Origin of the sequence: Algoriphagus taiwanensis (genome assembly GCF_036245645.1) — a bacterium.
GTDB classification, from domain to species: Bacteria; Bacteroidota; Bacteroidia; order Cytophagales; family Cyclobacteriaceae; genus Algoriphagus; species Algoriphagus taiwanensis.
Map to the genome: position 1 here is coordinate 57,672 of NZ_BTPE01000005.1, position 230,686 is coordinate 288,357.

Annotated in this window: 204 protein-coding genes and 2 tRNA genes (2 of these 206 only partly in view); 90 read left to right on the top strand and 116 right to left on the bottom strand. The window is 43.1% G+C overall.

The window, feature by feature from the left end; all coding sequences use genetic code 11:
- The 9 genes from AAA938_RS08355 to AAA938_RS08395 form a co-directional block, all read right to left on the bottom strand.
- Nucleotides 1-314, bottom strand: partial view of a peroxiredoxin family protein gene (locus AAA938_RS08355; protein WP_338228203.1) — the 5' portion only. Its footprint begins 217 nt before the window's first position; 314 of the gene's 531 nt are visible here — the first part of the coding sequence; the start codon lies at nt 312-314; its stop codon lies beyond the left edge, outside the window.
- Between the two features lie 4 nt (nt 315-318).
- Complete coding sequence (locus tag AAA938_RS08360; RefSeq protein ID WP_338228204.1) at nt 319-750, bottom strand: hypothetical protein; 432 nt, start codon at nt 748-750, stop codon at nt 319-321.
- Between the two features lie 208 nt (nt 751-958).
- A complete protein-coding gene (locus AAA938_RS08365) occupies nt 959-1,384 on the bottom strand; it encodes a hypothetical protein (RefSeq protein ID WP_338228205.1) in 426 nt (141 codons plus the stop codon).
- Between the two features lie 118 nt (nt 1,385-1,502).
- Nucleotides 1,503-1,664 carry a hypothetical protein gene (locus AAA938_RS08370; protein ID WP_338228206.1) on the bottom strand — a complete coding sequence of 54 codons (162 nt, stop codon included), beginning with the start codon at nt 1,662-1,664 and terminating at the stop codon, nt 1,503-1,505.
- 65 nt (nt 1,665-1,729) lie between these two features.
- A complete protein-coding gene (locus AAA938_RS08375) occupies nt 1,730-2,158 on the bottom strand; it encodes a hypothetical protein (RefSeq protein WP_338228207.1) in 429 nt (142 codons plus the stop codon).
- Nucleotides 2,159-2,220: 62 nt separating this feature from the next.
- On the bottom strand, nt 2,221-2,391 hold the full coding sequence (locus tag AAA938_RS08380) for a hypothetical protein (protein WP_338228208.1): 171 nt from the start codon (nt 2,389-2,391) through the stop codon (nt 2,221-2,223).
- A gap of 509 nt (nt 2,392-2,900) precedes the next feature.
- Complete coding sequence (locus AAA938_RS08385; protein WP_338228209.1) at nt 2,901-3,974, bottom strand: agmatine deiminase family protein; 1,074 nt, start codon at nt 3,972-3,974, stop codon at nt 2,901-2,903.
- Between the two features lie 3 nt (nt 3,975-3,977).
- A complete protein-coding gene (locus AAA938_RS08390) occupies nt 3,978-4,853 on the bottom strand; it encodes a carbon-nitrogen hydrolase (protein ID WP_338228211.1) in 876 nt (291 codons plus the stop codon).
- A 217-nt stretch (nt 4,854-5,070) separates the two neighbouring features.
- A complete protein-coding gene (locus AAA938_RS08395) occupies nt 5,071-5,673 on the bottom strand; it encodes a hypothetical protein (RefSeq protein ID WP_338228212.1) in 603 nt (200 codons plus the stop codon).
- A 120-nt stretch (nt 5,674-5,793) separates the two neighbouring features.
- Here AAA938_RS08395 and AAA938_RS08400 point away from each other — a divergent pair, with 120 nt between their 5' ends.
- Nucleotides 5,794-6,456, top strand: coding sequence for a hypothetical protein (locus tag AAA938_RS08400; RefSeq protein ID WP_338228213.1), 663 nt, complete (start codon nt 5,794-5,796; stop codon nt 6,454-6,456).
- A gap of 48 nt (nt 6,457-6,504) precedes the next feature.
- Nucleotides 6,505-6,900: an acetate uptake transporter family protein gene (locus AAA938_RS08405; protein WP_338228214.1), complete on the top strand. Its 396-nt coding sequence runs from the start codon at nt 6,505-6,507 to the stop codon at nt 6,898-6,900.
- A gap of 149 nt (nt 6,901-7,049) precedes the next feature.
- Here AAA938_RS08405 and AAA938_RS08410 read toward each other — a convergent pair whose 3' ends face one another.
- The 3 genes from AAA938_RS08410 to AAA938_RS08420 form a co-directional block, all read right to left on the bottom strand.
- Complete coding sequence (locus AAA938_RS08410) at nt 7,050-8,159, bottom strand: ATP-binding protein (protein WP_338228215.1); 1,110 nt, start codon at nt 8,157-8,159, stop codon at nt 7,050-7,052.
- 96 nt (nt 8,160-8,255) lie between these two features.
- Nucleotides 8,256-8,597: a type II toxin-antitoxin system PemK/MazF family toxin gene (locus tag AAA938_RS08415; protein WP_338228216.1), complete on the bottom strand. Its 342-nt coding sequence runs from the start codon at nt 8,595-8,597 to the stop codon at nt 8,256-8,258.
- Nucleotides 8,581-8,817, bottom strand: a complete 237-nt coding sequence (locus AAA938_RS08420; RefSeq protein ID WP_338228217.1) for a hypothetical protein — start codon at nt 8,815-8,817, stop codon at nt 8,581-8,583. Before AAA938_RS08420 ends, AAA938_RS08415 begins: the two co-directional genes overlap by 17 nt.
- A gap of 156 nt (nt 8,818-8,973) precedes the next feature.
- Between AAA938_RS08420 and AAA938_RS08425 the strand changes: the two genes are divergently transcribed.
- From AAA938_RS08425 to AAA938_RS08440, 4 genes are all read left to right on the top strand, one after another.
- Entirely contained in the window at nt 8,974-10,008 is a 1,035-nt protein-coding gene (locus AAA938_RS08425) for an alpha/beta hydrolase (RefSeq protein ID WP_338228218.1), read from the top strand.
- Between the two features lie 160 nt (nt 10,009-10,168).
- On the top strand, nt 10,169-10,798 hold the full coding sequence (locus tag AAA938_RS08430) for an ABC transporter ATP-binding protein (RefSeq protein WP_338228219.1): 630 nt from the start codon (nt 10,169-10,171) through the stop codon (nt 10,796-10,798).
- Nucleotides 10,791-11,849: a hypothetical protein gene (locus tag AAA938_RS08435; protein WP_338228220.1), complete on the top strand. Its 1,059-nt coding sequence runs from the start codon at nt 10,791-10,793 to the stop codon at nt 11,847-11,849. Before AAA938_RS08430 ends, AAA938_RS08435 begins: the two co-directional genes overlap by 8 nt.
- 232 nt (nt 11,850-12,081) lie before the next feature.
- On the top strand, nt 12,082-13,275 hold the full coding sequence (locus AAA938_RS08440) for an esterase (protein ID WP_338228221.1): 1,194 nt from the start codon (nt 12,082-12,084) through the stop codon (nt 13,273-13,275).
- Between the two features lie 39 nt (nt 13,276-13,314).
- Here the strand turns inward: AAA938_RS08440 and AAA938_RS08445 are convergent, their stop codons facing one another.
- Together AAA938_RS08445 and AAA938_RS08450 are read right to left on the bottom strand one after the other, a co-directional pair.
- Nucleotides 13,315-13,974, bottom strand: a complete 660-nt coding sequence (locus AAA938_RS08445; protein ID WP_338228223.1) for a hypothetical protein — start codon at nt 13,972-13,974, stop codon at nt 13,315-13,317.
- A gap of 107 nt (nt 13,975-14,081) precedes the next feature.
- Nucleotides 14,082-15,773, bottom strand: coding sequence for a GMC oxidoreductase (locus AAA938_RS08450; protein ID WP_338228224.1), 1,692 nt, complete (start codon nt 15,771-15,773; stop codon nt 14,082-14,084).
- A gap of 100 nt (nt 15,774-15,873) precedes the next feature.
- Between AAA938_RS08450 and AAA938_RS08455 the strand changes: the two genes are divergently transcribed.
- Genes AAA938_RS08455 through AAA938_RS08470 form a run of 4 tightly spaced genes read left to right on the top strand, consistent with a single transcriptional unit; the run spans nt 15,874 to nt 18,431 of the window.
- The gene (locus AAA938_RS08455) at nt 15,874-16,488 is read left to right on the top strand and encodes a hypothetical protein (RefSeq protein ID WP_338228226.1); all 615 of its coding nucleotides are present in this window, start codon (nt 15,874-15,876) and stop codon (nt 16,486-16,488) included.
- A 1-nt stretch (nt 16,489) separates the two neighbouring features.
- On the top strand, nt 16,490-16,783 hold the full coding sequence (locus tag AAA938_RS08460; protein WP_338228227.1) for a winged helix-turn-helix domain-containing protein: 294 nt from the start codon (nt 16,490-16,492) through the stop codon (nt 16,781-16,783).
- 52 nt (nt 16,784-16,835) lie between these two features.
- Nucleotides 16,836-17,156 carry a hypothetical protein gene (locus AAA938_RS08465; protein ID WP_338228228.1) on the top strand — a complete coding sequence of 107 codons (321 nt, stop codon included), beginning with the start codon at nt 16,836-16,838 and terminating at the stop codon, nt 17,154-17,156.
- A 30-nt stretch (nt 17,157-17,186) separates the two neighbouring features.
- Nucleotides 17,187-18,431, top strand: a complete 1,245-nt coding sequence (locus AAA938_RS08470; RefSeq protein WP_338228229.1) for a hypothetical protein — start codon at nt 17,187-17,189, stop codon at nt 18,429-18,431.
- Between the two features lie 12 nt (nt 18,432-18,443).
- Here AAA938_RS08470 and AAA938_RS08475 read toward each other — a convergent pair whose 3' ends face one another.
- Both AAA938_RS08475 and AAA938_RS08480 read right to left on the bottom strand, forming a co-directional pair.
- Nucleotides 18,444-19,088, bottom strand: coding sequence for a response regulator (locus AAA938_RS08475; protein ID WP_338228230.1), 645 nt, complete (start codon nt 19,086-19,088; stop codon nt 18,444-18,446).
- A complete protein-coding gene (locus AAA938_RS08480) occupies nt 19,089-21,050 on the bottom strand; it encodes a tetratricopeptide repeat-containing sensor histidine kinase (protein ID WP_338228231.1) in 1,962 nt (653 codons plus the stop codon).
- A 182-nt stretch (nt 21,051-21,232) separates the two neighbouring features.
- Between AAA938_RS08480 and AAA938_RS08485 the strand changes: the two genes are divergently transcribed.
- Together AAA938_RS08485 and AAA938_RS08490 are read left to right on the top strand one after the other, a co-directional pair.
- Entirely contained in the window at nt 21,233-22,864 is a 1,632-nt protein-coding gene (locus tag AAA938_RS08485) for a hypothetical protein (protein ID WP_338228232.1), read from the top strand.
- Between the two features lie 296 nt (nt 22,865-23,160).
- On the top strand, nt 23,161-23,841 hold the full coding sequence (locus AAA938_RS08490; protein ID WP_338228234.1) for a hypothetical protein: 681 nt from the start codon (nt 23,161-23,163) through the stop codon (nt 23,839-23,841).
- A 185-nt stretch (nt 23,842-24,026) separates the two neighbouring features.
- Here AAA938_RS08490 and AAA938_RS08495 read toward each other — a convergent pair whose 3' ends face one another.
- Nucleotides 24,027-24,692 carry an FAD-binding oxidoreductase gene (locus AAA938_RS08495; protein WP_338228236.1) on the bottom strand — a complete coding sequence of 222 codons (666 nt, stop codon included), beginning with the start codon at nt 24,690-24,692 and terminating at the stop codon, nt 24,027-24,029.
- A gap of 209 nt (nt 24,693-24,901) precedes the next feature.
- On the opposite strand from AAA938_RS08495, the gene AAA938_RS08500 reads away from it, so the two are divergent.
- From AAA938_RS08500 to AAA938_RS08520, 5 genes are all read left to right on the top strand, one after another.
- On the top strand, nt 24,902-25,801 hold the full coding sequence (locus AAA938_RS08500) for a sugar phosphate isomerase/epimerase family protein (RefSeq protein WP_338228237.1): 900 nt from the start codon (nt 24,902-24,904) through the stop codon (nt 25,799-25,801).
- Nucleotides 25,802-26,008: 207 nt separating this feature from the next.
- Nucleotides 26,009-27,406 carry an alanine/glycine:cation symporter family protein gene (locus tag AAA938_RS08505; protein ID WP_338228239.1) on the top strand — a complete coding sequence of 466 codons (1,398 nt, stop codon included), beginning with the start codon at nt 26,009-26,011 and terminating at the stop codon, nt 27,404-27,406.
- A gap of 382 nt (nt 27,407-27,788) precedes the next feature.
- Nucleotides 27,789-29,354, top strand: coding sequence for an arylsulfatase (locus AAA938_RS08510; RefSeq protein ID WP_338228240.1), 1,566 nt, complete (start codon nt 27,789-27,791; stop codon nt 29,352-29,354).
- Complete coding sequence (locus tag AAA938_RS08515) at nt 29,351-29,482, top strand: hypothetical protein (protein ID WP_338228241.1); 132 nt, start codon at nt 29,351-29,353, stop codon at nt 29,480-29,482. Before AAA938_RS08510 ends, AAA938_RS08515 begins: the two co-directional genes overlap by 4 nt.
- 97 nt (nt 29,483-29,579) lie before the next feature.
- Entirely contained in the window at nt 29,580-30,362 is a 783-nt protein-coding gene (locus tag AAA938_RS08520) for a glycerophosphodiester phosphodiesterase (RefSeq protein WP_338228242.1), read from the top strand.
- Between the two features lie 15 nt (nt 30,363-30,377).
- On the opposite strand, the gene AAA938_RS08525 is transcribed toward AAA938_RS08520, so the two are convergent.
- Nucleotides 30,378-31,337: an ABC transporter ATP-binding protein gene (locus AAA938_RS08525; protein WP_338228243.1), complete on the bottom strand. Its 960-nt coding sequence runs from the start codon at nt 31,335-31,337 to the stop codon at nt 30,378-30,380.
- 746 nt (nt 31,338-32,083) lie between these two features.
- Nucleotides 32,084-32,431, bottom strand: coding sequence for an MmcQ/YjbR family DNA-binding protein (locus AAA938_RS08530; protein ID WP_338228244.1), 348 nt, complete (start codon nt 32,429-32,431; stop codon nt 32,084-32,086).
- A gap of 433 nt (nt 32,432-32,864) precedes the next feature.
- Here AAA938_RS08530 and AAA938_RS08535 point away from each other — a divergent pair, with 433 nt between their 5' ends.
- Nucleotides 32,865-34,145 (top strand): TrkH family potassium uptake protein, encoded by a 1,281-nt coding sequence (locus tag AAA938_RS08535; protein WP_338228245.1) that lies wholly within the window; start codon nt 32,865-32,867, stop codon nt 34,143-34,145.
- A gap of 77 nt (nt 34,146-34,222) precedes the next feature.
- Nucleotides 34,223-34,522, top strand: coding sequence for a DUF1905 domain-containing protein (locus AAA938_RS08540; RefSeq protein WP_338228246.1), 300 nt, complete (start codon nt 34,223-34,225; stop codon nt 34,520-34,522).
- A 390-nt stretch (nt 34,523-34,912) separates the two neighbouring features.
- Here AAA938_RS08540 and AAA938_RS08545 read toward each other — a convergent pair whose 3' ends face one another.
- Both AAA938_RS08545 and ppsA read right to left on the bottom strand, forming a co-directional pair.
- Nucleotides 34,913-35,671, bottom strand: a complete 759-nt coding sequence (locus AAA938_RS08545) for a glucose 1-dehydrogenase (protein WP_338228247.1) — start codon at nt 35,669-35,671, stop codon at nt 34,913-34,915.
- Between the two features lie 11 nt (nt 35,672-35,682).
- On the bottom strand, nt 35,683-38,052 hold the full coding sequence (gene ppsA, locus AAA938_RS08550) for a phosphoenolpyruvate synthase (protein ID WP_338228248.1): 2,370 nt from the start codon (nt 38,050-38,052) through the stop codon (nt 35,683-35,685).
- 170 nt (nt 38,053-38,222) lie between these two features.
- Here ppsA and AAA938_RS08555 point away from each other — a divergent pair, with 170 nt between their 5' ends.
- The 3 genes from AAA938_RS08555 to AAA938_RS08565 are packed head-to-tail and all read left to right on the top strand — an operon-like array spanning nt 38,223 to nt 40,840.
- Complete coding sequence (locus AAA938_RS08555; RefSeq protein WP_338228249.1) at nt 38,223-39,476, top strand: LVIVD repeat-containing protein; 1,254 nt, start codon at nt 38,223-38,225, stop codon at nt 39,474-39,476.
- A 4-nt stretch (nt 39,477-39,480) separates the two neighbouring features.
- Complete coding sequence (locus AAA938_RS08560; protein ID WP_338228250.1) at nt 39,481-40,104, top strand: hypothetical protein; 624 nt, start codon at nt 39,481-39,483, stop codon at nt 40,102-40,104.
- A 55-nt stretch (nt 40,105-40,159) separates the two neighbouring features.
- Nucleotides 40,160-40,840, top strand: a complete 681-nt coding sequence (locus AAA938_RS08565; RefSeq protein ID WP_338228251.1) for a TlpA family protein disulfide reductase — start codon at nt 40,160-40,162, stop codon at nt 40,838-40,840.
- A 23-nt stretch (nt 40,841-40,863) separates the two neighbouring features.
- Here the strand turns inward: AAA938_RS08565 and AAA938_RS08570 are convergent, their stop codons facing one another.
- From AAA938_RS08570 to AAA938_RS08680, 23 genes are all read right to left on the bottom strand, one after another.
- Nucleotides 40,864-41,058, bottom strand: coding sequence for a DUF6728 family protein (locus tag AAA938_RS08570; RefSeq protein WP_338219549.1), 195 nt, complete (start codon nt 41,056-41,058; stop codon nt 40,864-40,866).
- Between the two features lie 182 nt (nt 41,059-41,240).
- Entirely contained in the window at nt 41,241-43,223 is a 1,983-nt protein-coding gene (gene ispG, locus AAA938_RS08575) for a (E)-4-hydroxy-3-methylbut-2-enyl-diphosphate synthase (RefSeq protein WP_338228252.1), read from the bottom strand.
- 3 nt (nt 43,224-43,226) lie between these two features.
- On the bottom strand, nt 43,227-43,931 hold the full coding sequence (locus AAA938_RS08580) for an SDR family oxidoreductase (protein WP_338228253.1): 705 nt from the start codon (nt 43,929-43,931) through the stop codon (nt 43,227-43,229).
- A 127-nt stretch (nt 43,932-44,058) separates the two neighbouring features.
- Entirely contained in the window at nt 44,059-47,517 is a 3,459-nt protein-coding gene (locus tag AAA938_RS08585; RefSeq protein ID WP_338228254.1) for a hypothetical protein, read from the bottom strand.
- Nucleotides 47,518-47,720: 203 nt separating this feature from the next.
- On the bottom strand, nt 47,721-48,011 hold the full coding sequence (locus tag AAA938_RS08590) for a helix-turn-helix domain-containing protein (protein ID WP_338228255.1): 291 nt from the start codon (nt 48,009-48,011) through the stop codon (nt 47,721-47,723).
- The gene (locus tag AAA938_RS08595; RefSeq protein ID WP_338228256.1) at nt 48,008-48,376 is read right to left on the bottom strand and encodes a type II toxin-antitoxin system RelE/ParE family toxin; all 369 of its coding nucleotides are present in this window, start codon (nt 48,374-48,376) and stop codon (nt 48,008-48,010) included. Before AAA938_RS08595 ends, AAA938_RS08590 begins: the two co-directional genes overlap by 4 nt.
- 84 nt (nt 48,377-48,460) lie before the next feature.
- On the bottom strand, nt 48,461-52,162 hold the full coding sequence (locus tag AAA938_RS08600; protein WP_338228257.1) for an ATP-binding protein: 3,702 nt from the start codon (nt 52,160-52,162) through the stop codon (nt 48,461-48,463).
- 51 nt (nt 52,163-52,213) lie between these two features.
- Nucleotides 52,214-52,462, bottom strand: a complete 249-nt coding sequence (locus tag AAA938_RS08605; RefSeq protein ID WP_420915735.1) for a hypothetical protein — start codon at nt 52,460-52,462, stop codon at nt 52,214-52,216.
- A 23-nt stretch (nt 52,463-52,485) separates the two neighbouring features.
- Nucleotides 52,486-53,040: a DUF420 domain-containing protein gene (locus tag AAA938_RS08610; protein WP_338228258.1), complete on the bottom strand. Its 555-nt coding sequence runs from the start codon at nt 53,038-53,040 to the stop codon at nt 52,486-52,488.
- The gene (locus tag AAA938_RS08615; RefSeq protein WP_338228498.1) at nt 53,027-53,626 is read right to left on the bottom strand and encodes an SCO family protein; all 600 of its coding nucleotides are present in this window, start codon (nt 53,624-53,626) and stop codon (nt 53,027-53,029) included. The genes AAA938_RS08610 and AAA938_RS08615 overlap by 14 nt, the downstream gene beginning before the upstream one ends.
- Before the next feature lie 324 nt (nt 53,627-53,950).
- Entirely contained in the window at nt 53,951-54,280 is a 330-nt protein-coding gene (locus AAA938_RS08620; protein ID WP_338228259.1) for a cytochrome C oxidase subunit IV family protein, read from the bottom strand.
- 20 nt (nt 54,281-54,300) lie between these two features.
- Nucleotides 54,301-55,077: a cytochrome c oxidase subunit 3 gene (locus AAA938_RS08625; protein WP_338228260.1), complete on the bottom strand. Its 777-nt coding sequence runs from the start codon at nt 55,075-55,077 to the stop codon at nt 54,301-54,303.
- Between the two features lie 26 nt (nt 55,078-55,103).
- The gene (locus tag AAA938_RS08630) at nt 55,104-55,685 is read right to left on the bottom strand and encodes a cytochrome c oxidase subunit 3 (protein ID WP_338228261.1); all 582 of its coding nucleotides are present in this window, start codon (nt 55,683-55,685) and stop codon (nt 55,104-55,106) included.
- A 3-nt stretch (nt 55,686-55,688) separates the two neighbouring features.
- Nucleotides 55,689-56,594 carry a heme o synthase gene (gene cyoE / locus AAA938_RS08635; RefSeq protein ID WP_338228262.1) on the bottom strand — a complete coding sequence of 302 codons (906 nt, stop codon included), beginning with the start codon at nt 56,592-56,594 and terminating at the stop codon, nt 55,689-55,691.
- A 9-nt stretch (nt 56,595-56,603) separates the two neighbouring features.
- Nucleotides 56,604-57,674 (bottom strand): COX15/CtaA family protein, encoded by a 1,071-nt coding sequence (locus AAA938_RS08640; protein ID WP_338228264.1) that lies wholly within the window; start codon nt 57,672-57,674, stop codon nt 56,604-56,606.
- Nucleotides 57,658-59,544: a cytochrome c oxidase subunit I gene (locus AAA938_RS08645; RefSeq protein ID WP_338228265.1), complete on the bottom strand. Its 1,887-nt coding sequence runs from the start codon at nt 59,542-59,544 to the stop codon at nt 57,658-57,660. Before AAA938_RS08645 ends, AAA938_RS08640 begins: the two co-directional genes overlap by 17 nt.
- A gap of 11 nt (nt 59,545-59,555) precedes the next feature.
- On the bottom strand, nt 59,556-60,593 hold the full coding sequence (locus AAA938_RS08650) for a cytochrome c oxidase subunit II (RefSeq protein ID WP_338228266.1): 1,038 nt from the start codon (nt 60,591-60,593) through the stop codon (nt 59,556-59,558).
- Between the two features lie 24 nt (nt 60,594-60,617).
- Nucleotides 60,618-61,913: a quinol:cytochrome C oxidoreductase gene (locus AAA938_RS08655; RefSeq protein WP_338228267.1), complete on the bottom strand. Its 1,296-nt coding sequence runs from the start codon at nt 61,911-61,913 to the stop codon at nt 60,618-60,620.
- A 2-nt stretch (nt 61,914-61,915) separates the two neighbouring features.
- Nucleotides 61,916-62,596, bottom strand: a complete 681-nt coding sequence (locus tag AAA938_RS08660; RefSeq protein WP_338228269.1) for a c-type cytochrome — start codon at nt 62,594-62,596, stop codon at nt 61,916-61,918.
- A 13-nt stretch (nt 62,597-62,609) separates the two neighbouring features.
- Nucleotides 62,610-63,140 (bottom strand): DUF3341 domain-containing protein, encoded by a 531-nt coding sequence (locus tag AAA938_RS08665; RefSeq protein ID WP_338228270.1) that lies wholly within the window; start codon nt 63,138-63,140, stop codon nt 62,610-62,612.
- A gap of 2 nt (nt 63,141-63,142) precedes the next feature.
- Entirely contained in the window at nt 63,143-64,507 is a 1,365-nt protein-coding gene (gene nrfD / locus AAA938_RS08670) for an NrfD/PsrC family molybdoenzyme membrane anchor subunit (RefSeq protein WP_338228271.1), read from the bottom strand.
- A 17-nt stretch (nt 64,508-64,524) separates the two neighbouring features.
- Nucleotides 64,525-67,608 (bottom strand): TAT-variant-translocated molybdopterin oxidoreductase, encoded by a 3,084-nt coding sequence (locus tag AAA938_RS08675; RefSeq protein WP_338228272.1) that lies wholly within the window; start codon nt 67,606-67,608, stop codon nt 64,525-64,527.
- Between the two features lie 42 nt (nt 67,609-67,650).
- A complete protein-coding gene (locus tag AAA938_RS08680; RefSeq protein WP_338228273.1) occupies nt 67,651-68,913 on the bottom strand; it encodes a c-type cytochrome in 1,263 nt (420 codons plus the stop codon).
- A 366-nt stretch (nt 68,914-69,279) separates the two neighbouring features.
- On the opposite strand from AAA938_RS08680, the gene AAA938_RS08685 reads away from it, so the two are divergent.
- A tRNA-Cys gene (locus tag AAA938_RS08685) sits at nt 69,280-69,350 on the top strand.
- Nucleotides 69,351-69,428: 78 nt separating this feature from the next.
- On the opposite strand, the gene AAA938_RS08690 is transcribed toward AAA938_RS08685, so the two are convergent.
- A complete protein-coding gene (locus AAA938_RS08690) occupies nt 69,429-70,031 on the bottom strand; it encodes a hypothetical protein (protein ID WP_338228275.1) in 603 nt (200 codons plus the stop codon).
- Between the two features lie 126 nt (nt 70,032-70,157).
- The gene (rpsA, locus tag AAA938_RS08695; RefSeq protein ID WP_338219571.1) at nt 70,158-71,927 is read right to left on the bottom strand and encodes a 30S ribosomal protein S1; all 1,770 of its coding nucleotides are present in this window, start codon (nt 71,925-71,927) and stop codon (nt 70,158-70,160) included.
- A gap of 313 nt (nt 71,928-72,240) precedes the next feature.
- Between rpsA and AAA938_RS08700 the strand changes: the two genes are divergently transcribed.
- The 3 genes from AAA938_RS08700 to AAA938_RS20280 all read left to right on the top strand — a co-directional run bounded on the left by AAA938_RS08700 (nt 72,241) and on the right by AAA938_RS20280 (nt 73,556).
- Nucleotides 72,241-72,969 carry a lysophospholipid acyltransferase family protein gene (locus tag AAA938_RS08700; protein WP_338228276.1) on the top strand — a complete coding sequence of 243 codons (729 nt, stop codon included), beginning with the start codon at nt 72,241-72,243 and terminating at the stop codon, nt 72,967-72,969.
- A gap of 132 nt (nt 72,970-73,101) precedes the next feature.
- On the top strand, nt 73,102-73,299 hold the full coding sequence (locus AAA938_RS08705; protein ID WP_338228277.1) for a hypothetical protein: 198 nt from the start codon (nt 73,102-73,104) through the stop codon (nt 73,297-73,299).
- Nucleotides 73,300-73,379: 80 nt separating this feature from the next.
- A complete protein-coding gene (locus tag AAA938_RS20280) occupies nt 73,380-73,556 on the top strand; it encodes a type II toxin-antitoxin system RelE family toxin (RefSeq protein ID WP_420915737.1) in 177 nt (58 codons plus the stop codon).
- A gap of 82 nt (nt 73,557-73,638) precedes the next feature.
- Here AAA938_RS20280 and AAA938_RS08710 read toward each other — a convergent pair whose 3' ends face one another.
- From AAA938_RS08710 to AAA938_RS08725, 4 genes are all read right to left on the bottom strand, one after another.
- The gene (locus tag AAA938_RS08710) at nt 73,639-74,295 is read right to left on the bottom strand and encodes a DUF2189 domain-containing protein (protein ID WP_338228278.1); all 657 of its coding nucleotides are present in this window, start codon (nt 74,293-74,295) and stop codon (nt 73,639-73,641) included.
- 153 nt (nt 74,296-74,448) lie between these two features.
- On the bottom strand, nt 74,449-75,816 hold the full coding sequence (locus AAA938_RS08715; RefSeq protein ID WP_338228279.1) for a cystathionine beta-synthase: 1,368 nt from the start codon (nt 75,814-75,816) through the stop codon (nt 74,449-74,451).
- A 116-nt stretch (nt 75,817-75,932) separates the two neighbouring features.
- Complete coding sequence (locus tag AAA938_RS08720; protein WP_338228280.1) at nt 75,933-77,561, bottom strand: putative ABC exporter domain-containing protein; 1,629 nt, start codon at nt 77,559-77,561, stop codon at nt 75,933-75,935.
- Nucleotides 77,554-78,273: an ABC transporter ATP-binding protein gene (locus tag AAA938_RS08725; protein ID WP_338228281.1), complete on the bottom strand. Its 720-nt coding sequence runs from the start codon at nt 78,271-78,273 to the stop codon at nt 77,554-77,556. The genes AAA938_RS08720 and AAA938_RS08725 overlap by 8 nt, the downstream gene beginning before the upstream one ends.
- Nucleotides 78,274-78,452: 179 nt before the next feature.
- On the opposite strand from AAA938_RS08725, the gene AAA938_RS08730 reads away from it, so the two are divergent.
- Entirely contained in the window at nt 78,453-79,055 is a 603-nt protein-coding gene (locus AAA938_RS08730; protein ID WP_338228282.1) for a hypothetical protein, read from the top strand.
- 174 nt (nt 79,056-79,229) lie between these two features.
- On the opposite strand, the gene AAA938_RS08735 is transcribed toward AAA938_RS08730, so the two are convergent.
- From AAA938_RS08735 to AAA938_RS08750, 4 genes are all read right to left on the bottom strand, one after another.
- Nucleotides 79,230-80,156: an aspartate carbamoyltransferase catalytic subunit gene (locus AAA938_RS08735; RefSeq protein ID WP_338228283.1), complete on the bottom strand. Its 927-nt coding sequence runs from the start codon at nt 80,154-80,156 to the stop codon at nt 79,230-79,232.
- Between the two features lie 2 nt (nt 80,157-80,158).
- Nucleotides 80,159-80,707: a bifunctional pyr operon transcriptional regulator/uracil phosphoribosyltransferase PyrR gene (gene pyrR / locus AAA938_RS08740; RefSeq protein ID WP_338228284.1), complete on the bottom strand. Its 549-nt coding sequence runs from the start codon at nt 80,705-80,707 to the stop codon at nt 80,159-80,161.
- A gap of 34 nt (nt 80,708-80,741) precedes the next feature.
- A complete protein-coding gene (locus AAA938_RS08745) occupies nt 80,742-82,358 on the bottom strand; it encodes a hypothetical protein (protein WP_338228285.1) in 1,617 nt (538 codons plus the stop codon).
- A 78-nt stretch (nt 82,359-82,436) separates the two neighbouring features.
- Complete coding sequence (locus AAA938_RS08750; RefSeq protein WP_338228286.1) at nt 82,437-82,844, bottom strand: EVE domain-containing protein; 408 nt, start codon at nt 82,842-82,844, stop codon at nt 82,437-82,439.
- A gap of 340 nt (nt 82,845-83,184) precedes the next feature.
- Here AAA938_RS08750 and polX point away from each other — a divergent pair, with 340 nt between their 5' ends.
- From polX to AAA938_RS08785, 7 genes are all read left to right on the top strand, one after another.
- On the top strand, nt 83,185-84,882 hold the full coding sequence (polX, locus tag AAA938_RS08755) for a DNA polymerase/3'-5' exonuclease PolX (protein WP_338228288.1): 1,698 nt from the start codon (nt 83,185-83,187) through the stop codon (nt 84,880-84,882).
- 444 nt (nt 84,883-85,326) lie between these two features.
- On the top strand, nt 85,327-85,614 hold the full coding sequence (locus AAA938_RS08760; protein WP_338228289.1) for a hypothetical protein: 288 nt from the start codon (nt 85,327-85,329) through the stop codon (nt 85,612-85,614).
- A gap of 141 nt (nt 85,615-85,755) precedes the next feature.
- Nucleotides 85,756-86,325: an RNA polymerase sigma factor gene (locus tag AAA938_RS08765; RefSeq protein ID WP_338228290.1), complete on the top strand. Its 570-nt coding sequence runs from the start codon at nt 85,756-85,758 to the stop codon at nt 86,323-86,325.
- Complete coding sequence (locus AAA938_RS08770; RefSeq protein WP_338228291.1) at nt 86,318-87,112, top strand: hypothetical protein; 795 nt, start codon at nt 86,318-86,320, stop codon at nt 87,110-87,112. The genes AAA938_RS08765 and AAA938_RS08770 overlap by 8 nt, the downstream gene beginning before the upstream one ends.
- 38 nt (nt 87,113-87,150) lie before the next feature.
- Entirely contained in the window at nt 87,151-88,191 is a 1,041-nt protein-coding gene (locus AAA938_RS08775; RefSeq protein WP_338228292.1) for a hypothetical protein, read from the top strand.
- 54 nt (nt 88,192-88,245) lie between these two features.
- Nucleotides 88,246-89,046: a hypothetical protein gene (locus AAA938_RS08780; protein WP_338228293.1), complete on the top strand. Its 801-nt coding sequence runs from the start codon at nt 88,246-88,248 to the stop codon at nt 89,044-89,046.
- Between the two features lie 19 nt (nt 89,047-89,065).
- A complete protein-coding gene (locus AAA938_RS08785) occupies nt 89,066-89,992 on the top strand; it encodes a DUF4097 family beta strand repeat-containing protein (RefSeq protein WP_338228294.1) in 927 nt (308 codons plus the stop codon).
- 18 nt (nt 89,993-90,010) lie between these two features.
- Here the strand turns inward: AAA938_RS08785 and AAA938_RS08790 are convergent, their stop codons facing one another.
- Together AAA938_RS08790 and AAA938_RS08795 are read right to left on the bottom strand one after the other, a co-directional pair.
- Nucleotides 90,011-90,499 carry a hypothetical protein gene (locus AAA938_RS08790; protein WP_338228296.1) on the bottom strand — a complete coding sequence of 163 codons (489 nt, stop codon included), beginning with the start codon at nt 90,497-90,499 and terminating at the stop codon, nt 90,011-90,013.
- Between the two features lie 10 nt (nt 90,500-90,509).
- Nucleotides 90,510-91,613 carry a 2Fe-2S iron-sulfur cluster-binding protein gene (locus tag AAA938_RS08795; RefSeq protein WP_338228297.1) on the bottom strand — a complete coding sequence of 368 codons (1,104 nt, stop codon included), beginning with the start codon at nt 91,611-91,613 and terminating at the stop codon, nt 90,510-90,512.
- Between the two features lie 211 nt (nt 91,614-91,824).
- Between AAA938_RS08795 and purB the strand changes: the two genes are divergently transcribed.
- Nucleotides 91,825-93,168, top strand: coding sequence for an adenylosuccinate lyase (gene purB, locus AAA938_RS08800; protein ID WP_338228298.1), 1,344 nt, complete (start codon nt 91,825-91,827; stop codon nt 93,166-93,168).
- A gap of 328 nt (nt 93,169-93,496) precedes the next feature.
- On the opposite strand, the gene ctlX is transcribed toward purB, so the two are convergent.
- Entirely contained in the window at nt 93,497-94,429 is a 933-nt protein-coding gene (gene ctlX / locus AAA938_RS08805) for a citrulline utilization hydrolase CtlX (protein ID WP_338228299.1), read from the bottom strand.
- A gap of 3 nt (nt 94,430-94,432) precedes the next feature.
- The gene (locus tag AAA938_RS08810; protein ID WP_338228300.1) at nt 94,433-95,305 is read right to left on the bottom strand and encodes a hypothetical protein; all 873 of its coding nucleotides are present in this window, start codon (nt 95,303-95,305) and stop codon (nt 94,433-94,435) included.
- A gap of 96 nt (nt 95,306-95,401) precedes the next feature.
- On the opposite strand from AAA938_RS08810, the gene AAA938_RS08815 reads away from it, so the two are divergent.
- From AAA938_RS08815 to AAA938_RS08825, 3 genes are all read left to right on the top strand, one after another.
- Nucleotides 95,402-95,803: a hypothetical protein gene (locus tag AAA938_RS08815; protein WP_338228301.1), complete on the top strand. Its 402-nt coding sequence runs from the start codon at nt 95,402-95,404 to the stop codon at nt 95,801-95,803.
- A 301-nt stretch (nt 95,804-96,104) separates the two neighbouring features.
- Nucleotides 96,105-96,962: a hypothetical protein gene (locus tag AAA938_RS08820; protein WP_338228302.1), complete on the top strand. Its 858-nt coding sequence runs from the start codon at nt 96,105-96,107 to the stop codon at nt 96,960-96,962.
- 223 nt (nt 96,963-97,185) lie between these two features.
- A tRNA-Asn gene (locus AAA938_RS08825) sits at nt 97,186-97,262 on the top strand.
- Here AAA938_RS08825 and AAA938_RS08830 read toward each other — a convergent pair.
- The 11 genes from AAA938_RS08830 to AAA938_RS08880 form a co-directional block, all read right to left on the bottom strand.
- Nucleotides 97,225-98,775 (bottom strand): recombinase family protein, encoded by a 1,551-nt coding sequence (locus AAA938_RS08830; protein ID WP_338228304.1) that lies wholly within the window; start codon nt 98,773-98,775, stop codon nt 97,225-97,227. The two genes, AAA938_RS08825 and AAA938_RS08830, sit on opposite strands and share 38 nt — an antisense overlap.
- Nucleotides 98,776-98,910: 135 nt before the next feature.
- A complete protein-coding gene (locus AAA938_RS08835) occupies nt 98,911-100,707 on the bottom strand; it encodes a DNA methyltransferase (protein ID WP_338228306.1) in 1,797 nt (598 codons plus the stop codon).
- A 169-nt stretch (nt 100,708-100,876) separates the two neighbouring features.
- A complete protein-coding gene (locus tag AAA938_RS08840; RefSeq protein ID WP_338228307.1) occupies nt 100,877-101,497 on the bottom strand; it encodes a hypothetical protein in 621 nt (206 codons plus the stop codon).
- 101 nt (nt 101,498-101,598) lie between these two features.
- On the bottom strand, nt 101,599-102,858 hold the full coding sequence (locus AAA938_RS08845) for a HEPN-associated N-terminal domain-containing protein (protein WP_338228308.1): 1,260 nt from the start codon (nt 102,856-102,858) through the stop codon (nt 101,599-101,601).
- Between the two features lie 5 nt (nt 102,859-102,863).
- Nucleotides 102,864-104,885 carry a BREX system Lon protease-like protein BrxL gene (gene brxL, locus AAA938_RS08850; RefSeq protein ID WP_338228309.1) on the bottom strand — a complete coding sequence of 674 codons (2,022 nt, stop codon included), beginning with the start codon at nt 104,883-104,885 and terminating at the stop codon, nt 102,864-102,866.
- A gap of 12 nt (nt 104,886-104,897) precedes the next feature.
- The gene (gene pglZ / locus AAA938_RS08855) at nt 104,898-107,411 is read right to left on the bottom strand and encodes a BREX-1 system phosphatase PglZ type A (RefSeq protein WP_338228310.1); all 2,514 of its coding nucleotides are present in this window, start codon (nt 107,409-107,411) and stop codon (nt 104,898-104,900) included.
- A gap of 5 nt (nt 107,412-107,416) precedes the next feature.
- Nucleotides 107,417-111,004, bottom strand: a complete 3,588-nt coding sequence (gene pglX, locus AAA938_RS08860; RefSeq protein WP_338228311.1) for a BREX-1 system adenine-specific DNA-methyltransferase PglX — start codon at nt 111,002-111,004, stop codon at nt 107,417-107,419.
- Between the two features lie 36 nt (nt 111,005-111,040).
- Complete coding sequence (gene brxC / locus AAA938_RS08865) at nt 111,041-114,565, bottom strand: BREX system P-loop protein BrxC (protein ID WP_338228312.1); 3,525 nt, start codon at nt 114,563-114,565, stop codon at nt 111,041-111,043.
- Nucleotides 114,562-115,149 carry a DUF1788 domain-containing protein gene (locus AAA938_RS08870; protein ID WP_338228313.1) on the bottom strand — a complete coding sequence of 196 codons (588 nt, stop codon included), beginning with the start codon at nt 115,147-115,149 and terminating at the stop codon, nt 114,562-114,564. The genes brxC and AAA938_RS08870 overlap by 4 nt, the downstream gene beginning before the upstream one ends.
- Nucleotides 115,146-115,763, bottom strand: coding sequence for a DUF1819 family protein (locus tag AAA938_RS08875; protein ID WP_338228314.1), 618 nt, complete (start codon nt 115,761-115,763; stop codon nt 115,146-115,148). The genes AAA938_RS08870 and AAA938_RS08875 overlap by 4 nt, the downstream gene beginning before the upstream one ends.
- Nucleotides 115,764-116,036: 273 nt before the next feature.
- Complete coding sequence (locus tag AAA938_RS08880) at nt 116,037-117,587, bottom strand: hypothetical protein (protein ID WP_338228315.1); 1,551 nt, start codon at nt 117,585-117,587, stop codon at nt 116,037-116,039.
- A gap of 524 nt (nt 117,588-118,111) precedes the next feature.
- Between AAA938_RS08880 and AAA938_RS08885 the strand changes: the two genes are divergently transcribed.
- Nucleotides 118,112-118,402: a hypothetical protein gene (locus tag AAA938_RS08885; protein ID WP_338228316.1), complete on the top strand. Its 291-nt coding sequence runs from the start codon at nt 118,112-118,114 to the stop codon at nt 118,400-118,402.
- Nucleotides 118,403-119,254: 852 nt separating this feature from the next.
- Here the strand turns inward: AAA938_RS08885 and AAA938_RS08890 are convergent.
- Nucleotides 119,255-119,872, bottom strand: a complete 618-nt coding sequence (locus AAA938_RS08890; RefSeq protein ID WP_338228317.1) for a recombinase family protein — start codon at nt 119,870-119,872, stop codon at nt 119,255-119,257.
- A gap of 568 nt (nt 119,873-120,440) precedes the next feature.
- Here AAA938_RS08890 and AAA938_RS08895 point away from each other — a divergent pair.
- Nucleotides 120,441-120,773, top strand: a complete 333-nt coding sequence (locus AAA938_RS08895; RefSeq protein WP_338228318.1) for a hypothetical protein — start codon at nt 120,441-120,443, stop codon at nt 120,771-120,773.
- Nucleotides 120,774-120,775: 2 nt separating this feature from the next.
- On the top strand, nt 120,776-121,093 hold the full coding sequence (locus tag AAA938_RS08900) for a hypothetical protein (protein WP_338228319.1): 318 nt from the start codon (nt 120,776-120,778) through the stop codon (nt 121,091-121,093).
- Nucleotides 121,094-121,366: 273 nt separating this feature from the next.
- Here AAA938_RS08900 and AAA938_RS08905 read toward each other — a convergent pair whose 3' ends face one another.
- From AAA938_RS08905 to AAA938_RS08925, 5 genes are all read right to left on the bottom strand, one after another.
- Entirely contained in the window at nt 121,367-121,852 is a 486-nt protein-coding gene (locus AAA938_RS08905; protein WP_338228320.1) for a hypothetical protein, read from the bottom strand.
- Between the two features lie 568 nt (nt 121,853-122,420).
- Entirely contained in the window at nt 122,421-122,888 is a 468-nt protein-coding gene (locus tag AAA938_RS08910) for a tellurite resistance TerB family protein (RefSeq protein WP_338228321.1), read from the bottom strand.
- A complete protein-coding gene (locus tag AAA938_RS08915; RefSeq protein WP_338228322.1) occupies nt 122,885-125,377 on the bottom strand; it encodes an Hsp70 family protein in 2,493 nt (830 codons plus the stop codon). Before AAA938_RS08915 ends, AAA938_RS08910 begins: the two co-directional genes overlap by 4 nt.
- A gap of 2 nt (nt 125,378-125,379) precedes the next feature.
- Nucleotides 125,380-125,751 carry a hypothetical protein gene (locus tag AAA938_RS08920; protein ID WP_338228324.1) on the bottom strand — a complete coding sequence of 124 codons (372 nt, stop codon included), beginning with the start codon at nt 125,749-125,751 and terminating at the stop codon, nt 125,380-125,382.
- Nucleotides 125,752-125,762: 11 nt separating this feature from the next.
- Nucleotides 125,763-127,370, bottom strand: a complete 1,608-nt coding sequence (locus AAA938_RS08925) for an alkaline phosphatase family protein (RefSeq protein WP_338228325.1) — start codon at nt 127,368-127,370, stop codon at nt 125,763-125,765.
- A 496-nt stretch (nt 127,371-127,866) separates the two neighbouring features.
- Here AAA938_RS08925 and AAA938_RS08930 point away from each other — a divergent pair, with 496 nt between their 5' ends.
- A complete protein-coding gene (locus AAA938_RS08930) occupies nt 127,867-128,622 on the top strand; it encodes a hypothetical protein (RefSeq protein ID WP_338228326.1) in 756 nt (251 codons plus the stop codon).
- Between the two features lie 266 nt (nt 128,623-128,888).
- Here AAA938_RS08930 and AAA938_RS08935 read toward each other — a convergent pair whose 3' ends face one another.
- Nucleotides 128,889-129,920, bottom strand: a complete 1,032-nt coding sequence (locus tag AAA938_RS08935; protein ID WP_338228328.1) for a helix-turn-helix transcriptional regulator — start codon at nt 129,918-129,920, stop codon at nt 128,889-128,891.
- A gap of 380 nt (nt 129,921-130,300) precedes the next feature.
- Here AAA938_RS08935 and AAA938_RS08940 point away from each other — a divergent pair, with 380 nt between their 5' ends.
- From AAA938_RS08940 to AAA938_RS08955, 4 genes are all read left to right on the top strand, one after another.
- Nucleotides 130,301-131,326 carry a hypothetical protein gene (locus tag AAA938_RS08940; RefSeq protein ID WP_338228329.1) on the top strand — a complete coding sequence of 342 codons (1,026 nt, stop codon included), beginning with the start codon at nt 130,301-130,303 and terminating at the stop codon, nt 131,324-131,326.
- A gap of 69 nt (nt 131,327-131,395) precedes the next feature.
- The gene (locus AAA938_RS08945) at nt 131,396-132,385 is read left to right on the top strand and encodes a hypothetical protein (protein ID WP_338228330.1); all 990 of its coding nucleotides are present in this window, start codon (nt 131,396-131,398) and stop codon (nt 132,383-132,385) included.
- A 155-nt stretch (nt 132,386-132,540) separates the two neighbouring features.
- The gene (locus tag AAA938_RS08950; protein WP_338228331.1) at nt 132,541-132,864 is read left to right on the top strand and encodes a GIY-YIG nuclease family protein; all 324 of its coding nucleotides are present in this window, start codon (nt 132,541-132,543) and stop codon (nt 132,862-132,864) included.
- 125 nt (nt 132,865-132,989) lie between these two features.
- The gene (locus AAA938_RS08955) at nt 132,990-133,430 is read left to right on the top strand and encodes a hypothetical protein (protein ID WP_338228333.1); all 441 of its coding nucleotides are present in this window, start codon (nt 132,990-132,992) and stop codon (nt 133,428-133,430) included.
- Nucleotides 133,431-133,476: 46 nt separating this feature from the next.
- Here AAA938_RS08955 and AAA938_RS08960 read toward each other — a convergent pair whose 3' ends face one another.
- On the bottom strand, nt 133,477-133,650 hold the full coding sequence (locus AAA938_RS08960) for a hypothetical protein (protein WP_338228334.1): 174 nt from the start codon (nt 133,648-133,650) through the stop codon (nt 133,477-133,479).
- Between AAA938_RS08960 and AAA938_RS08965 the strand changes: the two genes are divergently transcribed.
- The gene (locus AAA938_RS08965) at nt 133,641-133,955 is read left to right on the top strand and encodes a hypothetical protein (RefSeq protein WP_338228335.1); all 315 of its coding nucleotides are present in this window, start codon (nt 133,641-133,643) and stop codon (nt 133,953-133,955) included. The genes AAA938_RS08960 and AAA938_RS08965 overlap by 10 nt on opposite strands.
- 38 nt (nt 133,956-133,993) lie before the next feature.
- Nucleotides 133,994-136,162 (top strand): TonB-dependent receptor, encoded by a 2,169-nt coding sequence (locus AAA938_RS08970; protein ID WP_338228336.1) that lies wholly within the window; start codon nt 133,994-133,996, stop codon nt 136,160-136,162.
- Between the two features lie 91 nt (nt 136,163-136,253).
- Here the strand turns inward: AAA938_RS08970 and AAA938_RS08975 are convergent, their stop codons facing one another.
- A complete protein-coding gene (locus AAA938_RS08975) occupies nt 136,254-137,279 on the bottom strand; it encodes a WD40/YVTN/BNR-like repeat-containing protein (RefSeq protein WP_338228337.1) in 1,026 nt (341 codons plus the stop codon).
- A 73-nt stretch (nt 137,280-137,352) separates the two neighbouring features.
- Nucleotides 137,353-138,960, bottom strand: a complete 1,608-nt coding sequence (locus AAA938_RS08980; RefSeq protein WP_338228338.1) for a tetratricopeptide repeat protein — start codon at nt 138,958-138,960, stop codon at nt 137,353-137,355.
- A 108-nt stretch (nt 138,961-139,068) separates the two neighbouring features.
- Between AAA938_RS08980 and AAA938_RS08985 the strand changes: the two genes are divergently transcribed.
- From AAA938_RS08985 to AAA938_RS08995, 3 genes are all read left to right on the top strand, one after another.
- Nucleotides 139,069-139,740: a hypothetical protein gene (locus AAA938_RS08985; RefSeq protein ID WP_338228339.1), complete on the top strand. Its 672-nt coding sequence runs from the start codon at nt 139,069-139,071 to the stop codon at nt 139,738-139,740.
- A gap of 99 nt (nt 139,741-139,839) precedes the next feature.
- Nucleotides 139,840-141,510 carry an arylsulfatase gene (locus AAA938_RS08990; RefSeq protein ID WP_338228340.1) on the top strand — a complete coding sequence of 557 codons (1,671 nt, stop codon included), beginning with the start codon at nt 139,840-139,842 and terminating at the stop codon, nt 141,508-141,510.
- 21 nt (nt 141,511-141,531) lie between these two features.
- Entirely contained in the window at nt 141,532-141,978 is a 447-nt protein-coding gene (locus tag AAA938_RS08995; RefSeq protein ID WP_338228341.1) for a YqhA family protein, read from the top strand.
- Nucleotides 141,979-142,443: 465 nt separating this feature from the next.
- Here the strand turns inward: AAA938_RS08995 and AAA938_RS09000 are convergent, their stop codons facing one another.
- Entirely contained in the window at nt 142,444-143,802 is a 1,359-nt protein-coding gene (locus AAA938_RS09000; RefSeq protein ID WP_338228342.1) for a hypothetical protein, read from the bottom strand.
- Entirely contained in the window at nt 143,795-144,367 is a 573-nt protein-coding gene (locus AAA938_RS09005; protein ID WP_338228343.1) for an RNA polymerase sigma factor, read from the bottom strand. Before AAA938_RS09005 ends, AAA938_RS09000 begins: the two co-directional genes overlap by 8 nt.
- A gap of 132 nt (nt 144,368-144,499) precedes the next feature.
- Between AAA938_RS09005 and AAA938_RS09010 the strand changes: the two genes are divergently transcribed.
- Together AAA938_RS09010 and AAA938_RS09015 are read left to right on the top strand one after the other, a co-directional pair.
- Nucleotides 144,500-145,132 (top strand): hypothetical protein, encoded by a 633-nt coding sequence (locus tag AAA938_RS09010; protein ID WP_338228344.1) that lies wholly within the window; start codon nt 144,500-144,502, stop codon nt 145,130-145,132.
- 1 nt (nt 145,133) lies between these two features.
- Nucleotides 145,134-145,562 carry a hypothetical protein gene (locus AAA938_RS09015; protein WP_338228345.1) on the top strand — a complete coding sequence of 143 codons (429 nt, stop codon included), beginning with the start codon at nt 145,134-145,136 and terminating at the stop codon, nt 145,560-145,562.
- Nucleotides 145,563-145,826: 264 nt separating this feature from the next.
- Here AAA938_RS09015 and AAA938_RS09020 read toward each other — a convergent pair whose 3' ends face one another.
- Entirely contained in the window at nt 145,827-147,395 is a 1,569-nt protein-coding gene (locus AAA938_RS09020) for an L-serine ammonia-lyase, iron-sulfur-dependent, subunit alpha (RefSeq protein ID WP_338228346.1), read from the bottom strand.
- A 72-nt stretch (nt 147,396-147,467) separates the two neighbouring features.
- Here AAA938_RS09020 and AAA938_RS09025 point away from each other — a divergent pair, with 72 nt between their 5' ends.
- Nucleotides 147,468-148,361 carry an N-acetylmuramoyl-L-alanine amidase-like domain-containing protein gene (locus tag AAA938_RS09025; RefSeq protein ID WP_338228347.1) on the top strand — a complete coding sequence of 298 codons (894 nt, stop codon included), beginning with the start codon at nt 147,468-147,470 and terminating at the stop codon, nt 148,359-148,361.
- Nucleotides 148,362-148,366: 5 nt separating this feature from the next.
- Here AAA938_RS09025 and AAA938_RS09030 read toward each other — a convergent pair whose 3' ends face one another.
- Nucleotides 148,367-148,906: an SRPBCC family protein gene (locus tag AAA938_RS09030; RefSeq protein WP_338228348.1), complete on the bottom strand. Its 540-nt coding sequence runs from the start codon at nt 148,904-148,906 to the stop codon at nt 148,367-148,369.
- Between the two features lie 78 nt (nt 148,907-148,984).
- On the bottom strand, nt 148,985-149,479 hold the full coding sequence (locus tag AAA938_RS09035; RefSeq protein ID WP_338228349.1) for a cupin domain-containing protein: 495 nt from the start codon (nt 149,477-149,479) through the stop codon (nt 148,985-148,987).
- A 306-nt stretch (nt 149,480-149,785) separates the two neighbouring features.
- On the opposite strand from AAA938_RS09035, the gene AAA938_RS09040 reads away from it, so the two are divergent.
- Nucleotides 149,786-151,111: an aminotransferase class I/II-fold pyridoxal phosphate-dependent enzyme gene (locus tag AAA938_RS09040; protein ID WP_338228350.1), complete on the top strand. Its 1,326-nt coding sequence runs from the start codon at nt 149,786-149,788 to the stop codon at nt 151,109-151,111.
- Nucleotides 151,112-151,267: 156 nt separating this feature from the next.
- On the opposite strand, the gene AAA938_RS09045 is transcribed toward AAA938_RS09040, so the two are convergent.
- From AAA938_RS09045 to AAA938_RS09095, 11 genes are all read right to left on the bottom strand, one after another.
- The gene (locus AAA938_RS09045) at nt 151,268-152,728 is read right to left on the bottom strand and encodes a CotH kinase family protein (RefSeq protein WP_338228351.1); all 1,461 of its coding nucleotides are present in this window, start codon (nt 152,726-152,728) and stop codon (nt 151,268-151,270) included.
- 106 nt (nt 152,729-152,834) lie between these two features.
- Nucleotides 152,835-153,602 carry an ABC transporter permease subunit gene (locus AAA938_RS09050; RefSeq protein ID WP_338228352.1) on the bottom strand — a complete coding sequence of 256 codons (768 nt, stop codon included), beginning with the start codon at nt 153,600-153,602 and terminating at the stop codon, nt 152,835-152,837.
- Nucleotides 153,595-154,338: an ABC transporter ATP-binding protein gene (locus AAA938_RS09055; RefSeq protein ID WP_338228354.1), complete on the bottom strand. Its 744-nt coding sequence runs from the start codon at nt 154,336-154,338 to the stop codon at nt 153,595-153,597. Before AAA938_RS09055 ends, AAA938_RS09050 begins: the two co-directional genes overlap by 8 nt.
- Nucleotides 154,325-155,566 carry a nitrous oxide reductase family maturation protein NosD gene (locus tag AAA938_RS09060; protein WP_338228355.1) on the bottom strand — a complete coding sequence of 414 codons (1,242 nt, stop codon included), beginning with the start codon at nt 155,564-155,566 and terminating at the stop codon, nt 154,325-154,327. Before AAA938_RS09060 ends, AAA938_RS09055 begins: the two co-directional genes overlap by 14 nt.
- Nucleotides 155,567-155,583: 17 nt before the next feature.
- Entirely contained in the window at nt 155,584-156,018 is a 435-nt protein-coding gene (locus AAA938_RS09065; RefSeq protein ID WP_338228356.1) for a nitrous oxide reductase accessory protein NosL, read from the bottom strand.
- Nucleotides 156,019-156,040: 22 nt separating this feature from the next.
- Nucleotides 156,041-156,628, bottom strand: coding sequence for a hypothetical protein (locus tag AAA938_RS09070; RefSeq protein ID WP_338228357.1), 588 nt, complete (start codon nt 156,626-156,628; stop codon nt 156,041-156,043).
- Nucleotides 156,629-156,681: 53 nt separating this feature from the next.
- Nucleotides 156,682-158,640: a Sec-dependent nitrous-oxide reductase gene (nosZ, locus tag AAA938_RS09075; RefSeq protein WP_338228358.1), complete on the bottom strand. Its 1,959-nt coding sequence runs from the start codon at nt 158,638-158,640 to the stop codon at nt 156,682-156,684.
- Nucleotides 158,641-158,661: 21 nt separating this feature from the next.
- On the bottom strand, nt 158,662-160,440 hold the full coding sequence (locus tag AAA938_RS09080; RefSeq protein WP_338228359.1) for a c-type cytochrome: 1,779 nt from the start codon (nt 160,438-160,440) through the stop codon (nt 158,662-158,664).
- Between the two features lie 26 nt (nt 160,441-160,466).
- Entirely contained in the window at nt 160,467-161,186 is a 720-nt protein-coding gene (ric, locus tag AAA938_RS09085) for an iron-sulfur cluster repair di-iron protein (RefSeq protein WP_338228360.1), read from the bottom strand.
- A 45-nt stretch (nt 161,187-161,231) separates the two neighbouring features.
- Nucleotides 161,232-161,663 carry an RrF2 family transcriptional regulator gene (locus AAA938_RS09090; RefSeq protein ID WP_338228361.1) on the bottom strand — a complete coding sequence of 144 codons (432 nt, stop codon included), beginning with the start codon at nt 161,661-161,663 and terminating at the stop codon, nt 161,232-161,234.
- A 79-nt stretch (nt 161,664-161,742) separates the two neighbouring features.
- Complete coding sequence (locus tag AAA938_RS09095) at nt 161,743-164,568, bottom strand: PAS domain-containing protein (RefSeq protein ID WP_338228362.1); 2,826 nt, start codon at nt 164,566-164,568, stop codon at nt 161,743-161,745.
- Between the two features lie 274 nt (nt 164,569-164,842).
- On the opposite strand from AAA938_RS09095, the gene AAA938_RS09100 reads away from it, so the two are divergent.
- The 3 genes from AAA938_RS09100 to AAA938_RS09110 all read left to right on the top strand — a co-directional run bounded on the left by AAA938_RS09100 (nt 164,843) and on the right by AAA938_RS09110 (nt 168,673).
- A complete protein-coding gene (locus tag AAA938_RS09100) occupies nt 164,843-165,964 on the top strand; it encodes a hypothetical protein (RefSeq protein WP_338228363.1) in 1,122 nt (373 codons plus the stop codon).
- On the top strand, nt 165,957-166,334 hold the full coding sequence (locus AAA938_RS09105; RefSeq protein ID WP_338228364.1) for a hypothetical protein: 378 nt from the start codon (nt 165,957-165,959) through the stop codon (nt 166,332-166,334). The genes AAA938_RS09100 and AAA938_RS09105 overlap by 8 nt, the downstream gene beginning before the upstream one ends.
- Nucleotides 166,335-166,408: 74 nt before the next feature.
- Nucleotides 166,409-168,673, top strand: coding sequence for a TonB-dependent receptor domain-containing protein (locus AAA938_RS09110; RefSeq protein WP_338228365.1), 2,265 nt, complete (start codon nt 166,409-166,411; stop codon nt 168,671-168,673).
- 184 nt (nt 168,674-168,857) lie between these two features.
- Here the strand turns inward: AAA938_RS09110 and moaCB are convergent, their stop codons facing one another.
- On the bottom strand, nt 168,858-169,769 hold the full coding sequence (gene moaCB, locus AAA938_RS09115) for a bifunctional molybdenum cofactor biosynthesis protein MoaC/MoaB (RefSeq protein ID WP_338228366.1): 912 nt from the start codon (nt 169,767-169,769) through the stop codon (nt 168,858-168,860).
- Nucleotides 169,770-171,029: a pyridoxal phosphate-dependent decarboxylase family protein gene (locus AAA938_RS09120; protein ID WP_338228367.1), complete on the bottom strand. Its 1,260-nt coding sequence runs from the start codon at nt 171,027-171,029 to the stop codon at nt 169,770-169,772.
- 225 nt (nt 171,030-171,254) lie between these two features.
- On the opposite strand from AAA938_RS09120, the gene AAA938_RS09125 reads away from it, so the two are divergent.
- Nucleotides 171,255-171,806 (top strand): fasciclin domain-containing protein, encoded by a 552-nt coding sequence (locus AAA938_RS09125; protein WP_338228368.1) that lies wholly within the window; start codon nt 171,255-171,257, stop codon nt 171,804-171,806.
- Between the two features lie 112 nt (nt 171,807-171,918).
- A complete protein-coding gene (locus AAA938_RS09130; RefSeq protein WP_338228369.1) occupies nt 171,919-172,356 on the top strand; it encodes an RrF2 family transcriptional regulator in 438 nt (145 codons plus the stop codon).
- A gap of 44 nt (nt 172,357-172,400) precedes the next feature.
- Here AAA938_RS09130 and AAA938_RS09135 read toward each other — a convergent pair whose 3' ends face one another.
- From AAA938_RS09135 to AAA938_RS09150, 4 genes are all read right to left on the bottom strand, one after another.
- Nucleotides 172,401-174,080, bottom strand: a complete 1,680-nt coding sequence (locus AAA938_RS09135) for a sulfatase family protein (protein ID WP_338228370.1) — start codon at nt 174,078-174,080, stop codon at nt 172,401-172,403.
- A gap of 16 nt (nt 174,081-174,096) precedes the next feature.
- Entirely contained in the window at nt 174,097-175,794 is a 1,698-nt protein-coding gene (locus AAA938_RS09140) for a sulfatase family protein (protein ID WP_338228372.1), read from the bottom strand.
- Nucleotides 175,795-175,907: 113 nt separating this feature from the next.
- Entirely contained in the window at nt 175,908-176,999 is a 1,092-nt protein-coding gene (locus AAA938_RS09145) for a sugar-transfer associated ATP-grasp domain-containing protein (protein WP_338228373.1), read from the bottom strand.
- Between the two features lie 120 nt (nt 177,000-177,119).
- On the bottom strand, nt 177,120-179,546 hold the full coding sequence (locus AAA938_RS09150; RefSeq protein ID WP_338228374.1) for a TonB-dependent receptor domain-containing protein: 2,427 nt from the start codon (nt 179,544-179,546) through the stop codon (nt 177,120-177,122).
- A 196-nt stretch (nt 179,547-179,742) separates the two neighbouring features.
- On the opposite strand from AAA938_RS09150, the gene AAA938_RS09155 reads away from it, so the two are divergent.
- Nucleotides 179,743-181,173: a sulfatase gene (locus tag AAA938_RS09155; RefSeq protein WP_338228376.1), complete on the top strand. Its 1,431-nt coding sequence runs from the start codon at nt 179,743-179,745 to the stop codon at nt 181,171-181,173.
- On the top strand, nt 181,173-182,636 hold the full coding sequence (locus AAA938_RS09160; protein WP_338228377.1) for a sulfatase family protein: 1,464 nt from the start codon (nt 181,173-181,175) through the stop codon (nt 182,634-182,636). The genes AAA938_RS09155 and AAA938_RS09160 overlap by 1 nt, the downstream gene beginning before the upstream one ends.
- Here the strand turns inward: AAA938_RS09160 and AAA938_RS09165 are convergent.
- Nucleotides 182,633-183,379: a LytR/AlgR family response regulator transcription factor gene (locus AAA938_RS09165; protein WP_338228378.1), complete on the bottom strand. Its 747-nt coding sequence runs from the start codon at nt 183,377-183,379 to the stop codon at nt 182,633-182,635. The genes AAA938_RS09160 and AAA938_RS09165 overlap by 4 nt on opposite strands.
- Nucleotides 183,376-185,439 (bottom strand): tetratricopeptide repeat-containing sensor histidine kinase, encoded by a 2,064-nt coding sequence (locus AAA938_RS09170; protein WP_338228379.1) that lies wholly within the window; start codon nt 185,437-185,439, stop codon nt 183,376-183,378. The genes AAA938_RS09165 and AAA938_RS09170 overlap by 4 nt, the downstream gene beginning before the upstream one ends.
- Nucleotides 185,440-185,579: 140 nt before the next feature.
- On the opposite strand from AAA938_RS09170, the gene AAA938_RS09175 reads away from it, so the two are divergent.
- Complete coding sequence (locus AAA938_RS09175; RefSeq protein ID WP_338228380.1) at nt 185,580-186,149, top strand: hypothetical protein; 570 nt, start codon at nt 185,580-185,582, stop codon at nt 186,147-186,149.
- On the opposite strand, the gene AAA938_RS09180 is transcribed toward AAA938_RS09175, so the two are convergent.
- Nucleotides 186,146-186,730 (bottom strand): hypothetical protein, encoded by a 585-nt coding sequence (locus AAA938_RS09180; RefSeq protein WP_338228381.1) that lies wholly within the window; start codon nt 186,728-186,730, stop codon nt 186,146-186,148. The two genes, AAA938_RS09175 and AAA938_RS09180, sit on opposite strands and share 4 nt — an antisense overlap.
- Nucleotides 186,731-187,045: 315 nt before the next feature.
- Between AAA938_RS09180 and AAA938_RS09185 the strand changes: the two genes are divergently transcribed.
- Nucleotides 187,046-188,209 carry a sialidase family protein gene (locus tag AAA938_RS09185; RefSeq protein WP_338228382.1) on the top strand — a complete coding sequence of 388 codons (1,164 nt, stop codon included), beginning with the start codon at nt 187,046-187,048 and terminating at the stop codon, nt 188,207-188,209.
- A 31-nt stretch (nt 188,210-188,240) separates the two neighbouring features.
- Here AAA938_RS09185 and AAA938_RS09190 read toward each other — a convergent pair whose 3' ends face one another.
- Nucleotides 188,241-190,373, bottom strand: a complete 2,133-nt coding sequence (locus AAA938_RS09190; RefSeq protein ID WP_338228383.1) for a glycoside hydrolase family 97 protein — start codon at nt 190,371-190,373, stop codon at nt 188,241-188,243.
- Between the two features lie 102 nt (nt 190,374-190,475).
- Here AAA938_RS09190 and AAA938_RS09195 point away from each other — a divergent pair, with 102 nt between their 5' ends.
- The 11 genes from AAA938_RS09195 to AAA938_RS09245 all read left to right on the top strand — a co-directional run bounded on the left by AAA938_RS09195 (nt 190,476) and on the right by AAA938_RS09245 (nt 202,927).
- Entirely contained in the window at nt 190,476-191,918 is a 1,443-nt protein-coding gene (locus AAA938_RS09195; RefSeq protein WP_338228385.1) for a PhoPQ-activated pathogenicity-related family protein, read from the top strand.
- A gap of 2 nt (nt 191,919-191,920) precedes the next feature.
- Nucleotides 191,921-193,099 (top strand): glucuronyl esterase domain-containing protein, encoded by a 1,179-nt coding sequence (locus AAA938_RS09200; RefSeq protein WP_338228386.1) that lies wholly within the window; start codon nt 191,921-191,923, stop codon nt 193,097-193,099.
- 82 nt (nt 193,100-193,181) lie between these two features.
- Complete coding sequence (locus AAA938_RS09205) at nt 193,182-194,177, top strand: sialidase family protein (RefSeq protein ID WP_338228388.1); 996 nt, start codon at nt 193,182-193,184, stop codon at nt 194,175-194,177.
- Nucleotides 194,178-194,191: 14 nt separating this feature from the next.
- A complete protein-coding gene (locus AAA938_RS09210) occupies nt 194,192-195,127 on the top strand; it encodes a dihydrodipicolinate synthase family protein (protein ID WP_338228389.1) in 936 nt (311 codons plus the stop codon).
- A gap of 18 nt (nt 195,128-195,145) precedes the next feature.
- Nucleotides 195,146-196,615, top strand: a complete 1,470-nt coding sequence (locus AAA938_RS09215) for a sodium:solute symporter family protein (protein ID WP_338228390.1) — start codon at nt 195,146-195,148, stop codon at nt 196,613-196,615.
- Between the two features lie 126 nt (nt 196,616-196,741).
- Nucleotides 196,742-196,957 carry a DUF2683 family protein gene (locus AAA938_RS09220; RefSeq protein WP_338228391.1) on the top strand — a complete coding sequence of 72 codons (216 nt, stop codon included), beginning with the start codon at nt 196,742-196,744 and terminating at the stop codon, nt 196,955-196,957.
- A gap of 46 nt (nt 196,958-197,003) precedes the next feature.
- The gene (locus AAA938_RS09225) at nt 197,004-197,249 is read left to right on the top strand and encodes a hypothetical protein (RefSeq protein ID WP_338228392.1); all 246 of its coding nucleotides are present in this window, start codon (nt 197,004-197,006) and stop codon (nt 197,247-197,249) included.
- A gap of 505 nt (nt 197,250-197,754) precedes the next feature.
- The gene (locus tag AAA938_RS09230; protein ID WP_338228393.1) at nt 197,755-200,715 is read left to right on the top strand and encodes a DNA polymerase III subunit alpha; all 2,961 of its coding nucleotides are present in this window, start codon (nt 197,755-197,757) and stop codon (nt 200,713-200,715) included.
- A 167-nt stretch (nt 200,716-200,882) separates the two neighbouring features.
- Nucleotides 200,883-201,344, top strand: coding sequence for an antitoxin Xre-like helix-turn-helix domain-containing protein (locus AAA938_RS09235; protein ID WP_338228394.1), 462 nt, complete (start codon nt 200,883-200,885; stop codon nt 201,342-201,344).
- 94 nt (nt 201,345-201,438) lie between these two features.
- The gene (locus AAA938_RS09240) at nt 201,439-201,894 is read left to right on the top strand and encodes an RES family NAD+ phosphorylase (protein ID WP_338228395.1); all 456 of its coding nucleotides are present in this window, start codon (nt 201,439-201,441) and stop codon (nt 201,892-201,894) included.
- Nucleotides 201,895-201,970: 76 nt separating this feature from the next.
- Nucleotides 201,971-202,927 (top strand): DUF1295 domain-containing protein, encoded by a 957-nt coding sequence (locus AAA938_RS09245; protein WP_338228396.1) that lies wholly within the window; start codon nt 201,971-201,973, stop codon nt 202,925-202,927.
- Here the strand turns inward: AAA938_RS09245 and AAA938_RS09250 are convergent.
- The 6 genes from AAA938_RS09250 to AAA938_RS09275 all read right to left on the bottom strand — a co-directional run bounded on the left by AAA938_RS09250 (nt 202,881) and on the right by AAA938_RS09275 (nt 209,574).
- The gene (locus AAA938_RS09250; protein WP_338228397.1) at nt 202,881-203,198 is read right to left on the bottom strand and encodes a hypothetical protein; all 318 of its coding nucleotides are present in this window, start codon (nt 203,196-203,198) and stop codon (nt 202,881-202,883) included. The genes AAA938_RS09245 and AAA938_RS09250 overlap by 47 nt on opposite strands.
- Before the next feature lie 434 nt (nt 203,199-203,632).
- Nucleotides 203,633-204,679, bottom strand: coding sequence for a hypothetical protein (locus AAA938_RS09255; RefSeq protein WP_338228399.1), 1,047 nt, complete (start codon nt 204,677-204,679; stop codon nt 203,633-203,635).
- Between the two features lie 94 nt (nt 204,680-204,773).
- Nucleotides 204,774-205,184 carry a group III truncated hemoglobin gene (locus tag AAA938_RS09260; RefSeq protein WP_338228400.1) on the bottom strand — a complete coding sequence of 137 codons (411 nt, stop codon included), beginning with the start codon at nt 205,182-205,184 and terminating at the stop codon, nt 204,774-204,776.
- Nucleotides 205,181-206,437, bottom strand: coding sequence for an alkaline phosphatase family protein (locus AAA938_RS09265; protein WP_338228402.1), 1,257 nt, complete (start codon nt 206,435-206,437; stop codon nt 205,181-205,183). The genes AAA938_RS09260 and AAA938_RS09265 overlap by 4 nt, the downstream gene beginning before the upstream one ends.
- A 181-nt stretch (nt 206,438-206,618) precedes the next feature.
- Nucleotides 206,619-208,994: a tetratricopeptide repeat protein gene (locus AAA938_RS09270; RefSeq protein ID WP_338228403.1), complete on the bottom strand. Its 2,376-nt coding sequence runs from the start codon at nt 208,992-208,994 to the stop codon at nt 206,619-206,621.
- Nucleotides 208,995-209,061: 67 nt separating this feature from the next.
- The gene (locus AAA938_RS09275) at nt 209,062-209,574 is read right to left on the bottom strand and encodes a GNAT family N-acetyltransferase (protein WP_338228404.1); all 513 of its coding nucleotides are present in this window, start codon (nt 209,572-209,574) and stop codon (nt 209,062-209,064) included.
- A gap of 90 nt (nt 209,575-209,664) precedes the next feature.
- Here AAA938_RS09275 and AAA938_RS09280 point away from each other — a divergent pair, with 90 nt between their 5' ends.
- Genes AAA938_RS09280 through AAA938_RS09300 form a run of 5 tightly spaced genes read left to right on the top strand, consistent with a single transcriptional unit; the run spans nt 209,665 to nt 212,687 of the window.
- The gene (locus AAA938_RS09280; RefSeq protein ID WP_338228405.1) at nt 209,665-210,012 is read left to right on the top strand and encodes a PadR family transcriptional regulator; all 348 of its coding nucleotides are present in this window, start codon (nt 209,665-209,667) and stop codon (nt 210,010-210,012) included.
- 11 nt (nt 210,013-210,023) lie between these two features.
- Nucleotides 210,024-210,716, top strand: coding sequence for a hypothetical protein (locus tag AAA938_RS09285; RefSeq protein ID WP_338228406.1), 693 nt, complete (start codon nt 210,024-210,026; stop codon nt 210,714-210,716).
- Nucleotides 210,713-211,372, top strand: a complete 660-nt coding sequence (locus tag AAA938_RS09290) for a hypothetical protein (protein WP_338228407.1) — start codon at nt 210,713-210,715, stop codon at nt 211,370-211,372. Before AAA938_RS09285 ends, AAA938_RS09290 begins: the two co-directional genes overlap by 4 nt.
- Nucleotides 211,369-211,992 (top strand): hypothetical protein, encoded by a 624-nt coding sequence (locus AAA938_RS09295; RefSeq protein ID WP_338228408.1) that lies wholly within the window; start codon nt 211,369-211,371, stop codon nt 211,990-211,992. The genes AAA938_RS09290 and AAA938_RS09295 overlap by 4 nt, the downstream gene beginning before the upstream one ends.
- Nucleotides 211,989-212,687, top strand: a complete 699-nt coding sequence (locus AAA938_RS09300; RefSeq protein ID WP_338228409.1) for a hypothetical protein — start codon at nt 211,989-211,991, stop codon at nt 212,685-212,687. The genes AAA938_RS09295 and AAA938_RS09300 overlap by 4 nt, the downstream gene beginning before the upstream one ends.
- Here the strand turns inward: AAA938_RS09300 and AAA938_RS09305 are convergent.
- The 5 genes from AAA938_RS09305 to AAA938_RS09325 all read right to left on the bottom strand — a co-directional run bounded on the left by AAA938_RS09305 (nt 212,675) and on the right by AAA938_RS09325 (nt 219,076).
- Nucleotides 212,675-213,490, bottom strand: a complete 816-nt coding sequence (locus tag AAA938_RS09305; RefSeq protein WP_338228410.1) for a bile acid:sodium symporter family protein — start codon at nt 213,488-213,490, stop codon at nt 212,675-212,677. The two genes, AAA938_RS09300 and AAA938_RS09305, sit on opposite strands and share 13 nt — an antisense overlap.
- Nucleotides 213,491-213,885: 395 nt before the next feature.
- Nucleotides 213,886-215,019 (bottom strand): DUF819 family protein, encoded by a 1,134-nt coding sequence (locus AAA938_RS09310; protein ID WP_338228411.1) that lies wholly within the window; start codon nt 215,017-215,019, stop codon nt 213,886-213,888.
- 45 nt (nt 215,020-215,064) lie between these two features.
- Nucleotides 215,065-216,153, bottom strand: coding sequence for a DegT/DnrJ/EryC1/StrS family aminotransferase (locus AAA938_RS09315; protein ID WP_338228412.1), 1,089 nt, complete (start codon nt 216,151-216,153; stop codon nt 215,065-215,067).
- Nucleotides 216,134-217,423, bottom strand: coding sequence for a glycosyltransferase family 4 protein (locus AAA938_RS09320; protein WP_338228413.1), 1,290 nt, complete (start codon nt 217,421-217,423; stop codon nt 216,134-216,136). The genes AAA938_RS09315 and AAA938_RS09320 overlap by 20 nt, the downstream gene beginning before the upstream one ends.
- A 198-nt stretch (nt 217,424-217,621) precedes the next feature.
- Nucleotides 217,622-219,076 carry an NADP-dependent isocitrate dehydrogenase gene (locus AAA938_RS09325; protein ID WP_338228414.1) on the bottom strand — a complete coding sequence of 485 codons (1,455 nt, stop codon included), beginning with the start codon at nt 219,074-219,076 and terminating at the stop codon, nt 217,622-217,624.
- Between the two features lie 211 nt (nt 219,077-219,287).
- On the opposite strand from AAA938_RS09325, the gene AAA938_RS09330 reads away from it, so the two are divergent.
- The 10 genes from AAA938_RS09330 to AAA938_RS09375 all read left to right on the top strand — a co-directional run.
- The gene (locus tag AAA938_RS09330) at nt 219,288-220,073 is read left to right on the top strand and encodes an enoyl-CoA hydratase/isomerase family protein (RefSeq protein ID WP_338228415.1); all 786 of its coding nucleotides are present in this window, start codon (nt 219,288-219,290) and stop codon (nt 220,071-220,073) included.
- Between the two features lie 15 nt (nt 220,074-220,088).
- Complete coding sequence (locus AAA938_RS09335; RefSeq protein WP_338228416.1) at nt 220,089-221,591, top strand: lipopolysaccharide biosynthesis protein; 1,503 nt, start codon at nt 220,089-220,091, stop codon at nt 221,589-221,591.
- Nucleotides 221,592-221,711: 120 nt separating this feature from the next.
- Nucleotides 221,712-223,439 carry a tetratricopeptide repeat protein gene (locus AAA938_RS09340; RefSeq protein WP_338228417.1) on the top strand — a complete coding sequence of 576 codons (1,728 nt, stop codon included), beginning with the start codon at nt 221,712-221,714 and terminating at the stop codon, nt 223,437-223,439.
- Entirely contained in the window at nt 223,432-224,169 is a 738-nt protein-coding gene (lolB1, locus tag AAA938_RS09345) for a lipoprotein insertase outer membrane protein LolB1 (RefSeq protein ID WP_338228418.1), read from the top strand. The genes AAA938_RS09340 and lolB1 overlap by 8 nt, the downstream gene beginning before the upstream one ends.
- 5 nt (nt 224,170-224,174) lie before the next feature.
- Entirely contained in the window at nt 224,175-225,416 is a 1,242-nt protein-coding gene (locus tag AAA938_RS09350; RefSeq protein ID WP_338228419.1) for a murein hydrolase activator EnvC family protein, read from the top strand.
- A 112-nt stretch (nt 225,417-225,528) separates the two neighbouring features.
- Nucleotides 225,529-225,726 carry a twin-arginine translocase TatA/TatE family subunit gene (gene tatA / locus AAA938_RS09355; protein ID WP_338219696.1) on the top strand — a complete coding sequence of 66 codons (198 nt, stop codon included), beginning with the start codon at nt 225,529-225,531 and terminating at the stop codon, nt 225,724-225,726.
- Nucleotides 225,727-225,745: 19 nt separating this feature from the next.
- On the top strand, nt 225,746-227,173 hold the full coding sequence (gene gatA / locus AAA938_RS09360) for an Asp-tRNA(Asn)/Glu-tRNA(Gln) amidotransferase subunit GatA (protein WP_338228420.1): 1,428 nt from the start codon (nt 225,746-225,748) through the stop codon (nt 227,171-227,173).
- Between the two features lie 11 nt (nt 227,174-227,184).
- The gene (locus AAA938_RS09365; protein ID WP_338228421.1) at nt 227,185-228,561 is read left to right on the top strand and encodes a LysM peptidoglycan-binding domain-containing protein; all 1,377 of its coding nucleotides are present in this window, start codon (nt 227,185-227,187) and stop codon (nt 228,559-228,561) included.
- Nucleotides 228,562-228,645: 84 nt separating this feature from the next.
- Nucleotides 228,646-229,740 carry a DUF4837 family protein gene (locus AAA938_RS09370; protein WP_338228422.1) on the top strand — a complete coding sequence of 365 codons (1,095 nt, stop codon included), beginning with the start codon at nt 228,646-228,648 and terminating at the stop codon, nt 229,738-229,740.
- Nucleotides 229,741-229,761: 21 nt separating this feature from the next.
- Nucleotides 229,762-230,686, top strand: the beginning of a protein-coding gene (locus tag AAA938_RS09375) for an NADP-dependent malic enzyme (RefSeq protein ID WP_338228423.1). It continues 1,349 nt past the right edge of the window; the window shows 925 of its 2,274 coding nt (coding positions 1-925); it begins with the start codon at nt 229,762-229,764; its stop codon lies off the right edge, out of view.

The window sequence follows — 230,686 nt, forward strand, 5'->3', positions numbered from 1 at the left end:
ATCTCTTCTACGGACTCAGAGGAAACCCATAAAAACTGAGTTTCCAGGTCATCCCTAAAATTTCTTTGGATCAACTCAGCCTCAGACTGACAGATCGGACAGGAGGAATTGAAGTAGATCAAAACAGAAGGAGTAGCATCACTTTTCGTTTTCAAATTTACTGACCCAGCATCAGTTGAATTCAACATGATTGAAGGAATAGAACTGTATGCTGACTGCAATTCTTGCTTTGTGGTATATCTAGAAAAACCAATCCAAGCCCCTATTGCGACCAATCCAACCAGCAGAAAAGGGAAAAGGTATTTTATTCGCATGACATTAGCTGTTTCCCAAAGAAATAAACATCACAAATACCACCCAGCAAAAAAAGAAACTTACATAGTATCCCAATACTATTTTAAGCATAGAGTCCAAGGAACTTTTGAGATACTTGGCCAAGAGGAAAGCAAGAAGTATCCAATAAATTACTTCAAAAATATTCAATACCTTAAGAGGATAAAACAACCACTCTTGAAGAGACTCAGGATCAAATAAGCTAAACAGAGACAAGGGAGAAAACAAGCGAACCGCCTCCATAGAGACCGGATGGAAGGAAAACCATATAATTTTGATAAGCAAGGGAATAAAGAATACAAACTCTGAGATAAGAACTACTCCAAAGACCTTTTTGTAACTGATTTCATATTTAGCTAAATACAAACCCAAATAAATCAGCATAGCAGGAATATTTAGGGCAATCAATTGAATCATTAATTTGATGGGGTAAGTAACCCAAAGCCATTCTTTACGAAAATCAAGCAACTCATAAACTCGGGACTCGGAGAACTTATCAGAATAAAATTCAAAAAACACCAAATCAGTTAAAATAGCATAATCTATCCAGAAGTAAAAAATAACTAAAAAAATACAATATAAAACAAATAATAATTTCATAAATTTTTAATAAGAAATTAATTCCTTATTCCGCTCTTTGAAATGTCATTTCTGTTGGCCCCAAAATCCCACCGTTTTTAACAAACCTCAATTTTAATATTGTATCACTTTGAAAAGAAATAAACAATTTCATAGGATTTAATTTTTGTTCATAAAAAATAATCATAGTATCTGATTTCATAAAAAAACGACCTTTCTGTTCTGAAGAGGTAAAGTTGGCGGTAGCATTTGTAAAAAAAACAGAATCACCTTTAAATAAATATTTAGTATTATTTAAAACATATTCATTTCCTTCAAAAACCTGTAATTTCTCTTCCTCGGTCAAATATTGGAAATTATCACTTTGTATAAACGTATCAAACCCAGAAAAGTGCACAAGTTGCCACTTCCCCTCTAATTCAAAATAATTTTGAAAAAACAAAGCAAATATTAAAAGTAAATGGAAGTTCATATTTTTTAATTTAAATTTATTTCAAATAGTCTAAACATTACTACTTTTTGAAAGATTGAATTTAAAATGTAAAAATGATAAGGTGCTAACCTGTTCACACAGATTAGCACCTATAATCTTAGGCTTGAGGACAATTAGCTACATAATTATCCCAAAGAAGTAGATACTGCTCATTGGTACCTTGAAATCGGCCACCGTAGAGCAGAATGTATGCATGTTCACAGAAGGTATTATCTCCCCCCACCAGATTTTCCATCTGGTCATTTGTTAATTTTTCCATAGTTGTTAATGGTTAAAGTTCACTTTAAAAAGGTTTGTTTTATAATAAAACATACTAAGTGCTATTCAATTATCTAAATCAACTTTAGAATATACATCCCTACTTCTAGCTAAATCACCGTTTGGAAAAATGAATCTAGTATGCAATTCGTATTCATCACTTTCTTCGATTAAATAATTATATGTATAAATTTTATCATAATCAAAAATTCTTAAAGTATCACCAATCACCATCCATTTTCCTCTTTTGTTCACAATTCTTTTTTCTCTAGGATTTACATCAACCCAAAAGACTGTATCTTTTTTAAATTCTAAATAAGCATTTTTAAGGTATAGCTCGTTCACTTCAAGAATTTCATCTTGTTGTTCCTTCGGAGTTGCTTGAAATGCAGACGAATTAATCATATTAAAGTTAGCCTCAGCAAACTTTAGATTCCACCTTCCCAACAAAATAGATGGATCTATCAACAGAATTAAAATAAATATCCTTAACATGAAATAATTGGTTTTGAAAAAGGAATGAAGAGGGATTTGATCTCTTCATTCCTCAAATCGATTTAGGCTTGGGGATCGTAATCCCTGCAATAGGTATCAAAATATCTAACTGCCAAGGCAAAGAGCTCATCGCTACCTTGAAATGGTCCTATGAAAATGGACGCATAGAGGTTTGCACAATAATCACTTCCCCCCACCAGATTTTCCATCTGGTCATTTGTTAATTTTTCCATAGTTGTTAATGGTTAAAGTGTTGTAAATAATTAAATGACTGGTTGATTTTAAAAAATCAGTTCCAAACTTCCAAATCCCTCACCTTCAGATCATTGCAAATCCTGGAAAAGTACAAGCTGAAAAACGAAATTTTTCGAAATATTCTTTTGAATCATTAGTTTATCCCCCCCCCCCATATTCCTTAGTTTATTTGGCAATCATCTAAACTAACAAAATATTTCATCGAACTTCAACTATTTTTAAATTATTTTCTATTCTTGAAAAAATCATACGATAAGATTAGGAGAAGTATTTTTTCTTTTGGTTTGGGAGTAAAATGTTGCCTCAAAAATTGTTAGCTCTTGGAATTAAGGGGATATATTTAATACAAATGCCTTAATATTCTAATTCTTATACTGAAAAAAGGCTCACAGATAACACAGATTTGCACAGATAATTGAAAGGGCTACAAGCTTCTCACTGCCAACTGAATTCAACAACACTGCCTACTGGTCACTGAGACTGCCAACTAAACAAGCGGTTCCTGCTGACTCAGACAATGAAAAGATCCCAATCCCCAGATGATATCTGTGCTGTCGATCCCTATCACACGTCTGTCAGGAAAGCAACCGGTTAAGATATCGAGGGCTTTTTGATCGTTTTTATCCCGGAAAGTCGGTACCACGACCACTTCATTCCCTATGTAAAAATTGGCATATGAGGCTGGCAAACGCTGATCTTCCCAAATGACCGGACTTGGCATAGGGAGCTCCACAATCTTCAGTTGCTTTCCATTTTCAAGCCTCATTTTCTTTAGGAGCTCAAGGTTTTCAGCCAGGATATGGTGATTCTCATCGGACTTATTTTCCTCCACCACGGTCACCACCGTATCCTCATTCACAAAACGGGTAATATCATCGATATGCCCGTCAGTATCATCTCCGATGATGCCATCCCCTACCCAAAGAATATGCTTTACCCCATAGTAATCACAGAGGTATTTTTCGATTTGAGCTTGATTGAGGTGAGGATTCCGGTTTTCATTGAGCAGGCAAGCTTTTGAAGTGAGTAGCGTTCCTTTTCCGTTGAATTCCACCGAACCGCCTTCCATGACGATTCCGGGCTTGAAGTAAGGAATGCCCAAATGCTCAGCGATTCGGATAGGAATCTGATTGTCCAGATCGTGGGGAGGATACTTTTCGCCCCATGCGTTGTAGTTCCACTTTACCAGCACCTTCTTGATTTCCTCATTCGGATTGATCAAAAAGGCAGGCCCATGGTCTCGGCACCAGGCATCATTGGTTGGGAAAAAGTGGAAAGCGATTTTGCTCAAATCCGCTCCGACCATTTCCAAATGGGTTAGGGCAAAGGCTTTCATGGCTTCATCAGCCACATTGATATTGACCTTTTGGCCTTTGGCTACTTCTCGGATAAACTGAGAATAGGGCACAAAAATCGTCTCGATCTTGCCCGGCCAACTCGCCTCCTTATGCGGCCAACTCAGCCACATGGATTCTTGCCGAGCGAATTCCGCAGGAAAATAATAGCCCAATTCCGCCGGAGTCACTGCCCCGGTTTTTGCCAATTCAAACAAATCTGCCATGGCTTATTCTTCGTCTAGGAATCGCTTGGTGATCGGCTGGTAAGAATCGATTCTTCGGTCCCTCAAGAAAGGCCAGTGCGTTCGGTACCGATCCGAACCCGTCAAGTCCAGTTCCTCCACATGAACTTCCTCTTCCAAATGAGGGGCTTTATAAGTCACACGTCCAAAGGCATTGGCCACAAAAGACCCACCCCAAAACTGCATCGGTCCTTCGATTCCGGTACGGTTGACAGAAACTACAGGGATTCCATTGGCCACCGCATGAGAACGCTGAATGGTTTGCCAGGCATTGTATTGATCGTCATTGGTTTGCTCGTCCTGATGCAAAGCCCAACCGATGGCGGTAGGATACACCAAAAAGTCAGCGCCTTTCAGGGCGGTGATTCGAGCCGCCTCCGGATACCATTGATCCCAACAGATCAAGACACCGATCTTTCCGAATTTGGTTGGGAATACTTTATAGCCTAAGTCACCCGGAGTGAAATAAAACTTCTCAAAATAGCCCGGATCGTCTGGAATATGCATTTTTCTGTACTTACCGAGGTAAGTACCGTCAGCATCCAAAACTGCCGTGGTGTTATGGTAAAGTCCTTCCGCACGCTTTTCAAACAGGGAAGCTACGATCACCACACCCAGTTCTTTGGCCAAAGCTCCTAGTGTTTCGGTAGAAGGACCTGGGATGGCTTCGGCCAAAAGGAAATTGTCATAATCCTCCACATCGCAGAAGTAGAGCGATCTAAAAAGTTCCTGCAGGACTACGACCTGAGCGCCTTTTTGGGCGGCAGTGCGGATACCTGCGAGAGTTTTCTCCATATTTTCGGCCACGTTCCCAGAGCAACTGAGCTGGACCAAACCAACTTTGACGGATTTGTTTGCCACGGCTAATGTTTTTTAGTAGGCTGCAAAGATACCGTGGACTGGGGGGAATGGCAAATGAAGTTTGGAGGGAGATGGAAGGTTTGGTCGGTCAGTTGTAAAAAGTGAGTGGTAAGTGGTGAAATAATCAATGATCAAATTCAATGATCAATTTTCAAATTGAGGAAGTGTAACGGGTTGAAATGACGTAAAACTTGTGCTGAGCAAATGATCCTTGATATTACCCTTTGAATATGTTGATCCTGAACTTGACTTGGAAGGAATGAACTTTCAAAGAAGGGTCATTTTGTTTGTAAAACTGACCGGACATAGTTCCCTCAACAATCTGCGTCGTTACATCAAATTTGGTAACAACCATACTTAGAGGCAGATCGGCAGGCTTTGGATTGATTTCAGGTCCGATATATCTGGATAAATACTGGGTTCCATTGACTTCCAGGCTATTGGTGAAAATGGAAGGATAGGACCCCACTTTTAGGCTTTCATTCATAAAAACGATGAAATTAACGCAGTCCTTTCCTTCTCCAGTTCCGCATTTATTCTGGTAAAGCATAGAAATGGAATAATCGAAAAAATTGTAAATCAAAGTATTAAGACCCGGAGTATTGTCAGTGATTCGCTCAAATCCGGTTCCGGGGATTAGGTTTTCCTCCAAAATTTCGGATCGATACTTTACTCCATCAAGAGTAAACTCCATGTACAACGCCTTTTTCTCCTCTACTACAGGGTCGGGTTCTTCCGTTTCGGAACAGCCACTAAACAACACAAAAGAACCAAAAATGAGCAAGCTCAAAAGAGAGATAAAACTGTATTTCTTTTTCATGATTGAATAAAATTCTTTGTAAAAGTAATGGGAATAAAAACCCCAATAAATACCCTATATCGGGTATTTTTTTAATGATTTTATTCTCGGATAATTGAGAAAATATAACCCTACGCACCTATGACCTTAAGCGAACAATTAGTCTTCTGCAAAAAATGCCACAACAGAAGAATGGATGCCAATCAGGGCTTGATTTGCTCCCTGACAAGCGCCAAGCCCAACTTTCAAACTACCTGCGAAACGTTCAATCTGGACGAAAGAATGCAGGCCGAATTGATAGAAGATTCTGAAGACACCACGGTAGAAATTCCCGCCACCATTTCACCTCAAAAATATCAGGCCTTACTCCAGGAACAGAACCTATCCCTTGCCATCACCGGAGGGATTCTGGTTGGACTCGTAGGTGCGGTCCTTTGGGCAGCAATTACTGTGGCTACAGGCTGGCAAATCGGCTATATGGCCTTGGCCATTGGGGCTGGGGTTGGATTTTCGATGCGGTACTTGGGCAAAGGAATCGAGCAAGTATTCGGCATTTCCGGTGCTGCCATTGCTGTCTTCAGCTGTGTGATTGGAAACTTCCTGAGCGTTTTGGCATTTATTGCCAATGCAGAAGGTCTGACCTATATGGACACCCTTCTTTATTTCGACTACAGTTACACTTTAGATCTTCTGGCCGAAACAGCCCAGTTTATGGATTTGGTTTTCTATGCCATCGCAGGGTACGAGGGATATAAATTTGCTTTCCGGCAGTTTAGTGCAAGGGAAATGGCAAGTCTGAAATAGAGAAGGTCATGGCTTTTTTTATTTCATAAGCATTACCAATTTGGAACTATGGAAAAAACTCAAGTCTTCATCGATTATTATCTGAATAAAATCCAAGAAAAAGATTTTGATCTGGGGGAAGTAAGGAAAGCGATGGAAAAAGAAAATTTTCCTGAGGAGGAAATCCGCTCAGTGATCAAACGTCTGGACAATGAACTGCAGCGACAGGCTTTTGACCAAGTCAATCGCTCCAACCGGATAAATCTGATGGGACTTGGATTGGTACTGATAGCCCTGGGATTGGTGGTTACCTTGGGCACCTTCTTGGGGCTAATCCCTTCCGGCAATTCCTTTATTCTGGCTTACGGACCGATTTTTGGAGGACTTGGCATCACTGTTTCCGCCTATTTGAGTAAAAAGAGAAACGGAACAGCAAGAGGGAAATTTGAGAATCGGAAAAGATGAATCTGGCACTTTTCATAAAGTGTAGATTTTGTTTGGCTTTCAAAAATCCATCACCACTTGCAAATCTCCCTAAGGTCCAAAGCTTTTTCCAAACTCAGCTTTCCTAGCTTCTCTAAAAATCCGAAAGCATAGCACTCTCCCAAAAACCCTTAGTAAGAATAGCTGCCCAACCACTCCCAAAAATTATCTTTATGGATCACCTGCAAAGGCTGTGAGCTATAAGTCTCCTCAAAAACCTTGGGGAACTTCACCTTGGCCTTTGGATTCCATTTAAACTCAAAAGGATAAATTTTCCCATCGATTTCCTCGATGTAGTCAATCTCTTGTCCTCGGACATTTCTCCAGAAATAGACACTTCCATAAAAACCATGGTAATTGAGCATTTTGGTACGCTCAGCAATCAAGAAGTTCTCCCAAAGAGCTCCTACATCCGCCCGTGAAGCAAGCGTGGCATAATTCCCAATGATGCTATTCCTAATCCCATTATCCACAAAATACACCTTCCGACTTGTACTTATTTCGCCGCGTAGATTTCTGGAAAAAGGATTGAGTCTCTGAATGATAAAAGCTTTCTCCAGCAAATCCATATAGTTTTGAACCGTCGCCTTATCTGCTTGGACTGTTTGGGATAGTTCATTGAAACTGACCTCCGAGCCGACTTGCCATGCCAATGCCTGAAGGATTTTGGCCAAAAGTTCCGGTTTTCGAATTCCTTGGAAGTTGAGTAAGTCCTTGTACAAATAGCTGGAAGACAAATTATTCAGTATTGAAATTTCGGCTCCCTCTTGAGTAACGACTTCCGGATAGGTGCCAAAAATCATAAACTTCTCAAAAGCTGAAAGACAGTAAGGCATCCCCAAACCATTAACCAGTTCGGACCAGGAAAGAGGAAATAAACGATATTCCCATTTTCTTCCGGTAAGCGGTTCGTGGACCGAACTAGCCAACTCCAAGGCGGAAGAACCCGTGACAAGACATTGAATTCCATCAAAATTGTCGACAATAAGTTTTAGGGTAAGTCCGATCTGAGGAATACGTTGAGCTTCATCCACTACCACCACTTGATACGAACCAAGATATGCTTTCAAAAAAGAAAGGCTGGTATTTTGAAGAGCTTGCTGCGTGGTCAAATCATCCCCATTGAGGTATAAAAAAGGCCTCCCTAAGCTTTCAGCCAGTTTTTTGACTAAAGTTGTTTTTCCTACCTGTCTCGGTCCTAAGAGCAAAATCGCCTTTTTAAAGTCGATTTTCCGTGACAACAGATCAAATAATTGCCTTTGAATATGCATAATCAGAGATCGTAATCCCCAAAAATACGTATTTTCAGGGATTACAATCCCCAAATATTCATTTTTTCAAAAATCAATCACCGCTTGCAACTTCTCCCTTAGCTCCAAAGCTTTTTCCAAGCTCAGCTTTCCGAGCTTTTCTAAAAATCGTCGGTTATCCAAAGCTCTGATTTGATCCACTAAAATCTCTGAATCCTGCTCCAAACCAGTCACTTTAATTCCTAAACGAACCCTCAAAATATTCTCCTCTTTTGAAAGCCTAGAGGTGATCGGGCAAATCAAGGTGGAAGGATGATCCAATTGATTCAAAAGATTAGACTGAATCACTACTGCTGGCCTGATTTTACCCGGCTCTGTACCTCGAGCAGGATTTAGATTAACCAGCCAAATTTCAAATTGCGCCTTCATCAATCAAGCGATCAAACTCCTCATTCACTTCCATGGACGAATCCCTTACCAGTTGAGAAGCTTTTGCGAATGCCTTGGCCAACTTCTTCCGCTTGTGATAGCGATTATAAAAATCCAAAGCTTCATTGATATACCTATTTCTTGGAATTCCCTTTTCCTTGAGAATATCCTCTGTTTCCTCAAAAACAGATTCATTGAGTTTTAAAGAAAGTGTTTTCATTGATTTTTAAAGTATCACTAAATGTATATACTTTCCTTTTCCAAAGAAAGTTCAAATGAAGCATTCTTAAAAAAGTCTAATGCCTTCCACTCCAACCTTTCTTGGTCAAAGTCTCAATAAAACCTACATTTAGTCTGAACCTAAACCCATTAACCTATGAAAAGACATTTGCTCTTTGTGCTCCTATTATGCTTGGGAGCGATTTCAACTTTTGCCCAAAAAGGCACCAAAGAACGCATCAAAGTCCACAGCAAAGCACTTGAAGGCAACCTGATCGGGGATCCTGCAGATCGTGACGTGACCGTTTACCTTCCTCCCTCCTACGCCAAAAATCCTGAGAAACGGTTTCCTGTCCTGTATATGCTGCATGGCTTCACTGACAACGACTCCCAATGGTTTGGTTGGGAAAAGCACTGGATCAATTTGCAGGATGTCATTGAGCAGTCTTTGGCCGAGGGCCTTTCCAAAGAGATGATTGTAGTCATGCCCAATGCCTACAATCGCTTCAAAGGAAGCATGTATGCGAGTTCGGCCACGATCGGCGACTGGGAAACTTTCGTGACTCAAGAATTGGTCAGCTATATTGATTCCCACTACCGCAGCATCCCAACCAAAGAAAGTCGGGGGCTGGCTGGCCACTCCATGGGAGGTTTTGGCACCCTGAGGCTGGGAATGAAAAATCCCAATGTCTATTCTGCGATCTATGCCCTCAGTCCTTGTTGCATGGACGGAGGAGCCTCTACCAATCCGGAACTGATGAAAAAGCTGGAATCCTTGACTCCAGACCAACTTCAGGAAACTTCCTTTATGGAAATCGCCGCTTTGGCGACTTCGGCAGCCTTTGCCCCTAATCCCAAAAATCCTCCGCTTTACTTGGATTTGCCTGCAAAAGACGGAGAAATCCGTCAGGATGTAATCAACAAAATCATCGCCAACCGCACCCTGAATTATGTGGATCAATACATTCCCAATCTCAGGAAACTGAATGCGATCGGATTGGATGCAGGCCTTCAGGATCGGGGCATCAGCGAAGCCACCAAAAAGCTCCATGAAATCTTGGAATCCTATGGAATCCCTCACCTATACGAAAGCTATGAGGGAGATCACCTTAACCGCATTGCAGAGCGGATTCAGACCCAGGTTCTTCCTTTTTTCTCTGCAAATCTAGTCTTTCAGTCCCCTAAAAAGTGAGAAATCCTCGATAAATGCAGGGATTTGAACACTGCGAATAAGTTTCAAATCCCTGCCTTTTTTATTTTATTGAGTTAAAAAAAGATAAAGCGAAGACAAAGGGGGAAGCTCAACATCAGAAATCGGTTAACTTCCATGTCTTAAATTTCCACACTTACCCATGCTTTCTTTTTCCTCATTCGAGAAAAAATACCCTTCAGGCTTCGAAGTGGTCATCCCGCAGCTTGATCTACCACAAGGGATTCACCTGATTTTGGGAGGAAATGGGTCAGGTAAATCCACTTTATTAAAAGCATTGGCAGGAATTCATCCTGCAAATGGAAAAGTCATTTTGAATGGCACCTCGCTTTCATCTCAGCCGATCGACTACCGACGAAAGATCGGTTTTTCGGCAGCGGAACCGACTTTCCCCGAGTACCTCAACCTCCAGGACTTGATCACTGTAGTAGCTAAAGCGAAGCAATCGACTCATGCTGAAATCTCCGAGTTAACAACGATTCTTGATGTAGAGGAATTCATGACCTATCCGATTGGAGGTTATTCTTCAGGAATGCTGAAAAAATCCGCATTGCTGCTGGCGTTTATGGGAAAGCCCGAACTGATCATTTTGGATGAACCATTTACCACCATCGATGCCCAAACCCAAGAACAACTCGTCCGGCTGATTTGCCAACGATCCAAAGAAGGTACCAGTTTTCTGATTACTTCCCACCAATCCGGCCCCATAGAACTCTTACCTGTGACGAGCGTGCTACATATGCATTCGGGGAAACTAGCCACCCATGAATAAAGTGGCCATCCTCGCATTTATTCGCCCTTTTTATCAAAGGACGCTTGGCTTTTGGGCAGCAATCCTTCTCATCGGCGGAGTACTGATGGATGTAAAGCAGCACGTACTCCTCAGCCGATTTCTAATTAAAAATCCTGTAGCCTTCTGTTTTATTCCGGTTTTACTACTCTTCTATAGTTTTATCCATTTGCAAATTCAACAGGAGCTTTTGAGAAGAAATAACTACCTGGTTTTTCATCACCTCGGTCTTTATGCCAAAAAAGAACTCAGGTTATTTTGGAGCCGAATCATTCTGCTGAATTTTAGCCCTATCCTCACCTACTTTTTATTCCTGAGTTATTTTATCTGGGAACAAAAGGCGTTTGATCTCGGCATTACTTTGTGGATGAGCACCTTGATTTTACTGGGTTTTACCTATCGGAAGATCAGACAAACGCTTCACTATCCCTTGAAAGAAGCTTTCGTCACAAGGCCGACAGTCCGATGGGCGTTTCCGAGATTCACATGGATCCTTCTTTCCCTTAGACAAGATAGGCCTCTATTGGTTTTGTTGACAAAGGCTACAGGGCTCTTATTGCTCAACGGATTCTTCTATTCTTTCCAATCAGGAGGCTATGACTGGCGTTGGCTTCAGTTTGGTATTTTGTGTGTGGCATACGTCCAACTTCCCTTGATTTTTGAGAAAACGGAAAAAGAAATCACACAACAAAGTTGGATTTTGGCTCTTCCGATGACCTGGAAGAACAAACTGGGCTACCAAATGGGTAGCTTGACACTATTGACTGTTCCTGAATTATTTTTCTTAGGCTGGAAAGGAGTTCTATTGACCTCTCCTGAGAACTTGGTGTTGGCAATTTTACTGGTAACATTTATCTCCGCTTTGCAATTGTTGGTTTACAGAAAAAAAGAAAGTTCGAGCTTCCCCAATCTTGCTGCGGCAATGTTCTTCGGATTGTTTATTGCCATCATTTTTAATGTGACTTGGTGGATATTGGCACTACCAATTTCAGTCCTTTTGGTTAAACAGGCAAAAGGAGCATTCCAATTTTGATTAGCTACTTTTAAATCAGAGCAGTCTAAAGCCCGCCTCCTAAAGGGTAGGCCAAAAGACTGAACCTATTCAATGCTTACACCTTTCAAATCTTTTCTCTGCGTTTTCTCCGGCTTTGCAGTGAAAAATCAAAATTGAAATAAGCACTCTATCTGCCCCTTCGCAGCAATTGCCTTTGCTTTTCCAAACCCTTTCTCTATTTTCACACTTTGAGACAATAGAAATTTACCCAATGAAAAAAATCCTTATCCTTATGCTTAGTGCCCTGCTTATTCAGGCGGAAGCATTCCCGCAAGAAGCTCTTTTCAGAGCCCAAAACATCATCTCTCCGGAAGTCCATGAAGATAACTCGGTCACGTTCCGAGTTTTCGCTCCCAATGCCAAGGAAGTTCAAGTGACTGGAGACTTTCTTCCCACAGTGAAAATGGATTCCCCGATGGGTCAGATCGATGGCCCGGGGAAAGCAGCTTTGACCAAAGATGAAAATGGGGTTTGGTCCATGAAGACTGAGCCATTAGGCCCGGAGCTTTACAATTATTCCTTTATCGTAGATGGCTTCACCACAACCGATCCCAACAATCCCTTTTTGATCCGGGATGTGGCTTCGGCATTCAATATTTTCATCGTCGGAGGCGGCCATGCAGAGCTTTTCAAAGTAAATGATATCCCTCACGGATCGGTGACGAGAAGATGGTATGATTCTCCGGGTTTGGGAATGGACCGCCGCATCACCATTTACACTCCTCCCGGCTATGAAAAATCAAACGAATCCTATCCTGTGCTTTACCTTTTGCATGGTGCAGGAGGAGATGAGGAGGCTTGGATCAACTTGGGCCGAACTGCCCAAATCATGGACAACCTTATCGCTGAGGGAAAAGCCAAACCCATGATTGTGGTCATGCCCAATGGCAATGTAATCCAAGATGGAGCTCCCGGAGAAGGGAGCAAAAACATGTACAAGCCTCAGTTTATGATCCCAAAAACCATGGACGGAACCTACGAAGGGGCTTTTGAGGATATCATCAAGTTTGTGGAAAGCAATTACCGGGTGAAAGCAGACAAAGCGAACCGAGCCATTGCCGGCCTATCCATGGGAGGATACCATACGCTGCATATTTCCAGATATTACCCCAATACCTTTGATTACATGGGTTTATTCTCCGCCGCCATTATGCCTAGAGAAGATGCTACAGGAAAAGTATACAGCAACTTTGACGAAACACTTCAAGCGCAAATGGACAATGGGTACAAACTTTACTGGATCGCCATTGGAAAAACCGACTTTCTGTACGATGCCAATCAGCAATACATCGCCAAGTTGGATTCCATGAAAATGCCTTATGAATATGTGGAAAGTGAAGGCGGCCACATCTGGAGAAATTGGAGGATTTACCTCAGTCAATTTGCTCCGAGATTGTTTCATTAACAAAAAAATCCCTTCAGTTGAACTGAAGGGATTTTTTGTTTAATCAACAGGAACTGCACCCGGAGGAAGTTTTTGGACGATTCTAAACTGTCCCTTGGTGACTTTGATTTCTCGTCCCTCTTTGGTCTTAAAAGTACCGGCAAACTGGCCTTCAACTGTTCCGATAAACTGGGTGAAAGTCCCATTCATAAAGTTGTATCTGGTTTGCTTTCCTTCAAAAGTGATGATTTTCACTGTGCAGGAAGATCCCGGGATTCTTTCTGATTCCAAAAATCCATATTCATGGGCCGAATACGCAAAATGCTTGACATTATCCTTTTTCACAAAAGCGGTCATAAACAGGTTATTCCCGTTGGTTCCATTACCCGGGCCCAAATCATGTCCGGCTTCATAGGTGCCCGTACCCAGAGGAATCCAATAAAAAGAGCCAAAATTGAAGTCATTGGAAGGTCCCCACAAGTTGACTGAAATGGACTTGTCCACGTTCAGCGTATTGAGAATTTCAGCATAGTTACTCACCTCCACCCCATCGATTTCCATCACATAGCGGCTTTCATCTCCTGAAAGGGTAAATGGAAAGTTCAAATCATTGCTGGCCTGCTGAGGATCATCCGGATCTACATCCTCACTGTCGGTACACGACACAAATAGCCCCGCGAAAAGTGCGAGAATCATCCCTTTAAACAATAAATTTTTCATGGTAAGTTAAATTTTGACTTACCCAAAGGAATTCAAGTTTGGAAAAAGTGACCATACGTCATTTGGCGTATTTCAATCCCGTAGCGAGCAAACTTGACCCAAAAACCCTACAACAGGCCTTCTTTCACTGAATCAGCAGCATGATTCGCAGCCCGTGCCGTCAAAGCCATGTACAAAATGGAAGGGCTTTGATTGCCGGTGCTGGTCATGCAGGCTCCATCCGTGACAAAGACATTTTTGCATAAATGGAGCTGATTCCACTCATTGAGAAGGGAGTTTTCAGGGGAAGTTCCCATTCTGGCACCGCCCATCTCGTGGATATCCAAGCCGGGTGCCTGCTCCGAGTCACTGATTTCGATATTTTTCACACCGGCCTTTTTCATCATTTCCTGAGCTTCTTTCAGGAAATCCCGGAGCATATTTTCGTCATTTTGATCATATCCCACAGAAATGATCAATTGGGGAATACCGAAGGGATCGGTCTCAGTTTCGCTCAGGCGGACATGGTTTTCAAACTTGGGAATCGTCTCTCCCTGCATGTACATGTACACATGCCAGTTTCCGGGTTGGGTTTGAGCTTCTTTAAATTCCTTTCCAAAAGTAGGCTTGGACATTTCCTTCCCTCTTCCCCTCCAAGCGCCGGAGAAAATGGTGTAACCTCCCACAAAATCCAGATTGGGATCTTTCTTGCCCAGATTCCTGAAATTGGCGATGATAGGTTCTGTCGGATTTCTCCCGTAATAATACTTGTCCTGAAACTGCTCCAGCTCACCGGAAACCCAACCCCGATAATTGTGAAAAGCCACATATCGACCCAACAAATCATGATCATTCCCCAGTCCATTGGGAAAGCGATTGGATTTGGAATTGAGTAAAACCAAAACAGAATTCAGCGCAGAGGCATTTAGAAAAATGACTTTGGCCTTAAATTCATGGATTTTCTTTGTCTCTGCATCGATCACTTTCACTCCAGAAGCTTTTCCAGTGGTTTCGTCATAAATGATCGAATGAACTACCGAATGAGGTCTGATGGTCAGATTTCCTGTTCGCTCAGCCCAAGGCAAAGTCGAAGAAACCGAGCTAAAATATCCTCCGAAAGGGCAGCCCCTCATGCACATATCTCGGGCTTGGCATTGCCCTCTGCCCTGCTGCAAGTGGATTTCCTGAGGATCTGTCAAGTGAGCCCATCGGGCATGCACCATGTGGCGATCGGGGTAATTTTCCCGGATTTTTTGACTCATAAAATCTTCAGCACAGTTGAATGGGAATGGCTTCATAAACTCCCCGTCAGGCATGGCCTCTATCCCATCCCGAGTCCCACAGACTCCGATAAACCTCTCCACGTGGCTATACCAAGGTGCCACATCCTCGTACCCAATTGGCCAATTCATCCCATAACCTTGGGTTTCCGGGGATTTGAATTCATGAGGACTCCAGCGCTGAGTGGCCCGTCCCCAAGTCAGGGATTTCCCACCCACCTGATAGCCCCGAATCCAGTCAAATGGCTTTTCCTGAATATAAGGTTGGTCCTTATCCTGAATGAAAAAGTGTTTGGTTTCCTCTCCAAATCCCGCCGCTTTGCTGATCAAAGGATTCTTTTCCAAATACTCCTGAGTCACCTGACCTCGATGTGGAACCTCCCAAGGCTTTAATGTGGCAGTGGGATAGTCTTTATTATGCACTACTGAGCGACCTCTTTCCAGCACTAGGGTTTTGAGTCCTTTTTCACAGAGTTCCTTGGCAGCCCAGCCACCAGAAATGCCTGAACCGACCACAATCGCATCGAAGGTATTTTCCATGGTATCAAAATTCGGATTTCTAAAATTTTCCAAAATTTCTCTTCCATCCTATTTGAATTCCATATTCTTCATTTACTTTGCATTTCAAAGTACTTTTAAAATGAATAAAGCAGAAAGAGAATTAGCCGAAATCAAGGCCATGATGGAGCGGAGCACCCGCTTTCTTTCCCTCAGCGGCTTGTCAGGAGTCCTGGCAGGAATCTACGCCCTGATCGGGTCCGGCATGGTTGCTTATTGGATTTATGGGGCGGAAACCAGCCTTTTCGAAGGAATTGAAATCCTTTCGACCCGGGAGATTCTCAACAGGACCTTGGTAACAGCTGCAATCGTACTGGCTTTAGCTTTGATTTCTGCCTATCTATTGAGCCAAAAGAAAAGCCAAAAAAGCGCTTCCAAATTCTGGACCGCCTCAAGCCGCAGATTTCTTTCCACCTTATTTATCCCGGTAATTTCCGGAGGGCTATTTTCCTTCGCTCTGCTTCATGAGGGCTTTTTCCATCTTATACCTGCATCAACCTTAATCTTTTACGGTTTGGGATTGATCAATGCTTCTCAATTCACTTTGAATGAAATCAAAAATCTGGGCTACGGACAATTGATTCTGGGACTGATTGCGGCTTTTCAACCGACTTGGGGACTGATCTGTTGGGCTTTGGGTTTTGGGGTGCTCCATGTGATCTATGGTTCCATGATGTATTACAAATACGACCGATAAGGTGAAGGGGAATTACGACAAGGCTTTTGAAAATGTGGTTCGGCTGCGGGTCATGTCCATCCTGATGGTCAATGAGCAGTTTGACTTCAATTCCTTCAAGGAGCTTCTGGAGGTGACCGATGGCAATCTGGCTTCCCACCTGAGGAATCTGGAAAACCAGGGCTATATCCAAGTGGAAAAAACCTTTGTCGGACGCAAGCCCCAAACCAATTATTCGGCCACAACAGCCGGTAAAATCGCATTCCAGGACCACCTCGATTTCCTTGAAAATTTGATTAAAGAAAACAAAACCTAAAAAAATTTATCCATCCACTTTGAAAATCAAAGTACTTTCAAAGCCTAAATTTATGAAGAAAACAACCTTTCTCCCCGAGTTCCTAAAGGAACTCATCCTGCCGGCTGCCTTAGGTGCATCCCTCCCCCTGGCTTGGTTACTCCTCCTTATATTGACCAAAGAAGACCTTTTTGAGTCTTGGATGTATTATCCGCTGACCATTATTCCAATCGGAGGTGCAATAGGCGGTGCATTCTTTTATTTGATGGGATTCCATTGGTTTTCTGAAGGCAAAAGCAAACTCATTGCGATCATCTTCAGCACGATCCTCTATTTCGTCTGTTTGTGGTTCAGTGCTGTTACTGCCTTTGCGATCACCGGACATTGGAACTAAAAACTGTAAATTCACCTAAACCAAAGCACCATGAAAGAACTCATCCTTTCCCATCTCGATCAGCCTGTCGAGTTGGAGAAACTCTACCGGAAAAATAAATCCGAATTCAAATCCACCTTCAATTTCATATATCCTGAATTACAGGAAAATGAACTCGCTAGATTTTGGTATGCTCGACTCAACTATGAATCGGAATCGGTGGGCTGGGGAAAGTCAAGCGATTGGGCATTTATCCTAATAGCAGCCGGGATTGCCTATCTGATTGCCAAATTACCGGCAATTTTTGATTGGGATGAAGATTTCTTTTTCCCCAGAAATCTGGGTTTTATTGTATTCCCTTTTGTTTCGGCCTATTTTGCCTGGAAACAAAAATTAACCCTAAAGTCCTTATCCATTCCTTTGGGCATTCTTTTGATTGCAGGAATTTATATCAATCTCCTGCCAAATAATGAGGAAAGTGACACGCTGGTTTTAGCCTGTATTCATTTGCCTTTGCTGCTTTGGGGTATTTTGGGTTTTGTTTTCGGAGGCACCCATCCAAAAAATCTTGATTCCCGACTAGCCTTCCTGAATTTTAACGGAGATTCGGTAATCATGGGAGCTGTATTGGGCCTGTCAGGAATGATTTTATCCGGAATCACGATAGGTTTATTTTCACTGATTGGGCTAAAAATCGAGGAGTTTTATTTCGAATACATTGGTTTATTCGGCCTAGTGGCAGCGCCACTGATTGCTACCCACCTTACTTATACTAATCCTCAACTGGTCAATAAAGTCCCTCCCATCGTAGCAAAGATTTTTAGTCCTTTGGTATTGGTTATGCTGGTGATTTATTTGGGAGCCATCGTCTATTCGGGCAAAGATCCCTACAATGACCGGGAATTCTTGTTGCTTTTCAACATGCTTTTGATCGGCGTAATGGCATTGATATTTTTCTCGGTAGCTGAATCTTTGGAAGAAGAAAAGCGAAGCGTAGGAACTTGGGTTTTGTCAGCACTTTCTGTGGTAACTGTCGTTGTCAATGGAATTGCGCTTTCAGCGATAGTTTTTAGAATTTCTGAATTCGGCATCACCCCCAATCGGATGGCTGTACTGGGAATAAATATCCTGATGCTGATCCATTTGGTTTTGGTCTGCATTAAGTTGATAGGGACAATCCATGGGAAATCTGAAATCAAAGAAGTAGGAATTACTATTGTCAGATTTCTTCCTGTCTATGTACTTTGGACAGCCATAGTGATTTTCCTGTTTCCTGTACTGTTTGGATTTTCTTAAAGGAGGCAAAAATCAGGAAACCAGCCCTTCTTGAATGGCTATTCGAACAAGTCCAGCCACATTGCGCGTGTTCAGTTTACGCATAATTGATTTTCTATGTGTCTCAATAGTAGAAACCTCTAAACTCAACTGATCGGCAATCTCCTTGGTAGAAAAGGCTTCTGCAATCAATTTCAAAACCTCTCTTTCCCTGTTGCTGAGTTCATCAATTTGGGAATTAGAGGTTTTTTGAATTTGTCTGGACTTTGAATTCAACACCTCTGTGACTGGAGAGCTGTAATAATTTTGATCTTTACTTACTTTCTCCAAGGCAATTCTCAGCTCAAACTCATCGAGATTCTTCAGGATGTAGGCATTTACCTTCAAGGAAAGGGCTTCCTTGACTGTCGCGCGGTCCAAATGCATGGTTAATAAGATGGTTTTTAACTCAGGAAAATCCTGTTTTAGCCTTCGGATCAATTCCAAGCCATTCAAACCGGGCATTTCCAAGTCCACCAACAAAATATCCGGATTCCAGATGGGGATCTTTTTTAGCGCTTCTATGGAATCATGGTAGGTGGTTAACAATTCAAACCCTGGAATCTCCTGAATGATACGGCTAAGTCCATCAATGATCATTTGATGATCATCTACTATTACAATGCTTTTTTTATCCATCTATTCAATTGGTACCGTGATAATTGCAACCAATCCACTATCAGGACTTGATTCATAATTGACAGTCCCTTTGATCAGATCCAATCTGTGGCGAATATTCATCTGCCCATGTCCGTCCGATTTCTCTTCAGCCAATCCTTTTCCATTGTCCTCCACAAGCAGCGTCAGCTTATTTTTCAGCCTCAATAGCTGAACAGTCACAAAATCGGCCTGAGAATGCTTTAAAATATTGTTTAAAAGCTCCTGAAGCACTCGATAAACGCTGATTTCAATTCGCTCTTCGAGTCGATCTTCCATATCGTGATGCTCAAATTCATATTGAATTTCTGAATACTGGAAGGTATTTCGGAGTAAATCCTCGGCTGCTTTTACCAGTCCATCTTCCATCAATGCACGAGGCATCATTTGATGGGATATCTGACGGATTTCATCTGCCGACTTTGAAAATTTCTCTGTAATATCAAGCAGTTGGTATTGAACTTCGGGATCTGCTTTTTTCTGAAGATTTTGAAGTCCTAGCTTCAGAACCGAAAGCTGTTGGCCGATTCCGTCATGCAAATCCTTACTTATTCGCTTCCGTTCGTCCTCAGTCGCTTGGATTACGGCATCAAATCCTCTCTCTTTCTCATCAATAATTGCCTGCTGCAAGGCAGCTTTTTGTCTGGAGCGATTTCGTTGATAAATGAATGTCCCACCCAGCACGAGTATCACCAACCCAGACAGCAAATAGGTCAATTGGGAATTACGAACCGCCAAAGTTGCTTTTTGGGTTTGAATCTCTACCTCCTTTTCGGCAAGCTGTTTTTCCTTTTCCGAAGTCTCATATTTGAGAAGGAGATCATTGACATTTTTGATGTTATCGGATGACTTTAGGGAATCATCCAGCTCTTTAAAGGCCTTGAAATACGCCAGAGCATTGGCTGTATTCCCGGTTTCCTCGTAAAGCTCCGCCAAATTCTCTCTCACTGACTTGAGATACTGACGGTCATTGTACAGATTACAGAGTCTTTCTGCCTCCTTCATCTCAGCAATGGCCTGAGAATATTGTTTTCTAAAGGCCAAAATTTCAGACCGATTGATCAGCCCTTCCAACTTACCCATAGGATAATCCACCTCTTCCGACAGATCGATGCACTCCTGAAAAAGCCGGTAGGCCTTTTCCCTTTCTCCCTGATTCTTCAAAGCTAAGCCCTGATTGTTCTTTGCCGCAATCACTCCATAGGGAAATCCAACTTGCTCATAGATACCCTCCGCTTCCGTAGCGATCCCCAGCGCCAAATCAGAAGAATCCATTCCTATGTAGGCATTGCTTAAGTTTAAAAGTGCGTGGGCATTATTGATCTGATAGGAAGAAGGTATAGCAACAGCCATTTTGGTGTATTTGACGGCATTAGGCCAATCCTCCAAGGAGAGATAATTCTTTCCAATGTTATTATACACACTATTGAGCAAGGCGTCTTTACTTTCCTTGTTGTCCAAAAGCTCACCGTATTCTATGGCTTTGAGCAGGTACTCGATTGCTTCATCGTACCGATTCATCTCATTTAGCGCATTGGCCCGATTATTCATTACTCTCGCCAAATCCCCATTACTTTTCAATCGCTCATACACTACTTCTGCACTGTCCAAATAGGGCAAAGCCAAATCCAGATCCCGAAGGCCTAAGGCCACAAAAGAAAAATCCATGTAAACCTTCCCCAGAAGAGAATCCTGAACTTGATCTTGAAAATGCTCTTTTATGTAGGCACCCTCCTGTCTGTAGTAGTAAAATGCTGAGTCGTATGCCTGAACTGACTCATAATAACGCCCTAAATTCTTATACCCCTCCACGACCTGAAAGGGCTCATCTTTTTGTTGAAACTCCAGAAGTGCATTGACTAAACTGTCGGTCTGTGCCAGAGAAGAAAAACTTATTCCCAGCATCAATCCCCAAAAAGAACAGATGTGTTTTCTCCAATTCATGGTTGGTAGTGGTTTTCCCAATCTCGGAAAATAAAAAAATTGAAATAAAAAGCGGTAGTCCAACCCAAAAAGGTGCTGTGAAAGGGGATTTCTCCCCGAAAACCGGGAGGAAAATCACCGAAAACCGGGAGAATAAAAAAAATTATCGATGAGAAATTTGAATCAACAAAACACTCAAAGCAATGATCAAGAAATTAACACTCGCACTCTTCTTGGGAATCATGGGGATGCACTCCTCCTACGCCCAAGAAATCACCTCCAATGAAATGGAGATCCCTTTAAGTCCCAATGCAGAAAAAGCCGCGCAGAAGGGCCTGCTCTTCAATGGAGGCTCTTTCTGGAATGACGACATGACCGAACTCTACAACTTCTTCCTCTACCAGGACAAAAAAGAAGGGCTGATGTTTTTGGAAGTAACAACAGACGACTCCGGCAAAGTAATTTCATCTTCCGAAGAGCCGTACAAGGAATCCAGTCTTTCCAAATTCGCAAACTTAAGTCCAGAACCCATGCTGGCTGGCACAAAAATGCCCGATAATCTGGCTGGAAAAGAATTCGGTTATTTCCAAAAGACTGTACTGGCAGGCAAACCCAAATTGAACATCGGGAAGTTTGAAAACAGGTATTACAATGATTTGTGGGCTGGCTATAAGTTCAAGAAAGATGATCAAATCCAATTGGACGACAAATTTTGGCCTTTTGTCTCCTTTGCCTTGCAAGGTAAAGGAGTTGACAACCAAAACTATCAAACCCGAAGAATGAACCGCTTTCTACGTGCATTAGATGGCGAAACGGATTACATTCCTTTGGATGGGAAAGCATTTATTGCAGGTTTGATGGCTTCCTCTGATCCGCAATACATTTCAGGTGTGTACGACATGAGCACCAAAACCTGGGATAATCAGGTGATTACCAACATGGAATCGGCTCCCATTGGAATAACCTATTCTCAAACGCCCTATGGAGTTTTGGCACTCGTGTCCCAAGGCACTAAGGATGACAGCGATTTGATGGCTATTCGAATGGATCCGCAAGGAAATATTTTAAAGCAAATTCCACTTCCATTTGCTGAAGGCCCTAAAAAAAGACCCACGGTGGATGTGAAAATCATGGATGCCGGTACCGCACAATTTATTATTGCACCCTTCTATCCTGATGGACTGAATAAAAACCCAAGTATTGCCATCTACAAGATTGAGGACGACTTGGTTTTTGCAAAGCAAATTTTCAACACGGATATCGAGGCCAAATTGCAAATCCCAGCAGGTTCAAAAGCGAAAATAAAGGATTTAAATGTCGCTTCAGTTGAAAACATCACCGAACTTTCCAATGGAGATTATATGGTTAGCTTCGCTAATCAGCGGACGCCAATTTCAACGGTAATACTTCAGCTTTCGCCTCAAGGTGATTTGAAAACAGCATACCTGACTGAAGAAATCGAGGGAGATAACAATGATCCTGTTCGCTTAATCGGGAAAAACCCAATTCATTTACCATCTGAAATTTTTGAAGTGAATGGGTCAGTATATGCCTTGATCCGAAGCGTTCCAGCTGAGTTGGAACAAGGAATCCATGCCTCTCAAGAAGATTTCGGAAGTGTTCTGAAAATTACTACCGTACGAATGGATGAAGTGATGGCTCTAGCAAAGATTTTTAAAATAGATCCTCAAAGCATGAAAATATCCAGCGCTTATGATTTTGACGAACAACTACTTGTTGGAACGATTCCGTATCTGGTTGCACCAACCGGCAAGCTTATCTTCAAAACTTTGGATCCGAAAAAACGAGCCCGCAAGCAAATGGTTCTTCACTGAGAGAGCAAGTATTGCTTTGAGGCTAGGCTCCTCGGTGGTCAGAGAGAGAGGACTTTTGTCCTCCTCTCTTTCTTCTAAAAGCAAACCTTGAAGGACTCTTCATCAGTTAAAAACAGAATTCTTCTAGATATCTTTTAGCCTTTTTACTTTTTGGATTCAGTAAGTTTTAATCAATTGAAATGAGGTTTAATTTGATTTTTCAACTTCAGATTTTGCGGGGAAAAAATTTTTATCAAAAAAGTAGTTGATGTGAATCCGATTCGTATTTTCGCTTCAAATTCAATCCCATCATTCCTATGAAGAAAACATCCTCTTTCCTTTTTCTTTTTATCCTTTTTGGAATCCACTCCGCCTTCTCCCAAATCAAAGCTGTAACCGAAAACGGAGACACCATCTATGTCTACAATGACGGTACCTGGAGCTATGAACTCAGGGAATCTTCCAGTCAGTCAGGGTCTATGGATTTCCTCAATGAAATTGTAGAGGTAGAAACCATCGACGCTTCCTTCACCACGCCTGCAAGCTCCAAAGACAAGGTGAAAAATGCCATGGATCAGTTTCAGATCTTCTTCAATTCGGAAGACTGGAGACGAGTCCCTCCCGCTACACTGAATGACGAGGCCGAATTCGCTTTTGAATCCAAGTTCTCGGATGTATGGAGTGTGGTCATCTCTGAGGAAACACCCATCGAAAAAGAGACGCTGTTTAAAATCGCCCGCAAAAATATGGAAGACAATACCGGGACCAAACCGGAAACCATCAGCCTGACCCAGTTCAAAGTGAACGGACAGGATATTCTTAGAGGGGTACTTAGAGCCAGCTTCTCAGGAATCACCTTCGTGTTTGACACCTATTATTATTCAGATGAGCGGGGTTCGGTCCAGTTTACCACTTGGTCAAGCGAAGCGGTTTGGAAAAAGAACGAGGAAAAAATCCAAGACCTTCTGAAAGGTTTCGAGGTAATCGGATTAGAGTAATTACCTGATTTCCCGGTAAAATCAAAAAAGGGGCTGTCTCAAAAGTGAAGTTTGTCACATTGAGCGAAGTCGAAATGTCGTCCGGAAAGCTGGAAATGGCCTTCGACTCCGCTCAGGCTGACAACGAAACGATTTATGAGACAGCCTCTTTTCTTTTAATCCTATCTACTCTTCCGAGTCAAATCTTATTTTTCAAACACAATCGCCTCGGGATTGGCTCCCAATTCTTCCAGACTTTTACTCACCGCGTCAATCATCGGCTGGGGACCGCTGAGGTAGAATTCCTGAGAGAAATCGGACACATTCTTTTCCAAAAAGGCCTTGTCCACCCGACCGTATTCATGGCCGCTTTTTTCCTCCTGATCCAAAAGAGAAATAAAATCCTCCCCTAAATTCTCACGAAACCAATCTTCCAGAATGACATCATTGGAGGTTTTGTTTGCAAAAAAGAGCCGATTGCCCTTGAGTTTCCCTTTCTCCAGAATATCTCTGAAAATGGCAATAAAAGGCGTAATCCCAGCCCCTCCTGCGATGAAAGTTCCTTTTCCTTTGTATTGGATGGCACCCCAGGACTCATCGACAATCAGCTCATCTCCAACCTGAAGTGAATCTATCTTTTTGGTCACCCCATCATGATCGTGATAGGATTTGATCACAAATTCCAAGTGATCCTCATCAGGCAGGGAAGTGAAAGTAAATGGCCGCTTTTCTTCCCGATACCCATCTTGATTGATGGCCACTTCACAGGCTTGACCGGGTGTAAAAGAATACCCTTTGGGCTTTTCTGCCTTATACCGTTTGACATCATGAGTCAGGGACTCAATCTCAAGAATTTTTACAACGTCTGACATAAAAATGAAGGTTTGATACAATAATATAAGCCTCCTAAACCCAGATTGTTTGATTGATTTGAGCAATCCCGCATTTACAACCGCTTTTCCATTCTCCATGCCCTACAACCCAAAATCAGTTTGGGATTGGAAAGAATTGGGTAACTTCCCCCTATCAAAAGCCTGATTTTACCCTCAGGAAAAGCTTACCTATCTTAAACTTACCCCCTATGAAAAAAACAACTTATCGCCTTTTCTTGGCGGCCTCTTTAGCCCTGAGCGTACTCTCCTGCGGCCAAAAGACAGAAGAAACCACTGAAACCGAAGAAATGACTGAAACACCTACCCGATTTGGCGGATTGGCACTTTACACCGTCAGAGACGCAATGGGACAAGATCCCAAAGGCACCCTTCAAGCAGTGGCCGATGCAGGCTATGGCTATGTGGAAGCTGCGGGCTATGCCGAAGGCAAATTCTACGGAATGGAGCCTGCTGAATTCAAATCTTACCTGGATTCCCTGGGCCTTCAGCCAAAAAGTACCCACATGGGTGGAGTGACTCTAGACAATGCAGATGAGCAAATCGCTGCCTCCAAAGCTGCCGGATTTGAATACTTCGTCATCCCTGTGCCGCCTATGGGTATGTTTACCTTTGGCCCTGAAGGTTTGGGTATGAAAGGAACCAAGGAGGAACTCGTGAATATCCTGACTACCATCGGAGAAAAATGCTCCGCAGCCGGATTGAAGCTATTGTATCACAACCATGATTTCGAATTCAAGCCTGGAGAGGATGGCAGCACAATTACCGACTATATCCTGCTAAATACCGACCCTGCTCATGTCAACTATCAAATGGACCTGTTTTGGGTAACTAAAGCCGGTGCAGATCCATTGGCCTACTTCGAAAAGTATCCCGGAAGATTCAAGGCTTGGCATGTAAAGGACATGAATGATGCAGGGGAATTTGCGCCGGTAGGCACAGGTAACATTGACTTCGCTCGGATTTTGGCAGAAAAGGATAAATCAGGGATGGTCTACTACCTCGTGGAGCAGGACAATACCTTTGACCTGAACCCCATGGAAGCCATCCAAATCAGCCATAGAGGCTTGGAAAAGTATGGTTTTCAATAATCGTTTTTAAAGGAAAAATCAGAAAAGCCAGTGTTCGACACTGGCTTTTATTTTATCCGACTTTTCCTTTTTTCTCCTCCCTCCATTCACCCATGACCAGAAAATAGCGCCTTTTATCCTAAAAATAGGCCACTTTCCCATGAATTAGCCTTTATATTTGGCCTTTCTCATCCATTCTCCGATCGGGAGAATCATAAAATCCAATTCATGGAAGAAATTATCAGTACCATCAACGGGCTCATTTGGAGCAATGCTTTGATATTGCTTTGTCTGGGTGCCGGCATCTATTTTTCAATTGTCACCAGGTTTGTTCAGGTCCGCTATTTCAGAGAAATGATCAAACTGCTCTTTGGAGGAAAATCATCCGAGCAGGGAGTGTCTTCTTTTCAGGCTTTTGCCTTGGCACTATCGGGAAGAATCGGCACCGGAAATATCGCCGGAGTAGCCACAGCCATTGCCATGGGCGGACCCGGAGCAATCTTTTGGATGTGGATCATTGCTTTCTTGGGTTCGGCTTCGGCTTACATTGAAGCAACTTTGGGTCAGATTTATAAGGAAGTCAAAGACGGGCAATACCGTGGCGGCCCGGCATTTTACATCGAAAAAGGCCTCGGAATCAAATGGTACGCGATGGTCTTTGCCGTGGTGACCATCATCAGTATGTCCATGCTTTTGCCAGGGGTGCAGAGTAACAGCATCGCATTGAGTATGGACAATGCCTTTAAAATCCCGGTGGAAATCACCGGCGGGGTAGTCGTGGTCTTCCTTGCGCTGATCATTTTTGGTGGAATCAAGCGGATAGGCAAAGTAGCCGAACTGGTGGTTCCTTTTATGGCCTTTGGCTATATCCTGATTGCTGTGATCATCATGGTGCTAAACTTCCAGGAAATCCCTGCTGTAATCAGCCTGATCGTGCGCTCGGCATTCAATCTGGAATCTGCCTATTCCGGAGTATTTGGCTTGGCGATCGCTTGGGGGATCAAAAGAGGAATCTACTCCAACGAAGCCGGACAGGGTACTGCACCACACGCAGCCGCCGCTGCAGAGGTAAGCCATCCTGCAAAGCAGGGCTTGGTTCAGGCTTTTTCGGTTTACATCGACACGCTTTTTGTATGCTCCGCCACAGCCTTTATGATTCTCTTTACCGGGCAATACAATGTACTCAATCCGGAAGGGGGATTTATCGAAGAAAACCTTCCCGGAATCAGCTTTGGTCCCGAGTTTACCCAGATGGCCATCGCCACCCATTTTCCAGTACTGGGAGCGGGTTTTATAGCTATTGCTTTGATGTTTTTTGCCTTCACCACCATCATGGCCTACTACTACATCGCAGAAACCAATCTGAGTTATTTGCAAAAAGGCAGCAAGCAAAAGTGGCCTGTTTATGCCCTGAGAGCCTTGATTTTGGTGGCTACATTTTATGGCTCGATCCGCACGGCTGAGGTCGCCTGGACCTTGGGTGATATCGGCGTGGGACTGATGGCTTGGCTGAATATCGTGGCCATTTTGCTTCTGAGAAAACCAGCCCTAAACGCACTGAAAGACTACAAAAAGCAAAAGGATGCCGGCAAAGATCCGGTGTTTGATTTTAAGGATGTGGATTGAGGAGAGGGAGGTTGGAAAGTTGGTTAGGTGTCCGATGTCCGATGACCGATGCTCCGAAGGTCTCAGCACAAGTGTCCGATGAAGGGAAAGGTAAGCTGAAAGTTTAAAGTGAGACACGAAGAGCCCCGTCGGGCTATTCCCCCCTTAAGAGCCTGTCCCGAACTTGATTCGGGAGGGGCTAGGGGGGTAAAGCTGGAAGGTGATTGAAAAATTGAAAGATTGGAAAATTTAAAAATTGCCAATTAGAATCAATTTGATAAATCTCAAAGATTCCTATATCCAATAAAGGGTAGATCATCCTCAGAATGTCGTAAATCCGAAATCCGAAATCGTAATTTCCCAAGTAATCTGGTTATCTTAAAACCTCCCAAAATAACCTGACATGCTTTTCCCTTCCCTGCTTTTTGCCTTCCTGAGTGTTTTTTCCTCTGATTCTCCAAAAGAAGAAAAACCCAATATCGTCCTGATTTTGGCGGATGACTTGGGTTGGTCGGATATCGGCTGCTACGGAAGCGAAGTGGAAACTCCCAATTTGGACTGGTTGGCTGAAAACGGGGTTCGATTCACCCAAATGTACAATACCGCCAAGTGCAACCCTTCCCGGGCGGCACTAATGACCGGACTCTATGCCCAGCAGGTCGGCTACGAAGCCACCTATCAACAGCCTTTGATCAATGGGATTACCCTAGGCGAACTTCTGAAATCTGCCGGTTACCGTACGATGTGGGCAGGAAAGCACCATGGTTTTGATCACCCCATGGACCGGGGATTTGACCGATATTATGGACTTATGGAAGGCGCTTCCAATCATTTCAACCCCGGACTGCGCAGAGAAGGAGAAGCCCAACCTGCTCAAAAACGACCCGATCGGCCTTTCTACGTAGACCGGAACCTTTTCCAACCATATACTCCTCCTCAGGACTACTACTCCACGGATTACTTTACCAAATACGCCTTGCAATGGCTGGAAGAATACCGGGCGGAAACCCAACCCTTTTTCCTATACCTGGCCTACACTGCACCCCATGACCCCCTGATGGCCTGGCCGGAGGACATCGAAAAGTACAAAGGCAAATACGACCAAGGCTACGAAGCCATTCGACAAAAGCGATTCGAAAAGCAAAAGAAACTGGGCCTGATTGCTGAAGACTACCCCATCACCGAAGCCATTCATGCCCCTTGGGAAAGCCTCTCCGACTCCCTTCAAAATCTCGAAGCTCAAAAAATGGAGGTCTACGCCGCCATGATCGACCGCATGGATCAGAAAATCGGGGAAATCATCCAAAAGCTCCGTCAGCTCGGCAAGCTGGACAATACAGTCTTCATCTTCCTCTCCGACAATGGGGCCTCTGCCGAGATGGTAAATATCCCCGGAGATGGGAAAATCGGCACCGTGGGCCACTGGACCTCACTCGGAGGAGATTGGGCCAATGTGGGCAATACTCCGCTCCGCTTTTTCAAAAACTACTCTTTCGAGGGAGGCATCCGCACGCCCTTGATTATTTCTTGGCCCAAAGGACTGCAGGCCAAAAACCAATTCAATGACTTTCCTGCCCACCTGATCGATATTCTTCCTACGCTGGCAGACCTTTCCGGAGCCACTTACCCCGAGAAACTGGACGGAAAGCCGGTGCTCCCCTATGCCGGGCAAAGTTTACTCCCTGCGATCCGAGGAGAAATGGAAGTTCGGGAAAAGCCCATTTTCTGGGAATGGGCCGTTGGGCGGGCGGTCCGTCAGGGAGATTGGAAACTGGTAGCCCATGGCAAAGAAGCCCCTTGGGAACTCTTTGACCTTTCCACCGACCCCTACGAAACCAAGAACCGAATCGCTGATTTTCCGGAAAAAGCACAGGAACTTCGGACCCTTTTCCAAGAATGGAAAGAGAGAAGTGCTCAGCAAAAGGCTTCGGGACAACTCAGCTGGCCTTCTGCCTCATCTGACCAATGAAAGACAACGTGACACTCCTAATCGTTGTGGGGATTTTGGCCCTGTATTTCCTGATCGGTATCGGTTGGCTGCTTTATAAAATGACCGGCTCCAAACCGGAAGACAAAGAGCCTAAATCTCCCCGGTAAGCCCTTCGGAGATGAAGTTTATGTAAACTTTGGCAAAGATCTCCCGGAAAAAAGCCGGCTTGCTTATCTTTCCCCTTCGAATCCAAATGAACCCAATATGCTTCGTCTTTTCCTTTGTTTCCTAGCCATGACCGTCCTTTCCCTTTCCTCCATTGCACAGGATTCTTTTCACTCCAATCCCGTGATCGCGCATCGGGGAGCTTGGAAAAAGAACAACCTGCCCCAAAACTCCATTGCCTCCCTTCGGGAAGCGATTCGACTGGGTTGTATGGGGACGGAGTTTGACGTGTGGATGACCAAGGACGAGGTTCTCGTAGTCAATCACGACCATGACTTTATGGGAATGGACATCGAGGAAAGCACCTATACCGAGCTTTTATCCCAGAAATTGTCCAACGGGGAAAAGATCCCCACCCTGGAGGAATACCTGCGCGAAGGCATGAAGCAAACAGGCACCCGATTGATCTTGGAGTTTAAGCCATCCCGACTCGGCGTGGAGAGAAGCGAACGCGTCGGCGAACTCAGTGTGCTGACCGTTAAAAAACTCGGTGCGGAAAAGTGGGTGGATTACATCACCTTCAGCTATGAGGGAGGGAAAAAAGCCATCGCCACCGACCCCCAAGCCAATGTGGCCTACCTTACTGGAGACAAATCTCCAGCAACTTTAAAGGAGGATGGATTTTTTGGCTTCGATTACAATATCCGACTGGTCAAGCTGAGGGCGGATTGGATCACTGAAGCACAGGAGTTAGGCCTGACTACCAATGCATGGACTGTCAATGATACCGAGGACATGACTTGGTTGCTGGACAGAAAGGTAGACTTCATCACCACCGACGAACCCGAACTCCTTTTTGATTTATTGAAGGAAAGGAAATAAAAGCTGCCCGAAATCTCAGGACTTCAGCCTGAGCACCCGCTCCTCATCCCAATGGAGGTACACCCGATCTCCGGAGGAAAATCTCCGCTGAGGATCATCCACCTCCCATAGCAACCCACTGTCCTTCAGCCGGATAAAGAGTGAATTGTAATGCACCAAAAAACGCTGATCGACCACGTGACCGAGCAGTCCGCCCTTAGTTCTTAGCTTCACATCTGAGGGCCGGATATAGGTCTGATCCTCTCCGGGAAGGGGATTGATGACAGAAAAAAGCCGGGCCACATAGCGAGTCTTGGGATGCTCGCAGAGGCTTTGGGAATTCCCTTTCTGGATCAGCTTCCCCTTTTGCAGGATCAACACCGAGTCCGTAAGCCGCAAGGCATCGTCCAACTCATGCGTCACAAAGATCACCGTGGTTCCCATTTCCTGAAGCAATTCCTTAAGTTCCTGAAGAAGCTTTCGCTTTTGGATGGCATCGAGATGGGAAAAAGGCTCATCGAGAAGCAAGACTTCAGGCTCCACGGCCAAGGCCTGGGCAATGGCCACTTTCTGCTGCTGTCCTCCGCTGAGTTGGCGGGGCAGGCGCTCCCGATAGGCTTCCAGTCCAAACTGTCGCAGCAGGCGATCCAATTGCTTTTTGCGGTAAGCCGGATCAAAAAGCAAAAGCGGGCGGAGGATATTTTCCTCCACGGTGGAGTTGGGGAAAAGCTGGTAATCCTGATGAATCAGCTTGATCTCATCGTAGCCGGGCACTAGTTTTTCGGCTGGGTTTTCGATTTTTTTTCCATCGAGCAAGACCTCTCCGGAGCTTTGGGTCATCAATCCGGCGGCGATGCGGAGGAGGGTACTTTTCCCCGAACCGCTCTCCCCGACTATGGCGATCATCTCCCCTTTTTCAAGCTGGAGAGAAAAATCCTGAAGAACGGTTTGGGTTTGGTAGGATTTGCTGAGGTGACTCAGTGTAAAATAAGACATGAGCAGATTTGAGGTTCAATATTCGATATTCGGCATTTATTCAAGGATTGGAAAATTGAAAGATTGAAAAATTAGAAAATTGAGCAGGATAGTAACTTCATCTTTGCAAGGAACATTTGATATATCCATCTGTGATGATCTGTGGAATCTGTGAGATTTTTTGGATTGTTCACAGATGTCACAGATTCCCACAAATGTTCTTTTTACCAATTTTTAGCCTTCTGAATTCATACTTCTGACTTTAAACTTGCTCACAGATGACACAGATTCCCACAGATGTTCTTTTTGCAAATTTTCAGCCTTCTGAATTCATACTTCTGACTTTAAATAGGGCTCACAGATGTCACAGATTCCCACAGATATATTTTTTCCGAGTTTCAGCCTTTTGACTCTCGTGCTGAGCTAGTGGACCCTGATTTTGCGAAGGGGCAAGGCTTCAGATTTTTGATTCTCCCACAGATTTCCACGGATTAAAATCACAGATGCAAACAGATATTCTTTTTACGAATTTTCAGCCTTCTGAATTCATACTTCTGACTTTAAATAGCGCTCACAGATGTCACAGATCCACTCAGCTATTCCTTTTCCCAATTTTCAGCTTTCAGACTTCATACTTCTGACTTTAAATAGTGCTCACAGATGACACAGATTCCCACAGAAATTCATTTTACCAGTTTTCAGCCTTCTGAATTCATATTTCTTACTTCTCCACTACTTACCATTTACCAATCACAAAAATCAACCGCCTACTCCAACCCCTCCCTCACCGACTTCGGCAAAGAACCCCTCACCAGCTCGTAGCTATGCCGGGTAAGCTCGATAATCAGGGAATCGGGGACACTTCCTTCGACAGAGACCGAGTTCCACAGCTTTTTATTCATATGGTAGCCGGGGGTGATGCCGGGGTATTGTTCCCGAAGCTCGATGGCCCGTTCCGGGTCGCACTTCAGATTGACAAAATCCCAAACTTCAAGGTCAGCGATAGCAAAGATCTTCCCGCCCACGCGAAAGCAGAGCGTATTCGCATCAAAGGGTGTGTCTTCCGATACTCCCGGAAGACCAAGGCAAAAGTCACGGAAATAGGATAAAGTCATCTTGAATTAAGAAGTCAGAGGTATTAAGTCTAGGGAACAAAAGGGAAAGGGAATCTAGATAAAAAAAAACAATAACACACAGCAATGGGTATTTGATAAATGAAAGTGAAGAGTCATCTTAAAAAAATCAAAAAGATGAAATTCATACAAATTAGGCCGGCTTTTTGAGAGAAGTGGTTTTTTAGGTAGATTCTTTTGTGTTGAATTTTGGCCAAAAAAACTCAGGCATTGTTTTGAGAAATTTTATCTAAAAAACGACAAAGAAATCAGTTATTCATGTCGATTTCCTGATCAAAAGTCAAATATTGACAGGTTTTAATGTGCAAATTTTATGATGAATGCCAATTAGAATTAGGGTATGACAGCTAAAAAAAACATCCTTGAAAGATTTTTGACCTGGTACAAAAGATTTCAAATAAGCAAGTCCCCTCAAATGAATTTAGTATGGGGATTTTTTCTTTACACGCTTGTTGGTTTTGGACTTTTAAGCATCCCACTCTTCCATAAAACAAGTGTCGGTTTTCTAGACAATTTGTTTATTTCAACTTCTGCAATTTCAACAACTGGACTTGTAACGGTCAGCCTTTATGATTCTTATAACTTTATAGGCCAACTGATTGTAATGGGCCTATTTCAAATTGGTGGGATTGGTTATATGACATTAACTACTTACTACCTGTTATTTACAACCAAAAACTTAACGCATTGGCACCATAAGATAATTGGGACTGAATTTACTCTCCCAAGAACTATTAAAGTTAACGACTTCATTAGAAGTGTAATTGTGTTTACAACTGTAATGGAAACATTGGGAGCAATTAGTTTTTACATCGCTTTTAAACAAACAGGTATGGAGCCATTGAAAGCAATATGGTTTTCAATATTTCACAGTGTATCCGCATTTTGTACAGCGGGATTTGGCTTGTTCAACGATAGTTTTGAAAGTTACAGTGACAATATCTTTATCAACATCATAATTTCAGTTCTTGCAATTGCGGGTTCACTTGGATTTATTGTTATAACCGATCTTTGGTACAGATTTAGAGGCCGATCTCAAAATATATCATTTACCACCAAGATTATAACCTATGGATTTGTTCTACTCCTATTCATCGGTACTACTCTGGTATATTTCGCAGAAACAAGTATTCAGAGTTCCGATTCCAGATTTTCTGAATCATTCTTTCAAGCGATGACAGCAATGACTACTGTAGGCTTTAATACAATTTCTACAGGTGAACTAAGCTTACCCATTTTGCTATTCATCACATTTTTGATGTACATAGGTGCTTCGCCTTCTGGAACTGCTGGAGGAATGAAAATAACTACTCTAACAGCGATGATATCGGTCTTAAAAAGTAGACTCTTCGGACAAAAGCAAATTTCTTTTTTAAATAAAACCATTCCATTTGAGCGACTTTACGTAGCTACTTCCACTTTCATCCTCTACACCAGCATAATATTTCTTTTTACATTTTTATTGACATTTACTGAGCATTTTGAGTTTGAAAAAATCCTCTTTGAAGTTGCCTCAGCTCTTGGAACTGTTGGGCTTAGCACAGGGATTACGGGTGACTTATCATCCACTGGCAAGCTTTTGGTCATTATTTTAATGTTCATTGGACGCGTTGGCGTTTTGACATTTGGTTTTGCTCTTTTGGAGAGGCAATCAAAGGATAGCCCTGAACCTATTGAAGATGATTTAGCTGTTTAAAAGAATGAGAATCACATGGCACTTACCAAGAAATTGTTAAAAGGAATTGAAAATGAGACTTTTAAACCAAAAAATATATGCAAGGCAAAATCAAATATGACTTTTCGGCCAAAGTGTGGAAATCCCCCGGGATGGGTGGATGGGTATTTGTCTCTCTGCCCAAGGAACTGGCCCATGAAATCCGACAAAACCTAGCTTGGCAAGAAGAAGGCTGGGGACGAATGCAGGCTAGAGCAGAAATCAAAGGATTAGCTTGGGATACAGCAATTTGGTTTGACAAAAAGCAGGACACCTACCTCCTTCCTCTGAAGGCTGAAATCCGGAAGAAAGCCCAGGTGAATCTGGGAGAGAGCATCAGTTTGAGTATTTCTATCTGATCAAGAGCATTATCCAGAATGGATTCCCATTATTTAGTATCACCATTGGACAAGTAATATATGATTTACGAATTACGATTTACGAGATCTGAAGAACCTCAAACACCGATTGAGGATCACAACTTTAGAACTTCTAACTTACTTATCTCCCAACTTTTTATTTTCGATTTACGAAGTACGATTTACGACAATTTTCAGGCACTCCGACCCTTTATTGAGCTTAGAAATCTTTGGCATTTAAAAAGACGAGCTTACAAACGGCCAATTTTTCAATTTTCTAATCTTTCAATCTTCCAATCCATTCCGACTTCCCGCTCCCTTTATCGGACATCACCCCCCCTACATCCTACATCCGACATCCGACATCTGACTTTTTTCTTCGGTCTTCCCTCAATACGCCGTCCAGCCTCCGTCCGCTACCAAGACTTCCCCATTCACAAAGGATGAGTCGTCTGAAGCCAGAAACAGGGCGATTCGGGCGATTTCTTCAGATTCACCCATTCGGGACATGGAGCCTGCACCCGAGCTGCAAAGGGCTGCACCTTCTTCATCCACTTGTGCATTTTTCATGATGTTGGTATTGACTCCTCCGGGAGCGATTACATTGCAGCGAATTCCCTTTTTGGAGTACATAAAGCCGATGTTTTTACTCATTCCGATCAGGGCGTGCTTGGAAGTGGTGTAGGTAACGCCAGCTCTTCCTCCCATCACACCGCCGATGGAGGCAATATTGATGATTACTCCTTTTCCCTGCTTTAGCATTTGGGCAATGGCCTCCCGGGAAGCATAGAATGGCCCATTCACATTCACTGCCATTACTTTCTGCCAAAGCTTGTCCGACACCCGATCCAGTGGCATAAAGTCATCCATTATCCCGGCATTGTTGACCAGAATATCCAGAGAACCAAACTCAATCACAGCGGCATGGATCAGCTTTTTCACCTGATCCTCGTCAGAAACATCGCATTTGAGCCCGATGGCATGCCCGCCTTGATGACGGATAGTCTCAGCTACCATTTCTGCATCGGTAGAATTGACATCGGAAACAATCACTTTGGCTCCCTCTTGAGCAAAAAGTTCGGCCATGGCCTTTCCCATCCCGGAGGCTGCTCCGGTGATGACGGCGGTTTTATTTTCCAGCTTTTTCATAAGTATTAAGTTTATTTTTTGGATTCGGCTTTGATCATATTTTCGATTCCTTTGAGCAAGGCATCGGGATTGAAAGAAATACTGTCTATGCCCTCGGAAATCAGGAATTGGGCGAAAGCAGGATTGTCACTCGGTGCCTGACCACAGAGTCCGATTTTCTTTCCGGCAGCTTTCGCCTTACGAATCACCTCAGCAATCATCCACTTCACGGCAGGGTTGTTTTCGTCAAACAAATCGCTCAAGACCTCCGAATCCCGATCCACCCCCAGGGTGAGTTGGGTCAGGTCATTGGAACCGATGGAAAAGCCATCGAAGATTTGGGCAAATTCCTCAGCCAAGATGACATTAGAGGGAATTTCAGCCATGACGTAGATTTCAAGTTCGTTTTTCCCCTGCTCCAGACCCAACTTTTTCATACGGGCTATAACTTTTTTGCCTTCCTCTGGGGTTCGGCAAAAAGGAATCATCACCTTGAGATTTTCCAAGCCCATGTCCTCTCTCACCCGTTTGACTGCTTGGCATTCCAGTGCAAAACCTTCCCTGTAGCGATCGTGGTCGTAGCGGGAGGCACCTCGGAAGCCCAGCATGGGGTTTTCTTCTCCGGTTTCAAACTGGCTTCCCCCGAGAAGATGAGCGTACTCGTTGGTTTTGAAATCACTCGTCCGCAAAATCACATCCTTGGGATAAAAAGCTGCCGCAATCGTGCCTACGGCTTGGGCCAGCTTGTCCACAAAATATTCCCGCTTGTCCGCATAGCCTTTGCAAAGGGTTTCGATTTGAGCCTTTTCTTCTGCATTTTCCAAGTCCTCAAAATGAACCAAAGCCATGGGATGCACTTGGATACTGCCATTGACGACAAATTCCATTCGCATCAAGCCTACGCCTTGATTAGGAAAAAAGGAAAGGTTGAAGGCCTTTTCAGGATCGGCAAGGATAAACATGGGTTGAGTTTTGGGTAGATTAAGTCCTCGGAAATTGTGTTCCTGGGTTTTCCATTTCAATTTGCCGGCATAGACTTTTCCCATTTTTCCGGAGGAATTGTCCACAGTCACCTCATCCCCGTCTTTCAGCTCCTCCAGCGCCCCCTCTGCTCCCACGATCGCCAAAGCCCCTACTTCCCGAGCTACAATGGCGGCATGGCTGGTTCGCCCTCCTTTGGTGGTGATGATGGCTCCGGCTTTTTTCATCACCGGGTCCCAATCCGGATTGGTGATTTCCGTAAGGAGGATATCCCCTTTTTCCAGCAGATCCGCCTCGGCTGGAGAATGAAGGATTTTGACTTTTCCGGAGGTGATTCCGCTTCCGATGGCATATCCGGAACTGAGTAATTTCCCTTTTTCAGAAAGAGAATATTCTTTTAAAACATAAGGATCCTTTTCCGCATGAACGGTTTCAGGTCGGGCCTGCACGATAAAAAGCTCCCCGGAATTCCCATCCTTTGCCCATTCGATATCCATGGGCATTTTGTAATGTTTTTCGATCTGCACTGCCCACTTGCCGAGGATTTCTATTTCCTGATCAGAAAGCACAAAGGCTTCCTGCTTTTCCTTTGGGGTGTCCAGATTGAGCACTCCTCCCCCTTTCTGATAGATCATGGTTTTGGTTTTGGAGCCGATTTTCTTAGAAAGAATGGACTTTTTCCCTTTCTCCAAAGAAGGCTTAAACACCAAATACTCATCCGGAATCACGGCTCCCTGCACGATATTTTCCCCCAAGCCCCAGCAACCGGTAATCAGCACAGCATTGGAAAAGCCCGATTCAGGATCTATGGAAAAAGTAACTCCGCTGCAGGCTAAGTCTGCCCTCACCATCAGTTGGACGCCGACGGAGAGCGCGATTTCATGCTTGTCAAAACCCTTGTCATGCCGATACTTGATCGCCCGGGCATTGTAGAGCGAGGCAAAGCAAGACCGGACAGTTTCCACCAGCTTTTTCTTTCCCCGGATATTCAAAAATGACTCATGCAATCCGGCAAAACTCGCCCCGGGAAGGTCTTCGGCAGTGGCGCTGCTTCGGACGGCTACCTCCACTTCTCTTCCATTTGCTTCGCAAAGCTGCTCGTAGGCCTTTTCAATTTCCCGGGTCAATTCCTCAGGAAAAGAACCGGAGAGAATAAGCTTTTTGATCGAGGAGGAGATGGCATTGAGGTTGGAAAACTCCTTCAAGTCCAACTGCTTCAAGTGCTTCTGAATGGATTCTCCGATTTGGTTGTGTTGGATAAAAAACCGGTAGGCATCCGCCGTGACGGCAAAGCCATCCGGAATATTGATTTTCAGGGGAATCAGCTTTTGAAACATCTCTCCAAGGGAAGCATTTTTGCCCCCTACTCGGCCCACATCCTCCATTCCGATTTCCCGAAAGGAAAGAATCAAGTCTGACATGGCATTTTGGGTTTAGAATCTGACCTAACTTACCGGAATCCTCCCGGAAGATTCCTGATAAAAGTCAGACCAAAAAGTGAATCTTTTGGAAAATGCCTGTAGCGAATGTCTTTACCTCATCGTTCCAAAGAAAAATCGGTACTTTTCCCTTCGTTCCAAATCCTATGCTTATGAAACGCCTAACCAACTATTTTCTAAGCCTTTGTGCTCTGGTCCTGATTCTGGCTTCTTGTCAGGATGAAGTGACTTCGACCTATACTTATAGGACCATGCTTCCGGTCTATCTCGAGATGAGCGATGTACGGGCGAGAATCATTGCTCCAGAGCCTCCACAAGCTCTCGAAAATCCCGGCAAGATCTACATCTACGGGGATTATCTGCTGGTGAATGAGCCTACCAAAGGCATTCACATCCTGGACAATACTAATCCTGCCAACCCGATCAACCTGAACTTTATCCCAATCGAGGGCAATATCGATCTGGCTGTCAATGATGAAATGCTCTATGCAGACAACTACGCGGATTTGCTGGTTTTTGACCTGAGCAATCTGGGAAACATCCGATTGGTGAAGCGGGTGGAAGACGTGTTCCTCAGCCAATACGTTCACGAGACAGGACAAATCATCACTTTTAAGGATACGGTGATTACCACGGATGCTCCTTATTTCACAGGAAGGCCGGAATGGGGCTGGTTAGTGAGTTCGGATATGGGATTCCGGGCCAATTTTTCAGCCGCTTCGCAAAGCTATGGTACAGGAGGTTCTTTGGCCCGATTCACCCTGATGAGTGGACATTTGTATGCAGTGGATGAATATACGCTTCGGGTTTTTGACGTAGAAGATCCCAAAGACCCCCAATTCATCAAGCCCATCGATCTGGGATGGGGAATTGAGACTATTTTCCCCTTTCAGGAAAAACTATTTATCGGCTCCAATCGAGGGATGCATATCTACGATGCCACTACACCCAGCTCTCCCACCCGCATGTCGGTCTTTGAGCATGTGATGGCCTGCGACCCGGTGGTGGTCAACGAAGAACATGCCTTTGTCACGCTGCGAACCGGCAATACCTGCTGGAATGGAGTGAATGAACTGCAAGTGGTCGACATCACCAATCCATACAATCCCACTCTGAAAAAGGCTTACCCTATGCAAAATCCGCATGGATTGGGATTGGCTGGCGATTATCTCTATCTGGCAGAGGGAAATCACGGACTGAAAAGCTTTGAAGTAAGCGATGTGATGAACATCGATAAAAACCAGCTGGAATTTCTTACTTCCATGAAGTCAGTGGATCTGATTCCCGGGCCCAAATCACTGATCGTCATCGGTCCGGATGGAGTTTGCCAGTTCGACTATAGCCAACCGGATCGATTGAAAAAGCTCAGCTGCATTCAGGTCTCCAACCCCATTGTGATCAATTGATTCCATGAAGATTCGGACTTTCTGTCTCTTGATATGCCTGTTCTTTTCCTACGTAAGCACTTTGGCGCAGGAGAAAATCTATTTCACACAAAATGAAATCGGCCTCCTCTTTGGCAAAGGAGTGGAGCAATGGGACGGAAGTTCGGAGCGCCGGGTGGATTTTACCCTGCAGAGCTTTCACGGAGCTTGGATTGGGAAAAAGCAGGTGATTGGGTTTTCCTTGGGCTTGGATCAGTACGAGGATATTTCTTTGATTCCTTTGGCTATGGGTTGGAGGGGATTTTTGGGAAAAAGCGGAGGACCTCAGTTTTTTGGAGGGCTGGATTTGGGTGCAAGTACAGCTCTTTTGGAGAAAAAAGTAAAAACGGAGTGGCAGGAAAGCTGGTATGAGGGCGGGGCGATGGTCAGCCCGATCGCTGGAGTTCGTTTTCCGTCAAGGAAGGGCAAATCTTCCCTGAGTTTTTCATTTGCCTACAAAAGGCAGGAATTAACCTATTTTGAGGGAACACTAAACGGGGGCGGAATCACCTTGCCCGATGATAGCGGAATACCTCCAGGATTTAATTCTCTTTTCCGCAATGAATCGATATTCCACAGTTTGGTATTCCGCGCCGGGTTAATGTTTTGATTCGCTTTTTCAAAAACCGCTTTAATTCTTTACTATTTTTAGTTTTCTTGCTTTCATGAAGTATTTAGTAGCATTTATATTCTTTGCAATCGCTTTTTCATCCTTCGCTCAGGAGGTTAAAAAAGAAGGGTATTCGTATAAAAACACCCATATTGAAAATATTCTCTACTGGAAAACTACCGATCAATTGGTAACGCTTGAGGAGATGGCCAAGATAAGTGAGGAATTCCCAAAATTCACAGTAGAAGCAGTCTACAACAAATACGGTCAGGTAGAAAAGTATTATTTCGACCCCAACAATCCCTATGTCAGTACAACTCGAAAGGTTGAACTACAGCCAAAAATGGAGGAGGAATTTCCTGAATTCTTCTTTGAAACCCTAAATGGAGAAAAATTTGACAAAGAGAATATGAAGGGAAAATGGATCCTGTTGTATTTCAGGCATTCCATCAGAAACATGAATTCAAAGCAATTCGAGGAGATTCATACCGAGGTGTTGGAAGCCAAAAAAGTAACTGAAATCGAAGCTTTTGCCGTTTTTTCTTACGATGAAAATCTAGAATCCTTATTGGGTGCCTATCAGCCGGACATACACTTGGTGAATAATGGAGTAGGCTTTTTCCAGCTTTTCCAGCTTGTAGCCATGCCTACCAGCTTTTTGATCAATCCGGAGGGGATTTTGGTGGCAAAATTCCAAGGAATGGAGAAAGTTCAGATTTTGGATTATTTGAAATGAATCCCTTTCCAAATAGGGATTACTTACAAAAACCTCTTGATCGTCCAGACAATCAGCGCGAACAGAAAGATTAGAATAGAAATCTTATTGATGCCATGCATCATCCGAAGATTGAAATTGCTGGGTTTGTTGGGGTCAGGCTTCTGAAAGACTCGCACGAAGTAGTTACCTACCTCTCCCAACTTGAAAAACTCCTGCACTTTATTTTTCTCTGCCATGATAGTTAATTTCTTTATTTACGATTTACGAATTTCGATACTTCGACAAGCTCAGTACAGGTTTACGAGATGGAATCGAACTTCAACTCTTATTAGGATAGCAACTTTTACTACTTCCAACTTCCTAACTTCCCGACTTCCTAACTCCCCAACTTCGGTCTTCCGTCTTCTGTCTCCCGTCTTCAAATCGTCTCCGGCTCATTCCACATGCCGTCTTCCCGGATAATTTCAATCAATTCATCCACTGCTTTTTCAGAAGGCACAGAGCGTTTGACCACTTCTTTCCCCTTGTAGAGTGTGATTTTTCCTTTACCCGAACCTACGTACCCGTAGTCTGCATCGGCCATTTCGCCTGGTCCGTTGACAATACATCCCATGATTCCGATTTTGACTCCTTTGAGGTGATCAGTTCTTTTTCGGATCATCGCCGTAGTCTCCTGAAGGTCGAAAAGGGTTCGGCCACAGGAAGGGCAGGAAATATATTCTGTTTTGGACATTCGGGTTCTTGCTGCCTGAAGTACTCCAAAGCTCACCGAATTGTGCAACTTGATCTGATCCAAAACTTCCTGTCGGGTGTGTTCTCCTTCTTTTTCCAAAGAAATCAAAATCCCATCACCCAATCCATCTACCAGCAATCCGCCCACATCCGTTGCCGAATAAAGCATGGTCATGTCTGCTGTCTGATCGGGATAGCTCACTTTGACTACTACTGGAATATCCGAACCTGCCTCAATCAGGGACACAAATGCTCTTCTCAAAGCAGGCATGCCGTGTGTATTGGCCGTTTTTAGGATCAGTACGGTGTCTTTTCTTCCTTGAATTGTAGAAATGGTTTCAGCAATTTCTGTATCCAAGACTTCCAGGAAGTTGATTTCCGAATGGAAAACCTCTGCCTTTTGATATTCTGACAAGCCAAACAGCGGAAACTTATTGACCTGATCCGGAGCCTTTTCCCAGACTGAGTAATTCTGGATTTCCTTCATGCCGTTAGGCAGCATGAAAGGAATCGGATTGGAACCGGAATATACAAAATCACAGCCCAAGTCATTCATTTTCCACTTGTCCAGTTCAGGCAAATAGAAATGGCCCACGGCCTTCATTTCCCGATCTGTGATATTTTCCACTTTGGAAATATCCGTAATCACTCGGGGGACATTATGTCCTCCGAAGTTGTATATCTCGGCTACCTGCCGCTTGTTGTGCTCAAAAGGAGTAATCGGATAATTGACTACTTCGGGAATGGAAGCATGTCCAGTTCGACCGGTATAGCGATCGATCAGGGCTTTGGCCACAGGGGCTTCAAATTCAGGATCTTCGGTCAGAGAGACTCTCACCGTATCTCCCAACCCGTCTTCGAGTAGAGTTCCGATACCAACGGCTGACTTGATTCTGCCATCTTCCGCTTCCCCTGCTTCAGTCACACCCAAGTGAAGTGGATAGGGCTTAAATCCTCCCTCGTTAAGCTTTTGCACCAAAAGCCGATAAGCCTGCACCATTACCTGAGTATTGGAGGACTTCATGGAGATAACGATATCGTGGAATTTTTCATCCTCGCAAATCCTCAAAAACTCCAAAGCTGACTCCACCATTCCAAGCGGAGTATCTCCGTAACGGCTCATGATTCGGTCAGAAAGCGAGCCGTGATTGGTTCCGATCCGCATAGCTGTTCCGTTTTCCTTGCAGATTTTCACCAAAGGCAAAAAGCGCTCGCGGATTCGCTCCAACTCTTCCGCATAGGAAGCATCAGTATAGTCAATGACCTCAAATTTCTTTTTATCTGCGTAATTCCCCGGGTTGATTCTCACCTTCTCCACGATTCTGGCAGCGAGTTCGGCTGCGTTGGGAGTAAAGTGAATATCTGCCACCAAAGGCGTCTGATAGCCTCTTTTTCGGAGTTCTGATTTGATATTCTTCAGATTTTCCGCCTCCTTGAGAGAAGGAGCAGTGATCCGGATCAGCTCACATCCTGAGTCAATCATGCGGATGCATTGCTCTACAGAACCGAGGGTATCCATCGTGTCTACCGTGGTCATGGACTGCACCACAATATGATTGTCTCCGCCGATGATCACATCGCCTACTCTTACGGGGATGGTTTTTCGGCGGGAATACTGCGTGAGGCTATCGCAATAAAGGGAATCAAGGCTTTTGATGAGGGATTCCATAGCTTATATATCTCCTAGTTGGGGTCGGATTATTACTTCTTCAACAACGGTTCGGGGCGAAAGGTTATAAGCCGCCCAAACACTCTCTGCAATGTCTTCTGCGGGAATAAATCGCTCTGCAGGCAAATCCACTCCTGCCCAGCTTTCGGTCAGGGTTGCTCCCGGCAATATGGAAGTGACTTTGATCTGATGGGGCTTCAACTCCTCTCTCAGGCACTTGGTCATGCCAAGCATGGCCCACTTGGATACCGCATAACTCCCTCCGTTGGGATAGGCCGTGAGTCCGGCGATGGAACCCATGCTGAAAATATGCCCGGATTTCCTCTGAATCATTTCCTGAACAAAGGCTCGGATCAGATGATAAGCAGAAAAAAGGTTGGTCTGCATCATCAGCTCAAAGTTGCCGGCAGGCTCGTCGTGAACTGCTCCCGGGAGAAATACTCCTGTGTTATTAACCAAAACATCAGGGATGGAAAAGGCCTTAACCGCTTCCGCAAAGCTTCTCACCTCATCCGCACGGGAAAGGTCTGCTTTCTTGGCAAAAACCCGGACTCCTGGAAATTCAGCTTCAAGTGAGGCTTTGAGACGATCCAAATCCTGCTCGTTTCTTGCGCAAGTCAGGATATCGAATCCCTCTTTGGCAAATCGCTCAATGATGGCTTTTCCTATTCCTTTTGTTCCGCCTGTGACCAGGATACTTTTCCCCATTTGTTTAGCAGTTTAATAGTTAGTATGACAACTAACCAGAGCCAACAAAGTTACATTTTTTTTCCAGCGATAAATAAACGGAGAGTTTTGCCGGTTGAATTGACCGAAACGATTGTCCTTTATCCTATCAAAAAAGAGCAGAAACCTGCATTCTTCCGATGTGCACTACCCTATCCAAGCCTTCTGAATTTCTTCCTTCATAGACCAGATTGAGCTGAAGCCCTTCTCCGATTTTGTGCAGCCAATTGAGTGACCAGGTTATATTGGTGCCCAAGGTTAAGGCTTGGAGCATCTCGTAGCCTACCGGCGAATTGACTTCCCCGTTGTAGTCGATTTGGACCCATTTGAGATTACCCGTGAGCGTGGTTTTGATGGCTTTGGCATAGCGGATATCCATCCCCGTCTGATGAATCAGAGACTTCTCCTGGAACTCCACATTTTGCACATTTTCCTTTTCTGTAAAGGAATAAAAACCGGTAATCCTAAAGTAAGGAGTGGGTTGCCAAGCCAGTTCAGGACCTAAGGAATACTGATCCAATGCATAGTTTCTGTTTTCCAGAAAATCCGAAGCAGAGATTCTATTCCCTAAACTTCCCAAAAGCCTGAGAGTGGTTTGGGAATTGAAATTGTATCGGGTGTTGAGTTTCCACTCCTGCTGAATCTGATCCTCAAAGCCACCGGTCAGCAATTGCTTGAGTTGGGAATCAAAAAGAGAAAGGTCAAATCCGTATTTGGCCGAAGCCCGGTTGAAGAAAAAGCTCGTCCGAATCACCTGCCTCAGTGACAAAATCTGATCTCTGTCCAAGCTTCCTACAAAAGGGTTGACCCGGCTCCAAAAGTCATCAGATGTGACTTTTTTCTCCACACTCAGACTGGAGGTATTGGAAAATTTCTGCAAGAAAGCCTTTACCCCACCTGCACCTTTCCAAGCATCAGGAAGTCTGGCCTGAATCCGGTAATTGAGCAAGGTGGTATATGCCTGGACAAAGGTATCCGTAGGCACAAAGACTTTGATATACAGCTTTTCTTCAGGATTGATGGCGAGGTAAAACTCATTCAATTGCTGAATCCCGTCCCCGTTATCATCCCTCCAGGTGTGGGTTCCATCACCATTGGGGGCCGGAAGATAGACGTATTCCCGCTGCAGTTCCCGACCATTTCCGATGGCATAGCTTATTTCATTCCGGATCAGGTTTTTACCAATCCCGCCCGAATAGTCCACCTTACTCAGTAAGGTCAGTTCATTTGGTAGCTCTCTCTGAAGATATCGGATGTCTCGGTAGGTGAATGTCCCGCTGAGATTGTGGTTTTTCCATTGCTTGCGCAAAGAGAAATTGGAGGTAAATGCCTCCGTATCGTCCAGCAAGATTCCTCCTGTAGGCATTCGATCTGTCCTCCAGGCTGCATCAGCCAGGAAGGAAAGCTTGAGGGAGTCATTGCTTTGCAGAAATACCCGATGCTCCTGAAAATTCATGGCTGTACCGATAATGGAATCTCTTTTGGAGTCGGTCACTTGATTTTGATCCAGGGAAAATTGGTAGCCGGGTACAAATATTTTGGACTGATAGCTCACCTGGCCCAAATACCGAATCCAGTCATTGGTAAGGGTATCTTTGGTAGAATTGAGCTGAAAAAACTCCTGCTGAATTCGGAATCTTTTTCCCAATTCGGCTTTCCAATTGGCCGCTTGCTGATAACCAGTCAGCTGATCTTCCCGGTTTCTCAGATTGATCCGATAGCTAAGTTCGTTGAGTGCATCTTTTTGCAATGCCAATTGGGTAGAAAAGAGGCGCTCTGCAGCAGCTTCCCTAAGCTCAGCGGGGTCCAAGCCCCAATCCCGATCAAATTCGATGTACCGGAAGCGATCTATAAAGTTGAAATTGGTGGAATTGTATTCCAGTTCTGTCTGTCCCTTGAAGCGGTATCCCTTGAGAAATCCGACTTCCCGATTTTCGGATTGAAGACCGACTTTCCATCCCAAGCCCTGATTGTCCTGATCGTCAAGTTCTGAAAACAGGTTTTTGTCCAAAGAGGAAAGAGCAATTTCAGTATAGACTTTTTCAAAAGAACCTAATTTAATCCTTGTACCCGCGGTAGTCATTCTTCGGGCATCCGGGGCAGGGAGTTGAGTCAAAATGGTGTAATTCCCCTGAGCTTGTCCATTTACCCGAGGAACATACTTATAGACCACCCCATTGGCCAGTTGGGTGCTTTTCCGATAATCTCCTTGGCCTTGGCTCACCTGTGAAAAGGAGACCTGAAAATGGGCCAAGGCAGGGTCGGTGGAATAGCGATAAAATGTAAAAGGATTGCCAAGTGCATCTGTTTCGGTCACTTTTTCATACAAAATCCTGGTAGGGTCAAAGCCCACAGAATCGATGCGGGGAATCACCGCATTTTGGGTTTGATCCCCAACCGATGCCAAAAGGGCCTGCTCCTCCGGAGAAAACTCGGTGAAAAGCGGCCGGTTTCGGTTGTCTTTTTCCTGATAGAAATTGACATAAAAGTCCACTTTCCCATTAGTCTGAAGATGATTGGCTCCCAAAATGGATCGGGTATAGTTTCTCTCGGCAAACTCAAAATCCACCCTCACTCGGGAGTATTGGGTGATCAAAACTTTCGGAGTAAATGTGATCTCCGCCTGATTGTAGTCGATCACATAGTCTGCATTGAATCCCCGCTGCAGAAGACGTCCATCCAAAAATACCCGCTCTGAATTAGCCATGATGACCACAAAGCGCTCTCCATTTGGCCCATTGAGGCGATAAGGCCCCAATACTCCCTCTAAAATCGGCACCTGAATGGAAGCAAACTTCCCTTTGGCCACCGAAGCAAAACCTTCCGTACTCGCTTCCCAACCTCCTTTGACTTTGTACTGGGTGGTCAGCTGGAGTCCTTGCACATTTTTGTAATAGCGGAGAAATTCTGACTGCCTTTGCTGCAGCACCACATCACCTGCAGAAAGCCGGAACTGATCATTATACAATTCCACCAGCACATTGTCGAAATCCTGAATCTGCTGTGTATTTCCCTCAGGTTGAAATGGGACATTCTGATCGGTGATACTTGCCCTGATTTTCAAGTTTTCGCCGATATCTCCATCCAGCTGTAGATTCAAAGCCGAGTTGACAAAGACATTTTGGGTATTGCCAAAAGACACACCACGGGTGAGACTCCCGGTTTTGTAGAGATTGGTGCTTGGAAAAAGTTCTTCCCGGAGGTCAAATTCCGGGATAGTCTGCACCCGGTTGTCTTTGAAGAGTGCGGTAGAATCGTAATTGGCCAGCAGTGTCCTTCGGGCAAAGGTTTGCTCCAGTGGAATGGGTAGAGTCTGATAGCAAACCTGAAGAGAATCAGGTCTTGCCGTCTCTTCTCCTTCCAAGAGAAGGCTTTGGCTTTCGGGTCGGAAGGTAAAGGGATAAGACTTACCGGAAGCATCCAAAACCCGAATGGTATTTTCCAAAACAGGCAAGGGGTCCAGCCTCACTGATTTTTGTAATTCTGAGGATGAATACCAACGGCATTTTTCCTGCGCCTGGCTATACCCAGCCAGCAAAAGAAAGCCTATCAGGAAAATCAACCGCATGCGTATCCAAAACTATTTCTTGAAGGTAATAAAAAGCCAAAAAGGGAGCATGTTTTGAGCTAGCATACCTGTATTACCTTGGGCAGTCAAGTTTTTGGAGGGCCTTCCCTACTAGCTTCCTCCTAACTATTCAATGATTATGTTTTCTTTTTAATCAGGAATAGCCCCTCATGTCTTTGGAGATTTTCTGAGGGTTGTCATTTTCAAAGCTCAATCGAAATTTTAACCTTTCCCCCCAATCCTTTTTCAACAATTTCAAAGAGGGTTTTTAGGGTCAGATTGCTCCCGTTATTTTCCACTCTTGATATATAGGTTCTCTTTTTATCCACCAATTCAGCCAATTCCTCTTGGGTTAGATTTTTTTCTTCTCTTGCCTTTTTTAGTAACAAACCAATTTTGAATGACTCAAAATCCCTTTCCAGTTCATCTCTTCGGTCAGTTCCTTTTGCACCATAAACTTCATCTTTAATCTCTTTCCAGCTCTTTGTATTCATTTCTTTTTCTTTTTTCCCTTTTTTATATCCTTCTCAGAATAGTATTCATCCATCAGTTTGACCGCCTTCTCTATTTCCTTTTGAGGAGTCTTTTGGGTTTTCTTCTGAAAGCCGTTGAGTAAAATCACCAATTTGCCTTCATCAAAAAAACAAAATACTCTCCAAATATTGGATGCCAATTGAACTCTGGCTTCGTAAAGCCCTCCTTTAGTTTTAATCGGTTTCAGGTAGGTCTCCGGAACCCTTTCCAGGGTTTCAATCGCTTCAATGACTTTAAATATCTTATTTTGAACTTTTTCGGTTTGGGCTTTTAAAAAGTTCTCGAAATGGTCTTGATAGGCAATGACTTCCCTTACTTTTTCCATCCATCAAATGTAACTTTAAAGTTACTATTTTAAAACCTATAAAATAATTTTGTCAGGATTAGGAGAGCTAAATTTTCCTAAAACTTACTGGATAAGAGGAAAAGTAAGGTAGAAAGTCGTCCCTTTTCCCTCCTCGGTCTCAAACCAGATCTTACCGCCCGCAGTCTCCACTCCACTCTTGGCAATAGCAAGTCCAAGACCAGAGCCTTGAGTTTTGGTGCTGAAGTTGGGGATGAAAATCTTATCTCTCAACTCAGGCGGGATTCCTTTTCCGTTGTCAGAAATCTCCAGAAAAACTGCCTGCTCGGTCATCCAAAGCCATACTCGGATATGAGGAGTTTTACCGGGCTCTACAGCCTGAATCCCATTGATGATCAGATTGGCAATGACTCTTCCAAATAGCTTATCATCCCCCATAATTGGGATTTCTTCCACATAGGAATCATCCTGAAAGTCCAGTTGAACCCGTTTATCATTTTGAAACAATTCGAGCACTTTGAGCACAACAGCTTTGTAATTCATCCGCTCGTTCTTGGGCAGAGGCATTTTGGCAAAAGTGGAAAAAGACGAGGCAATCCCGCTCAGCGCATCCACCTGATGGATTAGGGTCTCCAAGGATTTGCGCAGCTTTTCTTTATCCTCCAACTTGCCCTCGTGCTCCAGCCGGATCAGATGCTGAAGCGTCAGTTTCATCGGAGTGAGTGGATTTTTGATCTCATGAGCCACTTGCTTGGCCATCTCCCGCCAAGCAGATTCTTTTTCAGAAGAAGCCAGGACTTTCTTACTCGCCTCCAGCTTGAAGAGCATGTTGTTGTATTCCTTCACCAGTAGACCGATTTCATCTTTTGCCACCCAGTACATGGGTTCGTTGTTTTCAAGATTGGTGGCTTTGAGTTTTTGAGTAAGGATCTTAAATGGCAATGTCAAATTGCGGGAAACAAAGCCAGAGACCACCAAGAATAGGATGAAAATGACCACAAAGGCATTGAAAATATTGCTCAAGACATCGGAAATGAGGGAATTGAGCTCAGTCTCAGATTCGAAATAGGGAATGGCCAAAATACCCGAAATGGAAGAATCGACTTGGGAAGGGATACCCAAATACACGGTCTGGTAGCTCAGATTGCCTATTTTTTCCTGAACCAAAAGTTCGACCTGATTCTTCTCGATGATACCGGCCATAGCGGCAGGATTGATCAAAGGAGACAGGATTTTCTTATCAAAAATATTTGGCCGGTTGGTGAATTCCAGCATTCCGTCGGGAGTGTAGAGATGGATATCACTTGCCAAAGTATTGGCCAAGGCATTGATCTCCTCATTCAGCAAATCCCGGTCTACACTCTCCGGATTTTGATTATTCAACAGGCTGCCCAAGTTGACCCGGATGAGATTGGCCTTTTCCAAATATTGCCGGTTGAGATCATCTCTGTAGCTCCCGGTAAGTAAGCCAATGGTAATGATGGAAATGATGATGATTGGAAAAAAGAAAGCAAAATTCAGGTAGAGCTGCAGCTTGGTGGAATAGTTGAATTCAAAGTTCCTGTAGCCTTTGAAAAGCGTATTCAGAAGAATAGCCAAGAAAGTCAAAAACACAAATGCGACGAAAAACAGGGAGATATTACCAAAGAAATGAGCAGCAGAGGGAGTCAAAGATGAAATCACCAGAATTTCGTCTCCATTTCGAATTCCCAAATGGTGAAATCCATTTTGGATAACTCCTGAGGTAAAGAGTTGATTTCTCTCCAGATTGGGCAAAAAGGTCTCCTGAGAATAGTTGAATACCCCGACACTCCTGAGCAACTCCCCATCACGGAAGACGGCATACGGATAGGAAAGAGGCTCCAGCTTATCCGCATATTTTTTATCAAGCAGCAATTTAGGGTACACACTACCCGGCTGCACTCTCAGCTGATTCAATTCAAAAAAGATGGTGCCAAGAAGATTATTGTCTCTCACGATAGGAACAAATCCTACCATTTTATTTGCGCCAGTCTCCTTTCCCCTAATAAAATACAGATCTCTCACCCCTGTGGCAAAGTCACTTTTGACAAATTGCTGCTGAAGGGAGGAGAGCTCAACTCTTTCTAAAGGCCCCAAGATTTGCTGTCCTGAAGTAGAAAATATCCGGATAACGACCTCAAAATGATCAAAATAATTATCGAGATAGATTTTTCTCAGCTTGGTTTCCACCGGGTCTTTAGAGAGCAGCGGGTCAGCTAATCGATTCTGGATAAATAGGTCATTCCTCAGTCGACTAAAAATATCCGACATGAAAAACTCCGTCATCACGTCATTTTCAATCAGGTTTTGCGTAGCAAAGCGGGTTTTTGACTGGACCAAGCTTTCTCTTCCCGTCTGAAAAGTACTGATCCCTACGATCCCAGCTAGGATCAAACTGGCATAGAAAAAGGTCAAAAAAGTATCAAGACCTAATCGGAAGACATTTTTATAGAGTTCAAAATGAATGACTGTGAAAATAAAAATCAGATGCAAGGCCCAAGCCACACTCCACCAAAAGGAAAACCAAAACATCAAGCCCAAAATGGGTAGACCAAAAGCCAAAGGGAGTTTTTTGCTTGCAGCAGAGTGAACCACCAAACTTCCCAAAACCCGAAACAGCGTAAGAACCAACAAGGTGTAAATACCTGCCCATAGAAATAGAATGAGGAAACTGATAGCCTTAAACCCATCGAATGTAGGAATGGAACGGATGTCCAAAACCCATTGAGAATTGAAAATCAAATCTCTGGGAAGGAACCACAGAAGAAGAAAAAAGAGGGAACTGAGACCAAAAGCTACACCGAAAAGCAAAAAGAAGGGAGATCGTTCACTTAGTCTCTGGGCTTTTTGGAGAGTGATGGCACTGGCAAGCTCGTGGATCATCAAGCCAAAAAGAAACACCAACCCAACGGTATTGATCATCAAGTCGCCCAAGCTGGGATTTACCCAAGAGGAAGCGTAGTAGATCGAATTGAAGAGTTCTGTTTCAAAAAAGCCCCCTGGAAAATCGGTTCCCAACATCAAAAGGCGTACGGCAAGAAAGAGAATAAAACCATACCCAATAGTCTGCCACCGTTGACCTTTTTTCCATTTTTTTCTGAGAAAGTCAAAACTGACCAAAACATAAAGCAAAGAAATGGAGCAGATAAAAATGACCAAGGCCGTATTGGAAACCCGAGTCACCGGGACATAGCCGAGAAGAAAATTGATACCGAAAAGTTCTTTTCCTGCAGCATTTTTAATTTGGTAGGATCCGTCAGCTGGATTGGGAAAAAGTTGAAATCGCTCATTGCCGAAGAGCTCCGGAGCAGGGCCTGTCTGTAGGTAATCATTCTGAATCGATCCAGGCCATATCAAACGATAGGCATGAACCATAAAATAATCTGTACTCCCCCGCTTGATTTTTCTCGTTTTCAGAAAAAAAGTACCAAAAGGATCCTCGTGAAGGATATATTCTTTGGACACATCTAAGGCAGAAAAATCCAACCTCACTGTAAAATCAGACCAGAACATGAGGTTTTTCTCCTGATCCAAAAGGAAAAACGGATGCAAATGGGAAGGACTGCTGATCATGGAAAAGGTAACCGGATCTTCTGGCCTTACATCCATCAGCACCCGAATAAAGTCCTCATCAAACTCCTTTTCAATCTTTTGGATCTTGGATTCAATAAGCTGCAGGTACTTTTCCTCATCGCTTTTCTGGAATACAAAAAAATTAAGAATCAGGACGATCAAGACAGCCAAGATGCCAAACAAGATCAGAAGACGACGGGTAGATGGACTCATTTAGCCTAAAAATAAAAAAGCAAAGTCTGGTATCAAACTTTGCTTTTACCTTCATCGAAGGGATAGTTTAGCTTTTTTCTTTTTGGCGGATCTATACCATAGAAATCCGATAATGGCAGCCATCAAATACGGCATCACAAATAAATACAAAATCCCGTTGTTCAGCCCGGCACCGATAGAAGTGTCACCGTTGCTTACGTTATTCTCTACGGAAGCCCGGCACATTGCGCACTGGGCCCAAGAGGTAACCTGGAGGCCAAAAAACAAGATCAATGCTAGGAAATACTTCAACTTCATCATTTTATTGATTTGAATTGAGATAATCAATGGGTGTAATAGGGTGAGATCATCAGATATACGATCACCCCTGTCACTGATACGTAAAACCAGATCGGAAAGGCGAATTTAACCAATTTTCGGTGCTTTTCCCTCTGATCCGTGTACCCATAGTAATAGGCAAAAAGAATCGGAAACAGTGCGATGGCTGCAAAGAGGATGTGCGTAATCAACAGAAAATAATAGATTGGTCTAATAATCCCTTCCCCTCCAAAGCTGGTACTTTCTGCCGCACTGTGATAAATCACATAAGACACCAGGAAGATTGCGCCTAGTGTAAATGCTACGGTCATGGTAGCCCCGTGGTAGGCAAACTTCTTCTGCTTTGCAAAAATCAAAGCCACAATCAAAGCCACAGAAGCCGCAGTATTAATCACTGCATTTAGGTGAGGAAGGAAATACACCCAATCCCCCAAAACGGTGATTTTGGCTGGCATAAACAGCAGGACTGCAACAGCCAAAGGGATGGCTATCGAAATCCCTACTATCCAACCCTTCACGCTTTTCTCACTAGCCAATGCTTTATTTTCAATTTTTGCCATGCAATAAGACTTTTGTTTCTAACATCAATAAATCAACAGCCTCTCGGTCTGTCCCACTGTAATAACCCCGAATTCGCCCCTGCTCATCTATCAGAACAAACTTGTCACTATGGACAAAATCATCGGGAACTCCATTTCCGTCCAAGGTAGGCAATACAAATCCACACTTGGCTAACTGATAGGTTTCTTCCCTGGGCCCAGAAAGGAAATGCCACTTGCCAGGAATTGCGTTATGCCTATCTGCATAAGATTTCAAGATCTCTGGAGTATCGTATTCCGGGTCAATACTTATAGACATGATTTGAACCCTTGGTTCGTCTCTGAACATATCATTGACCCGCTCCATTTCCTTAGACATGATTGGGCAAATACTTGGGCAGGAGGTGAAAAAGAAATCTACGATAGTGATTTTCCCTTCCATTTCTGCTCTTCCCATGGATTCTCCATTTTGATTCATGAAAGAAAACTCGGGAATGTAATGTTGGGCACTGTCATTAGGCGGGCATTCCATGAAAGGGTTGCTTACACCATTTTCATAAAACACAGGGAGATCGTATTGATTTTCTCCAAAATTCCTGAGAAACATAATTATCAAAACAGGAACTAATAATATAGAAAAAACAACAAGACCCTTAAGGAATAACAAGAAGGTTTGAGGCCCTCTTTCATCACCAATAGGAGCCAATTTTGAAGTTAATACAATTAAAATCCCAAATATTGGCGTTAAAAAAACGCTAATTAAAAAGGCCTTAAAATAACCAATTTGACGTATTGAACCTGAGACACCGACAAGATGAGAAGCAAGCAAATAAAGCGGTATTAAAATCAGATAAATCATATAATAACTCTAACAAAAAAGTAGGTTGAAGTGTCACACCCCAACCTACTTTTTTTATGTAATTTATAAATATTACCAGCGCATCAAGAAGATGTCCGAACCTTCTTTAGCCAAAGCAATCAAAAGCCAAACAAGGAAAATCAAAGGAACGATGATAGAGTAAAACAAAGGCTTTACCTCATCACCCAAGTGCATGAACTCCATCATGATATACTTGGCCTTCCAAATAGTAAGGATAATGAACAGAGCATAAAGAAGGATGCCTCTGTCCATGGTAAATGCCATGATAAATTCAGCGACAGTGATGGCAAGAAGAATACCGGCGGTTTTCCAGATTTTCTTGATTTTCTCTTCGTTTCTAGGTTCTACCTGAAGAGTAGATTTGGTGTCTTGGATTTCCATATTTCGAGAATTTTAAAGGCTTAGATCAAATAGAACAAGGTAAACACAAATACCCAAACCAGGTCGACAAAGTGCCAATAGAGACCGATTTTCTCGATCATCTCATAGTGACCTCTTTTGTCGTAAACTCCAACAGCTGCCTGATAAAAGGCAAGGAAAAGAAGTACTACACCGATGGTCACGTGAAATCCGTGGAAACCGGTAATGAAGAAAAACAACTGAGCAAAAGCAGGAGGACCATATTCATTGACTACCAAGTTAGCACCAAATACTGTCTCAGTTACGCTTTGGTTCAGGGAATTGATGTAAGTCAAAACAGATCCACCGTCTGTACCATGGATGAAGTGAGACCATTCCCAAGCCTGACAGCCCAAGAAAGTAATACCCCCCAACATGGTCCAAAGCATCCACTTTACCACATCGTTTCTGTCATTTCTATGCCCTGCTTCCACCGCCAATACCATGGTGACAGAGGAAGAAATCAAAATGAACGTCATTATACCCACGAAAACCAATGGAGCATGAATTCCATGCAAGAAAGGAACGGCTTCAAACACCAATTCCGGAACAGGCCAGTATTCATTGGAACCGACGAATGTTTCAGCAGGACCGGCGTAAGCTGGATAGCTGACTCGGATGGCCAGATAGCTGATCAAAAAAGCAGCGAAAGTGAAAATGTCGGAAAGCAGGAAGAACCACATCATGAGTTTTCCATAGCTAGCCTTCAGGGGCTCATTTCCTCCTCCCCAAACGCCTCTCTTCGAGCTTACTCCAATAGCAGTAGAATGCGCAGACATAAATTATCTATTTGTACCAGGTTAAATTAATGATTCAATAATAAGAACATGAAAAGATACAGCCAAAGCCCCCCGAGAAAATGCCAATAAGTAGTCGCCATTTCCATGGTATTCATAGCCTGTGAGTGTACTTTCAATCTAAAGGTCGAAATTAGCACAATAATCAGAAATATTAAACCACTGATTAGGTGTAGGGCGTGCATTCCTGTGATTACATACAAAAATGATCCTGCAGGATTGCCTACGAAGAAGACTTCACGGTCTACCAAAGCAACCCAACTGTACCATTGTCCAACCAAAAAGCCAATTCCCAAAAGTACAGTAAGAACCATACCTGTTCGGAGATTGGCAAAATTATCTTTCTTAGCTGAGAAATAAGCCCATTGTAAGGCGATCGAACTGAGCACCACAATTCCTGATGTTATCCAAAATACTTGAGGCAGATCGTATTCCAGCCAGTTTCCTTCTGCTTGTCTTACGATATAGGCACTGGTCCACGCTGCAAAAAGCATGACCACAGTAACCATGAACAACCACAGCGCAAACTTCTTGGGATGCATACTGATCGGTTGTTCGACCATATCTACATATTTCAATTCTCTCTCCATCACTTAAGGCATCTTATCCAACAAATACGCTATCTGCACAATCGGCAGATAAAGAAATGATCCAAACATAATTTTCAGAGCGGACTTTCGACTGCAGTCCCTCATCAATGAGAAGGTCTGAGCCAAAAACAAAACTCCACAGATAGTAGCAACTATACCTGAATTTATTCCAGTCAAACCGAAATAAGAAGGCAACAGCCCCAAAGGCAGAAGAAACAGCGTATAAATCATGATTTGTATAGCTGTATTCAAATCTTGTCCTCCCCCACTGGGAAGTAATTTAAAGCCAGCTCGCTTGTAATCTTCATCACTTACCCAAGCAATTGCCCAGAAGTGCGGGAATTGCCAGATAAATTGAATTCCAAAGATGATTAAAGCTTCATGAGAGATAGTTCCGGTAGCTGCAGTCCATCCTAAAAGAGGAGGCATCGCACCGGGAATAGCTCCGACAAATACTGCAATAGGACCTACTCTCTTTAGCGGAGTATAAGCAAATACATAAAGTACCATGCTCAAAACTCCCAACCAAGTGGTCAATGGATTGGTAAATGCCCAAAGCAAACCTACTCCGACGAGTGCTACAATAACAGTAAACCAGTACGCTTCTTGAAGAGAAATAATATTTAGAGGCAAAGGTCGGTTCTGAGTTCTTTTCATCAACCGATCTAAATCACGCTCCATGATTTCATTGGCAGCACCAGATGCACCCGAAATTAAAAACCCTCCCAAGGCTAGACCTAAAAATCCTGTCCATCCAAAACCTACACCTCTATCACCGAGGATGTAGCCAAAGACTGCGGAAAAGGTCACCAATGCAGACAATCTGATCTTAATCAGATCTGCATAGGCTTTTGCCCTTACTAAAAGGAAGCTTACTATAGAATGGTCAGTTGCATTAACTGTCCTCATTGTTGCTGATTAATTTAACTTAAACTGAACTTGGTCTTTCAACTGTAAGATCAGCATCAACTGAATCCCCAATATCAAAGACCCCAAGACTAAATGAAGTGGCTGAAGGAAAGCCGGAATACCGAAATAAGCCATCCCCATACCCGTTGCTATTTCCAAGATCAACACCAACATCAAAACCTGACTCCATACTTGCACTTTAGACTTCCGGACTGAATACTTGAAAGCCCAAAAGAAATAAAGAACATGGACTGCCAATAGAAGCAGAGAGAATGATCTATGGATAATAAATTTGATTCCAATTTGATCAATCCACTCTTCTCTCATCAAATTTCCAAGCGCAAAAGAGATTCTGTCTATCTCTTCACGGACTTGGGTTCCAAGGACTACTTGAATGAGCATCAGGATAGCCGCAAAGATCAGAATCCATCGAACTTTAGCCGGAATCTCAGCTCGCACACCATGAGATGGCTGTAATCTTTCTGACCGGTGATTAATATACAACAGCACCGCCACCAGTGCGAGTGCAAGAAGCATATGAATAGTAATCATCCATGCCAAAAGATTGGTGGAGACTACAATAGATCCTATCCAACCGGTGAACAAAACCAAGACCAATGCAACAAAGGCCAAAATTGGAATCATTTTATCGATCTTCCAGAGCTTCAGAGATTTCCAAAGGGTAAGAATGATCAACAAACCAATGACAACACCTATAAGCCGATTGATGTATTCGATCCAGGTTTTGGTAGCATTGAACTCCTCCTCAACCAAGATAGATTTATCATTAGCAATCTGACGGGCGGTATCCTCGAATCCTAATTTTTCAAGTGTAGCTACAAACCGTTCGTTTTTAGCTATTCGTTGCGCAAGATAAATCTCCTGATAATTTTTTGGGAGCTGATCCACATGTGTAGGTGGAATCACGCTCCCAAAACATTTTGGCCAATCAGGGCATCCCATACCAGATCCGGTACTTCTGACTATCCCTCCGACCAGTATGAGAAAATAAACAGCTGCCACCGTCAAGAATGATGTTCGGCGGAAGCTGTTTATTAATTTATCAGTGTTTGTTTTCATTGGCGACCAATACCTCAGACTCTTCTTTCATAATCTCCTGCTCCAGCTTTACCAACTCCTGCTCGTGAGGCAAGTTGGATTCAGGAGTTTGAGAATACGGTACAGTCTGGGGAATGAAGTCTTCGTCAGCACCTGGCTTGGAGTAGTCGTAAGGCCATCTATAGACCGTTGGAATCTCTCCTGGCCAGTTACCATGACCCGGATTGATAGGAGTAGTCCATTCCAAGGTAGTAGATCTCCATGGGTTTTGAGTAGCTTTTCTACCTCTGTACATACTGTTGAAGAAGTTGAACAAGAAGATAAACTGAGCTGCAAAGGTGATGATTGCGGCTACTGATACAAACATGTTCAAATCAGTGTACATATTGGAAAACTCAAAGTTAGTCCAGGAATAGTATCTTCTTGGGAAACCAGCAATACCAATGTAGTGCATTGGGAAGAATACCATGTACACACCGACGAAAGTCAACCAGAAATGAACGTATCCTAATCGGGCATCCATCATTCGTCCAAACATCTTAGGGAACCAGTGGTAAACACCTGCTAGCAATCCAAAGAAGGAAGCAGAACCCATTACCAGGTGGAAGTGAGCTACGACAAAATAAGTATCATGGAGCTGAATATCAATGGCGGAGTTACCAAGGAAGATACCTGTTAAGCCACCAGAGATGAAGAAAGATACCAGACCAATTGAGAACAGCATCGCTGGAGTGAAGATCAAGTTACCTCTCCAAAGTGTAGTCAAGTAGTTAAATACTTTTACCGCAGAAGGCACCGCAATAATCAATGTCAAGAACATGAAGATCGATCCCAAGAATGGATTCATCCCAGATACAAACATGTGGTGTGCCCACACGATGAAAGAGAGAATGGTAATTCCCAACATGGAAATAATCATCGCCTTGTATCCGAAAATTGGTTTCCTTGAATTGGTCGCAATAACCTCGGATGTAATTCCCAAGGCTGGCAACAATACAATGTAAACTTCAGGGTGTCCCAAGAACCAGAACAAGTGCTGATACAATACTGGACTACCGCCTGTGTTTGGCAAAGCCTCTCCACCGATGTAGATATCAGAAAGGTAGAAGGAAGTACCAAAGCTTCGGTCAAATACCAATAGTAAAGCTGCAGCAAATAGAACAGGGAATGACAAAAGACCAATAACAGCTGTCAGGAAGAATGCCCAAATGGTCAATGGAAGTCTAGAGAAGGACATACCCTTTGTTCTCAGGTTAATTACAGTAGTAATGTAATTGATACCTCCAAGAAGAGAAGAGGCAATAAAGAAGGTCATTGCTACTAACCAAAGGGTCATACCTAGACCAGAACCCGGAATTGCTTGCTCCAAGGCGGAAAGAGGGGGATAAACTACCCAACCCCCACCGGCAGGACCAGTTTTGATGAACAGGGAAATAAACATGATCACACTGGAAAGGAAGAAGAACCAGTAGGAAAGCATATTCATAAAGCCCGAGGCCATATCCCTAGCACCAATCTGAAGAGGGATCAAATAGTTTGAGAACGTACCACTCAATCCGGCTGTCAATACAAAGAAGACCATGATGGTACCGTGCATGGTAACCAAAGCCAGATAGAAGGTTTGGTCCAATTGCCCACTTTCTGTAATCCAACCTCCCAAAAGAGGACGAAGGAATTCCAAATTCATATCAGGAAAACCTAGCTGCAATCGGAATAGAATGGATAGGAATCCACCAATGATCGCCCAGAAAATCCCGGTGATTAGGAATTGCTTCCCGATCATCTTGTGATCTTGGGTGAAAATATACTTTGTTATAAAATTATCATGATGCTCGTGATCGTGATGATCGTGCGCATGTACATCATGATTTGCTACAGATGCTGTTGCCATAACCTATAATTTTATTTTTTACTTTCGCTCAACTGAATTTCTGCCAGCTCCTTCGTCTCAGCAGGAAGATTTTCCGCAAGGGAAGGATTCTGCTGAATGAAAGATTTCTGTTCCGCCAACCACTTCTGGTAGGCTTCTGGCTCTACCACTTCTATTACTTTTCTCATGGAAAAGTGCCCACGCCCACAGATCTCTGTACAAGCGATTTCATATTCAAATTCAGGATCATTCAATTCCGCTCTCATTTCAGCGGTTGTCTTAGTAGGGACAAACCAGAAACGAGTAGGCATACCTGGTACTGCATCCATTTTCAATCTCATGTGAGGTGCAAATACAGAGTGCAATACGTCACGAGCTCTGATTTTGAACAAAACAGGCTCTCCTTTTGGAATTACTACAACCGGTGAAGGAAAATCATCAATTGCATTTTTATCCGAAAAATCGACCCCATGAGAATTGGAGGCATTGATCAAGCGATAATCGTAATCTCCCAAAACATTGTCTTTTCCAGGATATCTGACATCCCAAGCAAACTGATAGCCCATGATTTCTACGACATGCGCATTTTCAGGTGCAGGAGCAGTGATATCCGACCATGCCATCCATCCGGTAAGAACCAAGCCGGCTAGCACAACTCCTGGGACAGCTGTCCAGATAACTTCAAGCTTATTATTGTCAGGATAGAAGGTAGCCTTTCTGTTTTCCTTGTACTGGTATTTGTAAGGGAAGATAAAAAGCAAAATGTGTGTAATCAGGAAAACAATTCCTGTCACGGCCATGGTTACCCAGAAAAGCTGGTCAGTGATCACCCCATGCTCAGAAGCTATTGGCAACTGATAGTTGTCAAATTCTTTAATGGAATACCAAAACATGAGGAAACCTGTTCCCAATAAGAAAAACACGAACAGAATCGCATTGATCTTATTACTTCCTGAGGCTACTTTTTTATCTGAGCCTTTTACAACCGATACCAAGGTTTGTATTCTGTAAACCATCCAGATGATGGATAACAGCAACAAAACCCCTACTCCAATCAGAAATCCGTACATACCTTATTTTTTTCGGATAGTTAATTAAATGTGATGATGATAGCTTTCTTCAAGCATTGGATGATTTTTCGCAATCAGGTTCTTTTTCGCCAAACCACTTAAAACAACCAACGCCACCGCAGAACCATAAACTAAGAACATTCCTACTTCCATAAGACCAATTCCACCATTGTGGCCTAATGTACCCGGCTGAACCATCAGGAAGAAATCAATCCAGTGTCCAACCAAAAGAATGGTACAAACCAACTTGAGGAATACTCCGTGTCTTTTGGAATCTCTTGTCATTAAAACCAAGAAAGGGAGCACAAAGTTTAGTGCAATGTTCACAAAAATAAATCCTCCATACACATCACTCTGAAGTCTCTCCAGGAAATACACAGATTCTTCAGGAATATTTGCATAGTAGATCAAGAGGAATTGAGAGAACCATAGGTAAGTCCAGAAAATAGAGAATCCGAACACAAATTTCCCTAAGTCGTGAACATGGTTTTCATTAACCATCTCAAGATAACCTCTTCCTTTCAAGAAAATAGTCAACAAAGTGATTGCAGAAAGGCCTGATACAAACCAAGAAGCAAACACATACCAACCAAAAAGGGTAGAGAACCAGTGTGTATCAATAGACATTACCCAATCCCATGCAGAAACAGAAGATGAAACCGCAAAGAAGACCAAGAAATAAGCAGACCAGCTTCTCATCTTAAACCAGTGGGAAGTTCCTCCCAATTGGTCCTCCTGATCGGAGATTTTCTTGAACTTATTGAAGAAGAAAACCCAGAAAGCAAAGAAAATAACCATTCTCAGCACATAGAAAATCGGGAAAGTCCCCTTTTCCATAGGCCAATAGAAGAAAGCACCTTTACCATCTATAATCTTGTCATATTGAGGATCATTCCTATCAAAGAGATAAGCATGAGTCCAGTGGAATAGATCATGGTTAGCGATAAAGAAAGTCGCAATCATCAAAAGAGCAGCATATGGCAACCAATTGCCAAAGGAAAGCATTACTCTAAGGAGTGGTGCAGACCAACCAGCCTGAGCGGCAAATTGAATTGCAAAGAAGAATACCCCTACGATAGCAATTCCGGTAAAGAAGACGTTATTGATCCAAAGATTAGCATAAAGTCTTTCGTACCAATGAAAAGCATGTCCACCAGCCTCTCCAGCCTCCTCGTGATGACCACCTGTCATTGCCAGGACGATACCGATGCCTAGAATAACCGCACCGATAATCAATACAGTCATGATAGACTTTTTGGTAGCAGCGTTGAAATCGAAACGCTGATCTAAATTGTAGTGTTGTTCGCCGTGATGAGCCATGATTAGTTAGCTGGGGTTACTTGTGCTTCCTCAGTAGTGGCTGCAGCAGCTGCTACAGGCTGACCTTGGATAACTTGTTTGACATAGTGAACAATTTTCCATCTGCTTTCTGCAGGGATTTGAGAACCATGGGCTCCCATTCGTCCTTTACCTTTAGTGATGACGTGGAAAATATGACCTTCAGGAAGTCCTACATAGGCGCCTCCTTTTAGATTAGCCACACCACCGATTACTTCACCTGCTTTTCCGTCACCTTCACCACCTTTGCCATGACAGGCATTGCAATACTGGAGATAAAGCGCTTCTCCCTGAGCTAAAACTTCATCAGAAGAAGGAACCGGATTTTTAACTAAAGCAGCTTGCTCCAATTCAAAAGTCTTCAAACGGTAAGGCAAATAGCCTTGTTTGTTTCTAGGAACAGTATTTTCCACAGGCTCTCTCATATTCATTCCATGAGGATTATTGATGTTGGAATTGAAAAACTCCCCTTTTCCATCCTCTCTAGTAGAAAGCCAAGTGCCCTGAGATTCATCCTGAATCTGTGTCAAAGGCTCATAGGCTACGGAATGATACATCTGAGGAGAATATTCCAATCCTGTGCTTTCTCCATCTGCTTTACAGGCAGTAAAAAGAGCTGCTACCAGAACCGAACCCGTCAGTGTTAATGCGTTTGCAATTTTCATATATCCGGAATTCTTAATCGAAACTTTTTTCATTTACTTCAGAAGCACCAGAGGACTTCAAAATCTCCTTGATTTTTGCCAAATCCATGGAACCATTGTTTGCAATATCAACAGCCATAATGTGCTTGTCATCAGTACTTCTCAAATCAAAGATTCTTGGTTGCGCCCAAGGCTTCAAGTTGGAACTGACCATAAACACTCCGACCATTCCAAATGCTGCAAGCAATACGGTCATTTCAAACGTAACCGGGATAAAATCCGGGAACGCAGCATAATCCTTACCCCCGATGATCATCGGCCAGTCAAATTTCATCATGTAAAACTGCATGGTCAAAGCCAAACTGGTTCCCAACATTCCAAAAAGGAAAGCGGCGATTGGAAGTCGGCTTCTTTTGTAGCCCAAAACATGCTCCAAACCGTGAACAGGATAGGGAGAGTAGACTTCATGAATTTTCACTCCGCTACCTCTGACTTTTTCTACTGCATGGAGCAATACGTCCTCATCGTCGTAAACTCCCAAAACAAAGTGTGTATCTCTTTCCATGATTATTTTTCAACTTTTTCAGATGAAGACTTCAAGACAGATTTTACTTCAGCCATGTTGATTACCGGGAAGAACTTCGCGAAAAGGAAGAACAGGGTAAAGAACAAACCGAAAGTGAACAAATAAACTCCCACATCAGCCCAAGTAGGGTAGAACATTGCCCAAGAAGAAGGCAAAAAGTCTCTATGAAGTGAGGTAACGATGATTACAAATCTCTCAAACCACATCCCGATGTTTACTACCAGAGACAGTAGGAAAGTAGCTACTATAGAAGTTCTGATTTTCTTGAACCAGAATAGCTGAGGAGAAATCACATTACAAGTCATCATAGACCAGTATGCCCACCAATAAGGTCCAGTTGCACGGTTGATGAAGGCATATTGTTCAGCCTCTACACCGGAATACCAAGCAATGAAAAACTCGGTGATATACGCGATACCTACGATAGAACCGGTGATAATAATTACAATATTCATCAACTCGATATGTCCAATCGTAATGTAATCCTCCAGCTTAAATACTTTTCTGGTGATGATCATCAAGGTCAATACCATTGCAAAACCGGAGAAAATCGCACCTGCCACAAAGTATGGAGGGAAAATGGTGGTGTGCCATCCCGGGATTACAGAAGTAGCAAAGTCAAAGGATACGATAGTGTGAACTGAAAGTACCAAAGGCGTCGCCAAACCTGCAAGAATCAAAGAAACTGATTCATATCTCATCCAAGTTTTTGCGGCTCCGTCCCATCCAAAGGAAAGGGCACCATAAATGGTTTTTCTCAAACCTGTAGCTCTATCGCGAATAGTGGCAAAATCAGGAATCAAACCAATGTACCAGAAAACCAAGGAAACAGAGAAATAAGTCGAGATCGCAAATACGTCCCAAAGAAGAGGAGAGTTGAAGTTTACCCAAAGTGAACCAAAGGTATTTGGCAACGGAAGCGCCCAATAAGCACCCAACCATGGACGACCCATGTGGATGATTGGAAACTGAGCAGCACAAATAACGGCAAAGATGGTCATCGCTTCAGCAGCTCTGTTAATGGATGTTCTCCACTTTTGTCTAAACAACAACAATACAGCAGAAATAAGCGTACCAGCGTGACCGATACCGACCCACCACACGAAGTTGGTAATGTCCCAAGCCCAACCTACTGTTTTGTTTAGACCCCACATACCGATCCCTTCCCAGAGGGTAGCTACCAGGGCGATTGCTCCCAGTCCCAAAACTCCAGCTGCTGTTAAAAAAGCCAGGAACCAAAGTAAGGAAGGCTTTCCTTCTACCTGACGTGAAATGTCATGTGTCACGTCATGGTAGGTCTTACCTCCAGTAACTAACGGTTGGCGTACGGATGAAGTAACCTGCATAGTTTAATTAATTATGATTACGCTTCGTTTTTCTCTTTATTTCTGATTTTGGTAAAGTACCAAACGTTAGGGCTAACGTTGATCTCTTCCAACACGTGGTACGCTCGCTCTTCTCCCACTTCTTTCAAGGCAGAAGTTGAATTCTCCTCGATTTTCAGAAGTTGAGAAACTCGGCTGTTTGGATCATTCATGTCTCCGAATACCAAAGCATCAGTAGGACAGGCAACAGCACAAGCAACGTTGATTTCTCCGTCCTGAACTTTTCTCTTCTCGCGCTTGGCAGCAAGCTTACCTGCCTGAATTCTCTGCACACACATGGAGCATTTTTCCATCACACCACGCACACGAACTGTCACATCAGGGTTAAGGACCATTTTACCCAAATCATCATTTTGAGCAATGTTTACCCCAGCGAAATCTTTGTTGTCGTGGTATTTGAACCAGTTGAATCGACGAACCTTATACGGACAGTTGTTTGCACAATATCGGGTACCGATACATCTGTTGTAAGTCATTTGGTTGAGACCCTCAGAAGAGTGAGTCGTAGCTGCAACAGGACACACCGTCTCACAAGGAGCATTGTTACACTGCTGACACATCATCGGCTGGAAGGTTACTTCTGGATTTTCAGCCGCAACTTCCATTCCTCTCAAATCATCAGCAGGAGCGTCAGAAGAATAGTAGCGGTCAATTCTGATCCAAGCCATCTCTCTTCTGTTAAGCACTTCTTGTTTTCCGACTACTGCCACGTTGTTTTCAACCTGACAGGCGACGGTACAAGCTCCACAACCGATACAAGAGTTCATATCTATAGCCAAACCCCAGTGGTGCTGACTGTATTGATGACCTTTCCAAAGAGAAATCTTAGAAGGCTTCACAAACTCACCGTCTTTGTAAATCTCTGGCTTATATCTTCCTGCAGATGCATCCTGCTTGTAATCAGCTAGGGTTGCTTCCTGAATGACGTTTTCACGTCCCATGAAAGTTTGATGAGTCTGAGTTCTTGCAATTTTGTAAGAATCACCAGTTACAGTGACTTCCACACCAGTAGTGATATCAAAGTTGATGAATCCTTTGGATGCATCTAGCAAATCGTAAGCATTCACCCCTACTCCATCAGCCACTCTGCCGGCCTTAGTTCTTCCGTAGCCCAAAGCCAAACCGAAAGTACCATTTGCCTGACCTGGCTGAATCAAAATCGGAACAATCAAGGTTTTACCATTGACGGTAATTTGAGCCTTTTGGGTATTTTCCTCCACCATGGTTACTCCATTTTCAGAAGCCCAAGCTTGAGAAACAGTCAGGTAGTTGTCCCAAGTAGCTTTGGTGATTGGATCGGGCATTTCCTGAAGCCAAGGGTTATTTGCATAGGCTCCATTACCGATACCGACTTTGGAATAAATTACCAATTCAGCACCTGCATTATCTGCTTTGTAAGCTTTCGCCACCTCAGCAGCTGCAGCGGATACATCTCCTACTACAGAAACAGAAGGTGCTGTTTTACTCAAGGCAAGTACACCATTGTATAAAGAGGTATCCCAGAACTCCTGGAAATCGCCACCTGTTTCCACTTGAGTGAATACAGAAGATTCCCAATTGGTTCTCAAGAAATCATAGTAATTACTAGTGGAACCAGCCCAAGTCAAGAAGGAATCCTGAGCTTGACGGGTGTTGAATAGAGGAGAAATGGTAGGCTGAGCCAAGGAAAAATGTCCCAATTTTGGCTCGAAATCATTCCAAGACTCCAAGAAATGATGATCAGGAGCTACAACCTGAACCAAGGAAGAGGTCTCATCCATTGTTCCGTTGGTAGCAATGCTGACCTTAGCTTTGGAAATACCCTCAGCTATTTCAGCACCTCTAGCATGGTCATAAACCGGATTACAGTTGTAGAATACCACTCCTCCGATTCTACCTGCCTTCAGTTCAGTTACGAACTGATTCATTTTAGCATCATCTCCTTTTCTGAAATGAGCAGGAGAAGAGAAGTCTACAGTAGCCCCATTGTTTCCTAGCAATTCATTGATCGCATGGACGACTACTTGTACGTTAGGATCATTGGAACCGGAAACGACCAAAGAAGCACCTCGGGATGCTAAAAGATCATTGGCTGCTTTGTCCAAATGAGCCACTTCTACCTTTGGAGCAGAAACGGTAGCTGCGCCAGTTTTAGCAGCGATTGCATTATAAAGTGCCAATACCGCCAAGCCAGACTGAGAAGCTTTGATTGGAGTACGGTAATCCGCATTGGCACCGGTCAAAGAAAGATTGGATTCAAACTGATAATGTCTGGACATTTCAGGCTTTTCCTTGCTGATCTTTCTTGTTTTTCCATAAGCAGAAGCAAATTCAATCGGAGAAACCCAAGTACCTAGAAAGTCGGCACCAAAGGAAACGATGGTCTTTGCTTTGTCAAAATGATAGGAAGGAAGCACTGCCGAACCATAGTAGGTTTCAGAAGCTTTAGTAATACCATAGTTGGAGATAGGGTCATACATGATGACTTCCGCTCCACCAAAACTATCAGAGAACAAGCGGAGCGCCTCCAGAGTGGAAGGAGAAAGAATGGTATTGGCCACAATCTTTACAGTACCTGCAGAAGCCAGTTTGGACTTAACCTCAGCATCTACAGTAGCCCAATCAGACTTCTGTCCGGCTACCATAGGATCTGTGTATCGCTGCTTATCGTAAAGAGAAAGTACAGAACCTTCCACGATAGCGTTCACTTTTCCTTTGTTGACAGGAGATAACTCGTTTCCGTCGATTTTGATCGGACGACCTTCTCTAGTCTTTACAACCACAGCAGCATAATCACCGCCTGAGGCAAAAGTAGAAGCGTAGTAGTTAGGAATAGATGGATTGATATCCACCGGCTTATTAACATAAGGGATGGCTTTTCTCACCGGCGCCTCGCAAGCTGCCAATGAGGCGGCCGCCAAGCTGAATCCCATCATTTTCAGAAAATCTCTTCTGGAAGCACTTCCTTCCTCGGACAAACTGGATGGTAATTCAGGAAACTCCCTGTCTGCATTCTTCACAAACTCCGGATCGTTGCTGAGTTGCTCGAGCCCTTTCCAGTAGGTTTTTTTATTTTCCTTCATTTTTATTTCTAGGAATGAATTAGCTAAAAGGATAAGGAATAATTAATAGTGGCACTTCGCACACTCCAAGCCTCCGATGTCTTTTACTTTCAAGGCATCTTTGGAATCTGAGTGCAATTGAACCAACTTTTCGTAGTAGACATTGCCTTCTGTGGCAATCTCGGTTTGTCTGTGGCAATCAATACACCAGCCCATAGTCAAAGAACTGTGCTGAGCTACCACTTCCATTTCCTGAATAGGACCATGACAGGTTTGACATTCGACGCCACCTACAGCTACGTGCTGAGAGTGGTTGAAGTAAGCCAAGTCAGGAAGGTTGTGAACTCTCACCCATTCAATAGGCTGTTTGTTGTCCACAGCATTGTAGATTTTTTGGATTTCAGGAGAGATTCCTTCTTTACCTCCCACATTTTGGATATGCATGTGGCAGTTCATACAGATGTTAGCGGAAGGAATATTAGCCGACTTACCGATTTCCACACCGGTGTGGCAGTACTGACAAGCGATCTCATATTGTCCTGCGTGAAGCGCATGAGAGAATGCGATCGGCTGAGCAGGAGCGTAACCTTGCTGCACGCCTACGCTGTAAAGCCCATCAATAGCGGTCTTGGCAACCAAAGCCACTACCAAGGCAGTCACTATTATAATAAATGCATCGGATTTGAAGACTTTCCCAAAATCAGCTTTCTGAGAAATGAATTCCTTGTCATCTTCCTCTAAGCCTTGCTTGTTCAAGTACTTGGTCAAAACAGAGATGATCAATCCCAATACGACCAAAATCAACAACAAAACCAGAACTAGTACTCCCAAGATCAGAGTTAGGTATTCACTTGGAATTCCTCCCCCGGCACCTCCGGCTACAGCACCTTCTGCACCAGCTGCAGCTGCAGCTGCAGGATCCACCTTGTCACCATACTCAATGTAGGAAAGCAAGTTGTTCAGGTCATCATCAGACAAAAACTCGTGAGAGGGCATCACGGTATTGTTGTATTCTTTGTAAAGATTACTGTAATACGAGTTCCCTGACGCAATAACTGCGGTCGAGTTTTTGATGAAGCTCTTTACCACTTCAATCGGTTGACGTTCAGAAGAGCCTCTCAAAGCAGGGCCAGTGTATTTCTGATCCAGCTTGTGACATTGCTTACAGTTGGCATTAAACACAGTCTTTCCTGCTGAGATTGCCTCTTCGCTGTTGGACACTGATGGATCAGCGGCGTAAGAAGCGGCTCCGATCACTAGGAAAAACAGCACTGCCAGCATTTGGAAACTTAATCGAATCCCTACTAACGAGCGGTTGGATAACATATAATAGCTAATTAAATAGTTTTTAACGGTCTCAATAACCCCTGCAAAGGTAGTATCGGACGCTAATTTTTCAAATATGAATTCCAGATGCAGAAATGTAGCCCTTATCCTTACTTCAGCCATTTATTTTACTGATTTACAGCATATTGTAACTTTATTTCAAGACAGGATGTAATTTAGAATAATTATAAATAATGTGATTTTTGACTCAAAATCGTACAGGTCTGAAAATCAACAGAATTGTATAAAATCAACTTTGGTTATCAATAAAAAATCTGCGCCCATTTTCTCTATTCGAAAGAAAATAAAAGAACAGCCCTTTGCCGCTGAAAAGATAATCTTTACATTTGCATTCCTAAAACATAGGGTCGCGTGGCCGAGTGGCTAGGCAGAGGTCTGCAAAACCTTGTACAGCGGTTCGAATCCGCTCGCGACCTCATCAAAAAAGCATTCTGGAATCCAGGATGCTTTTATTTTTTTTGTGTGTTTTTTGTGAACAGGACCAATTCCAGTTATCAGAAAGAATACCCAATTCCTATCTGCAACCCCAATTCTTGAAAAATAAATTTGTTGTTTTCCTGATTTTCAAAAGGAACTACTCCGTGTCTTTTGTATTGAGATTGGAATGACAAGAACCAATTTTTCATTGGCACTCGAGTACCTAATCCCAGCAAGTAGCCTAAGCCACTTTGGTCTGAGAAATTATTCCCTTCTGACTGTTGAAAATCAAGCAAAGGCCCAGCTGCCAAATAAAAAATCCTTCCAAAAATAAATTCCCCATAAACCGGAACAGAGAGCATACTAAAATCCGGGTTGTGGGCTACCAAAAAACCAGGCCCTTGGGTAATACAATTCGGACAGTTCACACTATAGTCGACTGTCCCGTAGGTGTAACTTAGACCTGTGCCGACTCTGAATTTCGACCCCAAATCCTTGGAAAGAATTAATCCAAAATTACTGACACGATCCATACTCGGAGTGCTGACCCCAACCAATTCAACTTTTCGGGTAAGCCCCGATCGGGAAATTCCATAATAACCCTGAACTGAAAGTCCGGTTTGTGCAATTGCAGCGAAGGAAATGATTAATAAAAGGAATAAAAAGCCAATTTTTTTCATGAGAATTCAAGGTATCTTTTAACTCTCACGAACCGAAAACCAATTCTGCTACAGACACAAAAAAAACGCCGACCTTTTCCAGCCGGCGTTTTCTATATTAAAGTCTTGAGATTGATGTCTCAAGTCTTATTTTTTCCCTTCCATCTTCTCTTTCAATTCTGCCAAAGCATCCAGGTCGCCCAAAGTAGACTTTTCTGCAGGTGCAGGCATATCTACTGATTCGTTACCCTTCTTCTTAGGAGCGGCAGCTTTCTTAGCAGCTTTTGCCTCTTCTCTGAAAGTAGCAGTATGAGAAAGTACTATTCTCTTGTCATCCTTGGAGAATTCGGTCACTCTGAAATCCAAAGCTTCACCAACTTCTACTTGAGAACCGTCTTCTTTTTCCAAGTTTTTCACTGTTGCAAATCCTTCCAATCCGTAAGGTAGTTCAAGAACCGCACCTTTGTCATTTTTGGAAACTACAGTACACTTGTGTACAGAACCAACTGGGAATACTGTCTCGAAGGTATCCCAAGGATTCTCTTCCAACTGCTTGTGGCCCAAAGCCAATCTTCTGTTTTCCACGTCCAATTCCAACACAGCTACATCCAGCTCGTCACCCACTTTCACGAATTCAGACGGATGCTTGATTTTCTTGGTCCAGGAAAGGTCAGATACGTGTACCAAACCATCGATACCTTCTTCCAATTCCAGGAAGAGACCGAAGTTGGTCAGGTTTCTTACCACGCCTTTGTGCTTGGTACCTACCGCATATTTGGTAGACATGTCACCCTTAGTCCAAGGATCTTCGGTCAATTGCTTGATGCCCAAAGACATTTTTCTTTCGTCCTTGTCCAAAGTCAATACTACTGCTTCGATTTCGTCACCTACTTTCACGAAGTCAGCTGGGTTTCTCAAGTGCTGAGACCAGCTCATTTCGGATACGTGGATCAAACCTTCTACTCCAGGAGCCAACTCCAAGAATGCGCCGTAATCAGCCACATTCACGATTTTACCCTGTACTCTGGATCCGATCTCCAAGTTGGCAGCCAAGGAATCCCAAGGATGAGCAGTCAACTGCTTCATGCCCAAAGAAATTCTCTTCTTGTCGTCATCAAAGTCCAAAACAACGATCTGAACTTTCTGATCCAACTGCAACACTTCTTCCGGATGGTTGATACGTCCCCAAGAGATATCGGTAATGTGTAGCAATCCGTCCACACCACCCAAGTCGATGAATACACCGAAGTTGGTCATGTTCTTGATTACCCCTTCCAATACCTGACCTTTCTCTAGGTTGTTGAGGATTTCTGCTTTTTGCTTTTCGAGGTCTTTCTCGATCAACACTTTGTGAGAAACGACTACGTTATCGTTGGCGTGGTTGATTTTCACCACTTTCACTTCCATCTTCTTACCTACATAGATATCGAAATCTCTGATAGGCTTCACGTCGATTTGAGAACCTGGCAAGAAGGCTTCTACACCGTAGATATCCACGATCAAACCACCTTTGGTTCTTCTTTTCACGAGACCTTCGATCACGCTGTCGTGCTCCAACGCGCTCTCGATGTCCTGCCAAGCTTTGACGATTTTTGCTTTTTTACGGGAAAGGATCAATTGACCCAAGGCATTTTCCTGCTCTTCGATGAATACTTCCACTTCGTCACCTGGCTTGATACCAGCTACGTCACGGAATTCGGAAAGAGGCACCAAACCGTCGGATTTGAACCCGATGTTGATGATCACATCCTTGTCGTTTACTCCTACTACCACACCCTTGATCACCTCTTTTTCGGTGATTTCATTGAGTGTTCCTTCGTACATCGCGGCCATTTGCTCGCGCTGCTCCTTGGAATAGCCTTCTCCGAAGCCTTTGGTTTCGAAGTTTTCCCAGTTAAATTCTTTTGAACTAGACATATAAAATTGACTCTGATTGGCCTCAGCCGTAGAGTCATCCGGCTGAAGTTTTTTGGTTAGCAATCAGCGCTTTGCACCTGCAAAACGAGCCGTTCACCCGAACGGACTGCAAAGGTACTGATTTTCTTTTATTTCAAGCCAGTAGAGCAGAAAAATGAATAATTGCTCAAACGGTGGTAAAACTTTCAGATTGCAAATTTTCCCCATTCCCTCTAAACTTGAAGTCCCAAACGAAAAAAGTCCCGCAACCGCGGGACCTGCAAGCAAAGAGTTAAAGGATAATTTACGAACCCAAAAATAACGATATTTCCGGATGATCAAGTTCTTCCAGTGGATTTACACCCTTTATTCAGCGTTAATATTTATTGTTCTCATGCTGATTTTGGGCCTGTTCATTGTCCTCCCGATTCTTATCCACTCCAGAGGAGATCGGGTATCCTTCGTTTTTATCAGACTTTGGGCGGGGATTTGGGCATTTTTATCAGGGATTCGGTTTCAGGTGGAGGGAAAAGAAAAGATCGATAGAAGCAAGCCTTACATTTATATCTTCAACCACCGCTCCTTTATTGACGCACCGGTAATCCCCATGGCTATCCCTCAGGAGTTGAGAGCCTTGGGCAAAAAGGAATTGTCAAAAATCCCATTTTTTGGCTGGGTCGTGGGAAAATTAGCCATTTGGGTGGATCGAAGTTCGGTAGAATCACGCCGAGCTAGTTTGGAAAAATTGATTGGAATTCTGGAAAAAGGAATATCTGTAGTAGTAGCTCCTGAAGGAACGAGAAACGACACCGGGGAAACCCTTCTTCCTTTCCAAAAGGGCGCTTTCCGACTTTCCATCGATACACGAATTCCCATTCTCCCCATGGCGGTAATCGGTGCTGATCGGATTATGAAGAGAGGGTCCATTCTCCTCAGGCCCGGGAAAGTCAGGATCTATCTTTCTGATCCGATTTATCCTCCAACCCCTTCAGAAACTGCTATAAATGATTTTGCGGAAAAGTGTAGAAACCGTCTAGAGGCTATGCTTCTGACCCATGAATGAAATTAAGTTGAACAAAAAAAAGAGAATAAACCGTTAATAGAATAGCTGAAAGCGAAATCCAGATATCCAAGACATTGTCTATTTTCGATAGTTAAAAAGGCAGTAAATAAGTTCACGAAATAACCAATAGCGATGAAAACTCAATTCATAACAGACGAGCAGGGGAAAAAAATTGCAGTTATTCTCCCAATTAAAGAATATAGTAAGATGATGGAAGATCTTGAGGAATTGGATGATATCAAAAGCTATGATGCTGCAAAAAAGGGAGAATTAGAATTCATAGACGCTGAACAAGCTTTCAGGGAGATTGAAGAAAAACGCAATCAATAGGTGGAATGAATTACAAGGTCCGAATCGAACGGAAAGCTCAGAAAAAACTTTCCCAAATTCCTGAACCCTAATATTCAAAAATCAAGTTCGCCATCTTGGATTTGGGAAATGATCCAAGACCAAAAGATTGTAAAAAATTAAAAGGAAGGGATGGGTACAGAATTCGAGTTGCCAATTATCGAGTGATCTATGAGATTCAGGATAAAATACTTCTCGTAGATGTGATTGATTTAGGGCACAGGAAAGATATTTATTGAAAATATAGATTACTGGTTTTCAACCTGTTTACTCTATTAAAACAAAGGATTTCTCCCTTTTTTGTAAGGTTAATTTTCGGACTCAACTTTTATCCTGAATAACTTCTGGCTCAGCTAAAGCATCCGCAGTCAGTTTCTCAAAAACTGAATAAATGGCAAAGTAGCTCACCGGCAAAGTGACCAACACCCCAACCAGAAAAAACAACAGCCCCAGGATATTAATCCCGATCAAGACCAAAATAAACCCAAAAAACTTCCACCAATTTCGGGTAATCAGCTTACGGCTAAGTTCGAGGGAGTTCCAAAAATCCATCCCGGAAAACAGGGCAAAAGGAATCCCAAATACAAAAGCCACTCCCAAATAAATTCCGGGAAGGATCAAAGCAATAATTCCCAAAAAGGTCAAAATTCCAGAGACTAAGGAAGTCACAATGAGAATTCCCCAATAGGAAAAGCCATTGAAATAATCAGACAGGCGGACTTCCAATCCTCTACTCAGCTGATTAGCCACCAAAAAGAACCCTCCCGTCAACGGCGGGGAGATCAGGATGCTAATGAAAAGGCTATAATCTTGAAGGAAAACAGAGGAACTCGCCGAAATCCCCAAAATCAACAGGGAATACAAAAAAGTAAGTGCGGGCTGGATTTTGAAAAGCTCCCAGCCCCTACTTAATGCCTCTTGAATACTGAATTCTGGATACTGTTGAAATAATTTTTGGATCTGAGCTTGAGTCATCATTTTGAAACACTCTTTCTTTAAACTATTGGGAATTCCATAATCTCAATTTCCAAAATTCCTGATTTTTGATTTACTGCCTTCTGGCTTTATGCAAGCGCTAAATAGTGAATTGAAAATTTTTTAATCTTTCAATTTTAAAATTTTCCAATCCGATTATTTCGTAAACGCTTCCAAAATATCGTGCTTGGTGATGATGTGGATATTGTCCAAGGTATCACGAACCAACACGGCCTTTTCCTTCTCTACCATGGACGATAGTACATCCAAAGTCGAATCCAACGCCACAAACTTCATCGAATCTTCCATCACATCGGACACTTGGGCATCTTTCAAGCCGGGGTTATCAATGATTTTGGAAAGGAGCTTGTTGTCGGTCAAGCTACCTACTACTTCATCATTTTCCATAACAGGGATTTGAGAAACACTTTTCCCGTTCATCAGGGCAATGGCTTCTTTGACCGAGTCGGACTTTTTCACTGCAAGAAGAGAATAGCTTCCGTTGCGCTGGGCGATGATATCCCGGGCAGTGGAATAGGTCTTATCTTCCAGAAATCCATGATTTCGCATCCACTCGTCGTTGTAGACTTTTCCCAAATACCGGGTACCGTGGTCGGGCAGAATGATCACCATTCGATCTCCTTCTTTCAGGTTTTCTTTGGCCCACTCCAATGCCCCATGTACCGCTGATCCGCATGACCAACCAACGAAAAGCCCTTCTTCTCTGGCCAAACGACGGGTCATCACCGCAGCGTCTTTGTCAGTTACTTTTACAAAGTGGTCAATCAAGCTGAAATCCACATTTTTTGGTAAAATATCCTCTCCAATCCCTTCGGTCAGGTAAGGGTAAATCTCCTTTTCATCGAAGATGCCGGTTTCCTTGTATTTTTTGAAAACAGAACCATAGGTATCAATTCCCACGGTCACAATGTTTGGATTCTGCTCTTTGAGGTATTTGGCTGTTCCGCACATGGAGCCCCCTGTACCTACCCCGGCAGCATAGTGAGTTATTGTTCCTTCAGTGTCTTGCCAAATCTCAGGCCCGGTAGTCTCGTAATGAGCAGCGGTATTGGAAAGATTGTCGTACTGATTGGGATAAAAAGAATTGGGGATGTCCCGGTTCAGCTTTCTGGCTACGGAATAATAGGAACGGGGATCGTCAGGAGTCACGTTGGTAGGACAAACGACCACTTCTGCACCGACTGCCTTAAGGATGTCGATTTTCTCCTTGGACTGCTTATCCGCCATGGTGAAAATACACTTGTAGCCTTTGGCCACAGCAGCCAAGGCCAAACCCATTCCTGTATTTCCGGAGGTTCCTTCGATAATCGTACCTCCCGGCTTCAGGATTCCTGCCTTTTCTGCATCTTCCACCATCTTGATCGCCATCCGGTCTTTCATGGAGTTGCCCGGATTGAAGTATTCGACCTTCACTAGGACTTCTCCTTTGATATCTTTGGCAAGCTTGTTTAGACGGATCATCGGGGTATTTCCGATGGTTTCAATGATGGAATTGTAAATCATGATGCAGTTACATTTGGATGGTCAAAATTACATGAATTTTCCGGCCTTAGGAAAAAAGGGACCTTTATCACCAAATATTATTTTGTAGTTAAAAGACTGTCAATTCCAATTCCCAATTACAGCTCCTTAAACTCCAATCGCTTGAGGATATCCATCGTCACATGAACCAAAATCGCCGCGATGAAAAAGAATCCGATCACCAGAGTCAATAATCCATACACAAATTGATCCGTGATGGCAAAGATGATAATGGAAAGAATCCCTGCCGGCGCCAAGCCAAAGAGCAAAAAACCTCCGATCATCAGGGGTTTGATCAGAAATCTATCCCAACTTTCCTCCAAGCCCACTTGAGGAATCAAATTGATCCCCAAGCCAATAAGGTAGGAGAAAACCATCCCCAAAGGGAAAATCAGGATTAATCCGGGACTGATTTTCGCAAGAAATACGGAAGGCAAAATCAACAAGACAGAAAAGATCACCGTCTGCAACAAATCCAGCTTGATCATATTCCAAAACTTGGAAGACCAACTAGCTGGAATCAGGATAAACCAAGGCTTTTTTAAATCTCCAATATTTGCCCGACCGATGCCTGCGAGGAAATAGAAGATGATCATGAAAAAGAGGTAGAAGTAAAAGACCTTGTGGGAAAACCAGTCGAATCGGGACAATCCTGCAAAAAGAATCCCCAAGGCGGCCATTCCGAGTGTGTACACCCCGATCAAAGGATGAAAATCCTGTCGGCTGCTATGCACATAATTTCTCCAATAAAAGGCTTTGGCTCCCATTCCGAATTCGGGCAAAGCCAGCTGCTTCTTTGAATTGAGACTGTAAGTATCCTCGGTCACCTCCTGTTTTCCACGGGCTTTTTCAAGTTTATCCTCATTGCTTTTGGTCGCTTCGAGCACATCCTCATAGTAATATCCCGAATGGCGGATGACCAGTTTCACCACCGTGAAGTAGGTCAGTCCATATAAGGCCACAAAACCGGAAGCCAAAATCCAATTTTGATGCTGCAGGTAGCCGAAGATGCCTTTGCTCCATCCTACAAGAGGAAAGAAATCAAACCAAGGCGAAGCTATCCAGGCAAACATCCCTTGCCAGAACTTTTCGGCTTGCAATCCAGGAATCAAGATCATCGCTGCCAGCAATACACCAACACCTACGATTCCACCCCGGATATAATCCATAATGCCGTATTTGGTATGAATTGTGTAAACCAAAAATCGGATCGGGAAGATCATGAAAAAGAAGAGGGCAAAGCCGAGTAAAAGAAAAACCACATTGTCCCAACTGAAATTAAACAACCCGGCCATTTGACTTCCTCCGTAGGCCAAAAATATCAGAGATCCGCCTAAAGAAGGAAGAATTGATCTGCCCATGTAGTACAATAGAAGATTTTCAGGTTTGACCGGAGCTGTAAAAAGGAGATTTACATCGGCCATTTTGAAAAAACTTACATTCTTCTTGGTAGCCCGATACAACTGAAAAAGCAAAAATGCCAACGCCAAAAGGGTGAGACCACCAATCATGTTTTGAAGACCATAGTCCACCTCTCCCAAAGCATCCAAATCCTGTCTGGACAAAGACTCTTCAGCTCGGTCTTTCATCCGCTGGGAATAGATAAAAAAGAAATACCCCACCATGACTGCGTAGGGAATCAGTCTCAACGGGTTTTTAAGGATTAAAAGGAGGTTGTTTTTTACAATCCAAAAATCCTTTCGTAGCAAAAGTCTGACTTCATTCATCCTTGGTCAATTCTAGAAACAAATCCTCCAAACTCAATCCTTCTCCGCCTTCGGCAGCTTGGGCTCGCAGATTGTGGATAGTATCGTTGCCAATAATCTGCCCGTTTTTCATGATCATAACCCGATCGGCGATACTCTCCACGCTATCAATCAAGTGGGTGGAGACTAAAATGGTCTTGCCGGATTCCTTAAGATTTCGGAAGACTTGCTTGGTGTTTTTGATTGCTTTTGGGTCCAAGCCAATCATGGGCTCATCAAAAAACAGCAATTGAGGATCAGGCAGCAGAGCGCAGCAGATCGAAACTTTTTGCCGCATCCCTTTGGAGAGATCCCTTCCCAGTTTTTTCTGCTTATCGTCGAGTTCGTACATCTCCAACAATTCCTGAGCACGAGGCTTCCAATCCCTCACTCCATAAGCCTGAGCTACAAACTGCATGTGTTCATATACGGTAAGCAAATCGTAGACATAGGGCGTTTCGGGTATGTAGCTGAAAAACCGCTTGGCCTCCACACTCAGATGATCGTGACCTCCAATGGTGATTTCCCCGGAGGTTTTGCGAAGCAAGCCCACAATACATTTCATGGTGGTACTTTTTCCAGCCCCGTTGGGACCCAGAAGTCCTACCACTTCTCCCCCATCCAGGTGAAAGGAAATATCGTCAACGGCATTTTGCTTGCCGTACTTTTTAATCAGATTGGTAACTGTCAGCATGGGAGCTTATTTTTTCGAAAAATGAACAGATCCTCGCTTTTTCCCAAACCGGCCCCTGACCAATGACAAGATTTCATTACCAATGAGGAAAAATGCGGACTTTTGATGTAACTCCCCTATTTTTAGAAAAGTTGTAATCACAAGCCATTTGTTTATTTATTTACAAACCTTACTAACTAATGAAAAAATTAATCATCGCCATTTTTATGTTGGCATTCGTTCAAGAAGTCGCTGCGCAGAGGGCCGGAGGATTCCGGTTTCAGATGGATTTAGGCGCAGCGATCCCGAAAGACGGGGGAATTGGAGCCTTGATGAATCTGGAACCGCAGATTTTGGTCAAAAGCAACTTGGCTTTTGGTGTTAGGTTTGGTGTAGCGGGTCTAGCCAAGGAAGTAGTCTATTTCAATGACCCTGAAGCATACGAGGGTGAAGTCGGAGGAAACGCATCCATCGTGGGAACGCTCAATTACTATTTCAATAAAGGAAACAGCCGGGTGGCCCCTTATATTGGGGCGGGTTTTGGCTACTACGGATTCAGCAACTTAGAAGTGGATTCCAATGATGCACCCGAAGATGTTGGGAATTTGGAAGCTGATTTTGCCTGGGCTCCTATGCTGAGAGCAGGTGTGGAATTGGGAAAATTCCGCTTGGGTGCGGAATACAACTTTGTCCCCAGCAGTGATCTTCAAAATATAAGCGGGACTGCTATCGGTACAGCAGTCAATGAGTATTTCGGCTTCACTTTAGGATTCTTCGTGGGCGGAGGAAAATGGGGGAAATAAATTTGGATACTTCGGCCCGCTCAGCACAAGTTTGAGATTTCGGATACCTTGCTTAGGCTATGGGTTCGGTTAAATACAAAAAAGGATGGGGTTGGCACCTCATCCTTTTTTCTTATCTCAATTATTTACTTTTAGATACTTGATTCTAGCCACCTGATTCTTGATACTAAATAATCAAGCTTTTGCTCCAGCCAAAAGATAGAGTACCGCCATTCTTACAGCCACACCGTTTTCAACCTGCTCCAAAATGATGGATTGTGCAGAATCAGCTGCATCCGAACTTAATTCCACTCCTCGGTTGATCGGACCCGGGTGCATCAGGACAATCTCTTTATTCAAAGAGTTGAGCATCTTTTTATTGATCCCATAGTAAAGGGAATACTCTCTGAGGCTAGGGAAATACTTGATCTGCTGACGCTCCAATTGAATTCTGAGCACGTTGGCTACATCACACCATTCCAAGGCTTTTCTCACGTCCAATTCCACCTTTACGCCCAGGCTGGAAATGTATTTGGGGAGCAAGGTAATCGGTCCGCAGACCATCACCTCAGCGCCTAGCTTTTTGAGGCAGAAGATATTGGAAAGAGCTACTCTCGAATGAAGAATATCCCCTATGATGGCAATCTTTTTCCCTGCCAAGTCCCCCACTTTTTCCCGCATGGAAAAGGCATCCAAAAGTGCCTGTGTGGGATGCTCGTGAGTACCATCTCCTGCATTGACGATATTGGCTTTTACATTTCTGGAAAGGAAATGAGGAGCACCGGGGCTGGCATGGCGCATGACCACCATGTCAACTTTCATGGAGAGAATATTATTTACGGTGTCTACCAGGGTCTCCCCTTTTTTCACAGAGGAGTTGGAGGATGAAAAGTTAACCACGTCGGCGCTGAGTCGCTTTTCTGCAAGCTCGAAGGAAAGCCGTGTTCTAGTGGAATTTTCAAAAAATATATTGGCGATGGTGATGTCGCGAAGAGAAGGGACTTTTTTGATCGGTCGGTTGATGACCTCTTTGAAATTGGCTGCCGTTTCCAGAATCAGCTGAATGTCTGATTCGGTGATATCTTTGATTCCAAGCAGATTTCGGGTGCTGATTTGCGACATAGTTAGGGGTTGACTTTCTCTGTGATCCAAACGGCGTCCTGTTCCGGTCCTTGTCCTGCCCACTCCACGACCACATATTGGCTGTCCAGTGTATTGACATTGACTCCGCAATAGTCAGGAAGGATGGGATAGTCCCGGGTATATTTGCGGTCCACGAGGACCATCAACTCTACTTTTTGTGGTCTGCCAAAGGCAATCATCGCATCCATGGCTGCTCTTACACTTCGTGCTTTGTAAAGCACATCGTCGATGAGAATGACCTTTTTGCCTTCTACCAAAAAATCGATTTTCGTCTCGTTGGCTTTGAGAGGAAAGTCTCTTCTGCGGAAATCATCCCGGTGAAAAGTAGCATCCAAATATCCGGAGGGAACTCGGATTCCGGCAATCTCCTGAAGCTGAGCAACTACCTTATCCATCAACAAGGTACCCCGGGGCTGAAGTCCCAAAATCACCGTGTTTTCGAAATCGTCGTGATTTTCGATGAGTTGAAAACAGAATCGCTTCAGGATGATGGCAATCTGCTGCTGATCGAGTACGAGTCGCTTTTGCATGGGTAGGATTTGAGCGTAAATATAGAAAATAAAACTAGTCCCCTTCCTCCTCCGGCTGATACAAATCTCCGTCGATTACGAATTTGCTCAAAAAGAAAACCTCCTTGACCTCTTCCATTCCATCTTCATTTTGGAAGCGGATAGATTGCATTCCCGAGAGCAAGAAGTATTGATCATACCAATGGAAAAGGCGAAGTGTCTCCAAATCAGTCCTTTGTATTCTTTCCTCTTCGTTGGGTAGCTCGATCGCAAAGAATAGGCGCTCAAACTTCTTCTCTCCGTTTCTGAAAAAACTGGCAACGATTTGGTCATTTTCAGCATAGACATGATACAAATCATCACCTACATAAGCAATCTCTCCAAAAGGCCCTGAAAAGAAAGTGGCAAAGTCTCCATAAGTAGCAGAATTATCCCAGAGGATTTGGCCATCTTTTGCCACCTTGACAAAATGAGAAGACACATATTGGTATTCGGTCTGGATATAGACCGGAGTTAGATCTCCAACAGGATTAGGATTGGTCAGATTGAGAGGGGTAGAGGCCATACGATTGGCCTGATTGTATCTAAACTCGCTGAATGGGCTTGCCGAACCTGTTCTTGCCCCACCTCTGGAAGTCACAATATTAACCTGATCAAAATAAACCAAAAATGCATCCTCGGTTTCTTTGACTTCCCGGATTGTATAGGTATTCCTAATCGGAGGAATCTTACCCTTTTCCAAGTCTTTGAGCACCTGCTGATCCTTTTTTTCCTTTTGTTTTTCCTTCAGGTAGTTGAAAAAATTCGGAAAATCCTCCAACCCGTAAAGCTTGAATTTATACTCACCAAATTCATTGATATCCATGATAAACATACCCTGGTAATTGCCCCGGGCGTTTAGTCCATAGGACCCGATCATCACTTGCTGGTAGTTTTGATCTGCCAATAGCAATCCTCCAAGAATCTCCTGCCCTGGCTCTCCAAATTGGTCTACTTTCACCTCCCGGTAGAGATTTCCCAAAAGATCAAAAGTCAAGATGAGTAACTCCCGATTTCTGAATTGGCCCTTTCTATTGACAACTACCTCGATGGATTCCAATTCTGGCATTTTTCTAACCTGAAGCACCTGGGTGTTATTGCCGTAGATTCCCTGAACGGTATGCAGGCTTTTGTCTACCAAATCCAAAATCTGTAAAACAGGCCGATTCTCTGAGGTTCCAAGAAAAACCGCCTTCTTGTCTTGTACCAAAAACTCCACCAAGTCAGAGGGAAGCAGGTTGTCAGCGGAATATTCAAGACCTTGGTTGGTGTTTAGGTCCACTTCCAAAACATATTTGGTGGAATTGCCAGTCGATCCCTTGGCAAACAGGACATACAGACGATCCCCATCCGTATCGTATCCCATCATATCGAAATTGGTCCTTACGTCCAATTCAACTATGCCCTTTGAGTTTAAATCATTGTCAGATAAGAAAAATTGAAAGATCCTTTCTCCGGAAAAGTTCTTGGTAATCATCGTGCGAAATGAAACCAAACCCAAGTCGGTTCTCATGGTCTCAAAAGTTGGATCAAATGCCTCTCCTTTGATTTCAAACCGGGACAAAAACTTGATTTGACCAATGGCTTGGAATTGAGTTACCAGTAAAAAAAGAAGGAGCCAATATTTTTTCATAGGAAGTGTTTCTCTGGTCTTGTTGGAAGGAAATTTGGGAGAATATTCAAGTGAGGAAATGGTTGGGAGGGTTTCTGCTTAGGACTTTTTTGCGCTCATTTTCAAAATCAAATCAAACTCAGCCTTAGTCACAGCCATAACAGACAATCGGGATTGCTTTAGCATGAGCATTTCCGATAGCCGATCATCCGCTTTGATAGCTACTAGGCTTACCGGGTTTTGAAGGGGACTTTTGACCTTTAAGTTTACCGCAACCCAATCTCCATCTTTTGGATCAGGAAAAGCCTCCTCAGAAACCTCAGCTATCCCAACGACAGCTTTGTCCTTTCCGCTGTGATAAAAGAGCACCTGATCTCCTTTTTTCATTTCCCTGAGAAAATTCCTCGCCTGATAGTTTCTCACGCCATCCCAAACATCCTCTCCTTTCTTTTCAAAATCTGCCCAAGAATAGGAAGTGGGTTCTGATTTGACCATCCAGTAGTTCATTTGGTATTGAGTTAATGAGTTATTGGTTATTGAATTCTTAAGTTATTCGTTTTTTGAGACACTTCTTTCATCTAAGATGAACCTTTGATTTACGAATTTCGACGTATTCAGGACCTTCAATCAATATTTTGATCAAAGAACCTGACAACTTTGCCACTTTCCCACCTTGCAACTTTCCGAAATCAGCACCATCCTTGCCTCATCGGTCATCAGTCATCCAACATCGGACAATTCTCAAACTGTAAACCACCTCTCAAAGGATAAGTTAAGCTTTCGGACTTTAAATTGAAACAAATATTGAAGACCTTTGTCCTATTAGCCTAACGAAAACCCAAACGTTTTGGATCATAAAACTATCCTGAAAAAGCTCAAGCTGACCATTCAGCTGATGGAGCTTCATGACGAAAACCCATTCAAAATCCGCAGCTATCAAAGTGCCTTGAATTCCCTAGAGCGTGGAGATCAAGACCTGATGGAAGTCGAGGATGCAGACCTGTCAAAAATCCCCGGTGTGGGAAAAAGCATTCAGGAAGCAATCATCAGCCTCAAGGCTACTGAGACTTTCCCAACACTGGACGAACTCCTGACCAAAACCCCTCAGGGCATTTTGGAAATCCTACAGATCAAGGGCTTGGGACCCAAAAAAGTAAAAACACTTTGGGAAGAACTCGGAATCACTTCCACCCACGAGCTCATGGAGGCTTGCCAAAGCAACAAAGTGGCTCAGATCAAGGGTTTCGGAGAAAAAACTCAGGAAAGCATCATCCAAAATCTGGAATTCAAAGCTTCCAATGCGGGAAAATGGCTCTATGCAGATATCGAAGAGGCGATTGTGGCCTTGGAAGAAGAACTCAAAAAACTGGCTGGAAAAGTTTCCCTTGAAACCGTGGGGGAATTTGCAAGAAAAATGGAAATCATCTCCGGCGCGGAGTTCTTGGTAAGTAATCAGGCAGACAAGAAAAGCTTGAAAAACTGGGATCGGATCGATTGGGAATGGACTCAGAGCAGTCCGACTACCTGGCAGGGAAAGCTGAAAGACCTTGATCTGAAAGTCACCTTGTATTTCTCCAGCGAGGAAGATTTCCTCTGGAAAAAAATGGCGCATAATGCTTCCAAAGCCCATTTGCTTTCCCCGGTATCCGAATCAGAAAACATCGGGGAACGTTTGATGAAAAAGGACTTCAGCTCAGAGGAGGAGTTTTTCTCCAAAAACAGCCTTCAATTCATCCCGGTGGAAATGAGAGAGGGATTTGGTGAAGTCACCCGTGCCAAGGAAAATGCCATTCCAAACCTTTTGGAAGAAACTGATCTGAAAGGCATCCTGCACAATCACTCCACCTACTCCGACGGAAAGCACAGCCTGAGGCAAATGGCCGAATACTGCAAATCCTTGGGCTATGAATACTTGGGCATTTCAGACCATAGTCGCACAGCAAGCTATGCAGGCGGACTTGAAATCGAAAAAGTCCTGAAGCAGCATCAGGAGATCGACGAACTAAATAAGGAACTTGCTCCTTTCAAAATCTTCAAAGGAATAGAAAGCGACATCTTGGGAGACGGAAGCTTAGACTATCCGGACGAGGTGTTGGCCAGCTTTGACTTTATCGTTTCCTCTGTGCATTCCATCCTAAATATGGATGTAAAAAGAGCTACCGAACGCCTGCTCAAAGCCATCAACAATCCTTATACTACTATCCTCGGACATCCGACGGGCCGACTTCTGCTGAGAAGAGAAGGCTATCCCATCGATCACCAAGTCATCATCGATGCCTGTGCAGAGCGCGGGGTCGTGATTGAAATCAATGCCAATCCCTGGAGATTGGATTTGGATTGGCGATGGGTGAATTATGCGATGGAAAAAGGAGTCAAACTCTCCATCAATCCAGACGCCCATGAAATGGACGGCTATGCCGACATGAAATATGGCGTTTTGGTAGGAAGAAAAGGTGGTTTGACCAAGGAAATGACTCTCAATGCCCTTAGCGGAGAGGAAATCGCCGCTTATTTTGCCAATCGAAAAGCAGGATTCGGGAAGTAGTTGACAAGTTTGCAGTTGGCAGTGAACAGTATTCAGTTAGCTGCGTAGTCAGTCTGAGCGCTGGAACTACGGGAGTAGCGTAGGCCGAAGCCGTCAGGTTGGAAATTCAGAAAGATAAATTCAGAAAGCTGAAACTTGACTACAAAAAATCATCTGTGGGAATCTGTGTCATCTGTGAGCCATATTTAAAGTAAGAAGTATGAAGTCAGAAGTCTGAAATTTGACCAGAAAAATCATCTGTGGAAATCCGTTTCATCTGTGAGCCGGATTTAAAGTTTGAAGTCAGAAGGCTGAAACTGACTAGAAAAAAACATCTGTCAGAATCTGTGATTTTAATCCGTGGAAATCTGTGGGAAATAAAAACCTTGATTTCTGAAAAAATTACCATTTTAACCCAGACCCAGTAACTTTACCCTCAATTCACCCTAAACTCAAGTACCCTTTATGAAATGGTCCAACCTTCCCGAACCGGTTCTTTTACAGCGCTCCTTTATTTTTGGCCTTACGGGAATCATTTTGGGCACCCTTTCCTTGATCAATACCCAATTTGGCTTCTTGGATGCACCAATGGGCCCGCTGAATGGAGTCAGTCTGTTGCTTCAGTTTTTCGGATTGAGCCTGGCGGTGATGGTCCTTCGGAAAAGGAAACTCCCGCAGGAGTACAAGGAAAAATCCCAGATCATGATCCTCGTTTTGGGAGTTGCTCTCCTGTTTTTTGTCCTTTCGCTCTGAGGAAAATCAAAAAAATGCAACTCTGAAAGCAACTGACTTTCAGGGTTTTTATTTTTATCCTCAAAAAATTTAACTTTTTTTAGTCTTCCTGCGCAACCCATTTTCAGGCATCTGCATCTACCCTATTGAAAGCCAACCGGAATGTTTAACAGATCCAATTTTTCTACAGAAGAAGGACTAATCAAAGGATGCCTCAAGGGTGACAGAGCTGCCCAGAGACATCTCTACGATTCCTACTCGGGAAAATTCCTGGCCATCTGTATGCGGTACCTCAAAGACCGGGAACATGCCGAAGATGTGATGATCGAGAGCTTTATGAAAATCTTCGAAAAACTCCCCCAATTCCAATCCAAGGGAAGTTTCGAAGGATGGATGAAGCGGATCGTAGTCACCCAGGCTTTGATGAAGCTCAGAAGCAACCGGCACCTGATGATGGAAGTGAACATGGAGGATGAGCACTACTTGCAATCTCCCCAGTACGAACTCACCCATTTGGAAGCTGCCGAGTTGATGGAATTGGTTCAGAGCCTCCCAGTAGGCTACCGGACTGTATTCAACTTGTACGCGATAGAAGGATATTCTCATCAGGAAATAGGAGACTTGCTCGGAATCAGTGAGAGCACCTCCAAGTCCCAATTGAATCGGGCGAGAAATTCGCTCAAAGAAAAAATTGCCAGTCTTTCACCCAAAATCAAGACAAATCATGGCTAAGACAAATGAACAATTCGACCGGGTGTTTCGGGAAAAACTCGAAACCCACCAAGAAAAGCCCAGTGCACTGGCTTGGGAGAGGTTGGAAAGCCAGCTCCCGACAAAGGCTAAAAAAGGCTGGGGCTTCTTTATAGGCATTGCCGCTTCTATGACCATTCTTTTGACGGTCGGCTACCTGCTTTGGCCGAGAGAAGGAGGAATAAGCGAAGAAAATCTTCTTGCCGAGCAGACAACTGAAGAGGTAGAAAATACCCCTGAAGCTACCACCGAGGTGATCCCTGAAGAAGTGATTCCAAGCGAAGAAAAAGAGGAATTTCCTGAAGTTAAATCAATTGAAACTCCCGCTCCCAAAAAGCAGGAGAAAGTTCAAAAACAGACTGAAATCCAGCCTCGTCGGGAATTAATTGCTGACTCTTCTCCCAAAATCGAAGAGCAAAGCAAAAAGACGGAGATCGAACTCGTTCCGGTCCCTGAGCTGAAAGCCGAAGATTTGATCGAGCTACCCAAGCCTGAACTGAAGGCCGTGGAAATGCCTAAAACTCTCGTGGCAGAAGCTAGCAAACCCGCTGAAGACGAGCCACTCTACCGAGTCAGCATCTACTCCAACGGGATCAAAAAAGGAGAAGCTCCGGATAAAAATCTGATTACAGAATTGGGAAAAACGGTAGGCCAAGTAGAAGACCTGCTTGGCAAAGTGGATGATGGATTGATCTCCCTTCAGGATGCCAAAAACAACCTCTTTACCGCTAAAAACACCAAGAGAGAAGTCTCTGAAGAAAAACCATAAAAAAAACTAAACCAACTCATTTCTTAAAGTCAAATCGTATGAAAAAGTATCTGCTTTTATTTTGTCTGATGGCCTTGGTTCAGGTCGCTTTTGCCTCCACCGACCCAATAGACTATCCCCTCACCGAAACCCGCGTGATGAAAGACAGCGTGGTCATTGAATTCGGTAAATCCGGAAAAGTGGTAATCATGGTGGAGTCCAAGGAGGATTTTGAAAAGCTTAAGCTCATGAACATCAATCAGATTATCAGCGAGCTGGATCTGGAAGAAAACGAACAAACTGGAGATCTTACCATTGTAGAAATCCGCAAAAAAGACGGTAGCATCAAAGAAGTGGTCAAAGTCTATGAAGACGGCCTAGAGACCGAGGTAAATGTAGCCGGGGTTCGGGTGTATGTGGATGAAAGCGGGGAAAATACCCGGGTCAAAGTCGAAACTGGAGGGCGAAAAAAATCCGACCCTCCCTTCCGCTCCTACTTCAATGTGGACTTGGGGATCAACAACTACCTGGAAGATGGGTCTTTCCCTACCTCAGACAACCCGTACGCGGTGAAAGGCTGGGGTAGCTGGCAAGTTGGTCTCAACTGGATGGCTTCTCAGCGCATCTCCAAAGGCTTCCACTGGAACTTTGGATTGGGATTCCAATGGTACAATTTCAAGTTTGAAAACAGGGATTTCCAGGCGGTACGAGGAGAGGATATGATCGAGTTTGAGCAAAGAACTGATGTAGATGGCTTCAAAAGCAAGATTTCTGCTTCTTATCTCACTGCCATGACTTTGCTGGAGCTGGATTTTGGAAAAATGAACGACAGCAAGCGAGGACTTAGCCTTGCAGTAGGACCTTATGTAGGCTATAGACTGGGCGGCCAATCCAAATATGTCTATGAAGAACTTGGAGGATCCGGTCGTAAGAAAGACAAAGAAGCTACTGGCCTTTACTTGGAAAATCTCCGCTATGGACTCCGGGGAGAGCTTGGAGTAGGAAGAGTGAAGTTTTTCACCACCTATGACCTGAACGAGCTTTTCCAAGAAGGAAAAGGTCCTGCCCTCAATCCCATCACATTCGGAATTGTATTTTAATCAGGTAGGGGAGCTAAATCTCCCCTGCCCTTTCTTTTGCTAACTAAACCAACAATGAAAAAATCACTTTTAATTTTCTGTTTTCTCTTGCCCATTTCCTTGGCATTTTCTCAAGAAAAAACAGCCATGGAAGGAGAGAAAACCAAAGTCTACACCGTAATGGGAAAGAGCTGGATGGTCACCAAATACGAAGACGGCACCAAAATGTATGAATGGGAAATCAGCGAAGAAGACTATCAAAACCATGTCAAAAAAGGACATTCCCGATTCGAGACCAACTTTGTGGAACCTGAACTGGGAATCAACCTTTGGCCTATTGATAAAGGAGCACCTGAAGTCAAGCCATGGGGCAGCTGGTATTTCGCCATGAACAGTACTGGCACCTGGAAGCCCAGCAGAAACTTCCGTCTGAAATCCGCATTGGGTGTCAGTTGGTACAACTTCAAGTTTGAAGACACAGACCTCATAGCTGTAAAAACTCCAGATGGACTGGAATTCCAGGAATTTACTGAAGGGGTGGGTACCAAATCCAAGATTTCTGCCTCCTATGTCAACCTCACCTTGGTTCCAAGCATTCAGACCAATGACGGAAATCTCCGCTTCGGAGTAGGAGCCTATGCTGGACTGAGGATCGGTGGTAGAGGTAAGTTTGTCTATGATGATGCCGATGGAGATCAGACCAAGCTTTATGAAAAATCCAATATGTACGTGGACAATTTCCGATATGGTCTTCGCTCCGAAATCGGAGTGGGAGACGTGACCCTTTTCTTCAATTATGATTTAAATGATCTCTTCCAGCCTGGAAGAGGACCCGAGCTACAGGCCATGAGTTTTGGGATTTTATTTACCGATTAAAATTTAAACAACCTTAACGATGAAAAATACCTATTCAAAACTGACACTGACGCTTCTTTTAGCGCTGGTATCTACTTGGACATTCGCTCAAAATGTATTGGTAGATACCAAAAAATCCTATCCAGGAATCACCCGAATCGAAGTAGAAAGCGGCTGGCTAAATGTAACCTACACAGGCGGATCCAGCTCATCTGTAGATGTGGAAGCCTACTTGGAGTCCAATGACACCGATCAGGATATTGTCTTTGTCACGGTGGGCGATGTACTCAAAATTACCCATACCCGAAAGCAAAGAAACTACAGCTGGAATACCCGAAATAAAGGCTACATCACTATTTCTGGACCGGAAGCCATGGCTTTGGACGTGAAGGGAAGCTCTGGGAACATCACGGTGACTCAGGTAAAAAGCGAGAGAACAAACCTGAGAATCACCTCAGGGAATCTTAAAGCCAACCAAATAGGCGGAGATCTTCTCGTCAAAGCTACCTCAGGCAACTTGACTGTGGACGGAGTTAAGGGAAGTGTGGAAAGCGGACTGACCTCCGGTAACGGAAACTTCTACAATGTAGATGGAGACTTGAACTATGAATCCACCAGTGGCTCCTTGGATGCCAAAAATATAGGAGGTGAAGTCAGTGTCAGCCTGACTTCTGGCAATGCCAAAATCGAGAATGCCGGGAAACTAGGAAACTTGCAGTTTACCTCAGGCACCATGCGGGCAACAGGCTCCGGGCTGGGTGAAAACACCCGATTTCAGGGAAGTTCTGGCAACTTCCGCATCCAAACCAATTCCAATCTGAAGGATTTCAATTTTTCCCTAAAAGCTTCTTCCGGCAATCTTAAAGTAGGCAGCATCAGCTCCGGAAAAACACTGGAAATCGATAACGGTTCTTCTACCTGGATCCGGGGAAATATTACTTCAGGAAATATTTCCATCGAAAACTAAAAAAAAGCCAATCTTAATTTACTCAGGCCGGGATGCTGCACGAATCAGCTCCCGGTCTTCTTTTTTCAGCCTCATCAGCCTTGCCATCCGATCCGGACTGGGCTTGGCCAGGGAAAAGAAAACCAAAGCAAGGGCAAATAGAATGGTATGAAGGGGATTCCCGCCAAATAGCAGGCCGATACTGGTGCAAATCGAAACCAAAAACAGAAACAAAAATCGCTGCTCGGTAGCCTTGGAGTAGATTCTTACCTTTTCTACCAAGTCCTCCTCTTTGAATGTCGCTTTGATTTTCCCGTGAAATACAAGGTATTGCCCAAGCAAAATAGAAGAGGAAAAGGCAATCAAAAATCCATTCAGAAAGCCCCCCAAAGGAGGAAGGTCCTTGTTTATACTTCCTGAAGAATGATAGAGATACACCAAACCGAAAATCGGAAGTGCAATCATCAAAATGATAAGGGTAAACCTTTCGGTTCGCTTGTATATCTTTCGAATAGGGTCGATTTCCAAAATGCTGATGTTATTCGATGGTGACTTGAATGTCTTCTGTCAGCGGTCGGGAAACACAGCAAAGAATATAGCCTGCCTCCTTTTCCTTGTCACTCAATCCTGCATCCTCATCCATCTTGACTTCACCGCTCAGTAGCCTGCCCCGACAAGCCGTGCAGAGTCCGCTTTGGCAGCTGTAGGGCATATTCAATCCGGATTCCAAGCCGGATTCCAAAATGGTCTTGCCCGGATTCACGGTTACCACATGCTCCTCCCCTTCCAATATGACACGTACATCCCGGGTCAAAATCCCGTGATTGATGCCTTTAAGTGCATCTTCATGAGCCTGGTGAGCAGCAGCAGAAAAGAAACTTTCCCGATGAACTCGGCCCTTTTCCACGCCCAATTTATCCAAGACTTCCTCTGCCGTATCCATGATTCCATCCGGTCCGCAGAGGAAATATACTTCTTCGTAGCGCTTCTCAAACTCAGCCTTCGCAAACAATTCTCTCAAAAGATCAGCAGAAAGTCTTCCCTTCAGACCAGTCCAGCCTTCCGAAGGCTGGCTAAGATTATGGATAATATTCAATCGGTCAGAGTTAGCCTTCTGAAGCAGGTCCAATTGCTTTTTGAAAATGATTTGTTCCTCATTTCGGCTGCAATAAATCAGCGTGATCACCGACTGGGGCTCATTGACCAAAACAGATTTGAGAATCCCCATCAGAGGGGTAATCCCGCTTCCTCCGGCAATAAGGAAGAAGTGACGTCTGTTTTGGGAATGAAAATCCGTGGTAAAATTCCCAAGAGGCTTAAGTACATTGATGGTTTTCCCCGGGAAAACTTTCTCATTCAGGTAATTGGAAAAAAGTCCTCCGGGTACCCGCTTCACAGAAATCCCCGGAAAAGGATCCACAAATGGGGAGGTACAAAGCGAATAGGACCTCCGCTGCTCCTTTCCTTCGAAATCCATCACCAAAGTCAGGAATTGCCCGGGTTTGTAATCCAAATAAGGCTCGGGCTGCTCAAAATAAATGGTAACCGTATCTGAAGTTTCTTTGACTACCTCCCGCACTTTGAGAGGCAAGTAAGGGCTGACCTTGACCTCTTCTTTCTTTTTCTTGAAGAAATTGAACATCTGATTTTTGTGAATTGGGTGCAAAAATAATTTCCCAAGCCGGAAAACCGGCAATCCTTGGAAATTTTTCCCTCTTTAACCCCAAAACAAAAAGGTAAGTTTGGATGAATGGGAGAATTATGCGCGCAGACAGAAGATTTTTTGGTCAAAGACTTAACTTTGCCCTTCCCGAAAATCGGGTCAATCCCCTTTTTGATTCAAATCCTCACCCATGGAATTCAACGCGCTCACCGCAATATCTTCAGTAGATGGCCGATATGCCGGCAAAACTACCCCACTGAGGGCCTTTTTCTCGGAATTTGCTCTGATCAAATATCGCGTTCACGTAGAAGTCGAATATTTCATCGCCCTATGTCAGTTGCCTCTCCCCCAGTTGGAAGATTTTGATCACAGCCTTTTCCCTCAACTCAGAGGATGGGTCAAAAACTTTTCTCTGGAAGATGCTGAATGGGTGAAAAATACCGAGCGCACCACCAATCATGATGTGAAGGCAGTGGAATATTTCCTGAAGGAAAAGTTTGATCAGCTGGGATTGGATGCCTACAAGGAATTCATCCATTTCGGACTTACCTCACAGGATATCAACAATACGGCTACTCCCCTCATGCTCAAATTGGGCATGCAGGAAGTGATTTTGCCTCTTTTGCAGGAAGTCATCGAAAAACTGAGTGATCTGGCTGAAGAATGGAAAGACATCCCTATGCTTGCAAAAACTCACGGACAGCCTGCCTCACCCACACGTCTGGGCAAGGAAATTCAGGTTTTTGTGGTTCGGCTGAAGAGTCAACTGGAGCTTTTGGAGCAGGTGCCTTATTCTGCCAAATTCGGTGGAGCGACAGGTAACATGAATGCGCATCAGGTAGCCTATCCTGAGCTGGACTGGAATGAATTTGCCTTCACATTCGTGGAAAATTTCCTCGGCTTGGAGCGTTCTTTCCCAACCACTCAAATCGAGCATTACGACAACCTTGCTGCACTTTTTGATGGCCTGAAGCGAATCAACACCATCTTGCTGGATCTCTCCAAGGATGTTTGGCAGTACGTAGCTATGAACTACTTCAAGCAAAAAATTAAAGCCGGAGAGGTGGGCTCTTCTGCTATGCCTCACAAGGTAAACCCGATTGATTTTGAAAACGCAGAAGGAAATCTGGGGGTCGCTAATGCACTTTTGGAGCACTTGGCAGGCAAACTCCCGATTTCCAGACTTCAGCGGGACCTGACCGACAGTACGGTTTTGCGGGTGATTGGAGTTCCTTTGGCACATATGCTGATTTCTCTCGAATCACTCCAAAAAGGTCTTGGCAAACTCGAACTCAACCGTGCGGCAATCGATGCAGATTTGGAAGAAAACTGGGCCGTGGTAGCTGAGGCAATCCAAACCATCCTGCGGAGAGAGGCCTTCCCAAAACCCTACGAAGCCCTCCGGGACCTGACACGAACCAACACAAAAATCACTCAGAAATCCATTTCCACTTTTGTAGACGGCTTGCCAATTTCAGAGGAATTAAAAGCCGAATTGAAGGCCATTACTCCTTTTAATTACACGGGGATTTGAGGGCGGTTGGCAGTTAGCTGTAAGTAGCGGTCGGTAAATCGTAAATGGTGAATGGTTAGGGGTAAGTAGTGGTTTTTTCTCGAATAGATGTTCATTGTAAAAAGTCTAATTTGATAAGGTTTGAGCTTATTGGCACTGGTGCTGAATTAGGTCAAAGAATCAGGCTTTATATCTCCCACAGATATCCACAGATCAAAATCACAGATTCCCACAGATGATTTGCTCTGGTCGAGTTTCAGCCTTCTGATTTTAAAACCATTTACTGCTTACTACTCACAATTTACAAACAACTCCTGCTGGCAACTGCAAACTGCTAACTACACACTGTCTACAGATTTCTCGGTAAAAAAATCTCCGCCATCATGCATCGAGCAGAGCCTCCGCCCAATTTCTCAATCGTGGGAATGGAAGGACTGATGATCGTCGTGTATTTTTCAATTTGCTGGATTTGCCCCACATTCAGTGAATCATAGGCTGTCTGAGACATAACGGTAAACTTTTCCCCACCTGAATTGCTCACTTCCAGCATATTCCCCGCAAAGTTAAACTTCTGCTTTGCTGTGATGGGAATCACCTTTTTCCCGGCTTTGGTGAGGGATTCCTGCACTAGCTGTCTTTCGCTGGCCTTGGGAATACTATCCAGGCAAACTACTGCCAAATCTGTCCCCACATGCATCATCACATTGGTGTGGTAAATGGGACTGATTTGCCCTCCGATTTCCTGAACTGAATCAAACCCTACCACTTGGTAACCCAAAAGCTTGGCAACATAATCCAAAGGAACCCGATGAGTACGCTGAGAATAGCAGGCATAAATAGTCTTGGAATCGTGATCAATGACCATACTTCCTGTCCCCTCCATGTACTGTTCGCTTTCTTCAAAAAAGCTCAAATCCAAAATCTCCCTTACCCCAAAGCCTAAATTCATCAGCTGTTCGATGATGTCTTTCCTTCTTTCCAGCCGACGATTAGGGGAATACATGGGATAAAGGATCAATTTACCGTCAGGATGGGTGCTAAACCAGTTGTTAGGGAATACCGCGTCGGTCTTGACAGGAGAATCCGTATCCTCTATGACCACCACTTCTACCCCCTGATCTCTTAGCAAAGCCACAAAGCCATCAAACTCCCGCCTTGCCAATTCCCGGATTTCATCGGCTGACCTTTGGTCTTTTTGCTGGTAAAAGTTGTTCTCCGCCGTTTCGGGATTGAAACCAAAGTTGGCTGGACGAACCATCAAGATTACAGAACTGGTTTGCATGGCTTAGTTTTTTGAAGGATATCGGTAAAGAAAGGGCTGAATATTAAATCGCTTTTCACTAATCGTGTAATAGGATTTTCCATTGAGAGAAAAACCAACCGCCTCACCTTGGGGCTCTGGCACGTAAGGCAGACGAACCGGCATCCGGGAAAGTGCATCAGTCAGGCTTTCCCCTTTTTTCCTTTCCCAATAGTACACTGCGAAGTAATTTTTAATCAAGATCTGGGTTCCGTCTGCTGAAATATCACCGGCCACAGCACTGCTGAACGGGAGTTTGATCAATTCCTCCAAAACAGACTCTTTTTTTGAAAAAGCGTCTTTAGGAACCCGATAAAGGGTATTTTTCTCATCCCTCTTAGATAGGATATAGATTTCTCCGGTCCAGGGATCTACCATCAACGTTTCGGCATCTTTTGCTCCATCGGGGTAATTGAGGACTGCTACCTCAGGCTTGATTTCCAGATTATCGCTTAGCTTTTTGGGTTCGGGGAATCGATATAGCTTGATGTCAGAGTAGATTCCTGCATTGTCACCGATTTCACCTACATAGACATAGCTTTCCCCCTTAGGCCCCACTCCCACTGCAATATCCTCCCAATCCCGGTTTGGGGTATCGAGGAGCGTGATCTTGCCCAGACTTTTCCCCAAAGAATCCATCAAAAAGACGGCAGACTCACCTCCACTGTCCACATGGAGATAGAGAAGATTGGAGTGTAAATGAGAAAAAGCAATTCCGCTGACTTCCTCCAGTGCAGGTTCGCTGATCTCCTTAATCCGCTCCCCGGGCAGGAAAAGACTGTCCATTGGTATTTCCTGGGCAAGTCCTGTAGAAAGAAAAATCAAAAGAATCGTTAATGACAGAAAGGTTGTTCTCATAGCCCAAAAGTACCAATTTGCCATTGGGATTGTATGCTATTTTGCCCAACTTTAACTGAACTCAAGCCAAAAACTATGGATCCGATTTTGAAAAAAATGAATTTCAAGCCAGAGATGAAAATCCAAATCTGGAATGCTCCTGAGGAAATGAACCCTTTTATTCAGGCTTGGGAAAAGGAAGGATTTCTGGCAAAGGAAGGAGAAAGGCCCACCTTTATGCTGGCCTTTGTGTATTCCAAAGAAGACATTGACCGGTACTTTGAAGCCATGCATGCCCTTTCTCCGGAGGATGAAGCGATATGGGTGGCTTACCCAAAGGGAACTTCGAAAAAGTACAAGGTAAAAATCAACCGGGACTCGGGTTGGGCCAAAGTGGGCGAACTGGATTACGAAGCTGTCCGACAGGTCGCCATCAACGAAGACTGGTCCGCTTTGAGATTTCGAAAGGTGAAGTTCATCAAGTCGCTTATTAGAAAGTTTAGCGCGAAGAATCAGTGAGCAAATTGAAGTGGGCAGTATTCAGTGGGCAGTCTTTAGAACACGTGCCGCTTAGTCCATCTAGTATTTTCAAAATAGCGTTGCCCATTTTGGAGTGGGAATTGGTGAGATCACGGATATCCCTTTCTCTAAATGAAGGATAGTTTTGAATTTCAAACAATTAGGCTCCAATTCCTCTTCTCTTGAAAAGAGCCGGCAATTCTAATCTGACCAAACAAAAAAGAAGATTCCTTGGTGATTTAAGTCTCTTTTGCTCCAAAGTAAAAACCCTAGTTTTCCCTTTCATCTAAATCAGACTCACTTGCTCTCTCAGTTTTTCCCGTTCCAAATCCGTCTTTTTGACAAAATAGATGCTCACTGGGAAAGCCCGAGAGTCACCCGATGGATCAGCAATTTGGTTGTTGCTTTTTTCCTGCTGGGCATGCTGGTAGCGGGTCTTCCGTTTTTGGGTATTCCTAACCCGTTTGAGAATATTTCCCCGTTTTTCGCCATTGAGATTGCCTTCAATGTATTGCTGATTTTTGAAGTTTTGGGTCTAATTTTCTTGCTCCCCAAATCTGTAGCCGACTCGGTAGGAAAACAATTTGAGATCATCTCCCTTCTGCTGCTTCGGGATGCTTTCAAGGAGTTTGGACACTATTTGGGCGAATTGCACTGGGACCCGGAGTTTCTGCTGGAGCTTCTTCCGATTGTTTCGGATGCTTTTGGGGCAATCTTGATTTTCCTGATCACAGGCCTGTTTTACCGCAGCCAAAAGCATCAGCCCATCACCCAAAGTCATGAGGAGCAGAGCAAATTTGTATCCATCAAAAAGTTGATTTCCATATACCTGACACTGATTTTTGTCTTGCTGGGTATCTTGGACATTGTGAATTTTGTCCAAACCCAAGAAGTAATCTTCAGCATCAAGACTTTCTACACGCTTTTGATTTTTGCGGATGTTTTTATTCTGCTTTTTTCCCTTCGCTACTCCAGCAAGTACTTCAATCTGTTCCGGTATTCATCTTTTGCTTTGGCGACGATTTTTCTTCGCTTGACCTTGTCCGCACCTCCTTACTACAATGTGCTTCTGGCGGTGATTGCCGGATTGATGGTATTGGGAGTGACGGTTATTTACAATTCCCTGCTGATCCCTAAGCCGAGGAAGGCTCAGGAGTAAAAAGTTTAAAAAATTAAGTCCCTGAAAAAGAAACGGAAAAAGGGCAAAAGGAGAAAGAATGAATAATTTTTCCGGTCACAGTTTGGAAAAAATGGATCATGACTCTACATTTGCAACACGTTTTCCGAAAGGGACGTCAAACTCCTCCTTAGCTCAGCTGGTTAGAGTCCCGTAGTTACGGGATTAATCATGAGAGCAACGAGAATTTGATATAAGAAATTATTCCTCCTTAGCTCAGCTGGTTAGAGCACATGACTGTTAATCATGGGGTCCTTGGTTCGAGCCCAAGAGGGGGAGCCAGTGAGAAAAAGAGATCAGAAATGATCTCTTTTTTCTTTTTAACCCCATCAAAAACCCCCTCTATACTCAATAGAGTGGATATTTCAGGTGTGAAGGGAGTGGTTGCAACTTTGAAATCGAGATTCTCTACTTTTTCTTGAAAGATGCAACCGAGGATCTTTTTTTTGGTTTTTCCATCACACTTCCTCCAAAAAATAGGTAGTTGTTGAATCATGGGGAGAGACTTGGTCAAATACTCTTTGAAAGGGGACATCTCACCTTGATACTGTTTTAGCGATTCATCAATACTGAATATTTCATCTTCAATTCGGCGTTTCATTTCCTTGAAATCGTCAGAATCAATTTTCCCATCAAGGAAGGAGTCTTGAAGAGTCACTTTTCTGAGTATTAATTTTTCACGATCTGATTTCAACTTTTCAATTTTGGATTTCTGTCCTGTGAAGTCTTTTTCCATCATTTCCTGAAGTGCACTTTTGTAGACCAGTACCATTTCTGCAGTGAAAGAAATTTTGCCAAGTAACTCCTCAATTTTCCCATGAACCTCTTCGACTCTGTGTCGAAAACAGTTCTTTTTCGTACAGATATAATAGTGGTAATGTTTCCTTTGACCATTTCCACCTCTGGCCTTGTAAGCGGTTATGGTTCTGCCATGTTTAGAACATTTTAGGAATCCTTTTGCAGGGTATAGATCTGTTTTGTCCGATTCAAAGTCCATCTCCCTCACTCGACCATCAAGAGCTCTATTTGCCCTCTTAAATAGATCTTCAGACACGAGGGCTGGATGAAGTCCATCTACAATTTGTTCGGATTCTTTCTTCCAAGCCTTAACATAGATCTTACCCATGTAAGCGATATTCCGAATGGTATGATAGAAGGTTTGTTTGGGAATAGTATAACCTTCATTTGCCAACCAAAAACGGACATCATTGGCAGAATAGAGACCTGTAGCCATTCTTTCAAAAGCCATTTGAATAAATGGAGCCTTATCATTCGGGATAAGGGTGGCCTTTTTGTTCTCATTTCTGGCACAATCATACCCTCTTGGAGGGGAGCCAGTCCAACACCCCTCCATTCGTGCTCTTCTCGAACCTTCTGTAGTTCTAATAGAGTTTTTGTCATTTTCCACCTCGGGTAATGTCAAATACAAGGATAGTAGCACCTTACTATCAGGGTTCTCAATGTCAATTGGTTGTTCGACAGTATTAATCTTTACTCCCAATTGACTTAATTTCTTGATCTCATCGAGGGCATAGTGAAGATTTCTTGACCATCGATCCCATCGAAGACAAAGAACTTGGTCAACCTTACCCCGATTTTTCTTGAGGTAATTCATGAGATTGTTCCATTGTGGACGGTTGAAATCCTTGCCAGAGTAATCCTCCGTATAGACCCCAACAAGTTCAAATTTGTTGTATTCGCAGAATTGTCTGAGGACTTGTTCCTGATATTGGAGACTAAACCCTGAATCCGCTTGTTCGTCCGTACTCACTCTCTTATAGATGATAGTTCTCATGGATTATTCTCTTTATAATGTTCAAACTCGATAGTGGCTAACTTAACCAAGAGGTTATAAACCTGCGCTATTTGATGATCTGAAAGGGAAGGATTTCCCTTTTTCAGAATATTGATCATGTCTTTCTTAGTCATCTTAGGCTACCTTTAGGAAATATTCAGTCTCTATTCTTCTCAATTCATCGCTTGAAATCTCCTCTTTTAGGGCAAGTGCAAGTCTTTTCTCTGAAAACTTGATGGAATTAGGGTCGGTATCAAATCCTACCACACTGCGTCCTAATGAAATAGCTACATCTAAAAAAGAGGAGCTACCGCAGAATCCATCCAGAATCCTATCCCCTGGATCTGTAGTCATTAAAATTGGGATGATCGCCAAGTAATCAGGTGCTGGAGCCAAATGGACAAAACTTGGATCAATTTTTCTCAACTTAGACCAGTTAAATGCCGCTCCCTCAATGACTCCCTTGACCTTTTGACTATCTAAAAAATTAGTGAATGTTGTTCTGGGTTTTTTTAATGAAAACTTCGATTCATTCGATTTTTTATCTAATGAGGTTTGATCATTACACCCCTTTTGAATGGTGATTTTTTCTTCACGTGACCAAAAGACGAATTCCTTGTATTTGAAGTTGGTAGGATTTTTTGTGAAATGAAAAATCACCTCTGTAACAGGTCGTAGCCGTCTGATTTCGCCCTGAGGTTTAGGATTTTCTTTCTTCCATGTAATTGATTCTTGCAAATACCAACCATCTTTTACCATTTCAACAGCGAATTTGTGTGTAGCCAAAGAACTGACTCCGCCATTATAAGACTCCCCAAGATTTACGAACAAAGACCCATCGTCTTTCAAAACACGTTTCACACCACCGTAAAACTCAACGCTTCTCTTGACGAAATCGTCTGTTGTCGGTTCTTGACCAAAAGGAATCTCATCTTCACAAACCCCCTTAGGATATTCTCTAATATCATGATAAGGTTGAGATGTCATGACGGTCTGTATAGAACCAGTCTCCAAATCTGAAAGATCTTTAGATGATTTATTGAACAACTTGAACCTTTGTTCCAGTACCGAATCCAATGCCTCTTCGATTGGATTGGGTCTATTTCTTTCTTCAAGTGCCTTCTGGTAACCTTTCATTAGGTTATGTGCATTTGAGATAGTCATCCCCTTATTTTGGATTTTATCCATCAATCCAAGCCCCTTGACCTCTTCATCACCTGACTCTTCAAACTCTTTCACAGCAATGATTTTTCTCAATGTAGAAGGAGAAAAATCCAACCCAAGGATCGCACAGGTAAGTTGGAATCTATCCTTTCCAACTAAACCATACTCATCATCCTTAAGAGTGATATCTCCAATCATTTCTCTCTTTTTACCCTGAGATTTTCCGAGTACTCCGAGTACTGATTCTGCTTTTAGTACTTGTTCCATCTGAGATCGTTTGGTTCGCATGTTCTTGATAACATGGATATCCCTCAATTCTGAATCGTCATAATCGAACAATTCAATTCGAATCTTCTCCCAACCCAAATTTCTTGCGATTAGAACTCTTGAAATTCCATCAAAGACTTGGAATCTAATTCCTCTTTGTACTGCCCCAGCAGGTTCTATTTGACCCATTTTTTCAATCACGAATTGGAGACTTCTCAAGTCTTTCTCAACATAGGTCATTTGGGCAGTTGGGTGGATATCGATTAGATCTAATGAAACATCAAATACTGATCGGAATCTTACAGGAGTCAATTTTGACGGATCAAGGTTTTCAGGGAACCTCCCTTCAATTACAGGAAGATACTTGTACCCATATTCCACCACCTTTGGACAGACGGAATGGGTACTGTTCAACATATCTAGGTTCTTTACAGAAACCTCTTCGATTTTAACAATCGGATTTGACATCACTGGGACATCATTTTGTACTAGATTTTCCATGTTTAATGGGTTTTATAATTTGAAACTTGTTGTTATATTTTTTAGGTCGACTATTTGAGCGTAGGAATCCTGTATAAGGTGATTTCACCTCATAAAAGGGGTTTTAGTGAATAATTAATTGATTGTTGTTATCGTGTTCAGATCGACATTTTTCTCAAAAAAACACCCCTCAATCAGGGTATTTTTCATTGTACTCCTGAAGACTGACTTCTCGGATTTTTTCTATTCCAAGTTTTTCAATGATTGGGTCTTTTTTTCCTTCCTTAAACTCATCCAACCTACCCAAAGACTTCACAAACTTTCTTTCTCTTTCCCCAAATTCATTTAACCAAAATCCTCGTGCAGTCAAATAGGTGATTTTTGACGTAGCATGTACACTCGTAGCAATCTGAACATCAGGTTGAATAACTAATTGAAGTCTTTTCATTTGGAGGAAGAGTTTTGAGATAATCGAATTGAAGTCTCCCACGTATTCGTATTCATTCAAGAATTCCTTTTCCTTCTTGATGGATGTAAAATAGATTTTGAGGAGTTGTTTTTTGAGTTTTTCTAATCTGTGTCGAAGGTGAGTTAAAGATTTATCATTTTTCACATCGTCATTGAAATCTTCCTTCAGTACAATGTTCACAAATTCTACTGCCTCGGATTTTTTCTTTATCTCAAGAAACTGATTTTCATATCCTTTAATCAACTTGTTATTCCAATCGATATCCTCGAATCCTGAACCCAAAAAGAAGATGAAATAACATTCAATTACAGGGGAATTGGTGATTTCAAGAAGTAAATCCATAGTTTTTTCTGTTTTGTCGTGAACAAAGCTAGTAACAACAAAAATGTTGTGCAAGGAATCATCACAACATTTTTAAAAATTTTTGTAATTATTAATTTAAACTAGTGATCATTAGAAAAAAATCGGATTTCAAACAAGTCTTTTACTCTTTGAGTTTTGATCGAATTCTTCTTCATTAACAATAAATGGTTCTCCTTATGTTCTTCTCCCTCTTCAGAACATGCCTCAGAATCAGCAAAAAACACGTAACAATCTTTACCTGGGTTTTTAGAACTTTTGTAAACAATACCATCAATATTAGGCCCACTTTTAGTTAAAAAAAATCTAAAATATTCAGTAACGATTTGGGAAGGAACATATTCAATACTGTCGATTTGGTTATCATAATCAATAGGTTTGGTAATCTCTTCTACAAATTTTTTTATAAAGAAGGAGGCTTGTCTTTTATGGATGTTTTGTTCGTCAAAAAATCCAATTATTCTAGGAGACCTCAAATCCACCAAGAGCAATGGACGGCTTGTTTTAAATTCAGCGATGGAAATAAATCCATCTAATCTCCTCCAGCTATACACCTCTTTTATTGCAGTTTCAGCAGAATCAGCACTATAAAACATTGAAATGCCTTCTGGACTGAATCTGTTTGATTTTGCGGATTTAGAGGGAGGGGAACAAATATCTTTCCATGAAATTACATCTTCTTTTTTCTCGTGCGGTCTTGCTCTGAAAATCTTAGGATTTTGATTAAACAAATCACCAATTCCAGGATATGTGGTAAACATTTTTTGATCCAAGATATAATCGCCAATCTCTTTCAAAACACGAAATGGTTTGTTTGGGAATCCATACCGATGATTTTCTTCAAAATCGAAAAAAAGAAACCTAACCTTATTTTTAACCAAATTCGAGAAGGAACTCCATGTGTAAAAGAGTTCTTCGCTTTCTTTAAAATCTGAAAAAGTTTCCCGATGTGCCCAAACTTCTGATTCACCAAATGCATCAATGATCCATTCGACCAATTCTTCATCACAAGAATTTTCACATAAATCTTCTATTAGCTCCCGAGTTGTCCAAAATGAACCAATTAACTCTTTTTCCTCTGAATCATATGTCAGAATATCCCCTGCATCACCAAATTCAAACTCAATACACTTTTTGATTTTCTGAAAAAAAACTTCAAAGTCTATAAAAAATGGATTCTCAAAATTCCAACCCTCCTCAACTTTACCACAAATTGCACATTCCCCATGAGGTCTACCATGTTTCTTTATGATATCTACCAAATTTTGATCATAAACATGTTCCTCACAGAAAAAGTATCTTGAATATCTTGATTTAGATCTAGACTCAAAAAAATCTCCCATAAAGATTAATTCCTCAAAACGGTAATCTCAAACTCCTTGCACAATCTTTTCTCCTGATAGTATTCAGCGATATCGTATCTTCCTCCTGTCTTCTGCCAGATGTCCAATCCACGTCCAAGGATGATTTTCCATCCATTATTGAGTTCAATACTTCGATCATGCTGAACTTCACTGAATTCGTAGGAAAGATCAATTCCTAAAGGAGCCAAACTATCGATAATCTCTCCAAAGGCACCTTTGGCGTTTTCGATGTACTCTTCATTATTATTCGTAACCAAGTGAATTCTCACTTCCTGATCTTCTTCATTCAATTCCGCTACTAATCGACAAAACTCAATAAAGTTTCTCATTTGGTAGGGTAATCGGATGTAAGGATCTCTGAGAATAATATGAGTTGCACCCACCAAATACTCCCCAAATAGCCCTTTATAGCTCACGTTTGACTGATTATCCCTTATAGTACGATGAAGTCCCGCCAAGACTTTATTTTGGGGGTCTACGAGGGTTTCTTGTCCTACTGGCGTTTCTTCTGCAATCTCTTCTCTCTTTTCAATCCCCAATTTGGGATCTCCATACTCCAAAACCTCCAAGGTCTCAATTTTAAAAACCTTTCCATTGTCAGCGGTGTATTCAAATTTCACCACCTCATCGTTGAAGGTTTCATCCATTTTTCTGAGCTGGTCTTTCACTCTTTTTCTTCCTTCAATTGCGAAATCAAGAAGTTCTTTGATCTCTTTGGGTTCCATGACCCCATGAGGATAGATCACTTTGACCAATCCTGAAAAAGTCTTCTCAATGGCAGTTTTATCTCTTGTAGTGATCGTAGAAGAGAGTTCAAAGTATGGTTTGTAATCCTGAGAATGGTCTTCTTTCCTGAGTTGTTTGAGGATCTCGGCTAGGTAGTCGACAATAAACCCATAATCAGAAGTGAACATTTCGTTCCTGAGTTTCTTCACTTCCCAGCCAGGTAGATAACAATGGATTCTATCCAAAAATGCGGTATCGTAATAGTCCTTGGGTAGGGCATCAAATAAGTCCGTGTGGGTCAACATGTGAGGAACTGAATGATCGGTATTCCCAACAAAGACCATGGAGGCTTCGGCTTGATACACGTTGGTTCCTCGGGAAAAGGATTTGTTGGCCATGTAGTTTTTCATGATATCCACCAATCCTCTATCGGCCTTTTTGGTCTTTCCGGCAAACTCATCATAAGCCACCACATCCCAATATCCCACCAGCCCAATCTCACCTGTAGAATTGTTTACAAATAATTTTGCCTTAGAAACTTCACCACCGGAGATTAGAATCCCATGTGGGGATAATTCGGAAAACACATGGGATTTTCCTGTTCCTTTCGGGCCAAGTTCGATGAGGTTGTAGTTGTTTTCTGCGAAAGGAACCAATCGGGTCAAGGCCATCAATTTGGATCGGAAAGTAAATTCATCAGGATTTAACCCGATGGATTGCATCAGAAAATCTACCCACTCCTCTTTGGTGAATTGACTTCTTAATACTTTGAATTCATCCAAATCAGCTCGTGAGACTTGAATCAATTTTATCGTCTCGATGACCCATGGGAGAGTATTTCTCTCTTCAGAAGGGACATAGGCAATCGTAATCAATGACCATACTCCCTCGGACAATAACTTGGGGTATTGTTTGACGATCTCATCTCTGACAGGCACTTTACTCAAACCCAAATTGGCAAAACTGGCCTCGTACCTATCCTCCTTATCATTGAGTTTTACAGAGAGTTTGTCAATGATCCGATGAGATCCTTTTTCCCGAATGGTAGATTTGATGATTTGTGCTTCATCCCGATGGACAAAGTGTTTGGCAATAATCTGCTTGGTGGTCTCTATTCCTTGTTGGATAGTATCTTCATCATCTGTTGCACAATATTGTCCGAGGAGGTATTCCAAGACGAAAGTCGGTACACTTGCATTTCCCTTGACCTTGCTGGTCAAGTCCTTTCTGACGACTTTTCCTCCGAAATGTCGATTGATCAAAACATCGAGTTCCTTCATACTTCCTTTAAATTAAAAAAAGTCATCAAAATCATTTTCCATCCCAATTTTCAAGGAATAGGGATACTTGGCAATAATATTCCATTTATTGGTGCCTTCCACCTTTTCTTCAATTACCAAGAAGGTATTGACACTTGATTTTTGGTTGGTGGAAATCGTGAATTTCTTAACTACCTCCCTATCCTCTGCTCGTTTCGATTCAGAATCAAAGGTGTAGGCTATCACATCACTGATTATTTTCTTACTCGATTCATCTCCTTCAAAAATGGCAAAGTAGGACTTAATACTTCTCGGAAGGAGAGAATCGGAAACAGGTTGTTCCTGATAGAATTTGATGGTGTGGATATTTGTGGTGATTCGATTATTGGCCTTATTCAGTACATCGATATCCACCTTGGAAATAGTATCCACTCTCTTTTTGGCTATAAACAGTACTGGCACAACCACCTCCTGAAGGGTAGAACCACCATGTACATACCGACTTCCACTTCCTTGTTTTCTGAGTCGGTTGATTCCTTTGGGGATCAAAATATCCACATCCGATTTAATGCTCAGTGATTCAGCGGAGAATTTGACCACGTTATTGTTGTATGTCAGATTTTTGCCAAGCACAAACCGTCTGTTATCTCTGATCACTTCTCCTTGGACATTGGCATCCGCAAAGTCACTTTCTTCCAATACCTCGTTTTGATAGATAAATCCATGATCAGAAGTAATGACTACATGATTCCCATTCATGTTGGTAATCTTTTTGACCACATCTACCAAGAACACAATCTCATCCTTGGAGGCTTCGATTACTTTCTCTTCTTGAGTCTTATCATCACCGAGTTTATCGATTCGATTGTGGTAGACATAGACCAAATCATGATCTTGGACTAAGGATTTTGCCTCATCACTTTTGGTGGCGATTTTCATCAGGTCTTCTGCCAAGATTGTCGTCGCTCTTACTTTGGAGTTTTCCTCCAATATTTTTTTCCTTGGTTGACTTCCTTTGGTACTTTTTCCATCAATAAGGATCTCATCTCCTTCCCCAAAACTCAAAGTTTTGTGGGGTAATAGGGAGGCCATTCCCAATTGGGTGTAAGAGGGAAGTCCTGTGACCTGATAGGTCAACTTAGAGGAAAATCTACTTTCTGATTGGAAGGATTCATGGAGCGATATTCCACATTCGTACCGCAAGGCATCCGAAATCACCACAAAGACCTTGGTTTTCTTTTCTAAGTAAGGAACCTGAATATCCCTTTTGAAGAACATCTTTTGGGAATTCACCCCGAAATACCATTCCTTCTGATTGTCAATTACCTCCTGCCATTTCTCACTGAGTTTGAGCAACCAAGTATTCGAATAGATCTTATGGACTCGTTGGTAGAGTGAATTCAGGGCATTGTTTTGGCTGGTTTCTCGGTAGTTCTGAAGGAAAAGTCTATAGTACTGATCCATTTGAAACCACTTGTCCGTGTATTGTTTGAAACCGTCTTCGTAATCCCTGATTTTGATCTCCTGATTCCTTTTTACAGATTCAATCAATTGGGAAGCATAGTAAAGGGTATCATAAAACGGACTGTATCTCGGATACCAAAACTTAGTTTCCCTAACCTTGATAAAGTTCTCAATCTTATCCAAGGAAAGGGTTTCGTTCTTGATATGTTGGGATAGATCAATGATAATTCGCTTGTCTATCTCTTCAAACACGTCTTCCTGAATCAGTTCTTCTACAGGGTGTTTCTCCAAGTGTCCTTTGACATTCAAATCCTCCTGAACCCTTTCTGACAATAATTTGAAAGAGTCTTCAAAGGATCGGGTGTCCTTCCATGTGGACAATAGGACTTTTGCAGAATTATTGACTTGGGACTTTCCTGACAAAGGATGAAAACTCTTCTGAAAGGTTTCCAAAATAAAATCGTAGATCGATTGATTGCTGGCCTTGTAGTTGAATTGGTTTTCAACCAATTGCCAAAAAGGATCTCTCAATCCAAATCGTTGTAATTCCTTTTTTATTCCCTCTTCCTTCCCGTTCAGAAAACCCAGCGTATAGGATTTCACCAACCCCTCAATTGATCCATCTTCACCACCCAAGACCAATTGCAGAAGTTTCAAGGTTAATCCCGTTTCTGTTTCCTTCTCGTCAAGGATTTGTTTCAGTTTTTGGATTCGATCTTTACTTCTGAAAAATTCAATATGTCGATTGACCCAATTCCGAAAGGATAGGGGGAGATCCAACTCTTGAATGATCATGGCCTCCTGATCGGTATGGAAGACATGATGGCCCAACTCGATATCCAACAACCAATTGTCTTCAGGCTCGGGTCTTGGAAAAGGAGCGTAAAGAAGGAATTTTGTTTCAGTGTGTACGATTAAGAGTTCATGTTTCAGAAAGAACTCATTATTTTTCACCTTCCGCTTTTCCACTTTAGGTAGGGAAATGGTCTCAAACTCTTCCTGAAATCCCTTCTCCCCATCATACCAGACAATGATCCGATACTTGGAAAATAACTTACCTAAACTTTCTTCGATCTTAGTCATAATCCTTATCTGATCGTACTCGTATCAATCCAATCAAACTTCTTCACTTTGTCTTTGGTCTTCTTGTCGTTTAGACCTTGGACTTCTGTAATGGCCTTTCCGAATTTGTTGTAATTCACCAATACTCCTTCATCTAAGTCAATGGAAATCCTCTCTGTCGCCAAGGGATATAGGATGTCAGTCTCGTACTGACGACAATCAGCGATCATCTCATCCAATTTATTGATCTCCTTTCTAGCCTTGTTCTGCTCTGCAGGAGTTCCACTTACTTCTATGTGAAGGAGGTTTTTTCGATGAGCTTGGAGTTTTTCGATAAACTCACGTAGGTAGTTATTCAGAATCCGATTGAGGGTATCAGGGGTATAGCGGTGCATGTAAATCAGCACGTTGAAATAACCCTTTGGTGAAGAGAAAGACCAGTAGATTGGTCTTTTCTTGTATCGCTGGATATGATCCTTGTAGAAATCTTTAACGAAGTATTTTCGGATATCTTTTCCCAAGCATTCTTCGACAAAGGCCAAATTCTTTCGGAAGTTTTTTTCCCCGAAACTGGCCTTCAGAAACTCATGGAAGCGGGAAACAATATCATCCTCAAACCACTCATCATCCAAGACTGGGATAATATTATCGGCATCAGGGAGGAAGGAAACCTCATTTTCTGACTTTTCTATTTTCTTGAAATAATCCTCCAACGTTTCTCCTTGATTGGCGATGATCAGCCCTTCTTTATCCAAAGAATACCTACCAAACATACAGCCCACCGAGTAGCTTACAAACTGAGAAAAAATTTCTTGTTCATTAAACTTTAACTCTACCGAAGAATAATCAGATACTAAATCGGATTTTAGATCTCTCTTCAATTGAGAATTTTGACTTTTGAGATTTTCACTATCCAACTCATCTTGTAGAATGGTAATTTCTTCCAAAGGCACTATTGAATTTATTTCAGATTGAAGCTCCAATATTTTAATTACCTGCAAGTTTATATCCTCTTCTATTTTATGAAGTTCAAAAAATTTTCCTGACCAAAACTGGACAAAATGAATTAATGCTTCCTCCATTTCAAATTCTCTGAAATTTTGAAGAAAATTCTTTGAAAAATTCCAAGACTGTTCATGGGAATCCCAATCAAGCTTTGAAATTTCTATTGCATTAAAAACTAAATCATTATCTATACTTATATCTCCGAAAGGAAGAGACGCTATATTTCCTACTTGAAAATTTATAGTTGGATTAATAGCTTCGAGAATACGTACATTAATTTTACTATTTAGGACACCTAAAAGAGAAAAAAAATCATTTCGATTGGTTTCTTTTAAAAAAATAGAAGAGCCCGCCACATCAAATACAAATCCTTCGGGATAATATCTAAATCCAAGTTTTCCAACAAAGGACCAAGACAATGATTCCTTCAAAAAGTATCCTCTGTCTTTAATAACATAATCAATATTCCCCTTTAAATATGGATATTTAGAATTTACATAGTTTTTTATTTCCCATCCATTATCTTTCCAATTGACTACTAAATCATGGTTTCCATACCATTTTCTAAAATCTCCGCCCTTATTGTATGGAAACCACTTCTGGCCATTAAATGAAAAAAAATTCTCCAAATCAATTTCTGTCCATCTTCTTGTAAAAAGGGTATTGTTGCTTGTTTGCAGGCCTGGTTGAAGATAATAAGAATCTTCAACTGACCTACTTAAAAACAAATCCAATAATTTCTGTCCTAGCCAATATGAAATAGGACTTCCTGGAATCTTTTCAAAGTCTTTTTGATTGGCATTAAAATACCATCCGCAGTTGGGGTTTTGGATGGCTTCAATGGTTCTATCTCTTTTTAGTTCTGATCGGTCAAAATCCACCAGACGAATAAAAATACCTCTTGCATCAATCGTTTTATTCCAAAAAGTAAACGAAGCATTTTGGACCACCTCACCACCAATTTCAGGGAAAGTTCTTGGCCCCAAATGAAGTAAGGTGTCAAAGAAGGTCTTTTCAACAATGTCTTTTCGTAATGCTTCATAACTACTCAAAAACATCCAACTATGCTGATTAATCATCCCCAAAAACCCCATAGGAAGTAAGGTCTCCAAACCTGCCTCCATAAAACAAGCCATTAAATCTGCCTTACCCTTTGGGTAGTTAGCTTTCACAAATTCCGAAAGTTCTTTATTCATGTTTCCTCCGCCCATGTAAGGAGGATTATCAGTAATGCAATGGTACTTTTTACTTAAAGAGATTAGTTGATCGATAGAATGGATAACGTCTTCCAATTGTGGTTTTAAGAAAATATCTGATCCTTGAAGTTTGGAATGAAGACTTTTTCGAGTTTCTTCCAGCGAATCGGTATTTGTGTGAGGTTGAATTAAGGAACCAAAATTGGTTGCCTGTTTCATGGTTTTGAGGTCATGAAACAATTCATCAGAAATGGATATCCCCAAATCATTGAAAAGTGGTTTGATCTCATTCTCAGCCATTCTGAGATCCTGAAAACACAGAATATTGGGTTTTACTTCTTTTCTAAAGAATCTTCTGTGGTAAGACCTTGCCTTCATCATCAAGGCAAATCCTGCGAGTTGAGCCGCTCGCTCATCGATCTCAAATCCAAAAAGATTTTTCTCTATGATCAATTGGGGGATTTCACTACTGGCGTATCCTTCTTCTTCGTAGATTTTGGAGAAGAGTTCAAAGCCATAAACCAAGATATGACCACTACCACATGCCTGATCCAAAAGTGTGATTTCTTCGACCGAATTGACCTTCAGGTAATCCTCTGATTGTGCAGAAGGACTCTCGATATAGTAGGGCATGAAGTCCCTTAGTTTGGAATTGGGTCGGTTTTGAAGCCACAATTTCCCAAGGGTATTCTGAACCATATACTCCACAATCCATCTCGGAGTGAAGAGCTGGGTGGCCGCAGGGATATCTTCTTTTTTGACCTTTTCCCCTGAAGCGAATACTTCATCCTTCCGCTCAGAAATGTAAAACTGATACAACCATCCAATTATCTCTACTTCTTGACAGTCTTCATCGGTCATGCCGATTAGAATATCCTTGATTACACTGAAGGGAGAAGTCAGGTCATCAGGAAGCAACAATTCCGTGTAGTCATTGATCTTTTCGAAAAGAAAAGGAAAAGTACTGCTCAACTGATTGCAGGAAGCCACCAAAAGGATTCTGAAGGCATCGTTATCAGGATTTACAGAAGGAACCCTTCCATCCAAAATATCCATCACTTCCTCTTTGCGTAAAGGAAGTTCATCAGGAACATGACCAGCATGTGCTTCTTCCAAAATCTGTGGACTGATCCCTGATACAGGGGTAATTACCTTTATCCCCATGGGTTGGAATCCGTTCGCATCCATGAATCTCAAGGCCACTAATCTGTTGAACCAAGTGTAGGCTACCTTGTCGACCAAGGTCTCTCTACCCATGGATTTCAGGTCATTGGTTAACCTGTTGAGGGTTTCTGTCTTTGCTCTTAAAGTTGAAGAATCATGGGAAAGAACAAAGTCCAATTTGGAAGAAACCTGTTCTAAAAGTTTTCTTCTGGCTCCTTGGGCAAATTTTTTGAGGTTATTGGTATTCATGTATTCAATTCGGGTTTGGATAAATAAAAATCAGGATCAGTTTAAGGTAATCTTCCTGTTTTGGTGGATTTGCTCCATCATGGCTCGTTTGAGCGAACCGATATACTCTTCCACGTCTTCTTCGGTCTTTAATTGACCTTTTTTGGATTTCACCTTTTTCTCGACCTCTTTGATATTGATAAAATGGTCTACAGGTGCAGGTTCCGGCCTTCCTGACTCAGGAGGGTTGGCCTTAGTTAGAAGGTTCCCTATTTTGTTCAATTGTTCGGTGTACAATCCTCCCAATCTATCCCGATCTACCTTTAGGTTGGCGATGTAATTTTGGTTTTTGGCTCGTGAAATAACCTCTCTAAAAGGAGAGAGAACCTCTTCCTGTTGGGCTGGTTTCAATTCAGAAAACCCTTCTTGTGCCTGAATCTGATTGATTCTCTCTTTTGCAGATTCAATGGTGATCTCTTTTTCTTCTTTGATCTTAGAGATCAATCTTTCCTCCAAGGCATCCATGGAATCCTTGGCTCTTCTGATCAAATCTCCACGATAAGGAGCTTTATCTTCTCGTACCTCCCATAAAAACCCTCTTTCCTGTGTCTCGACATAATCAAAGTTTGCCTGATTCCCCTGTAGGAATTGAAGTAATCGGTCGAAAATCTTCTTTTGCTCTCCGTTCCAAAAATGTCTGATTGGATCAAGGTACTGTTCCTTCATGTCCAAAAGATCGTCCTCAAAATCTTGAGATTTGGTGAGTAAATCAGCGTAATCCATGTTGCCTACTTTTCTGAGGAGAATCGCCAAGTTTTCTAAGGAGGCAAGAAACGGATACTGGCCGGATTGCAACAAATACCCTCGGATCTCAGATTCCAATGACTTGGATTTCTCCTTGAAAAGTCGGGCGACATCTTTCGCCTCAGTAGCCGTATTTGTCTCATCAAATAACTCTGAGTGAATGTCTTTGATGCGTTTGACTTGAGTGGAACTGAACTCCACCTGAGGTTCCAAAAGTGTATTACTCCAAAGCCTGTTATTGTTCAGGGTTTCCAAGAAATCACCCTCTTCCAAAGAGTTGGAATCCTGTTTGGCCTCGATCTTTCCTCTCTTGTATAATTGAGCCACAATACACCAAATCGCCAGTTGAGTCCAACCGTAAGGCCTCTTGGAGAAGTGGTCTCTAAGGTCAGTTAAAGTGGTTCTATCATGTTGTAGTTTTCTTCTTTCGATGAAGTTGGAGATTTCCCGTTCAGGAGCGGATAGGGTGGCTTCATTTCCATCAAACAACCCATATTGACCGCTTCTCATGATCAATCGAAGTTGATTCTCATCCAAGGTAGCCGAACCCAATAATTCCAATTTGGAATAGGCCACTTTGATTATATCCTGTGCTACTTCGAGAACCTTATATCTTCCATCTGTACTTGTTCCAACTTCATGTTCTTTTCCTGCCAAGTAGAATGCAGATCTGGCCAATAACCCATTCAGGTTGTTTTCAAGAAGTCGTTTCCTTTCTCTGTTTTGCTGGCCTTTCTCGGATAGAATTCGAATAATGTTGTCATCATTGGAGAGAGACCTATTTTGCATAATGTACTTATCGGTCTTCAAGGCCATGCGGACTTCCATGATCAATCTTTTGTCTTCAGGAAGTTTCACCACCATCAAGCCAGGATCAGCTAGAGTTGAACTGGCCAGTTGACTGTAGTTTGTATAATTGTTGGAGTTGGGTGTAACGATCTCGATCTTCAGTTCTCTATCCTTACCGAATAAATCCCCATCGATTTTTCTCGCAAAGTCAAATTCCTGCTTGTTGGGGATGTATTTGATTTTGGTGTCTTTGATGATCCCATCAAAAATCAACTCACTTAACAATTGGGATACCGCGATCTCATCAATTTTTGTGTTCTTGATTTCCTCCTCGATATCCTTTTCTGTGTCCGTCAAAAACTCATATTCCTCACCTCTTCGTTGAATGTAGGTTTGTTGTTCCAATAGGTTCAATGCCTTTTCTACCTGTTCATGGTGTTTGGTAGGATTGGCATCCATGGAATCCAAAAGGAGTACACTGACGTTCCTTGATGTCGTTTTGAAATTATCGTAATACTTCACAAGGAAGAGAACCTTCAACACCTTCAGGGCTAAGGGTGACTCACTTAATTGGTTTTCGGCCACAATGATTGAATTTTGAGCCTCGGTTCTAAGTGATGCACGTATCCCTTCGAACATTCGGTCAAAAGATACCAGCCCATCTAATCCATTAAAGGAGGAGTTTTTAAGAACTTCTTGAAACACTCCCAACATTGATCTTTCCCCCACAGATTGGTGCTTACCTTGGAAGGCATTGTGTCTTGAAAGAGCCTTGATACATTGTTGAAACAGGTCAAATTGGTAAGGAATAAATGGGTATTTGTTTACGAAGTCATCTTCATCCCGATACCCTTTGAACTGCATCCCTGTTTCAGAGAAAGAAAGAAGAGTTTTTAGATTTTCTCCCTCTCTTCTATAAAGTTGAATCAAGGTTTCAGTCCCGATATCATCCTTTTCCAAGAGTCTTTTTTCAATCACTTCGTCCACGTTGGCGGAAGTAAGAGGCATGCGAACTCTAAATCTTCCTTGGATCTTTGAAAAGTCATCGGATTGTATTCCTGAATCATCACCCACCAAATTTTCCAAATCCTCCTGAGATGTCACAACCACCCATGAATTACCATGACATTTGGTATTTAAGGATTCAGCGATTGTCTGTAGGTTCAGCATCAACTTGGTATTCTCAGCGATGTATTGACCTACCTCATCCACAAAGAAATTCAGTCTAAAATGTGGGTCTTTAGACTTGATGTAGGAATTTACTTTTAGTGCAAAGTCTTCTATAGAAAAGGCTTGAGTCTCACGATACTCCTTTAAGAGATTTTCGTACTTGGAGGCATCTTCATTAAAAATGAGTCCGCAAGAGATTGCCACTGCATCATTGACTTTTCTTGAAGGATAATCCATTCTTCCTTCTTTCCAAGATTTCCCATAAATCGCCTCAAATTGTTCCTTGAACATGTCATACTTCCCATCTTTATCAAGGGACATTTCGAAATTGGCAATGAATGGACGGAATCCGTAATACCCCAAATGATCAAAGAAAACCTTATAAAAGACTTGTAAGATGGCGTTGGCCTCTGTCTTATTGGTTATTTGTGCCTGTTGATCAATATTAAAAAGGATACTTTCTGATTTGTATTTTTTGGTACTGCTCAGGATATCACCTTTAAGTTTGGGATCATCATCCACCTTACTGGCGAACAATTCCCCTAAGTGATCCCCATTCAATGATTTGTTCTCTAAAACATAGCTCAGAATCTTCAGCAAGTGGGATTTACCTGATCCAAAGAAACCTGAGATCCATACCCCGTTTATATTGTCCGAATCATTGTATGACTCAAAGAAATCAGCCAGTTTTTTGGCAACCTCTCGGGTAATTACGTACTCGTCTACCTCTTGATAGACATGATCGGTGTCATCCGCTTTAATGACTGTCTCAATCGGTCTTGAAAAATTCTTACGAAAAAGGTCTTTAAATGCCGTCATATTTTAAAGTTGTCAATATTGAATGCTCGGTAATAATTGTCATCGGTTAATTGTCCGAAGAGATTTAGGGATTTCCCATTGTAGACGCCGGGGAAAAACATTAGAGTAGGGATATCATTCATCGCTACCTGAATGTTATTGAGGATATTGTGTGATCTGATAAATGGATAAACTGCCCCAACTCCTTTAATCATAAAGACATCAGGATTTGTCTCATTTTTCAATTCAATCAATTTGGGAATGAACCTGTCATGAATATTCAGCATGGATTGGAGAGTCTCCTTGAAAAAATCTTTGTCTTCTTCCTCTTCCATGTAAAACACTTCATCCAAACCCACATGCTTATCAAGGAGTTGAATGGATAATTCAAATAAATCAACGATAAGGGGTTTTATTCCCTTCGCTAATAGTTTCTTGGTTAAGTTTTTGATTTCCACTTCCACTTGATTAGAGAAAGTAACATCATAAGGAGCGATCCAAAAAGGGATCTCGCCACCAAGGGCATCCATTTTCAAAAAACTTTCAGAAGTAACTACCTGAAAAATGTGGAAAAACTTATTATGCAAAAGTTCTGTCTCCGTCATAACGACTTAATTTTTTGAGCGGTGTACAAAAAGATCTTCAGGTCATTTGGATTAGATCTCATCAAGAGTTTTTCTAATTTTTCATCTAAGAATGGAGGGATGATCTTCCTCTCAATTACAGAATTGATCAACTCAGATTGTTCAAGGACTTTCCAAAGAACTTGAATTACCTTCTTTCTTGTGGTCTCTGCCAAAGATTCCAATTCATGATGATCAATAGATTTCCTACTTACAAAGGAATTGATATCCCTATCGGTCAACTCATAATCAAATACCAAGATCTTGTCCAACATGACTTCAGTGACAAAATCATAGAAGAACCTGTAATATCTGGCGAATGCAAGCAGGCACACCTGTTTTTGTGCTTCTTGATTTCCATACGCCAATAAATCCAATTCCTCCTCTGATAGTTGATTTAATCTCCTAACCAATTCCTGAAACTTCCTTTTACTTGTGACTCCCCTTGGGTCAGATAAATCCTTGGGAGAAAGATCTTCTAAAGAAAGATCTTCATTTTTTAGTTTTTGAGCAAGGAAAATGGTTTCCTTAACCTTTAAGGAAAGTGCGGTAAAAGAGAATTTATAGAGATTTGGATGATCCAAAATCGTAATCATTTTGGTGAATTTGTAAAAGAAAATTGATCTACTGATAGAATTGACACAAATTGGCAGAGTAACATGTTATCAATCTTCTGATTAACTGCACTTTAGCTGTCCAAATTCCTTATCAATTTCAGGACTTCAATTCTGCGGTCTATTTAGAATAATCGTAGTTCTGAAGGATGTTAAAACTAGCAAAAATTACCCTAAGCTGAAATTTAAAAACCACTGAGTTTGGTGTTCATTCTTGAATTGAAACCTAATTTTCTGACTCTGTTTAGAAAAGATTCAATCAACCTCTTTACTCAAAAATCGCCTCCCCCTTTCAATATTTGAAGAGAAAATCGAATGTTCCAACTTTTGGTATTGTGCTTCCGTTCGTACTCGACTAATGGGTCTCCATGTCTTACTTATGGATTCCTGCAATATGGTTCCCATTGGTGAAGGATGAGATATTTTTGACCTTGGTGGTATATTGGTCATTTCAGTTAATCTTCTAACCAAGAATTCTTGAACAGCTGAAGCATTTCCCTCATTCGTTAGGACGGCATCATGGATAGTGAAAATGGGAATGTGAGGGTAATGGTCATGAAATTCTCTAAGAATCAAATTGATTAGGAGATGGCTCTCGATCATTTGGAGAAATCTGGCAAAATCTGATTTTCCAAATTCATTGTGCAAAAGATTGATGAAGAAATTAACGCTAGGAAAAAGTCTTTCTATCTCTTTAATTACTTCATTATGGTTTCTATGATTCGGATTGTCATCAAAGAGAAAATACATGAATGATTCTTTCACCTCATTTCGTTTGATCCTATTTTCCGATTGATCTGCCATCCATTGATAAAAATCTTCGTGAAAAGGAGCTGAATAGAAATCACGAACTGACTCTTTATGACTGGGTGAAAGACTTGAAAAAGCGGGCAACATAAATGGATATACCTTATTTATTAATTCATTATCTATATCAATTAGGTAATCATTTAAGGAGAATTTCAGTTTAGAAGATGTATTACTTCCATTTCTTAAAATTTCAGATCCTTCAATTCCATCCAATTGCTTTAGTAAAACCGCTAATAGATAAGGCTGACAACTCCCTAAATCCACTTCAACCAAAGATGATCCTCCCAATTGAAGGAAGTTTCTAAGTTCCTTTGGCATCATGGTAATGATACTTGTAAATCGGTGATTGGAATTGGAATGTTTGATCTGAAAAAATCCTGATTTTAAATATTCTTGGTTTCGAATTAGGCCTCCAATCTTATTGAAAATCAAATTGATTTGAAATTCGTTTTTCGCTTCTCTCAATAGAGATTTACCCATTTCATTGAGATAATTTTCAAAATCTTCTGATAAATCAAGTTTGTGGTGGTGAAATTGGAGTTTCAAAAAGTCGTAATCAGGACGGGAAGGATCTACTATTTCAAGATGGATTAACTTTTCGGAGAATTCTTTTCCAAGTGTTCTAAATTCAATTTGGCCAGTCCGATATTTTTTGGTTAATCTATAACCTTTCGTAAAACTCCCAACTTGATAACTTCCATTATCCTCAATAATTGGATCTTCAGGATCGGATAACATTTTGATGACTCGTTCTCGATTTCTTGAGGCAAAAAGCACATTCAGCTTTTGGGAAGAAATAGGCCGAAAACCATCATACTTAAGGTATAACTCATAATTGAATTGGTGAGTAACCACTCGGGAAAGAAAATAGTATATATAGTCCCTTAACCTAGATTTTGATCGTTCCTGTTTGATGTTATTCTTTTTAAAAATTGAGTCCATATCGATTCCTGCTGGAATTACTACTACTTCTGGAACTACTACTACTTTTGACATTGCTTTTTAGAAATGATAACGCAAAAATTCGTGAAAACGAAATCGGCACTGAAATTCCCTTGAAATTTTCAGAAGTGGATTTAATGATTTATTAATATCGGTTGTTACATACCTCCTCCAATTAATGGAAAATGCTTTTAATTAAAAGATTAAATACAAGTACTTATTATTTCCGTGGGCGTCATTGCTAATCACACATGTCTACTTATTGAGTTAGTCGGGTTAAGTAGGGTACTTTTTGATTCGACAGTAAATCAATATCCCAATTTGGTCTTTTGTGGTGATCGTGATCAACCTATTTTTCTTCTTTATTTTCAACTTTTTAAAAAAAATAGCTGATTGAGGAGTTTGATTTTTTTTTACGGTTTTTTTTGTTTATAATTTTTAAAGTGGGAAAAACTTCCCCAAATGAAAATTTATGTTTCACATTAAAATCTTTCAAAAAGCACTAACTAAAACCCTAACGGTTGGGAGAAAAACCGATATAATAAAAAATGCCAAGTAAAATAAAAAACAGAAGGAAGGTGAAAGAAGTAGCCGACTTTACAGAAAAAAAGTACATCTCATTTGATGGGTTAAAAAGATTAAGCGATGAAAATTTCGAAAGGTTCAATCGAAATATAGACTACGAAAATTTCGAAAAAAACCATGAGATCAAACCTAATATTTTCAAAATGACAATACTAGCGGAACACTCTTACTCTATGGGCTCACCGACCGAAAACCATTACAGATGTTTGGTTACTCACCCCAATATTTCAGAAATTTTGATTCAAGATATTTCAGTAGAACAATGGGATAGGATTAACAAGTAAAAATGAAACCTTTCGGTGTACAGGTGAACCGAATTCAATATTTATCCAATATTCAATAAAGGAATCATGGAGTTCTTCCCAAAGTGAATTAAGGATAAGAACTCTCTTTACCCTTTTTTGGAAGATGATACCAACAAGCCCACGAGCGGTGAAATTCAATTAATTTTAGGATAGTGCCAGGACTTGAATTTGTAGTAGATGAGTGATTTTATTTCAAATATCTATTAGATCAATTTAAACTAAGATTATTAAGTCCAAATCTATTAGTTTTTTGTTGTTGTTTTGCAACGTACTTTTAACTGTTCCATTGATTATCCCAAATAAAAATCACAAGTCAGTTTCTTAACATGTCAAATTTGTCGTAAAGGATAATGGTGGGAATTACAGAGGTTTTTCCGTTTTGCTCAGGAATTCTTTTTTGATTGGTGTATCAAAATCCCAAAATTCTAACTTCACCTTATTAGAAAATTTGTCGGAAATAAGTGGTGAGGAATTAACCTATCCATCAATAGAGAATCAATTCTCAAAAAATCCTAGCGCAAGATCCAGCGCATGCAAAGAAGAATATTAATCTGCCCTAACTAATTTGGATTGAATTCCGAACCTGATTGAAATAATCATGATCCTAATTCCGATTTATGGGATCACCCTCAACATGGTCGATCCAAATCATGGTGGCTAAATGACGTAACATTTCATCTTCAGATGAAAACGAAATATCAGGCCCTACCAAATCATGAGGATCAAGAAACCGATACCTGAAAATAATCTCTCGATATACTGAATCCATCGTTTGGTCAAGCTCATCAAGCATTTCATTATAACGTAATACAAAGTCCATCCCTTTTAGACTCATAATTCAAGCATATTATATTTTGTAGCTATTCTTTTCACTTTTTGGACTGTCCTTGTGGATGAATTGGTGAGTTTGGAAATCTCTCTAATTGTCATTCCTCGTTTCAAAAATTTCAAGATAGAAACACTTACTTCTTTTTGGAGGAAGGCCCGATCTGATTCTTGAGACCCAATTGGACGGCCTAAAATCCCACCTTTCTGAACATAGATCATTCGGCCTGTCTGGGTTCTTTCTTTAATGTTTTCCAACTCCAATTCATATAAAGAAGACATGACCGCAGAAATCATTTTCCAAATTGGGTTCTTTTTCCCATTTGGCCGAGATTGGATACCAAGGTTTCTTACAACTACATTGACTTCATATTTATCAAGCCAATCTAAAGTTTGAATACAGTCCCCAGTACTGCGCCCAACCCGCGAAAATTCTTCCAAATAAATCTCCCGAACCCGACCATTCTCAACCAACTCTATTAGTTGTTTGGCTTTTGGTCGATCTTTAAATTTGACGGTTCCAGAAACCTTATCCAACAAGACCAAGTCATATTTTGCTGTGTCTGCCTCAAATCTTGCCCCTGTCTGAATAAGGGTACTTACACGATTGTACTTAATTCTCATATCCGTAGTACTTTTTTTGTGAGTATAAATTTACAGCGAAATCCTATCTATGCCGCCTCAATACAATGCTAATTCGCTCAAAATCAGCATTTAATTAAATTAAGATATAAAGTACTACAGATCAGGATTGGAGACCCAAACTCTAAGGAAAAGTCCAGCAAAATCAGCTAATAACCAGGCGCAATCTTTAAAAATTAAAGTGCCAGTCTTCAGGATAGATACTCATAGATTTTTTTGGGCATATTAAGTTTTGAAAAAATAATGTCGACTCCTGTCCTCTTTCCAAACTAGGCCTCCCGCCTCCCTACCTTCCTCCCCGTAGCCCCCCTTTGCACCCTATAAACCTTCATTATTTACCCCCTTCAATGCTCCGTGAAAAATTTCCCCAGAAAATCTGGTAGGATTTGAAAATAGGTGAAAATCGAAATAAAATTTTCTGGGATTTTCTGACGTAAATGAGTAAAAAATTATAATATTATTTTGTTTATATCCATTAAAAAGGAAAATTATTCTGTAAAAATTTCTTTTTATGATTTTTTTTTGGTTATAATTTTTAAAAACGAAAACCATGAAAAACAGAGTTAAATCACAGATCGAGGAATCAGTAAAAAGATTCGCAGAGATTATTAGTAAAGAAAGAGATTTCATTACCCTAGATGAGGTCACTTATGAACTATGGGGGGAAAAATGTCAAGTAGGACAACACAAATTAATTCCCAAGTTGGGATATAAAACTACCATTTATGAAGATAGATGGGCAATCGAGGAAATTATGAAATATGGAAAGTACATGACCTGCGCTTCATTCAAAATCCCCAAAGGTTTTGATTGGGGTAACCACCCGATTCTTCACGGCACTAAAAAAATATTAGTATTTGACGAAATATTTAAAAACAAGTAATCATGAGAAAAAGAAAAATTACCAACTCGAAAAACCAATGGATTGATTTAGATGAATGCACAATAATTGAAGGTAAATGCAGGTATGTAAATGGTAATCCAATTTATTATAGGACTCAAGAAACACACATGTATAATTGTCTTTACGTCACAGAGAGCGGGAAATTTGTGGAATTTACAAACTATTCAGCTTGGGGAGGAAGATCCATTTACAACCTCCTGACTGACCAAGAGGTGGTTGAATGGTTTAATGATAATGATTTTGAAGTACCTGACGAATTTCCCCATTTAAAGGAAATTGAGAATGGATTAAAAATTTAACCCGATCATTTAATTAGCCACTAATTAATTTAGGTCACTTCCTCTAATGAAGAGGAAGTTTTTTCATTTATTCCTCAATCTAACCAACAAGAAATTCATTGAGGTTTTTAAGAAAAAAGATTTATTTCTGATTTCGGGATATTTATGGTTATGGAAAAGAAAAAGAAAAAAATCGTAATCACAGAAACTCAGGCCAAAAAACTGGTTAAAACACTAATTAAGGAAAAAGAAAAATATTTGAGTTGATCAAACCCATGGTTCAAAAAATCCATATTAGGGAATGTAATACCCATATATTTTATCAATTTCTTTAATTATTTCTGATTCAATTTCTCCGAAATTGACAAGAATTTCAATTTGATGTTTTTCAAACATTTCTCTATTTGATGCTAATTTTTCTTTTCTCTTTTTTCTAATTTCTTTCTCAATATTTAGGATAATCTCATTTTCCAACCCATGGAGCTCTTTTACCCAAAAACACAAACAATCTATTTTGGACTTATTACTCACCAATTTGGAAGGACCATGATGTCTCCACAATACTTTCAACGTTTTGTTTATTGAAACAAGTGGCTTATTGATTATAGTGTTCTCACTTGAGGAAGAAACTTTATTCTGGTTTATAGAAAAGAGTTTCCTTAATCTCAAAAAAAAAGAATTGGAATTACTTTCCGACCCCTTCAAATATTTTTTGGTTTCAAGAGATTTTGCATATAAAATGCATTTTAACTCTTTTTCAGTTGCAGATATCATTTCCATATTCTAATCAATTATAGCATTGAATATAATAATTTCTCGAATTGTCAGTAATATTTCACTTTAATAGCTACAATAGCAACCCCCTCTGAAAGTAGAGTTTCATGGCTTAAGATGAAATTAAAATTGAAACACTTCCTTCCCTTCAAAATAATTAGCAGTTTTTTTCTCTCCCCATCAATCAAAATCTTAATAGCTTTTTGCCTCCAATTCCTTCCTAATCTGCCCTACCTTTTCACAATTTCATAATGAAGCAAGCATTCCTATGTTTTTTTGATTGCCACTCTTTGATAGTTTCACAACCATATTGATTGACTTGATCAGTTGCAATAGGCCCTTTAAAACTCAGTTAACAATAAGCCTCATCTAACTCCCAAATTCGTTTTAAAATAATGATTGAAATAGTACACAAAGATAAAAAGAAACTATTTCTAAAATAATAGTTTCTTTTTATCTAGCTATGGTATGAAAGAAATTAAAGCCGATTTGGACCGAATTACCACCAAATTTGAAAAACCTAAAGGGCTTATCATCCAATAATTAAGGAAAAACAAGTGCTGAATGTAAATTCCTACTTGTTGCTGGCAAACTGAATTTCATCAGTAAACTCTTCGTGTAAACCATAGTTGTTGAAATCAATCAAATATTTCATTTGCTGAGGAAACTGAGATATGATTATTTCTTCCGAAACGTTCAATTTCGATTTAACTAATTGAAGGAACTTGATTTCATTGTCTTCAATTTTATTATCTGACTCGATAGTCCTGATTAAAACTTCAATCAGAAGAAGTTCTTGCTTGTGGCTTAGGTCACATTGATTAAGCTCATCTAGATACTCATTTATAGCATTCTTACCTTTTTCTTTTATGTATTGCAAGATTTCTTCAAAGGGTTTTTCAATGTCAAAACCCATGAAATAGATTTCATTATCAGCCATATTCTTGATTTCAGCGATTTCTGCGTCATCAATAGATCCATCACAAGCCATAACTGAAATCGCTGACTTCAATAATAAATTTTGAAATTCTTCAGTTTTCATAAACCAAAACCAATTTTAGTTGATATTTCATCTTTTGAACCCCTTGGCATTAAATCAAAAAGGCCAAAATTTATTTCCCTTAGCCTATCCCAATTCTGGCTCTCTACAGCAAACTTTCCAGCATCGATAAGGCTTTTTGCTGAAGATTGATCGTTCATTTTTGCTTGATTCTCCATTAGGTAAGCAAAAATCCCTTTTAAGAATTCAGGTGTTCTCCATCTAATCTGACCCATTATCGCTTGTAGCTCATCAGACTTTTCTTGAATCTTTAGGGGACTTTTGGTCGCCATAAACGAAGCTTCCTGTTTTATGATGTCGTTAAAGGTTTTTCGTTCATGGTCATTTCCTGATGCATCTATTAGCGCTTCGCATTCTGCCTTGATTTCAAAATAATTTTCACTTGCTTTTTGAAGGCGTTTGTTCTTTGTAGCACTATCTATCTCTTGAGCAATTTTTCTTTTCTTGTCTTCTAATTGGTAACGTTTGTCGGTTACATCGTCATCTGAAAGCTTTTCTGCTTCTTCTGCAACTGATTCCATTTCTTTTTTCACCTTAGAAAGCAAACTGGCAGTTTCATAATCTTCCTTTTCTGTTGCAAGCTCTATTTCCTCATCAAGTTTGGAAGACAAATCAAGAACTTGACCTTTAAGCAATGAAATATTGGTATCCCTTTCCTTAGGATTGAAAATACTTTTGAATTCTTGGTCTGACATATTAAGGTATCCCGAAACAGAGACGTCTCTACTTTCAGAAATCTTGATAGTTATTTCAAGATCGGAACCTTTTGCTATATCCCTAGACACATGCTTTCCTGATATCTCAATTGTACCGATTAGCTTATTGGCTTCAGGAAGTGAGGCCTGAGGCCCTTCATAAACATTAATCCAAAGACGGTCTGATTCATTTCCTTTAAGGATTGGCTTATTAATTGGAAAAGTTAAAGTTCGCTTAGTTGGTAAAACGGTATTTCGCTCAAAAATTAGAGCAAGCCTTGTATGACCAGGATTATCATAATCATCAACTTCCAAGCAAATATCCTCTGGAAGTGGTTGCCCACTTATTCCGAATCCACTATTAATTCCAATTGGTTCAATATCGGTTTCTACAACGTTGTTTTCGCTATCATAAACAGTTAATGTGAAAAAATTGTAAGTGTTCTCAACAAGAGGCAAGTCTTCGTTTATTCTTCCAGAGAGAGGCTTCAACCCTGAATCAAAACCGCCATCTTGCCTTGTGATTTTGTAAAAAAGTCCATTGGTGTCACCCTGAACTCTTGCAGCAAAAAGTTCTTCAGATTCTTTTGAAGCCTTGTTATAACTAGCCTTTATTGATAGACTTGATTGCTTCTTCTCCGAATTTTCTTTTGAAGTTTCCTTTTGCTTCGTTGCAGCATAATAAGCTGCACCTACAGCTACGGCAGTTGTAGGGTCGATTTCGCAATTAGATGGAATTTGCAATACTTCTTCAACGTGCTGTCTGACAAATGGGATAAACGTGGAACCACCAACCATAAGGTTAAACTGAATATCATTTGATTTTAAAGAATTTCTAGTTAGTATGGTTTTAATCATTTCAATTGTACCATCAATTGAATCTTTAATCAAATTGTTGAATTCTGATTTTGTTATCGTGATTTCCATATCCACTTCATTACCCTCTTCATCTTCCATTCTTTCAACAATAATTTCTGCTGATGAGACCGCTGACAATCTGATTTTAGCTTCCTCTGCTTGATTTAGTAGGGAGTAGTATTTAGCATTATACTTTCCTGAAGCACTTTTCATTTGATTTTCCAAATCTTCAAAAGAATATTCATCTGAAATTTTAGGGATAATCAGTTTTTCTACTATTAAACGGTCAAAGTCTGAACCGCCAAGGAAATTATCCCCTTCATGATCAACAACCTTCATTTCACCATCCTTTATCCTAACTAATGCCACGTCAAATGTCCCACCGCCTAAATCATATACAAGCCAATTTCCATCTTGCATTTCTTTAGATTTCTTCATGTTGGCGTATGCCAAACTTGCGGCAATTGGCTCCTGTAATAGAACAACTTGTTTGAAACCTGCTTGCTTCCCCGCTTCTTTCGTTGCATTAGATTGAATAGAATCAAATGACGCTGGAATAGTAATAACTACAGAATCCAGAGAATCTCCTGTGTTTACAAAAGTTTTTAGCTCTTTTAGTACCTGAGCGGAAAGCTCTACAGGGGTTTTTGATTCATTTATAGATTTTATTTGGAAACTCTCAGAAGTCCCCATTTTGCGCTTAAAAAGTCCTACAACATTTTTTGGGTCTCGTTCCAAATATTCTTTGGCTTTGTTCCCAATTACAATTCTGTCCTTTTTGTAATAAACTACAGAGGGTAAAGTTGATCGACCATAGTCTAAGGGGTTGTTAAATACAACCACATCACCTTTGACAAATTTGGCAATAGCTGAATTGGTAGTACCCAAATCAATTCCGAAGTTGATAGTATTCTCCATATTTATTTAAAGTTTTTTGATTCAACGACAACTACCCCTTTACGGGCTATCAATGTGCTTCCACCACTTTTGTATCGTATTATTGGTTTAATTACTTCCTTTACAATTAGATTCTCAGTTGAATTTCCTGCAATGCTAGCATCTAAGTCTAAACGTGTTTCGTTATAGGGCTCACCTAAGGGATCGTGATACATAAAGCCAACATCAGCTCCAGAAGAATTAGTGAATAAGTTTTCGAAAATATCTTTCATCTTATTGATATTGCGGGGGATACTATTCTCTTCTTGAATTTTATCAAGTTTCCTTTCGACTTCAAACAGTTGATCTAGAAGTTCGAAATACGGTTTGTACTGTTTAAAATTTTGATCTAACATTTTTTTTCCTTTTATGCAGTTGGTTTCGAAAATGTCCAACCACTTTTAATACGTTCTATTAATAGTGGATGACTTGCTAATGTGGAATCAGATGAATCTTTAATTCCAACTTTCTTTACCTTATTTCCTTCAACTATTTTTCCAACAATCCATCCTAGCACAGCACCAATGATGCCCCCAATAATAAAATGCTCTCCATCAGTAACAGCCCCAATAATCACACCTAAAATCATTAATCCAATGAATACTAGATAATAATTATTACTTCCTTGTGAGTGTACTTCTTTGCAACTCTTACATCTCGGAATTTTGATTTCTGAATAGGAATATTGCACAGATCTTTGAGGAAACCAACTTCTACTAGTCTCTTTGTAGATGGTTGTGTTTATTTCACAGCCCTTGTCTGGAGTATGGGTGCCACAAAAATAACAAACTAGTACTCCTTCGTACTTTTTCTGTAATTCTTGTAATTCGGTTCGATCTTGAAGGAATTTTTCCTTTGCACTCTGATTGACATTAATTTTTAATGCATAGTCTAAAAGTGACAAAGAGTTCTTGATATCGCTTTGTTTGTTCCAACTTGCAATCGACATACTTCGGATTGAATATCCTATTTGTGTTCGAATTTCATTTGCGAATTGAGGTAAACCATTAAGGGAATTTAGATCAAAAGCTGATTTAACAAAACTAAGTGCATCAGAAGCCTTCAAAGTTTCGTTTTCAACTTCTTCAACCTTTTCTTGTATAGAAATCAGGATCCTTGCCCACTCTTTTAGTAACGGTGCATTTTTTTCTTGCTCAATTCTCTCATCATGTTTCTTTTTTACTATTGCGTAGTTTTTCTCAAACGTTGGCTTTGAAACACTTTCAATATTCAGCTTAAGTAAATGCTCTAATAACTTGACAGGAACAAAAGTTGTATTGAATTCATTCCAAATACCTAATTGTAGGAAATTTAGAGAAGCTGCTATTTTATTTATTTGGCTTTGGAAGAAAATTGGCAGTTTATTGAGAAATTCTATTGGGAATCTATTTTCAATTATTTCGATAACGTCTTCGATGTCATCATCAGTGTAATCTGAAATTTCTTCCTTAATTTTCTCGGTGAGTTTATCTGTTTCGTTTATTCTATTTTGTATTTCATTACTAAGACTTTTGAACGCTCGATTTAAATCATCCTTTGAAATCAAGTGTCCAGCACGAAGGGCTGAAGAAAGTAATTCAACATCATTATTCTGAAATGATTTCAAGAGAACTAGGTCAATCTTTGATGCAAAAAATGGACTGACGAAATTCACAAAAGCGGGAAGTTTATAGATGCTCTCATGTTTTAAATTGTTTAAAAGTTCGCTACTCCCATTTGCTAAAAATGTATTGAGTTCAAAATTTGATGCTAAATGGGAATAAAACTCAACTTTTTCTTTGTCTTCCAAATCTTCAATTGCTCTCTCACAATCAGATTTAGTCAGGTTCTGTCCATGATATTCATAGTGACCGTTATCTGATAAATCAATGTCTGCAAAAAGTTTGCGTTTGGCCCTTTTTACCAAACTCGCATCAATGTCCTGAACTTCTGTGTCGCTCAGTTCGAGAATCTCAATAGGATTAATGTATACCATACCTTATTAGGAGTTAATTGGTTATAATATTTTACTTTTCAAACATTTCCTTCTATTCAGCGTTTAGCACAATCACAGACTATTTTGGTGATAATTATCAAAAACTTAACTCGGACGTCCACTTTAATCAAATAGGAAATTGATCTGAACTTTCATTGTTTTTCTGTTCCTAGATAAAGGGTAATATCCTCCTCATTTGCTTTTTTTAAGCTTCAAAACATATGCACCAGTTTTTTCCTCAATTAATTCTTGGACCAATTGCTTTTCTTCCTCAGTTAAAATTATCTCTTGTTTTTTTAGTTCTTGATTTATTAAAAATCTGAATCCTTTTAACTACAATATCGAACAAAGTTAATTTTTCCCCAAACCTCTGTTAGAAAAAGTAGTTCAACCCTTATGATTTCAATTAATATTAAATAAATGGTTATTAACCTTATTTTACACGGAAAAACTAACCAACATCTTCAAGATAGAAAAAGACTTTTTCAAGATTGCTTTGAAGAGTCCTTCCTCATTTTTCTTCTTTGACGATGAAAAGAACAATTTCAACAAGAACCATGAGCTAATTATTCAAATAGAAAAGGGAAAAGATGCTCTTAAAGAATTTGAATTCAATTCTGGTGTAATAACTGAGTCAGAATTAAGGTCATGGCTATTTAAGCACCAACATACCTATCATTCTTTTCGGAATTTCCCATTACAGGGTTATTTTTCATGGAGATTTTTCATAATGAAATATGATGGACTATTAGATCAATTTAGGTTTATTGAGTCATTTATTACTCCAAACTTTCTCAATGAGATTTCTAAAAAGACCCTTCCATCAGAGAATAGACTAATCGAAAAGATTATTTTGATTGAAGAAATCCTGATCAAGAATGATAAAGAATACCTCATTTGGTTATGGAAAGATGTGGACTACTACTTTTTCCAAGATTTTGATTCTTATCTGGTTGATGGAATTTTCGATGATTTTGCCCGTCTTTGGTCTTGGTTTAAACACCATCAGTTAGACTTACTTAAGAAATATTTCTCCCTTACTCCAGAGGAATCGAAGGCATTCTGCACTCATGAAGACAATCCTAATGGTATAGACCAAATTTATACCCTGTCGTTTCATTTAACCTTAGGAAACGAAGCAAAAAAATGGCTAATCAATGCCATTGAACTATGGAGTGAGGATCATCCAATACCGTTAAGGAATGAAAGATCCGGAAAAATTCAAATCGAGTTGATTTTGAACCTCCTTTAATTGAAAGGAAATCTGATTTCGGTTGCAACTATCGTTGATAGGGGGAGCAAAATCAAAAAAGAGGTCATTTTGACCTCTTTTTTCGTTTAAAACCACTCCAGTTTCGTTTAAATAAGGTTTTTTGGGTTGCAACTTAATTTTTGAACCACATCTGGAAAAAACCCAAGAATTGATTGGATTTCATAAATTATTGTTTCAATTGAAATCTCTTTCTTCAAAGAAGAACTAGGAATTGAAGATTTTTCGTCAAAACAAGATTGAAGACTTTAAATTGCCTTTACCACATCAGAATATTTCATCAAAAACCGTTTTAAATCATCATCAACTTCCACTTCTATTTTGAACTTCAACTTTCTTTTTTGCGTATCGTCTAAAAGAATCAGCTGACTTTTATGAATCGGATATTCTTTGATATAATCGTAAATCCAAGATCCTTCTATTGTTTCAAGAATAACAGCTTCAGGCTTTAATTCCCCTTTAAGGTTCGATCGAATAATTCCCATAGAGTTCCTGAAATAGTCTGAAGGATTGAAACCTCTAGGCACATCAATTTTCAATTTGACATTCAATGGCACTACTTCTTTAATACCGTCCAATGCCAATAATCTCAGTGGTTTGATATCAAGCTTGATTTTTTGCTGTGATTCATTGACAGGAAATCCTAAAAGATACCAACCTGTGTACCATCCATTATTGTATTCTTTTACCATTAATGGTAATAAATCATAGGTATTCCCTTTTTTTCCAAATCGTTCCCTGAAAACTCTTATCGGTGTTTTACGATAAATGGAATTTAAAATAAGGTCTAAATTCTGTGATCCACTTCGACTACCTATCAGTTCTATGGGGTTCCAGGGTAACGGTTCATGCTCAGATTCTAACTCCAAAGTCAATGCAATACTCCTTAATTTATTCACCAAGGACTCATGCTTCCCATCCTCAAATAGATGACGGTTATAACTTAATTTTCTAGCGACTAGATTTAGTTCGGAATTGGTGAGCCTTTGATTGATGCTAAAATCTTCTAAAGCATATCGATACTCATCCTTTTTTTTATCGTACAGGAGAATCTGCCCATGCTGATCAAAAAGGGTTGGAAATTCGATTTCAATCTTGTTTTTGATCTCTTGAATATCCCTATGGAAAGTTCGCTTACCATATCTCACCACATCAAATTTTTCTTCAAGGTAGTTTTTAAAGGAATCATATCGAACCCGAAAGGAAGTTCTTCCAAGGCATTCATCTAAAAGGTATAGCCGTTCAAGGGTATTCATAATTTTTTCAAATAAATCTAACATGATTGCCAAATAATGGCAATCATGTTAATCAATTTTGGTTTATCAAATTCAAAATAGAAGTCTAATTCATGAAAGAAAATCGAAACAAATCAGGAGTTCCTTCCATTGTTTGGAGCTTTATCATAGTTTATCTTTTCTATTTGGCCACAGTAAGTTGGGTAAAGATCCTATGGAATCATCAAGATTCAGATGTGTTTTTTGCTAGAGTAAAATTCCTCATGGGATTATCATTCCTCGCTTCCCTAATCTATATTATTGGAATATACTATTTGGTAGGTCACACGAACGTGGATCCTTTTTACACCCTTATTATCACTTTAATTCTTTCCTACCTCGGCTTTGGCTTGATGGCATACCCATTTCTTCAAAATAAATAACCTATGAAAAAATTAGTGGAAAGATCTCTACATATTAGCGAGGAAAGCGATTTCAACAATTTTCTACAAAAGAACTATCATTTCAATGAAGATATCCAATGGTTCCATGTGGTCTATTTGGAACTTGATGGAGAATATCGACTCCTGCATTTAAGGGGAAGTTCCGAAAATGACCTGAGCATACCTGAAATAGACTTTAAATCGAGGCTAGAATTAATAGATAAATTTATTGAGGAGGAAATCCAATTTCTTTTGGGAACCTATGGACGTTTTGAAAACATATTATCTGAAAACACTGCTGTTCAAAATCAAAAACTCCCTGAAAAAATTTTGAAAATCATTAAGCCTACTAAAGGATATCTCCTATTCAAAGAACAGGGTATGGAACTCTATTCGGAAATTACAGGAGCGAATTCAGGAGAAGCCTATAAATGGGTAGAAAATTGGAATAAAAAAGAACAAATGACTAGACTCCAACACATTCTAAGGAGTGCTGACGGCATTGAGATTGATCTTTTTTCACTTTTTGTAAAGGAAGAGATGGGCTCTTTTTTTCTCAATAAGCCAATTTCAGAAAGCTTTATACTTCTTAGGGAATTAAATCCTTCTTATCAGGATAAATTCAAAACAGAAGGGATCTTTCTAGCGCGATTTCATGGAGACTTGGTCGATGAAATAAAGGAAAAAGAATCGATTCAAAGTAAAGCAGAGTTGATTGAAACAAATAATGGACTGGTTCGACTGAGACTTAAGGTTGAATTTAAAAAACTTAAAATTCGAGAATCTTGGGAATTTGGTTTGAATTTTCAATTCCAAAACTATCCGTGGGTAGACTATGTAGGACTTGAAGTTATTGAACTTGATGAGAGTGATTATTTGATCCAGCTATACCCCTTCCGCTCAGTTTTAAGGCAGGATATATACGATGATTTTTCCTTAAAAATCAGATTCAAAAACGCTCAAAGATTCACCTTCCTTTCCAATTGCAATCAGAATCATGTATTTGATTTAAAATTCAATTCGATTTAAATTGAATATCACAGCCTTTTATCAAATCAAGTTTGATTTTAATATACTTCAACCTAATAGTTAGTCGTAATGAAAGAATCAATAAAGCATCAATTACCCAACTCTTTGCCTCCCTACAAGATAAATTTTCTTTTTTTGGGCACATTTAATCCGACAGGTGGAAAAAAAGTGTTGGTACATTATGGACGTTCACGTAATCAAACATGGAAACTCCTAAGCGAAATATTCAATGTTAATTTTGACCCTTCAATCCCTGAGATCCATGAAAAAATGAAAATGATGGGAATTGCGTGCTTAGATTTAATCGAGTCTGTCGAAGTTTCACCTGAATTCTCTCATAAAATCACTGGAGAAAGTTACAGCGATTCAAATTTATTTAATCGCCTTGTGAAACGAAATTATAAGGATATTGATGATTTAAATAAGTTCTTGGACATACACCCTGATATTTGCGTTTTTTCAACTTGGGGAAAAGGCCCTCAAAATCCCGAATGGAGAAAACTGATTTCTCAAATAAATAAAAAAATCATACCACTTGTTTCCCCTAGCTTAGTTGCCGCAGTACCCAAAGGGAAAAAAAAATTTGAATACATGCTTGAGGACTGGAAAGCAAAAATAAATGATTGTAAAAGATTTAATACATCCAATTCTAATTTGAAATCGCAATCAGACAAAAACCCTGCACCAAATTCAGATATGCCAAATAAAAACAAAATTCCTCCGTTCCTATTATCTCAATTAAACGAATTATTTAATGATGAGGAAATTCCAACTAATAGGTTTGAAATAAGTACAAACGAACTTAAAAATGGAAGGATTAACTTCCCGAAAAAACTAATTGATTATGATCTCTTGCCCGACTTTAACACTACTGTCAAAATAATTATAGGTAAAGAAGGTGATTCAGCTTTCACTGCCAAGATTATTGATTCGGGAGGTGGAAATGCAAGAATAAATAAATCCAAATTAAAAGATTGGTATGAAGAAGAAAATCTTCAAAATCAAGAAGTTTTCAATTTGGAAATCGTAAGCAAAACAACTTTTATAATTTACAAATGATCTATGGCTTCTTAGACTTCCTTTTTTTGATAGAAAGTCTAAGACATAACTAATGGAATTTATTTAACCAATTGATCATAAATCTCTTTTAACATCAATGTCACTCTTATTTGGTTGCAACTATCGTTGATAGGGGGAGCTGAAGCCTTGCAGAAATGCAGGGCTTTTTGCATTTTATGGGTATGGCATTTTTTATATACATCCTTTATTCACCAAGCTCTGATAAGTACTATGTTGGGCATTCGGAAGATCCAATTAAAAGATTGTCGGAACATAATTTTGGAACACTTCATAAATCCACAACCCCCGGAAGACCTTGGGAACTAAAGGCAATTTTTAAGATTGAAGGAAATCGTGGGGATGCTTTAAAAATGGAATTATTTATTAAAAAGCAGAAATCAAGAAAACTTATCGAAAAGCTTATTGATCCTCATATTAAGCCTTCAGGTTTCTTAGCTCAGCTGGTTAGAGTCCTGTAGGCACGGAATTGGTTCGTTTTTCATTTCTATAAATTGTACTTTCCACTCTCCCTCACTCGCTTTCCCACAAAATCCCTATTTTTAATCTTCCCAACCTCCAAGAGTTCCAAAACCCACCTTTTCAAATGAAAAACCCACTTCTATACCTTATCCTATTTACTTTCACCTTAATAGCCAGTGAAGCCAGTTTCGCCCAGACCGTCCTCGAAAAAGAAACCATTGCTGACCTCAATAAAACACCCAACTATGCCTTTGGAGTAAGTGATGAAGATGGTCTCAAAAGTGCCTTATCGGTATATGACACCTTTATGGCAAATGGAGTCCAAATCGAAAATTTTGAAATTGTGGTGAAAGGTCCGGTTGTCAAAACAATGGTCAAAGGTTCTGAACTTGAAAAATACTTTGGGAAGTACAAGGGCAAAGTCCGGGTGAGTATTTGCAGTGTAGCCATGAAAAGACAGGGTGTAAGTAAGGAGCAGCTTTTTTCGGGTTTGGAGGTCGTGGAAACCTACACCATCCGCATGCTTCAGTTGCAGGCTTTGGGGTATAATTCGATCTCGTATTGAGGAATTCAAGAATAGAAAAAACAATAGCAATTGTCTCTAGACTGATTTAGGATGGAAAGATCACTTCGTCTGTAAGGGCATAAAATACCTTCACAGGTATTTCTAGGCTTTTGATTTCCTTGAGAAGAATAATCCCCATTTCTCTCCCCAATATCCCCCCTCCCCATATTTCCTCTGGAATTACCACGACTTCTTCCTTTATTTGCCTCCATGAAGGCATTGGCTGTACTAATTTCCTTGCTGACCCTGTTTCTATCCACCCAAACTTGCTGCTTGGGCGAGGAGGAAGCCTGCGAGAAGACGGTAGAGTATGGGGAAAAATGTCCGGAGGATTCTGAAGAGCACCTTCCCTGCCTGCCCTTTTTCAGCTGTGGGGCATGTGTGGGATTTACGCCTAGCTATTTCGAAAGCTCCCTATCCTTCTTTCAGGCTCTTGGTTCCCCGATTCAGCTTCCGACCGTAACCCATGAAATCCCCGATTTTTCTCCTCCCGGATTAATCAAACCTCCCTCTTTTTTGATTTAGTCTGACCTCTTTTTTTCAAACTATTCTAAATCAAACCCATGACACGAATTATCCTGGCCCTTATGGCCTGGGGCTTGAGCACCTTGGCTTTTGCCCAAAATACCTATACCGCACAGATTCTGGATGAGGAATCCGGCACCCCTCTGCCTGGGGCTACCCTCTATTTTCCCCAATTGCAAAAAGGAGCAAGCGCAGACGCCAAAGGTCTGGCTACCGTGGTGGATATTCCCGACGGTACTTATTCACTCCAAGTTCAGTTTCTCGGCTACGAAACCCTCCGCCTAAAAGTGACATTCCCTTTGGCCAGTTCGGAAAGGGCAATTTTCCGCTTGGAGCATGAGCACGAGGAGCTGGAAGTTCTTCTGGTGCAGTCCAACCGAAGCAGTCGGGTCATTGAGGATGTACCCACCCGGGTGGAGATCATCGCGGGTGAGGAACTCGCAGAAAAGGGCAATATGAAACCCGGAGATATCCGCATGCTTCTCAATGAAAGTACCGGAATCCAAACTCAACAAACCTCAGCCACGAGCTACAATTCCAGCATTCGAATCCAGGGTTTGGATGGAAAATACACCCAACTCTTACGAAATGGTCTTCCCCTGTATTCGGGCTTTTCCTCCGGGCTAAGTCTGATGCAGATTGCCCCGTTGGATCTGGAGCAGGTGGAGGTGATCAAAGGCTCCTCTTCTACGCTCTATGGGGGTGGGGCCATTGCAGGCTTGGTCAATCTGATCACCAAAAAGCCCACCGAAGAACCCGAGCTTTCCTTTCTGATCAATGGAACCTCTGCACTCGGCCTAGATGCCAGCACCTTTTACTCGGCAAAAGGAGAAAAGATAGGAACCACCGTTTTTGCTTCCTACAACAAAGGAACCGCCTACGATCCGGCGGATATCGGGCTGACGGCTATTCCAAAATTTGACCGAATCACCATCAATCCCAAGCTTTTTGTGGACTTTACTCCGCGAACCCGGCTGATCGCAGGGGTCAATTTCATCCAAGAAGACAGGCTGGGAGGCAATGTGGATTTCATCCAAGGAGAAGAAGTGGCCAATCCCTACTATGAAGCCAATGCCACGGATCGCGTATCCACTGAGCTGACTTTTCAAACCCGTCTGGATGAACAAAATACCCTGACCTTCAAAAACAGCCTGAATTTCTTCAATCGGGAAATTGAAATTCCTGACTATGTATTCGAAGGCCGGCAAGTTTCTTCTTTCAGCGAGGTAAACTGGTCGGCTGATGGAGAAAAATCCTCTTGGATTACCGGGCTGAATCTTTGGACTGATCAGTTTGACCAAAGCCGGGGAAATGCGGAGGACCCGCTGGATTACACCCTCAATACGGTGGGAGCTTTTGTGCAGAATATCTGGAATGCGAGTCCGAAGTGGACCTTGGAAAGCGGCTTTAGACTGGACCATCTGAACACGGAGGGCTTCTTTCCTCTGCCCAAAGTCTCTGCGATGTACAAGCCCAATTCGGCTCTGACCATGAGAATCGGAGGGGGACTGGGCTATAAATCACCCACGGTATTCACCGAAGAGACGGAGCGAATCCAATTTCGCCATGTCGCCCCCATTGATTTTGGCAGGCTGGTATCCGAGCGATCTGCAGGGGCCAACCTGGACCTCAATTACCGATTAGCGTTGGGGGATGAGCTTTCCTTGGTGGCGAATACGCTTTTCTTTTTCACCCAAATCCAAAACCCCTTGATTTTGGAGCAAAATGCAAGAGGGTTTGAGTTTGTACAGCCTGAGGGAAAGTTTGAAACCCGGGGCATCGAAGTCAATCTGAAGTGGAATTACCGGGACTTTAAGCTCTTCACAGGGTACACTTTTGCAGATGTGATTCAGGATTTGAACGGAGTGAAAAGCCCCTATCCTCTGGTGGCCCGACATCGGCTAAACAATGTATTGATGTACGAAAAGCATGAGAATTTCTGGATCGGCCTGGAGGCCTATTATTTTTCCCCTCAGGTCCTCAATGATGGCGAGGAAGGACAATCCTACTGGATTTTGGGCTTGATGTCAGAAAAGGTGCTGAGTGAGCATTTCTCGCTTTTTGTCAACTTCGAAAACTTCCTGGACACCCGACAAACCCGGTTTGACACCATCTATACAGGAGATATCAGCAATCCGGAATTCCGGGATATCTATGCGCCTGTGGATGGATTTGTGATCAATGGAGGCGTGAAGTTGAGGTTTTAGGAAAAGCTACGCATCGGCAAAGCCTTTTGAATGATAAACCCAAAAAGCTATTCCTACCCAAATAGCTTTTTGGGTTTTCAACCTATCCCATTCACTTTTTCCTGATCCGCACCAAAGTAGACGAGTCATAATCTGAAATCAGCACCACTCCCGGACGAACTTCCTGATCTCTCCGAATGGGGATATCGAAAGGAACTCCTCTGTGCTTTTCCCAGGTTTTTCCTCCATCTTGAGAGCTCATCAACCAGTTTTTGCAGGGAGTATAGGGCGGGCATCCTTCTTCAAGCAACAAACCAAGGACTTCATCTCCTATGTGGGAAAGCACATAGATAGGTTGGTCTAATCTGACCTCAGTCCGATCTGCCCAATTGCCAAGGACAGTTTCACTGAAGCGGAAATCATAGTACCGATCCGCATCGATAGGGTAGAATATGGATTCTGTACCGGAGGGGTTGCTGCGAAAGGGAGTCCAGGTCTTGCCCCCATCCAAAGTCCGATAATGTGCCCCGTCGAGACCCACAATAAATCCCAAATCCTGAGTTTTCCAGATGATTTGCTGGAAACTTACCCGACTCAAGTCCACTCCTTCCATTCGGAACCAGGTAGCACCTCCATCCTCAGTTTGAAAAAGCTCAAAGAGTTCAGTTCCAGACCCATCGTATTCTATCACATGGGCAAAACCCCTAGTAGAACTGGAGAAAGACATCCTTTCGAAAAAGGTGTTTTTTCGCTCAAAAACCTCCCAAGTATCCCCTCCATCCTTACTTCGATAGACAATTCCTTGGCTGCTTTTTTCATCTTCTTCAATCCGGGTGAAGGTAATCCAGATTTGTTGTTCATCGAGGGCAAAGACTGCCGGAGGAGTAGGAGAATAGGGAAACAAGAAGATTCCGTCGAAGTTTCTACCCCCATCTCTGGTTTTATAGAGCATGGGTCCAGTCCGAAAACCCACCCACTCATTGATAAATTGAGTCATTTGGGAGTAACTCCCAAACCAATTGGATAAAACCTCCTCCACTTCCCAAGCCTCCAAAAGGGTCGTCTCTCGGGGAGGGAGCTCCTCTTTTCCACAAGACAGACAAAAAAGAATGAATACCAAATAAATCGATCGCCTCATAATTCAATTCATAAAAACTTAGTGTGAAGATAAAGATGAAGAAGTTGAATTAAAAAATAAGGGTGGATAAAATTCAATTCAAGGACTGATTCATGCCCAGCGCATTGGATTTGATCTTGTGGGCTTTTCGCAAAGCCTTTCTTAACTCCTCCACCAATTCCTCAGAAAGCAAAAAAGACCCCAATAATTCCTCCAAAAGCGAATTATCAGGAACAAACTGCCTCAGCTGGGAATATGCGGCTTGGCATGCGGAGCTTTGCTCCAGCCTACTGAGACAAGCCGTCTTTAGGATCAATTCCCAGAGGAGACTTTGTCCTTGAATCTTCTCTGCCCAATAAAGGGCCTCGGCATAATCCTTTTTGAAAAAATGATAAAAACTCAATCCTGCATTGAACCACCAAGGGTAGTAAGGATTGATTTGAATAGACTCGCAAAGCAAGTGATAGCCCCGCTCAAACTCTCCCGCTGCAATTAGACAAAAGCCCAACCCCCCCGACACTCCATTTGCTTTGTAGCTTAGCTTTTCCCATTCTCCGATGATTTGTAGGCATTCTTTCTTCTTTCGCTGAAAGAGATAAGCCAAACCCAAAGTCTGATACCCATGCTGGGTCAAGCGGTCCAAAATCAACGCTTTTTGTCCACACTTGACCCCCTCTGCCAAAGGGTCAACCTCTCCGCAATCAAACCCATAAAAATACCCGGCCACATAAGTTTCACCCAGAATCGCCCAACCCAAAGCATAGTTGGGATCCAAACTGACCGTGTTTTTCATGATTTCCAGTCCCTTTTGAAGGGTGGGTTCATTCACATCATTGACCAGGTAGTAGTACCAATGGACTGCATCGTAGACTTTGATATCAATGGAGTGACGAATTGGGTTGGCCTTAGCACCTTCTCGGAAAATAATCCCATGCGTCCCCCCGATTTGATTGACCACATGGCGCACGATATCATCTTGAAGGGCAAATCCGCCCAATTCGGCCTTTTCCCTTTCGTACACATTGGTCCAGATTAGTTTTTGGGAGCTACTTTGGATGAGCTGAACGCGGATTCTCACCCGGTCATTTTTGGACTGAATACTTCCTGTGACCAAAAAAGTAGCATCGAGGAGTTTGCCTGCATTTTTCAAGTCAATTTCCTGGGATGCCATCCTTCGGGAAGAAAAATAAGAGATCACCGAAAGCTCGCTAAACATCCCCAAATCACTGCAAATCTGGTCACAAAGCCCATCAGCGAATGCTTTTAGGCTATCATCCTCCAAATCCTGAAATGGCAACACGGCCAGGGTAGGTCTACTGATGGATGGCATATTTTCCGATGAGGGGCTGCCTTCTTTTTCCTTTAGAGAAAAAACAGGGACATAAGTGCCTTTGGGAATGGAAATCAAAACCGAGTCTTCGATTCCCGGGCCGGAATAGTACTCTTCCAAGCCCTTCCTCAATCTCCCTGCGTGAATTCGCACCGAAGCGTCCCCTTGTGGGTCATAGCCTGCTTTTTTCCCCAGCACCTCGACACCGATGGTGTATTCCTTGAGACCCTTTGCCCTTCCGGCTAAAGTCTCCTCAACGACAAACTTCAGAAAGCCGGAAAGAATCAGGGAATTACGGAAGGTCGGAAAGTCGAGGATTTTCTCTAAGTGGCTAAAAATAAGCGAATCAGAAACCTGAGGTGGCAAACTCATGCAACGGTTAATTAACTGGAATGACTGGTAGCTAAAGCTACAAAATAATAGTTTTACCCACCCACAAAAAGATTTAGGTCGGATTTATATCCCGTATTTCCCTTTGCCATGAAGAAAAGTACCCTAGCACTAGCTCTATTTCTCCTGAATATTGTCTTTGCGCAAGCTCAAATAGACAAGGAATCTCTTTCCCTCGAAACCTCCAAAGCAGAGGAGGAAAACAGAGATCAACTCAAAGAATACATCTGGAAGAGAAGGTCCGATGTCTTTATGGAAAGTCAGCTGAAACTCACCACGATGACCGAGTTCAGCTTTGATCCTCAGGGAAAATTGGTCACCAAAATCATTGAAGCCAAAACCACGGTGGATAAAAAGCCGGGATTCAGAGGTAAAGCTCAGGCCAGTGCTGCTGAAGATAAAATCGAATACATCCAAAAGGCTCTTGCCTTATCCATGGACTATGCGATAATGAGCAAGGGTGAACTCTTGGACTTTTTTGACGAAGCCACCGTCAAGGAAACCGATGGCTTGATCGAAGCAGAGGCTACCGGTGTCCGTATTCCCGGGGATCGCTTGTTGGTCAGAATCGATCCCAATACCCTGCTTTTTACTTACAAGGAATTCAGCAGCCTTTTGGGAAATGACCGGATAGAAGGAACACTGACTTACAGCTCTTTCACCAATGGAATCAGTCACTTGACTATGACAAGTCTGAATTTGCCAGCCCAAAAAATGACCATTGAATCCGCCAATCAGGACTACACGATCAGAGTCCAATAACAACTTAGGCCAAAAAAAATGGAACGAAGAGTATTTATTGGTAACTTTTACTTTAAAGCTTTAAAAATCCACCAAATAATCTCTTCCAAGCAAAAAACTATGAGAAAAATATTACCACTATTACTAATTGCAGCGGCCTGCGGAAAACCCAGTCCTGAGGAAACCCCAAGCCCCAAACCCAACATTCTGATCTTGGTCGCAGATGATTTGGGCTTCAGTGATATCGGCCCATTTGGAGGCAATATTCACACGCCGGTTTTGCAGCAATTGAGCCAAGAAGGCATGCTGTTTTCCAATTTTTATGTGCTGCCTACCTGCTCACCTTCCCGATCAGCCTTACTTACCGGAAACGACAACCATGTGACCGGAATCGGGGTGATGAGTGAAGTCCGTTATGCTGCATTGGAAGGACTTCCCGGCTACACCGGCCACCTCAACAATCAGGTAGTCACCCTGCCTGAAATTCTGAAAGAAAGCGGATACCACACCTATATGGCTGGCAAATGGCACTTGGGAGACGAGGATGATCAGCTTCCCTCGGCCCGGGGTTTTGAGGAATCGTTCACCTTACTTCAGGGAGGAGGCAGTCACTATGCCGACCAAAATCCCCTTTCCCCGCCTCAGGTGATGGATTATCGGGTAAACGGGGTGAAAATTGAAATGCTTCCTGCCGACTTTTACTCCACTAGAAACTATACCGACAGCCTCATCCACTACATCGACAAGCATAAAGGAGACGGAAAACCTTTCTTCATGTATGCCTCTTACACAGCTCCTCATGACCCACTTCACGCACCTCAGGAATACATTGAAAAATACCGGGGAAAATTTGACTCAGGATGGGACTCACTTCGGATTGATCGACTGAATAACCTGAAGGAATTGGGAATCATCCCCCAGGAAGTCAACTCCTTTGCTCCTAGCGGAATTCCTGCCTGGTCCTCTTTGAAGCCTGAACAGCAGGCCGAATTGGCCAAAGACATGGAAGTGTACGCAGCCATGGTGGAATACCTGGACATGAGCATCGGGCGCATTCTGGATTACCTGAAAAAAGAAGGAATGTATGACAACACGCTCATCGTATTCCTTTCAGACAATGGCGCCAATGGCGTAATTGCCACGACTTATCCGGGCAATGGAGACGGGGTCTATTTGGGAGGATTTGATAATTCTCTCGAAAATCGCGGACTGCCCAACTCCTTTATCGAAATGGGACCGGGATGGGCGCAGGCTTCTTCCTCTCCTTTCCGACTGTTTAAAAGTTTTGCCTCTGAGGGAGGTATTCGCGCTCCGCTGATTGTGAAAATGCCCAACACCGAGTCTGGAAAAGGGCTCTGGAACAAAAGCTTTTACCACGTGACCGACCTGATGCCCACTTTCCTGGAACTGGCAGAGGCAAGCTACCCAAGTGAATTTAAAGGAAAAGCAGTACGTCAGCCCATCGGTAAGTCCATGCTTCCGGTTTTGAGTGGAAAGGCACAGGAAATTCACTCCTCTGAGGAAGGAATGGGCTGGGAGCTCTTCGAAAGAAAAGCCTTCATCCAAGGCAAGTGGAAGGTACTGAGACTTCCTCCTCCTTTCGGACCGGGTGAATGGCAGCTCTTTGATCTGGAAAGTGACCCCGGAGAGACCACGGATCTTTCTTCACAGTTTCCTGAAATCAAAGAAAAGCTCATCCAAAGCTGGCAGGACTATGCCCGGAAAAATGATGTCTTTGATCACAAAGGGCACTACGATAGCCTGTTCAGCAGAAGTTTGGAAAGTCATTAATCCACTTCAAATTCCATACTCATGACCAAAGCTTATCAGTGGATGGTTCTCCTGATTTCCGTGACCATGTTTGCCAACTTTCTGTTCACGGCATCATTGGGCGTGTATAAAACTATCCACGCCTTTTCCATCTTTTGGAAAGGAGGAATTCAGGCCAAACCCGGATTGGAGATCATCGAATCCCTGGACTTGTTCTTGGTGGCTTTGGTATTCCTGATTTTGGCCTTGGGGTTTATGAAGCTTTTCTATCCCGACTTCAGCTTCCTGAAGAAAATCAACCTTTCCTGGCTGGTCATTCAGGATTTCTATCAGCTTAAGCAACTCACCTGGAATGCAATCCTTCTCACCCTGCTGATTACTTTTTGCACTCAGGTCCTGAAATCCAACGGGGTTTTGGATTGGCCCATGCTGATCATTCCCGGGGCGGTATTTCTCTTTTCAGTCAGTTCAAAGCTACTTAAGCATTGACCCTCAAGCTAAAAGTCAGCCTTTGAATTCCCTATTCTTGGATAATTTAAAAAAATGCTACCTGCTAATTGTCCCCCTCCTTTAACCAAGACATTTTCTCTATGCAACCCCCAATGAACCGAATATTAACATGGATTTCCCTTTCTGAAAGTGGAATCGAGACCATCAAGGCAAATCCTGAATTACCCAAAAAAGAAATGGAATTCGTTGCCCGTTGAAAATCTGAGAACATTTTGGAGCATTTCTATATCTCGGTTTCCAAAAAAGAAGCCGTATTGATTTTCCAAAATTCAGATGAAAGCCAAGTAAGAGAGTTAATTAAGTCCCTTCCCTATTTTCCCTTCATGGAAAAAATAGACTATCATCTCCTGGACAAACAGTTTTAATCAAGCAATCCTTTGGATGGGGAGTCTATGGTGCCCCATTTTTTGGCCTCATCTGAGTTTGAAATCGCTTTCTGCAGGATTATTTGCCGAGGAAGAAATTCACCCCCACCCCTACTTCCATGCCATGAACCCGGTCCTGGATAAGTCCCGGCCTGGAGACCGGCAACCAATAGTGACTTCTTAAAAATAGCCCCATGCGCCTGCTAAGCAGGTAATTGGTCCCAATCCCCACTCGGAGATGACTGAGGCTGAATTCTGATGAATTGGTTTTTCCAAATTGGTATTCCAGTTCAGCATTATTTTCAAATTCATAAGTGAAATCCTGGCGGGACAGGTAATTTCCAATCAGGCCAAAACTACTCTCAAAGCTAAATCCGCTGTAGTAGAGGCTCCTCCACCTCAATTCCAAAGGGAAAAACCACTGCCGATTTACAAAATATACCTCATCCAAGGTGGAAATATCTGAAGGAACGTTCGGCAGAGCACCGACCAAATCCGAATCCAAAGACATGATTTCCTCATCATCCAGTTCGCCTTCCATCTGATTCCGTATTGCACCCAAATAGACTCCCCATCCGCTCTCCCACTCCAGTCCAATATGGATACCCGGCTGCAAGGGCTTGTAGTATTCGGCCAAATTGCTAATCGGGAAAAGTAAGGATCCTCCCAATTCCAGATGCATCATAGGTTTGGACTTCGATTTGATTGGAGGATTGCTCAGATTACTGGTATCCCCCACGACGAGGACTTTTTCGGACTTAAAAACCACCTTCGGTTCAGTCGCCAAAGAAGGTGCTGCCATGCTTCTCCGCACAGGTGCAGAACTTTCCGAAAGGGTGCCTCCTGGGTTATTTTCGTTTTGTTTTCCGGTGTTTGCAACCTGTGTTTCGCTTTCCTGAGATTCGGAAACCGTTTTCTGATTCTGAGGTTTTTGTTGCTCTTGCTGGAGATTGATCTCTTTGATCTCGGAAGAAAGGCTTTTTTGCCCATCACCCGTCAGGGCAGGTTCATTTCCTCCTGATTCGGTAGCACTGAGAAAGGATTGTGAAGGAATGGAGGAGGTATTTTCCTTAGGAAAATCTAGTCGAAGGCGAGACTGAAGCGTCTCTCTCTCTTCCACATAGACTTTTTTGTAGACCCACACCGTATCCACCACATAGACTGTATCTCTCAGGTAGAGTGTATCGATTATCCTACTCGGTTCCAACTGGGCAGCTATAGGGGTATCCTGTCTTTTTTCTCCCCATTGGTGCCAAGCGAGCGATCCCAGAAAAAGTACACTGGCAAATAAGTAGGGCATAGTCCAATGTTTCCAAAAAGGAATGGAAGGAGTATGGAGTAGCGGGGCAAAACTTTGCCAAGCCTGATCGGCCTCTTTGCCGGAAACCTCTTCCAGCTTGGCCTTTATTTTTTCTTCAAAATTATCTCGCTTATCCATGATGCTTTTTCCTGATAAGGTGCTGATTTGCTAAAGCGCTCTGCAATTTTGCCTTGGCTTTGGCGTAGTTTGATTTGGAAGTGCCTTCGGAAATGCCCAACTCTTCAGCGATTTCCCGGTGATTGTACCCTTCCACGGCGTAAAGTGAAAAAACCATCCGGTAAGACGGAGGTAGGTCCTGGACCAAAGTCAGGATTTCTTCTGCACTGATTTTGTCCAAAACATCTTCATCAAACCCCATCCCATCAGCCTCAGATTCATAGTCGGTATATCGATCCTGATATCGCCTGATTTTCCGGTAGTGATCGATGGAGGCGTTGACCATGATTCTTCTAATCCATCCTCCAAAACTCAGTTCGGGGGTAAACTGATCCAATTGCCTGAAGACTTTCAGCATGCCTTCATTGACCACGGAGTGAGCTTCCTCCAGGTCACGGGTGTATCGCTTACTGACAGAGATAGCTAGAGGATAAGCCAATTTGAACAGCCGCTCTTGGGCTTTCCGGTCCTCTTTCTGACAGAGGCGGATTAAATCCTGCAAATCCTTGGGGCTAGGGAGGTTCATTTCAATGCGATTACGATCAATCGTCTATAAAGCGTTGCCTCCCCTGCTCAAAAAAAATTTTTCTACCTCAGGCAACGCTTTGGATTCTGCCCATCGTAATGGGAGCAAAACAGATTAATCGAACATACTACCATGAGAAAAACCCTTTTGTTTATCCTAATGATCAGCTTATCGCTGAGCAGCCTGAGAGCCCAAGATAATCCGGAGACGCTCTTTGATGGCAAAATTTCCCTATCCGGACTGGGGCTTTTTGTAGACCCTGGTTTTCAGGCGACCCAGATAGCAGGAGAAAATACCGGATTTTTCCTCTTTCGGGGAGGCCTGACCTTTGGTGACAAGCTCAGCCTGGGAGGATTTTACGGACAAATGACTAATGATATCCGGCCAGCCTCCTTCGAAAACATCCTGCCTCCACGTGCCCATGTGGATTCATATCAAGCAGGTGGATTCATCGAATACACACTCCAAGCCTCCAAAATGATCCACTTTACTTTTCCCGTGGCCTTTGGCATTATAGAAATGGAGGTAGATGAGGAAGGGAGAGACTTTGACTACGAGGAGACCAAGACGTTCTTTGTTGAGCCGGGTGCCCAAGTGGAAATAAATCTGCATCGCTTTGCACGTCTGCATGCAGGCATGGGCTATCGGGTGATGGCAGGCACTGTTGAAGATTTCCCCGGAGTACCCGATGCAGGCAATGCCCTGACTTTCCAAATAGGACTGAAAATGGGTGTTTTTAACATCAATCAACTTAAAAACAAATAAAATGAAACGACTACTCTTATTTGTCCTTTCCATAAGCATCTTTTCCTGTGAACTAGACGACAACGGAAACCCAAACTCCTCTGAGCTCAGCGCAGCACAACTTACCGAGGAACTCATCCTAAGTTCAGGGCTTCGACTGGTCCAATTCATCGAAGACGGCGAAGATTATACCTCGGAGTTTTCCGGATTTGTTTTTCGCTTTGAGCCCAATGGCACAGTGACAGCCTCCCGGGGAAGCCAGTCCATAACAGGAACTTATCGGGTATTCAGGGATGACGGGGAGACCGAACTGGAGATGACTTTTTCGCCCACCTCTTTTCTTAATGAGTTTACTGATGACTGGTATTTCAGAGGAAAAAGCAACAATCGGATCACCTTTGAGGATGATGACGATGAGGACGGACTTAGTCGATTGGTTTTTGAAAAATAAGTCCCAGTCTACCCCACTTTAAGCAGCAGTCTTTTGGATTGCTGTTTTTTTTTGATCAGTTTGAAATATCAAAATACTGATCTCAACCCAGAAAAATAGTGGTGATTTGACCTAAACTGAATAGTTGGACGGACTCTATCAAATTGAAAAGAGGATTACCATGAGCTTTGATTGGGTATCCTTTAGAGGTTCGCCCAACTTCTTTCGAACAGCATCACAATCGGATACTTTTTACCCAAGAAGAACCTTTTTGCATTGATATTCTCAGCAACTCTTAAAAAACTGCTTAGTCGCCAGCTTTTGCTTGATTTCTTTGGCAGTTTTGGTAATGGACAGGCCTCCCAAATTGGTGCAGCGAAGGGTATTGGGAATGCTTTTTCCCACCACATACATGGTCTCGATGACCTCATCCAAAGGGATCAGGTGATCATAATCTGCCAAGGCCATATTTGCACAGGAAAGCGAATTGGATGCGGCCATCACGTTACGGTTGAGACAAGGAGCCTCCACCCGGTTACCAATCGGATCGCAGATCATCCCCAGCGAACTCTGCAAAGCCATTGAGGCTGCTGAAAGACTTTGTTGGAGATTTCCTCCTCCCAAATACACCAAAGCTGCGGCAGCCATAGTCGCTCCCGAACCGCACTCGGCTTGGCATCCTCCGACCTCGGCGGCAAAAGTGGAATGGGCGGCAATAAACACCCCGATCAATCCAGCAATCAACAAGGCCTTGACAGTTTCCTCTTCAGAAAGTCCCAAAGAATCTGCCACACCCAAGACAGCACCCGGCATTGCCCCGCAGGAACCCGCGGTCGGTGCCGCTACGATCACTCCCATGGAGCTTTTGACCTCCATGATCGCTGAGACATACATGATGATTCGGTTCAAAATATCCCCATCCATCAGCTTCTTTTGCTCCATCAGGGATTTGAATTTCACGGATTGGGGACCTAAAATCCGGTCCTCAAAGTGGGTGCCCCGAAGTCCGGTTTCCACCGCATTTTTGAGGATTTTGCGAATTTCATCCATTTTCCTCATCACCTCATCTTCGGAAATATTTCCCCGCTGACTCTCGTATTTTACCGCCAATTCCCAAAGCGATAAGTTTTTATCAGCATTGTAGGCCAGCATTTCCTCGACCGTGATAAAAGGAACTCGCGTGTTTTTGGAAGAAAGTACGGGAAGAACCGGACGGATTTCTTTGATCCTTTTCACTCCCTCGATTTGGGAAAGCTCCTCTTTCAGTATCGCATCCAAAGGAGCTTGAGCAGTCAGCAAGACCATGGAAGAAGTTCCTTCAAGAACTTCCAAACTATCCCAATCTCCTGCCTGCTTTAGATAGTCCATCACCTGACCTGAAGAGTCGGAGTAGACTAAAGTCATGAATCGGTCTCCTGCAAGAGACACTTTTGCCCCATCGATTTCCACCACTTCGATCATCCCTCCACCAGTGGAAATGGCCACTACTTTATGGGTTTCCCAAGGATTGGTGAGTGTGATTTGGTAGGCATTGGGATGCTTGTTTTCCAGTTCAATTATTCGAATAGAGTAGGAAATGCCCGCTCCCCTCAAATGCATTTCCGAATCGACCAATCGCTCATCATGAGCCTCCCAGCCCAAAAATCCTCCAAAAAGTCCCATATCCGATCCCTGATCTTTGTGGGTGGTAGCCAAAGAGCCTTCTGGATCAAAATCGATTTCTATCGAAGAAATCCTTCCTCCCAACAAATCATGGCAAATCCGTGCGATCCGGAGAGATGCCGCACAGTGAGAACTCGAAGGTCCCCGCATCACCGGGCCGACTACATCGTTGAAAATACTGGGATAATTCATGGGTTGAAAGCTATGGTGGTCCTTGAAGTTAGGAAAAAGGAGTTAAAAACCAGTCTTCAAAATTTTGCTTCTATGTTTTCAAAAAGAGATAACTTAACCATCAAATCCTCCCAATCCATGATGATTCGATCTCTTTTCCTTTTCTTCTTCTTTTGTCCAATTTTTCTCTCTGCCCAAACCGTTTGCTCTTTGGAAAGCAGAGAGCTATTGGATCAGGAATTGGAAAAGTTGGCAGAGGAATCCGGCAAAGAGCAGGCTATTCAGGAATGGGCAGTAGAAATCGGAAAAGACTTTTTGGGAACCCCCTATGTGGAAAAAACCCTGGAAATCCCCGGTCCAGAGCAATTGGTTATCAATCTGCAGGGAGTGGACTGCACGACCTTTCTGGAAGCAGTAGTGACCTTAGCGCGAATAGCAGAAATGGGAGATTTGAGCTTTGAAAAGTTCGAGAAAGAACTGGAGCTCATTCGCTACCGATCCGGAAAAAATGAAGGGTACCCCAGCCGACTTCACTATTTCACCGAATGGATCGTGGACAATCAGAAAAAAGGAATCATTAAGGATATCACAGCCGAAATCGGAGGCAACCCCTATTCCAACAGTCCTTCATTTATGTCGGCAAACCCCCAGTTTTACCCCCAACTCAGCGAAGCCGCTAACCTAGCCAAGATTCGTGAAGCCGAGGCTCAAATCAGTCAATACGCTTACTCTTTTATCCCAAAAGAGAAAATCCAATCCCTAGAAAAAGGTATTCAATCCGGGGACTTGATCGCCATCACCACTCCCATGACCAATCTGGATGTAGTCCATGTCGGCTTCGCAGTTTGGCAAAACGGCCGGGTTCACCTGCTGCATGCCAGCTCCAAAAACAAAGAAGTAGAGATTTCCGCTCTACCTCTCCATGATTATCTGGCTGGTAATAAGGGACAATCGGGCATTATGGTTGCCCGACTTACCGGAAACTAACAAACTTATTTTTCAAGAAGTCTCTTCAGGTTTTCCAGCCCAACGCTGAAATCATCCCCGATCATTTGCTCCATTCCCATCAGTGGAATCATCAAATTCATGGGATAGGCCATATTTCCTTCAAATCCCCAAGCCACTTCGGTCTGGTTAGGTCCCAAAGAGGTGAAGGTCATATAGGCTTTATCTTTTGCCTCAAAAGGCTCAATAAACCTCAATTCATAATCAATTCGCTCCATTTCCTGAATGGCGATGATCTCCTGCTCGCCGTGGCCGACATCGGGATTTTGGCTTTTCCATCCCGAGACAAATCCGACGGTACCATCCTCGCCCTCGTAGTAATGCTCCATTTCAGGGTCCATCAGCTGCCATTTACTGTATTGGTTCTGATTTTTCAGGTTTTTGGTGAAAGCATAAACCTCCTCAATCGGGCGGTCAATGGTGACTTTTTCTAAGACGCTGTACTGATTGGGGACAAAGAGTCCATACAGCAAAAGGCTGGCAATAGCCAAAACCAGAACTAATCCGGCGATTTTCAGGAATTTCATAGGGTGGGTTATTAGTTTCTTGAATTTATAAAACTTATTTCTCTCAACATCCTGAATTTCAATAAAAAAGAAAGAAAATTATCTTCCAAAATCGTCCTGAAGCCGCACGATATCTTCTTCGTCTGAAGGATTGGAGGCATCGGTGTGCTGCCAGATTTCAGCGACTACACCCCAGTCTTTCTTCCCAATCAGACGGTGACGCTCGCCTTGTTGAAGCTTAATCTTGTCTCCTTCTTTCAAATGTTTGATTTCTGATTCCTCATCGGTAAGACTGGTGGCTACGGCTACTTCTCCATCGATGCATCTCCAGATTTCAGCTCTGCGAAAATGATATTGCCAGCTAAGTCTTTTTTCCGGAGCAACAAGCAATATCTTCGGACTGAGCTTTTCAGAGATTTTTAATGATTCAAAATCCTCATCAGGGAAAAAATGCTTTGCAAAAACCGGAGCTTGGCTTTCTTCAATGACCAAAAAACCTCCCCAAGGCCGTTCCCGGTCTTCTTTAACTATTTGGAGACCCAGCTTTTTCAACAATTCCTCGGCTTGGGCAAAAACTTTCTCTTTATTTCTCATCAGAATCAATTGTAATTACCAAAGTAAAAATCATCTATCTATAAATTAAACCCAACTTAAAAAATCAATCTTTTTTCCATTTCTAAATGAAAATTAACCTGAAAACTCTACTCATTTTTTAAATAAGACTACAAATACTTGGTAAAAAAGACTTTTTTAAATGAATAAAAATGGCTTTCCGAAAACAATGGACCGACCAACTTCTATGAGATTGATTTTCGGAAAATCAGATTAATAGGTTACATTGTACGATAGACCTTTCAAGAAATATCTTTTTAATCCCTTTGCTTTTCGCTGTACTATTCTATGCCTGACGCCTCTTTTCTATCTCAAAAAGGATCCAAAGCTGCGCAAAACCCCATACGGGTAGATCTAAAAATCTACTCAGAAGCGATGGAAAACCTTTATCACCCAAAAACCAATCCATCAGGCACACTCCCGATGAATATTGCAGAAAACCAGCTTTGCTGGGAAATGCTGAGGGAGAGGATTCAAAAAGTAACCCGTGAGAAAAATATTCCCGATTGGGTAGCCAACTACACCGATTCCAATGGTGCCCCTTGTTTTCGGAAATCCACAGCAGAGTTTTTAAGCCAATTTCTTTTTCATTGCCCGGTTGACCCGGACAGCCTTGCCTTTTCTGTCGGGGCTACCTCAGTGATTGAGATGACCAGTTTTTTACTGGCAAATCCGGGAGACACAGCTGTCATTCCTGCTCCCAGTTATCCTGTTTATTCCGGAGATATTGGCAACTTACCCGGAGTGCTACGTTTTGATCTTCAGCTTCCCGGAGGATTCAAGGACAGTGAATATGATTTTGAAATCAGCCTATTGGATCAGGCAAAGGCAGAAATTGAAAGCAAGGGAAGTCAGTTTCGGATGTTGATATTGACTTCTCCTGACAATCCCACCGGAAAAATCTATCGGGAAGACCATCTCAGAAAAATTGCCTCTTGGTGCATGGACCATCAAATCCATCTCGTGGTCAATGAAATCTATGGACTTTCTCAGATTGACATCACTCATCCCGAACTCCAATCGGACTACCCCAACCCGGCCCCATTCGTTTCTTTTGGAAAACTGATGAATGAGCTCAAAAGTCCATTCCTCCATTTTTGGTATTCTTTTTCCAAAGATTTCGGCATTTCCGGTTTTCGGATTGGCTTACTTCATTCCCACAATGCAGCGCTGATTCAAGGGTATCAGAATGCGGGTGCCGGTCATTGCATTTCCAATTATACCCAATGGGTGATGCAGGAAGTATTGGATGATCACGCCTTTCTGAACTCCTATTTCAAAGAATTCAAGACACTGCTCACCCAAGCCTATATTACTTTTACAAAAGGCTTAAAAAACCTCCAAATTCCATTCAATCCCTCCCGGGGCAGCCTTTTTGTTTGGTTGGATTTATCTGAGTTTTTGGAGGAAAAAAGTGAATCCGGAGAGGAAAAACTTTGGCTGGACATCTATAAAAAAACCTCCGTATTGCTGACCCCTTCTCAGGGATTTGGACATCAGCAACGGGGTTGGTTTCGCGTGGTCATTACCAGTATCAGCCCCTCAGAAATGGAAGTAGCCTTGGATCGGTTAAAAGGATTTGTGGAAGATCAAAGAGGTAAAAGTTGCCGTTGATTGATTCAAACTACTAATCAGACTATCTTTTTCACCTTACTTCTAGAAGACATTTAGATTAGGGATTTATTTCAAAAAAGCCCCATTCCAGCCATTTACGGGATCTTTTGATTTTTTTTCAGTGAGCAAAAAAGCTTTCCTGATTTCCCCCTTGGATCAGAAAGAGTTGATTTGAGAATCCATCCATTGGGAGCGATCAGTCAGATAGATTTTCAAGTTTTGGATCGTTTGGTCATAATTGACCCCAATCCCCTGATCCCACTTCGCATAGTTTCTCTCCACAGCCCCGTTGGATTGGAGGTAAGTGACCGCGTCATCCACGATTTTTTGGATTGAGGAAGGGCTGAATTGGCTCTGCCGAAGTTCTTTCCAACGGGTTCTTACAGCCTGCTTAAAAACCGGGTCCTCCAGCAATCTATCCCACCAAAAATGTACCATCCAAGGATCATTGCTGACATAGTCATTGTAATTGGCCACCCAATCATTCATGGGAATTCTCCCACCCTCATCGAAAGCGATATTCATATCCCAAACCGGTCCCATGGCCAGTTTTCCGTCCCGGTCTTTTTGGAGATAGGTGCTCAAGCGGTAGGCATCTACATTCCGGGTCAATTCGGTGATCAGAAAAAAGTCCACAAAAGAATTCAAATCGATGAATTCGGTGTAAGTCCTAGTGGATTGAGAAAAATCGTCTTGCAACAACGCCTCTTCGAATTCCAATAGGTATTGGGAAATGTAAATCTTTTGAGCCGGGGTGATATCCTCGGCCTTAGGATACTCATAGGTGAAATACGTCTCTAAATACTGCTTTTCGTGATAGGGTGGCGCATAAGGCGCAAACGTCAAAGGCTCTCCGAAGATATCAAACGTACTCCTGAAACTATTAAACTCCGTATATCGCGCATCATCATCCCAGTTGGACAAGAAATAGGAAAGCGGCTTCCCGTCATGCTCCGGTCCTGGATCTGTCTTGTCAATTTTGAGAATATATCCTCCACTTAAATTGGTAGAAGAGGAATTGAGGGATTTGATGTCAATGCGGTTGGAATCCCGCTTGAGCTTTTCGCAGAAATAGTAAATGCCGAGATATTCCCCGTTTACTTCCAGCTCCACAAACTGCCCTCTGCTGGCATAGCGGCCCATTTTTCGAAAAAGCTCATATCCTACGTGGTTATAAATGAGACTTCGATCCCAAAGGTATTTCTCCTTAAGATTGACCACATGACCAATCAGTCTCCAGTCTTCCTCGGCAGGCATTCCAAAAAACGCCACATCAATTCCTTCTCCGGAATCATCGATTGTTTCAAAATTGAATCCTTTCTTGTCGGAAAGTCTGAAAGATGTTTTTCCTCTATACTCTAAATCGATTGGGTATTCTCCCTGAAATTTTTTCTCTTGATAGATTTTCATTTTTGCAGGAATCCCCGGTTCGTAGGGAATCTCCCTGCCCTGCGTATCGATCACGAGGTAGGGGATTTGGCTTTCTTTGGTGTCAATGGCAAAGACCTGTCCGTCATCTCCTTTGGAAACAGGAACCTCCGCCGGGTCTTGACAGGACACGAAAAGGAGAATGGAAAAAATGAAATAGAAAAAGGAGGGATTTCTTAAAGGTTTCATTGGCTTCAAATAATCGCTCAAGATAAGGCAAAAGAAAAAACAGCAGGCATTCAGGGTTTATCTTTTTATGACCTGCTGTTTTCAATTGGAATTAATGCGTTATTATCTAAAAATCTCTTCTTCTGAATACTCTTGTCGCCAGGACATTTGGAATCAGCATCCAAATCACCAAGGCTATTCCCGCAATAACCACTCCATACCCGCTGGAGAAGAATTGCTGGAAAAAAGCTCCAGTATAGCCCATCAGGGCCGAGATATCCAATTGCATCAACATGAGAATTCTACCCAAATCCACGGGATTGAGAAGCACCATAGCGAGTGTGGCTTTTTCTAAGGGGTAATCCGCGAAGCTATAAATGACATACAAAACCAGCCCATCATAAACCAACGAGAAGTAAATCCATAAGGCCAAACTTGCTCCCACGGCCTTGGCCTTATCACGGGTCAACACACTTGCCAAAAAGGCAAATCCTGCAAAGACCACACTTAGAATCACTCCAACACTCAGCAGAGTAATCAAGCTGCTGTCCGCTCCCCAGATCAACATCGGAAGGCCAAATCCAATGACCAAAGACAAGCTCAACATCACTACCACAGCTAACAACTGGCTCACAAATACATGAAAACGCTTGACCGGCTGGGCCAGCATCAGTTCGATAAACTCGAGATTGTTATAAAAATGGGTAGTAGCAAAAACGGCTGCAATCAGTGGGATAAACAGCACCATGATATTCATCAAACTCAGGGACACCTTGCTTAGGTCGTCCGATACCTGATAGATCGACACCGCCACTAACGCGAGAAAAAGCGTGTAAATCAATGCGAATCTGGACTTGAGGATGTCGTAAAGGGCGTATTTCAATAACTTAAACATGGCTCAATTGTGGATTAGTTGTCTTTTTTTTTAAGGTCCATTGCATCAGTTTGGCAATAGCTGGAGAAAACCGGCTTTCTCCGGTAAGCTCCTTCAGTTCTTCAATGGTGTCCGAGAAGAATACTTCGCCTTCGAAAATATAAATGGCTCTATTGGTTAGCTCCTCCAGATCACTAAGGATGTGTGAAGTGATCAGAATCAACTTACCGTTTTTCCGTTCTTTTTTGATTTTGGTTTTCAAAACCTCCACTGCGATAGGATCCAGTCCGGCGGTAGGCTCATCGAGAATCAAGACCTCTGGATCGAATAAAAAGGCCAAAGCGGCAGACACCTTTTGTCGGGTACCACCGGAAAGCGTCCCCAAGGCCTTGTTTTTCATTTCCTCCAAGCCAAAGCTTTCATAAAGCTCCAAATCAAAGGAGTCAACTTCCGGACGGATGTCCTTCATCATTGAAAATAGCTGGCCGATCTTCATATTGGCCGGATAGTGCCCAATCTGGGGCATGTAGCCAATCTTTTTTCGATAGGACACATTTCCTTTGACAGATTGTCCCCCCACAGTAATCTCTCCGCTGTCTGGGATCACCATCCCTAAAATCGTTTTGATCAGCGTAGTCTTCCCTGAGCCATTAGGCCCCATCAAGGCGTAGCTGTTGCCGAATTCAAACTCCAGATTGAAGTCCTTCAAAACCTGAAGCTTACCGAATCGCTTGGATATATTCTTAACTGAAATCATAAGGGCGCATTTTAGGTGAGTGATCGATCATTTCGTCGGGAGTCATGGTAGGCAGGATTTTCTCCATCCTATCCAAAAGCGTGACCATAAAACTCCTCCACAGCATGACTGAGGCAGGGATTTTTTCGACAATGACACTGTATAGATTGATCGGACGGAAGGGAACATCCCCGATCGTGTCCCGATTGAGGTCATAGCCCTCGTACTTGTCCCAGTAATTTTCTTTTAGGGTGTTCAGCACCAGATTGCCGTTGGTACTGAGGTCAAAGGTGTTGTTTGAAAAATTATTGGCCTGAAAAAGATTCTGATCGCAGGAAGCCATCAGCTTCAGTGCCCAGCCATTGTCCCGGAAAGTATTCTTTTTGAATTCAATCCGACTACTGCCCTCCATATAGATCCCAACGGTATTTTTCTGGAAGGTATTTCCAGTTACTTCAGAATCTGAAATGTCCTTAAGCAAAATTCCATAGGAGCTGCTACCCCAGTTTTCTTCGAATCGGTTGTCTACCATGGTAACATTTTTGGTGTACATGACGGCGACCCCAGCCCCATTTCTCCGAAAAGTGTTTTTTCGGTAGGTATTGTCATGGGCAAACATGAAGTGAAGCCCATAGCGCATATTACCTTGGATCAAGTTTTCCTGGACTTCTGTATCTGTGACAAACTCAAGATAAATCCCATCCCGGTGTCCGGAGACTTGGTTGTTTTCAATCAGGTTGTTGTTGCACTTCCAAAGGTGTATCCCATTTCCTACCTCAAACTCTCTGACCGCAGAGGCTCTTACCTCATTGTTTCTTATGGTCATTCCTGAGGAATTTGAGAAATGGAGCCCAAAGAAAGTCTCCTCTAAAATGTTGTTTTCAATGGTGCAGTTTTTGGAATCAAAAAACTTGATGGCAGCAGAATCATCCATGTTTGATTTGCCGGTATTGATAAATTTAAATCCCCGGATGAGCACATTATCCGCTGCTACCAGAAAGATATTACCCTTCCCTTGTCCATCCATGACAGGATGATTTTCACCAAGGAGAGAGAGTGATTTTCTGATAACCAGACCTGTGACAGGATAAGTCCCTGAAGTAAAAACTAGGGTGTCTCCGGCAACGGATTTGTCAATGAGTTTTTGGAGAGAATCCGAAGGTTTCACTCTGATTTTAGCTGCATACAAGTGGCTTTCCAAAGCAAAGAAGGAAAATATCAGCAGCAGAATTATGCCGTGCTTTTTCATGATTTGGGGATTAGGATTCATTTAAATTGGGTGGTCAATTCACCCCAAGCAAGGTATACTCCCCCGTTTTTCACTTTGTAATCCTTCAAGAGATTATAGTCAGGAAAGGCCACAATATTCGATGCCATAGGGGTTTGGATTTGGTCTGACTTTAAAAAGAAGGCAAAATTCACATCCAATAAAACTCCGGGATTGAGGTAGTCCATAACCAAGACATGCTTGAAGACTTGTAATTTTCCTTCCTCAGACTCCATATATCCAAGCATGCAATTGACATCGTCGAAGATGAAAATCTTGCCTTTTTCAGTGACCAACTCAGCTCCAAACTTAGGATCCATCAAGGTCATCTTGCAATGGTGACAGGCATCTTGTCCGAGCACGATAGGTCTAGGATCAGAGCTGCATGCTGACAGTACAAGAAGAGAAAATAATGCAATCAGATATCGGTTCATAGCAATGGGTATTTAATGTTTGTCAGGTGTGTTTTGGTGCTCCTTTTCCTTTCCAATCCAGGAAAAGAGCAAGCATCAGCAGGCCAACTCCTCCCATGAGTATCCAGCTGCCGGTATCCGGACCGGAATAAGCGAGGAAGTTGAGTAGCTGTTTGTAACCTATCAAAGGAGGCTGATAACTCATCCCTTCCACTTTGATGGCCGCCTTAGGGTCCAACTCGTGCCCGTATTCATAGCCCCATCGATACATATCCACCAAGATGGCTATTCCAAAGAGGGTCAAAAGACTCAAGAAAGAATAGAGGGACCATTTTTTTCCAATCAGGAAAAACACCAGTCCTAACCCGATCATGGCTCCTATGACATACTTGAGGTAAATGAATTCAGGAAACATTTCCACCCCGATATGCTTCATTCCGATGTAGTGATTGACCCCATTGATCTGGTCTACATTGCCGCTGAGATGGTCGATCCAGATTTTCATATTTAAGCCCTCAGGATACTGAGGAGCCCAAAGGCTGATCTGCCAAAGTGGAGTAAAGTAGGCCGGAATGAGGGTAAAGACGGCTAGGAGAAGCAGGATACGGCTGGAAGTACTGAGCTTTTTCATGAGATGATGGGAAGTGTCGCCGAGACCAGGCTTGATCCCGGCGACAGGTTTATTTATTGAGCTTCGCCTGTGGAGTATTTCAGAGGCACATTGGAGCCTTTGGGTGATACTCTCAGGTAGCCTTGCATCTCCTGGTGCAAGGCTGAACAGAAGTCTGTGCAGTAGAAGGGATAAACCCCTACTCTATCCGGAACCCACTTCAGCGTGGAAGTCTCTCCCGGCATGATCAGCAATTCGGCCGTGTTGGCACCTTTTATCGCAAATCCATGAGGCACATCCCAGTCTTGCTCGAGGTTGGTCACGTGGAAGTACACTTCATCCCCCACAAAGACCCCTTCAATATTATCCGGTCTGAAATTGGAGCGGATTGAAGTCATGTAGACGTGAACCTCATTACCTTTTCGCTCCACCCGGGCGTCATTGACTCCTTTGAGAGCATATGGACTATGATTTTTCTCAATCGGATAGAATTTCACCTGTCGGTCTTTGATCAGTGAGGCCGGGAAAGATTCTGCATAGTGAGGCTCACCGATAGTAGGGAAATCCAAAAGGAGCTGCATTTTATCTCCTGAGATATCGTAAAGCTGAGCAGAGTGCGCTAACTCAGGTCCTGTGGGCAAATAGCGGTCTTTAGTAATCTTATTGTAAGCAACCATGTATTTGCCATGAGGCTTACCGGTAGGTCCTCCGGGGATCATCAAGTGACCTACAGAATAGTAAGTGGGTACCCGATCCAGAACTTGCAAGGATTCAATGTTCCATTTTACAATCTCTGAGGACACAAACATGGAGGTGTAGGCATTTCCTTTTCCATCAAACTCGGTGTGCAAAGGACCCAATCCTGGCTTTTCAACCTCCCCGTGCAAGACAGATTCATATTTCAAAACAGGCATGCCGTTGATATCACCTTCAAAATCTTTATTCTCAATTGCAGCCAGCATTTTGGTAAAGGAAAAGACTGGGATGATCGCCGCCAACTTGCCAGAGCCAATGATGTATTCCCCAGTAGGGTCAGTATCTGTACCGTGGGGAGACTTGGGACAAGGGATGAAATACACGATGTCTTTCAGCACTTCAGGATCCAAAGTCAATACTTCTTCTTTGATCACGGAAGTCGCTGAGTGAGTTTCTTCATCCCACTTGTTGTGTGCATACCGGACCTTTTTCTTGGTACCTTGGCCTGCTTTCACATACTCTTCTGCCTTTTTCCAGTTGACCGCCATGATAAAGTCCTTGTCCTTTTGGGAAGCATTTACTTCCAAAAGTGTATGAGCCATTTCGGTATTGTAGGTAGAGAAGAAGAACCAGCCGTGAGATTTGTTTTTACCGGCTCTAGCCAGGTCAAAGTTGAACGGAGGAGCTTCTATCTGGAAAGAAAGATCCATTTCCCCAGTCTCCTGATTTACGCCGATAAAGGAGATATAGCCTTTGAAATTGTCTTTGTAAGAATCAATGGAAACGTCCTGATTATCCCCCACCGGCACAGAAAATCGGGTACCAGCTACCACATACTCTGTGTTTTGGGTAATAAAGGGAGAAGAGTGATTGCCTGCAGAATTAGGGATTTCAATGATCTCCACTGTTTTGAATGAATTCAAATCCACCCTTGCAATCCGCGGAGTGTTATTTGCATTTCCAAAAGCCCACCTAGCATCATGTTCTGCATTGGTCGTGGAAATAGCAATATGGTGTAAATCATCCCAGGGTACGAAGCCCAGGGAAGTGTTGAGCATGGGCTTGGATTGTTCAGAATATCCCCAGCCGTTTTCCGGGTGAACGGAAAAAACAGGGAGAATTTTTAATACACGTCCGGAAGGGAGCCCTACCACAGACATTTGACCATTAAATCCACCAGAGATGATATTGTAAAACTCATCGTGCTGACCTGGTGCTACATAGACCTTCGAAGCCGCATCGCCTGTGATGGCGCTTTGGGCTCCTTTGGGCTTACATCCGGGTGCTAGAGCTGCAGCCATCAGGCCTGCAGCAAGTAGCAATTTTTGTGTGTTCATTTGGATTATAGTTTAACTGGGTTATTTCACAGCAGCGTCACGCTGACCGGCTTTTTCTTCGTCGTTTTTTCGCATAAACTCAAGGATACCTCTTGCATCGTCTAGGGAGATATTCTGATTAGGCATTCTGGTGAGACATTCCTCCAAAAGCTTCTGTGCTTCGGGATCCTGATCGAGCATGACATCCACATTGGTAATCATGTTCATGATCCATTCTGGGCGTCTGCGGTTGGTCACTCCCTGAAAACCGGGACCGACTAATCTCTTGTCATTCAATTGGTGGCAGGCAGTGCACTTCATGTCCACAATTGCTTTACCTTGATCTGCCAAGGAGGCGTCTATTCCCGCACCCAAGTCCACTTGTTTGATTTCTCCGATTCCTTTGGGATCAGCAGTAGGTACAGGTGCTTCTGAAGCCGAGGCACCAGAATCGGAAGTGGAGGACTGGGAGTCAGTTCCGCCTCCACATGAGGTCAGGAGCATCGCTACGATGCCCATAGACCAGATCATCGCTTTTTTCATAGTTTGGGATTTGTTTTGATTTGGTATTTGGGGAAAGGATATTGGAGTATCTGAATGGATCCTCTGAATTGCATGGCTAAGCATGGCAAGAGAAAGACCGATAGGAAATAGGATAGAAAGAAGAAATAAGCCGAGGTGATACCAAGAGAGGTAGCCCAGTTTGAACCATACCATGGTCCCTTGACCAAAGAGCAAAAGTTCTGTTCCCAAAAAGGCAATAGCCACAAGGTTCCAGGCAATTTTTGTGAGTAGAGTCTGGGGAATACGACGCTCCGCAATAGCCAAACCTGTAATTCCAAAACTCATAGCCCCGAGAAGAACCAGGTGAAGGAACCCGATCACATACATTCGAATGGTGTAGGATATGACTGCTACTTCAGGTAGGACCAAGAGGATTTGGAGAAATCCCTTGGCTATCAAGCTGAAGATAGACAGCTTGAACATCCAGAAAACAAATCTACCCACCGGGAGCAAGGGAAGAATTTTCCATAGCTTACTTAGGACAATGAAGTAAGCAAAAGCCTGAATCGTCACTGCCAGAGAATTAATCCAGAAAAACACAGGGCTGGGTTCGGCCCAAGTAATTACCAAGGCATAGGTAAGGAATACTGAGACCAATAAAACAGCTCGCTGAGTACTAGATATTAGGATCTGAATACCTTTTTTTTCAGCAAAAAAAACCAATAGACCAAGTGTACCTAATACAAACCAAGCATTAAGCTGGAAGTGCAAAAACCACTGGATCGTCATGAAATACAACTCATGCATCCTTCCTAAAGTGACTGTAACAGGTCCTAAAGCCCAAAGCCCGAGCGTAGAAATCAAATACCCTAGGATGGCATAGCGAAGTAGTCGAATTCCAGAACTTTTGACTTGGATTTTCAAAACCCGCCAAAACCGATAAATCAAACCATAAGAAACCACTACAAACAAAGTCGAAAAGCTGATGCTTATCGCTCCGTATCCCTGAACAGGAAAGGAAAGTAACATTCCAATCAGGGAGATCAAGAGCAGGATCATTAGCCAACCATACTTTTTGGAAAGATTTACCCGATTATCCACCGAAAAAATCATCCCTCCCATCAGCATCATAAATCCCCAACCCAACAAGGCTATATGGGAATGGGCGTGTAGAATGTACCGATATTCCAAGACTGGGATTTCTGTCACATGAAATGCCCGCATCACCAAGCCCAAGATGGATGCCATCAGGAAAAATCCCAAGGCCCATCGGGTCCAGATCAAGGTAAACAAATCATTAGGTTCAGAAACTCTCATCGCTTGGATTTTTTAAGTCTTTATAATTAGGAATTTAGATCAGCATACAGCACTTGGGCTTTTGGAAAAAGCAGGTTGTTTTCCAGATGAATATGGGTATGGAGATCCTGCTCAAATTCATGCAGCATAGAGAAAGCTACCCGATAGGTCTGACAAGCATCGGCTGGAGGAGTATATCCTTGAGTCAATCTTTCGATTCTCCTGAACCGCTCCCCTTCTGTATCATGCTCCTCTTCCATCAGGTGAATGGGGTTTTGGATTGTGCCAAAGTGAGGTTTGGAAAGGGGAAAATTATTGTTTTTGGCATCCTCCATGGCCTTGATGTATGGGAAAAGTATAAATTCTTCCTTCTTCATGTGACTTGTCAAGGCATCCGCAGCCGAGAAAAATTCCTCCCGGATTGAGGCCAATTCCGGATGGCGAGGCCCATGAACCCGCTCTATCTTTTCCAAGTAAAATTTGAGCGCAGAAATGGTTTCCTCCACATATTTATGATGGACGCTTACTATATGGTCAATTAGCTGACCGAGCGTCATATCTCTATAAGGAGACTGGTCGGTCACTTTGAGAATGTCTTCCAGTTTTTCTACTACCTCATCTATATCCAACCCACGAGTCGAACAAGCATCACAGAGCCTGACAGCCCCTTTACAACAAAAGTCAATCCCATACTCGGTGAAGACTTTTGCCGTACGGAAATTTTCCGCTACGATTTTTCCTACTTTTCTTTCTGTAATTGCTTTCATTTTTTTAAGGATTATTTGATTCTTTTATCTTTAATTATTTAAAATTCAGGTTTTGAGAAAGCTCACTCCAGCCTGAATTCCCGAGGCCATATCCTGTAGGGAAGTAGTCATCATCATTCCGGTCAGGTGGTCACGAATTGCTTTGAATTTGTAATGCACAGCACATGGATGTTTTTCGGAGCACTCCTGAAGTCCCAGCGCACATCCAGTGAAAATCGAGTCTCCATCGACAACTTGGACAATTTTATAAAGGGGCGCTTTTCTCCCCTCTTCGCTTATTAGAAATCCTCCATTAGGTCCTTTCACAGAAAGGAGTAAATTTTCCCTTACCAGCATTTGCAATATTTTTCCAGTAAACGCCTCAGGAGAATTGACTGCAAAAGCTATTTCTTTAACTCCAGCCCGCTCCTTTCCCTCCGGAAGGGTAGCGAGGAAGACCATCGAATTGATTGCGTATTTACAAGCCTTGGAAAACATCTTCTGACGAGTTGATAGGCCAAAGCTAGAAAAAATAAATAAAGGATAAAAATATCCTGTAATATTTTTTTAATAAAAATTAATCCAACAAATGTGTCTTATCTGAAATATCGCGAATGATCTGATCAAGTTCTTCTGCTGACGAGTTTATGAACTTGAAAATCTCCTCTTTTTCTGATTCAATTATCTCCGGATCCTTTAAAAGGGAAATTAATCCCATCAAACGGGCAAGCGGGGCTCTGACTACATGAGACTGAATCCATGCAATTTCTCGAAGTAAAGTATTTTGGCTTTCTATTTTTCTTAAATAGGCTTTTTCAAGGGTCACATCTTTGGCAAGAACTAGCCGACTTTGGCTATTCCCCAATTTGATTGAAATAGAAGAAATTTCGACTTCCATTTTTTCTCCAGATTTCTTTTTATGAATAAATATTTTCCCCCGGATGTACCTATTTCTATCAGAAGCTTGGAGGTATTTCTGCAAGGTTTCTGCCTCCTCTTTTGGACGGAGGTCAAATATATCCAGTTCCAAAAATTCAGGTCTGGAGTAACCGTAATTTTTCTGTGCCGCAAGATTTACATCTAAAATGGAATAGGTTTTCTGGTCGTAAATCCACATTGGGATAGGACTATTTTGAAAGAGATCACTGTATTTAGTTTCGGATTCCTGGAGTTTTAAGAAAGATTCCTGAAGTTGGATCTGAGCTTCTTGCTGATTGGTAATGTCTATTCTGACTGCTAAAAATCTTTTTGCCTCGCCTTTGCTATTTTTCAGCGGTACTATTATGGTATCCACCCAATAATAAGTCCCATCTTTCCGCTTGTTTTTTAATACACCTCTCCACTCCTCCAAATTGAGAATCTTTCTCCAAAGCTGCTGGTAGAATTCTGCATTATGGAAGTCCGATTTATTGATTCTTGTGTGCTTTCCAATGAGCTCTTGGCGAGTGTAGCCAGATAGCTCACAGGTGCTGTCATTAACATATTCAATGTACCCTTCTCGATTAGTTATAATGATATTCGTTGAGGAGTCAAGGGCATTTCTAAATTCTTGCAGTCTCCTTAATGACTTTAAAAGTTTTCTTTTCAGGATATATTCCTTCTCCACAATTTGAACCGATCCAAATATCCGAAGAGCTTCTCCATTAGAATTTCGCTGAACAAAGGCCCGGTCCTTTACATGTACGTACTTGTTTTTATTGGTCAATAATCGATAAGCACCCTTCCAGATGAATTTATCAGGAATTTTAAGAAATTCCTCAAGTTGTTCATTTATACGTAGACTATCATTGGCATGAATCCTATTCCGCCAATCCTGAAAAGAAATTGGATTACCATTACATTGTGAACCAAAAATCCTCTTTGTACTTCCTTTAAGGATTATCTCATTCTCCTTCAAGTCTATTTCATAAATAACTTCCCGAGTAGCTTTTACTGCCAGTTCGAATCGAATATTTGCTTTTTCTAATTCCTGGATGAAACGGATTCGTTCTGTTACTTCATTTGCCAGCCCAACCACTTCACAAGGAATTCCATTTTTATCTAAGAGCGGTGCTAAGCTCACTCGGAGCCATCTCTTCTCTTTTCCTTCATTAAAATCCCAATCATAACTTACCTTTTCGCCCCTCAGACAATCTTCATAGGCTGTCCTGTGAATCTTGGCTTCTGCGGGACCGGTAAGTCCGTCGACTTTTATACCCAATGCCCTCTCTGGGTTAAACTGAAAAGATTTTAGAAGATTCCCATGAAATCCGGTAAAACGCAAATTCTTGTCCAACGTAAAAACTAATCCATCAATATTATTTACCAGATTCAAAAATCTATGCTGCGAAAAAAAGGAGGACTTTTCTGCCAAAACTTCCTGAGTATGGTCTATTAAAACAGCATCCCAACAATATCCATCTTTCTCTTTTCTAACGGCCCAGGTTCCTCTTAAATATTTTATGTTTTGAAGATCGATAGTCAATTCCAAAAGACAAGAAAAAATCAACCCATCAGACTTCGACTGATTTAACTTTAATTCAAGATTTACACGACTTTCTAAAGAAAGATGCTGCCAAAAATAATCCTGAGTTTTAACTATCTCCTCTGAAGAAAATCCCCAGTAATTGATGCAAGAATTGTTGATGTAGTTTATTTGATAGCCAATTCGGGAAGATTTCATTTCTAGAACAAGGCCCGGAATACAAGAAGTAATCATCTCAATTTTTCGAGTTCTTTCATGAGACTCTGTGATATCCTGAAAAGACCCAAAAACTTTGATCACTTTGCTTCCATTAAAAAAGGCCTCACCCATAGCCCTTACCCGTTTCTTGTTGCCTTTCAGATCATAAAAATCAAACTCTCCATCAAATGGCTCTCCTTTTTTTATACACGTATCGAATAATATCCGAATCTTTTCTCTTGAATACCCTTCGGCATAAAAATTAATCGCCTCATCGACAACCAAATTTTCACTAGATAAAATGCCGTGAATAATTTTAGTCTGCGGGTCATGGATGAGCTTTTGGGATTCCACATCATAGCTCCAAAAACCAAGCTTGGCTAATTCAAGTGCCCTATTCCTTAGAATAGAGAAACTTTCATTTTCAGGAATTATGGTAATGGTCCAAACCAATTCTCCCCCAGGAAGGGACTCACTCGCTAACCTAATTTTTTCATCATTGGAAAATAATTCAGAAAAATGATTGGTAGTGACAGTCCAATGATCCTTATTAATTGAAGGAAAAAACTCCTTGAGACTTTTGGATAATACTTGGTCTTCTTCAACACCAAAAAAACATAAAAACACCCGGTTACATTGGATGATTTGAAGATCAGAATGAGTGATGACCAAAGGTACATGAATATACTCGATCCATTGGAATGCTGCGGAGGACTTCATCTTGACTGGTGAATAGGTCATCTTAATTAATTTGAGGATGTTACAAGTGTCAATCCTATTCCTTTAGCTAGACTTTTATTTTCTAGGAAATTCTAATAGACAATTAATTCCTGATCCTACTAATTCACAAAAAGAGCAATACCAAGGAATTGATTTTCAAAATTCTTAGAACACATCTTCTGACGAGTTGATAGGCCAAAGCTAGAAAAAATAAATAAAGGATAAAAATATCCTGTAATATTTTTTTATAAACTTTCTAGTACTAGTTTTACGACATGAAAATTTAAATCAGGTCATGCACTTCCGATCCCTATCTTTTATTTTCCCCATGGTCCCTCTGGGAGTGATCCTAGGAATAACAGGTGGTTGGCTGAGACTGGGGATTGAATGGGTGGCGATACCTGATGCATCCACCTATCATGGCCTGATTATGACCGGAGGCTTTCTCGGCACCTTGATTTCTTTGGAAAGAGCCATGGTCATGTCCAAAAAAATCTGGTTGCTCATTCCCCTGCTCTCGGGATTTTCCAGTATTGCCTTTTTGATGGGAAATTCTGATGCAGGATTGCTTTTGCTGATGGTCGGTTCCTTGGGTCTCAGCTTGATCATGCACCTGCAAACTCTGAAGCACCCAAAATTCCACTCAGCGCTGCTCTATGGAGGATCGGTTTGCTGGTTTATCGGGAATTTTCTTACCTGGAACAGCGGACTGATCGCCGCAGGCAGCACTTGGTGGATGGCATTTCTGCTATTTACCATCGTCGGAGAGCGGCTGGAATTAAGTCAGTTTTTACCTGTCCCATCTTGGTCCAAAAATGCCTTAAAATCACTGCTTGCGCTTTTTACCTTGGGTCTTATCCTACCTTTTCACGGATGGGGAAAAGAAATCATGGGGGTTTCCGTCCTTTTGATAGCGATTTGGCTCCTCGTCTTTGACATGGCCAAGGTAGCTTCCAAAACTCCAGGGAAATTCCGCTACATAGGAGTGGGATTAAGGGTAGGATATGTCTGGTTGGCCCTCAATGGCCTGATTCTACTTAGCATGGGAAATCATGTCCTCTTTTATGATCTTATGCTGCACACCTTCTTTTTGGGATTTGTATTTTCCATGATTTGGGCCCATGCCCCTATCATTTTCCCAATCATCCTTGGCATTCGCGAGAGTCCGTATCATCCCCTGCTTTGGTTTTCATGGGTAGCTTTCCAAATCAGCCTTTTGGGAAGAATTCTCCTCAGTATTCTGGAGATTTATGAGCTTCGCAAATATTTTGGTGTCGTCAATGGATATCTGATTCTGATCCAATTCCTTCTCATGGCAGGTATTGGATTTTGGAAAATCAGGCATGGGCAATTAGCTGGTAATCCAAGTCACAAAGCCCAAATGAAAAACGTGTCAAATTTGCAATCCGGTGACTAAAAATTGGACACATATCGCCCTCATTTTTCTCATCCTGCTCAACGGAATGGGATACACTGTGATTCAAGTTCAGTTTTTGATGGATCGAGAGCAAATCACAGCCCTCTATTGTATCAATAAAGATCAACCTGAACTTCAATGCCAAGGCAAATGTGAATTAGGCAAGCGGCTGAACGAAGCTAAAAATCATCAGGATAATTCGACCGATATCACATTAGAAGAGCTTCATTTAACCTTTTTAAAAGAGAAAAGGGAAGTTTGGACCAGCCAATTTGCTGTATTGAACTTTAATATTACGAATACACCCACTACCAAAAACTCCAAATTATTCGATTTGGAAATTGACTTTTTCCATCCTCCCCAAAGCTGATTTTTCTGTAGATAAAAATCAGGAAGAACCTGATTATGGACTCAAGTCCTCATTGATTATCCAACTCAAATACTATGAAAAAGCTCATTTCGCCAGCTTCAGGGATATTTCTTGCCCTCATTCTGGCATTTCAATCACTCACTTCATCCTTTGCTCAGGATAAAAAAAGCATCCAGATTATTGATCAATCCACTTTTGAGGGTATTCCGGGCGTGACCTATCGCTATGGTTTCCAAAAAGGAGTCTCAGATGATAAGGGAATCATCTATTTGTTGACTGACGAAGAAACTTGGCTCTATCTTAGCCATCTCAGCTACGGTAGTTGGACCTTGGATCCGACAGAAGTTGCCAATGCCATCCAAAACGGAAAAATCACCAGAAAGGAGGAAATCCACGGACTCCAGCCGGTCTCGGTCATTGCGCTCAAAATGACTCAAGAAAAGGATAAAAAACTCCTTATTTCAGATCAAGAAAGGCTTCATCATGACGCAGGTGCAATTCTGGGTTTGGACCCGGTAGTTTCAGGAATTCGCAAAAGCAGCAGCTTTGGCTTTGACCCGGTCATGCGTGGATTTAAATACGATCAACTCAATATCGTAGTCAACGGACTCCAGTCAGCCAATGCAGCCTGCCCCAACAGGATGGACCCTCCCACATCTCAAATCGCCCTCAACCGGATTAGGGAGGTAGAAATCCTTAAGGGCCCCCATGCTCTTCGTTACGGTATCGGCCTTGGTGGCACCATCAATTACCTTCAAGAATCCCCAGCATTCACATCCACTCCTGGAGTCTATGGAAAAGTCTCCTCTCTGTATGAATCCAATGGAGACGTATGGAGAAATGACTCGAGAGTCGGTTTTCAGGGAGCAAAATATGATGTTGGGATTCTGGGGAGTTATTCGAAAGGAAATGATTACCTCGATGGCGATGGTAAGCCGATTCCTGCCAACTTCCAACGAGGAACTTTAGGTTTATACGCTGATCTAGAAGTAAGCCAAAAAGATCTGGTCCAGCTCACTATCAATCGGAATTTTGCCCGAGATGTGGATTTCCCATCCCTAGGTATGGATCTAAGGACTGATGATACTTGGATGGGAAGTATCAAGCATACAAGAACTTTTTATGGGAAACCATTGACCCAATGGACCAACTCCCTGTATTTCACTAAGGTGGATCACCTGATGGACAACCTACTGCGTGAACCTAGAATGGCGGATGCTTCTACCCCAGCCATCACCCAGAATTGGGGATTCCGAACTGAAGGCGAATGGAAATTTTCCCAAGGGAAGCTTTATGCCGGGGTAGATTTCAAAGAAGAATCAGCAGACGGGACCAGAACCCGTGTCATAACCATGGGACCAATGGCTGGAAAAGTATTCTTTGACAATCTTTGGCAAGACTCTCAAATCCGAAAAACAGGAGTTTTTGCCAATTACCTAATACCAATTGGCGGAACTGTCCTCACTGCATCCGGCCGTTTGGAAGTAAATCAAGCAGTAGCTAACAATCCTGCAGAGGAATTTGCCCAGTTACATCCGGAAATGGAAAATACCCAGCTCAACCCAGGAATCAGCATTGGAGCTCAGCGGGATTTGGGAAAGGCATTTTCCCTTGGGATATGGGCCGCAAGTGTACGAAGAAGCGGAAGCCTCTTGGAGAGGTACATCAACTATCTCGCTGTGGGTTTGGACCCTTGGGAATTGGTGGGTGACCCTCAGATCAAACCCGAAAACAACCATGAAATCGATGTGGTATTGAGCTACGGTCGAGAAAGAATCTCACTTGAGCTTACCCTGTTTGGAGCTTACATGAACGACTTTATTTCTTCAGTCAAAACTGACCTCAAGCCCAGGCTTACCACCAGCCCAGGAGTACGGCAATATGTCAATGTGGATGAAGCAATGAAAGCCGGCTTTGAGCTCAATTTCAAACAAAATCTGAGCGATAGACTCATTCATACCTTGGGAATTGCTTATACCTATGGAAACGATCTAGTCTTGGACGCACCTCTTCCTGAAATCGCCCCCTTGGATTTACGCTACGGGATCAGAGGAAATTTCTTACAGGGCAAACTGAGTACTGGACTTAACCTGAGACATGTGCTGACGCAAGAGCGGGTTTCAGAAGCCTTTGGAGAGGGTTCCACTCCTGGGTTTACGTTGTTGGATTTGGATGCTAGCTATCCGATCGGAAAGATGATCTTGGTCAAGGGAGGAGTTCAAAACCTACTGGACGAAACCTATTATGAACACTTGACCAGACCTATAGGCATGGATAAAACCCCAATGTATGCCCCAGGGAGAAACATCTTCTTTATGGTAAGCTTGAAGTTTCCCTGAGTTTGATCCTCCTAAGCAAGACAGTCTCAAAAATAAAATTTAGCACTCGGAGCGAGGTAGAAATGTATTCCAGATTTTTGGAAATGGCCTTAGACTCCGATCATCTTTCCCCTTCGGCTATTGGCAAATTCATCAAGGTCGAAGGGGAAAGCTGACAAAGGAATGATTCAGATTCCTTGCTTTTTTAATCGTGTCTTACTCCTTCCACCACTTTGAAAATATGCAGAAATGCCGGAAAAATGGCATCAATTGACTCTGCTGCCCCTTTGGTCGAGCCGGGAATCGCCAAGACCATCATTTCTCCCAGTTGGCCAGCTACAGATCGGGAAAGCATCGCAAAGGGAGTCCGTTGCTGTCCATAGTTCCGAATAGCCTCCTCAATTCCTGGGATTCTTCGGTCCAGAATTTCTTCCAAAGCATCAGGAGTAACATCTCTTGGTGATAAGCCTGTCCCTCCGGTAAAAATAAGCAGATCAAGGTTTTGTTCTTGATACGATTTGGCTTGCTTCTGGATCAAATCAAAATCATCCGGAATTATCTCCTTTTGGGTAACCTGAACTCCCCAATCCGTTAATTTTTTGCGGATCACTTCTCCGGCTACATCCTCGCCTTTCCCGGCGGATATGGTATCCGAACACACCACTATAGCAGCCTGAATCACCCGTCCGGGCTTGCCTTGACGGTCTGATTTCCCTCCTCTTTTTTCCACCAGCTTGATCTGTTCTATACTCACTCCTTTATCGATAGGCTTGAGCATGTCATACATGGTCAAAGCCACCACAGAAGCTGCGTGCATGGCCTCGACTTCTACTCCTGTCTTGTAAATTGTATGGATTTCCACTAGAACCTTTACCTCCATTTCCTCTACTTCATAGCTTACAGAAGTGAATTCGATAGGCAGAGGATGACAATCCGGAATCATGTCCGCAGTCCGCTTGGCAGCAAAAAGTCCGGCAACTCTAGCACATTCCAAAACATCGCCTTTTGGGACAGCTTTATTCTTTATAGCCTGAATGGTTTCAGGCTTGCTTACTTTGACGATAGCTTGTGCGATTGCCTTTCGAAGGGTGGTACTTTTTGGGGTAATGTCAACCATTTAGGAAGGATTTAGTCGCTTGCAAGTTACCATATCCTGAATAAAATCCTTGAGATGCTCGATCTCCACATGGTCCATCAGCACGATTTTATACCATTGATTGGTCTCATCGTGGGTTTGTGGGACCAAGTTATATTTATGGGCCAATGATTCCGGCACACACTCGGAGCGGATCGTCACAATGTTCATTTCCGGCTCACGAAAATAGATCACCCCCAACTGATCCAATTGCTTGCAGAGCCAGTTGGTGCGCATCTTGATTACTGAAATCTTTTCAAACCACTTGTGAGGACCATAGGTAGTCAATATCACCCAAACAGCCACAGCATTGGCACCCGATCGACTGCCGCAAAGGGTCAAGTCCATCCCCTCCACATATTTTGCTTCTGATGTCAGTACATTTTCAATCAACCCTTTTCTGCAGACGAATATCCCGGTACCATAAGGTGCCTGAAGCATTTTATGCGCATCGATAGTGATCGAGGAAATATCCGGATTGGTGAAGTTGATTTGGTTTTCGAAGTCTCCAAATGGATAGACAAACCCTCCATATGCTCCATCTATATGCATGCGGAAAGGCAGTTGATATTCATGAAGGATATCAGTAAAAACCTTGGGATCATCTACTGAACCAAACATGGTAGTTCCCATATTGGCTACTACGATAAAGTACTTTTTACCTTGCTGAAGGCTTGATTTCACTGCATCTTTCACGGCCTTTGGGCTTACTTCTCTGGTATCCGGATCTACGGGGACTTTTATCCAGTCAATCATCAGTAGGTTGGCTGCCTTTGGAATAGAATAGTGCGTATCCTCTGAAGCCAAGATGGCTATATCCTCCAATTTTGCCCCTAGCTTTTTGAGAAATTCATTTCTATAAATCCAGAGTGCTTGGGCGTTGGCTTCAGTGCCTCCGGGAGAAATATACCCGTCAAACTGACCTTCTTCAATTTTGAATAAATCCACTGCCATCATATTCAAAACTTCTCGCTCAATAGCCTGGGTACCTTTAAAGGCGTATTCTGAGGTCCCAAAAGTATGGCAACCGATATGATTGGGATTGGCGATATAGGTACTCAGGACGGGCATTTCTCGGAGAAAAAGAGACTCGTTGGTAAAGACTTTCTCGTCCAATCGGGATGCTGGATAGCCCAAATTGGCATCTTTGGAAAAATCCACATTGTCTTTTAGGGCTTGCTGCACCCTAGCCAATCGCTCATCGGCTGTTAGCTTTTTCCAATATTTCATCTCAATTATCATCTTCTTTGGGTTTAGAGTTCCAAAATACCAGTTCTTTTTTTAGCATTTCCTGATAGAAATCATCTTTGGATGATTCTATAACTATGCATTTCCTAATTGTCAAAAATGAAAACGTTTTAAATAAAATATAAAAGGATTGTTTTGTCTTTTTTTTAAATTTTATTAGATTTGGCTATCGAAAATCAATGAAGATTACCTAACCCTTTTGAATCCAAATCCAGCCCAATGAAAAAGTTGTTTTATCACCCCATCCTCTTTGTAGCTCTGACTGCCCTTTCCTGTGGCGGTCAGAGTACAAACCACACCGCCAATCTAGCTGGCCTAGCCCCCGGTCCCGGACAATCTGCTGTTATGGACGATGTCTCTAACCCAAATGTGGTACAAGTAGCCGTTGGCTCACCTGATCACAGTACCCTTGTGGCAGCATTGAAAGCCGCCGACTACGTGGATGCCTTGACAAATGTGGGCCCATTTACAGTATTTGCGCCGACCAACACTGCATTTGATGCACTTCCTGCGGGCACATTGGATGATCTGGTCAAACCGGAAAATCAACGACAATTAAGAGACATTCTAGAGTATCACGTCCTATTGGGCGTGTACAAACCCGGTGATTTCGTCAACGGGAGAAATTTGGGAACTGCTGATGGCCGGTCTGTTACAGTAGCTTTGGCAGAAGATGGAACAGTCACCATCAATGGTGCCAAAATCGTAGGAACAGTATCCGCTTCTAACGGAATCATCCATGTCGTAGACCAAGTCTTGATACCAAAATAGATAGATGGGTTAATGGTTTGTTATGGTTTTTTTAAGAAAAGCCGGAGTTATGTGACTTCCGGCTTTTTTCATTTGAGCATAGCCTAGTATATTACAGACAAAATTATCCGCTATGTTTTCCCAAGCCTCCAAGTACGCGATCAAAGCGATCATCTATGTATGGACTCAAAGTCTTGAGGACAAAAAAGTTGGAGCCAAGGAAATTGCCCCAAAAATTGATGCTCCGGAGGCTTTTACTGCTAAAATTCTCCAAACTTTATCGAAGGCAAAAATCATCAGTTCGACCAAAGGTCCAAATGGTGGATTTTACGTCAATGAAACCCATGCCAAGTATACCCTCAAAGACGTGGTCAAATGCATGGATGGCGATCACTTATTTTCCGGTTGTAGCCTCGGCTTACCCAAATGCTCAGAAAAAAATCCATGCCCTCTCCACTCAGAAGTAGTAAAAGTAAGACAGGACTTGGATAGAATGCTCACTTCCAAAAGCCTAAAGCTTTTAGCCATTGAAGTAATCAAAGGAGAAACCAGACTTTCGGATATCGCTTAAAAGCCCAAAAGAAAATTTCCTTTGGGCTCAGATTTCATTGTCTATCAGTTTATTGACCTCTTACTTTTTATTTCCTCGGCCCTTTCCTTACTGATTCCCCAAACTTTTCCTTCCAGAGCATCATCGAGCAGGCGATCGATATAGCCATTGCTGATCTCATTGCTGTCTTTGTACTTTATTCTCAACTCATCCAATCGCCGATGAAGATCTGCCCTCACCTCTGCGTAAGCAGGATCCTCGTAGACATTTTTTAATTCCTGAGGATCCTTGACCCGATCGATCAGCTCCCAATAATCTTGGGTGAAATAATAGTGAACCAGCTTGTAATCTTGGGTCACAATTGCGTAGTGCCGATTGACCATATGCTCCGCAGGATACTCGTAATAATGGTAGTACACAGCATCCCTAGTCCACTTCTCAGTGTTTCCGGTCAATACCGGAAGCAAACTCTCCCCTTGCATATCGGCCGGGGCAGGAATGCCCGCAGCTTCCAAAAAGGTCTGGGCAAAGTCTAAATTCTGCACCAAGGCATCTGATTTAGTATTTGCCTTTACCTTTCCAGGCCAAGCAACCAGCAAAGGAGTTTTGAAACTTTCATCGTACACAAATCGCTTATCGTACCAGCCATGCTCACCAAGGTAAAACCCTTGATCCGATGTGTAAACGATGATGGTGTTTTCCATCAGATTATTGGCTTCCAGGTAATCCAAAAGCCGCCCGACATTTTCATCGACTGCTTTGATGGTACCAAGATAATCCTGCATATAGCGCTGATATTTCCATCTCATCAGATCCTCTTGACTAATGTTGGGATAGTTTCGGATAAATTCCTCACTGATAGGATCGTAGTATTTTTTGAAATTTTCCGCTTGTGAAGGGGTAAATCGGTTCATCTGTCCATTAAACCGACTGGTATCATAGCCTCCCACATCAGCAATTCCCAATTGCTTCAATACATCCGGCCGAAGCTTATTGTCCCCTGACCAGCCCATGTGAGTGAGAATATTCATCTCCGCTTCCGCTGCTGCGGGACGGGTCGAGTAGTCATCAAAAAGGGTAGCCGGCTCCGGGAAAGTCTTTTGGGTAAATTCCTCCATGTGCCGCTCTGCCATCAGCCAGGGACGATGAGGAGACTTATGCAGATACATGAGGAGGAAAGGTTGATCCTTCTTCCTTTCTTTGTCTAACCAGTCCAAGGTCATGTCTGTGACGATATCTGTCACATAGCCTTCCACCCTGATGTTTCCTTCGTTTTTGGTAATAAAATCGGGGTTGTAATAGGAACCTTGTCCTGGCAAAATCTTGAATTGATCAAAGCCTTTGGGATTGTTGCCAAAATGCAATTTCCCAAACATGGCCGTCTGATAGCCCGCCTGCTGCATCAGCTGGGGAAAGGTCACATTGGTCGTGTCAAAAGGAAAATGGTTGTCGATTTTCCCATTGAGATGGGAATGCTTCCCGGTCAAGATCGTCGCCCGACTCGGTGCACAGATTGAATTGGTTACCGAAGCTTGGGTGAAAAGCATGCCCATTTTGGCAATTCGGTCGATGTTCGGGGTTTCTATCAGGGTATTGTCATAGGCCGAAATAGCCTGATAGGCATGATCATCCGACATAATGAAAATGATATTCGGCCGATCGGATTTACTTTCCTCTTTAGGCTGACATGAATACGATGCCAGACCTACCAATCCAATTATCCAAAATCTTAACAAGGACTTCATAGGCATAGGAGATAAATTAATTGGCTTTTTCTTTTTTTCTATCCTCGAAAATCTTGTTCAGAAGATCCTTGTCTTTGCCACCAGCATAGGACTTATTTTCCTCCAGGTAATCCAGGTATTCATTCAAATACCGCTGAGAAATCTGTGAGTTATCACCGTACTTATTCCTTAAGCCTTCCAGTCGAGCATGGAGATCTTTTCTGATTTCGGCATAAGCCGGGTCGTCGTAGGCATTGGTGAGCTCCTGAGGATCTTTGATCCGGTCGATCAGCTCCCATTCATCCGTGTCAAAATAATAATGGACCAGCTTGTATTCCTTGGTCACGATCGCATAGTGTCGTTTGACCATGTGGACCGAAGGATACTCGTAATAATGGTAATACACCGCATCCCGGGTCCACTTTTCGGTATTTCCGGTAAGCAAAGGAATCAGGCTTTCTCCCTGCATATCGGTTGGGGCGGGAATTCCCGCTGCTTCCAAAAAAGTCTGCGCAAAATCGAGGTTCTGCACCATTTCATTGGATTTGGATCCGGGAGCCACTTTTCCGGGCCAGGCTACCAAAAGGGGCGTTTTGAAGCTTTCGTCATAGATAAATCGCTTGTCAAACCAGCCATGCTCTCCCAGATAAAAGCCCTGATCTGAAGTATAAACGATGATGGTGTTTTCCATCAGGCCATTTTGCTCCAGATAATCCAGGACCCGTCCCACGTTTTCGTCCACAGCCTTGATCGTGCCCAGATAATCCTGCATGTAGCGCTGATATCGCCATTTCATCTTTTCCTCCTCAGTCATGCTGGGGTATCTCTTTTTGAAATCCTCATTGATCGGCTGGTAATATTGATCCCAAACGGCTCGCTGAGCGGGATTAAGCCGGCCCACTTCTCCTTCGAAAGCTGCCTTTCCCCAATTGGAAGTCTCCTCAATGCCCAACTCATCCATCACACTTGGATAAATCTTGGAATCACCTGCCCAATGCATGTCTTTCAAGAGGTTCATTTCTGCTTCATGGGCAGCTCTACCACGACCCGAATAATCGTCAAAAATTGTTGCCGGCTCAGGGAAGGTTCTGGTGGTGAATTCTGCTAAATGTCTTTCCGCTGGCAACCACTCCCTATGCGGAGCTTTGTGAAGGTAGAAAAGTAAAAAGGGATCATCTGCCTTTCGCTCATTTTGGAGCCAGTCCAAGGTCATATCCGTAATGATGTCCGTCACATAGCCCTCCACTTGGATACTCCCCTCATTCTTGGTGATGAAATCCGGATTGTAATATTTGCCCTGACCCGGGAGAATTTTAAACTGATCAAATCCTTTGGGATTATTGCCGAAATGCAGCTTTCCAAACATGGCCGTCTGATATCCTGCTTCCTGAAAAAGCTGGGGAAAAGTCACATTGGTTGTGTCAAAAGGAAAGTGATTGTCCACCTTGCCATTCAGATGGGAATGCTTCCCGGTCAGGATCGTAGCTCGACTTGGGGCACAGATGGAATTGGTCACCGTGGCATTGGTGAAGAGCATCCCCATTTTGGCGATCCGGTCAATATTTGGGGTCTCGATCAGATGATTGCTGTAAGCCGAAATGGCCTGGTAAGCATGGTCATCTGACATAATAAAAATGATGTTGGGACGGCTCGGGATTGCTTCTTGATCTTTTTTTTGGCAGGAACCCAAAGCGAGAAACAACCCAAAAAAGCCCATCAGACAAAATGTTCTCATAGTATATAGGAAATATGTAGTGGTTAAATTAGGCCTTTTCCCCCACTCACAGAAAAAAAATACAATCAATGGAAAAATAGCCTGACCAAAGCTCACTTCTCAACTTCATGTGATCAGCTTTTTCTTACCCTTTTATAGTTGGGATTCCATAATTCCGACCAGTCTGTTTCCAGAAAATTAGGCCCTGTGGTGATTTCCGAGTGGACAATTCCCGGATAGCCGGTATTCCACTCCATGAGTTGCATGGTATTGTTTTGATCCCAAATCACATCCCAACCAATAATTTCCATGGTGGCTTCCCGATCGTGTAGGTCCTCGCATCTACGTACCATCTGCTCAAAACCCGGAAGCTGAAGCCCTTCCCAAGCGATTTTGGAGTCAGGATGCTCTTGAGATAAGTTCCAGTCTGAATCCAAGGAATACCGATCCAACTTTCCAGATGGTGTCACTCCCACTACTAATCTGGAACTTGCCGTGACCCGATCAACTCCATCTCGTCCAAAACGCATAAAAGCCGCCATTTTTTTGGCAGCCTTGCCCCAAGGCTTTACAGTCGTGATTCGAAGTGTCGCGACACTGTCCCGTGAAAATCTGCCAAACCACTCATGCTGTTGAATAGGGCGTTGAATGACAAAATCCATCAATTTCCAATCTTCAAAATGATCAAAATCATCTGCATTGAGCCGGTAAAATCCCTCTCCACGCATAGAAGCATTTGTTTTGACGATAATTTGAGGTGTCTGTGAAAAGAAAAATTCCTTTGCTTGTGCCTTGGTCATGAGCTGGTTATTCACCCCCATCCAGCAACCTCTGACATAATAGCCCAAATCGGGCATATCATCAGCCTGTAAAATCCGCTTGGCCAGTTGCCGGAGATCACTGATGGTATTGTGAAAGCCATTGGTTCTTGGAAGGACATGCTGTTCAAAATAATTATCCGGAATCCAGCCTTCCTTAAACTCGCCCTGATAAACGGAATAAGCTTGGAGCATGGGAGCAAAACGAATCGACCCCAACTTTTCCTTGGCATAGGCATCTATCATCCGTTCTTGGAAAGCAGAGAGCCGATGCTCGGGATGAACCTTCAAAGTGGACCGGATTAATTTCTGCGCAATGACTTCTTGGTTTTTGGCTTGCTTCTGAAAATATCGATCTGCAGAAAATCCTTTAATCTGCTTTTTGAGAGTTTGAAAAAGGTGAGACATAGAACGCCAGTATGAAAACAATCAAAAATACCATTTTTATGATTCCAGCTTTTACTTGGAAAGTCCAATTTGAAAAAAAGCCAGTTCCGAAAATCGAAACTGGCTTTTGACTGCATTTCTTTAAAACTTCAATCCAAGTGTCAGGTAGAAAGTCCTTCCATCGGCAGGCATAATTCCCGGACCGGGATAGCCACCGGCCCTTCGAGTGAAGTACCGCTCATCAGTCAGGTTGTTTACCCCTGCCTTCAAGCTGTGCTGCTTCCACACATTCCAACTTGCAGAAAGGTCCTGAACTTGATACGCTGGAATCAGGCCTATGGTCGCTGCTGCATTAGGCGTGGCTGTGTTGGAAGCATCGGAGAAGGTCTCACTGATATCACTCATTTGCCAAGTCATGGAAAACTTGCCCAAGCTGTAAGTAGCTCCGAATCGGTTGATGTTTCTAGGAGCATTTTCTACTTGGTTTCCTGCTAGGTTTCGCTCAGAAATTTCACCATTATTCACTGAGGTAACCACAAAATCTTTGTAAGTCGCATTAATTACAGCCACTGAAGCAAAGAGGTGCAAGTATCCATATCTGGAACTTCCCACGAAGGCTGTGATCGGATCAAATTCCACATAACCCTCAAAGCCTTGGCTTACTGATCTACCCAAATTGGTTCGGAAGTTAAAAATGCTTCCATCGGTATTTACCTGAGCAATAGTCCCGATTCGGTTATCATAATTCAGGAAGAAATAGCTCAGGTCAAAGTTGAGGTAAGAGGAGATTTTTCCTCTGTAGCCAAAGTCAAAGTTATACCCTCTAGCGTCCTGTAAGTTGGGATCAATCACATCCGTAGTAGCCGGAGGAGTCAAATCTGAAATCAAGACCGGCCGGTAAGCTTGGGAGAAATTGGAGTAAAATTCCGTGGTTTTGCCCACATGGTACTCTGCACCCAGACCCAACAGGGCAAAAGTTCGAATTCGGGTCGCAGGGGTTAAAATTTGAGGATTTCCATTGCTCACATTGAGCTGACCTTCCATATTGGACTGAATATTTTCCAAACGAAGACCTGTAGTGAAAAGGAGTTTTTCATTGAAGCGAAGGACATTCTCTGCAAAGGCTGCCATATTTATGTTGGTGAAGTCCAGATTTCTTCTGAAATCTCCTTCAGCCACAGAAAAATCCATATCCGAACCGGTAGTCCCTGTACCCAATTGCTTTCGGTCAATAGCCCCGTTGAAGTAGCGAAGACCACTCACCAAAGTCTGTTCCTGACCAAACAGCTCGTAGTTGTGCTGCAATCTCAATTCGGTTCCGTAGGTGGTATAATAATCCCTGTCCACCTGTCTGTTGCTACCGTCATCCTCTTGGTTGATCGGTCTCATGAAGCCCACTGAATTTCTTTCTGCAAAAGTTCCAAAGGCCTTCCAGCTCAACTTGGTATTTGGAGACACCAAATATTCAGCAGAAAGCGAAGGGATAAACCACGGGGTATTGAACCAGTTTCTGCTACGGGTACTTTGCTGAGAATCCTGCTCAAACTGCGCGTCAGTCTGACCTCCGGGCTGCTGGGTTTCTGTAGTCATGTAGGTCATTTCATAGCCCAACTTCAGCCGATTGCTTGCTGCATAATTGACTTCCAGATGGGCGTGGTCAGTATTGAAAAATCCGTTTTCTCTCCAACCTTCCCCTCTTCTTTTTTGATAGTAAGCCGTGTAATTCCACTTTCCTTCAGTACCGCCCACATAGTTAAATGAGCTGAAAAGTCCATTGCTGCCTACTGTATTGATGGTCTCAGCAGTGAATCGCGTGGATTTGTCCGGCTTTCTCAGGACAAAATTCATCAAGCCTCCAAACTGAGGCCCATATTGCAATGAAGATGCACCACGGATAATCTGAATTTCCTCTACCACTTCCATTGGAGGAGTAAAATACGCCTCAGGATAGCCCATTGGGTCTGGGGTGATGTCGTATCCGTTCATGCGTACATTGAATTCCCAAGATCTATTGGGACTTAGACCTCTGGAAGCAACGCCAAGTTGGATCCCCGAACCGTCATTTTCCCAAATAGAAATACCCGGAGTCCTTCCGAAAATCTGCCGGCTGTTGTTCATGGCCAAGTTGGCATCGATCTCCGCTAGTTTGATCACTTCATTTTTCTTGCCTGCATTGATCTGAAAATCGCTGACTTCAGGCATATTTCCCTGACCCAAAATCCCCCGACTTGCCGAAATGCTAAATTCAGAAAGAAGATACTCATCTTCTGTAAGGGTGATGTCCAGTGTTTTGCTTTCTTTCTCTTCTATAGAGAAGGATCTCTCCTCAGATACAAAACCGACCAGGCTGACTACCAAGTCATAGTTTCCTGCAGGAAAATCCTTGATTTCAAAGCTACCCTGAAGATCGGTCTGCACACCCCTAACTGTCCCTTTCAACAACACAGAAGCTCCTGCCACAGGTGTACCTTTGGGATCCAAGACTATTCCTTCCACCTTGTTCTTTTGAGCCAAAGCCGAAAAAGAAAGGAAGAAAGCGAAGATCAAAACTCCGTAAAACGAACGCATATCTATATTTATTTGGATTTATTTTAAATAATAACACAAACGTACAACAGGGACGAATTGGATTCAAGACTTATCTAGAAAAAATCTAAATAAAAATAATTAAGGTCAAAAAGTGAGGTTTTAGGAGATTTTGTCTGAACGGCAGGGAGAATAAAAAGAAATCATTTTACTTTCCCTTTCTCAATAGGATTTTAGCATGAAATGGATTTTAGCCAAATTTCTTTTGATTATTTCGGTTTCGGCCTTTTCCCAAGGTAAAAAACCAAATATTCTATTGATCGTCTCGGATGACCTGTGCACTTCTGCTTTAGGTGCTTATGGTAATTCTCTGGTGAAAACCCCAGCAATCGATCAATTGGCCAAAGAAGGTTTCCTTTTTGAAAATACGTATTCTCAATACCCTGTATGCGGACCTTCTCGGGCCTCCTTTATGTTTGGATATTATCCTTCCGCCACCCAAACCTACGGCTACGTGAGCGGACGGGAGCAGGTAGGCCCCTCCAAAAAGTCCATGGCTCAGTTTTTCAAGGAAAAGGGCTACTACACCGCTAGGGTAAGTAAAATCTTCCACATGGGCGTACCCATCGACATCGAAAACGGAAGTGATGGCACCGACGATCCCGATTCTTGGACTGAACGATTTAACTCCCAAGGACCCGAATGGCAATCCGAAGGATTTGCAGAGTTGGTTCAAAACAATCCCGATGGGAGCATCGAGCGTAAAGGCGGAAATGTGATGACCATCGTAAAGTCAGAAGGAGGAGATATGGCTCAATCCGACGGAAAAACAGCGGCAAAAGCCATAGAACTTATCCGTCAACACAAAAACGAACCCTTTTTCCTGGCCGTGGGCTTGGTCAGACCCCATGTGCCTTTTGTAGCTCCCAAGGAATATTTTGAACCTTATGCTTGGGAAAAAATCGTCCCTCCCCCCATAATTGCCGGGGATTGGGAGGATATTCCAGAGAAAGGAATCAATTACGTCACTACCCAAAATGGGGAAATGAGCTATGCCCAAAAGCAAAAAGCCATTGCAGGCTATTATGCCTCGGTCAGTTTTATGGATGCTCAAGTTGGGAAAATCCTTGCTGCACTAGAAGCTGAAGGCTTGGAGGAAAATACCATCGTGATCTTTACCTCAGACCATGGATTCCACTTGGGAGAACATGACTTTTGGATGAAAGTATCCCTGAAAGAAGAATCGGTGAAAGTTCCTTTGATCATCCGTGCACCGGGGATTTCTCCCGGAAAATCTCCCGCTTTTGCTGAATTAGTGGATCTTTATCCTACTCTCTTAGACCTTTCCGGATTTGAAAAAACTCAGGAATTGCAGGGCAAAAGTCTGGTTCCAATCCTGAAGGGTCAAAAAGATTCCGTCCGGGATTTCGCATTTTCCGTCACTCAGGGAGGAGACACTTATCTTATTCGTACCGAGCGATGGGCCTTTATCCAATATGGGAAAACCGGAGAACACGGCATGGAACTCTTTGATATGTACCAAGACCCGGGACAATTTACCAATTTGGCCAATTTGGAAGCCTTTCAAGCTGTGGTTGAAGACATGCAGAGATTATTGACCCAAAAAATCGCTGAGGTTCAAAAAAACGACTTAGGCAAAACCTACTGATGATGAACAGACTCTTGATTCTTCTTTTCCTTGGCTTTTTGCTTAGCTGCCAGGAAAAAACTCCAGCCCAAAAGCCCAATATCCTCTTCCTTTTTGCAGACGATCAGCGGGCGGATGCCTTGGGTGTTTCTGGAAACAGCCATATCCAAACCCCAACTTTGGACCAATTGGCTAAGGAAGGAAGCCGATTTACCAACGCCTATGTCATGGGCGGAAATCACGGAGCCATCTGCATGGCAAGCCGGGCCATGCTCCTCAGCGGGCAGAGCCTGTTTCGAGTTTACGATCGGCTAAACGGAGTGGAAACCATGACCATGGACTTTGCGAAAGCGGGTTACACCACCTTTGGCACAGGAAAATGGCACAATGAAAAAGAAGCATTCGAGGCGAGTTTTCAGCAGGCCAAGAACGTCTACCTTGGTGGCATGGCCAATCATTACGACATCCCACTTCGGGATTATGGTCCTGACGGAAAATTGGGAGAGCCAACCAGAAAAGGGTACTCTACCGAGATTTTTGCCCAAACGGCCATTGATTTTCTCAACTCACAAAAGGACGCCAGCAATCCCTTCTTCTGCTATGTGGCCTTTACGGTTCCTCATGACCCTTATTCACCTGAACTGGGACTGATCGGAAAATATCCTGACGGGTCCATCCCCCTTCCCGAAAACTATCAACCTTTTCACCCCTTCCAGTTTGATGATTTGACAGTTCGGGATGAAAATCTGACGGGCTGGCCCAGAAAGCCCGAAGTGATTCAGATGATTTTGTCGGATTACTATGCTTTGGTGACCCATTTGGACACCCAAATCGCCAAAATCATCCAAACTCTAAAAGATAACGGGCAATACGAAAACACCATTATCGTCTATGCAGCGGACAATGGGATTGCCGCGGGAAGTCATGGGCTGCTTGGCAAGCAAAGTCTCTACGAGCACAGCATGAAAGTTCCTTTGATCATCAAAGGTCCCGGAGTACCTCAGGGAAAAGAGTTGGATGCATTTGCCTACATCCATGACCTCTATCCCACTTTGGCCGAACTGGCCGGAATTCCCAAGCGGGAAGATGTGGATGGAAAAAGTCTCGCAAAAGTTCTTTCAGGTGAAGAAAGGCAGGTAAGAGAGACTCTTTTCACAGCTTACCGAAATACCGTCAGAGCCGTCAGGGATCAAAAATGGAAACTCATCCGATATCCGGAGCGGGACTTCACCCAGCTTTTCGACTTGGAAAATGACCCTGAAGAAATAAACAATCTGGCTGAGGATCCACGATTTGAATCCGAAAAAACCAAAATGATGGAGCTACTCGAAACGTCCCAAAGGGAATTTGGAGACACGATTGCGCTGACTGCGCCTTTACTCAAGCCCATGGCTTACAATCCGGATACCCTGAAAAGAAAACCTGATCAATGGCAGCCGGAATATATCCTAAAGCGGTATTTCTCCGATCTTAACCCGGATTAACCGCTTCCTAAGATTTGCATCAGCTCTTCCTTTCTTCGTGAGGCGACTTCAATCTCAGCCCCATCTGAGAGGACCAGTGCCCCTCCTTTACCTTTTTGGTAAAACTTGACCTCTGCCAAATTGATCAAATGGGAATTGTGCACCCGGAAAAATCCGTGAGGAAGCAGCTGAATTTCAAATTCCTTGAGCGTTTTGGAAACAGTGATTTTCCGACCGTTTTTGAGGAAAAAATGGGTGTAATTCACATCTGCCTGGCATCTCAGGATTTCCTGTACAGGGATATATTCTATGCCAACCAAGGAAGGCAGTGCGATTTTATGGCCCAGCTTATCCTGAAAATGAAGTTGCTTGAGGAGCTTTTCCAAGGAATCCAAAGACCGTCCTTTTTCCTTGATGACCTTTTCCACTGCTTGCTTCAATTCCTGCCGATCTACCGGCTTGAGCAAATAATCCAAAGCCGCATGCTTGATAGCCTGAATCGCATACTCCTGATGGGCCGTGGTAAAAATTACCTGAAAGTCAATTTTCTCCACCTGATTCAACAACTCAAAACCGGTTTGGGCACCTAATTCCACGTCCAAAAAAACCAGATCAACGCTTTTCTTTTTTAAAAATTCCAAGGCCTGATGGACCGAATCCACCCAAGCCAAAAGCTCAATGGAATCCTTGTGATCGGTTTCCAAAAAGAATTGCAGGCGCTCGGCACTGCCTTTTTCATCCTCAATGAGTATAGCTTTGATCATACATTCAGCGCAAGAGAATTGGCAATCCGAAGCTTCACTTCAAATCCATCCTCTCTTTTTTGATAAAACAAAGACTGTTTTTCCCCTTCTTTCCTTCCTCCCAGTTGATCCAGACGGTTTCTGACCAAACTAAGCCCCATGGAAGTGGATTTGTAAGGCAGAGTGACCACATCGTCTTTACCGGAACCATTGTCTTTCAAAGTCAGGATCAGGGAGTTTTTCTCCGAGCTGATATCCAGGACAATTTCTCCCGGATTTGGGGAATTGGCTATTCCATGCCAAAGGCTATTCTCAACCAATGGCTGTAGAAGCAAGGGGGGTATGGCAATTTTTTGCAGATCCAGATTCTCGGGATTGTTCAGTCGGAAGTCTACCGGCTTACCCATCCTGAGGGTTTCAAGAGCTAAATAATCTTCCAAAATTTCCAATTCCTGAGTCAGGGTGATTTCCCTTTTTTCCGAATATTCCAGGATTCTCCGGATCAGTCTGGAAAACTTGGTCAAATACCGGTCAGCCTCTTCGGGCTGATTTTTGAGCAGAAAATTGCTGATCGAACCCAGCGCATTGAAAATAAAATGCGGGTTCATCTGAGCCCTCAGGGCTTTGAGCTCCAACTCCACCATTTGTGCTCTGAAACTCGCCTCCAGCTCCTTCTGTCGGATTTTGCTTTGCCTTTTTAGCAGAAAAAAAACCAATATCCCAATTCCAAATACCGTAACTATTCCAAAAAGCAAAAGTCCTGCCTTCAGTCTTGCCTGATTACGTTCCAACTCAAGCAGGGATTTCTCCATTTGAAAAACCTCCGTAATCTGTTTTTCCCTTTGATCATATTCATAGCCCAATTGGGCCTTGAGTAGTTTTTTTTCGTTTTCCTGATTAAAAATACTGTCTTTGTAAAGGCCGTAATTTCTAAAAGAAGCCAAGCTGTTTTGGTACTCTCCCAATTGCTCCTGACGCAGGGAAAGTGCCAACCATGCCTGCTGAAGGGCATCCCATGATCCGGCACTCTGAGCTTTTTCCAAAGCGGTTTTTTCAAGCAAATATCCCTTTTCGGGAGAATCACCCAACTTGTCTCCTAGTTGGGCCAATTGCAGCAAAACCAGCGAAAGCGAAAGTTTTTCCTCCACGGATTCATAGATCATCCTGGCACTGTCCAAGGCAAGTTTGGCTTCACGATACTCTCCCTGAGATGACCTCAGGGTTCCCAAATTGGTAAGATCGGAGGCGATTTTTCTGGGATTTCCGATTTCCTTGTTGAGCTCCAAGGCGTGTTGGATATAGGAAGCGGCTTCTTTCGGCTGATTTTGCAATTGCTTGATTGCGCTGAGGTTTCCAAAAATACCTGCCACCGAGGAGAGATTGCCGGTCTTTTGATAGAGTTCGAGGCTTTTTTGATAATATTCCTCTGCCTTGGGATAGTTGCCGAGATTTTTTTCGACTAGTCCAAGGTTGTTATACAGATTGCCTTTTTCCCAACTATCCTCATCCTGGGTCTGTGCAAGAGCTTTGAGAAATAGGCTTTTGGCATTGGGATAGTCTGCCAAGGCCAAAAAGACCACGCCTTCATTGGAAAGGCTATTGATGAGGTTTTTTCTCAAGCCCAGTTCCTCAAAAATCTCCGTAGCCTGATGGTGGGACTCCAAGGCTTTTTTGAAGTCATTTTGATTGTAGTGCAACAGCGCGATGTTGTTGATGGTGGTCGCTTGTCCTTTTCGGTTTTGATTATTCAGATGAAAGTCAAGTACGATCTCATAGGCCTCAATAGCCAAGGAATCCTGTCCTGAATACCAATGATTGACTCCTTTCCTGTTCAAGGCGGCAATTTTTCCTGATTCAAATTGAAGCTCTTCTGCCAAAAAAAAAGCCGAATCGGCATACAACAAGCCTATTTGGGGATTGGACCCCGCCCATTCCCAAGCCAGTTCATTAAGGAGATGGACCCGCTGGGTATCAGAAGCAGAAGTTTTGGATAATTCTCTCCTAAGTGAATCTATAGCTGACTGGGCCCAAGTTTCAGCTTGGAAAAAAATGAGGGCAAATAGGAAAAAAAACGGCTTCATGATCAAGGAAGAGGAGTCTCAAAATAGTCATTTTTCAAAAAATTGGGGAATAGACACAGAAAATAAACGATTCCAGCCAACTAATCAGTCGCACTTGAGCAAATAGGGAAAGGAGATGATTTTAGATAAAAAAGACGACCATGAATACGAAAGCACTTTATCTCCTGACCATTCTATTTGTATGGGGGACTCATTCTTCGGCCCAGACATTTTCAAAAGAAGACAAGGTAATTTCTCTAGGAGTAGGCATTGGGAGTTCCCTGGGAAGTTTTGACTACAGCAGTCAGATTCCTGCGCTCAGCTTGATGTACGAACAAGGCATCGCAGTCGTGGGTGAAACAGGTGTAATCAGTTTGGGTGGCTATATCGGCTACAAATCCTTCAGCAGTTCGGCAAGCAGCGGTGGGTTTACCGCCGAGTCCAAGTGGAATTACACCATCATCGGTGCCCGAGGAGCCTTTCATTTCTCACAGATACCCAATGACAAACTGGACGTATACGGAGGCCTTTTGATCAGCTACAATCTCCTCAACTACACCTATTCAGATAATTCAGGGTTTAGTGATGGGAGTTCGGGAAGCTATGGAAATTCGACCGGACTCACCCTTTTTGGAGGAGCCCGGTATTATTTCTCAGAGCAATTTGCCGGTTTTGCGGAAATTGGCTACGGCATTGCCTACCTCAATTTGGGATTGAGCGTCAAGCTTTAAGGTATACTGCTGAACAAAGACAGGTTGAACTGACCTTCTGAAATCACCAGTTCATTGTCTCCTCGACCTGTAGTTGGGCTGATTGGACCCAGAACCACTCCAGAAAAAGTACCTTCTACCCTATTGGAACTGATTTTTGTGAAGGTCAGCTTTGCATCGTCTGTCACCTTCATTCCCGGTAAGATTTGCTGAAACAAAACGGCATTGTAAAGCTGACCGCTCTCATCCGAATAAGTGAGTAGAATACGGACCATCTCCGCACCTTTGTAGATTATGGGGTCCTGCATTTGGTACTCTTTCCCTTCCTGAAATTGGCTTTCATTTCTTACAGAAATGCTCAGGAAGTTTTTGGTGCCGTCGACACGATTACCCAAAATGGTTGCAGTAGCCAAATACATCGGACCTGAGGGGTCCAGAGACATCCCCATTGGCTGATTGTCTGCTGAATATTCCACCAATTTTCCTCCGACTTTAAACTTGATAAAAGACTGGGCCTGAGGAGCAGGTTCCTCGTCTTTTCCGCAGGAAGCCAACAGGATCAAGGGAAAAATTGCCAAAAAGATAAATCTGAGCTTTTTCATGTGTTTATAATTTGTCTTTAAGTGGTCACATGGAATCTCGCAAATGTTACAATCATCCCGGTCGATTGCGCAGTGCTCGATTTCATGACTTTTTCTAATCAATTTCCTCAGATAGATGCTAGCAATCCAGCCTGAATGATTGGATGCGAGATTTGATTGATTATTTGAAGCAAGAGAATTAGTAGCTCAGCCCCAAACGCTAAACCTGGAGCTCCATTTGGAAACCTTCTGAATCCTTGCCATTTGGATTATCAGGAAAGCAAATCCGGAATTAGGTTTTTTTTCTTTATTTGGACTACCCAAAGTAGCCTTTTAATGAAAGCCTTTTTATTAGTCCTGTTTTGCATCATCCTTCAATACCCTTTATCTGCCCAAGAAACCCTAGTCTTTGAGGCAGGTCAAGAAGGCCATGCCATTTACCGCATTCCTGCCATCATTTCCTTACCCAACGGAGACCTAATGGCTTTTGCCGAAGGTCGGGTCAACGGAAGCGATGATTTTGGGGATGTGAATCTGGTGATGAAAAAAAGCCACGATGGAGGACATACTTGGTCTCCTTTGCAGACATTGGTCGATTACGATAGCCTGCAAGCCGGAAATCCCGCCCCTGTGGTTGACCTTTTGGATCCAGATTATCCAGAGGGAGTGATTTTTCTTTTTTACAACACCGGAAACAATCATGAATATGACGTCCGAATCAAAAAGGGCGTGCGGGAAGTCTGGCTGATCAAATCTTATGATTTAGGGAGAACCTGGACCGAGCCCCAAAACATTACTGCACAAGTTCACCGACCCAATTTCCCTGAATTCAACCCGGATTATCAGTTTGCCGAAGATTGGAGACACTATGCCAACACTCCAGGGCATGCTTTCCAATTCCAAAATGGTCCCCACAAAGGTCGAATCTACGTAGCAGCCAACCATTCCTCGGGGGGACCAAAAGAGGATTGGTCAGACTACCAAGCTCATGGCTTCTACACCGACGATCGGGGAGAAAACTTTGGAGTTTCTGAATCCCTCGAATTTGGAGGTTCCAATGAATCCATTGCTGCGGAACTCACAGGGGGAAGAATGATCCTGAGTTCCAGAAATCAAAAAGGAGATATCCGGCAGCGGATTTTGGCCTTTTCCTCGGATGGAGGGGAAACCTGGGATGAACAGTATTTTGAAGAGCAATTGCCCGACCCGGTTTGTCAGGCCTCTATTTTGGATTTGGGAGAAAAGGAGGGCAAAACCATTCTGGCCCATTCCAATGCCGCCGACGAAAAAGACAGAAACTACTTGACTGTCAAAATCAGCTACGACGAAGGAAAAACCTGGGACCATGTGATTCCGGTGGACTTCACTTCCAACCCCACCAAATTACCTTGGACAGCCTATTCGGACTTGGTCAAATTGGATGAAAACACCCTCGGGATTCTATACGAGCGGGACAATTACCGGCAGATCGTGTTTAAACCCATTCGTTGGAGAAACTAAAAAAAGCGGCTTTTTGGCCGCTTTTTCATTTTTACAATTTCTTTTTCCCCTTCAACTCTTCCTTGCTCGCCTCCCGGATTCGGATGGCATAGCCTCCACCCGGAGCAGAATATTGCTTCAAGACCGATTTGGAATCCACGGCAACCTTTCGGATTTCATAAGATTGAGGATTGGTTTTGAAATGGGCATCAGCCTTATCCGCATAGATTTCTGCCAAATAGGTTTTGTCCGAATCCAAGAAATCAAATTTGATCTCCCCAATTCGTCCATCCATTCCATTAACATTCCCTACAAACCACTCTCCGGTTTCCTTTGCTTTTCTAGCAATAGTCACAAAATCCCCCGGTTCAGCTTCGAGATATAAGCTCTTTTCCCAGTCCAAAGCCACATCCTTGATAAACTGGAACGCATCCGGGAAGCGATCGTAATTTTCAGGAAAGTCGGCCGCCATTTGCAATGGAGAATACATGGTCACATAGAGCGCCAACTGATTGGCCAGGGTGCTATTCACATGAGAACCGTTGAACACATCCATCTCAAACACACCCGGAGTGTAATCCATCGGTCCTCCGATCTGACGGGTAAAGGGAAGGATGGTCACGTGATTGGCTTTATTCCCACCAAAAGCCTGGTATTCTGTGCCTCGTGCGGATTCATTGGCTATCAAATTGGGCCAGGTTCTAGCGACGCCGGTAGGACGGACTGCCTCGTGAGCATTCACCATGATCTGATATTCGGCTGCTTTCTCAATGGCATACTGATAGTGGTTGACCAGCCATTGGCTGTAGTGGTATTCCCCACGGGGAAGCATATCGCCCACATAGCCGCTTTTCACCGCAGGATATCCATAATCTTTCATCAGCTGATAGGCTTCATCCATGTGTCGCTCGTAATTGCGGGCAGAGGAAGAGGTCTCGTGATGCATGATCATTTGCACACCTTTTTCCTTGGCGTAGGCAGAAATCCCCTTCAGATCAAAGTCCGGATAAGGAGTGACAAAATCGAAGACATAATCCTTGGAATTGCCAAACCAGTCTTCCCAACCGACATTCCAACCCTCTACCAAAACTCCGTCAAAGCCATGTTTAGCGGCAAAATCAATGTATTTTTTGACATTTTCGGTAGTTGCCCCATGGGTTCCATTGGGCTTAGCCTTGGTGTAATCTGTCTCGCCAAGTTTAATGGCTTTGTAGTCGTTGGTGTAGGACCAGGAGCTTTTGCCGGTGATCATTTCCCACCATACGCCCACATATTTCATGGGTTTGATCCAAGATGTATTCTCGATTTTGGAGGGTTCGTTAAGGTTGTAGGTGATTCTGGAAGCTAGGATTTCTCCTGCATTTTTACCTGCAATGATTGTCCTCCAGGGAGTTTGGGCCGGAGTGTAGAGATAGCCCTTGTCGCCGATGGCGTCAGGAGTCAGGTGAGAGGTGAAAATCATCCGCTTGTCATCCAGCTCCAAGTGCATGGCAGGATAGTCGATCAAAGCCGCCTCGTGAAGATTGATATACAAGCCATCGGCTGACTTCATCATCAGGGCAGTTTGCACACCGGTATCCGAAAAAGGAGTCTGAGAAGCATTGGGTGTGATCGCGGTCTTCATCAAGCCACGGATTTCGCTGAGTTTGGACTTGGTAAAATCATACTCCTGCGTATCGTAATCCCCCGGAACCCAAAAAGCAGTATGATCTCCAGCCATGGCAAACTGGGTCATCTCCTCCTTGATCACGAAGTACCCCATCTTTTCCTGCAAGGGAAACTCGTAGCGAAAGCCCAAACCCTCGTCAAAAGCCCGAAACCGGATGATCATTTTCCGGCCCGTTTCGGCTTGGGTCAATTCCACCATAAGCTCGTTGTAATGGTTGCGAATTTGACTTTCTTCTCCCCAGACCGGTGACCAAGTTTCATCAAAAGTGCTCGTCTCCGTTTTGCTTATTTGAAAACCACTGAGCAGATCGATCTCATCATTTTTCAGGTCAAAGCCCAAGGTACTGGGCAAAATAACTGCCTGTCCGGCCAACTTCAGCTCATACATCGGCTCTCCATTGGAACCCAATTGAAATTTCATCTCCAAGGTTTTTCCCGGAGAAAGGAGGACTTGAGCCTGAAGCAAAGTCAGCCCAAAAAAGACCAAAAGCAGAGTTAAGGGGATTCTTTTAAACATAATCGCATTAATTTTTCAACTACAAATAAAGCTTTTATTCGGTCGGGTTGCTGTCCATTTTTTAATTGATTAGCTTTTAGCAAGTTAAAAACCCAAAAACCCATGCATCCAAGACTCTTTGCTTCCCGCCATCTTGCCTATTCTGTTTTGGCGCTAGCTTCCCTCCTTTTTTCCTGCCAAAAACCAGCAGAGCAAGTCGCCGAACCGGAAGTGAAGTCCATGACTTTGCTCAAAGATTATGTTCAGGCTCCTGATTCCACATTTCGCTATGAAATTGTCCATTCTGTTCCCGGGGAAAAGTACGATTACCATGTGCTGAAGATGTACTCCCAGCACTGGCTGACTCCCGATATCGTGGACCAGACGGAATGGTGGCATTGGGTTTCGATGGTGGTACCCAAAGACACTCCTTACGAGACGGCCATGCTTTGGATCGGCGGAGGCAGCACCAATTCCAAAATGCCGGAGGAACCCAATGAGTTGATTTTGGCCGCAGCCACCAGCACCAATTCCGTAGTGGCTCAAATCCACAACGTTCCTTTTCAGCCGATCACCTTTGCCAATGACACCTTTGGAGAGCGCTACGAGGACGAGATTATTTCCTACGGCTGGAGAAAATTCCTGGAAGGCGGAGCCAAAGATGAAGATGCCATCTGGCTGGCCCGATTCCCCATGACCAAAGCCGCCAAACTCGCCATGGACGCAGTTTCTGAGGTGGTTCAAAAGAATTACCAAAAGCCGATCAACTCCTTTATGGTCGGAGGGGCATCTAAAAGAGGCTGGACCACTTGGACTACCGCTGCTACAGACGACAGGGTTATTGCCATCGCTCCGGTGGTCATTGACCTGCTCAACTTGGTTCCTTCCTTTGAGCATCACTGGAGAAATTATGGCTTTTGGGCACCTGCTGTGGGAGATTATGTGCGAGAAGGGGTGATGAACTGGGTGGGTACGCCGGAATTTGACCGGATGATGGAAATCACCGAACCCTATTCTTTCCGAAAAGATTACGACATGCCCAAGTTGCTGATCAATGCAGCTGGGGATGAGTTTTTCCAACCTGACAGCTGGAAATTTTATTGGGATAGCCTGCCGGGGGAAAAACACGTGATGTACGTTCCCAACTTTGGGCACGATGTGGGAGAATCGGACGCTTTACCCAATTTGATTTCCTTCTACAATTCCATCCTAAAGCAAGCACAAAGACCTAACTACTCATGGCAAATCGAAGGAGACCAAATCAAAGTCAGGTTTAATCCTGCCAACAAACCTACCTCGATCAAACTCTGGTCGGCATTAAACCCAATGGCTAGGGATTTTCGCATCGATGTTTTCGGTCCCAACTGGACTTCGGAGGACATAGCCGTTCCTGACTCAGGAGAATTGACCGTCAATATGACCACTCCGGAATCAGGCTATCGGGGTTACTTCGTAGAATTGACTTATGGAGGTGAAAATCCACTCAAAGTCACCACAGGCATAGATGTCCTGCCCAGAACGTATCCTTTCGAGCCCTTTGTCTCACCAAAGACCTCCGGGAATTGATCATGAAAAGCGCATGGATTTGGATTTTCACCCTCATCAGCCTGACTGCCATGGCCCAACAAGAACCGAATTACGAAGAAAGCAAAGTGCCTGCCTTGGTCCTTCCGGATATTTTTCTGAGTGAAAAAGGAAAATGGATCCGCACGCAGGAAGATTGGGAATCCATTCGTAGACCTGAGATTTTCCGCATGTTTGAGTCAGAAGTCTATGGAAAAATCCCAAAGGATTTCGATTCCATGGAATTTGATTTGGCCCAAGAAACTCCCAATCCTTACCCGGAAATAGCAGAGCTAGAGGAAGTCGATATTACGGTAAAAAGAAACGGGAAATCCCATACCCTTCGCATCAACCTGTTTCTTCCCAAAACGGGATCAAAGCCTTTTCCCGTGATCCTTTTGATCAATTACCAACCCAAATATCTGGATGGAAGATTAAATCAGGAGGGCTTTTGGCCGGTTAAAGAACTGATCGAAAGAGGTTTTGCCACGGCTTCTTTTCATGCAGAGACAGTCGCGCCTGACAAAGCCGAGACTTACCAAAACGGTATTATTTCCACACTCTATCCCGAGCAAATCGGGCAAGCGGATGGACTGAAGGCCTTTGGCGCCTGGGGCTGGGCTGCCATGCGAGCCATGGATTATTTTGAGCAGCATCCGAAGATCGATTCCAAAAAATCCATCTTGGTCGGACATTCCCGCACCGGAAAAACCGCCCTTTGGACCTCGGCCAACGATCCCCGTTGGACCATCACCTACGCGAATGAATCGGGCTGCGGAGGAGCAGCGCTATCCAAAAGGAAATATGGGGAGACAGTCGAAGCCATCAACCGACGATTCCCTTATTGGTTTGCGGACAATTTCAGGAAATACAACGAGCGGGAAGAAGAGCTCCCTCTTGACCAGCACATGCTTCCAGGATTGATCGCACCGAGAGCGGTTTACTATTCCAGTGCCCGGGAAGATCGCTGGGCCGATCCCAAAGGGGAATACCTGGGACTAAGTCTGGGCAGTCGGGTATTTTCCGAGATTTATGGGAAAAAGGCGGTTTTTGAGCAGGAATTTGAGGAGTTGAAAGGCCCTGTTCATCTGGAATCGGTCGGCTACCATATTCGGGAAGGCAAACATGACCTGACTTGGGAGGACTGGAGGATTTTTCTGGAATTTGTGGCGGAAAATCTATAAAGTATAGACAGGTGACAGCCGGACAGTTTTCCAAAAATGTCCGGCTTTTTTGTTAGGTTGAATCCCAAACTAGCCCAAGCCTATGAATTCCCTGATTTCACTTTTCGGACTGCTGAGTCTGCTTTCTTTTGATCAAAAACCCAAGCCGGAAATTATTGCCTCAGAATTTATTTATGAGTCCGCTCCATTTCCCTCTTGCCATGCCTCCACGCTCTTGGAAACTCCTGATGGGATTTTGGCCGCTTGGTTTGGAGGAACGTATGAGCGCCATCCCGATGTGAATATTTACACTTCCCTGCACAAAAACGGAACTTGGTCCAAGCCTGCCGAAGCAGCAGATGGGATTGAAAACAAAGACTTCAGAAATCCCACTTGGAACCCGGTTTTGCACCGAAAACCCGATGGAGAAATCGTCCTTTTCTATAAAGAAGGCCCGAATCCCAGAGAATGGTGGGGGCTGTTCAAGACCTCTACCGATGGAGGAAAATCCTGGTCCAAAGCCATCCAAACCCCTCCTGGTTATCTAGGTCCAGTGAAAAACAAAACGGTGGTGCTATCGGACGGAAGTCTGTTGCATCCCTCCAGTTTCGAAACCAATGGAGTTTGGACGACGCATATGGAATTCACCGATCCGGATTTGAAAAACTGGAAAAAAGTGGAGGTTCCAGGCCCATTTCAGGCGATTCAGCCAACCATCCTTTTTCATGGGGGAGAAAAGCTGCAGGTCCTCACCCGGACGCAGGAGGGCGTCATCGCTACTGCTTGGTCGGAAGATAATGGAAAAACCTGGACCGAATTGAGCTCCAGTGGATTGGTGCACAATGGCTCCGGGATTGACGGAGTTACATTAAAAAATGGCTACCACCTACTAGTCTGCAACCCGATTCCCAAGGGAAGAAATAAACTCAGCCTCCTTGGTTCGAATGATGGGAAAACTTGGGAAGAACTTTTGGTTTTAGAGGATGAGCCGCGTGGTGAATTTTCTTATCCGGCAATTATCCAAGCCGAAGACGGAACGGTGCATATTTCTTACACCTTTCAGCGGGAGAAAATCAAGTACGTTCACCTCAGATTTTGAGTATTCTTTAGCCCATGGAATCCAACTACACACTTTTCGGGATTATACCTCCCATGATTACTCCGCTCAATCCAGATCTGTCTCTGGATGTGAAACACACGGGAATCCTTCTGGAACATTTGCTGGAGGGAGGAATTCACGGCTTGTTCATTTTGGGCACGACTGGAGAATTCGCCGGAATCAGTCAGGATGTCAAAAGTGATTTGATCCGTTTGACTTGCCGAAAAGTGGGATCGAAAATACCCGTTTTGGTCGGAATTACAGGTTGCTCTTTGGTGGAAAGCATAGATTTGGCCAGCATCGCCAAAGATTCCGGCGCAAAGGCCTTGGTAGCCGCTCCACCTTTTTACATGAATATCGGGCAAGAGGAACTGCAAGCTTACTACCTGCAATTGGCAGATTCGGTGAACCTTCCCTTGATGCTGTACAACATGCCTTCACACACCAAAATGCGGATCGAAATAAAGAATGTGGAAGCTTTAGCGAAACATCCCAATATCATCGGAATCAAGGACAGCAGTGGAGATTTGGCCTATTTTCAGGAATTATCCAAAAAATTCAGGGATACTCCCGAGTTTCGGATTTTTGTGGGTCCGGAGGAAATACTTGCTTCCACACTTAAAATGGGAGGCCACGGAGGCGTGACCGGTGGGGCTAATCTTTTCCCAAAACTGTATGTTCAAGCTTTTGAGGCCTTTCAGAAAAATGACCTAGTCCGCTTGGAGGAGCTTCAGGAATGCATCCTTTTTCTGAGCGATAAGCTCTACCAAAACGCCACGTATAAATCCAGCTATTTGAAAGGATTGAAGGCGGCCATGAGTTTCGAAGGGCTTTGTCAAGGGATCTTGGCCCCTCCGCTATCTGCCTATTCTGAGGGCGAAAAGTCCATTATCAAAGAAAATTTTCTTCAGGTAAAAGATCGGGTAAACCGAGTTTTAAACCCATCTTAAGCCAAGAAATCGTACTTCATGCCTGTTTTAGATCTCCTGGTTTTTTTCTTTTATCTCTTGGCCATCGTGGGTTTTGGTGTTTCTTTTTCCTTCAAAAAAAGATCGTCAACAGATTTTACCACAGGAGGCGGCAGGCTACCAGCCTGGGCAATCGGGATGTCGATTTTCGCGACCTTCGTGAGTAGCATAAGCTTCCTCGCTTTGCCGGGAAATGCCTATTCCAGCAACTGGAACGGCTTTGTATTCAGTCTTTCCATCCCCTTGGCAGCCTGGATTGCAGTCCGGTATTTTGTTCCGCTTTACCGGAAATTGGGCAGCGAATCAGCCTATTTCTACCTCGAGGAGCGCTTTGGTTCATGGGCCAGAATCTACGCCTCGACCTGCTATCTCCTCACCCAACTCGCCCGGATGGGTGCCATCATGTACCTCTTGGCTTTGGCCGCGCAGGCACTATTAGGTTGGAGCATTCCCACCATTATTTTGATCACTGGGATCAGTGTGATTATTTACTCCATGTTGGGAGGAATCGAAGCGGTAATCTGGACGGATGCGGTGCAGGGAATAGTCTTGATTGGGGGAGCCTTAGCCTGTTTGGGGGTAATCTTTTTGGAAATCCCTGGAGGAGGCGGAGAGCTTTTCCGAATTGCTGGGGAGTCGGATAAATTCAGTTTGGAGAGTTTTGAAATGGATTTCACCACCTCCACATTCTGGATGATTTTGGTCTATGGACTGTTTATCAACCTGCAGAACTTCGGCATAGACCAAAGCTATGTACAGCGCTATCTGACCGCGAAAACCGAGCAAGAAGCCAAAAAATCCACTTGGCTTGGAAGTCTTCTTTACCTACCGGTTTCCTTCGTGTTTTTCTTTATCGGAACGGCCCTTTTTGCCTTTTATCAGACCCAACCCGAACTTTTGCCGGAGGGAATTGCCGGAGACAAGGTTTTTCCCCATTTCATCGTCCATCAATTGCCGGCTGGAATCACAGGACTGTTGATCGCTTCCATTTTTGCTGCAGGAATGAGTACCATCTCGACCAGCGTCAATAGTTCGGCGACGGTGATTTTGTCCGATCATTTCAAAAAATACATCCATCCCGATCCTTCGGAAAAGACTTCCCTCCAAGTGCTGAGACTTGCTTCTTTGGGGATGGGGATTCTTAGCATTGGAGTGGGTTTGGCTTTCAATGGAGTGGAAAGCGCTTTGGATGCCTGGTGGGCACTTTCTTCGATTTTTAGTGGGGGGATTTTGGGTTTATTTCTTTTGGGACTTTTATCCAAAACTCAAAAGCCTCAAGCCTTAATCGCTGTGATTCTAGGCGTATTAGTGATCGCTTGGATGAGTTTGTCGGCTGCTTGGGTGAAAAATGGGTTCCCAGAAACTCTGGCAAATCCTCTCCATACGAATATGACTATCGTGGTCGGCACGCTGACGATTTTTTTGGTGGGGTTTGGGTTGGGTAAATTTACCTCAAAAATGAAACATTAAGATCAAGTCATTCCGGGATTTGAATAGGTAGTAATGCTATTTTGAGTCTCATGAATATTTGATCTTTTTCTTACCTTATGTCTGAAAATAAAAAAATACCCATTGCCCCCTACCGTAAAATAAACCATGAAAACAATCCTAATCGAACCAGAAGATCAAGAGCAGCTCAAAGCGATCACTACTGTTTTGAAAGCCATGAAGGTGAAATTTAGTACTTCAAAAATGGACGTTGAATCTCTTAGAATTCTTAAAAGTGTGGCAAAAGGATTCAAGGAACTAAAAGACGTCGAATCAGGAAAAATTAAAGCCAGAAATATTCAGGATGTATTGGCCGAACTATGACCTATCAAGTCAAGACTCTTCCTGAATTTGAAAAGAATTAAAGCGTTTGGCAAAAAAGTATCCTTCCCTCAAAGATGAAATGCTCAAACTGGCCAAAAGCCTTTCTCAGCAACCCAATCAAGGCACTCCACTTTTTAAAAATTGCTATAAAATCCGGTTGGCTATCAAAAGTAAAGGAAAAGGGAAATCAGGTGGAGGAAGAGTAATCACTCATTTTGCAATCAAGGAAGATAGTGTCTACTTGCTCACGATTTATGACAAATCGGAAAAGGAATCCCTGCCCGACCAATAAATTAAACTATTACTTGAATCTTTTGAGTAGGTTTTGCCCCATCCATATCAATATGACCATCGTAGTCGGCACGCTGACAATTTTTTTGGTGGGGTTTGGGTTGGGGATGCTACAGTCCAAAAAATAACTCCCTGACATTTTTCTCCAAAAAACCTTTCCGAACTGGATCGGAAGATCATTTTTTGTTTAAATTATAAACGCATAAATGTTAAAATAATTAACATTTTGATGTTTGATGACCTTTGAGGTTTCCAAAAACCTCGAAGGTCTTAGCAGTTATGCTGCTTCTATGCTCCTCGGGATTTGTAATCCCGAGGTCCTATCACAGGATTTGCAATCCAAAAGTTAGAATCCAGTCCAGCGTCCGGAGACGCAGGACAGCGGCGACTAGCCCAACTATCTCGCGACCAGCGTATTTCGCGAAGCATATCTCACGAAGTATATCTCAAACCCTCAAGGTTTTTCAGGCATAGTCAAGTCGTAAATCAAAAATCGTAAATCGTACATGTTTATCAACTGCCATTCTCACTTCAGCTTCAAATACGGGACGATGTCTGTGGAAGCGCTGATCGCTGAGGCGAAAGGCAAACGACTCGATGCCCTTGCCCTCACAGACATCAACTGTACCGCCGGGGTTTTCCCTTTCATCCGTGCTGCGCAAAAAGCCGGCATCCACCCCGTGATCGGGATAGACTTCCGCAACGGCGTGAAGCAGCAATACATCGGACTGGCGCGGAATCAGGAGGGTTTTTTCGAGCTGAACAAGCACCTCTCCGAGCATTTGGTTCACAAGCGGGAGTTCAAGGCCCGGGCTCCTAAGTTTGAAAACAGCTTTGTGATCTATCCTTTTTCGGAAAAGGCTTTTCCTCTGCGGGAAAATGAATTCGTCGGTGTGCATCCCGCCCAACTCAACAAGCTACTCACCTCGCCCTGGTATCGACGCAAGGAGAAGCTCGTGCTGCTCCAGCCGGCCAGCTTCAGCTCCAAGCTGGAATTCAACGCACATCGGCTTTTGCGCAGCATGGACCTGAATACGCTGCTTAGCAAGCTTCCAGTCGAAGAACAGGCGGATCTGACCGATCAGCTCTACTCCTACGCCGATCTGATTGCCCGCTGCGAAAATCACAGCTACCTCCTCGTGAATGCCCAAAAGCTGCTCGAACAGTGCCAGTTTTCCTTCTATTTCCAGGCAGTCAAAAACCGCCGGGACATTCTGGGTTCGGACTGGGAGGACTTTGACTTTCTCCGGCAGGAAACCTTCAAAGGAGCCATTCGCCGCTACCCCGAACTGAGTCCGGAAATCAGTCAGCGGATCGAAAAGGAGCTCGAGCTCATCCAGCAAAAGGGCTTTGTCTCCTACTTCCTGATCAATTACGACATCGTGACCTTTGCCCAGCACCGCAACTTCTACCATGTGGGCCGGGGCTCAGGTGCCAACAGCATCGTGGCGTATTGTCTGGGGATTACCGATGTGGATCCTATCGAGCTGGACTTGTATTTTGAGCGCTTTATCAACCTGTATCGGGAAAATCCCCCCGACTTCGACATTGACTTCAGCTGGACCGATCGGGATGAAGTGACGGATTACATTTTCCGCAAGTACAACGGAAAGAAAGAGGAGCATGTGGCGCTGCTGGGTTCGTACAGCACTTTTCAATACAACTCCATGCTCCGGGAGTTGGGAAAGGTATTTGGTCTGCCCAAAACCGATATCGAGTCACTCATTCATCATGCCGATAAGGAAGGTTACGAACCCGATCAGTTTGGCAAGCTGATCATCAAATACTCCCAGGTGCTGCACGACATGCCTTCCCACCTGACCATTCACGCCTGCGGGATCCTGATTTCCCACAAGCCCATCCACTACTACACGGCGACGGATATGCCTCCGAAGGGCTTTCCCCTGGCCCACATCGACATGCACATCGCTGAGGACATCGGGCTACACAAGTTTGACATCCTCAGTCAGCGGGGACTGGGTCACATCAAATCTTCCCTCGAAATCATCTACCAAAACCAAGGCATCAAGGTCGATATCAGGCAGGTGAAAAAATTCAAAAAAGACCCCAAAATCAAGGAACATCTCCGCACGGGTCATACCATCGGGGCATTCTACGTAGAGTCCCCTGCCATGCGCATGCTCTTGGCGAAGATGAAAGCCGACACCTATCTGGAACTGGTCGCAGCCAGCTCCATCATCCGACCGGGAGTGGCCCGATCGGGAATGATGCGGGAATACATCCTGCGCCACATCAGCGAAGAGCGAAGAAAGCAAGCCCATCCGGTCATGTGGAACATCATGCCCGAAACCTACGGGATCATGGTCTATCAGGAGGACGTGATCAAGGTGGCGCACTACTTTGCCGGACTGAGTCTGGCCGAGGCCGATGTGCTGAGAAGAGGCATGAGCGGAAAATCGAGATCCAAGGATGAATTCCAGCGGGTAAAGGACAAGTTTTTTGAAAACTGCAAAAAGCTGGGACGGGAAGATCAAGTCGCCAAGGAAGTCTGGCATCAGATTGAGAGCTTCGCAGGATATTCCTTTGCCAAGGGACATTCGGCTTCCTTTGCGGTGGAAAGCTATCAGAGTCTGTATCTGAAAGCCTACTTCCCGCTGGAATTTATGGTTGGAGTGATCAACAATTTTGGGGGCTTTTATCATACCGAGTTCTATGTCCACGAACTCCGGATGAATGGAGCGGATATCCAAGCTCCGCATCTGAACGACAGCGAATACCTAACCCGAATCACCGGAAAGAACGTTTTTCTGGGCTTTATCCACATGAAATACCTGGAAAAAGCCACCGTGGAAAAGCTCCTGTCCGAGCGGAGAGCCAACGGCCCCTTTCTGGGTTTGGCGGATTTTGTGGCCCGGGTGGAGATCGGCTTGGAGCAGCTGCTGATTCTGATCCGGATGACCTGTTTCCGTTTTACCGGCAAGACCAAACAAGAACTCCTTTGGGAGGCTCATTTTCTCCAAAACAAAAGAACTTCCATCATTCATACGAATGAGCTCTTCCGAAGCGGAGAGATCAGCTTTGGCAAAAAGCCACCGGAAGTCCCCGATCTGGACGAAACCGATATCCGTCAGGAGATTCTGGATCAGATCGACATCCTGGAATTCCCGCTTGACTCCCCTTTTCACCTGGTCAAAGACCAAACTATCCAAGGCATCAAAGCCCGGGAGATGACGCAGTATCTGGGGAAGAAAGTGATGATATTGGGCTATCTGGTCACAGTCAAATATACCCGCACGGTGAAGGGTGACGTGATGAACTTCGGGACTTTTCTGGATCGGGACGGAGACTGGATCGATACGGTTCATTTCCCTCCTGTGGTCAAAAAGTATCCTTTCAAAGGCCGGGCGATCTACCGCATCGAGGGGAAAGTGGTGGAAGAGTTTGGCTTCTACTCCATCGAAGTGGAGAAGCTGGAGCGGATGGCGTATTGGAATGCGGGGGATTAAGTATTTTCCAAAAAGGCAGGAAGACGCTAAGAAGTATGTTAAAAAGTGGTCAGAAGGTCTAGGGGAAACTCCTATTCTAATCCACAAACATTAATAAAAAGCTTAAGAAGAAAGATCAATATAGGACAAATTACGTTATATTAAAGGACAAATTACCGAAAATGATCATGGCTAAGAAAATCCTCAAAGCAAGCGAGCCGACAGCAGCCCTATACCAAAAAGCAAAAATTAGCGTGGAAGATATTCTACGATTGGATTTAGCTGACTTGGACGAGCCTCTTTCCCGATTGGATACGTTTCGAAGTGGACTGGATAAGAGTGCCTTTGAAAGCTTCAAAGCACTCTCAGGCTTGGACTATGAGACCTTGGCCGATGCCTTGGGAGTTTCTGCCAAGACCTTGCAGCGTAAGGAAGTATTTGACACAGGTCAGTCCGAAAAGCTCTATCAGCTGGCAGAGCTTTATGCTGTTGGGATCAACTATTTTGGAAGAGAAGGATTCCGTCGCTGGATGGAGCGGCCACTTTTCACCCTCGGTAATCGCATTCCTCTGGATTTGATCGACGTATCCGAAGGGATATCCCTTTTGAAGACAGAGATCCTAAGGCTTCAGCACGGGATTGCTGTCTGAGTAATGAAATCGAGGATGACGTTGCCGTCAAACACGGGTATGGACTATCGACCATGCTAAATTTCGTGTGACCGCTGAAAACAATTATGGACAAATGAAAGCCTATCGAATCGCGCTGACTCCATTTTGTGATGCAAGTGGAGAAGGAGCCAAACTGTATGGTGGAAGATGGAATTCTCCAGGAATACCCGCGATTTATGCAGGAGCAAGCATCTCTGCCTGTTTACTGGGAAGGCTTACCATAGACTCTGAAATCCTATCCTCAGAGCGCTATTTGCTCTATTCTGTCATGGAGTTTGAAATTCCCAACTCTCTGATCTTTTATCCAAGCGAAGATGAGCTACCTAGGGATTGGGACAAAATCCCTGCTTCAAAAGCTTCAATGGAGTACGGCACCAATCTACTCAACTCAGGAATCACCTGTTTTGGAGTGCCTTCTGTAGTCGATCCCAGTTCCTTCAACTTTGTAATCAATCCTAAGTCGAAGAATTTTCACTTGATAGAATCAAAAACCTATCCTTTAACACTTGACAAAAGAATTCAGCGGTAACCCTTGAGAAGACTCTCTTTTCCGGCAATTTGTATTTTTTTGGTTTTAACTTATTTTCATCAAAAATCCCAGTTGCATGAAAATCCTCCAAACCGCCATCATTTTAATCTTCACTCTTTTGGTTGTTCCAATCTTCACCTACTTTTTTGGAATACCTCTGGGAGAAAGAGAATGGGAGGCATTGGAGGTGCTGATGTATATCTGTGGGTTTTCTATCTCCTATTGCTTTATTGTCGGTGAACTCACCCAAAACAACAGCCAAGTAGACAAATACTGGAGCATCCTACCCATCATCTACGCCTGGGTAATGGCTTACTATGGAGATTTTAGTCCTAGAATGATCTTGATGGCCTCGTTGGTGACCGCTTGGGGAGTCAGATTGACTTACAATTTTGCGCGAAAAGGTGCCTACAGATGGAAATTTTGGGAAGGAGAGGAAGATTACAGATGGAAGATTTTGAGGAAGAAACCGGAATTCCAACCCCGCTGGAAATGGGCCCTTTTCAACTTGTTTTTCATTTCAGGCTACCAAAACATCCTGATTTTGCTTTTTACCTTACCTATGTTGGTGACTTTGCAATTTGACGGAGCACCGCTTGGTATTTGGGATTTGGTCGTGGCTTCTGGAGTAGTCTTTTTCCTGGTGCTTGAAATGGTTGCAGATGAGCAGCATTGGAAATACCAAAATGAAAAATGGAGATTGATCCGTGAAGGAAAGTTGCTGCATGGAGACTTCGCCAAAGGCTTTTTAGACAAGGGCCTTTGGGCGATTTCGCGACATCCCAACTATCTGGGTGAACAGGGAATCTGGGTATGCTTTTACTTCTTTTCGGTGGTGGTTTCAGGACTTTGGATCAACTGGTCCATCGTAGGAGCCATGTTGTTATTGATTCTCTTCCAGGGAAGCTCCAACTTCAGCGAAGAAATCAGTGCTTCCAAGTATCCTGAATACCCAGATTATCAAAGAAGGGTCCCTCGGTTTATTCCTAAACTGAAACCTGAAAACGCGAATAGTCCAGCTCCGAGTGCTTGAGATCAAGTCGTTTTCCAGCGGCATTGAGGTTTTCCAGTTTATTTTTGAAGCACAGAATTATGTCTAATGGAGACTGAAGGTCTTTACTTTCCCTTTCATCCAGTACTATTCCCAATCGGGTTTCCAATTCAAATAACACCCCTTCAACATAAAATCGATCTACATCAATCTCCGAGTAAAAGATCCTCGACTTCTTTGGTCCAATCAGGGAAATACCAAATTCCTTGAAGACAGATACCATGATTTTTGAATGATGGAAGTACTTTTTCATAAGTAAAATAATTCTTTGAGCGCTTTAATTAGCTTTTTGAAAAGTGACCTGATATGAAATCATCCTACTTGAAACTATGAAAACCGAGGCAGCCTTTCATTTTTTTCTAGAAACTACGATGTAGAGGTTCTATCCGGATTAAGCAGGGAAAGGATAAAAAGTAAATAGCCAAAAGTGGTTCGGTTAATCAAAAAAAAACAAAAATAAACAAATGGTAATCACCCCGTTAATTTCCTTTCCATTGCCTTTTAAAGTTGGCAAATAGACAAGAAAAGGAAAATCAATATTAGCTAAACAGGAATTAGCTTTTTGCAATAATTACTAATTCTAATATTCCGGATTCGATTTTTAGTATTTTTTGCAAATCCAGCAGATTCATGTTTTAATAACTTCTTTCTTAGGAGGGAACCAAAAGGAATAGTCTTAGCCAAATATCAGAAGGAATAACTTCCGTCAAGATTTCGACATGAGTCGACTATTCTGTCTTTGAATAGCTTATCGGATTTGAGAATCACAAAAAACTCTGAAATGAAAGAATTCATCGACTTCAAATCCGCAGGGGTGTATAGGTCCTGATACTTGTCTATCAAACCCATAAGGTCTGACTCTTTTTCCAAAAAATGCTGCCTAACATATTCAAAAAGGGCTTCATCTCTACAAAATCCCCGGTAAAGTCTTTCGGTCACTTTACTGATAGGAACAGCCGAATTGACCTGGGCATAGGGGGGATTGACCAATCCACACATGTCAAAATCATAGGCGAGTGGATAGATAGTTTTCTGAGCTACGATCATGACTTTCTGATTATGCTGATAAAGACCCGACCAATCAGTATTGCCGATCATCATCTGGTAAAAGTCATGAATGACAGTAGCCGTATCTTCCATGATATTTGGCGGAATTTTTTTATCAGAAATCTCTGCATCAAAGCGCTGGGCCACATCGTCGTCATCTTCTATCACAAAACCCAATAACTCTTCCTGCTCACCTTTTTTATCATCCAAATTGGTTAAACTCATTTTGACCAACCGGGTCCTGAAATAATAACCGGTGACCAATTCATACATCTTGTAAGCCAGATATTCCTTGCCTACGTAATTACCAGAATTTTTTCCCTTGGAACAGGGAAGTACCAACTTCAACTTTCGAGTCCCCTGAAAAATGGATCCTTTGGCGTCATCTTTTGCCATCCGTATCCGAGTAGGCGGATAATAACAATTGTCCAACCGAAAGTTTCCGCGGGTTCGGATCTCAAATGGATAATTTTCCCATGCGCCATTTTCTTTTACAGCAATATCCTGGGTAATAAAAGTGGAATCATTGGTATCCGATCTCAGCTTTTTGATAGAAATCGACATTTCCATTTCCAAGACTTCCTCAGAATCGAAAAGCCGATTTTCATCTTGGGCAATCAGCAATTGAGTTGAAAAGAATAAAAAGAAAACGGAGAATAAAATCTGTAGACTTCGAGGTACATGCATGGGTTGGTAGAATAGGATCACCTGTAAAAGTTAGGAATTTTATCCTTCTTTTTCACAAAATGCATTTTTGCCTGTTTATGGTCTTATTTTATTCTTAACCATGGGATGAAGCAGAATGCCTTGCTTCCCAAATTCTCATAAAAAGCATATGGGCCATCCTTCGGGCGTGTTCTTTGGCGTATTCTGCCACTTCTCCCTCGAAATACCTATCTAGTGTAGCAAACCACAACTCCAGCCAATTTCCAAAATGAACCTGGTCAATCGTATGATTTACTTCCGCATCCACTTCCCGATGCACTTTTGTAGGATTGAATTTGCCCCGGCCGGGTCCAGTCTGCAGAAGGATCATTTCCCAAAAATCCGAAAGGTGCACCAAGTGATGATCCCAATCCTCCACGATTTGATTGAAAATCGGCCCTAAAAGCTCATGCTCACGAACTTTCTCATAAAACCTCCTCACCAAAAAATCGACTTCCTTTCGAGATTGAATTGGGACTCTGTTCATTTCAGGATGGGTTGAAGCACTTCCAGCTTTCCATCAATATCTTTCGGGATCGGCAAACCCAGGATTTGACAAATCAGGGGATACACATGAATATTATCAAAAGAATCAATGGTCAAGCCCGATTTGATTTGAGGGCCTTTCGCATAAAAGATCGCATGCATTTCTTTTGCTTTAGGGTCAAAACCGTGCTCCCCTCGTGCAGTAGAACCATCCATCCGCATCCTTCTCGCGACCACACTGAGATAACCTTGATCATTGGCAAGGTAATAGCCCAAGTCGGCCAAAATGATCAAATCTCCAATCCGGTCGGCATGGGTGGAAAGGTCTCCATAGTATTCCAAATCAACAGGATCGACGATTTTGAATTGGCCTTTTTTTGCATTAAGCTTCTGTTTGGCAGCTTCTTTTTCGGAAGGATTATTCAAATACAAATGAGCCAAAGCCCCGCTATTGACAATTCGGGCGTCTATACCCTCGACAATCTGATCCAGAAGAATCCGGTTTTCCATCGTCACATCGACCATCCCGTGATCTGACACGATGATGATGTTTACCTCCAAATCCAGACTTTTCACTCCTTCAAATAGGGCTCCTAGTTCGGCATCCAGCTTTTTCAGACGATTGCCGATTTGCTCTTCGTTGCTTGGTCCATACCGGTGTCCAATATCATCCATGTCTGAGAAATACATGGTAATCATTCTTGGCCGAAGAGAGTCAGGCATCTGAAGCCACTCAAATGCTTTGGAAATCCGGGTCAGATTGTTCACCCGCCCGTCGTAATCGTAGTAGTAGCTGGGCCTTATTCCCTGAATGGCAGCCTCTGAGCCCACAAAAAAATAACTGGCTGCTTTGACCCCATTTTTCTCCGCGAGCACCCAAAGCGGAGTGCCTCCGTACCAAGTTCCATCTGTCACCAGTTCCCGCTTTCCGATTGCGTAGACCTCATCTTTTTCCGGATCGTAAAAGGTGTTGTCCACGATTCCGTGCCGCTCAGGGCGCATGCCGGTGGCAATGGTGTAGTGATTGGGAAAGGTCTTGGAAGGAAAGGAGGATACCATGGATTGGGCCTGAGTCCCTTCTGAGATAAATCTGGAGATATTCTCCGGCTTGAATCGCTCCACGTAATCGTATCGAAAGCCATCAAGAGAGATCAAAATCACCGTGGGATCACCGGACTGTGACTTGGCAAAAGTGGTAAAAAGAAAAAATAAGGCAACAAGCAACAGACTTTTTTTCATGGCGGCAGAATTCATTTCCAAAATAGGTTTTTACTTGCCCAAATTTAGCCAGAATTCATGCTTAAGCTCAATTCATCAGGTAATATTCCAAGGTCAGGGGGAATCTTAGGGTAATCAAGCCCGAGGCCTCGGACCAAGATCAATCATCGGATAAGACCAATCCAAATTCAAAATACTATCTCTACCCTATCCTGCACTAATTTCCTTGATTGAGTTTGTTTAGGTAAAAATCTGATTTTTCCACATTGCCCAAAGATCTGTAAAGCAGATAAAGATTGCCCAAAACCGGCCTGCTGCTTCCGTATTGAAGCGCTTGTTCAAAACTTTCCGCGGCGGCCGCTTCTTTCCGAAGTGCTATCTGTGCCATTCCCAAATTAGAATACGAACTGAAAAGATCAGGGTGATTCAGATCGATGGCCTGCTTATAGTAGCGCTCAGACTGTGCATAATCCCTGTCTTTCAGGAATGCGATGGTTCCCAAATTGGTGTAAACAACAGGGTCATTTGACTTCATTTCATTTGCCGCGATGAGGAAATTTGATTTGGCATTGAGCGTATCCCCGGTTTCCAGAAGGGATTTGGCATAAGCTGCATAGAAAGTCGGGAACTTAGTCTTTCCATCTACCTGCTCATAGATAGGCAGGATTTTTTGGTACTCAGCCAGGGCCGTGCGGAAATCACTTTTTCCCAATGCTTGATTTCCTTTCATGACCGCCTGAATAAAGGCTACATCTTCCGGTGAATTGGCATTATCGGTAGATAGAAATTGAGCTGCTTTTTCAGCCTGTCCCAGCTCGGAATAGAGAAAACCTAAAGCATTCCGAATCTGGATATCATCCCAGTATTTTAGAGATTTCTCCAAAGCTTCTACAGCCTTTTCTTTTTCCCCTTTTCGACTGTAAGTGAGCCCAAGATTTCGATAGAGGGGTCCCAAATTGGGAGAATCAGCCTGAAGAGCCTTCAAGTATTGAGCTTCCGCTTCATCAAAATCCCCCCTTTCGAAAGCAAATCTTCCTAACTGAAAAAGAGGATAAAAAGCCTTCGGGTTCTTCTTAATGTTTTCTTCCAAAACTGCCACAGCCTGTGTACTGTCCCCCAAATTGATCAATACTTCTGCATAAGTACTCAAGTACTGAGAAACAGGCATTTCCTTGCCCAAAATCCCAAACATAATCTCATACTCTTTTCTCGCTTCTTGAAAATAAGTCTGGGCCGAGTCTGGATTTTCTTTCTTCAATTCCCCTGCAATATGTCGGAGTTCCTCTGCATAAAAGGTATGGGTTCTCCAGCTTTTTGGTGCAGAAATCACATCTGCTCTTGTGATCGTAAGATTATTTTCCCAGACCTGAGTTCGATCCCATGTTTTCCAGGTGAATCCTGCCAATAAGGGAATCAAAATCAGCAAAGGAATGAGGGGGCTTTTTTGGGGAGAAAGTTTTTGCCCTAACTGAAACAGCAAATAAACAACTACAAAAGCAAAAGCAAGAGAAGGGACAAACATGAATCGTTCTCCCATATTTGACCCGATTGTCAAAGCTGGAACCAGATTGGCAAAAATGGAAAAAGTAGCAAAGTAGAAAATCAGACCAAAGCTCAACATACTCCGGCTTTTGAATCCCTTAAAAGCTAGATAGATTAAGCTTCCGAAAAATATAATACTGATCCAAACGATCGGGTTGGTAAAGTTTTGAACCGTCAACTGGCTAAATGAATAATCCCAAGAAAGGGGATGAGGAAAAAAAAGCAATTTCACGTACTGCAGGTAGATATAAAAATTAGTTGCCAAACGCTCTGAGCCATCAGCCATATACATGACACTATTGATATAAGAGTCATATACAGATCCTGCCGAATCCAATATCATGGATCGAATAATCAGGTAAACTGCTGCCGTCCCGGCAAAAGGCAAAGCAGAATAGATGGCCTGAGGGACATTTTTCCCCTGAAAAAAATAGGCAAGCAGTCCCACCAAAGCAATAAGGGGTATACTTTCCTCCTTGGAAATAAGTGACAGAAAATAAAGGATCAAAATTACCCCCCAATGATAGGATTTTAGTTGGCCTTGATACTTCCACCAAATAAGAATTGCACCAAAAGCAAAAACAGCCGATAAAAGAGTATCCCGGCTTTTGGCAGAGGCAACTACCTCTACATGCAGAGGATGAAGGGCAAAGAGGAGTAAAACGAGCAAGGGAAAAAGGCTGGGAAGATTTTTGACCTTTGAGATGCCTTCAAGCAGGAAACCAATTATCACCAACAAACCAAAATAGAGAAGTAAATTGATTGCATGGCTGACAGCAGGGTTAAACTCACCAACCAATTCGTTTTCTATGGCAAAAGTAAGCAGGGTGAATGGCCGGTAAATACCAGTATTCGTTGGGCTGATTTCGATGAAATTCATAGACCCATATTTGAACACCTCAGTCCAATTTTCCATGCCTTTCGTAGTAACTCTGTTACTTTTTGCATAAAGGCCATCATCGAGGGTGTAGTCAAAATCGACAGACTGAATGTAGACCGCAGTACCTAACAGAGCGACTAATACAATCCAAATCCAAGGTTTGATTTTCATATAGAAGAAGTCAAAAGTCTCCCAAAATAGCCAGATCGACCAGATATGAAAAGAATCTTGGCAATTTTCAGAAATCTATCCGCATCAGATAATCGGTTTGGATTTCATCCCCAAAAGGGAAAGGATGACTTCCGAAAATCCGTAACCCGTTTTTCTCATAAAATCGAATCGCACGGGGATTGTGCTCCCACACGCCTAGCCAGAGGTATTTTTTCCTGTTTTGCTTCGCAAAGTCGATGGCTGTATCCAACAGTTTTTTTCCCAATCCACTTCCCAAATGCTCCTCCAAGACATACAGTCTGGCGATTTCCATGCTTTCTGGATCATGAATATCCGTCTGGGCTGGAACCTGATTGACTTTGGTGTAGCCGATGATTTCACCTTCCAGTTCTGCCACAAAAAAAGTGGAAGCAGGATGGGCGAATTCTTTTTCAAACTGAGCTAAGGTGAACGCCTCCTCCAAGTAGGCTTTCACATTTTCGGGTTTATTCCCAGCGGTAAAAGCCTGAATAAAAGCCGTTTGAGCCACCTGAAGGAGGTTTTCAAGATCAGTTTCTTTTGCTTTTCGGATCAAAATCATGGAGGAAAGAAGATATTTTTTCAAAAAATCCACATACATCAGTTTCTTATGTATGTAAGATTTTGATATATTCGAATCAAACTTAACATCATGTCGAGCAACGCACTGGTCAAAGGTAGTCTTCAAACCATTATCCTCAAGCTACTGGAGGAAAATGAAAAGATGTATGGCTACGAAATCACTCAAAAAGTGAAGGAACTCACGGCCGGGGAGATCAAAATCACTGAAGGTGCCCTCTACCCTGCCTTGCATAAGCTGGAAGCCGAGGGGCTTCTTACCACCGAAATCCAGCAGGTGGACAATCGGGTGCGGAAATACTACAGCCTAACCAAGGACGGACAAAAGGAAGTGAGCTCCAAGCTGGCAGAGCTACAGGCCTTTGTAGAAAATATGCAGCGGATTATCAATCCGGGATTGAAGCCGGATTTGGGATTTTAACTTTTTGAGAGATGAGAAAACTCACTGAACAAGAACTTAAGCTGGTACAAACAGCCATCATTGCTAAAGAAATCTCAGTTTTGGAAGTTTTGGCGGAGATCTATGACCACTATATCAGTCATTTGGAGGGATTTCCTGAGGCCGAATTCAAAAATGAATTGGCCAATTTGGAATCGAAATGGACCTATCCTTATTGCCGTACTTTACAGGATGAATTCAGCAAAAATGTCAATAAATCCATCCGAAGCCTACAGTGGAAACTGATCAAAAGCTATTTTACCTGGCCTAAAATTCTTTCCACAGCGATTTTCTTTGGTGTTCTTTTTTCTTTAGGTCAACTGCTCACCCCTAAGGTCTTTTCATTTTCAACCATTATTCCACTAATAATTATCATTCAAGTGTTTAACTTCTATCTTATTTTTTCGGCTAGAAAAAAATATAAAGGCCTTCGAACCATTTTCAACTTCAAATCGACAGGTTTATGGCTAAATTCTGCTGAATCAAACAGCTTAAGTGTAGCAATCGGAACTCCCATCTCAGTATTTAATCTTCTCATTTTCGCTCCTAGGATATTTGATTTAAACCTTGGGATAAGCAATCAAACCCTTTTCCTGATTTTGGTTTTTATAGCATTTTTTATTTCCGTCATTTCCTTTTCCGCTTACGAAGCCTGGAAAATCAAATCCAAAACCGCTTTGCTATGAGAACACTTTCACCTCAAGAAATCGCCCGAATCGATCAGCGGCTAGCAAGCCTAAAAATCCAATATCTCGAAATCCATCACGAGATTCGGGATCATTATTTCACCGAGTTGGAGAAAAAGTCAGCGGAGGAGTTTGACTCTACTTTTCAACAACTCAATGAGACCTTTGCCTGGTCGGTGGTAAAAAAGATGGAAAAGGAACTTCGAAGGGCAACCAACCGGCAGATTGGCCAATTACAATTTGATTCTCTGAAATTTTGGAACCTTAGCTTTAAAGAAAATTTAGTCTACGCAGCATGGATAGGATTTTTGATGCTAGCCTTTGTGAATTTTGGAGTAACTGGCCTGATGTTTACAACTGCGATCCTTGCTGCTGCCGTAATTCTAGGCATTTGGTCTATCCTCGGGGTAAAAAACTTTTTCAACTTATCAATCACACGACATAAACCGTTAAAAAGCTTTGATGTGGGAGTTTTTTCTAGGATGGGATTTAGTTTTGGACTCCTTTCATGGATTCATTTTGGAACAAAGCTGAGTTCAGAAGATGCTAATTTCAACACCTCCCAAATCATTTTAGGAATAATCATAACCTTGTTCTCACTCTACCTTTTTTCACTGGTCAAAATCACTTTTGACCGAAAACTGAAATCCGAATGAAACTTTCTTCTGATCAAATCGCCCAAATCAACCAAAAAATCAGCTCCAGCCAAGTCTATTACACCGACATCCGTGCTGAACTGACCGATCATATCGCCTGCAAAATTGAGAACGGGCTCCAAAATGAGGAAGATTTCGAAGATTTGCTTCAAAAGTCGCTTACCGAAATCAATCCGGGAAAATTCCAGCGGCAGCTGTTGATGCAAGCTCATGCCAACTCCTTCCGTGAGTTTCTGGGCAATTTGGCCAACCTAGGCGTCCTAGTCAAAACCCTTGCAATGACCCTTGTAATCGGTACTTTCATCAACCTCTTTTCAAAAAATACCCCTGAGTTTGCCGAAACAGTACTTAAAACCGCCTTTTTGATCGCCTGCTACAGCGGGTTCTTTTTGGGACTTTGGAAAAACAAATACCTCAGCAATTCCCGGGTATTGACTTCGGCAAATGTCTTATTCCTGATCGCCTCCCTTTCCCAGTTCTTTCTCCGACTGGAATGGTTGACTTGGACCGGGGCAAATATCCAGCAGCTTTTGTTTTTCATGACAGCCTGTTTCTCCTTTATCCTTTGCTCGGGCTACACCAACCTCTTCCGCCAATTCCGCAAACTCCAATGGCAATGAAACTTTCTCCCGATCAAATCACCACGCTCAAGAAACTGATCTCTTTCAAAGGCTATGAAGAGGTCGACGTGCAGTATGAGATTCTGGATCATGTAGCATGCCGGATAGAAGTTCTTTTGGAGGAAAACCCAAAATTGAGTTTGGATGATGCCTTTCGAAAAACCCATGCTGAATTCGGCATTTTTGGCTTTGCCGACTTGGCTGATTCCTATCGGGAAAGCATCCGAAAGAAGTTTTGGAACCGATATTGGGCAAGTTTGAAAAGCTTATTGACTTCCTATCGGGTGATTTACCTGATTTTGCTAGCTTGGATTTTTCATTTGATCAGCCAAAACTTTACCCTATTTGGCGAGAAGCTGACTGCGCCGGGTTGGGCAGTGATAGGGCTGATGATTTCAATGGTTTTTTTCTTGATTTACTTCCATCGAGTAGGGAAAAACTTTAAAAACTACGCGACATTCAAGCATGGCCTGAATTTCTTTGGAGGGTTCAACTTGATCATCCAAATCTCGGTTCAGGGAATGCGTTTTTTGAGGGGCCCGGAAATTCCCATGGAATTGAACTTTCAGGGAATCATGGCTTGGATTACCATTTCTGCATTGCTGATATCCTGGGTCTCCCTTTTTCTTTTGCCCCAAATCATCCAGGAAGCAGCCGATGAAACCCAACGACTCAAGGCGATTTACGAGGCCTGAGTCTTGCTCTTTTTATTCCCCCAGAAAATCACTGCAGCTGCTGTCCCAAACATGATCAGGCTATAAATCGCCGAAGGAATCGTCATTACCGAATTGACAATCAGCGTGGCAGCGATAGTGATTCCCAAGGTTCCGTTTTGAATTCCTGACTCCACAGCAATGGTGAGGCTTTGGCGAAAATTTAGTCCGGCAAACTTGGCCAGACCATACCCCAATCCTAAAGTAGCCAGATTCAAGGCCAGGGAAGCAGGTCCTGCTTCGATGAAAAACTGCACCAGATTATCCTTTTCTTTGAGTATGGCGGCGATGATGATGATCACAAAAAACACAGCAGAAATCTTTCGAAATGGGGCATCCCACCGTTTGGCCAGTTCGGGAGCTTTTTTCAATACCAACATCCCAATCGCCACAGGAATAATGGTGATGGCCAATACAGCGACCACTGTCCCGAGAATCTCGAGTTGAGGCTGCTCCCCTCCGGGAATAAAATAGCCGATAGAAAAATTGACGATAAAAGGAATGGTCATCACGGTAATTAGGGAAGAAAAAGCAGTCAAAGTGATCGAAAGGGCTGAATCTCCCTTGGCTAAATGCGTGATCAGATTGGAAGTCGCTCCCCCGGGGCAAGCAGCCAAAATCATCAAACCCACGGCAAGTTCCGGCGAAAGCTGAAATGCTTTGGCGAGAAAAAAAGCAATAACCGGAAGCAAAATCAGCTGATTAAACAAGCCCAGGGTCACGGCTTTGGGATAAATCAAAATCCGCTTGAAATCAGCCGGGGTGAAGGCTAAGCCCCATCCCAAACATGATGACTGCCAATGCCAAAGGGAGAAAAAGCTCAGTAAGTACGTTGGATTCCATGGGATTTTGGGATTGGGTTATTTGGTTATTGGTTATTGAGTTATTGGGAATTAGTTATTAGTTATTGGTTTTTATAAACTGAATTTCCATCTCCTTGAAAATTGTTCATTGGAAATTGAAAATCGGTTATTGAGTTATTGGTTATTGGTAATTTTGGCTAGCCTTGAGAATTGAAAATTGCTCATTGGAAATTGGTTATTGAGTTATTGGTGAATTGGTTATTGAATTATCAGTTATCCAAGCTTGATGATTGATCATTGAGTTTGGTCATTGGAAATTGAACCTTCTTGCCTCTTGTCTCTTGCTTCTTGATTCTAGATACCTGATAATAGATACTTCAAAGAAACCCTGCCACCGCAAAGCCCACATACGTTCCCAGCGCATTTCCCAAACTCCCCACCAGCACTCCTGGAATCAATAAATCGGGCCGATTCAAACTTTCAGCCGCCGCCAAAGCCGTGGTATTTCCACCCACATTGGCCTGAGAAGCTACGGCCAGCACATCCCAATCCATCTTCAGCAGAGCACCAATCCCAAATAAAACTATGCCATGAATCAGCACCAAAAGCCCCACAAACAACATCAGCGTCCCGGCCAACTCGCCCATTTCGGCCAAAGCTCCAAAATCACAGAGGGTACCAATCACTGCAAGGAAAATCAGAATAAAGAAGAAGCCCAGCGTTTGCTTTCCATAAAGCTGTTGCACAGATGGAAATTGAGCCAGAATCAAAGCCAAAGTGGTGAGAAAGATGATTTCCGGGACTTCGGGAAACCACCCCACCAATACTTTGCTGATCGCCATGCCCAATAAGCCCAAAGCCAGAATGGAAGCCAAGGAAGAAATGGATATATGCTCAATGGATTGAATTTTCTCCCCACTTTGGGCGGAAGCCAGCTTCTTTCTTGGGAAGAGCTTCTGCAAATACTTGGGCAAAATCAAGGTGGCAATAATCCAGGGGGTTCCGATCAGATTATCCACCACCGTGGTGGCGGCAAAGAGATTTCCCGCTTCATTAACCTTGTAGTGTAGGGCGACAGCATTGAAATTAATCGAGCCACCGATATAGGTTCCGGTAAACATCCCCGCTACAGCCGGTGCCAATTCTCCGATTTTCACCTCTGGATTGACCAAAAACCAGGAAGCAAGAACTCCAACCACAGTCGCGGCCGAACCCAATAAAAACATCCCCAAAAGTGGCAAGCCGGCATTTTTCAAACTTTTCAGATCCACTTCCAGCAAGGCTATAAAAATCCCTAAGGGTGCCAGATAAATAAACACCCCATCATAAACCGGATTACCTTCCATCGCACTGGGTATGACTGCAAGATTGGACAACAAAGCACAAATCAAAATCACCCAAATCGGGGTTCCGACCGTCCTCCCCCATGGAAATCGAGTGAGCCAGTTGGCAAAAAAGACAGCAATACAGAGCGTGCCTGCAATAAAGATGGGCTCTTGCGTGAAGGTCATGGATGGAAAATAGAAAAAATATCAGAAAGGATTTGGCAAAATATCCTAAGCACCAAAAAAACTATGGACCGTATCGATAATTAAGCTCACTTCTTCCTTTTTCAAATAGGAATTCATAGGCAATGAAAGCCCCCTATGAACCAAGATTCTGGAATTATCAAATTCTCCGGCTTGGGAAAAAGCCTTCATCTCTGGTAAGATCGTTGGATAATGGATGGCCGTCCCTATCCCTTTTTGGGTCAAAAAATCTTTTAGCTCATTTCTCTTTTCCGTCTGAATCACAAATAGATGCGCATTGTGATCTTCCTCCAAAATACCGGATGGCAATGTGAGTTCTGGAATGTCGGATAATGCTGTCAGATATTTCTCCGCTATCCTTTTTCTCATTTTTTGATTGAGTAGAAAATCCTCTAACATCACATTCAAAAAGGCCACTTGCAGTGTATCGATTCGACTGTTTCTCCCGATCAGTTCATGCTGGTCGCGCAAAGGCTGTCCATGATTAAGCAGCAATCTGATTTTTGTCGACAGTTCCGAATTTTGAGTCAGGCACATCCCTGCTTCTCCAAGAGCTCCCAGATTTTTGGTGGGATAAAAACTCAGGCAACCCACCTCGCCCCAAGTTCCGGCTGCTTTTCCATTCTGAAAGGCTCCAAAAGCCTGAGCGGCATCTTCGATAACAAACAGGTGATGCCTTTTGGCTTTTTCCATGAGTGACTTCATGTCCACCATCTTTCCATAAAGATGGACAGGAATCACAGCTTTGGTTTTTGGAGTGATGACCTTCTCCCAATCCTCTCTGAGCAAACCATTTTCATCTGTATCCCAAAAAACAGGTTTGGCTCCGACCATCACCACCGCCTCGGCTGTGGACACCCAGGTCAAAGCCGGCACAATTACCTCATCTCCGGGGCCGATTTCCAACCCTCGAAGGGCTAATTCCAAAGCATCGGTCCCATTGGCGCAGGCAATGGAATAGGCTGACCTTAAAAATCCCGAAACCGACTTTTCAAAAGTCTCAACCTCTTTTCCCCCAGAAAATATCCCGGCTTCCAGAACCGTCGAAAAACGCTCTTTCAGTCTCTTTTTGAGACTTTCATCCATCCGACTGAGATCAAGAAAGGGTATGTTCATTGAGAATTTTGGCTAAATCAAATGTGAGGAATTTTCTAGAAAACCGATCCAAGTCGGCTGTATCTTTCTTTTCATTTCCAGCATCCATTAGTTCCCTCAATGCAACCTGAATCCCGACAAAATCCTCATGGCGGATTACTTTTCCAGCTTTTGCTTCCTGAATTAGCTGAGCAGAATCCCCCTCAGGATCACCCAAAGCCAAAATCGGGGTTCCTGTCGCCATGTATTCAAAAAGTTTTCCGGGAATATTCCCTTTCGCATTTTTCGTATCGGTCAGAATCAAAACCAAGGCATCTGCCTGCCCATAAAATCCAAACACCTCTCTGTGACTGACATAACCCGGGAATTTAATCCGCTCGGATAACCATCTGTCTTCAGCTACAAATTCCCTGACTTGCTCAGACACCTTGCCGACAAAAGTCAACTGCACCTGATCCTCCGTACCCATAGACTCTTCTTTCATCGCTTTGAGCAGAGGAATGGGATTCCGGATAGAGTCAATCACTCCGGAATAAACCAAATGAAGCACTCCGGCCTGTTTTTCCTTGGTGGAAAAGCCATTCGGAATGTCCTTGGGATCAAACCCATTGGTCAACAAGTGAATCTTTCTATGGGCCAGTCTTTCCAAGTCACGCTGAAAAGTCGGTGAAATGGTAGTCACCGCATTGGCTTCCTTGAGAACAGCTTCCTCTAGCTTTCGGTGTCTTGATTTGACTCTGTTACTCATTGGCAGCGTATCCAAAAACTCCCATTCTGACCAAGGATCCCGAAAATCTGCAATCCAAGGCAAGCCTGTTTTTCGCTTGAGCTCCCGCCCAATCAAGTGCATGCTATGCGGTGGACCGGTGGTGATGACTGCCTGAAACTGTCCGCCTTTTGCCAAATCTGTCAGGAACTTTACGGAAGGTTTTACCCAAAAGACTCTAGGGTCAGGCACCAGCAAATTTGCCCTCGCCCAAATGGCGATTTTCTCTAAAACCCCTCTCTCCTTCTGCTCCAGAAGTCTTCCGGGATGAGTTTTGGATTTTCTTTTCACCTTGGAAAAAAGCTGATAAGGCTCCCAAATGGGAAACTTGATTACCTCGAGCTGCTTGGGAATTTCCTTTTCAAGGCTTTGATCCTGCAAGTCAAAATCGGGGTTTTCCGGGGTGAAAATCACCGGTTCCCATCCTGCCTCGGGAAGATACTTGGCGAATTTCAGCCAACGCTGTACTCCCGAACCTCCACTGGGTGGCCAATAGTAAGTAATGATGAGAACGCGAGGAAGCATTGGTAGATTTGAAGTTTGAGATTTGAAATTAGGAGAAACAGACCAAAAAGAAAGGGGAAAGTTTCCTCTCCCCTTTACTTCATTATTCAGCATTCTAAATTCGATGTTCGATATTTTTTATCAAATCTTGGAGTTCCTAAAAAACCTCAAAGGTTTTCACAAAACTCGTAAATCGTGATTCAAAGTTCGCAAATCCCTTTACTCCCCTTGAGCGAGTGAGTATCCTCTCACTCCATCGAAGGTGTAGAGGTGCTCCGTTTTGATAAAATCAAAGCCCAAATCTTTGATCTGTCTGAGCAAGTCCAAAACATCCCAATGGGTAATCGGTGAACCGTCGGCAGTTTTGAATCGGCATCTCCAGTGATCGGTGCAGAACGTCTCTTTCAAACCTTCAGGAAATACCTTGACGCCTCGGTTAGTGATCAGATGCAATTGCAGCCCGTTGGCATTGGCTTGTCTGAGTCTATCTCCGATTACATTCGGGTCTCTTCCTTCCTCATCCCAATCAATAAAGACATCGACTCCGGTCAATTCTTTCTTGGCTTTGGTTTTTGAAGTCAGCTTGATATTCATCGGCTCAGTGTCTTCTTTGGAGAAGGTCACAGGAGACATTTTTGCAGGCTCTTGTCCTAATCTATCGATGATCGCTTGAGCAAATTCCTGAGTTCCCACTTTCTTGGAAGACAAGCCTTCCTGATAGATATCTCCGGTATGGATCCCATCTTCCAACGTTTTCATCCAGGCATTGGCTACCTTTTCTGCGATATCCGGCTGACCGATATGAACCAACATCATGATGGCACCATTGAGCAATCCGGAAGGGTTTGCCATATCTTTTCCCGCAATGTCCGGAGCGGAACCGTGGATTGCTTCAAACATTGCTACTTCCTCGCCTACGTTAGCAGAACCTCCAAGTCCAACAGAACCTGTCACCTGTGCAGCCACGTCGGAAATGATATCTCCGTATAGATTAAGTGTCACAATCACATCAAAAATTTCCGGTCTTTCCGCGATAAGTGCTGTCCCGATATCGATGATTTTATGATCGGTCTGGATTTCCGGATATTCTTTGGCTACCTCGTCAAACTTCTTGTGGAAGTGTCCGTCGGCCAATTTCATAATATTGTCCTTGGTCATACAGGTCACCTTCTTTCGGCCGTATTTCTTGGCATATTCAAAGGCATACCGGATGATTTTTTCCGATCCTGGCTCGGAGATCAGTTTCAAAGTCTGATAAACTTCCTGAGTTTGTCTGTGCTCGATACCTGCGTAGAGGTCTTCCTCGTTTTCCCGGATGATAACCAGGTCAGTTTTCGGGAAGTGAGTTTTTACAAATGGAGAATAAGCCTTGCAAGGTCTCACGTTTGCGTACAGACCAAAAGATTTACGGGTAGTCACGTTTAGGGACTTGAATCCCCCACCCTGAGGGGTTGTGATTGGAGATTTGAGGAAGACCTTAGTCTCTCTAAGTGACTCGATAGCCCTAGGCTCCATCCCGGAACTGATCCCTTTTAGATAGACCTTTTCTCCGATCTCAATGACATCGTATTCCAGCTGAGCACCGGCCGCTTCCAAGATCGCCAAAGTGGCTTTCATGATTTCAGGGCCGATTCCATCACCATAGGCAACCGTAATTTTTCTTTTGGAGGACATAGAAGTTGTTGTTTAGTTTTGGATTAACTGCCGCAAAAGTAAGGAAAAATGCATGAAGGAGGCCTTCCAATTCCATGAATATCCTTTATCCAATGCATAAAACTCCAAAAGCTTTCCAGTTATCGCCTAATTGTTTTTGGATAAATATTTCCCTTCGATTTGGCATTGAATCCCCTGACTGTATATTTGTTTTCCAACATCCCCTATTTCAATGGCAGATTTTGTAAACATCCTGACCGAAGAAAAAAACGGAGTCCTCTACCTCACAATCAATAGAGAAGACAAACTCAACGCACTCAACTACGCTACCCTCGAGGAAATCAAGAGCATCTTTGAAGAAGTAGCTGACAATAAATCCATCAAAGCAGTGATCATCACCGGTGCTGGTGAAAAAGCTTTTGTGGCGGGTGCGGATATCCGTGAAATCGCCGACCTCAACGAAGTCAATGCACGGAAGTTTGCAGAAAATGGTCAGGAGATCTTCGCCATGATCGAAAACTGCCACAAGCCTGTCGTTGCAGTCACCAATGGTTTTACTCTCGGAGGAGGGTGCGAATTAGCTATGGCCTGTCACATGCGTGTGGCTTCTGCCAATGCCAAATTCGGTCAGCCCGAGGTCAATCTTGGGATCATCCCCGGGTACGGAGGCACACAGAGACTCACCCATTTGATCGGAAGGGGAAAGGCCAACGAGCTCATGATGACAGGAGACATGGTGGATGCCAATGAAGCACTTCGTCTTGGATTGGTCAACCATGTCCTGCCTACTAAGGCTGAAGCTATGGCAAAAGCAGAAGATATTGTGGGAAAAATCATGAGCAAGGCTCCTTTGGCAATTGGCATGATAGTGGATTGTGTCAATGCTGTATATCTCCCGGAAGAAAACGGTTACCAAACTGAGGCCAATAGCTTTGCCCGATGTGTCAAATCAGGCGACTACAAAGAAGGTACTTCTGCATTTTTGGAAAAAAGAAAGCCCGTTTTCAAAGGGGAGTAAGCTCCTAGCTTCCCCATGAGCAATCTCAAAAAACTTGCAGGACAGACTGCGGTCTACGGCCTGAGCAGTATTCTTGGCCGTTCCATTAATTTTTTACTGATCATAGTCTACACGGCCTATCTGGATACCGAATCCCTGGGGGCTTTTACGGGAATTTATGCCCTGATCGGTTTTTTGAATATTGTTTTTACCTACGGGATGGAGACCGCTTTTTTCCGCTTTTCCACGGGAAAAAATCAAGACCCTGCAAAGGTTTACCAAAGTACCCAATCTCTTTTGATCCTTTCTACCTTAGTCTTGGGGACCGGGGTCTTTTTGCTTGCTCCCTGGCTGGCAGAGGTCATGAATTATCCCGGCAAGGCCTATCTTTTTCGCTGGACTGCACTTATTCTTTCCTTCGACGCCATCCTGGCTATTCCCTTTGCCAAGCTTAGGCTGGATAATAAGGCTCTGGACTTTGCAGGAGCCAAACTGATCAACATCCTTCTCAATGTCCTACTCAATTTGTTCTTCATCGTCTGGCTTCCGGGGCTATCCCAAAACAACTCCTGGGATCTAAGCGCCTTCGGAATACAGGATAATTGGGGAGTGGAATACATACTTCTATCCAATTTGCTGGCCAATGGATTGATAATCCCCTATGTCTGGTGGAGAGCTGGGTTTTTCTCGTTTGGATTGGACAAGAGCCTACTCAAACCCATGTGGAATTATTCACTCCCGCTCCTGTTCATGGGGCTGGCGGGTGTGACCAATGAGCTGGTGTCCCGGTTGCTTTTTGAATATATCCTTCCGGAAAACTACTATTCCGGGCTGAGCAGCCGAGAGGCCGCGGGAGTTTTTGGTGCCAACTTTAAGTTGGCCATTCTGATGAATCTGGTTATTCAGGCTTTTAAATATGCCGCAGAGCCTTTTTTCTTCAGGGAATCCCAAGACAAAAACTCTCCGCTTCTCTATGCGAGGGTCATGCATGCCTTTATCATTTTTTGCAGCCTCCTGATGATCGCCATCTCAGTCAATTTGTATTGGATAGGCCCGATGTTTCTGAAAGGTTCGGTTTATTCCTCAGCCTTTTTCATTGTTCCGATTCTGCTGATGGGCTACCTGTTGTTGGGAGTATATTTCAATCTTTCTATTTGGTTCAAACTGACCGATCAGACGAAATACAGCTTTTGGATCACTTTCATAGGGGCATCGATCAGCATTGGGGTGATCGTGGGTCTCGTACCAATTTGGGGATATTTAGGAGGGGCATTGAGTACCTTGGCCTGCTACCTGACTATGACCGTGCTCTGTTTTTATTGGGGGCAAAAGTTCTATCCCATTCCCTATCAGTTAGGCAGAGACATATTGTATCTTATTTTGGGATTTGGGCTGAGTTATCTGGGATTTTTCATAGAAATGGAAAACGGGTTACTGAACCTTCTTTTGAAAAACCTTCCTTTAGTCCTATTTGCCGGATTGATTATTTTCCTGGAAAAAGAGGAATTGAAAAGATTTATCCCTTCCCGAAAAAGCTGAATTCTGATTTCTTATTCCCCTGATTGAAAGACCTTTTTTCCTAGGGAAAACGGGAAATTTCCAGCCTTTTTGACCAAAAGGCATTATGTTTGTGCTTAGATGCTGCATTCCAAACCGCACGTGAGAATAACCCCCACTTTACTTCTTGGTTTCTTCTTTTTTTTAGGTATTTCCTTTGGATTTGCTCAGGAGAAAATTTCCAAAAAAGAGGCCAAACGGCTTGAAAATCAAACCAAAGGAAGCCGATATTTTATCGAAGGCGAAAAAGCCCTGGTTTTGGGCGATCTGGACCGTTCTTTTTTCTACCTCCAAAAAGCGTTGGAATTTTCCCCCGACGAGCCTGCCATTCACTACAAGCTTGCAGAGGTTTTGGTGAGGTCCGAACAGGCTGAAAAAGCCCTCCCCTATGCCAACCGTGCCGTAGAAATCGACCCGGAAAATAAGTACTATGCGCTCCTGGTAGCTGAAATCTACACCCAACTCAAACAACCGCTCAAGGCAGCCGAGATTCTGGATCGACTAACAGCTGATTCTGAAAAAAACCAGCAATACAATCTCGATTTGGCTTCCATCTATCTACAGGCGGGAGAATTTGACAAGGCTTTGGTGGTACTGGACCGAGCGGAAGAATACTATGGGATCCGGGAGCCTTTTACCCTGCAAAAGCAAAGGATCTACCTGCGAAAAAATGACCTCGGAAAAGCCTTGGAAGAGGGAGAAAAACTCATCGAAGCTTTCCCCGGCAATCCAACCTATGTCCTCAACCAAGTAGAAATCCTCTACAATAATGGTCGACTGGATCAGGCGCTTGCCTTGGTCGAAGAGGAGATCACCAAATACCCCAATCAACCGGAACTCCGGATGGCTGCCTACACGCTACTCAAGGAAAAAGGGCAACAAAGTCAAGCTCAGGAATATCTGATTTCGGCTTTTGCCAATCCGGACTTGGACCCTGAAGTCAAAGCCAAAACCTTTGTCTCTGTACTTTCAGAAATGCAGACCAGCCAAAGAGATTCTCTTTTGGACCAAATGGAAGGCTTGATGCTGGACTTACATCCACAGGAAGCCTTGGTTTTGGAAGCGGTCGGAGAACGAAAAAAGCGTCAGGGAAACATGGAGGGCGCGGTTGATTTGTACAAAAAATCCCTTCAATCCAACCCAAAAAATGCCAGTTTGCTGGAGCAGGTCATTTTGAATTCCTTCGGGGAAAATGCGGATTTCGCAAGCCTGGAAAACTATACCATCATGGCTACCGACGAGTTTCCGGATGCCCCTGAGTTCTGGTTTTACGATGGGGTGGTCAAATCTGCAAGAAAGAAAGACTCTTTGGCAGTAAATTCTCTAAACAAAGCAATCGGACTCAATCAGGGACGAAATTCCCAATTGGACCAAGTCGCTTTTGGTTCTTTGGGCAACAGTTTGTTCAATTTGGGGCAAAAAGATTCCGCTTTCTACTACTTCGACAAAGCGCTTCAGCTCAATCCAAACGACGAGCAGGTTCTGAATAACTTCGCTTTTTTCCTTTCTCTGGAAAAAAGAGACTTAGAAAAAGCCGCAAGCATGTCAGGAAAGGTCGTGAAGAGATTTCCTGACAATTCCACCTATTTGGATACGCATGCTTGGGTATTGTTTCAGATGGGCAATTACACCGAAGCTTTAACCTATATGGAAAAGGCCATCGCCAATGATTCCAACCCAAGTGGGGTGCTTTTGGAGCATTATGGAGACATACTATTTCATCTTGGCAAAGTTTCTGAGGCAGTAAACTGGTGGAAAAAAGCAGCGGAAAGCGATGAAGCCTCAGAACATATTTCAAAGAAAATCAGCGACAGGAAATATTATGAATAGATTTTTTGCATTCTCTCTTGTAATTCTATTGGTGCTCTCCGCCGGTTGTGCCAAAAAAGTCGTCCTCTACGAAGGAGATCAAACCATGACCGATTTCACTCCCCTTAGTGCGGATTACGACTATCTCAGTGCGAAAGCCAAAATTGTCATTGAGGAAGAATCTGGAAAAATCACCCGGGGAACCTTGAGTCTGCGGGCTAAAAAAGACAGTGTGCTATGGTTTACCATGTCTCCGGGGATGGGGATGGAAGCGATCCGGGGATTTTTCACCCAAGAAAAAATTCAAATTCGTGACCGGGTTGGAAGAGACGATGTAAATCTGACTTATCAGGATTTTGAGCGGCTTTATGGACTCAAGCTTTCTCTTGACATTTTCCAGAATGTGCTTTGGGCCAATATTCCTTTCCAGGTAGACTACCAGGACCGCTTGGTGAGAATCGGGAAAAAATTCGAGTTGACCCAGGTAAGGGATGGGGTAAGGTATTTTACCAAAGTAGAAACCTCTACCGCAAAAGTGGCCGAAATGACCTCAAATTCACTGGATGACCGGGGCTCCTTTTTGGCCAGCTTCCCAAAGTTTTTAGACGTCAATTCTCAGCCCTTTCCAGCCGAAGCCCTTTTCAAACTGATGTATCAACTTCCTGAAGGCAGTCAAAACACGATCATCCATGTGGAATGGACCTCTGTAGAGCCGACTTCCACCCCACTGAGTTTTCCATTTAGGTTTTGAGTGATATGAAATCTTTTTTTCGTTCTTTTTTACTGGTTCTATTGGTTTTTGGACTGGGATTGGAATCCTTTTCCCAAACCAAAAAATCGAGAGAAGATCTCGAACGTGAAAAAGCCGAGGTGCAGGCCCGACTCCGGGAATTTGATGCGATTCTAAAACAAACCACTGCTACTAAAAGAACATCTATAGGAGAACTTAACGCAATCACCCAACAGTTTCAAACCCAAAGTCGTCTTGTAAATACCCTAGACCGTGAAGTTCGACTGATCAATCAGGAAATCCAGGAGACCGAGCGGAAAATAGAATTGCAAGAAAAGCAGCTCAAGGAATTGAAAGCAGAGTATTCGCGAATGATCTATAACTCCTCCAAACTTAATCGAGGGCTTTCCATAGTGGCATTTGTATTCAGCTCTGCCAACTTCAATCAGCTCTATATGAGGCTGAAATATCTCAAGCAGTACAGCGATAGCCGAAAACAACAAGCCGAGCAAATAGTAAAGCTAACTGCGCAGCTAGCCGAACAGCGGGTTCTTCTCGATGAAAGAAAAGCTGAAAAGGAGGTCGTCTTAGCTGAGGAAAAAACCGAAAGGGCAAAACTCGAAAACCTCCGAAAAAATCAGCAGTCGGTGGTCAACTCTCTTTCCAGAAAGGAAAGAGACATCCAAAAACAAATCACTGCCACCAAAAAGCAGCAAGAGCAGCTGAATCGAATGATCAAAGCGGCAATCGAGGAAGAAATCCGGTTGGCTGAAGCTGCCGCCAGAAAAGAAAACAGCACCACGACCAAAAAAGCGGGTACATCCATGCCTATGACTCCTGAGGCAGCGGCTCTTTCCAGCTCCTTTGCAGGAAATAGAGGTAAACTTCCTTGGCCAGTGGAGACAGGTTTTATCACACAGCGTTACGGGACTTACCCCCATCCTACTTTGAAAGGAATCACTTTGGACAGTGATGGCATCGATATCCGAACCCAGCCCAACTCCAACGTCCGAGCGGTTTTTGACGGAGTAGTGACCAAAATCACCACCATTCCAGGCTATGGAAATACGCTCATCATTAAGCACGGAGAGTATTTCACCATGTACAGCAGACTCAAGACCATTACTGTAAAATCAGGCCAGGAAGTCAAGGCAAAAGATATCATCGGACAGGTTGCAACCAATGCTGAAGGTCAGGCTGAAGTCCACTTCCAAACCTGGAAAGGACTACAAATCATGGACCCTGCAACATGGATTACGTCCAGATAGGTTAAAAAATCGTAGCTTCATAAAAAAGATGCACCTCAATAGCCGGGAACTTTGGCTATGCGAGGGACAGTTGTATCTTTGTTATCTTGTATATCCTTAAACACACACCATCATGCTTACATTAGGTTTCATTCAAAACATGGGCGGAGGTTCTTTGATTCTTATCATCCTCGTTATCCTTCTGCTCTTTGGTGCTAAAAGGATCCCTGAATTGGCCCGAGGATTGGGTCGTGGCATCAGAGAATTCAAAGATGCGACCAAGGAAATTCAGAACGATCTTGAAGATGGGCTAAAAGACAAAAAGAAATAATCCCTAAAGCCAATTCACATTGGAAAAATTCGATTCCTTCGACGATATCAAAAAATCGCTCGAAAAGAAAGAGGCTGATTGCAAGTCAATTGTAGCGTATTATTTAAAAAACATTCAGACGAAGGCGCATCTCAACGCCTTCGTCGAAGTTTATGGCCAATCCGCTCTCGAGCAAGCTGAGCGGATTGATGAGAAACTCGCCAAGGGCAAAGCCGGCAAACTCGCCGGGATGGTCATTGGAATCAAGGACGTTCTCAATTTTTCAGGCCATGAATCCAATGCCTCTTCCAATATCCTCAAAGGATATATTTCCCAATTTACCACCACGGCAGTCCAGCGATTGATCAATGAGGACGCCATCATTATCGGCCGGCTCAACTGTGACGAATTTGGAATGGGCAGCTCCAATGAGAATTCTGCTCATGGAAAAGTCCTCAATGCCTTGGACGAAAGTCGGGTACCCGGAGGATCATCCGGAGGCTCAGCAGTAGCCGTTCAGGCCAATCTCTGCACCGTTTCTTTGGGTACGGATACCGGGGGTTCGGTTCGTCAGCCTGCAGCATTCACAGGAGTCATCGGCATGAAGCCGACCTATTCGAGAGTTTCCCGTTGGGGATTGATCGCCTACGCTTCCTCTTTTGACACGATCGGAGTTTTCTCCAAAACTGTCAAAGACAATGCCTTGGTCATGGAAGTCATGGCAGGGCATGACGAATTTGACAGCACCTCTTCAAGGAAACCCGTTCACCATTACAGTGAATTGCTTCATTTTGAGAAAAAGGTCAAGGTGGCTTATTTCACCGAAACTTTGGAGTCTCCTGCTCTTCAGCCTGAAATAAAATCCCAAACCGAGGCGATTCTGGAAAAGCTGAAATCTGAAGGACATGAAGTGGAGGAAGTTCATTTTCCACTATTGAAATACACCCTCCCTACCTATTACATCCTGACTACAGCAGAGGCCAGCTCCAACCTATCCAGATTTGACGGGGTGAAATACGGCTACAGGACGCCCAATGCCCACAATCTGGAATCCATGTACAAACTCACGCGAAGTGAGGGATTTGGTGAGGAAGTCAAACGGAGAATCATGTTGGGAACATTCGTGCTTTCGGCAAGTTATTATGACGCCTATTTTACTAAAGCTCAGCGGGTAAGAAGGTTAATTAAAGACTTTACTGAAAATCTTTTGGATGATTTTGACTATATTATCATGCCGACTACCCCGACTACAGCGTTTAAGTTTGGAGAGCACAGTGGAGATCCGGTAGCCATGTATTTGGAAGACCTTTTCACTGTTCAAGCTTCCGTTTCCGGAGTACCGGCGATTTCGCTTCCGAATGGAAAAGACCAAAATGGCATGCCAATTGGTCTGCAAGTGATTGCAAATTCCTTCAAAGAAGCTGAACTGTATGCTTTCAGTAACTATTTGACCGAATTAACAACCTAAAGTAACCTCTTATGAAAATGACTTGGCAAAGAAACATCCTTACCATTCTTGCTGTATGTGTGATTCCCATGACCGAAGTCTTTTCTCAGGAAGAACCCTTGGAAGCGGCTACCGCACTGAACGAGGAGATTCTTCCCAATTATCATTACGAATACATCCCGGATTTCACCTATGAGGAAGTTGAGCAAAGGATCAAATCCATGAAAACGGAGATGCCCTTTGAGCTCAATGATCGGATTTTTTCATTTATCCAATACTTCACTGTCCGAAATAGAGAGTACACCAAAATGGTTTTGGCGAGAAAGGAAAAGTTTTTTCCTCTCTTTGAATCCACAATGAAGAAGCATGAAATGCCGGTGGAGATCCAATACCTTTCCATTATAGAATCCGGATTGGACCCTCAAATCCGCTCCCGAGTAGGGGCAATGGGGCTTTGGCAGTTTATGCCTGCCACTGGGAGAATGTATGGCATGTATGTCAACTCCGACGTGGATGACCGCATGGACCCTGAAATGAGTACCGATGCGGCTGCCAAGTATCTAAAGTCGCTCTATCGTATGTTTGGCAATTGGGAAGTGGCCTTGGCAGCTTACAACTGCGGGCCAGGAAATGTGAGAAAAGCCATTAGACGTTCAGGAGGAAAAACTACTTTCTGGGGAATCTACAATTACCTTCCTAGAGAAACCCGTGGCTATGTGCCTCAATTCCAAGCAATGCTCTACATCCTCAACCATCTGGAAGAGCACAATTTCAACCTTGAAGAACCTACCTACCCGATCGAATACGAGAAAATCCGATTTGAGAGAGCCTTCAGAATGGAAAAATTGGCGGAACTCACCGACATCTGTCTGAAAGATCTTGAAGAACTCAATCCCAGCATCAAAAATCGAAACATTCCCGAGACCAACCGGTCCATGGCTATTCGGATTCCCAAAAACAAATCCATGTTTTTGAAGGAAAATCTGGCTTGGATAGGAGACTCCTTAGGCAATGCCCCTACGCTCTTGCTCGCTTCGCAGGTGGTACCTGTTGAAGAAGCCGCTGCATCCATGAATCGGGAAGCCATAACTTATCGGGTAAAGTCTGGAGATGTATTGGGTAAAATCGCCTCAAATCATGGGGTCACCGTGACCCAAATCAAGGATTGGAACAATCTCAACTCCAATTTGATTCGTGTGGGGCAAACGCTGAAAATCTACTCCGGAAATTCTTCCTCAAGCACTTTGGCGGATAATTCCTCTTCCGGTTCTAAAACCTACACCGTACGTCCAGGAGATTCACTTTGGATAATTTCAAAGAAGCATTCTCTCAGCGTGGAGCAAATTAAAAGACTGAACAACCTCAATTCCAACAATATCAAACCCGGACAAAAACTGATTATCGGTTGAGTTTCGGGTGAAAAACTTAATCCTCCCATTTCTGTCTTTTTCTGAGGTGTCTGGATATTGATCATCATTTAAAAAAACTTAGATATGAAACGATTTACCTATATTCTTCTCATTTTTTCAGCCTTTACCTTATTCTCCTGTGGAGAAGGAAGAGAAGGTTTTGGAGGAGGAAAACCCAAAGCGAAAGGATCCATCGGAGAAATTGTACTTGCTATTGACTCTGCGAAATGGGCCGGACCGGTCGGCGAAGAGCTCAGAGGTATTTTTGAATCTGATTTGCCGGGCATGCTTCGATCCGAACCCATGTTTAAAGTACACCGGGTAGACCCAAGAGGCATGACTCGAATGCTGAAGATGTTTACCAATCTGGTCTATGTGACCACCTTCGATGACAAAAGCGGGGGAAGCCAGGTGATTAATGCCCAGTTTTCTAAAGAATCCAAAGAGAAAGCAGCAGCAGACCCTAATCTTTATTCCCTGAGAATGGAAGACGAGTATGCAATCGGGCAGGAAGTATTGTACCTCTTTGGAAACAATGAGGAAGAGCTCATTGCCAACCTTAGGAAAAATAAGGACCGCCTACAAAATCTTTTCGAAGTAAGGGAAAGAGGTAGATTGGAAAAGGCTTTGCTGGCAAGGAAAAACTCAGCTGCTCAGCATGAAGCCCGAAACAACTTGGGAATTCAGATTCAGCCGCCCGTTTCCTACCAAATTGCCAAAAGCGAACCGGGATTTCTCTGGCTCAGACAGCCTTCTCCAACAGAAAAAAGACCAGATATCAGCCTGTTTTTTTACGAGACCAATTACACTTCAGAAGAGCAGACTTTTCCTGAAAACATCGTGGCTCTCAGAGATTCTATCACTAAAACGAGGATTTTTGGCGACCCCGAAAACCCCAATTCCTATCTGGTAACTGAAAAACAAATTCCTCCGGCATTCAGAAACCTAGTGATAAATGATAATTTTACCGTCGAAATCAGGGGTACCTGGAAGACCAACAACATCAGTATGGGCGGTACTTATCTCGGCTATCTCATGGTAGATGAGGCCAAAGGTAAGCTGTATTACATGGAGGGATTTGTCTATTATCCCAATGAAATCCACCGAGATGCTTTGAGAGAGATCCAAACCATCCTTCTCAATACGGATGTAAGCTGGATGGAAAACCAGGGAGCCTAAACCCAGTCTAACTCATCATTTATGTCTATCAAAATCCGAAAGCAGGATGCCTTGAATTACCATAGCCAAGGCTCCCCCGGAAAGATTGAAGTTATTCCCACCAAGCCCGTATCCAGTCAACTCGATTTGGCCTTGGCGTATTCACCTGGCGTGGCAGAACCCTGCAAAGAAATCGCCGAAGACGAAGAGAAAATCTACAAATACACCGCCAAGGGTAACCTGGTGGCAGTAATCTCCAACGGTACAGCTGTCCTTGGTCTGGGAAATATTGGGCCTTCTGCTTCCAAGCCAGTCATGGAAGGCAAAGGAGTACTTTTTAAGAAGTTTGCCGGGATCGATGTATTTGATCTCGAAATCAACGAAACCGACCCTAAGAAACTCATACAGATTATCCGATCTTTGGAACCCACCTTTGGAGGAATCAACCTAGAGGACATCAAGGCTCCAGAGTGTTTTGAGATCGAACAGACGCTAAAGCAGGAAATGAATATTCCTGTGATGCATGACGATCAACATGGTACTGCCATTATCTCCGGAGCTGCATTGGTCAATGCTTTGGAACTGGTCGGAAAAAGAATTGAAGATATCCGATTGGTTGTGAGTGGAGCTGGCGCAGCAGCCATTTCCTGTCTAAGGTTTTACATCAGTTTGGGCATCAAAAAAGACCATGTCATTGTCTGCGACAAGGATGGTGTGATTCGCACCGACCGTAAAGGTCTCTTGGATATTCACAAGGAGTTTGCCACGGATTTGGATATCAATACTATTGCAGAGGCTCTTCCTGGAGCGGATGTATTTTTGGGTCTTTCTGCAGGAAATATCATTTCGCCTGAGATGATCAAATCCATGGCTCCAAATCCTATTGTTTTTGCCTTAGCCAACCCCGATCCGGAGATTGACTATGACACAGCCATTGCAGCAAGGGAAGATGTGATCATGGCCACAG

Coding starts and splice junctions, on each gene's coding strand:
- AAA938_RS09220 (WP_338228391.1), top strand. CDS start 196,742: ATGAAAACAATCCTAATCGAACCAGAAGATCAAGAGCAGCTCAAAGCG.
- AAA938_RS09320 (WP_338228413.1), bottom strand. CDS start 217,423: ATGCTTCCTCGCGTTCTCATCATTACTTACTATTGGCCACCCAGTGGA.
- AAA938_RS08915 (WP_338228322.1), bottom strand. CDS start 125,377: ATGGAGAATACTATCAACTTCGGAATTGATTTGGGTACTACCAATTCA.
- AAA938_RS09145 (WP_338228373.1), bottom strand. CDS start 176,999: ATGTCTCACCTTTTTCAAACTCTCAAAAAGCAGATTAAAGGATTTTCT.
- AAA938_RS09175 (WP_338228380.1), top strand. CDS start 185,580: ATGAATACGAAAGCACTTTATCTCCTGACCATTCTATTTGTATGGGGG.
- AAA938_RS08520 (WP_338228242.1), top strand. CDS start 29,580: ATGCTTCGTCTTTTCCTTTGTTTCCTAGCCATGACCGTCCTTTCCCTT.
- pglZ (WP_338228310.1), bottom strand. CDS start 107,411: ATGACTAAGATCGAAGAAAGTTTAGGTAAGTTATTTTCCAAGTATCGG.
- AAA938_RS08990 (WP_338228340.1), top strand. CDS start 139,840: ATGAGAAAAATATTACCACTATTACTAATTGCAGCGGCCTGCGGAAAA.
- AAA938_RS08510 (WP_338228240.1), top strand. CDS start 27,789: ATGCTTTTCCCTTCCCTGCTTTTTGCCTTCCTGAGTGTTTTTTCCTCT.
- AAA938_RS09235 (WP_338228394.1), top strand. CDS start 200,883: ATGGCTAAGAAAATCCTCAAAGCAAGCGAGCCGACAGCAGCCCTATAC.
- AAA938_RS08970 (WP_338228336.1), top strand. CDS start 133,994: ATGACACGAATTATCCTGGCCCTTATGGCCTGGGGCTTGAGCACCTTG.
- AAA938_RS08580 (WP_338228253.1), bottom strand. CDS start 43,931: ATGGGGAAAAGTATCCTGGTCACAGGCGGAACAAAAGGAATAGGAAAA.
- AAA938_RS09015 (WP_338228345.1), top strand. CDS start 145,134: ATGAAACGACTACTCTTATTTGTCCTTTCCATAAGCATCTTTTCCTGT.
- AAA938_RS08830 (WP_338228304.1), bottom strand. CDS start 98,775: ATGAGAACTATCATCTATAAGAGAGTGAGTACGGACGAACAAGCGGAT.
- AAA938_RS08445 (WP_338228223.1), bottom strand. CDS start 13,974: ATGAAAAATTTATTGTTTAAAGGGATGATTCTCGCACTTTTCGCGGGG.
- AAA938_RS08525 (WP_338228243.1), bottom strand. CDS start 31,337: ATGTCTTATTTTACACTGAGTCACCTCAGCAAATCCTACCAAACCCAA.
- AAA938_RS09200 (WP_338228386.1), top strand. CDS start 191,921: ATGAAAAGCGCATGGATTTGGATTTTCACCCTCATCAGCCTGACTGCC.
- moaCB (WP_338228366.1), bottom strand. CDS start 169,769: ATGGTTGACATTACCCCAAAAAGTACCACCCTTCGAAAGGCAATCGCA.
- AAA938_RS09180 (WP_338228381.1), bottom strand. CDS start 186,730: ATGAAAAAGCTCAGATTTATCTTTTTGGCAATTTTTCCCTTGATCCTG.
- nrfD (WP_338228271.1), bottom strand. CDS start 64,507: ATGCAGGTTACTTCATCCGTACGCCAACCGTTAGTTACTGGAGGTAAG.
- AAA938_RS08735 (WP_338228283.1), bottom strand. CDS start 80,156: ATGTCGCAAATCAGCACCCGAAATCTGCTTGGAATCAAAGATATCACC.
- AAA938_RS08710 (WP_338228278.1), bottom strand. CDS start 74,295: ATGATGACTCAAGCTCAGATCCAAAAATTATTTCAACAGTATCCAGAA.
- AAA938_RS08435 (WP_338228220.1), top strand. CDS start 10,791: ATGAATAAAGTGGCCATCCTCGCATTTATTCGCCCTTTTTATCAAAGG.
- AAA938_RS09265 (WP_338228402.1), bottom strand. CDS start 206,437: ATGAATTCTGCCGCCATGAAAAAAAGTCTGTTGCTTGTTGCCTTATTT.
- AAA938_RS08665 (WP_338228270.1), bottom strand. CDS start 63,140: ATGGAAAGAGATACACACTTTGTTTTGGGAGTTTACGACGATGAGGAC.
- AAA938_RS08890 (WP_338228317.1), bottom strand. CDS start 119,872: ATGAGAATTAAGTACAATCGTGTAAGTACCCTTATTCAGACAGGGGCA.
- AAA938_RS09315 (WP_338228412.1), bottom strand. CDS start 216,153: ATGAACATACCCTTTCTTGATCTCAGTCGGATGGATGAAAGTCTCAAA.
- AAA938_RS08680 (WP_338228273.1), bottom strand. CDS start 68,913: ATGTTATCCAACCGCTCGTTAGTAGGGATTCGATTAAGTTTCCAAATG.
- AAA938_RS08935 (WP_338228328.1), bottom strand. CDS start 129,920: ATGTTAGATTTATTTGAAAAAATTATGAATACCCTTGAACGGCTATAC.
- AAA938_RS08690 (WP_338228275.1), bottom strand. CDS start 70,031: ATGAAAAAAATTGGCTTTTTATTCCTTTTATTAATCATTTCCTTCGCT.
- AAA938_RS08360 (WP_338228204.1), bottom strand. CDS start 750: ATGATTCAATTGATTGCCCTAAATATTCCTGCTATGCTGATTTATTTG.
- AAA938_RS09250 (WP_338228397.1), bottom strand. CDS start 203,198: ATGAAAAAGTACTTCCATCATTCAAAAATCATGGTATCTGTCTTCAAG.
- AAA938_RS09350 (WP_338228419.1), top strand. CDS start 224,175: ATGAAATCTTTTTTTCGTTCTTTTTTACTGGTTCTATTGGTTTTTGGA.
- AAA938_RS09155 (WP_338228376.1), top strand. CDS start 179,743: ATGAAATGGATTTTAGCCAAATTTCTTTTGATTATTTCGGTTTCGGCC.
- pyrR (WP_338228284.1), bottom strand. CDS start 80,707: ATGCAAAAGCGACTCGTACTCGATCAGCAGCAGATTGCCATCATCCTG.
- AAA938_RS09280 (WP_338228405.1), top strand. CDS start 209,665: ATGTCGAGCAACGCACTGGTCAAAGGTAGTCTTCAAACCATTATCCTC.
- AAA938_RS08615 (WP_338228498.1), bottom strand. CDS start 53,626: ATGTTTCTCAGGAATTTTGGAGAAAATCAATACGATCTCCCTGTGTTT.
- AAA938_RS09275 (WP_338228404.1), bottom strand. CDS start 209,574: ATGATTTTGATCCGAAAAGCAAAAGAAACTGATCTTGAAAACCTCCTT.
- AAA938_RS09100 (WP_338228363.1), top strand. CDS start 164,843: ATGCACTTCCGATCCCTATCTTTTATTTTCCCCATGGTCCCTCTGGGA.
- AAA938_RS09090 (WP_338228361.1), bottom strand. CDS start 161,663: ATGTTTTCCAAGGCTTGTAAATACGCAATCAATTCGATGGTCTTCCTC.
- AAA938_RS09035 (WP_338228349.1), bottom strand. CDS start 149,479: ATGAGAAATAAAGAGAAAGTTTTTGCCCAAGCCGAGGAATTGTTGAAA.
- pglX (WP_338228311.1), bottom strand. CDS start 111,004: ATGAATACCAATAACCTCAAAAAATTTGCCCAAGGAGCCAGAAGAAAA.
- AAA938_RS09335 (WP_338228416.1), top strand. CDS start 220,089: ATGAGCAATCTCAAAAAACTTGCAGGACAGACTGCGGTCTACGGCCTG.
- AAA938_RS08470 (WP_338228229.1), top strand. CDS start 17,187: ATGAAAGAACTCATCCTTTCCCATCTCGATCAGCCTGTCGAGTTGGAG.
- AAA938_RS08950 (WP_338228331.1), top strand. CDS start 132,541: ATGCAGGGCTTTTTGCATTTTATGGGTATGGCATTTTTTATATACATC.
- AAA938_RS08785 (WP_338228294.1), top strand. CDS start 89,066: ATGAAAAATACCTATTCAAAACTGACACTGACGCTTCTTTTAGCGCTG.
- AAA938_RS08515 (WP_338228241.1), top strand. CDS start 29,351: ATGAAAGACAACGTGACACTCCTAATCGTTGTGGGGATTTTGGCCCTG.
- AAA938_RS09290 (WP_338228407.1), top strand. CDS start 210,713: ATGAGAACACTTTCACCTCAAGAAATCGCCCGAATCGATCAGCGGCTA.
- AAA938_RS08730 (WP_338228282.1), top strand. CDS start 78,453: ATGAAAAAATTAATCATCGCCATTTTTATGTTGGCATTCGTTCAAGAA.
- AAA938_RS09160 (WP_338228377.1), top strand. CDS start 181,173: ATGATGAACAGACTCTTGATTCTTCTTTTCCTTGGCTTTTTGCTTAGC.
- AAA938_RS09020 (WP_338228346.1), bottom strand. CDS start 147,395: ATGAATTATCCCAGTATTTTCAACGATGTAGTCGGCCCGGTGATGCGG.
- AAA938_RS08605 (WP_420915735.1), bottom strand. CDS start 52,462: ATGATGAAGTTGAAGTATTTCCTAGCATTGATCTTGTTTTTTGGCCTC.
- AAA938_RS08985 (WP_338228339.1), top strand. CDS start 139,069: ATGAAGAAAAGTACCCTAGCACTAGCTCTATTTCTCCTGAATATTGTC.
- AAA938_RS09240 (WP_338228395.1), top strand. CDS start 201,439: ATGAAAGCCTATCGAATCGCGCTGACTCCATTTTGTGATGCAAGTGGA.
- AAA938_RS08595 (WP_338228256.1), bottom strand. CDS start 48,376: ATGGAAAAAGTAAGGGAAGTCATTGCCTATCAAGACCATTTCGAGAAC.
- AAA938_RS08745 (WP_338228285.1), bottom strand. CDS start 82,358: ATGAAAAAATATTGGCTCCTTCTTTTTTTACTGGTAACTCAATTCCAA.
- AAA938_RS08655 (WP_338228267.1), bottom strand. CDS start 61,913: ATGGCTCATCACGGCGAACAACACTACAATTTAGATCAGCGTTTCGAT.
- AAA938_RS08875 (WP_338228314.1), bottom strand. CDS start 115,763: ATGATTACGATTTTGGATCATCCAAATCTCTATAAATTCTCTTTTACC.
- lolB1 (WP_338228418.1), top strand. CDS start 223,432: ATGAATAGATTTTTTGCATTCTCTCTTGTAATTCTATTGGTGCTCTCC.
- AAA938_RS08895 (WP_338228318.1), top strand. CDS start 120,441: ATGAAAAACAGAGTTAAATCACAGATCGAGGAATCAGTAAAAAGATTC.
- AAA938_RS08465 (WP_338228228.1), top strand. CDS start 16,836: ATGAAGAAAACAACCTTTCTCCCCGAGTTCCTAAAGGAACTCATCCTG.
- AAA938_RS09000 (WP_338228342.1), bottom strand. CDS start 143,802: ATGGATAAGCGAGATAATTTTGAAGAAAAAATAAAGGCCAAGCTGGAA.
- AAA938_RS08385 (WP_338228209.1), bottom strand. CDS start 3,974: ATGGCAGATTTGTTTGAATTGGCAAAAACCGGGGCAGTGACTCCGGCG.
- AAA938_RS08585 (WP_338228254.1), bottom strand. CDS start 47,517: ATGCGGTTGATTTTCCTGATAGGCTTTCTTTTGCTGGCTGGGTATAGC.
- AAA938_RS08490 (WP_338228234.1), top strand. CDS start 23,161: ATGAAGAAAACATCCTCTTTCCTTTTTCTTTTTATCCTTTTTGGAATC.
- AAA938_RS09010 (WP_338228344.1), top strand. CDS start 144,500: ATGAGAAAAACCCTTTTGTTTATCCTAATGATCAGCTTATCGCTGAGC.
- cyoE (WP_338228262.1), bottom strand. CDS start 56,594: ATGAGGACAGTTAATGCAACTGACCATTCTATAGTAAGCTTCCTTTTA.
- AAA938_RS09310 (WP_338228411.1), bottom strand. CDS start 215,019: ATGACCTTCACGCAAGAGCCCATCTTTATTGCAGGCACGCTCTGTATT.
- AAA938_RS08500 (WP_338228237.1), top strand. CDS start 24,902: ATGAAAAAAACAACTTATCGCCTTTTCTTGGCGGCCTCTTTAGCCCTG.
- AAA938_RS09095 (WP_338228362.1), bottom strand. CDS start 164,568: ATGACCTATTCACCAGTCAAGATGAAGTCCTCCGCAGCATTCCAATGG.
- ppsA (WP_338228248.1), bottom strand. CDS start 38,052: ATGTCAGACTTGATTCTTTCCTTTCGGGAAATCGGAATGGAGGATGTG.
- AAA938_RS08835 (WP_338228306.1), bottom strand. CDS start 100,707: ATGGAAAATCTAGTACAAAATGATGTCCCAGTGATGTCAAATCCGATT.
- AAA938_RS09080 (WP_338228359.1), bottom strand. CDS start 160,440: ATGAGAGTTTCTGAACCTAATGATTTGTTTACCTTGATCTGGACCCGA.
- AAA938_RS08910 (WP_338228321.1), bottom strand. CDS start 122,888: ATGAAAACTGAAGAATTTCAAAATTTATTATTGAAGTCAGCGATTTCA.
- AAA938_RS08365 (WP_338228205.1), bottom strand. CDS start 1,384: ATGAACTTCCATTTACTTTTAATATTTGCTTTGTTTTTTCAAAATTAT.
- AAA938_RS08625 (WP_338228260.1), bottom strand. CDS start 55,077: ATGTCTGCGCATTCTACTGCTATTGGAGTAAGCTCGAAGAGAGGCGTT.
- AAA938_RS08920 (WP_338228324.1), bottom strand. CDS start 125,751: ATGTTAGATCAAAATTTTAAACAGTACAAACCGTATTTCGAACTTCTA.
- AAA938_RS09165 (WP_338228378.1), bottom strand. CDS start 183,379: ATGATCAAAGCTATACTCATTGAGGATGAAAAAGGCAGTGCCGAGCGC.
- AAA938_RS08480 (WP_338228231.1), bottom strand. CDS start 21,050: ATGAATTGGAGAAAACACATCTGTTCTTTTTGGGGATTGATGCTGGGA.
- AAA938_RS08535 (WP_338228245.1), top strand. CDS start 32,865: ATGAATTTAGTATGGGGATTTTTTCTTTACACGCTTGTTGGTTTTGGA.
- AAA938_RS08590 (WP_338228255.1), bottom strand. CDS start 48,011: ATGAATACAAAGAGCTGGAAAGAGATTAAAGATGAAGTTTATGGTGCA.
- AAA938_RS09300 (WP_338228409.1), top strand. CDS start 211,989: ATGAAACTTTCTCCCGATCAAATCACCACGCTCAAGAAACTGATCTCT.
- ispG (WP_338228252.1), bottom strand. CDS start 43,223: ATGGAATCCCTCATCAAAAGCCTTGATTCCCTTTATTGCGATAGCCTC.
- AAA938_RS09295 (WP_338228408.1), top strand. CDS start 211,369: ATGAAACTTTCTTCTGATCAAATCGCCCAAATCAACCAAAAAATCAGC.
- AAA938_RS09030 (WP_338228348.1), bottom strand. CDS start 148,906: ATGAAATTCCTGAAAATCGCCGGATTAGTTCTGGTTTTGGCTATTGCC.
- AAA938_RS08675 (WP_338228272.1), bottom strand. CDS start 67,608: ATGAAGGAAAATAAAAAAACCTACTGGAAAGGGCTCGAGCAACTCAGC.
- AAA938_RS08715 (WP_338228279.1), bottom strand. CDS start 75,816: ATGATTTACAATTCCATCATTGAAACCATCGGAAATACCCCGATGATC.
- AAA938_RS08750 (WP_338228286.1), bottom strand. CDS start 82,844: ATGAACTACTGGATGGTCAAATCAGAACCCACTTCCTATTCTTGGGCA.
- AAA938_RS08415 (WP_338228216.1), bottom strand. CDS start 8,597: ATGAAGGCGCAATTTGAAATTTGGCTGGTTAATCTAAATCCTGCTCGA.
- AAA938_RS09040 (WP_338228350.1), top strand. CDS start 149,786: ATGCCTGACGCCTCTTTTCTATCTCAAAAAGGATCCAAAGCTGCGCAA.
- AAA938_RS08650 (WP_338228266.1), bottom strand. CDS start 60,593: ATGTACGGATTTCTGATTGGAGTAGGGGTTTTGTTGCTGTTATCCATC.
- AAA938_RS08905 (WP_338228320.1), bottom strand. CDS start 121,852: ATGGAAATGATATCTGCAACTGAAAAAGAGTTAAAATGCATTTTATAT.
- brxC (WP_338228312.1), bottom strand. CDS start 114,565: ATGACGGCATTTAAAGACCTTTTTCGTAAGAATTTTTCAAGACCGATT.
- AAA938_RS08645 (WP_338228265.1), bottom strand. CDS start 59,544: ATGGCAACAGCATCTGTAGCAAATCATGATGTACATGCGCACGATCAT.
- AAA938_RS08770 (WP_338228291.1), top strand. CDS start 86,318: ATGGCTAAGACAAATGAACAATTCGACCGGGTGTTTCGGGAAAAACTC.
- AAA938_RS09365 (WP_338228421.1), top strand. CDS start 227,185: ATGAAAATGACTTGGCAAAGAAACATCCTTACCATTCTTGCTGTATGT.
- AAA938_RS08555 (WP_338228249.1), top strand. CDS start 38,223: ATGAAACGCCTAACCAACTATTTTCTAAGCCTTTGTGCTCTGGTCCTG.
- AAA938_RS08960 (WP_338228334.1), bottom strand. CDS start 133,650: ATGCCTTCATGGAGGCAAATAAAGGAAGAAGTCGTGGTAATTCCAGAG.
- AAA938_RS08700 (WP_338228276.1), top strand. CDS start 72,241: ATGATCAAGTTCTTCCAGTGGATTTACACCCTTTATTCAGCGTTAATA.
- AAA938_RS09210 (WP_338228389.1), top strand. CDS start 194,192: ATGGAATCCAACTACACACTTTTCGGGATTATACCTCCCATGATTACT.
- ric (WP_338228360.1), bottom strand. CDS start 161,186: ATGAAAGCAATTACAGAAAGAAAAGTAGGAAAAATCGTAGCGGAAAAT.
- AAA938_RS08705 (WP_338228277.1), top strand. CDS start 73,102: ATGAAAACTCAATTCATAACAGACGAGCAGGGGAAAAAAATTGCAGTT.
- AAA938_RS08765 (WP_338228290.1), top strand. CDS start 85,756: ATGTTTAACAGATCCAATTTTTCTACAGAAGAAGGACTAATCAAAGGA.
- AAA938_RS08450 (WP_338228224.1), bottom strand. CDS start 15,773: ATGGAAAATACCTTCGATGCGATTGTGGTCGGTTCAGGCATTTCTGGT.
- AAA938_RS08775 (WP_338228292.1), top strand. CDS start 87,151: ATGAAAAAGTATCTGCTTTTATTTTGTCTGATGGCCTTGGTTCAGGTC.
- AAA938_RS08455 (WP_338228226.1), top strand. CDS start 15,874: ATGAATAAAGCAGAAAGAGAATTAGCCGAAATCAAGGCCATGATGGAG.
- AAA938_RS09270 (WP_338228403.1), bottom strand. CDS start 208,994: ATGAAAATCAAACCTTGGATTTGGATTGTATTAGTCGCTCTGTTAGGT.
- AAA938_RS09330 (WP_338228415.1), top strand. CDS start 219,288: ATGGCAGATTTTGTAAACATCCTGACCGAAGAAAAAAACGGAGTCCTC.
- AAA938_RS09135 (WP_338228370.1), bottom strand. CDS start 174,080: ATGAAGTCCTTGTTAAGATTTTGGATAATTGGATTGGTAGGTCTGGCA.
- AAA938_RS08880 (WP_338228315.1), bottom strand. CDS start 117,587: ATGTCAAAAGTAGTAGTAGTTCCAGAAGTAGTAGTAATTCCAGCAGGA.
- AAA938_RS08400 (WP_338228213.1), top strand. CDS start 5,794: ATGACCTTAAGCGAACAATTAGTCTTCTGCAAAAAATGCCACAACAGA.
- nosZ (WP_338228358.1), bottom strand. CDS start 158,640: ATGAACACACAAAAATTGCTACTTGCTGCAGGCCTGATGGCTGCAGCT.
- AAA938_RS08980 (WP_338228338.1), bottom strand. CDS start 138,960: ATGAGTTTGCCACCTCAGGTTTCTGATTCGCTTATTTTTAGCCACTTA.
- AAA938_RS09140 (WP_338228372.1), bottom strand. CDS start 175,794: ATGAGAACATTTTGTCTGATGGGCTTTTTTGGGTTGTTTCTCGCTTTG.
- tatA (WP_338219696.1), top strand. CDS start 225,529: ATGCTTACATTAGGTTTCATTCAAAACATGGGCGGAGGTTCTTTGATT.
- AAA938_RS09370 (WP_338228422.1), top strand. CDS start 228,646: ATGAAACGATTTACCTATATTCTTCTCATTTTTTCAGCCTTTACCTTA.
- AAA938_RS08620 (WP_338228259.1), bottom strand. CDS start 54,280: ATGGAAATCCAAGACACCAAATCTACTCTTCAGGTAGAACCTAGAAAC.
- AAA938_RS09170 (WP_338228379.1), bottom strand. CDS start 185,439: ATGAAGCCGTTTTTTTTCCTATTTGCCCTCATTTTTTTCCAAGCTGAA.
- AAA938_RS09260 (WP_338228400.1), bottom strand. CDS start 205,184: ATGAACAGAGTCCCAATTCAATCTCGAAAGGAAGTCGATTTTTTGGTG.
- AAA938_RS08370 (WP_338228206.1), bottom strand. CDS start 1,664: ATGGAAAAATTAACAAATGACCAGATGGAAAATCTGGTGGGGGGAGAT.
- AAA938_RS09245 (WP_338228396.1), top strand. CDS start 201,971: ATGAAAATCCTCCAAACCGCCATCATTTTAATCTTCACTCTTTTGGTT.
- AAA938_RS09325 (WP_338228414.1), bottom strand. CDS start 219,076: ATGTCCTCCAAAAGAAAAATTACGGTTGCCTATGGTGATGGAATCGGC.
- AAA938_RS08530 (WP_338228244.1), bottom strand. CDS start 32,431: ATGACTTTATCCTATTTCCGTGACTTTTGCCTTGGTCTTCCGGGAGTA.
- AAA938_RS08725 (WP_338228281.1), bottom strand. CDS start 78,273: ATGCTGACAGTTACCAATCTGATTAAAAAGTACGGCAAGCAAAATGCC.
- AAA938_RS09070 (WP_338228357.1), bottom strand. CDS start 156,628: ATGAAAAAGCTCAGTACTTCCAGCCGTATCCTGCTTCTCCTAGCCGTC.
- AAA938_RS08475 (WP_338228230.1), bottom strand. CDS start 19,088: ATGGATAAAAAAAGCATTGTAATAGTAGATGATCATCAAATGATCATT.
- AAA938_RS08870 (WP_338228313.1), bottom strand. CDS start 115,149: ATGACGGAGACAGAACTTTTGCATAATAAGTTTTTCCACATTTTTCAG.
- AAA938_RS09190 (WP_338228383.1), bottom strand. CDS start 190,373: ATGTTTAAAAGAATCCCCTTAACTCTGCTTTTGGTCTTTTTTGGGCTG.
- AAA938_RS08375 (WP_338228207.1), bottom strand. CDS start 2,158: ATGTTAAGGATATTTATTTTAATTCTGTTGATAGATCCATCTATTTTG.
- AAA938_RS08380 (WP_338228208.1), bottom strand. CDS start 2,391: ATGGAAAAATTAACAAATGACCAGATGGAAAATCTGGTGGGGGGAAGT.
- AAA938_RS08840 (WP_338228307.1), bottom strand. CDS start 101,497: ATGGATTTACTTCTTGAAATCACCAATTCCCCTGTAATTGAATGTTAT.
- rpsA (WP_338219571.1), bottom strand. CDS start 71,927: ATGTCTAGTTCAAAAGAATTTAACTGGGAAAACTTCGAAACCAAAGGC.
- AAA938_RS09050 (WP_338228352.1), bottom strand. CDS start 153,602: ATGTTTAAGTTATTGAAATACGCCCTTTACGACATCCTCAAGTCCAGA.
- AAA938_RS08940 (WP_338228329.1), top strand. CDS start 130,301: ATGAAAAAATTAGTGGAAAGATCTCTACATATTAGCGAGGAAAGCGAT.
- AAA938_RS08640 (WP_338228264.1), bottom strand. CDS start 57,674: ATGAAAACAAACACTGATAAATTAATAAACAGCTTCCGCCGAACATCA.
- AAA938_RS08780 (WP_338228293.1), top strand. CDS start 88,246: ATGAAAAAATCACTTTTAATTTTCTGTTTTCTCTTGCCCATTTCCTTG.
- AAA938_RS09185 (WP_338228382.1), top strand. CDS start 187,046: ATGAAAGCCTTTTTATTAGTCCTGTTTTGCATCATCCTTCAATACCCT.
- AAA938_RS09230 (WP_338228393.1), top strand. CDS start 197,755: ATGTTTATCAACTGCCATTCTCACTTCAGCTTCAAATACGGGACGATG.
- AAA938_RS08720 (WP_338228280.1), bottom strand. CDS start 77,561: ATGAATGAAGTCAGACTTTTGCTACGAAAGGATTTTTGGATTGTAAAA.
- AAA938_RS09110 (WP_338228365.1), top strand. CDS start 166,409: ATGAAAAAGCTCATTTCGCCAGCTTCAGGGATATTTCTTGCCCTCATT.
- AAA938_RS08395 (WP_338228212.1), bottom strand. CDS start 5,673: ATGAAAAAGAAATACAGTTTTATCTCTCTTTTGAGCTTGCTCATTTTT.
- AAA938_RS08975 (WP_338228337.1), bottom strand. CDS start 137,279: ATGAGGCGATCGATTTATTTGGTATTCATTCTTTTTTGTCTGTCTTGT.
- purB (WP_338228298.1), top strand. CDS start 91,825: ATGGAATTCAACGCGCTCACCGCAATATCTTCAGTAGATGGCCGATAT.
- AAA938_RS09120 (WP_338228367.1), bottom strand. CDS start 171,029: ATGATAATTGAGATGAAATATTGGAAAAAGCTAACAGCCGATGAGCGA.
- AAA938_RS08505 (WP_338228239.1), top strand. CDS start 26,009: ATGGAAGAAATTATCAGTACCATCAACGGGCTCATTTGGAGCAATGCT.
- AAA938_RS08610 (WP_338228258.1), bottom strand. CDS start 53,040: ATGGCAAAAATTGAAAATAAAGCATTGGCTAGTGAGAAAAGCGTGAAG.
- AAA938_RS09205 (WP_338228388.1), top strand. CDS start 193,182: ATGAATTCCCTGATTTCACTTTTCGGACTGCTGAGTCTGCTTTCTTTT.
- AAA938_RS08540 (WP_338228246.1), top strand. CDS start 34,223: ATGCAAGGCAAAATCAAATATGACTTTTCGGCCAAAGTGTGGAAATCC.
- AAA938_RS08495 (WP_338228236.1), bottom strand. CDS start 24,692: ATGTCAGACGTTGTAAAAATTCTTGAGATTGAGTCCCTGACTCATGAT.
- AAA938_RS09150 (WP_338228374.1), bottom strand. CDS start 179,546: ATGCGTTCGTTTTACGGAGTTTTGATCTTCGCTTTCTTCCTTTCTTTT.
- AAA938_RS08945 (WP_338228330.1), top strand. CDS start 131,396: ATGAAAGAATCAATAAAGCATCAATTACCCAACTCTTTGCCTCCCTAC.
- AAA938_RS09130 (WP_338228369.1), top strand. CDS start 171,919: ATGTTTTCCCAAGCCTCCAAGTACGCGATCAAAGCGATCATCTATGTA.
- AAA938_RS09045 (WP_338228351.1), bottom strand. CDS start 152,728: ATGAAACCTTTAAGAAATCCCTCCTTTTTCTATTTCATTTTTTCCATT.
- AAA938_RS08425 (WP_338228218.1), top strand. CDS start 8,974: ATGAAAAGACATTTGCTCTTTGTGCTCCTATTATGCTTGGGAGCGATT.
- AAA938_RS08560 (WP_338228250.1), top strand. CDS start 39,481: ATGAAGATTCGGACTTTCTGTCTCTTGATATGCCTGTTCTTTTCCTAC.
- AAA938_RS08440 (WP_338228221.1), top strand. CDS start 12,082: ATGAAAAAAATCCTTATCCTTATGCTTAGTGCCCTGCTTATTCAGGCG.
- AAA938_RS08420 (WP_338228217.1), bottom strand. CDS start 8,817: ATGAAAACACTTTCTTTAAAACTCAATGAATCTGTTTTTGAGGAAACA.
- AAA938_RS08570 (WP_338219549.1), bottom strand. CDS start 41,058: ATGGCAGAGAAAAATAAAGTGCAGGAGTTTTTCAAGTTGGGAGAGGTA.
- AAA938_RS09055 (WP_338228354.1), bottom strand. CDS start 154,338: ATGATTTCAGTTAAGAATATATCCAAGCGATTCGGTAAGCTTCAGGTT.
- AAA938_RS08430 (WP_338228219.1), top strand. CDS start 10,169: ATGCTTTCTTTTTCCTCATTCGAGAAAAAATACCCTTCAGGCTTCGAA.
- AAA938_RS08660 (WP_338228269.1), bottom strand. CDS start 62,596: ATGAAAATTGCAAACGCATTAACACTGACGGGTTCGGTTCTGGTAGCA.
- AAA938_RS08965 (WP_338228335.1), top strand. CDS start 133,641: ATGAAGGCATTGGCTGTACTAATTTCCTTGCTGACCCTGTTTCTATCC.
- AAA938_RS08565 (WP_338228251.1), top strand. CDS start 40,160: ATGAAGTATTTAGTAGCATTTATATTCTTTGCAATCGCTTTTTCATCC.
- AAA938_RS08545 (WP_338228247.1), bottom strand. CDS start 35,671: ATGAAAAAGCTGGAAAATAAAACCGCCGTCATCACCGGAGCAGCCTCC.
- AAA938_RS08810 (WP_338228300.1), bottom strand. CDS start 95,305: ATGAGAACAACCTTTCTGTCATTAACGATTCTTTTGATTTTTCTTTCT.
- AAA938_RS09025 (WP_338228347.1), top strand. CDS start 147,468: ATGTTTTCAAAAAGAGATAACTTAACCATCAAATCCTCCCAATCCATG.
- ctlX (WP_338228299.1), bottom strand. CDS start 94,429: ATGCAAACCAGTTCTGTAATCTTGATGGTTCGTCCAGCCAACTTTGGT.
- AAA938_RS09005 (WP_338228343.1), bottom strand. CDS start 144,367: ATGAACCTCCCTAGCCCCAAGGATTTGCAGGATTTAATCCGCCTCTGT.
- AAA938_RS08900 (WP_338228319.1), top strand. CDS start 120,776: ATGAGAAAAAGAAAAATTACCAACTCGAAAAACCAATGGATTGATTTA.
- AAA938_RS09285 (WP_338228406.1), top strand. CDS start 210,024: ATGAGAAAACTCACTGAACAAGAACTTAAGCTGGTACAAACAGCCATC.
- AAA938_RS09195 (WP_338228385.1), top strand. CDS start 190,476: ATGCATCCAAGACTCTTTGCTTCCCGCCATCTTGCCTATTCTGTTTTG.
- brxL (WP_338228309.1), bottom strand. CDS start 104,885: ATGAAGGAACTCGATGTTTTGATCAATCGACATTTCGGAGGAAAAGTC.
- AAA938_RS08815 (WP_338228301.1), top strand. CDS start 95,402: ATGAATTTCAAGCCAGAGATGAAAATCCAAATCTGGAATGCTCCTGAG.
- AAA938_RS08600 (WP_338228257.1), bottom strand. CDS start 52,162: ATGAGTCCATCTACCCGTCGTCTTCTGATCTTGTTTGGCATCTTGGCT.
- AAA938_RS09065 (WP_338228356.1), bottom strand. CDS start 156,018: ATGAACCGATATCTGATTGCATTATTTTCTCTTCTTGTACTGTCAGCA.
- AAA938_RS09125 (WP_338228368.1), top strand. CDS start 171,255: ATGAAAAAGTTGTTTTATCACCCCATCCTCTTTGTAGCTCTGACTGCC.
- AAA938_RS08925 (WP_338228325.1), bottom strand. CDS start 127,370: ATGGTATACATTAATCCTATTGAGATTCTCGAACTGAGCGACACAGAA.
- AAA938_RS08630 (WP_338228261.1), bottom strand. CDS start 55,685: ATGGAGAGAGAATTGAAATATGTAGATATGGTCGAACAACCGATCAGT.
- AAA938_RS08995 (WP_338228341.1), top strand. CDS start 141,532: ATGACCAAAGCTTATCAGTGGATGGTTCTCCTGATTTCCGTGACCATG.
- AAA938_RS08485 (WP_338228232.1), top strand. CDS start 21,233: ATGATCAAGAAATTAACACTCGCACTCTTCTTGGGAATCATGGGGATG.
- AAA938_RS08955 (WP_338228333.1), top strand. CDS start 132,990: ATGAAAAACCCACTTCTATACCTTATCCTATTTACTTTCACCTTAATA.
- AAA938_RS09060 (WP_338228355.1), bottom strand. CDS start 155,566: ATGAAAAAGCACGGCATAATTCTGCTGCTGATATTTTCCTTCTTTGCT.
- AAA938_RS09215 (WP_338228390.1), top strand. CDS start 195,146: ATGCCTGTTTTAGATCTCCTGGTTTTTTTCTTTTATCTCTTGGCCATC.
- AAA938_RS08405 (WP_338228214.1), top strand. CDS start 6,505: ATGGAAAAAACTCAAGTCTTCATCGATTATTATCTGAATAAAATCCAA.
- AAA938_RS08795 (WP_338228297.1), bottom strand. CDS start 91,613: ATGTTCAATTTCTTCAAGAAAAAGAAAGAAGAGGTCAAGGTCAGCCCT.
- AAA938_RS09255 (WP_338228399.1), bottom strand. CDS start 204,679: ATGCATGTACCTCGAAGTCTACAGATTTTATTCTCCGTTTTCTTTTTA.
- AAA938_RS08845 (WP_338228308.1), bottom strand. CDS start 102,858: ATGGGAGATTTTTTTGAGTCTAGATCTAAATCAAGATATTCAAGATAC.
- AAA938_RS08760 (WP_338228289.1), top strand. CDS start 85,327: ATGAAATGGTCCAACCTTCCCGAACCGGTTCTTTTACAGCGCTCCTTT.